The sequence below is a fragment of the Streptococcus hillyeri genome (assembly GCF_041081565.1).
Classification (GTDB): Bacteria; Bacillota; Bacilli; order Lactobacillales; family Streptococcaceae; genus Streptococcus; species Streptococcus hillyeri.
Window position 1 is genome coordinate 457,344 of sequence record NZ_CP163513.1, and the last position, 230,686, is coordinate 688,029.

At 38.9% G+C, this 230,686-nt stretch carries 216 protein-coding genes, 5 pseudogenes and 2 riboswitches (2 of these 223 only partly in view); of the genes and pseudogenes, 181 read left to right on the forward strand and 40 right to left on the reverse strand.

Going from position 1 to position 230,686, the window contains the following annotated elements:
- The 12 genes and pseudogenes from AB6M99_RS02310 to AB6M99_RS02365 form a co-directional block, all read left to right on the forward strand.
- On the forward strand, positions 1–905 hold the 3' portion of the coding sequence (locus tag AB6M99_RS02310; protein WP_121835950.1) for a serine hydrolase domain-containing protein. 22 nt of this gene lie to the left of the window's left edge; only the last 905 of its 927 coding nucleotides appear in the window; the start codon falls outside the window, past its left edge; it ends in the stop codon at positions 903–905.
- 162 nt (positions 906–1,067) lie between these two features.
- Entirely contained in the window at positions 1,068–1,352 is a 285-nt protein-coding gene (groES, locus tag AB6M99_RS02315; RefSeq protein WP_121835949.1) for a co-chaperone GroES, read from the forward strand.
- Positions 1,353–1,516: 164 nt separating this feature from the next.
- Positions 1,517–3,139, forward strand: coding sequence for a chaperonin GroEL (groL, locus tag AB6M99_RS02320; protein ID WP_121835948.1), 1,623 nt, complete (start codon positions 1,517–1,519; stop codon positions 3,137–3,139).
- Between the two features lie 329 nt (positions 3,140–3,468).
- Positions 3,469–4,110 carry a YitT family protein gene (locus AB6M99_RS02325; protein WP_121835947.1) on the forward strand — a complete coding sequence of 214 codons (642 nt, stop codon included), beginning with the start codon at positions 3,469–3,471 and terminating at the stop codon, positions 4,108–4,110.
- Positions 4,111–4,407: 297 nt separating this feature from the next.
- Positions 4,408–5,838 (forward strand): PTS sugar transporter subunit IIC, encoded by a 1,431-nt coding sequence (locus tag AB6M99_RS02330; protein WP_121835946.1) that lies wholly within the window; start codon positions 4,408–4,410, stop codon positions 5,836–5,838.
- Between the two features lie 56 nt (positions 5,839–5,894).
- Positions 5,895–6,173, forward strand: a complete 279-nt coding sequence (locus tag AB6M99_RS02335) for a PTS sugar transporter subunit IIB (RefSeq protein WP_121835945.1) — start codon at positions 5,895–5,897, stop codon at positions 6,171–6,173.
- A 76-nt stretch (positions 6,174–6,249) separates the two neighbouring features.
- Entirely contained in the window at positions 6,250–6,735 is a 486-nt protein-coding gene (locus AB6M99_RS02340; RefSeq protein ID WP_121835944.1) for a PTS sugar transporter subunit IIA, read from the forward strand.
- 30 nt (positions 6,736–6,765) lie between these two features.
- Positions 6,766–7,431: a 3-keto-L-gulonate-6-phosphate decarboxylase UlaD gene (locus tag AB6M99_RS02345; protein WP_121835943.1), complete on the forward strand. Its 666-nt coding sequence runs from the start codon at positions 6,766–6,768 to the stop codon at positions 7,429–7,431.
- Between the two features lie 3 nt (positions 7,432–7,434).
- Positions 7,435–8,298 (forward strand): L-ribulose-5-phosphate 3-epimerase, encoded by an 864-nt coding sequence (locus tag AB6M99_RS02350; protein ID WP_121835942.1) that lies wholly within the window; start codon positions 7,435–7,437, stop codon positions 8,296–8,298.
- Positions 8,298–9,014 (forward strand): L-ribulose-5-phosphate 4-epimerase, encoded by a 717-nt coding sequence (locus tag AB6M99_RS02355; protein ID WP_121835941.1) that lies wholly within the window; start codon positions 8,298–8,300, stop codon positions 9,012–9,014. The genes AB6M99_RS02350 and AB6M99_RS02355 overlap by 1 nt, the downstream gene beginning before the upstream one ends.
- Positions 9,015–9,700: 686 nt before the next feature.
- A pseudogene (locus AB6M99_RS02360) lies at positions 9,701–11,361 on the forward strand (transcription antiterminator).
- A 1,242-nt stretch (positions 11,362–12,603) separates the two neighbouring features.
- Positions 12,604–14,508: a transglutaminase domain-containing protein gene (locus AB6M99_RS02365; protein WP_369351057.1), complete on the forward strand. Its 1,905-nt coding sequence runs from the start codon at positions 12,604–12,606 to the stop codon at positions 14,506–14,508.
- Between the two features lie 291 nt (positions 14,509–14,799).
- Here the strand turns inward: AB6M99_RS02365 and AB6M99_RS02370 are convergent, their stop codons facing one another.
- On the reverse strand, positions 14,800–15,660 hold the full coding sequence (locus tag AB6M99_RS02370) for a 5'-nucleotidase, lipoprotein e(P4) family (protein WP_121835939.1): 861 nt from the start codon (positions 15,658–15,660) through the stop codon (positions 14,800–14,802).
- A 248-nt stretch (positions 15,661–15,908) separates the two neighbouring features.
- On the opposite strand from AB6M99_RS02370, the gene ulaG reads away from it, so the two are divergent.
- Positions 15,909–17,000 carry an L-ascorbate 6-phosphate lactonase gene (gene ulaG, locus AB6M99_RS02375; protein WP_121835938.1) on the forward strand — a complete coding sequence of 364 codons (1,092 nt, stop codon included), beginning with the start codon at positions 15,909–15,911 and terminating at the stop codon, positions 16,998–17,000.
- A gap of 234 nt (positions 17,001–17,234) precedes the next feature.
- Here the strand turns inward: ulaG and AB6M99_RS02380 are convergent, their stop codons facing one another.
- The 6 genes from AB6M99_RS02380 to AB6M99_RS02405 all read right to left on the reverse strand — a co-directional run bounded on the left by AB6M99_RS02380 (position 17,235) and on the right by AB6M99_RS02405 (position 24,738).
- The gene (locus tag AB6M99_RS02380; RefSeq protein ID WP_369351249.1) at positions 17,235–19,592 is read right to left on the reverse strand and encodes a serum opacification factor; all 2,358 of its coding nucleotides are present in this window, start codon (positions 19,590–19,592) and stop codon (positions 17,235–17,237) included.
- Entirely contained in the window at positions 19,537–19,875 is a 339-nt protein-coding gene (locus tag AB6M99_RS02385; RefSeq protein ID WP_369351059.1) for a YSIRK-type signal peptide-containing protein, read from the reverse strand. The genes AB6M99_RS02380 and AB6M99_RS02385 overlap by 56 nt, the downstream gene beginning before the upstream one ends.
- 251 nt (positions 19,876–20,126) lie before the next feature.
- On the reverse strand, positions 20,127–21,002 hold the full coding sequence (locus tag AB6M99_RS02390) for an RluA family pseudouridine synthase (protein ID WP_369351060.1): 876 nt from the start codon (positions 21,000–21,002) through the stop codon (positions 20,127–20,129).
- Between the two features lie 15 nt (positions 21,003–21,017).
- Positions 21,018–22,271, reverse strand: coding sequence for a D-alanyl-D-alanine carboxypeptidase PBP3 (gene pbp3 / locus AB6M99_RS02395; protein WP_369351061.1), 1,254 nt, complete (start codon positions 22,269–22,271; stop codon positions 21,018–21,020).
- Between the two features lie 67 nt (positions 22,272–22,338).
- A complete protein-coding gene (locus AB6M99_RS02400) occupies positions 22,339–23,301 on the reverse strand; it encodes a LacI family DNA-binding transcriptional regulator (RefSeq protein WP_121835934.1) in 963 nt (320 codons plus the stop codon).
- A gap of 3 nt (positions 23,302–23,304) precedes the next feature.
- On the reverse strand, positions 23,305–24,738 hold the full coding sequence (locus AB6M99_RS02405) for a sucrose-6-phosphate hydrolase (RefSeq protein WP_121835933.1): 1,434 nt from the start codon (positions 24,736–24,738) through the stop codon (positions 23,305–23,307).
- Positions 24,739–25,057: 319 nt separating this feature from the next.
- Between AB6M99_RS02405 and AB6M99_RS02410 the strand changes: the two genes are divergently transcribed.
- The 15 genes from AB6M99_RS02410 to AB6M99_RS02480 all read left to right on the forward strand — a co-directional run bounded on the left by AB6M99_RS02410 (position 25,058) and on the right by AB6M99_RS02480 (position 39,027).
- Complete coding sequence (locus tag AB6M99_RS02410) at positions 25,058–26,992, forward strand: sucrose-specific PTS transporter subunit IIBC (protein ID WP_121835932.1); 1,935 nt, start codon at positions 25,058–25,060, stop codon at positions 26,990–26,992.
- 104 nt (positions 26,993–27,096) lie between these two features.
- Entirely contained in the window at positions 27,097–27,978 is an 882-nt protein-coding gene (scrK, locus tag AB6M99_RS02415) for a fructokinase ScrK (RefSeq protein WP_121835952.1), read from the forward strand.
- A 130-nt stretch (positions 27,979–28,108) separates the two neighbouring features.
- Positions 28,109–28,594, forward strand: a complete 486-nt coding sequence (rimP, locus tag AB6M99_RS02420; protein WP_121835931.1) for a ribosome maturation factor RimP — start codon at positions 28,109–28,111, stop codon at positions 28,592–28,594.
- Between the two features lie 460 nt (positions 28,595–29,054).
- Positions 29,055–30,248, forward strand: a complete 1,194-nt coding sequence (gene nusA, locus AB6M99_RS02425; RefSeq protein ID WP_121835930.1) for a transcription termination factor NusA — start codon at positions 29,055–29,057, stop codon at positions 30,246–30,248.
- 73 nt (positions 30,249–30,321) lie between these two features.
- The gene (gene rnpM, locus AB6M99_RS02430) at positions 30,322–30,618 is read left to right on the forward strand and encodes an RNase P modulator RnpM (protein ID WP_121835929.1); all 297 of its coding nucleotides are present in this window, start codon (positions 30,322–30,324) and stop codon (positions 30,616–30,618) included.
- 23 nt (positions 30,619–30,641) lie between these two features.
- Positions 30,642–30,944, forward strand: coding sequence for a YlxQ-related RNA-binding protein (locus AB6M99_RS02435; RefSeq protein ID WP_121835928.1), 303 nt, complete (start codon positions 30,642–30,644; stop codon positions 30,942–30,944).
- 18 nt (positions 30,945–30,962) lie between these two features.
- Positions 30,963–33,767 (forward strand): translation initiation factor IF-2, encoded by a 2,805-nt coding sequence (gene infB, locus AB6M99_RS02440; protein WP_369351062.1) that lies wholly within the window; start codon positions 30,963–30,965, stop codon positions 33,765–33,767.
- A 248-nt stretch (positions 33,768–34,015) separates the two neighbouring features.
- Positions 34,016–34,366 (forward strand): 30S ribosome-binding factor RbfA, encoded by a 351-nt coding sequence (gene rbfA, locus AB6M99_RS02445; RefSeq protein WP_161978674.1) that lies wholly within the window; start codon positions 34,016–34,018, stop codon positions 34,364–34,366.
- Between the two features lie 58 nt (positions 34,367–34,424).
- Positions 34,425–35,378 carry a competence protein CoiA gene (locus AB6M99_RS02450; protein WP_121835925.1) on the forward strand — a complete coding sequence of 318 codons (954 nt, stop codon included), beginning with the start codon at positions 34,425–34,427 and terminating at the stop codon, positions 35,376–35,378.
- Between the two features lie 27 nt (positions 35,379–35,405).
- The gene (locus AB6M99_RS02455; protein ID WP_121835924.1) at positions 35,406–35,594 is read left to right on the forward strand and encodes a hypothetical protein; all 189 of its coding nucleotides are present in this window, start codon (positions 35,406–35,408) and stop codon (positions 35,592–35,594) included.
- 69 nt (positions 35,595–35,663) lie between these two features.
- Positions 35,664–36,602, forward strand: coding sequence for a TIGR01212 family radical SAM protein (locus AB6M99_RS02460; protein WP_369351250.1), 939 nt, complete (start codon positions 35,664–35,666; stop codon positions 36,600–36,602).
- Positions 36,603–36,657: 55 nt separating this feature from the next.
- Complete coding sequence (locus AB6M99_RS02465; RefSeq protein ID WP_121835922.1) at positions 36,658–37,443, forward strand: aminoglycoside 3'-phosphotransferase; 786 nt, start codon at positions 36,658–36,660, stop codon at positions 37,441–37,443.
- Between the two features lie 9 nt (positions 37,444–37,452).
- Positions 37,453–38,154, forward strand: coding sequence for a hydroxyacylglutathione hydrolase (gloB, locus tag AB6M99_RS02470; RefSeq protein ID WP_121835921.1), 702 nt, complete (start codon positions 37,453–37,455; stop codon positions 38,152–38,154).
- Between the two features lie 25 nt (positions 38,155–38,179).
- On the forward strand, positions 38,180–38,734 hold the full coding sequence (locus AB6M99_RS02475; protein WP_121835920.1) for a class I SAM-dependent methyltransferase: 555 nt from the start codon (positions 38,180–38,182) through the stop codon (positions 38,732–38,734).
- 5 nt (positions 38,735–38,739) lie between these two features.
- Positions 38,740–39,027: a bacteriocin immunity protein gene (locus AB6M99_RS02480; RefSeq protein WP_121835919.1), complete on the forward strand. Its 288-nt coding sequence runs from the start codon at positions 38,740–38,742 to the stop codon at positions 39,025–39,027.
- Positions 39,028–39,038: 11 nt separating this feature from the next.
- On the opposite strand, the gene AB6M99_RS02485 is transcribed toward AB6M99_RS02480, so the two are convergent.
- Positions 39,039–39,824, reverse strand: coding sequence for an ABC transporter ATP-binding protein (locus AB6M99_RS02485; RefSeq protein ID WP_121835918.1), 786 nt, complete (start codon positions 39,822–39,824; stop codon positions 39,039–39,041).
- Between the two features lie 183 nt (positions 39,825–40,007).
- Here AB6M99_RS02485 and eno point away from each other — a divergent pair, with 183 nt between their 5' ends.
- Positions 40,008–41,315, forward strand: coding sequence for a surface-displayed alpha-enolase (gene eno, locus AB6M99_RS02490; protein WP_121835917.1), 1,308 nt, complete (start codon positions 40,008–40,010; stop codon positions 41,313–41,315).
- A gap of 437 nt (positions 41,316–41,752) precedes the next feature.
- On the opposite strand, the gene AB6M99_RS02495 is transcribed toward eno, so the two are convergent.
- Positions 41,753–42,919, reverse strand: a complete 1,167-nt coding sequence (locus AB6M99_RS02495) for an IS30 family transposase (protein ID WP_369350352.1) — start codon at positions 42,917–42,919, stop codon at positions 41,753–41,755.
- Between the two features lie 216 nt (positions 42,920–43,135).
- Here AB6M99_RS02495 and AB6M99_RS02500 point away from each other — a divergent pair, with 216 nt between their 5' ends.
- The 3 genes from AB6M99_RS02500 (at position 43,136) to AB6M99_RS02510 (ending at position 46,124) form a co-directional block, all read left to right on the forward strand.
- Positions 43,136–43,225 (forward strand): type I toxin-antitoxin system Fst family toxin, encoded by a 90-nt coding sequence (locus tag AB6M99_RS02500; protein WP_121835916.1) that lies wholly within the window; start codon positions 43,136–43,138, stop codon positions 43,223–43,225.
- Between the two features lie 685 nt (positions 43,226–43,910).
- Positions 43,911–44,117, forward strand: coding sequence for a cold-shock protein (locus AB6M99_RS02505; RefSeq protein ID WP_121835915.1), 207 nt, complete (start codon positions 43,911–43,913; stop codon positions 44,115–44,117).
- A 666-nt stretch (positions 44,118–44,783) separates the two neighbouring features.
- The gene (locus tag AB6M99_RS02510) at positions 44,784–46,124 is read left to right on the forward strand and encodes a hemolysin family protein (RefSeq protein WP_121835914.1); all 1,341 of its coding nucleotides are present in this window, start codon (positions 44,784–44,786) and stop codon (positions 46,122–46,124) included.
- Positions 46,125–46,216: 92 nt separating this feature from the next.
- On the opposite strand, the gene AB6M99_RS02515 is transcribed toward AB6M99_RS02510, so the two are convergent.
- From AB6M99_RS02515 to AB6M99_RS02525, 3 genes are read right to left on the reverse strand one after another with little or no spacing between them, the layout of a single operon-like run.
- Positions 46,217–47,005 (reverse strand): hypothetical protein, encoded by a 789-nt coding sequence (locus tag AB6M99_RS02515; protein ID WP_121835913.1) that lies wholly within the window; start codon positions 47,003–47,005, stop codon positions 46,217–46,219.
- Between the two features lie 9 nt (positions 47,006–47,014).
- Complete coding sequence (locus AB6M99_RS02520) at positions 47,015–47,713, reverse strand: ABC transporter ATP-binding protein (RefSeq protein WP_121835912.1); 699 nt, start codon at positions 47,711–47,713, stop codon at positions 47,015–47,017.
- Positions 47,706–48,080: a GntR family transcriptional regulator gene (locus tag AB6M99_RS02525; RefSeq protein ID WP_121835911.1), complete on the reverse strand. Its 375-nt coding sequence runs from the start codon at positions 48,078–48,080 to the stop codon at positions 47,706–47,708. Before AB6M99_RS02525 ends, AB6M99_RS02520 begins: the two co-directional genes overlap by 8 nt.
- A gap of 343 nt (positions 48,081–48,423) precedes the next feature.
- Here AB6M99_RS02525 and AB6M99_RS02530 point away from each other — a divergent pair, with 343 nt between their 5' ends.
- On the forward strand, positions 48,424–51,528 hold the full coding sequence (locus tag AB6M99_RS02530; protein WP_369351063.1) for a DNA polymerase III subunit alpha: 3,105 nt from the start codon (positions 48,424–48,426) through the stop codon (positions 51,526–51,528).
- 249 nt (positions 51,529–51,777) lie between these two features.
- On the opposite strand, the gene AB6M99_RS02535 is transcribed toward AB6M99_RS02530, so the two are convergent.
- Positions 51,778–52,944, reverse strand: coding sequence for an IS30 family transposase (locus tag AB6M99_RS02535; RefSeq protein ID WP_369350352.1), 1,167 nt, complete (start codon positions 52,942–52,944; stop codon positions 51,778–51,780).
- 212 nt (positions 52,945–53,156) lie between these two features.
- On the opposite strand from AB6M99_RS02535, the gene pfkA reads away from it, so the two are divergent.
- The 3 genes from pfkA (at position 53,157) to lepB (ending at position 56,517) form a co-directional block, all read left to right on the forward strand.
- Positions 53,157–54,170, forward strand: coding sequence for a 6-phosphofructokinase (gene pfkA, locus AB6M99_RS02540; RefSeq protein ID WP_121834871.1), 1,014 nt, complete (start codon positions 53,157–53,159; stop codon positions 54,168–54,170).
- Between the two features lie 62 nt (positions 54,171–54,232).
- Positions 54,233–55,738 (forward strand): pyruvate kinase, encoded by a 1,506-nt coding sequence (pyk, locus tag AB6M99_RS02545; protein WP_121834872.1) that lies wholly within the window; start codon positions 54,233–54,235, stop codon positions 55,736–55,738.
- A gap of 221 nt (positions 55,739–55,959) precedes the next feature.
- On the forward strand, positions 55,960–56,517 hold the full coding sequence (gene lepB / locus AB6M99_RS02550) for a signal peptidase I (protein WP_121834873.1): 558 nt from the start codon (positions 55,960–55,962) through the stop codon (positions 56,515–56,517).
- 110 nt (positions 56,518–56,627) lie between these two features.
- Here the strand turns inward: lepB and AB6M99_RS02555 are convergent, their stop codons facing one another.
- On the reverse strand, positions 56,628–56,999 hold the full coding sequence (locus AB6M99_RS02555) for a PAS domain-containing protein (protein WP_121834874.1): 372 nt from the start codon (positions 56,997–56,999) through the stop codon (positions 56,628–56,630).
- Between the two features lie 175 nt (positions 57,000–57,174).
- On the opposite strand from AB6M99_RS02555, the gene AB6M99_RS02560 reads away from it, so the two are divergent.
- Genes AB6M99_RS02560 through AB6M99_RS02570 form a run of 3 tightly spaced genes read left to right on the forward strand, consistent with a single transcriptional unit; the run spans position 57,175 to position 59,886 of the window.
- Positions 57,175–58,446 (forward strand): MFS transporter, encoded by a 1,272-nt coding sequence (locus AB6M99_RS02560; protein ID WP_121834875.1) that lies wholly within the window; start codon positions 57,175–57,177, stop codon positions 58,444–58,446.
- 13 nt (positions 58,447–58,459) lie between these two features.
- The gene (locus AB6M99_RS02565) at positions 58,460–59,497 is read left to right on the forward strand and encodes a helix-turn-helix transcriptional regulator (protein ID WP_121834876.1); all 1,038 of its coding nucleotides are present in this window, start codon (positions 58,460–58,462) and stop codon (positions 59,495–59,497) included.
- Between the two features lie 20 nt (positions 59,498–59,517).
- Positions 59,518–59,886 carry a hypothetical protein gene (locus AB6M99_RS02570; protein WP_121834877.1) on the forward strand — a complete coding sequence of 123 codons (369 nt, stop codon included), beginning with the start codon at positions 59,518–59,520 and terminating at the stop codon, positions 59,884–59,886.
- A gap of 134 nt (positions 59,887–60,020) precedes the next feature.
- Here the strand turns inward: AB6M99_RS02570 and AB6M99_RS02575 are convergent, their stop codons facing one another.
- Positions 60,021–60,311, reverse strand: a complete 291-nt coding sequence (locus AB6M99_RS02575; RefSeq protein ID WP_369351064.1) for a hypothetical protein — start codon at positions 60,309–60,311, stop codon at positions 60,021–60,023.
- Between the two features lie 449 nt (positions 60,312–60,760).
- Between AB6M99_RS02575 and guaC the strand changes: the two genes are divergently transcribed.
- Both guaC and AB6M99_RS02585 read left to right on the forward strand, forming a co-directional pair.
- On the forward strand, positions 60,761–61,744 hold the full coding sequence (gene guaC, locus AB6M99_RS02580; RefSeq protein ID WP_121834879.1) for a GMP reductase: 984 nt from the start codon (positions 60,761–60,763) through the stop codon (positions 61,742–61,744).
- Between the two features lie 29 nt (positions 61,745–61,773).
- A riboswitch (purine riboswitch) is annotated at positions 61,774–61,869 on the forward strand.
- A 119-nt stretch (positions 61,870–61,988) separates the two neighbouring features.
- On the forward strand, positions 61,989–62,570 hold the full coding sequence (locus tag AB6M99_RS02585; protein ID WP_121834880.1) for a xanthine phosphoribosyltransferase: 582 nt from the start codon (positions 61,989–61,991) through the stop codon (positions 62,568–62,570).
- A 104-nt stretch (positions 62,571–62,674) separates the two neighbouring features.
- Here the strand turns inward: AB6M99_RS02585 and AB6M99_RS02590 are convergent, their stop codons facing one another.
- The 5 genes from AB6M99_RS02590 to AB6M99_RS02610 all read right to left on the reverse strand — a co-directional run bounded on the left by AB6M99_RS02590 (position 62,675) and on the right by AB6M99_RS02610 (position 68,027).
- Entirely contained in the window at positions 62,675–63,682 is a 1,008-nt protein-coding gene (locus AB6M99_RS02590; RefSeq protein ID WP_121834881.1) for an iron ABC transporter permease, read from the reverse strand.
- The gene (locus AB6M99_RS02595; protein ID WP_121834882.1) at positions 63,679–64,695 is read right to left on the reverse strand and encodes an iron ABC transporter permease; all 1,017 of its coding nucleotides are present in this window, start codon (positions 64,693–64,695) and stop codon (positions 63,679–63,681) included. Before AB6M99_RS02595 ends, AB6M99_RS02590 begins: the two co-directional genes overlap by 4 nt.
- Positions 64,696–64,737: 42 nt before the next feature.
- Positions 64,738–65,679: an iron-hydroxamate ABC transporter substrate-binding protein gene (locus AB6M99_RS02600; RefSeq protein ID WP_121834883.1), complete on the reverse strand. Its 942-nt coding sequence runs from the start codon at positions 65,677–65,679 to the stop codon at positions 64,738–64,740.
- A complete protein-coding gene (locus AB6M99_RS02605) occupies positions 65,676–66,473 on the reverse strand; it encodes an ABC transporter ATP-binding protein (protein ID WP_121834884.1) in 798 nt (265 codons plus the stop codon). The genes AB6M99_RS02600 and AB6M99_RS02605 overlap by 4 nt, the downstream gene beginning before the upstream one ends.
- 102 nt (positions 66,474–66,575) lie before the next feature.
- Complete coding sequence (locus tag AB6M99_RS02610; RefSeq protein ID WP_369351251.1) at positions 66,576–68,027, reverse strand: UDP-N-acetylmuramoyl-L-alanyl-D-glutamate--L-lysine ligase; 1,452 nt, start codon at positions 68,025–68,027, stop codon at positions 66,576–66,578.
- 90 nt (positions 68,028–68,117) lie between these two features.
- Between AB6M99_RS02610 and AB6M99_RS02615 the strand changes: the two genes are divergently transcribed.
- The 3 genes from AB6M99_RS02615 to AB6M99_RS02625 all read left to right on the forward strand — a co-directional run bounded on the left by AB6M99_RS02615 (position 68,118) and on the right by AB6M99_RS02625 (position 72,138).
- Positions 68,118–69,770, forward strand: coding sequence for an oligosaccharide flippase family protein (locus AB6M99_RS02615; protein ID WP_369351252.1), 1,653 nt, complete (start codon positions 68,118–68,120; stop codon positions 69,768–69,770).
- Positions 69,771–69,894: 124 nt separating this feature from the next.
- Positions 69,895–70,989: a cystathionine gamma-synthase gene (locus AB6M99_RS02620; protein ID WP_121834887.1), complete on the forward strand. Its 1,095-nt coding sequence runs from the start codon at positions 69,895–69,897 to the stop codon at positions 70,987–70,989.
- 9 nt (positions 70,990–70,998) lie between these two features.
- Positions 70,999–72,138: a MalY/PatB family protein gene (locus tag AB6M99_RS02625; protein WP_369351065.1), complete on the forward strand. Its 1,140-nt coding sequence runs from the start codon at positions 70,999–71,001 to the stop codon at positions 72,136–72,138.
- A 338-nt stretch (positions 72,139–72,476) separates the two neighbouring features.
- Here AB6M99_RS02625 and AB6M99_RS02630 read toward each other — a convergent pair whose 3' ends face one another.
- Positions 72,477–73,334: an Rgg/GadR/MutR family transcriptional regulator gene (locus tag AB6M99_RS02630; RefSeq protein ID WP_121834889.1), complete on the reverse strand. Its 858-nt coding sequence runs from the start codon at positions 73,332–73,334 to the stop codon at positions 72,477–72,479.
- A 371-nt stretch (positions 73,335–73,705) separates the two neighbouring features.
- Between AB6M99_RS02630 and AB6M99_RS02635 the strand changes: the two are divergent.
- The 11 genes and pseudogenes from AB6M99_RS02635 to AB6M99_RS02685 all read left to right on the forward strand — a co-directional run bounded on the left by AB6M99_RS02635 (position 73,706) and on the right by AB6M99_RS02685 (position 85,627).
- Positions 73,706–74,052, forward strand: a pseudogene (locus AB6M99_RS02635) (hypothetical protein).
- 23 nt (positions 74,053–74,075) lie between these two features.
- Positions 74,076–74,867: a hypothetical protein gene (locus AB6M99_RS02640; protein WP_121834890.1), complete on the forward strand. Its 792-nt coding sequence runs from the start codon at positions 74,076–74,078 to the stop codon at positions 74,865–74,867.
- 645 nt (positions 74,868–75,512) lie between these two features.
- Positions 75,513–76,154, forward strand: a complete 642-nt coding sequence (locus AB6M99_RS02645; protein WP_121834892.1) for an ATP-binding cassette domain-containing protein — start codon at positions 75,513–75,515, stop codon at positions 76,152–76,154.
- A gap of 133 nt (positions 76,155–76,287) precedes the next feature.
- Complete coding sequence (locus AB6M99_RS02650; protein ID WP_121834893.1) at positions 76,288–76,800, forward strand: GNAT family N-acetyltransferase; 513 nt, start codon at positions 76,288–76,290, stop codon at positions 76,798–76,800.
- Positions 76,800–77,306, forward strand: a complete 507-nt coding sequence (locus AB6M99_RS02655; protein WP_183121648.1) for a GNAT family N-acetyltransferase — start codon at positions 76,800–76,802, stop codon at positions 77,304–77,306. Before AB6M99_RS02650 ends, AB6M99_RS02655 begins: the two co-directional genes overlap by 1 nt.
- Position 77,307: 1 nt before the next feature.
- Entirely contained in the window at positions 77,308–77,925 is a 618-nt protein-coding gene (locus AB6M99_RS02660) for an HAD-IA family hydrolase (RefSeq protein WP_121834895.1), read from the forward strand.
- Between the two features lie 97 nt (positions 77,926–78,022).
- Entirely contained in the window at positions 78,023–79,240 is a 1,218-nt protein-coding gene (locus tag AB6M99_RS02665) for an OFA family MFS transporter (protein ID WP_121834896.1), read from the forward strand.
- 48 nt (positions 79,241–79,288) lie between these two features.
- The gene (locus AB6M99_RS02670; RefSeq protein ID WP_121834897.1) at positions 79,289–79,993 is read left to right on the forward strand and encodes an O-methyltransferase; all 705 of its coding nucleotides are present in this window, start codon (positions 79,289–79,291) and stop codon (positions 79,991–79,993) included.
- A 141-nt stretch (positions 79,994–80,134) separates the two neighbouring features.
- Positions 80,135–81,106, forward strand: a complete 972-nt coding sequence (locus tag AB6M99_RS02675; RefSeq protein ID WP_369351192.1) for a peptidyl-prolyl cis-trans isomerase — start codon at positions 80,135–80,137, stop codon at positions 81,104–81,106.
- 553 nt (positions 81,107–81,659) lie between these two features.
- Positions 81,660–84,278, forward strand: a complete 2,619-nt coding sequence (gene alaS, locus AB6M99_RS02680) for an alanine--tRNA ligase (protein WP_121834899.1) — start codon at positions 81,660–81,662, stop codon at positions 84,276–84,278.
- 110 nt (positions 84,279–84,388) lie between these two features.
- Complete coding sequence (locus AB6M99_RS02685) at positions 84,389–85,627, forward strand: MerR family transcriptional regulator (RefSeq protein ID WP_369351066.1); 1,239 nt, start codon at positions 84,389–84,391, stop codon at positions 85,625–85,627.
- 95 nt (positions 85,628–85,722) lie between these two features.
- Here the strand turns inward: AB6M99_RS02685 and AB6M99_RS02690 are convergent.
- Positions 85,723–86,151, reverse strand: a pseudogene (locus tag AB6M99_RS02690) (aldo/keto reductase); the annotation flags it as partial.
- 183 nt (positions 86,152–86,334) lie between these two features.
- Between AB6M99_RS02690 and AB6M99_RS02695 the strand changes: the two are divergent.
- The 10 genes from AB6M99_RS02695 (at position 86,335) to AB6M99_RS02740 (ending at position 97,384) form a co-directional block, all read left to right on the forward strand.
- Complete coding sequence (locus AB6M99_RS02695) at positions 86,335–86,859, forward strand: hypothetical protein (protein ID WP_369351067.1); 525 nt, start codon at positions 86,335–86,337, stop codon at positions 86,857–86,859.
- A 58-nt stretch (positions 86,860–86,917) separates the two neighbouring features.
- On the forward strand, positions 86,918–87,292 hold the full coding sequence (locus AB6M99_RS02700) for a DUF1149 family protein (RefSeq protein ID WP_121834903.1): 375 nt from the start codon (positions 86,918–86,920) through the stop codon (positions 87,290–87,292).
- 1 nt (position 87,293) lies between these two features.
- The gene (locus AB6M99_RS02705; protein ID WP_121834904.1) at positions 87,294–88,142 is read left to right on the forward strand and encodes a DegV family protein; all 849 of its coding nucleotides are present in this window, start codon (positions 87,294–87,296) and stop codon (positions 88,140–88,142) included.
- Positions 88,143–88,251: 109 nt separating this feature from the next.
- Positions 88,252–89,022: a 4-hydroxy-tetrahydrodipicolinate reductase gene (gene dapB, locus AB6M99_RS02710; RefSeq protein WP_121834905.1), complete on the forward strand. Its 771-nt coding sequence runs from the start codon at positions 88,252–88,254 to the stop codon at positions 89,020–89,022.
- Complete coding sequence (locus tag AB6M99_RS02715) at positions 89,019–90,218, forward strand: CCA tRNA nucleotidyltransferase (protein WP_121834906.1); 1,200 nt, start codon at positions 89,019–89,021, stop codon at positions 90,216–90,218. The genes dapB and AB6M99_RS02715 overlap by 4 nt, the downstream gene beginning before the upstream one ends.
- A 168-nt stretch (positions 90,219–90,386) precedes the next feature.
- On the forward strand, positions 90,387–92,255 hold the full coding sequence (locus tag AB6M99_RS02720; protein WP_121834907.1) for an ABC-F family ATP-binding cassette domain-containing protein: 1,869 nt from the start codon (positions 90,387–90,389) through the stop codon (positions 92,253–92,255).
- Positions 92,256–92,259: 4 nt separating this feature from the next.
- A complete protein-coding gene (locus AB6M99_RS02725; RefSeq protein WP_121834973.1) occupies positions 92,260–92,733 on the forward strand; it encodes a GNAT family N-acetyltransferase in 474 nt (157 codons plus the stop codon).
- Positions 92,734–92,741: 8 nt separating this feature from the next.
- A complete protein-coding gene (locus AB6M99_RS02730; protein ID WP_121834908.1) occupies positions 92,742–93,209 on the forward strand; it encodes an NUDIX hydrolase in 468 nt (155 codons plus the stop codon).
- 652 nt (positions 93,210–93,861) lie between these two features.
- Positions 93,862–95,601, forward strand: coding sequence for an ABC transporter ATP-binding protein (locus AB6M99_RS02735; protein ID WP_121834909.1), 1,740 nt, complete (start codon positions 93,862–93,864; stop codon positions 95,599–95,601).
- Position 95,602: 1 nt separating this feature from the next.
- A complete protein-coding gene (locus AB6M99_RS02740) occupies positions 95,603–97,384 on the forward strand; it encodes an ABC transporter ATP-binding protein (RefSeq protein WP_121834910.1) in 1,782 nt (593 codons plus the stop codon).
- 181 nt (positions 97,385–97,565) lie between these two features.
- On the opposite strand, the gene AB6M99_RS02745 is transcribed toward AB6M99_RS02740, so the two are convergent.
- From AB6M99_RS02745 to AB6M99_RS02755, 3 genes are all read right to left on the reverse strand, one after another.
- The gene (locus tag AB6M99_RS02745) at positions 97,566–98,783 is read right to left on the reverse strand and encodes an aminoacyltransferase (protein WP_369351068.1); all 1,218 of its coding nucleotides are present in this window, start codon (positions 98,781–98,783) and stop codon (positions 97,566–97,568) included.
- Entirely contained in the window at positions 98,777–99,592 is an 816-nt protein-coding gene (gene yidA / locus AB6M99_RS02750; RefSeq protein WP_121834912.1) for a sugar-phosphatase, read from the reverse strand. Before yidA ends, AB6M99_RS02745 begins: the two co-directional genes overlap by 7 nt.
- 186 nt (positions 99,593–99,778) lie before the next feature.
- Positions 99,779–101,086: an HD domain-containing protein gene (locus AB6M99_RS02755; protein ID WP_369351253.1), complete on the reverse strand. Its 1,308-nt coding sequence runs from the start codon at positions 101,084–101,086 to the stop codon at positions 99,779–99,781.
- A gap of 152 nt (positions 101,087–101,238) precedes the next feature.
- Here AB6M99_RS02755 and AB6M99_RS02760 point away from each other — a divergent pair, with 152 nt between their 5' ends.
- The 9 genes from AB6M99_RS02760 (at position 101,239) to AB6M99_RS02800 (ending at position 110,533) form a co-directional block, all read left to right on the forward strand.
- Positions 101,239–101,622: a DUF1934 domain-containing protein gene (locus AB6M99_RS02760; RefSeq protein WP_121834913.1), complete on the forward strand. Its 384-nt coding sequence runs from the start codon at positions 101,239–101,241 to the stop codon at positions 101,620–101,622.
- 105 nt (positions 101,623–101,727) lie between these two features.
- Entirely contained in the window at positions 101,728–102,615 is an 888-nt protein-coding gene (rapZ, locus tag AB6M99_RS02765) for an RNase adapter RapZ (RefSeq protein ID WP_121834914.1), read from the forward strand.
- Positions 102,612–103,589, forward strand: coding sequence for a YvcK family protein (locus AB6M99_RS02770; protein WP_121834915.1), 978 nt, complete (start codon positions 102,612–102,614; stop codon positions 103,587–103,589). The genes rapZ and AB6M99_RS02770 overlap by 4 nt, the downstream gene beginning before the upstream one ends.
- Positions 103,586–104,497 carry a DNA-binding protein WhiA gene (whiA, locus tag AB6M99_RS02775; protein WP_369351070.1) on the forward strand — a complete coding sequence of 304 codons (912 nt, stop codon included), beginning with the start codon at positions 103,586–103,588 and terminating at the stop codon, positions 104,495–104,497. The genes AB6M99_RS02770 and whiA overlap by 4 nt, the downstream gene beginning before the upstream one ends.
- 1,313 nt (positions 104,498–105,810) lie before the next feature.
- Positions 105,811–107,343, forward strand: a complete 1,533-nt coding sequence (locus tag AB6M99_RS02780; RefSeq protein WP_245962691.1) for a zinc ABC transporter substrate-binding protein AdcA — start codon at positions 105,811–105,813, stop codon at positions 107,341–107,343.
- Positions 107,344–107,596: 253 nt separating this feature from the next.
- Complete coding sequence (locus AB6M99_RS02785; protein ID WP_121834919.1) at positions 107,597–107,926, forward strand: zinc ribbon domain-containing protein YjdM; 330 nt, start codon at positions 107,597–107,599, stop codon at positions 107,924–107,926.
- A 373-nt stretch (positions 107,927–108,299) separates the two neighbouring features.
- A complete protein-coding gene (locus AB6M99_RS02790; RefSeq protein ID WP_121834920.1) occupies positions 108,300–108,941 on the forward strand; it encodes an amino acid ABC transporter permease in 642 nt (213 codons plus the stop codon).
- A 10-nt stretch (positions 108,942–108,951) separates the two neighbouring features.
- Positions 108,952–109,581 (forward strand): amino acid ABC transporter ATP-binding protein, encoded by a 630-nt coding sequence (locus AB6M99_RS02795; protein WP_369351193.1) that lies wholly within the window; start codon positions 108,952–108,954, stop codon positions 109,579–109,581.
- Positions 109,582–109,684: 103 nt separating this feature from the next.
- A complete protein-coding gene (locus AB6M99_RS02800; RefSeq protein WP_121834922.1) occupies positions 109,685–110,533 on the forward strand; it encodes an amino acid ABC transporter substrate-binding protein in 849 nt (282 codons plus the stop codon).
- A 64-nt stretch (positions 110,534–110,597) separates the two neighbouring features.
- Here the strand turns inward: AB6M99_RS02800 and AB6M99_RS02805 are convergent, their stop codons facing one another.
- From AB6M99_RS02805 to thiT, 6 genes are all read right to left on the reverse strand, one after another.
- Positions 110,598–113,075, reverse strand: a complete 2,478-nt coding sequence (locus AB6M99_RS02805; protein ID WP_369351071.1) for a pneumococcal-type histidine triad protein — start codon at positions 113,073–113,075, stop codon at positions 110,598–110,600.
- 11 nt (positions 113,076–113,086) lie between these two features.
- Complete coding sequence (locus AB6M99_RS02810) at positions 113,087–114,007, reverse strand: metal ABC transporter solute-binding protein, Zn/Mn family (protein ID WP_369351072.1); 921 nt, start codon at positions 114,005–114,007, stop codon at positions 113,087–113,089.
- A gap of 1,022 nt (positions 114,008–115,029) precedes the next feature.
- Positions 115,030–115,668 (reverse strand): histidine phosphatase family protein, encoded by a 639-nt coding sequence (locus AB6M99_RS02815; protein WP_369351073.1) that lies wholly within the window; start codon positions 115,666–115,668, stop codon positions 115,030–115,032.
- Between the two features lie 20 nt (positions 115,669–115,688).
- Positions 115,689–116,054, reverse strand: coding sequence for a YccF domain-containing protein (locus AB6M99_RS02820; protein ID WP_121834926.1), 366 nt, complete (start codon positions 116,052–116,054; stop codon positions 115,689–115,691).
- On the reverse strand, positions 116,051–116,530 hold the full coding sequence (locus tag AB6M99_RS02825; RefSeq protein ID WP_121834927.1) for an aminoacyl-tRNA deacylase: 480 nt from the start codon (positions 116,528–116,530) through the stop codon (positions 116,051–116,053). The genes AB6M99_RS02820 and AB6M99_RS02825 overlap by 4 nt, the downstream gene beginning before the upstream one ends.
- Positions 116,531–116,608: 78 nt before the next feature.
- Positions 116,609–117,166 carry an energy-coupled thiamine transporter ThiT gene (thiT, locus tag AB6M99_RS02830; RefSeq protein ID WP_121834928.1) on the reverse strand — a complete coding sequence of 186 codons (558 nt, stop codon included), beginning with the start codon at positions 117,164–117,166 and terminating at the stop codon, positions 116,609–116,611.
- 38 nt (positions 117,167–117,204) lie between these two features.
- Positions 117,205–117,302, reverse strand: a riboswitch (TPP riboswitch).
- 310 nt (positions 117,303–117,612) lie between these two features.
- Here thiT and glmS point away from each other — a divergent pair.
- Positions 117,613–119,427 carry a glutamine--fructose-6-phosphate transaminase (isomerizing) gene (gene glmS, locus AB6M99_RS02835; protein WP_121834929.1) on the forward strand — a complete coding sequence of 605 codons (1,815 nt, stop codon included), beginning with the start codon at positions 117,613–117,615 and terminating at the stop codon, positions 119,425–119,427.
- A 220-nt stretch (positions 119,428–119,647) separates the two neighbouring features.
- Here glmS and AB6M99_RS02840 read toward each other — a convergent pair whose 3' ends face one another.
- Positions 119,648–120,541 (reverse strand): glycoside hydrolase family 25 protein, encoded by an 894-nt coding sequence (locus AB6M99_RS02840; RefSeq protein ID WP_121834976.1) that lies wholly within the window; start codon positions 120,539–120,541, stop codon positions 119,648–119,650.
- Positions 120,542–120,618: 77 nt separating this feature from the next.
- On the opposite strand from AB6M99_RS02840, the gene AB6M99_RS02845 reads away from it, so the two are divergent.
- From AB6M99_RS02845 to cls, 29 genes are all read left to right on the forward strand, one after another.
- Positions 120,619–121,359: an RNA methyltransferase gene (locus AB6M99_RS02845; protein WP_121834930.1), complete on the forward strand. Its 741-nt coding sequence runs from the start codon at positions 120,619–120,621 to the stop codon at positions 121,357–121,359.
- Positions 121,360–121,396: 37 nt separating this feature from the next.
- Positions 121,397–121,900, forward strand: a complete 504-nt coding sequence (locus tag AB6M99_RS02850; RefSeq protein WP_121834931.1) for an HD domain-containing protein — start codon at positions 121,397–121,399, stop codon at positions 121,898–121,900.
- 107 nt (positions 121,901–122,007) lie between these two features.
- The gene (locus AB6M99_RS02855; protein WP_121834932.1) at positions 122,008–122,703 is read left to right on the forward strand and encodes a Bax inhibitor-1/YccA family protein; all 696 of its coding nucleotides are present in this window, start codon (positions 122,008–122,010) and stop codon (positions 122,701–122,703) included.
- A gap of 102 nt (positions 122,704–122,805) precedes the next feature.
- On the forward strand, positions 122,806–125,271 hold the full coding sequence (locus AB6M99_RS02860) for a bifunctional DnaQ family exonuclease/ATP-dependent helicase (RefSeq protein ID WP_121834933.1): 2,466 nt from the start codon (positions 122,806–122,808) through the stop codon (positions 125,269–125,271).
- A 108-nt stretch (positions 125,272–125,379) separates the two neighbouring features.
- Positions 125,380–126,561 carry a pyridoxal phosphate-dependent aminotransferase gene (locus AB6M99_RS02865; protein WP_121834934.1) on the forward strand — a complete coding sequence of 394 codons (1,182 nt, stop codon included), beginning with the start codon at positions 125,380–125,382 and terminating at the stop codon, positions 126,559–126,561.
- Positions 126,562–126,613: 52 nt separating this feature from the next.
- Entirely contained in the window at positions 126,614–127,960 is a 1,347-nt protein-coding gene (gene asnS, locus AB6M99_RS02870; RefSeq protein ID WP_121834935.1) for an asparagine--tRNA ligase, read from the forward strand.
- Positions 127,961–128,467: 507 nt separating this feature from the next.
- Positions 128,468–129,145: a cytochrome c biogenesis CcdA family protein gene (locus AB6M99_RS02875; protein WP_121834936.1), complete on the forward strand. Its 678-nt coding sequence runs from the start codon at positions 128,468–128,470 to the stop codon at positions 129,143–129,145.
- A gap of 10 nt (positions 129,146–129,155) precedes the next feature.
- Positions 129,156–129,728 (forward strand): TlpA disulfide reductase family protein, encoded by a 573-nt coding sequence (locus AB6M99_RS02880; protein WP_121834937.1) that lies wholly within the window; start codon positions 129,156–129,158, stop codon positions 129,726–129,728.
- Positions 129,729–129,841: 113 nt separating this feature from the next.
- Positions 129,842–130,495 carry a DUF1803 domain-containing protein gene (locus AB6M99_RS02885; RefSeq protein ID WP_121834977.1) on the forward strand — a complete coding sequence of 218 codons (654 nt, stop codon included), beginning with the start codon at positions 129,842–129,844 and terminating at the stop codon, positions 130,493–130,495.
- A gap of 11 nt (positions 130,496–130,506) precedes the next feature.
- Entirely contained in the window at positions 130,507–131,070 is a 564-nt protein-coding gene (locus AB6M99_RS02890; RefSeq protein WP_369351075.1) for a DUF6287 domain-containing protein, read from the forward strand.
- Positions 131,071–131,247: 177 nt separating this feature from the next.
- Positions 131,248–132,624 carry an amino acid permease gene (locus tag AB6M99_RS02895; RefSeq protein ID WP_121834939.1) on the forward strand — a complete coding sequence of 459 codons (1,377 nt, stop codon included), beginning with the start codon at positions 131,248–131,250 and terminating at the stop codon, positions 132,622–132,624.
- A gap of 18 nt (positions 132,625–132,642) precedes the next feature.
- Entirely contained in the window at positions 132,643–133,590 is a 948-nt protein-coding gene (mmuM, locus tag AB6M99_RS02900) for a homocysteine S-methyltransferase (protein WP_121834940.1), read from the forward strand.
- A 220-nt stretch (positions 133,591–133,810) separates the two neighbouring features.
- Positions 133,811–134,071: a hypothetical protein gene (locus AB6M99_RS02905; protein WP_121834941.1), complete on the forward strand. Its 261-nt coding sequence runs from the start codon at positions 133,811–133,813 to the stop codon at positions 134,069–134,071.
- Between the two features lies 1 nt (position 134,072).
- Entirely contained in the window at positions 134,073–134,273 is a 201-nt protein-coding gene (locus AB6M99_RS02910; protein ID WP_121834942.1) for a hypothetical protein, read from the forward strand.
- A 22-nt stretch (positions 134,274–134,295) separates the two neighbouring features.
- Positions 134,296–134,478: a hypothetical protein gene (locus tag AB6M99_RS02915; protein WP_121834943.1), complete on the forward strand. Its 183-nt coding sequence runs from the start codon at positions 134,296–134,298 to the stop codon at positions 134,476–134,478.
- Position 134,479: 1 nt separating this feature from the next.
- Positions 134,480–134,680, forward strand: coding sequence for a hypothetical protein (locus AB6M99_RS02920; protein WP_121834944.1), 201 nt, complete (start codon positions 134,480–134,482; stop codon positions 134,678–134,680).
- A gap of 21 nt (positions 134,681–134,701) precedes the next feature.
- Entirely contained in the window at positions 134,702–134,941 is a 240-nt protein-coding gene (locus tag AB6M99_RS02925; protein ID WP_121834945.1) for a hypothetical protein, read from the forward strand.
- Positions 134,942–134,943: 2 nt separating this feature from the next.
- Complete coding sequence (locus tag AB6M99_RS02930) at positions 134,944–135,255, forward strand: hypothetical protein (RefSeq protein ID WP_121834946.1); 312 nt, start codon at positions 134,944–134,946, stop codon at positions 135,253–135,255.
- 5 nt (positions 135,256–135,260) lie between these two features.
- Positions 135,261–135,470 (forward strand): helix-turn-helix transcriptional regulator, encoded by a 210-nt coding sequence (locus AB6M99_RS02935; protein WP_121834947.1) that lies wholly within the window; start codon positions 135,261–135,263, stop codon positions 135,468–135,470.
- Positions 135,471–135,482: 12 nt separating this feature from the next.
- Positions 135,483–135,842: a hypothetical protein gene (locus AB6M99_RS02940; RefSeq protein WP_121834948.1), complete on the forward strand. Its 360-nt coding sequence runs from the start codon at positions 135,483–135,485 to the stop codon at positions 135,840–135,842.
- On the forward strand, positions 135,829–136,596 hold the full coding sequence (locus tag AB6M99_RS02945; RefSeq protein ID WP_369351077.1) for a DUF3169 family protein: 768 nt from the start codon (positions 135,829–135,831) through the stop codon (positions 136,594–136,596). Before AB6M99_RS02940 ends, AB6M99_RS02945 begins: the two co-directional genes overlap by 14 nt.
- Before the next feature lie 12 nt (positions 136,597–136,608).
- Positions 136,609–137,277 carry a CPBP family intramembrane glutamic endopeptidase gene (locus AB6M99_RS02950; RefSeq protein WP_121834950.1) on the forward strand — a complete coding sequence of 223 codons (669 nt, stop codon included), beginning with the start codon at positions 136,609–136,611 and terminating at the stop codon, positions 137,275–137,277.
- A 64-nt stretch (positions 137,278–137,341) separates the two neighbouring features.
- Positions 137,342–137,881, forward strand: a complete 540-nt coding sequence (gene rsmD, locus AB6M99_RS02955; protein ID WP_121834951.1) for a 16S rRNA (guanine(966)-N(2))-methyltransferase RsmD — start codon at positions 137,342–137,344, stop codon at positions 137,879–137,881.
- Positions 137,882–138,152: 271 nt separating this feature from the next.
- Complete coding sequence (coaD, locus tag AB6M99_RS02960; RefSeq protein WP_121834953.1) at positions 138,153–138,641, forward strand: pantetheine-phosphate adenylyltransferase; 489 nt, start codon at positions 138,153–138,155, stop codon at positions 138,639–138,641.
- The gene (locus AB6M99_RS02965) at positions 138,628–139,668 is read left to right on the forward strand and encodes a SepM family pheromone-processing serine protease (protein WP_121834954.1); all 1,041 of its coding nucleotides are present in this window, start codon (positions 138,628–138,630) and stop codon (positions 139,666–139,668) included. The genes coaD and AB6M99_RS02965 overlap by 14 nt, the downstream gene beginning before the upstream one ends.
- Positions 139,665–140,120: a GNAT family N-acetyltransferase gene (locus AB6M99_RS02970; RefSeq protein WP_369351079.1), complete on the forward strand. Its 456-nt coding sequence runs from the start codon at positions 139,665–139,667 to the stop codon at positions 140,118–140,120. The genes AB6M99_RS02965 and AB6M99_RS02970 overlap by 4 nt, the downstream gene beginning before the upstream one ends.
- Positions 140,121–140,260: 140 nt before the next feature.
- The gene (ybeY, locus tag AB6M99_RS02975; protein WP_121834956.1) at positions 140,261–140,758 is read left to right on the forward strand and encodes an rRNA maturation RNase YbeY; all 498 of its coding nucleotides are present in this window, start codon (positions 140,261–140,263) and stop codon (positions 140,756–140,758) included.
- On the forward strand, positions 140,739–141,140 hold the full coding sequence (locus AB6M99_RS02980) for a diacylglycerol kinase family protein (protein WP_121834957.1): 402 nt from the start codon (positions 140,739–140,741) through the stop codon (positions 141,138–141,140). The genes ybeY and AB6M99_RS02980 overlap by 20 nt, the downstream gene beginning before the upstream one ends.
- 104 nt (positions 141,141–141,244) lie before the next feature.
- Positions 141,245–142,819: a cardiolipin synthase gene (gene cls, locus AB6M99_RS02985; RefSeq protein ID WP_121834958.1), complete on the forward strand. Its 1,575-nt coding sequence runs from the start codon at positions 141,245–141,247 to the stop codon at positions 142,817–142,819.
- Positions 142,820–143,566: 747 nt separating this feature from the next.
- Here cls and AB6M99_RS02990 read toward each other — a convergent pair.
- Entirely contained in the window at positions 143,567–144,118 is a 552-nt protein-coding gene (locus AB6M99_RS02990; protein ID WP_121834959.1) for a hypothetical protein, read from the reverse strand.
- Positions 144,119–144,364: 246 nt separating this feature from the next.
- Between AB6M99_RS02990 and AB6M99_RS02995 the strand changes: the two genes are divergently transcribed.
- The 15 genes and pseudogenes from AB6M99_RS02995 to AB6M99_RS03065 all read left to right on the forward strand — a co-directional run.
- Complete coding sequence (locus AB6M99_RS02995) at positions 144,365–144,739, forward strand: OsmC family protein (RefSeq protein ID WP_121834960.1); 375 nt, start codon at positions 144,365–144,367, stop codon at positions 144,737–144,739.
- Positions 144,739–145,659, forward strand: a complete 921-nt coding sequence (locus AB6M99_RS03000; RefSeq protein WP_121834961.1) for an AEC family transporter — start codon at positions 144,739–144,741, stop codon at positions 145,657–145,659. The genes AB6M99_RS02995 and AB6M99_RS03000 overlap by 1 nt, the downstream gene beginning before the upstream one ends.
- 398 nt (positions 145,660–146,057) lie before the next feature.
- Entirely contained in the window at positions 146,058–146,318 is a 261-nt protein-coding gene (locus tag AB6M99_RS03005) for a DUF2129 domain-containing protein (RefSeq protein WP_121834962.1), read from the forward strand.
- Positions 146,319–146,415: 97 nt separating this feature from the next.
- Entirely contained in the window at positions 146,416–147,576 is a 1,161-nt protein-coding gene (locus tag AB6M99_RS03010; protein ID WP_121834963.1) for an ABC transporter substrate-binding protein, read from the forward strand.
- Between the two features lie 127 nt (positions 147,577–147,703).
- Complete coding sequence (locus AB6M99_RS03015) at positions 147,704–148,573, forward strand: branched-chain amino acid ABC transporter permease (RefSeq protein ID WP_121834964.1); 870 nt, start codon at positions 147,704–147,706, stop codon at positions 148,571–148,573.
- A gap of 2 nt (positions 148,574–148,575) precedes the next feature.
- Positions 148,576–149,526, forward strand: a complete 951-nt coding sequence (locus AB6M99_RS03020; RefSeq protein WP_121834965.1) for a branched-chain amino acid ABC transporter permease — start codon at positions 148,576–148,578, stop codon at positions 149,524–149,526.
- A gap of 2 nt (positions 149,527–149,528) precedes the next feature.
- The gene (locus tag AB6M99_RS03025) at positions 149,529–150,293 is read left to right on the forward strand and encodes an ABC transporter ATP-binding protein (protein ID WP_121834966.1); all 765 of its coding nucleotides are present in this window, start codon (positions 149,529–149,531) and stop codon (positions 150,291–150,293) included.
- Entirely contained in the window at positions 150,293–151,003 is a 711-nt protein-coding gene (locus AB6M99_RS03030; protein ID WP_121834967.1) for an ABC transporter ATP-binding protein, read from the forward strand. Before AB6M99_RS03025 ends, AB6M99_RS03030 begins: the two co-directional genes overlap by 1 nt.
- 554 nt (positions 151,004–151,557) lie before the next feature.
- Positions 151,558–152,717, forward strand: a pseudogene (locus AB6M99_RS03035) (ISAs1 family transposase).
- A 240-nt stretch (positions 152,718–152,957) separates the two neighbouring features.
- The gene (gene ylqF, locus AB6M99_RS03040) at positions 152,958–153,809 is read left to right on the forward strand and encodes a ribosome biogenesis GTPase YlqF (protein ID WP_121834968.1); all 852 of its coding nucleotides are present in this window, start codon (positions 152,958–152,960) and stop codon (positions 153,807–153,809) included.
- The gene (locus AB6M99_RS03045; RefSeq protein WP_121834969.1) at positions 153,796–154,563 is read left to right on the forward strand and encodes a ribonuclease HII; all 768 of its coding nucleotides are present in this window, start codon (positions 153,796–153,798) and stop codon (positions 154,561–154,563) included. Before ylqF ends, AB6M99_RS03045 begins: the two co-directional genes overlap by 14 nt.
- A 1-nt stretch (position 154,564) precedes the next feature.
- On the forward strand, positions 154,565–155,116 hold the full coding sequence (locus AB6M99_RS03050) for a sugar O-acetyltransferase (RefSeq protein ID WP_121834970.1): 552 nt from the start codon (positions 154,565–154,567) through the stop codon (positions 155,114–155,116).
- A gap of 52 nt (positions 155,117–155,168) precedes the next feature.
- Positions 155,169–156,008 carry a DNA-processing protein DprA gene (gene dprA / locus AB6M99_RS03055; protein WP_121834971.1) on the forward strand — a complete coding sequence of 280 codons (840 nt, stop codon included), beginning with the start codon at positions 155,169–155,171 and terminating at the stop codon, positions 156,006–156,008.
- Between the two features lie 97 nt (positions 156,009–156,105).
- Entirely contained in the window at positions 156,106–158,229 is a 2,124-nt protein-coding gene (gene topA / locus AB6M99_RS03060; RefSeq protein WP_369351080.1) for a type I DNA topoisomerase, read from the forward strand.
- Positions 158,230–158,430: 201 nt separating this feature from the next.
- A pseudogene (locus tag AB6M99_RS03065) lies at positions 158,431–159,010 on the forward strand (recombinase family protein); the annotation flags it as partial.
- A 553-nt stretch (positions 159,011–159,563) separates the two neighbouring features.
- On the opposite strand, the gene AB6M99_RS03070 reads toward AB6M99_RS03065, so the two are convergent.
- On the reverse strand, positions 159,564–160,730 hold the full coding sequence (locus AB6M99_RS03070) for an IS30 family transposase (RefSeq protein ID WP_369350352.1): 1,167 nt from the start codon (positions 160,728–160,730) through the stop codon (positions 159,564–159,566).
- Between the two features lie 257 nt (positions 160,731–160,987).
- Here AB6M99_RS03070 and AB6M99_RS03075 point away from each other — a divergent pair, with 257 nt between their 5' ends.
- The 34 genes from AB6M99_RS03075 (at position 160,988) to AB6M99_RS03240 (ending at position 198,885) form a co-directional block, all read left to right on the forward strand.
- Positions 160,988–162,259 (forward strand): glycosyltransferase, encoded by a 1,272-nt coding sequence (locus AB6M99_RS03075; RefSeq protein ID WP_121835997.1) that lies wholly within the window; start codon positions 160,988–160,990, stop codon positions 162,257–162,259.
- A complete protein-coding gene (locus AB6M99_RS03080; RefSeq protein ID WP_121835996.1) occupies positions 162,252–163,352 on the forward strand; it encodes a nucleotide sugar dehydrogenase in 1,101 nt (366 codons plus the stop codon). The genes AB6M99_RS03075 and AB6M99_RS03080 overlap by 8 nt, the downstream gene beginning before the upstream one ends.
- Before the next feature lie 693 nt (positions 163,353–164,045).
- Positions 164,046–164,849 carry a Cof-type HAD-IIB family hydrolase gene (locus AB6M99_RS03085; protein ID WP_369351254.1) on the forward strand — a complete coding sequence of 268 codons (804 nt, stop codon included), beginning with the start codon at positions 164,046–164,048 and terminating at the stop codon, positions 164,847–164,849.
- Positions 164,850–165,473, forward strand: a complete 624-nt coding sequence (locus AB6M99_RS03090) for an SGNH/GDSL hydrolase family protein (protein ID WP_121835994.1) — start codon at positions 164,850–164,852, stop codon at positions 165,471–165,473.
- Positions 165,474–165,492: 19 nt separating this feature from the next.
- Complete coding sequence (locus AB6M99_RS03095) at positions 165,493–166,599, forward strand: AI-2E family transporter (protein WP_121835993.1); 1,107 nt, start codon at positions 165,493–165,495, stop codon at positions 166,597–166,599.
- 487 nt (positions 166,600–167,086) lie between these two features.
- On the forward strand, positions 167,087–168,196 hold the full coding sequence (gene glf / locus AB6M99_RS03100; RefSeq protein ID WP_121835999.1) for a UDP-galactopyranose mutase: 1,110 nt from the start codon (positions 167,087–167,089) through the stop codon (positions 168,194–168,196).
- Complete coding sequence (locus tag AB6M99_RS03105; protein WP_121835992.1) at positions 168,193–169,998, forward strand: nucleoside-diphosphate sugar epimerase/dehydratase; 1,806 nt, start codon at positions 168,193–168,195, stop codon at positions 169,996–169,998. The genes glf and AB6M99_RS03105 overlap by 4 nt, the downstream gene beginning before the upstream one ends.
- Positions 169,999–170,073: 75 nt before the next feature.
- Positions 170,074–170,676: a sugar transferase gene (locus AB6M99_RS03110; protein WP_121835991.1), complete on the forward strand. Its 603-nt coding sequence runs from the start codon at positions 170,074–170,076 to the stop codon at positions 170,674–170,676.
- On the forward strand, positions 170,677–171,525 hold the full coding sequence (locus tag AB6M99_RS03115; RefSeq protein WP_121835990.1) for an NAD-dependent epimerase/dehydratase family protein: 849 nt from the start codon (positions 170,677–170,679) through the stop codon (positions 171,523–171,525). It abuts the gene before it with no gap.
- Between the two features lie 10 nt (positions 171,526–171,535).
- Positions 171,536–172,684, forward strand: a complete 1,149-nt coding sequence (locus AB6M99_RS03120) for a glycosyltransferase (protein WP_369351081.1) — start codon at positions 171,536–171,538, stop codon at positions 172,682–172,684.
- A gap of 9 nt (positions 172,685–172,693) precedes the next feature.
- Positions 172,694–173,800: an EpsG family protein gene (locus AB6M99_RS03125; protein ID WP_369351082.1), complete on the forward strand. Its 1,107-nt coding sequence runs from the start codon at positions 172,694–172,696 to the stop codon at positions 173,798–173,800.
- A gap of 12 nt (positions 173,801–173,812) precedes the next feature.
- Positions 173,813–174,859, forward strand: coding sequence for a glycosyltransferase family 2 protein (locus AB6M99_RS03130; protein ID WP_121835987.1), 1,047 nt, complete (start codon positions 173,813–173,815; stop codon positions 174,857–174,859).
- Positions 174,849–175,811 (forward strand): DUF6625 family protein, encoded by a 963-nt coding sequence (locus tag AB6M99_RS03135; protein WP_369351083.1) that lies wholly within the window; start codon positions 174,849–174,851, stop codon positions 175,809–175,811. The genes AB6M99_RS03130 and AB6M99_RS03135 overlap by 11 nt, the downstream gene beginning before the upstream one ends.
- Positions 175,805–176,758 (forward strand): glycosyltransferase family 2 protein, encoded by a 954-nt coding sequence (locus AB6M99_RS03140; protein WP_121835985.1) that lies wholly within the window; start codon positions 175,805–175,807, stop codon positions 176,756–176,758. Before AB6M99_RS03135 ends, AB6M99_RS03140 begins: the two co-directional genes overlap by 7 nt.
- Before the next feature lie 9 nt (positions 176,759–176,767).
- Positions 176,768–177,769, forward strand: a complete 1,002-nt coding sequence (locus AB6M99_RS03145; protein ID WP_369351084.1) for a DUF6625 family protein — start codon at positions 176,768–176,770, stop codon at positions 177,767–177,769.
- A gap of 4 nt (positions 177,770–177,773) precedes the next feature.
- Complete coding sequence (locus AB6M99_RS03150) at positions 177,774–178,682, forward strand: glycosyltransferase family 52 (protein ID WP_121835983.1); 909 nt, start codon at positions 177,774–177,776, stop codon at positions 178,680–178,682.
- The gene (locus tag AB6M99_RS03155; protein WP_369351085.1) at positions 178,679–180,082 is read left to right on the forward strand and encodes an oligosaccharide flippase family protein; all 1,404 of its coding nucleotides are present in this window, start codon (positions 178,679–178,681) and stop codon (positions 180,080–180,082) included. The genes AB6M99_RS03150 and AB6M99_RS03155 overlap by 4 nt, the downstream gene beginning before the upstream one ends.
- Before the next feature lie 6 nt (positions 180,083–180,088).
- Positions 180,089–181,111 carry an N-acetylneuraminate synthase gene (gene neuB, locus AB6M99_RS03160; RefSeq protein ID WP_121835981.1) on the forward strand — a complete coding sequence of 341 codons (1,023 nt, stop codon included), beginning with the start codon at positions 180,089–180,091 and terminating at the stop codon, positions 181,109–181,111.
- Positions 181,112–181,233: 122 nt separating this feature from the next.
- Positions 181,234–182,106 (forward strand): acyltransferase family protein, encoded by an 873-nt coding sequence (locus tag AB6M99_RS03165; RefSeq protein ID WP_369351194.1) that lies wholly within the window; start codon positions 181,234–181,236, stop codon positions 182,104–182,106.
- Positions 182,099–183,250, forward strand: a complete 1,152-nt coding sequence (gene neuC / locus AB6M99_RS03170) for a UDP-N-acetylglucosamine 2-epimerase (protein ID WP_121835979.1) — start codon at positions 182,099–182,101, stop codon at positions 183,248–183,250. The genes AB6M99_RS03165 and neuC overlap by 8 nt, the downstream gene beginning before the upstream one ends.
- Positions 183,247–183,876, forward strand: coding sequence for an acetyltransferase (locus AB6M99_RS03175; protein WP_121835978.1), 630 nt, complete (start codon positions 183,247–183,249; stop codon positions 183,874–183,876). The genes neuC and AB6M99_RS03175 overlap by 4 nt, the downstream gene beginning before the upstream one ends.
- A 16-nt stretch (positions 183,877–183,892) precedes the next feature.
- Positions 183,893–185,128 (forward strand): GDSL-type esterase/lipase family protein, encoded by a 1,236-nt coding sequence (locus tag AB6M99_RS03180; protein ID WP_369351087.1) that lies wholly within the window; start codon positions 183,893–183,895, stop codon positions 185,126–185,128.
- Positions 185,129–185,264: 136 nt separating this feature from the next.
- Positions 185,265–185,498, forward strand: coding sequence for a phage holin (locus AB6M99_RS03185; RefSeq protein ID WP_121835976.1), 234 nt, complete (start codon positions 185,265–185,267; stop codon positions 185,496–185,498).
- 480 nt (positions 185,499–185,978) lie between these two features.
- Complete coding sequence (tnpB, locus tag AB6M99_RS03190; protein ID WP_245962712.1) at positions 185,979–186,215, forward strand: IS66 family insertion sequence element accessory protein TnpB; 237 nt, start codon at positions 185,979–185,981, stop codon at positions 186,213–186,215.
- 145 nt (positions 186,216–186,360) lie between these two features.
- Positions 186,361–187,572, forward strand: coding sequence for a Fic family protein (locus AB6M99_RS03195; protein ID WP_369351088.1), 1,212 nt, complete (start codon positions 186,361–186,363; stop codon positions 187,570–187,572).
- A gap of 608 nt (positions 187,573–188,180) precedes the next feature.
- Positions 188,181–188,504, forward strand: coding sequence for a hypothetical protein (locus AB6M99_RS03200; RefSeq protein WP_121835973.1), 324 nt, complete (start codon positions 188,181–188,183; stop codon positions 188,502–188,504).
- Positions 188,505–189,030: 526 nt separating this feature from the next.
- Positions 189,031–190,074, forward strand: a complete 1,044-nt coding sequence (gene pheS / locus AB6M99_RS03205; protein ID WP_121835972.1) for a phenylalanine--tRNA ligase subunit alpha — start codon at positions 189,031–189,033, stop codon at positions 190,072–190,074.
- Between the two features lie 54 nt (positions 190,075–190,128).
- A complete protein-coding gene (locus tag AB6M99_RS03210; RefSeq protein WP_183121677.1) occupies positions 190,129–190,650 on the forward strand; it encodes a GNAT family N-acetyltransferase in 522 nt (173 codons plus the stop codon).
- A 243-nt stretch (positions 190,651–190,893) separates the two neighbouring features.
- Positions 190,894–193,335: a phenylalanine--tRNA ligase subunit beta gene (pheT, locus tag AB6M99_RS03215; RefSeq protein WP_369351089.1), complete on the forward strand. Its 2,442-nt coding sequence runs from the start codon at positions 190,894–190,896 to the stop codon at positions 193,333–193,335.
- Between the two features lie 70 nt (positions 193,336–193,405).
- Complete coding sequence (locus AB6M99_RS03220; protein WP_121835969.1) at positions 193,406–195,118, forward strand: McrB family protein; 1,713 nt, start codon at positions 193,406–193,408, stop codon at positions 195,116–195,118.
- Entirely contained in the window at positions 195,108–196,451 is a 1,344-nt protein-coding gene (locus tag AB6M99_RS03225; RefSeq protein ID WP_121835968.1) for a 3-isopropylmalate dehydrogenase, read from the forward strand. Before AB6M99_RS03220 ends, AB6M99_RS03225 begins: the two co-directional genes overlap by 11 nt.
- A 76-nt stretch (positions 196,452–196,527) precedes the next feature.
- Positions 196,528–197,193, forward strand: a complete 666-nt coding sequence (locus tag AB6M99_RS03230) for a lysostaphin resistance A-like protein (protein WP_369351090.1) — start codon at positions 196,528–196,530, stop codon at positions 197,191–197,193.
- Between the two features lie 119 nt (positions 197,194–197,312).
- Positions 197,313–198,362, forward strand: coding sequence for a PhoH family protein (locus tag AB6M99_RS03235; protein WP_183121675.1), 1,050 nt, complete (start codon positions 197,313–197,315; stop codon positions 198,360–198,362).
- A 22-nt stretch (positions 198,363–198,384) separates the two neighbouring features.
- A complete protein-coding gene (locus AB6M99_RS03240; RefSeq protein WP_121835966.1) occupies positions 198,385–198,885 on the forward strand; it encodes an N-acetyltransferase in 501 nt (166 codons plus the stop codon).
- A gap of 654 nt (positions 198,886–199,539) precedes the next feature.
- Here the strand turns inward: AB6M99_RS03240 and AB6M99_RS03245 are convergent.
- Both AB6M99_RS03245 and AB6M99_RS03250 read right to left on the reverse strand, forming a co-directional pair.
- Positions 199,540–200,217, reverse strand: a complete 678-nt coding sequence (locus AB6M99_RS03245) for an NAD(P)H-dependent oxidoreductase (RefSeq protein ID WP_121835965.1) — start codon at positions 200,215–200,217, stop codon at positions 199,540–199,542.
- Positions 200,214–200,630: a hypothetical protein gene (locus AB6M99_RS03250; protein WP_121835964.1), complete on the reverse strand. Its 417-nt coding sequence runs from the start codon at positions 200,628–200,630 to the stop codon at positions 200,214–200,216. The genes AB6M99_RS03245 and AB6M99_RS03250 overlap by 4 nt, the downstream gene beginning before the upstream one ends.
- A gap of 106 nt (positions 200,631–200,736) precedes the next feature.
- Between AB6M99_RS03250 and queG the strand changes: the two genes are divergently transcribed.
- From queG to ftsX, 4 genes are all read left to right on the forward strand, one after another.
- Positions 200,737–201,858 (forward strand): tRNA epoxyqueuosine(34) reductase QueG, encoded by a 1,122-nt coding sequence (queG, locus tag AB6M99_RS03255; RefSeq protein WP_121835963.1) that lies wholly within the window; start codon positions 200,737–200,739, stop codon positions 201,856–201,858.
- A gap of 48 nt (positions 201,859–201,906) precedes the next feature.
- Positions 201,907–203,002 (forward strand): peptide chain release factor 2 gene (gene prfB / locus AB6M99_RS03260; protein WP_121835962.1). Its coding sequence is split into 2 segments (ribosomal slippage): positions 201,907–201,978 and positions 201,980–203,002, totalling 1,095 coding nucleotides; the frame shifts between segments, so codons are not numbered across the junction.
- A 215-nt stretch (positions 203,003–203,217) separates the two neighbouring features.
- On the forward strand, positions 203,218–203,910 hold the full coding sequence (gene ftsE / locus AB6M99_RS03265; RefSeq protein ID WP_121835961.1) for a cell division ATP-binding protein FtsE: 693 nt from the start codon (positions 203,218–203,220) through the stop codon (positions 203,908–203,910).
- Positions 203,903–204,832: a permease-like cell division protein FtsX gene (gene ftsX / locus AB6M99_RS03270; RefSeq protein WP_121835960.1), complete on the forward strand. Its 930-nt coding sequence runs from the start codon at positions 203,903–203,905 to the stop codon at positions 204,830–204,832. The genes ftsE and ftsX overlap by 8 nt, the downstream gene beginning before the upstream one ends.
- Before the next feature lie 39 nt (positions 204,833–204,871).
- Here ftsX and AB6M99_RS03275 read toward each other — a convergent pair whose 3' ends face one another.
- Positions 204,872–205,591: an alpha/beta hydrolase gene (locus tag AB6M99_RS03275; protein ID WP_121835959.1), complete on the reverse strand. Its 720-nt coding sequence runs from the start codon at positions 205,589–205,591 to the stop codon at positions 204,872–204,874.
- Positions 205,591–206,220, reverse strand: a complete 630-nt coding sequence (locus AB6M99_RS03280; protein ID WP_121835958.1) for an MBL fold metallo-hydrolase — start codon at positions 206,218–206,220, stop codon at positions 205,591–205,593. Before AB6M99_RS03280 ends, AB6M99_RS03275 begins: the two co-directional genes overlap by 1 nt.
- 273 nt (positions 206,221–206,493) lie before the next feature.
- On the opposite strand from AB6M99_RS03280, the gene AB6M99_RS03285 reads away from it, so the two are divergent.
- From AB6M99_RS03285 to AB6M99_RS03300, 4 genes are all read left to right on the forward strand, one after another.
- On the forward strand, positions 206,494–208,038 hold the full coding sequence (locus tag AB6M99_RS03285) for a peptide chain release factor 3 (RefSeq protein WP_121835957.1): 1,545 nt from the start codon (positions 206,494–206,496) through the stop codon (positions 208,036–208,038).
- A gap of 108 nt (positions 208,039–208,146) precedes the next feature.
- The gene (locus tag AB6M99_RS03290) at positions 208,147–208,464 is read left to right on the forward strand and encodes a hypothetical protein (protein ID WP_121835956.1); all 318 of its coding nucleotides are present in this window, start codon (positions 208,147–208,149) and stop codon (positions 208,462–208,464) included.
- A gap of 124 nt (positions 208,465–208,588) precedes the next feature.
- The gene (locus tag AB6M99_RS03295; RefSeq protein ID WP_121835955.1) at positions 208,589–208,969 is read left to right on the forward strand and encodes a PH domain-containing protein; all 381 of its coding nucleotides are present in this window, start codon (positions 208,589–208,591) and stop codon (positions 208,967–208,969) included.
- Between the two features lie 152 nt (positions 208,970–209,121).
- Positions 209,122–210,639, forward strand: coding sequence for a flavocytochrome c (locus AB6M99_RS03300; protein WP_369351092.1), 1,518 nt, complete (start codon positions 209,122–209,124; stop codon positions 210,637–210,639).
- A gap of 735 nt (positions 210,640–211,374) precedes the next feature.
- Here the strand turns inward: AB6M99_RS03300 and AB6M99_RS03305 are convergent.
- Positions 211,375–212,328 carry an IS30 family transposase gene (locus AB6M99_RS03305; RefSeq protein ID WP_369351093.1) on the reverse strand — a complete coding sequence of 318 codons (954 nt, stop codon included), beginning with the start codon at positions 212,326–212,328 and terminating at the stop codon, positions 211,375–211,377.
- A 220-nt stretch (positions 212,329–212,548) separates the two neighbouring features.
- Here AB6M99_RS03305 and AB6M99_RS03310 point away from each other — a divergent pair, with 220 nt between their 5' ends.
- From AB6M99_RS03310 to yidD, 15 genes are all read left to right on the forward strand, one after another.
- Complete coding sequence (locus AB6M99_RS03310) at positions 212,549–214,054, forward strand: flavocytochrome c (protein WP_369351094.1); 1,506 nt, start codon at positions 212,549–212,551, stop codon at positions 214,052–214,054.
- 299 nt (positions 214,055–214,353) lie between these two features.
- Positions 214,354–215,961 (forward strand): DEAD/DEAH box helicase, encoded by a 1,608-nt coding sequence (locus tag AB6M99_RS03315; protein WP_121836201.1) that lies wholly within the window; start codon positions 214,354–214,356, stop codon positions 215,959–215,961.
- A 365-nt stretch (positions 215,962–216,326) separates the two neighbouring features.
- Positions 216,327–217,571: a diaminopimelate decarboxylase gene (locus AB6M99_RS03320; protein WP_369351095.1), complete on the forward strand. Its 1,245-nt coding sequence runs from the start codon at positions 216,327–216,329 to the stop codon at positions 217,569–217,571.
- A 151-nt stretch (positions 217,572–217,722) separates the two neighbouring features.
- Positions 217,723–219,069 carry an MATE family efflux transporter gene (locus tag AB6M99_RS03325; RefSeq protein WP_369351096.1) on the forward strand — a complete coding sequence of 449 codons (1,347 nt, stop codon included), beginning with the start codon at positions 217,723–217,725 and terminating at the stop codon, positions 219,067–219,069.
- 145 nt (positions 219,070–219,214) lie between these two features.
- A complete protein-coding gene (locus tag AB6M99_RS03330) occupies positions 219,215–219,457 on the forward strand; it encodes a YneF family protein (protein WP_121836204.1) in 243 nt (80 codons plus the stop codon).
- A gap of 200 nt (positions 219,458–219,657) precedes the next feature.
- Positions 219,658–220,452, forward strand: coding sequence for a glutamate racemase (gene racE, locus AB6M99_RS03335; protein WP_121836205.1), 795 nt, complete (start codon positions 219,658–219,660; stop codon positions 220,450–220,452).
- On the forward strand, positions 220,449–221,441 hold the full coding sequence (locus AB6M99_RS03340) for a nucleoside-triphosphate diphosphatase (protein ID WP_121836206.1): 993 nt from the start codon (positions 220,449–220,451) through the stop codon (positions 221,439–221,441). The genes racE and AB6M99_RS03340 overlap by 4 nt, the downstream gene beginning before the upstream one ends.
- Positions 221,423–221,944, forward strand: a complete 522-nt coding sequence (locus AB6M99_RS03345) for a YfcE family phosphodiesterase (RefSeq protein ID WP_121836207.1) — start codon at positions 221,423–221,425, stop codon at positions 221,942–221,944. The genes AB6M99_RS03340 and AB6M99_RS03345 overlap by 19 nt, the downstream gene beginning before the upstream one ends.
- Entirely contained in the window at positions 221,941–222,405 is a 465-nt protein-coding gene (gene cbpB, locus AB6M99_RS03350; protein ID WP_121836208.1) for a cyclic-di-AMP-binding protein CbpB, read from the forward strand. The genes AB6M99_RS03345 and cbpB overlap by 4 nt, the downstream gene beginning before the upstream one ends.
- Positions 222,398–223,150 carry a site-specific tyrosine recombinase XerD gene (gene xerD / locus AB6M99_RS03355; protein ID WP_121836209.1) on the forward strand — a complete coding sequence of 251 codons (753 nt, stop codon included), beginning with the start codon at positions 222,398–222,400 and terminating at the stop codon, positions 223,148–223,150. Before cbpB ends, xerD begins: the two co-directional genes overlap by 8 nt.
- Positions 223,140–223,853 (forward strand): segregation/condensation protein A, encoded by a 714-nt coding sequence (locus AB6M99_RS03360; protein ID WP_121836210.1) that lies wholly within the window; start codon positions 223,140–223,142, stop codon positions 223,851–223,853. Before xerD ends, AB6M99_RS03360 begins: the two co-directional genes overlap by 11 nt.
- Positions 223,846–224,079, forward strand: coding sequence for a phosphoribosylaminoimidazole carboxylase (locus AB6M99_RS03365; RefSeq protein ID WP_121836211.1), 234 nt, complete (start codon positions 223,846–223,848; stop codon positions 224,077–224,079). The genes AB6M99_RS03360 and AB6M99_RS03365 overlap by 8 nt, the downstream gene beginning before the upstream one ends.
- Entirely contained in the window at positions 224,076–224,636 is a 561-nt protein-coding gene (scpB, locus tag AB6M99_RS03370; protein ID WP_121836212.1) for an SMC-Scp complex subunit ScpB, read from the forward strand. The genes AB6M99_RS03365 and scpB overlap by 4 nt, the downstream gene beginning before the upstream one ends.
- A 199-nt stretch (positions 224,637–224,835) precedes the next feature.
- Positions 224,836–225,561 carry a pseudouridine synthase gene (locus tag AB6M99_RS03375; RefSeq protein ID WP_121836213.1) on the forward strand — a complete coding sequence of 242 codons (726 nt, stop codon included), beginning with the start codon at positions 224,836–224,838 and terminating at the stop codon, positions 225,559–225,561.
- Entirely contained in the window at positions 225,558–225,806 is a 249-nt protein-coding gene (yidD, locus tag AB6M99_RS03380) for a membrane protein insertion efficiency factor YidD (RefSeq protein WP_121836214.1), read from the forward strand. The genes AB6M99_RS03375 and yidD overlap by 4 nt, the downstream gene beginning before the upstream one ends.
- 99 nt (positions 225,807–225,905) lie before the next feature.
- On the opposite strand, the gene AB6M99_RS03385 is transcribed toward yidD, so the two are convergent.
- Positions 225,906–226,988 carry a DEAD/DEAH box helicase gene (locus AB6M99_RS03385; protein WP_121836215.1) on the reverse strand — a complete coding sequence of 361 codons (1,083 nt, stop codon included), beginning with the start codon at positions 226,986–226,988 and terminating at the stop codon, positions 225,906–225,908.
- Between the two features lie 142 nt (positions 226,989–227,130).
- Between AB6M99_RS03385 and udk the strand changes: the two genes are divergently transcribed.
- From udk to AB6M99_RS03410, 5 genes are all read left to right on the forward strand, one after another.
- Entirely contained in the window at positions 227,131–227,754 is a 624-nt protein-coding gene (udk, locus tag AB6M99_RS03390) for a uridine kinase (RefSeq protein WP_121836216.1), read from the forward strand.
- A 56-nt stretch (positions 227,755–227,810) separates the two neighbouring features.
- Positions 227,811–228,527, forward strand: a complete 717-nt coding sequence (locus tag AB6M99_RS03395) for a hypothetical protein (RefSeq protein WP_121836217.1) — start codon at positions 227,811–227,813, stop codon at positions 228,525–228,527.
- Between the two features lie 339 nt (positions 228,528–228,866).
- Positions 228,867–229,310 (forward strand): peptide-methionine (R)-S-oxide reductase MsrB, encoded by a 444-nt coding sequence (msrB, locus tag AB6M99_RS03400; protein WP_121836218.1) that lies wholly within the window; start codon positions 228,867–228,869, stop codon positions 229,308–229,310.
- Between the two features lie 15 nt (positions 229,311–229,325).
- Positions 229,326–229,682 (forward strand): DUF1304 domain-containing protein, encoded by a 357-nt coding sequence (locus AB6M99_RS03405; protein ID WP_121836219.1) that lies wholly within the window; start codon positions 229,326–229,328, stop codon positions 229,680–229,682.
- A 123-nt stretch (positions 229,683–229,805) separates the two neighbouring features.
- A protein-coding gene (locus tag AB6M99_RS03410) for an oxaloacetate decarboxylase subunit alpha (protein WP_121836220.1) crosses the window boundary here: on the forward strand, positions 229,806–230,686 show its 5' portion. 499 nt of this gene lie beyond the right edge of the window; only the first 881 of its 1,380 coding nucleotides appear in the window; it begins with the start codon at positions 229,806–229,808; its stop codon lies off the right edge, out of view.

The following is a 230,686-nucleotide window of genomic DNA, read 5'->3' on the forward strand; positions in this document are numbered from 1 at the left end:
TCCATCAGCAGATAGCTGATAACCTCTACCACGGCGCTAGTTTGGCGATTTATCAAAACGGCATGTGGAGTGAGCATTTTTTAGGAACACAAGACGGGCAAGCGCCCGTTTTTTCAGGTTTAACCTATGATTTGGCGAGTGTCTCCAAGGTTGTAGGGGTTTCTACGATTTGCACTTTCTTGTTAAATAGCGGAGCGATTCAGCTAGATGATCCTCTAGTCAAGCATTATCCTGACTTTCATGATGCCTCAGTAACCCTGCGCCAGCTTTTGACCCATACGACAGGAATTGACCCTTTTATCCCAAATCGTGATCAACTGTCAGAGGTTGAGTTGAAAGAAGCAATCAACCACATTACTGTGACGGATAATAAAGACTTTCTGTATACGGATATTAATTTTCTCTTGCTGGGTTTTATGTTGGAAGAGATTTATGGCTCCAGTCTGAAAACGATTTTTAGTCAGGAAATTTTTGAGCCTTGGCAGATGGTAGAAACTGGTTTTGGTCCTGTTAAGGAAGCTGTGCCTACGGTTAAGGGAATTCATGATGGTGTGGTCCACGATCCTAAAGCGAAAGTTTTTGGGTATCATGCAGGGTCAGCAGGGCTTTTTTCAACCGTCAAAGATTTGGAAATCTTTTGTCGCCATTATCTAGAAGATGACTTTGCTGAAAATCTGTGGACCAATATCAGTCTTGGCAATAAGCCACGTTCTATGGGCTGGAATTTAGATGGTGATTGGATTGACCACACGGGTTACACAGGACCTTTTGTGATGGTTAATCGTAAAACGCAGACTGCCGTCATCTTTTTGACCAACCGCACCTTTGAATACGATGACCGTCCTCTTTGGATTGCGAAGAGACGGAAACTGAGAGATGTGATTAAGACTTCTTTAACAGATTGAAAAAGCTCCTAAAGATAGGAGTTTTTTTCTTGACTAATCCTGACTAAGTGATAGAATAGACTTTATAAGAATTAGCAATCGGTGTGATAGAGTGCTAAAAATGAAATTGTAGCTCGAAAGCAGCTCTGCTATTTTATAAAAGACTAATAATGGAGGATAAAGATGTTAAAACCATTAGGTGACCGTGTGGTCGTGAAATTTGAAGAAGTAGAAGAAAAAACAGTGGGTGGCTTTGTCCTAGCGGGTGCCTCACATGATGCGACCAAAGTCGCTACGGTTGTTTCAGTAGGAGACGGTATCCGTACGCTTAACGGTGATTTGGTAGCACCAAGTGTAGCAGCAGGAGATAAGGTTCTTATTGAAAGCGGTGCGGGTATTGAAGTCAAAGATGGTGATGAGAAAGTAACCATCGTCCGTGAAGCAGATATTGTAGCGATTGTGGAATAATAAGAATATAAGAAAGGATAGAAAGGAGAGAGGGTAGCCTGTATGAGTTTAACTGAATACGGGCTACGGACGGCTGCAAAAAGATGAACTTCAACTAGACGCTAGCGTCGTCATTGAGTTCCCTATTTTGCTATTGTCCGTTTAACGCCCTCTATATCTTAATTATGGCAAAAGAGATTAAATTTTCAGCGGATGCGCGTGAGGCAATGGTCCGTGGTGTTGATATTTTAGCAGATACGGTAAAAGTTACCTTGGGTCCTAAGGGACGTAATGTGGTGCTTGAAAAAGCCTTTGGGTCACCACTGATTACTAATGATGGGGTAACCATTGCTAAAGAAATTGAATTAGAAGATCATTTTGAAAACATGGGAGCGAAACTCGTTTCAGAAGTGGCTTCAAAAACCAATGATATTGCGGGTGACGGGACGACAACAGCAACTGTGCTCACACAAGCTATCGTTCGTGAAGGTCTTAAAAACGTGACAGCTGGTGCCAACCCAATTGGTATCCGTCGTGGGATTGAAACAGCTGTTGCGACTGCTGTTGAAGAATTGAAAACTATCGCACAACCTGTTTCAAACCGTGAAGCTATTGCACAAGTTGCTGCGGTATCATCACGTTCTGAAAAAGTAGGTGAGTACATCTCAGAAGCGATGGAACGTGTGGGTAAAGATGGTGTCATCACTATCGAAGAATCACGTGGGATGGAAACTGAACTTGAAGTGGTTGAAGGGATGCAGTTTGACCGTGGTTACCTGTCACAATACATGGTAACGGATAACGAAAAAATGGTGGCAGACCTCGAGAACCCATTTATCTTAATTACAGATAAGAAAATTTCAAACATTCAAGAAATCTTGCCGTTGCTTGAAGAAATTCTTAAAACAAACCGTCCGCTCTTGATTATTGCTGATGATGTGGATGGTGAAGCTCTTCCAACCCTTGTTTTGAACAAAATTCGTGGAACCTTCAACGTAGTGGCAGTTAAAGCACCAGGATTCGGTGACCGCCGTAAAGCCATGCTTGAAGACATTGCTGTTTTGACAGGGGCAACAGTGATTACAGAAGACCTTGGTCTTGAATTGAAAGATGCGACAATGGCTGCGCTTGGTCAAGCGGCTAAAGTTGCTGTGGACAAAGATAGCACTGTTATCGTTGAAGGTGCAGGTTCGGCTGAAAATATTGCCAACCGTGTCAATCTCATTAAGTCACAATTGGAAACGACAACGTCAGAATTTGACCGTGAAAAACTTCAAGATCGCTTGGCGAAATTAGCAGGTGGTGTTGCAGTGATTAAAGTCGGTGCCGCAACAGAAACAGCTCTTAAAGAAATGAAATTGCGTATTGAAGATGCCCTCAATGCAACTCGTGCAGCGGTTGAAGAAGGAATCGTTGCTGGTGGAGGTACAGCGCTTGTTCAAGTGATTGAAAAAGTTGCAGCGCTTGAGCTTGAGGGTGACGATGCGACAGGTCGAAACATCGTTCTTCGTGCCCTTGAAGAGCCAGTTCGTCAGATTGCTTACAACGCTGGTTACGAAGGTTCTGTTATCATTGACAAATTGAAAAACAGTGACTCAGGTATTGGCTTTAATGCTGCGACAGGTGAGTGGGTCAACATGGTAGAAACAGGAATCATTGACCCTGTTAAAGTGACTCGTTCAGCCCTTCAAAATGCCTCTTCGGTGGCAAGTCTTATCTTGACCACAGAAGCAGTTGTTGCCAATAAACCAGAAGCAGCGGCTCCAGTAGCGCCAGCTATGGACTCAGGCATGATGGGTGGGTTCTAAAAGGACATTGTTGTAACAAAGGATAACTAATGAAAAGTTGGGTAAATCGTATCCAACTTTTTTGTCGCAGTCTTTAATGGTCTAATACTCATTAAATATCAACAGCTGATAATTTGTATTGGACCGTTAGCCTTATGTGGTAGAGACGTAAGTGACCACTTGACAGACTTCTGTTGCTTGATTTCAAATCTAGGACCTTGAAAAATCCCTTTTTGGGGACAGCTAGACAGAGGAACTTTTAGATAAGACACCAGAAAGACAAGGGAAAAGGTTGTGAACTTAGACAAAGGATGTTAAACTGGAAGTAGAGATAATGAAAGAGGAATAGCATGTATCGGTCGAAGATTAACGGAAAGACCTTGTTGGTTTATTTGTTAGGGAATGTGGTTTTAGCCTTTGGGGTCTGTCTCAATACGAAGACTGCTCTGGGAGTATCGCCAGTGACTTCGGTGGCTTTTAATATTAGCCAAATTACGGCAGTTCCGTTTGGGGTTATTAACTTTTTCTACCTCTGTGTCTTGATTGGCATTCAGTATCTTCTCTTGAAAGGGGCTTTTCAGAGATTTCAACTGACTCAGATTTTAGCGAGTTTTCTCTCTAGCTTTTTCTTACAATTATTTGATGACTTGATTGTGCTACCACAGGCTTTGCCTATTCGTCTTTTGGCATTAGTTATAGGTGTTGCTTTGACTGGTTTTGGTGCCTCACTAACGGTTGGTATGAGACTTATTCCTAATCCTGCGGATGCTTTAGCAGAGACAGTTGGACGGGTTTTGCATCGCCCGTTTGGCTTTGGGAAAAATGTCCTAGACAGTATTGCAATTACTGTTTCAATTGTTTTGGGACTGTTTTTCAAAGGAAGTTTTTTAGGCATTGGAATAGGAACAGTAGTCGCTATGGCGCTGACTGGACGGGTAATTGCCCTCTGTCATCCTTGGACGGAACGCCTGTATCAACGGTTGATTGATTAATTTTGAGGAGATAAATCAGTGCTGAGATATCATAGAATTTGCCTCAATCAATTGCTTAGATACCTCTAATCAATGCTTATGGGATAATTAAACAAGTTAGTTAAGATAGCTGAGCTTATCACGATTTTGTGATAGGCTCTTTTGATTGTGTTCACTTGGGATGAGAGATGTGTTTTGATATGGGCACATTTTTGAACACAAGCTTGTGTGTTTCTTGGTCTTTTTTAAGCGCTTACATTTTTCTATAATGAACTTGTAAATAAACATTATTACTAAATCAAAAGCGAGGTATATCTTATGGATATCTTACAAGCTGTCTTACAATGGTTCTCAACTAACATTTTGCAGAACCCTGCTTTCTTCGTTGGTCTCTTAGTTTTGGTGGGCTATATGCTCCTCAAAAAGCCAGCTCATGAAGTTTTTGCTGGTTTTGTGAAAGCTACAGTTGGTTACCTTATCTTGAATGTTGGTGCAGGTGGTTTGGTAACCACTTTCCGTCCAATCCTTGTTGCCCTAGCTAAGAAGTTTAATCTTGAAGCGGCGGTTATTGACCCTTATTTTGGTCTAGCTGCGGCTAATGCAAAATTAACAGAGATGGGCTTTATTGATGTCGCCACAACAGCTCTCTTGATTGGCTTTGGGGTAAATATTCTTCTCGTTGCTCTTCGTAAAGTGACTAAGGTTAGAACACTATTTATTACAGGTCACATCATGGTGCAACAGGCAGCGACAATTTCAGTCTTTGTCCTTCTCCTTATTCCTCAGTTGCAAAATGCGGCTGGCGCTTGGGCAGTTGGTATTATCTGTGGACTTTACTGGGCAGTCAGCTCAAATATGACAGTTGAGCCTACCCAACGTTTAACAGGTGGCGGTGGCTTTGCGATTGGTCACCAACAACAGTTTGCGATTTGGTTTGTTGACAAGGTAGCGCCATTCTTCGGTAAAAAAGAAGAAAATTTGGATAACTTGAAATTGCCTTCTTTCCTTAATATTTTCCATGATACGGTCGTTGCCTCAGCAACCTTGATGCTTGTCTTCTTTGGTGGTATCTTGGCGGTTCTTGGCCCTGAAATCATGTCTAATGCAGAATTGATTGGTGCTGGTGCTTATAACCCTGCCAAATCATTCTTCATGTATGTGATTCAGACAGCTCTTACCTTCTCAGTTTACCTCTTTATCTTGATGCAAGGTGTGCGTATGTTCGTTGCTGAATTAACGAATGCCTTCCAAGGTATCTCTAGCAAATTACTTCCAGGATCATTCCCAGCGGTTGACGTTGCAGCATCTTATGGTTTTGGTTCATCAAATGCCGTTCTTTCAGGATTTGCCTTTGGTTTGATTGGACAATTGATTACTATCGCTTTACTTGTTGTTTTCAAAAATCCAATTTTGATTATTACCGGATTTGTTCCAGTATTCTTTGATAATGCTGCGATCGCGGTTTACGCGGATAAACGTGGCGGTTGGAAAGCTGCGGTAGCCCTCTCATTCTTCTCAGGTGTTCTTCAAGTAGCGCTTGGTGCGGTGGCAGTTAGTCTCTTAGGATTGACTGGTGGTTACCACGGTAACATTGACTTGGTACTTCCTTGGTTGCCATTTGGTTATGCCTTTAAATACCTTGGTATTGCTGGTTATGTTCTAGTCTGCCTCTTCTTGCTTGTGATTCCACAATTGCAATTTGCAAAAGCAAAAGACAAAGAAGCTTACTATCGTGGCGATGCTCAATAACATCACTAAGAGTGTCTGCTCTGCTATGTTTTAAACAATAAATGGAGGAAATAAAAATGGTTAAAGTGCTTACAGCGTGTGGAAATGGAATGGGATCATCAATGGTGATCAAAATGAAAGTGGAAAAAGCCCTTCGTGAACTTGGGGTAACAGATGTCCAATCAGCGTCATGCTCTGTTGGGGAAGCTAAAGGCTTAGCTGCAGGTTATGATATTGTGGTGGCGTCAAATCACTTGATTAAAGAATTAGAAGGACGCACAAAAGGTCATCTCGTAGGACTTGATAACTTGATGGATGACAATGAAATTAAGGCAAAACTTGGGGAAGTTTTGTAGGAAAAACAAATGCTAAGGGAGGCTGAAACGAGATGTTCAACCTCCCTCGGTTTTATGACATCAGAGAGGTTTAATCATGAATTTAAAGCAATCATTTGTTGAGAACAATTCCATTCGTTTGGGGCTTACGGCTGAGACTTGGCAAGAAGCGGTACATCTGGCTTGTGATCCTTTGATTGAGAGCGGTGCGATTACCGAGGAATACTACGATGCGATTATTGCATCAACAGAAGAATATGGTCCTTATTATATTTTGATGCCTGGTATGGCGATGCCACATGCTCAAGCTGGAGTGGGTGTGTCACGCGATTCGTTCTCGTTAATCACCTTGACTAAGCCAGTCACGTTCTCAGATGGTAAAGAGGTGTCTGTCTTGCTAACCTTGGCAGCACAGTCAGCAGCCATTCATACGACAGTAGCCATTCCACAAATTATTGCCCTTTTTGAATTGGAAAATTCAATTCAGCGCTTGGTTGACTGTAAGACACCAGAAGAAGTACTGGCAATGGTAGAAGAATCAAAAAATAGTCCTTATCTTGAAGGATTGGATTTAGAGAGTTAAGAAGTATAACAGTTAGAAGAGGTAACGATTATGACAACACATATTCCAAATTTACAGGTAGCACTTGACCATTCTGATTTAAAAGGTGCCATTAAGGCAGCCGTTTCCGTTGGTCATGAAGTTGATATTATTGAAGCAGGGACAGTTTGTCTTCTTCAAGTGGGTTCTGAATTGGTTGAGGTTCTTCGCAACCTGTTTCCAGAAAAAATCATCGTTGCAGATACCAAGTGTGCGGATGCTGGTGGCACAGTCGCTAAAAACAATGCGGTACGTGGTGCTGACTGGATGACTTGTATTTGTTCAGCGACCATCCCAACCATGGAAGCAGCTCGCAAAGCTATCGAAGAAATCCGTGGTGATCGTGGTGAAATTCAGATTGAATTGTACGGAGACTGGACTTATGAGCAGGCTCAGCTTTGGTTGGATGCAGGCATTTCTCAAGCCATTTATCACCAATCGCGTGACGCTCTTCTTGCTGGCGAAACTTGGGGTGAAAAAGACCTTAATAAGGTGAAAAAACTGATTGACATGGGCTTCCGTGTGTCAGTGACCGGTGGTCTTGATGTGGATACCCTGAAACTCTTTGAAGGTGTTGATGTCTTTACCTTCATTGCAGGTCGTGGCATTACTGAAGCAGAAGATCCAGCTGGGGCAGCGCGTGCTTTCAAGGATGAAATTCGTCGTATCTGGGGGTAGATTATGGCTCGTCCGATTGGTATTTATGAAAAGGCGACCCCAAAGCACTTTAGCTGGTTGGAACGTCTTGAATTTGCAAAAGAACTAGGATTTGATTTTGTGGAAATGTCTGTGGACGAATCCGATGACCGTTTGGCACGCTTAGACTGGACAAAGGCAGAGCGTTTAGAAGTGGTTAAGGCCATTTATGAGACAGGGGTGCGAATTCCAACCATTTGCTTCTCAGGTCATCGTCGCTACCCGCTAGGATCTAATGATCCTGAAATTGAAGCAAAGTCACTTGAATTAATGAAAAAATGCATTGAACTCGCTCAGGATTTAGGCGTTAGGACGATCCAATTAGCAGGTTACGATGTCTATTACGAGGAAAAATCTCCTGAAACGCGTGAGCGCTTCATCAAAAATCTTCGAAAATCATGCGACTGGGCAGAAGAAGCTCAAGTCATCTTAGCCATTGAAATTATGGATGACCCTTTTATGTCCTCAATTGAAAAATACAGGGCGGTGGAAAAAGAAATCGATTCTCCCTACCTCTTTGTCTATCCTGATACGGGAAATGTGTCAGCTTGGCACAATGACATTTGGAGTGAATTTTACCTTGGGCACCAGTCCATTGCTGCCTTGCATTTGAAAGACACTTATCCAGTGACAGAAACCTCTAAAGGTCAATTTCGTGATGTGCCCTTTGGAAAAGGCTGTGTCGATTGGGAAAACATGTTTGCAGTGATTAAGAAAACCAACTATAACGGTCCATTTTTGATTGAAATGTGGTCAGAAAATTGTGAAACGGTGGAAGAAACGCGTGCCGCTATCCAAGAAGCGCAGGCCTTCCTTTACCCACTGATGAAGAAAGCAGAGGTTATCTAATGGCAAAAGATTTACAAGAAATGCGACAACGTGTCTATGAGGCGAATGTTGCTCTTCCTGCGCACGGATTGGTTAAATTCACATGGGGAAATGTCTCTGAAGTTTGCCGTGAATTGGGACGCATCGTCATCAAACCATCAGGTGTTGACTATGACAAATTAAGCCCTGAAAACATGGTGGTTACAGACCTTGATGGAAATGTGGTCGAAGGTGACTTGAACCCATCATCTGATTTGGCAACTCATGTTGCTCTCTATAAGGCTTGGCCAGAGGTGCAAGCAGTTGTTCACACCCACTCAACTGAAGCGGTTGGTTGGGCACAGGCTGGTCGTGACATTCCATTTTATGGGACGACCCATGCAGATTATTTCTATGGTCCAATCCCATGTGCTCGTTCATTGACTAAAGAAGAAGTTGACACAGCCTATGAAAAAGAAACGGGTTCGGTCATTATTGAAGAATTTACACGCCGTGGCTTAAACCCAGTAGCCGTACCGGGTATTGTTGTCCGTAATCATGGACCATTTACTTGGGGGAAAACACCTGCGCAAGCTGTTTACCATTCAGTAGTTCTTGAAGAAGTGGCAAAAATGAACCGCTTTACAGAGCAAATCAACCCACGTGTTGAACCTGCACCGCAGTATATTTTGGATAAACATTATCTCCGTAAGCACGGACCAAATGCTTACTACGGACAAAAAGGTGACCAGCACTAACAGTCGTGAGAGTAGGGATGAAGGCTAGTGGCTTGAATACTAGACTTTCTTCCCGCTCTTTTAAAATACTAGAGAGCTATAAAGATGTGCTAGGAAATGTTAATAGTCAAGAGCAAGGGACAGTTTCGTAAATTTTGTTTTTTTAACTGCATACGTTTGCACAAAAATGTTATAATGAGTATAGATGTTTTTAACGTATAATACTCATCCAAAATCAAAATTAGCATTTTAGAACCACTGATATCATTGATAGACCACCGAACGAAGTGAGGTTAACATGTTTCTTTCGTTATAGTGGTATTCATATCAGTGACACTGTCCAGTGGACAGTGTCAGCCTGAGCTTAGAAATCAAAAAGCGAGGGGAATTGGCTTGATAAGAACGGATTTTTGGGAGAACTACAGAAATTGAAAGTCAATTCCGTAGTAGTTCCCCCGCAAGGATGATTAGGGTGGACGCTGTCGAGTAGTCGACAAGCACAGCCAATCATCTACTGCGATAGAGATAAGCTCAAATCTAGCAATGAAACTCCGTAGGAGTTTTGATGTTGACTTTGTCAACTCTATTTCCCACCTCCAAAGATCTCCCAGACCTTTGGAGCGTCCGCACTTTTAAGAAAGAAACAAAAAGTAATTTTTGATTTTTGTTAAGTATAAATCGGATAGTGATTAGAAGAGGAGGAAAGAATGCTCTTATTGGACAAGAAAAGCTATGGATTGGTGAATTATCTGTTAGCATTGGAAGAACCTGAAACAGTCATGACCATTGCGAAAGCTCTGAATCAATCTCGTCGCAAAATTTATTATCATCTTGATAAGATTAACGAAGCCTTGCCTAAAGAAGTTGATCAAATTATTGCCTATCCTCGAGTTGGTATTGTTTTGACTGCTACACAAAAAGATGCTTGTCGCATGTTATTAGAAGGAATGGATGACTATAGCTATGTGATGAGCATTGAAGAACGTCAAATGCTGATGATGAGCTACATCGCTGCCTCACTAGATCGGGTAACCATTGAAAAATTAATGACGCTGACAGGGGTTTCACGAAATACCGTTTTAAATGATTTGAATGAGATAAGAAGACAACTCTCTTTAGAACAATATCAAATCAAACTATTATCAACGAAGTCGTGTGGCTATTATTTTGACACTCATCCCTTGTCAAAATTTCAATTTTTTTACAAGTTGTTAGATGACCTTGAACGTTTAACTAGCCAGCATTTTATGACGATTTTTCAAGATAAAATGGAAAATTATTTAGAACTGTCACTTCATGTTCCGCAACATGTGATGAGTTATATTGATGATTTTCTAAAAAAATCCCGAAAGCAATTAGGGAAAACTCTAAATTATCAAGATAGTCAATTGTTCCTAAAACGCTTCCCTTACTTATTGCTATGCTATCGTAATACTTATCTTACGGCTACAGAAAAAGGGCAATTAGAGCAAGACTTTCAGCGGATTGCCCATCGTAAGGAATATAGCCTAGCCATCGATTTGGCGACGGGCTTGAAAAATGACTGTGATTTTCCATTGGATGAAGGGGAAATTGGATTGATTGCGATGCTATTGCTGGCCTATCGTAAAGATCGAGATGCCCATCTAGAAAGCCGAGATTACGACGAATGCGCTCCGATATTGAAGGTTTTATTTCGCAGTTAAAAGTCCGATTTCATTTAGAATTTACCCATGAAAAAGAATTGATTAACCAATTGCTCAGACACTGCAAAGCATTGGTTTACCGAAAGACTTATGGCATTTTTTCTACAAATCCGCTAACAGAGCACATTCAAGATAAGTATGCAGAGCTTTTTGCGATGACGCAGGTCTGTGCTGAGATGCTTGAAAAAGCTTGGGGGATTACGCTAACACCAGATGACATTGCCTACCTAACGGTTCATCTAGGTGGAGAACTGAGACGTCATCATAATGAAAGAAAGAATTGTCGCATCATTTTAGTCTGTGATGAGGGGATAGCCATTCAGAAATTATTGCTAAAGCAATGTCAGACCTATTTACCCCTACACCATATTGAAGCTGTATTTACCTCAGAACAATTCCATAGTGTAAGAGATTTGATTACATCGGATGTTGTGGTAACAACAACAAATGCCATAGAGTCTCCTGTACCAAGTTTAGTAATTAATCCGATTTTATCCGAAAGTGATTTGATCCGATTGATTCGTTTTGTGAAACATAAAGGACGAGATGTGGAACAAGATATTCGTACGAGCATAGATCAAAGCATTCGCCACTATGTGAAAGACGATTCAGAAGCCTATCTCTTGAGAAGTCAAATCGAAAAAGTTCTCAATCAAGAATTTCTTTTGGATATCATTGTTTAACGCTTTTAAATAGCAAGAAAATGATTGTATCCCATCCAGAGTATGGATGATATGCTGAGAACGTTTTTTAATGGCTAAAAGGGATTAAAAAGCTAAGCAAAATGCTCAGCTCATGATAGTTTTATCAGTTTATATGAACCCAGATATCGTAAGATACTGGGCTGTTTTTAGTTATAGGGCCTATTTTGAGATGAGTATCAAGATTTGAGCTTATACTTAACAAAAATCAAAAATTACTTTTTGTTTCTTTCTTAAAAGTGCGGACGCTCCAAAGGTCTGGGAGACCTTTGGAGGTGGGAAATAAGACGAACAGAGTTCGTCACAGTCGATAAGGTTTGGGGAACCTTTTGAGGTGGGAAATAGAGTTGACAAAGTCAACATCAAAACCTCCTACGGAGTTTCATTGCTAGATTTGAGCTTATCTCTATCGCAGTAGATGATTGGATGTACTTGTCGACTACTCGACAGCGTCCACCCTAATCATCCTTGCGGGGGAACTACTATGAAATTGACTTTCAATTTCTGTAGTTCTCCCAAAAATCCGTTCATATCGAGAGTGAACTCTCAATGCTTTTTTGTGGCTGAGAACTATTTTTGTCTCAGCCTCATGAATACCACTATAGCGAAAGAAACATGTTAGCCTCACTTCGTTCGGTAGTCCATCAAAAGTATTAGAGGTTCTAAAATGCTAATTTTGATTTTGGATGAGTATTATTATTTTTGCAGTAGATGAATGCTTATTGACTAATCAACAGCGTCTAACCTATTGCAAAATCATCAATCTGTAATTTTCCCAAAAATTAATCAATGACGAACTAGGTGGACAATAGATTGGCATGGCTATGTCTTTTTTTTTTGCGTGAACAAGATAGCGTATATGTATTCGTACGGGTGCTCTTTTGTCACACGAAGAAAAGGATTTCAAGATATTTCAGAAGGTTATGCCTTTATTCTGAAAATTAAAAATTGAAACGATAATATAAAAATTCACAGAATATTATAAACCAAAAGATGAATATTTTGACAGAAACTCTAGTAAGATACGTTGAAACATGGCATAAAATAAATATTTTGTTATTTTCATAATTTTTTCAATAATTAATTTTCTTTCTGAATTTTTAATTTAATCATTTACTTGAGTTATCAGAAATGTTATAATTTTCTAGACACTTCGATAGAAAGTGTTCAGTTAAATTTTTAAGAGAAGTTTAAATCTCTTACGGCATTAAGAAGGGGGCATTTATGGCCAAAACATTTCGTACACTGGCAAGTGTTATTCTTACAACAGCTGGGCTAACAACTGTAAGCGCAGTCGATGTAAAAGCTGACACTAGCTATACAGGCAGCTATGCTACAAATCTTTTAACATCCGTTGTTGAAGATAGTTATCCTGCTGAAGCAACAGCTGGTTTAGAAGAGACTTACTCAGAACCAGTCGGTCATCGAATGGTAGAAATCGCAACAGAGGAATATCCATTTTATGATGTGAGAACGACATATGACACAAGGTCAGAACGGGTGTTATCAGAATTGGAAGATCCATATCGTGATGACCGTAATGAATATGATCAGCTAGAATCCGAGCGGAAACAATTAGTAGATAACTACTCACGCTGGAAAGCTGTTAGTGATGATAGAGAGTTATCGCAAGAATCGCAACAGACTTTAAACGAATTAAAAGCAGAAGTTGATCGTTTGCAAGAGCGTGCCTCATCAGCTATTCAGGAGTATCGTACTAAACACGTTGAAAATAATCCCCATATCGAACATTTTGACGTACAGGTACAACAGTATCGTGACTCATTAAATCAGATAGATGATAAGGGAAGTTTTGTCGAGCAGCACTATGCTCAGTTAAGCGAATTGGACCAGTTAGATGCGTCACGTCAGAAGATGATTCAAAATTGGTATCCTAGTGATGAGAATTACCGTTTGATTAATGACAATTTATACACTACAAATGCCAAAATCCGTGTATTGACGGAAGACTTGGTAACCTTTATCAATCAACGTTCATACACATCAAATGAAAATATTGCTATTTTGGCACAATCGGCAGAGCAGATTAGACATAATATTAATGTGATTGACGAGATGAATCGTGCTGCGACACGTCGTTATAATAATAGAGCAGATTACCGTCGTCGCCCAGCCAGATCTACTCGTCCGGATATTGATCCTAACCTCCCAACATTAGAACACTTCAAAAATGAAGGCTATAACCTCAAAGATTATCGAAATACTAATGTTACGGCCTATAACCAAGAGTTAGCAGATCTTAGTGGCATCAGTGATTTAAACACCTTGAAAGAGCGTGCGGATGAAGCACATCGCCTACGCACTAAAACGATTAAATTTACCGTGAAGCAATCGGAAATGGGCGAAAATCTTTCAGAAGGTATCGGTCGTTTTGTCAAAGAGACCCTTTCAGATACTCCAAATGCACGAGGCATTTCAAAAAGCTTCAGCTGGCGAGTTGATGGATTTCAAGGTGTTGATGAAGTCACTGTAACCTTGAAGCCTGAATATTACATGACAGATGTTCAACATCAAGAGTACATGGACCATATTCGTCAATGGACACGCGACAATATCAATGAGACGGATTCTGAAGTTACCAAAATTGATAAAATTCAAGATTATATCATGACAAATTATCGCTATGCCAATAGTGGTGTCGGTAGCCTAACGCCAACAGGTATTTCAGTGCAGACACCATATGCCTTTTTGAAAGATAAAGAAGCGGTATGCCAAGCTTACGCGCAGCTTTTTAAAGATATGGGACAGTTAGCAGGCTTAGATGTCTACTATATTCAAGGATTTGGAGATCCTCGTATGGGAATGAATAGCCTGCACGCTTGGAATATTGTTAAAGTAGACGGGGCTTTCTATCACTTAGACCTCACCTGGAATGACACGATTGATGGGACTAATAAAAACCACACCTACACACTCCGCGGAAATAACTTTATGAAGAATACGCACCGTTGGAATGCTGTGTACAATATTTCAAATGAAGACTATCATGGCTATGATCGTAGCTTAAAAATGCCAGAAGTCTCACGCCGTCGTGATAGTGACCGTATCCTTGAACATTACCGTAATCAAGGTTATAGTTACGGACCACGTACGTATTACCGATTCTAGTATAATTTAAAAGAAATCCTCATTTTTCTCTGACGTAACCAGAAATTGGTATCAGAGGAAATGGGGATTTTGTTGTATAAGACTGAAGAAGGCAGTGGCTTATAAAGCAGCTACATATCAAAACGATAATGTTTGATTTTGGTTAAGTATAATAGAAGCATAGAAAAAGTCCTAGAATGAGTAAGGCTAGGACTTTCTGATAGTGACATTTTAGAGTATTAAGGGTGTAATAGAGTTTTTTCTTAAATAATAAGTAAACGCATCATTTCTACTAAAGGCAATAAGGTTTGCTTACTCAAAAGATTCTAAGGCTTTCAAGCGTGCTTCTCTCTGTCCTTTGGCATCAAGTTTTTGACCACCATAGATGGTACTTTCCCAAGAGCCGTACATTGGATTTGGAAAGATGATAAATTTGCTACCAAATTCAAGATGCAATTGGTCTAATAGTTGTTCTCTGTCCTCTTTAGAAGACTTAGAAAATTCGGCAAAATCCACTAAATTATCACCAAATAGCATCACTAGATTTGTTGTTTCTTGAACTTTTTGACGACGGCTTTCCTTAGATTTCATACCATCTGCTAAAAAGAGGAAGTGGTCACGTCCTTGAACAGGAAGCCCCTCTTTTTCGAGGTTTTCCATTGTCGCATCAATTTGGCTTTCTTGACGATCGGAAATGTAGTAGATTTGAACACCATTTTGATCTGCAAATTGAAGAAAATCTTTCGCACCTGCAACTGGTTTTGCAGCTTTTTTTTGTACCCAAATGTCCCAACTTTCAGGTGTAAAGGCTGTTCCTTCTAAGACATTTTTGGCTTGATAAGGGCTATTGTCTAAGACGGTTTCATCAATATCTAAGACAATAGAATAAGGTTTTTCGGTTGGTTGTCCTAAAAGCCCTTTTAAACGCTCAGTCGCCACTTGATACCCCTGTAAATACAAGGCTTTGGCTTCTGCAGATTGTTGGTACCAAGCAACCGACAGAGTGTTTTCTGCCGAGCGTAATTGTTCGTCTGTGTATTGAACCGTTTCGATTTTCTCAGGCTCATTTTTCGTTGGTTGACTTGATTGGCTGGAAGTTTTATTACAGCCAACAAGCAGGAATGCTGCTAGACTTAAGCAAAGCAGATTGATAGTCTTTTTATTAGATCTCATGTTGAGAACCTCCTTGGTTATTAGTTTTCGATGTTATTGTAACTTAAAAGAAATCAAAAATCAACACTTTATGTTATTTTGTTCATGAACATTAAGTTTTTACTAGAAATAATCTTATTGGTAATCAATGGGTATCAGCCCAATTATGAACACAGGACTGTGTATTTCTTGGTCTTTTTTGATAGCGTTTACAGAGTTATACTAATCTTGTAAATAAACATTTAGACGTAAGCTAGGAGGAAAATATTATGGTTAAGGTACAAGACATTACACGTGAATCTTGGATTTTGTCAACGTTTCCAGAATGGGGAACTTGGCTAAACGAAGAAATTGAAGAAGAAGTCGTGCCAGAAGGCAATTTTGCCATGTGGTGGTTAGGAAACTGTGGCGTTTGGATTAAAACACCAGGGGGTGCCAATGTGGTGATGGACCTTTGGGCAAACCGTGGAAAATCAACGAAAAAAGTCAAAGACATGATTTGGGGTCACCAAATGGCAAACATGTCAGGAGTTCGTAAATTACAACCAAATCTTCGTGTTCAACCAATGGTTATCGACCCATTTGCCATCAATGAATTGGATTACTATTTGGTATCTCATGTTCACTCTGACCATATGGACATTTCAACATCGGCAGCCATCCTTAATAATCCTAAATTATCTCATGTCAAATTTGTTGGGCCTAGCGGATGCGCTGAGATTTGGAAAAAATGGGGAGTTCCTGAAGATCGTATCCAAGTGGTCAAACCAGGTGATAGCTTTGCTTTTAAAGACATTAAAGTGACAGCAGTAGAGTCATTTGACCGTACTTGCCTTGTAACCTTACCAATCGAAGGATATGAGGAAAATGGCAATAGCTTGCGCGGTCTCCCAGTTACGGATGACTTGATGGCATCAAAAGCTGTTAACTATGTCTTTGAAACACCAGGTGGAACAATTTACCACGGTGCTGATTCTCACTTCTCAAATTATTTTGCGAAACACGGCCGTGACTTTAACATTGACGTTGCCATCAATAACTATGGAGACAATCCAATCGGTATCCAAGATAAAATGACTTCTATTGACCTGTTACGCATGGCTGAAAATCTTGGTGCTAAAGTTATCATTCCAGTTCATTACGATATTTGGTCAAACTTTATGGCATCGACAGATGAAATCCTTCAACTTTGGAAGATGCGTAAAGAACGTCTACAATACCAATTCCATCCATTTATCTGGGAAGTTGGAGGTAAGTATACTTACCCACTAGATAAAGACCGTATCGAATATCACCACCCACGTGGATTTGATGATTACTTCTTAGAAGATTCAGATATCCAATTCAAAGCCTTGCTATAATTGAATACATCAGAAAAAACCAGCAATCGCTGGTTTTTTGGTGTTTTAAGAAAAATAGTTGTGATGTCCTATTGATGTGGATAGGCATTAGGCTCCCCCAAAGTTTATCCGAATAAGCAATGACCTTGCCTCTGTGATGAGGAACAAGGTCATTGCTTAATCTTTAGTGGTATCACAAATCATGTGACAGGGAGTTATTAACTCTTCTATGATCACCTTGTGAGAGAATTAAGATTAGTCTTCTTTACGACGTGCGCAAAGTCCAGCTGTAAACATCAATTCGATACCGAGGAGTGTAGCAAGAACTAACTCTTTATCACCTGTTGATGGAAGCTTTTGGTTAGCACTTGACTGATTTGCACGTGAAGCTGATGATTGTTTTGTAGCAGCTGCTTTTGTCTCAGGCTTGCTTTCAACTTTAGGTTGTTTATCAGCCTCAGGTTGTTTTTCAGGCATAGTATCTTTACCAGAGTTGCTGTCTTTACCTTGGTCATCTTTCTCAGGAGTATCCAACTCAGGTTTGTCTTCAACCTCAGGCTCTTTAGCTTCAGGTTTTTCAGCTTCAGGTAGTTTTTCAGGCATAGCCTCTTTACCAGAGTTATTGTCATTACCTTGGTCATCTTTCTCAGGAGTGCCCAACTCAGGTTTTTCTTCAACCTCAGGTTCTTTAGTTTCAGGTTTTTCAGGCATAGTTTCTTTACCAGAGTTATTACCATTACCTTTGTTATCATTCTCAGGAGTATCCAACTCAGGTTTCGCATCACCTTGAGGGTTAGTTGAATCGTTCTCAGGAGTTGTTTCGCCATCTGTTTGAGGTTTTTCATCCTTAGGTTCCACACCACTTTCAGGTTTTTTAGGTGTAGTAGTGTCGTCAATGATTTCCACTTGATCATCAATAGAACCAGCGTTGCTACCTGAAATAGGTGCAAGTTTGCTATCAAGTTCGACAATGCCCTCAGAGTGAGTTTCAACGATTTTGTCAACTTTTGATTCCACTTGTTTGAATTTAATATCTTGAAGGATATAAGATGCTTTCTCTGTCTTATCGTTAATTGTATATTTTAACTCAGGAGAAATTGCTGTCTCTGGTCTTTTTGAATTATGAGGTGTTTTAACTTTAATCTTGTAAGTAACGGTTAAAGGTTTACCTTGCTCAAACGCTTCCTTGATAGCATCTTTGTCAAGAGACCATGTCAATATTGATTTTTGAATGGTACCAAACCAACTTGATTCTTTTTTATCTTCATATTTTAAAGAATCGGGTTTAACCAATGTGGAAATATCTAATATATCTTTTAATGTATCTGTAATTGTAATGTTTTTGAGAGTATCTCTAAATTTAGTTGCTAGTTCAGTGTTGTTTTTTGAAATTTCTAGCATATTTTCATTGTCAGACATGCTCTTCAAATAGTTATCAAACTTTTCAAAATTTGTATCTGTTGTAACATCGACAGAATAAACTTTAATATCAGCATTTTGAGCTAATTTAGCTTCTGCCTTAGCTGCTAGATTGTGGTTATGGAAGATATAACTTCTTGGATGGAAAAGACGGTCTAAAACAGCGTCAATTGTCGCGTCTGTAGCCGTTTTTACAAATGGGAAATAATATTGTAATGTTTCAAGGGCTTTGGTATCTTTTGAAACAGCATTTTTGACTTTTTCCTTTATAAATTCCAAAGCACCATCGGGTCTATTGGTATCAATATCAGAAAAGCTTCTATAATTGTATCCTTCACCAATCTTGTTAGAGTAATCAAATTGGCTTGCATCTTTACCATCGTATTTAAACTCTTTGAGAGTACGGTAATCTAAGGGGTTATCAGCACCTAAGAAAGCACCAAATAAACCGAGAGTTTTATTTCCAATGTTTGCTAATGGGATAGCTTTTTTAGCATCTGTAACAATATTTCCTTTAGATACTGTTGTATCAAAATAAAATGGCCACATTGGATAACTGTAAGTGACATCTTCATTGATATCTTGTTTTGTGGCTTTTGTTTTATCAGTTAAATCATAACTAAAAGTTGCTTCTCCTTGTGAGAAGAGAACGATATGCTGGCGTTTGTTGTATTTGATAGTTTTATTTTTTTCTGCTTTTTCACGCTCGCTGTCAAAAGTTGTACGTGCTTTATGGATAGCTTCTTGTAGGGCAACGCCGTACTGATTTCGATATTTAGTATCAGTATCTATATTATTTAGAGTTTTGTCAATATTATCGGCAGTTAAGTTATGAAGTTCAGAAGCGTGTTTGTCAAATGTAATAATACGAACAGAATTACGTTGTCCGTGAGTAGCTCCTTCACCCACCAAGGTAGTGACCAACTCTTTAATTTTCTCTTTTGCTTTTTTGAAAGCTTCTCCGCTATCTGCCTGAACCATTTTACGTGATGTGTCCAGCAAGACGATAACTTCTGCACCATGATCGATTTCTTTTGGATTGATGGTAGTTGTTACTGTAAGAGTACCAGTTTCATCAATGCTAGATTCACGTGTCACATCGAAGAGGTCGGTTTTTTCTTTCTTAGAGATGATGTTGCTATCTTGAACTTTTTTCTCTTCCTTGATGTCTGAAACGCCCTCTTTTTTTTTCATTGACCAATTTATACTCAGTCTTGATCTCTGTTTTTGGTTCTGTCTCAGAGCTATCAGCTTCTGTTGTCGTTGATGTGGTTGTAGCTGTTCCTGCTGTAGCTTCATCCGCATGAACAGTTGTAGTGAGTGTCGTTCCCATCAATGCCACTCCAGCACCTAGAGAGACAATTCCTACTGATAATTTACGTAATGTAAATTTAGGCACATTTCCTTTATACATGTAATAATCTTCTCCTTTAATGTAAAGATAAAATTTAGGGAGCATCAGTGATTGTTTAAGCATCGTGTCCATATCGTCAAGAGGTCTTGACGATATGGACACGATGCTATTTCTTCCCATAAAAATTTTACCGCAAAATTATTTAGATAAAATAAAGTGAACCTTAAGATAACATAAAGAATCTATAAAAAGACGGAGAAGACACCTGTAAATAAAGTGAAACCTAATAAAAAACGAATGTTCTATCGGCTTCTCATTTTTATGAGAGCTAAAAACAGTCGTTTTTGGGTATATAGACAATAATGGTGCTTGTGTCATTGTTGTGAGGAGATGCCTTTTTCAAAGCTTTGAGAATTGGCTTTAACGGTAATTTGTTCTCTTGTGAAGGGATGGGTAAAGCTGAGTTGGTGGGCGTGAAGCATGAGCCGTGGTGCAACTTTTGAGTTGTAAAGGGGGTCTCCGATTAAAGCATGACCGTGATGGGAGTGGTGGACTCGGATTTGGTGGGTACGTCCAGTGTCTAGTCTGCAATTGACGAGAGTGGCGTTGTTAAAGGTTTTTAAGCGAGTGATATGGGTGATGGCAGTCTGCCCATTTTTGGAATCCACTATCCGTTTTCTTCGGTCGTGGCGGTCACGTCCAATTTTATCGCGATAAGTTACCTGTTTTTGTTGGAAAAGACCGTCTGCTAATGCCCAATAGTGTCGGTTAATTTGCTTGGTTTCAAGTAATCGGTTGACGATGGGAAGGACAAAGGGATTTTTAGCGAAGAGGACGGCGCCACTGGTTTCCATATCCAAGCGGTGCACCACATAGCAGGTCGAACCAACATAGGCGGAGACATGATTGAGGAGAGCGATTTCTGTAGGTTCATTGCCGTGCGTTTTCATGCCTTCGGGCTTATTGACGATAATGAGGTGTTCATCCTCATAGAGACAGTCAACCAACTGCTTATCTCCAAAGGGAATCTGCTTTTCAGGATAATCGTCAGGGTCAAACATGAGTGTAATCCTATCCCCTGCTTTGACAGTAGTTTGCCAAGTCACATGGGCATCATTGACCAACAGGTGTCTTTTGGTGCGTAAGAAGTGCCTGATTTTACGTGGGACGAGCCACTGTTCTTCTAATAACTCCTTGACAGTTAAGGGAGCAATGGTACTAGGGAGATTAATTTGATAGATAGTTAGCATAGTTATGTGAATTTGTTAGAGTTTTTCGTTGATGTAGTTCACAAGATTTTCCCACCAAATTTCTAAGATAAACTTGGTTTCGATAGTATCTTGTGCTAGGAGAGGTAGAGATGGTGGAGCATCAAGATAGCCTTGGTCGATGAGGTTTATATCTTGATAAGTAAGGTCTCCGATGTGTTGATTAGCTCTTACAGGAGCTTTTAAGTTGGCGGTAAAGTTGAGTTTTGCAGGGGCTGGATTGGTCAACGTTTTTGTGGTGATGACAGTGAAGTCATTTTTGAGAATAGCGTTAGCTGTTTCTTTTTCACCATCTTTGACTGGTGCTTTTCCTACTTTTTCTCCAGCAGAAAAAAGAGTTAGAGGCTCAAAGGTTGCTTCAATATGGTTGAGTAAGGCATTTGTCGCCTCAAATCGTGCATTTGGGTTGTCCTTGGGATTATCAGCATTTAAAATGACAGTAATCACCCGCATGTTATTAACAGTCGCAGTAGAAACAAAGCAGTGACCTGCACGTTCCGTTGAGCCCGTTTTAAGACCGTCGACACCTTTGCGATATCTAGGCATTCCTGTCAGCATGGCGTTGGTATTTTGAATTGGCTTTCCATCAAAATTACTGCCTGCTTGGTTTGTAATGGTCAAAACATCAGGGTAGTCCGTAATCAGATGGTAAGCTATTTTAGCGAGACTTTTAGCACTCATCATGTTCTCGTCATCTTTTTGGGAATTGGGGTAAATGTGATCGCCTAAATACTTGTTATTAAGTCCAGTGGCATTGACCAGTTTGGTATCTGTAATTCCCCAAGTTTCTAATTGGCGCTTAATGAGGTCAACAAAGGCTGGCTCGCTACCGGCTAGGTGTTCGGCAAGGGCAATGGCTGCGCTGTTTGAACTGGCTAGTAAGCTGGCATCGACAAGTTCCTTGACCGTGTAGGAGCGTTTTGTCATGGGAACATTACTGATTTCCCAATTTGAGGTTAATTCATAAGCGTAATCAGAGATGGCTACTGGCGTATCCCAATGAATCCGTCCTTGTTCAATGGCTTGATAAACCAAATAAATGGTTAATAATTTGGTTGTCGAGGCGATGGCTACTGGGGTATTAGAATCCTTAGCGTATAAGATTTTTCCTGTCGAGCTTTCAAGAGCAAAGGCATGTTTAGCAGCAACATCAAAGTCGTCTGAAAAGACTGGCGAGGTTTTTAGAAAGCCTAGTCCAAGAATGCTCAAAAAGAGTATCACGTTTAAAAAGATGTTTTTTGATAAGGTCATAACGTCGTTAATTATAGCATAAAAATACCTGATAGTCTGTTGAAATGGTTACTATCAGGCAGTTTGGTTATAGGATATGTCCACTGAGGACTTGCACAGGCAGAATGTAATCTTTTTGAGTAGGTTCCCCAGAAATTTTTTTCAACAACACATCAACAATTAAGCTAGCGATTTCTTGCAAGGGTTGTTTGATGGTTGTGAGTTGAGGGAAGTAATTTTCAATGAATTGTGTGCCATCATAGCCAACGACTTTTAGGTCTGTAGAGAGAGAGAGGTCTAGTTGCTCTGCCATTTTCATCACCAAAATAGCGGTTAAGTCGTCCGAAGCGAACACGCCGTCTGGTTTTTGGGTGGCTAGAATAGAACGAATTTCCATTTCTCTGCGGAGCGTCGATAGATTACTTGGAACGTTGATGACGGGGCGATTTTTGCGAGGATAGTTAAACCCTAGCGCACGCAGTCCGGTTGGAGAGTTTGAATTGTCGTTTCCGGTAATCATGATAATGTTTTGGCAGCCGTTTTTCTCCAAGAGTTGCGCAGCCATTTTTCCGCCAGAAAAGTTATCCGAGGAGACGATAGGGACATTTGGGGCTAGATTACGGTCAAAGGCAACGATAGGTGCTTCAACCTTTTCATAATCATCAATTCCCAAATTATGGCTAGATGATATGATACCGTCAACCTGATGTGCACCAAGCATTTCAAGGTACTCACGCTCCTTAACAGGGTCACTTTCGCTGTTGCAGATGATAGCTTTGTAACCCTTTTGAAAGAGCTCGTGCTCTAGATGTTCAATGAGTTCAGCGTAGAAGATGTTGCTAGTGCTTGGGAAAATTAATCCAATGAGCTTGGCTGATTTTCCTTGAAGGCTTCTGGCGAGTGTATTTGGCTGATAATTGAGCTCTTTCATTGCTGCGCGAACTTTTTCGATGGTTTTCTGAGAGAGATAGCCTTTATTATTGATAACACGTGAAACGGTGGTAGGACTTACGCCTGCCAAAGCTGCAACGTCAGTAAGTTTTGCGACCATAGCCTACCCCAGTTCGTAGTACGTGCCTGTGATGCCTTTAGGAACGACCAAACCAGTTTGATTTTCTGTTGGGAAGACACGGCTGGTAAAGACTTTTTCACCACCGTTGACAAAGATTTCCACGACTGATTTATCGGCAAAAAGGCGGATGCTGGTTTCAGCAGTTTCGATGTCACAGTCACGACTTGTTCCAAAGTCTGTTGCGTATTGTTTCCCACAAGCAGAGCGATCTAAAATGACTTTTCCATTCTCAGTATCAACGGTCAAGCGCAAGCCATTTCCAGCCTCATCAGCAAACAACATAAGGTCAGCAGTTGTGTTTGCGGGAACGGTGAATTCTAGTTCGTAGATGTTGTTAGTAGCAGACTTGCTCGTCAAGGTTTCTGTTGTTTGACGGAGAGTTTCCATAGCCGCCACAGGTGTTTGGTAGAGTTTGCCATCTTTGATAGAAAGCTCTTTGACCAAACTCATAGCTCCCTGGTAATCGTAGCGGTCAGTTGGGTAATCAACATCTGGCAACCCAATCCAGCTAACGATAAGAGCGCGTCCATCTGGAGCGTTAAAGCCTTGAGTGGCATAGGCCTCAAAGCCATAGTCTAGGTTTTCTAATGTTCCATTTCCTGTCAAAGCTGGTGCTTCTGTGTCAAAATGGTCAAAAACTTTATAAGTATTTGGGTAAATGTTATCGTAAGCGAGCTCAGACTTATCAAGGCCTTGTGGGCTGTAAAGAAGTACCGGTTTGCCATCTACAAAAACGAGGTTTGGACACTCAATCATGTATTCTGAGCCTGTTCCGCCAAAATCAAGGTCACCGACAAGTTCCCAGTTTTGAACATTGTTATCAACTGCTTTATAGAGTTTGATAAAACCAGATTTTTCTAAACTTTGAGCACCAACAATCGCGTAAAACTGTCCCTTGTAATCAAAAATTTGAGGGTCACGGAAGTGTTCGGTTACATCAGATGGTTGTTGGATAAGGACATTTTCAAATTTTTCAATCTGCCCTTCTTTATCCATCCAGGCACCGATTTGAAGTGGGTCACGAACCCAATTTTCATCACGGACATTTCCAGTGTAAAATAAGAACAGTTTGTCATCAATTTCATAGGCAGAACCAGAGTAGGCACCGTGACTATCGTGCGCGTGGTCAGGAAGAAGGACGACTCCTGTTTCATTAAAATGAACGAGGTCTTCTGATTCCGTGTGTACCCACTGTTTTAATCCGTGAGCGGCACCGAAAGGCCAGTTTTGATAGAAAAGTTGAAATTTTCCATTAAAGAATGAGAAACCATTTGGGTCATTCAGAAGACCTGTCTTAGGTTCCAAGTGGTAAGTCGTGTGCCAAGGAGAGCTAGCGACATTTTTAGCGATAGTTGCTCTCTCCTCAGCGGTCCAGTCTGCATAGGGGCGATAACGTACTTCAGTAGGTAGATTCATAGTAAGATATCAAGGGACCTTTCGCTTGCGAAACTTCTTTAGAAACACGGAAAACTAACGAAGGTATCTTGTACCTAGCAAGTTTTAGCTTGTTTCAGAGAATTAGTCCCATATTCAGCTAGATATGATCCAACTGAATAGTTCCTTTCTGTCAAAATATGTCACTTGATATGATAAACGTTTTCACACGAAAAATCAACGAAAAACATAAAAAAAATAAATTTTCTGCAAAACGATTGACATATTATCGTAAGCATGATAAACTATTTCCTGTAAAAGAAAGTTAATCGCTTTCAGAAAAATAAATAAGGAGATTACTATGGATTATAGTAAAGTGGCTTCCGAGGTCATTGAAGCCGTTGGTAAAGATAATTTAGTTGCAGCAGCTCACTGCGCGACTCGTTTACGTTTAGTATTGAAGGATGATTCTAAAGTAAATCAAGTTGCGCTTGATGAGAATCCAGATGTAAAAGGTACATTTAGTACTAATGGACAGTATCAAATTATCATTGGTCCTGGTGACGTTAACTTCGTTTATGCAGAATTAATTAAAGCTACTGGCTTAAAAGAAGTTTCAACAGATGACCTTAAAGAAATAGCAAATAAAGATAAGAAATTCAATCCTTTGATGGATTTGATTAAACTTCTTTCAGATATCTTTGTTCCAATTATTCCAGCACTTGTTGCTGGTGGTCTTTTGATGGCTTTGCGTAACTTCTTGACATCACCAGATTTATTTGGACCACAGTCTCTAGAAGAAATGTACCCTGCTATCAAAGGTCTTTCAGAAATGATTCAATTCATGTCTGCGGCGCCGTTCATGTTCTTGCCAATTCTTGTAGCTATTTCTGCGGCAAAACGATTTGGTGCTAATATGTACCTTGGTGCGGCTCTTGGAATGATCATGACAGCAGCGAATCCAGCTGAATTAGCAACTTGGAATGTGTTTGGTTGGGAAATTGCCCAAGCAAACTATTACTACCAAGTTATTCCAGTTCTTGTATCAGTTTGGTTGCTATCAGTTCTTGAGAAATTCTTCCACAAAAAATTGCCATCAGCAGTTGACTTTACCTTTACCCCACTTCTTTCAGTGTTAATTACAGGTTTCTTGACATTTGCGGCAATTGGCCCAGTTATGATGACAGTTTCTGATGCCATTACAAATGTTATTGTTTGGTTGTATGATACAACTGGTGCGTTAGGAATGGGTGTCTTTGGTGGAACATATTCTCTTATTGTAATGACTGGTTTGCACCAATCATTCCCAGCAATCGAAACACAACTGTTATCAGCATACAATAACAATGGTACAGGTTTCGGTGACTACATCTTTGTTGTAGCCTCAATGGCAAACGTGGCACAAGGTGCGGCAACTTTAGCGATTTACTTCTTGACTAAAAATGCTAAAACTAAAGGTCTTTCAGGTTCAGCAGCGGTATCTGCTTTCTTGGGAATTACAGAACCAGCCTTGTTTGGAGTTAACTTGAAATACAAATTCCCATTCTTCTGCGCTCTTATTGGTTCAGCAGCGGGTGCGGTATTTGCTGGTTTAACACACGTTATTGCAGTTTCACTTGGTGCAGCAGGATTTATCGGATTCCTTTCAATCAAAGCTTCAACAATTCCAATGTACATTGTTGCTGAGTTAATTGCATTTGCTGTGGCATTTGGGTTAACATTCGCCTATGGTAAATCTAAGGCAGCAGCAGTTTTTGCAGACGAAGCAGCAACAGCTCAAGCAACTGAAGTGGTTGCTCCGGTGGCAACTCAAGTAGCGGAATCAGTTGCTCCAGCTGCCTTGGCGGAAGAAACAATCGTTTCACCACTTGAGGGTGAAGTTGTAGCCCTTGAAAATGTTAATGACCCAGTCTTCTCATCAGGTGCTATGGGTAAAGGTATCGCCGTTAAACCAAGCGGAGAGACACTTTACTCACCAGTTGATGGTGTTGTTCAAATCGCTTTTGAAACAGGCCATGCTTACGGTGTTAAATCCGACAACGGTACAGAAGTTCTTCTGCACATCGGTATCGATACTGTCTCTATGGACGGTAAAGGCTTTAAACAAACTGTTAAAGCTGAGCAACGTGTTAAAGCGGGCGATGTTCTTGGAACATTTGACCGTGCTGCAATCGCTGAAGCTGGTCTTGATGACACAACGATGATTATCGTGACAAATACAGCTGACTTTGCAGAAGTGACTCCTGTAGCTACAGGAACAGTTGCTGTTGGCGCAGCTCTTGTTAACGTCAAATAATCCATTTGAATAATTGAAGGTGCTGAGTAAAATCTCAGCCCTTTCTTTGTGATTTGGTAGGAATTTGTTATAATAGAAGAAATTAAATATTAAGAGGAAAAATGATGACTAAATTATATGGTAGCCTTGAAGCGGGCGGAACAAAATTTGTCTGTGCAGTTGGTGATGAGAATTTTCAAGTTGTTGAAAAAACACAATTTCCAACGACAACACCTTATGAAACGATTGAAAAAACAGTTGAATTTTTCAAACGCTACGAAGACCGTTTAGCTGGTATTGCAATTGGTTCATTTGGACCGATTGATATTGACCAAAATTCACAAACTTACGGCTATGTGACAACGACACCTAAAGAACACTGGGCAAATGTGGACTTGCTTGGTTTAATCCAAAAAGAATTTAATATCCCATTTTATTTCACAACAGATGTTAACTCATCTGCCTATGGTGAGGCCCTTGTGCGTAAGAACGTGAAATCATTAGTCTATTACACTATTGGAACGGGTATTGGTGCAGGTGCTATTCAAAATGGTGAGTTTATCGGTGGTCTTGGTCACACAGAAGCAGGACATACCTATGTTGCCCGTCACCCACGCGATGTTTCCAATGAATTTAATGGTGTCTGTCCTTTCCATAATGGCTGTTTAGAAGGTTTAGCTGCTGGTCCGTCACTTGAAGCGCGCACAGGTATCCGTGGAGAATTGATTGAGCAAAATTCAGACGTTTGGGATGTACAAGCTTATTATATTGCTCAAGCTGCGGTGCAAGCAACCTTGTTGTACCGTCCTCAGGTAATTGTCTTTGGTGGTGGTGTAATGGCGCAAGAACACATGCTTCGCCGAGTTCGTGATAAATTCACAGCGCTATTAAATGGCTATCTACCAGTGCCAGATGTGACAGAATATATCGTGACACCAGCTGTTCCTGAAAATGGTTCAGCAACGCTTGGAAACTTTGCTTTGGCTAAACAAGTATCAGAACGCTAATCGCATATTGAAGGCTAAATGTGATTTTTAGAGCTTTTTGCTTGCAATACAATAAATAGTCTGATATACTATTATAAAATATACAAGAAAGGGGCGAGTGATAACTACGCCCTTTGTCTATGTTTAAAAATTGGAGGTGATTCTCATCGCAAATATCGTTGAATTGGTAACAGAAGTGGTAGCGCCAGCTATTCTTCCTCCATTTGAATTAGTTGATATTGAATACGAAAAAATGGGAAGCGACTATGTCTTATCGGTTTTAGTTGATAAGCCAGAGGGGATTACAGTTGAAGATACAGCAGTGCTGACAGAGATTATCAGTCCGCTGTTAGACAACATTCAACCGGATCCCTTTCCTGCACAATATATGTTGGAAGTCTCAAGCCCAGGTTTGGAGCGACCACTGAAAACTAAGGAAGCCTTGAGTGCTGCTATTGGGAAATATGTCAATGTGTCTCTTTATCAGGCTATTGATAAAATCAAGATTTTCCAAGGTGATTTAGTAAATTTTGATGGCGAGACATTAACTATTGACTATTTGGATAAGACACGTCGGAAAATAGTCGAAATTCCATATAGTAGCGTAGCGAAAGCTAGGCTTGCTGTGAAGTTGTAGTCTATTGTCAACGACAGTTGGTAACACCAAACAGTTACCACAGTAAAGATAAAGAGTTGGAATATTTCCAGCCTCTATTGCCCTAACATGTTTTGAAAAGAATTGAACATACCCTACAAGCGGTGTGAAATAGTTTGTAGAGTATGTTATTACTTTTTCAGATTAAGTCGTTATTATTGAAAGGAATTGCACACGCCCAAGTGGCTGTGTCTTCCTAGTTTAAGAAAGGAATTGAATATGGGCTACGGACGTTGTCAAAAAGATAAACGTTACCTAGACGCAAGCGTCGTCGATTGGTTTTCTGTTTTTCCGTATTCACCTTTATCTATTACTATACTTGAAAGGAATTGAACACGGGCTAAAATCCTAGTGAAAAAGATAAACGTGACCTAGATGCGAGCATTTTCGGTCAGTTTCCTATTTTCATACGGATTTCTTAACGCCCATTGTATCTTAATTTATGAGCAAAGAAATGCTAGCAGCCTTCCAGATTTTGGAAGAAGAAAAACACATTAAAAAAGAAGATATCATTGACGCTGTTACTGAGTCGCTAAAATCAGCATACAAACGCCGCTACGGTCAGTCTGAAAGCTGTGTGGTTGACTTTAATGAAAAAACAGGTGATTTCCAAGTCTTCACTGTTCGTGAAGTTGTGGATGAAGTTTTTGATTCACGCCTTGAAATCAGTTTGAAAGATGCTCTTCTTATCAGCTCTGCTTACGAGCTTGGAGACAAGATTCGTTTTGAAGAATCAGTCAAAGAGTTTGGTCGTGTTGCAGCTCAGTCTGCTAAACAAACCATCATGGAAAAAATGCGTAAACAGACTCGTGAAATTATGTATAACGAATACATGCAACATCAAGGTGAAATCATGACTGGTACGGTTGAGCGTTTTGACCAACGTTTCATTTATGTGAACCTTGGTAGCTTAGAAGCTCAGCTTTCTCACCAAGACCAAATTCCTGGTGAAACATGGAAATCTCATGACATGATTGATGTTTACGTCTATAAAGTTGAAAATAACCCTAAAGGTGTTAATGTTTTCGTTAGTCGTAGTCATCCAGAGTTTATCAAACGTATTATGGAACGTGAAATTCCCGAGGTGTTTGATGGCACTGTTGAAATCATGAGTGTGTCTCGTGAAGCTGGTGACCGTACGAAGGTTGCTGTGCGTAGCCACAATCCAAACGTTGATGCTATTGGTACCATCGTTGGTCGTGGCGGTGCGAATATCAAAAAAGTTATCAGCCATTTCCACCCAATGCGTGTCGATGCTAAAACAGGTCTATCTGTACCGGTTGAAGAAAATATTGATGTGATTGAGTGGCAAGAAGACCCAGCAGACTTTATCTATAATGCGATTGCCCCTGCTGAGGTTGATTACGTTATCTTTGATCCAGAGGATGCCAAGCGTGCAACTGTGGTCGTGCCAGATAGTAAACTTTCTCTTGCAATTGGACGCCGTGGTCAAAACGTGCGCCTTGCTGCACATCTAACAGGTTTCCGCATTGACATCAAGTCTGCTTCTGAGTATGAAGAAATTATGGCTAAGTGGGAAGAGGAAGCTGGTGCTACTGAGGCAGTAGAAACTGTTGAAGAAAACGTAGCAGATACAATTGTTTCAGAAGAAGTTGACACAACAGAAGAGGCATAATTCAGTCAGAAAGGAAGAAATCCGTCAAAAGTGAGCAATCGGTTAGAATCACAGACGGACTTGGTATCTTAAGATGGCTAAAACACGTAAAATCCCATTGCGCAAGTCAGTTGTTTCAGGTGAAATTATTGATAAGCGTGATCTTCTCCGCATTGTCAAGACCAAAGAGGGTGATGTTTTTATCGACCCGACAGGTAAGGCAAATGGTCGTGGAGCCTACATTAAACTGGACAATGAAGAAGCAGCGCAAGCTAAGAAAAAAATGGTTTTCAATCGCTCTTTTTCAATGGATGTTCCAGAAAGTTTCTACGATGAACTCATCGCTTACGTTGACCACAAGGTTAAACGTCGTGAGTTAGGATTAGAATAGCAGAGCAAGTAATCGGGAAACGTATGACTAACAAAGAAAAATTGTCAAATTTGCTGGGACTTGCCCAACGTGCAGGGAAGATTATTTCAGGTGAGGAATTAGTGATAAAAGCTATTCAGCACCAAGAAGCCAAATTAGTCTTTCTTGCCAATGATGCGGCAGCCAATTTGACCAAAAAAATCACAGATAAAAGTACATTTTACAAAATAGAAGTCTCCACAGCGTTTGACGCGCTGGAATTAAGTATGGCCCTAGGCAAACCTCGCAAGGTTGTCTGTGTGGTTGACGCTGGATTTACAAAGAAAATGAGGACTCTTATGGACTAAAGAATAGGAGGACAAGATTTGTCTAAGAAACGTTTAAATGAAATCGCCAAAGAAATTGGTAAAACGAGTAAGGAAGTGGTCGCAAAGGCTCTTGAACTTGGGTTAGATGTCAAAACCCATGCCTCAAGTGTTGATGAAGCAGGAGCTAAGCGTATTACAGAGGCTTTTGGAAATAGCGGAGCTGCTAAACCTCAACCTCAAAAAGTTGAGAAAATAGCGGAAGTAAAACCTGAAAAAGCAGAACCAGCAAAAGCTGAGGATGTGAAGTCTACTCCTAAAGCAACCCCTGTTCGTCCCCAGATTAGGAATTTCAAGGCTGAGCGTGAAGCAAAAGCCAAAGAACAGGCAGAGCGCCGTCAAAATGGTGGTAATCGCGATAAACATCAGAATGATCGTCGTGACAACCGAAATGACAACCGCAAGCCAAACCATAATCAAGGCGGAACAAACCAAAACGGCAATCGCCAAAATGATCGCCGCAATGACAACCAAAACCGTCATCGCAATGAAAATCAGCCTAACACGCGTAATGATCGTCGCGATAACCGCAATGGTAATCGTCAGCAAAATCGCCCTGCTCAAACTGCACCACGTATTGATTTTAAAGCACGTGCAGCAGCCTTGAAAGCTGAACAAAACGCAGAGTATTCACGTGAAAGTGAAGCGCGTTTCCGTGAGCAGGAAGAAGCAAAACGTAAGGCAGAAGCTGCTCAAGCACAAGCTCGTCAAGAAAAATTGAAGGCGCAAGCAGAGGCAGAAGCAAAAGCCAAGGAAGCTGCTAAGAAAGCAAAAGAAGTGGTGCCATCTGCTCCTAAAGTAGCGCCAGCAGTTTCTACGGAAAAAACAACTGTCGATACTCGTCGTAAAAAAGCCCGTCTAGAGAAATCAAGAGACTTCTCTAATGAAAATGAAGACGGACCAAAACAAGCAAAAAATAAGAAAAACTGGAACCAAAACCAAGTGAGAAATCAGCGTAATAGCAACTGGAATAACAATAAGAAAAACAAACGTAGAGGCAATCAAGCACCAGCTCCTGTAACAGAGCGTAAATTCCATGAATTGCCAAAAGAATTTGAATATACTGAAGGCATGACTGTCGCAGAAATTGCAAAACGTATCAAACGTGAGCCTGCAGAAATCGTTAAGAAACTCTTTATGATGGGTGTTATGGCGACTCAAAACCAATCCCTTGATGGAGATACTATCGAACTCCTTATGGTGGATTATGGTATCGAAGCTAAGGCTAAGGTTGAAGTGGACAATGCCGACATCGAACGTTTCTTCGCAGAAGATGGTTACCTAAACCCAGAAGAAATGATTGAGCGTGCACCAGTCGTAACGATTATGGGTCACGTTGACCACGGTAAAACAACCCTCCTTGATACCCTTCGTAACTCACGTGTCGCAACAGGTGAAGCAGGTGGTATCACTCAGCATATTGGTGCCTACCAAATCGAAGCCAACGGTAAGAAAATCACCTTCCTTGATACACCAGGTCACGCGGCCTTTACATCAATGCGTGCGCGTGGTGCCTCAGTAACGGATATTACCATCCTTATTGTAGCGGCAGACGATGGTGTTATGCCTCAGACTATCGAAGCGATTAACCACTCTAAAGCTGCTGGTGTTCCAATCATCGTTGCCATCAACAAGATTGATAAACCAGGTGCAAACCCTGAGCGTGTTATTGGTGAATTGGCAGAGCACGGTATCATGTCTACAGCATGGGGCGGGGATTCAGAATTTGTTGAAATCTCAGCGAAATTCGGTCAAAACATTGATGAATTGCTAGAAACAGTTCTTCTTGTGGCAGAACTTCAGGAGCTCAAAGCGGACCCAACAGTTCGTGCCATTGGTACTGTTATCGAGGCTCGTCTTGATAAAGGAAAAGGTGCAGTAGCAACTCTCCTTGTTCAACAAGGTACCTTGAATGTTCAAGACCCAATCGTTGTGGGTAATACTTTCGGACGTGTCCGTGCCATGACCAATGACCTTGGTCGTCGTGTGAAAACAGCTGAGCCATCAATGCCAGTCTCAATTACTGGTTTGAACGAAGCGCCTATGGCTGGTGATCACTTTGCGGTTTACGAAGATGAAAAAGCTGCGCGTGCAGCTGGAGAAGAACGTGCGAAACGTGCCCTTCTCAAACAACGTCAAGCCACACAACGTGTTAGCCTTGAAAACCTCTTTGATACCCTTAAAGCTGGTGAAGTTAAGACTGTTAATGTCATTATCAAAGCGGACGTACAAGGTTCTGTAGAGGCGCTTGCCGCATCACTTCTTAAGATTGATGTTGAAGGTGTTAAAGTTAACGTGGTTCACTCAGCGGTAGGTGCTATCAGTGAGTCAGATGTGACCCTTGCAGAAGCTTCAAATGCCGTTGTTATCGGATTTAACGTTCGCCCTACACCACAAGCGCGTGCTCAAGCTGACGCCGATGATGTTGAAATTCGTCTACACAGTATCATCTATAAAGTTATCGAAGAAATCGAAGACGCGATGAAAGGAATGCTTGACCCAGAATTTGAAGAAAAAATTATTGGTGAAGCTCTTATCCGTGAAACCTTCAAAGTGTCTAAAGTTGGCACTATCGGTGGATTCATGGTTATCTCAGGTAAAATTACGCGCGACTCAAATGTCCGTGTTATCCGTGACCGTGTGGTTATCTATGACGGTAAACTTGCTAGCTTGAAACACTATAAAGATGATGTCAAAGAAGTTGGTAACGGCCGTGAAGGTGGTCTTATGATTGAAAACTATAATGACCTTCAAGTGGATGATACTATCGAAGCTTACATCATGGAAGAGATTAAGCGTAAATAGAGAGGAGCATAGATAGTTTAGTTGGAAAGCTAGGCTTTAGACCTACCTTTCCACAATATCTCATCTAAGCTAATTCACTAAAGACAAAAGCTAGGTTTATAGCCTAGTTTTTTCAAAATAATATAGTCATTTGAATTAACTTTAATACATCATTACTTTCGACTTGCCGTACTCAAGTACTGTCTGCTTCTCAGTTCCTTGTCTTAAAGCTAATTCATTCGACTATACTTATCAGAAAGGAAAATCAAATGGCAAATCACCGTATTGACCGTGTTGGTATGGAAATCAAGCGTGAAGTCAATGAAATCTTGCGTCTCAAGGTTCGTGACCCTCGTGTTCAAGATGTTACCATCACAGATGTCCAAATGCTTGGTGACTTATCAGCAGCAAAGGTGTACTACACCATTCATTCAACACTTGCTTCTGATAATCAAAAAGCGCAGACTGGTCTTGAAAAAGCCACAGGCACAATCAAGCGTGAACTTGGTAAAAACTTGACCATGTATAAAATTCCTGACCTCATTTTTGAAAAAGATAATTCAATTGAGTATGGAAATAAGATTGACCAGATGCTTCGTGCACTAGAAAATCGTGATTAATGTGAACAACCGCCTAGAAAGGTGGTTGTTTTTTCGAATAATCAGATAGGAGGTGCTTATGCTAATTGCACAAAATGGTCAAGGAGATTTGGTGAATTTATTAGAGGATGTTCCACAACGACAAGAATTTTTCTGCCCAGCTTGTCACCAATCTGTTCGGTTGAAAAATGGTAAAGTGATGCGACCGCACTTTGCCCATATTAACCTAAAGTCCTGTGCATTTTTTCAAGAAAACGAATCAGATGAACATTTGACCTTGAAGGCTGAGCTTTTTGCCAATTTATCAAAACATGCAGTTGTTCAAGTTGAAAAAATTTTACCTGATTTAGGGCAGATTGCGGATCTTTTTGTCGGAGAAAAGCTGGCGCTTGAAGTGCAGTGTTCTCGTTTATCAGAAGCACGATTACGTGAACGCACAAACAATTACCATCAAGCGGGCTATCAGGTCTTATGGCTATTGGGAGAAAAATTGTGGTTAGGCAAGAAAATGTCTCGCTTGCAAAAACAGTTTCTGTATTTCAGTCAAAATATGGGCTTTCATTATTGGGAATTGGACCTAAAAAAACGTTGCATCAGATTGAAGTATTTGATATATGAGGACTTAGAAGGTCATTTATCTTATTTAGAGAAATCCTGTTCCTTTGAACAAGATATTTTAGATTTTTTACGTTTGCCCTATAAGCGACAATGTTTATCTTACTATGAAAAACGGCAAAATCAACAAATTTTATCAGTGATTCAACGAGGGTTGATGGCACGAAATCCCAGATGGCTATCCCGTCAAGCGGAGATTTATGCTTGTGGTGGCAATTTGCTTGCGCAGTCAATTGATGATTTTTTTCCTCAAATTAGGCCGATTGAATCTAAAGAAGGATTTTGCCAGATAAGGAGCGATTTATCTCAATTTAGCTCCGCCTTTTTCCAGTATTATCAAAAACAGAAGGATAGGGAATGTCAAATCTTATATCCGCCTGTGTTTTATGATAACGCTTGCAAAAACAAGATAAAGTGATACAATAAAAGAAAAAGGAGACAAGCTATGAAATCATTTGAAGCATTTAAAGAAACCTTGTCTGTCGAAAGTCTCAAGGCTATTTATGAGGAAAGTAAACTTGAAGTGGCGCCTGAGGAATTTGAGGGTACAGAAGCCTTTTCAGTTGCTTTGGCTACACAAATGGCTGTCAACTTGCTGGAACATTACCACGATTGGCTTAAGGTTGAAAAATAGCAGAGCAAAATCTAAGAGGTGTCGAGTAGTCGGCACTTTTTTGTTGTGATTTGTGGTAAAATAGGAAACATGAAAAAACGTTATAGAACTGTCAATGACTATTATAGAGAATTATTTGGTGAAAAAATCTTTAAACTCCCCATTGATGCAGGATTTGACTGTCCTAATCGTGATGGGACGGTATCTCATGGTGGCTGTACCTTTTGTACGGTTTCAGGATCTGGTGATGCCATTGTGGCACCCAATGCGCCAATCCGTGAGCAATTTTACCATGAGATTGATTTTATGCACCGCAAGTGGCCAGATGTGAAAAAGTATTTGGTTTATTTCCAAAATTATACCAATACGCACGACAAGGTAGAGGTGATTCGTGAACGCTACGAGCAGGCGATCAATGAGCCAGGTGTCGTTGGGGTCAATATCGGTACTCGACCAGACTGTTTACCAGACGAAACGATTGCCTATCTAGCAGAATTGTCTGAACGTATGCATGTGACGGTGGAGTTGGGTTTACAGACGACCTATGAAGCTACATCAGAGTTGATTAACCGAGCGCATAGCTACGAGCTTTATGTGGAGACGGTCAAACGCATTCGCCAGCAAGCGCCAAAAATTGAAATCGTCTCTCACTTGATTAACGGACTTCCAGGGGAAACCCATGAGATGATGGTGGAAAATGTGCGCCGCTGTGTAACAGATAACGATATTCATGGTATCAAACTCCATCTTTTGCACCTCATGACCAATACCCGCATGCAACGGGATTACCATGAAGGGCGCCTGCAGCTTCTCAGTCAGGAAGAGTACGTCAATATCATCTGTGATCAACTAGAAATCATTCCGAAAGACATGGTTATTCATCGTATCACAGGCGATGCCCCACGCGACATGCTCATCGGCCCCATGTGGAGCCTCAATAAATGGGAAGTCCTCAATGCCATTGATAAAGAAATGGAAAGACGAGGAAGCTGGCAGGGTTCAAAATGTCCAGTGGACATTTTGAGGTAGGAAATAAAAAACTACGGTAGCAGTTTCACCTTGTAATGATATTAATCAGAAATATATGAAGAAAAGAATCATAACGTTAGAAGAATTACGATTTCCAAAAGCTTTTGATTATTTGATGGAAAATAGTGTTATCTACGATAGTAGCAGTTCATCAGCTGCTCGTGTTTATTTTATTGACAAGGACCAAGGTTATTTCCTGAAAAGGGCAGTTAAGGGAAGTTTAGAGAAAGAAGTGGCTCTAACACGCTACTTCGCTTCGCAGGGGCTTGCTCAAAATGTTTTAGATTATGTGTCTGATGACCAAGATTGGCTGCTGACTGCTAAGGTTGTTGGAGACGATGCGAGTTCTAAAAAATTTTTGGAAAACCCAAAGAGGCTTTGTCAAATACTGGCAGAAACCATGAAACAATTGCATGCATTGGAAGTTGATGAGAACTTGGTTGGAAATCGGACACAAGAGTATTTGAAAGCTGTAGAAGTTGGTTATCAAGTAGGGAATTTTGATCCTCATTATTTGTTTTCACATCAAAAGCAAATTGATAGGAGCGGTGCATATAAAAAGGTTTTGGAGTACTCTCCCTATTTAGAAACGGATACGCTGATTCACGGAGACTTTTGCTTGCCTAATATCATCTTAAACAATTGGCAGTTCCAGGCTATGATTGATTGGGACAGTGCTGGTTTGGGTGACAAGCATATTGATTTATTTTGGGCAGTGTGGTCATTAGCTTTTAATTTACAAACCAATCGCTATCGGGACTATTTTTTAGATTCTTACGGTCGGGAAAATATCAATTTAGAACTACTAGAGGCGATTGCCTATTTTGAAGTGTTTGGGTAAGGAGAATTTATGAACATCACAGCAATTCCAGCTTTAGCTGATAATTACATTTGGGTATGGTCACAAGGTGACGAAGCCATTATCGTTGATCCAGGAGAGGCTCAGCCTGTTCTAGATTATTTGGAGGAAAATCAGCTGACAGCGGGTGCTATTTTAATCACGCATGTGCATTCGGACCATGTGGATGGTATTGGTGAGATTGTGGCCAAATACCCTGATGTTAAAACCTACGGACCCAAAGAAGTTAGCCATTTGGTGGACACTGTCCTGAAAGATGGTGACGGTATTGCGCTCTATGGGTCGCAAATTGATGTCTTTTTAACGGCTGGTCATTCGGAGGAACACATTTCTTACCTTGTTGATAAGGAACATCTTTTGTGTGGCGATGCGCTTTTCTCAGCAGGGTGTGGAAGAGTTTTTACAGGGGATTATAATGCTCAGTATCAATCCATGACCTTCTTCAGAAATTTGGCAGATGAGGTGAAAGTCTATGCTGGTCATGAGTACACTTTGACGAATTTGCGATTTAGCCTATCACAAAATTCAGACGAGTTTACTGAAGATTACTATGAGCAAATGAAGCTCAAAGTGGGCAAAGGTATCCCAAGTTTGCCATCCACTATAGGGGTCGAAAAACAAGTCAATCGCCTTCTTATGGCAGCAGACGTCGCTGAGTTCACAAGACTGAGACATTTAAGGGACAATTTTTAATATAGAATAGTTAAGGAAACCAATGATGATAAAACGCCCCATTCACCTCTCGCATGATTTTTTAGCAGAGGTGCTAGATAAAGATAGCATTGCAGTAGATGCCACCATGGGAAATGGCAATGACACAGCATTTCTTGCTGGTTTAGCTAAGAAAGTCTATGCTTTTGATATTCAGGAACAAGCGGTGCAGAAAACGACTGAGCGCTTGGCGCAGCTTGGACTAGATAATGCAGAATTGATTTTAGATGGACACCAGCATATAGACACCTATGTATCCGAACCTATCCGCGCTGCCATTTTCAATCTCGGTTATCTACCAAGTGCAGACAAATCAGTCATTACCAAACCTGATACGACCTTGTTAGCCATCGAAAAAATCCTAGCACAACTTGAAGTCGGTGGGCGCGTGGCGATTATGATTTATTATGGTCATGAAGGTGGCGATATGGAAAAAGATGCGGTGCTAGATTATGTGCAGACACTAGACCAGACAGCATTTACTGCTATGCTGTATCAGCCACTAAATCAAATCAATACCCCACCGTTTTTGGTGATGATTGAGAAGTTGAAAGGAGAATAACGGTTATGATTAAAGCAACTAAAGATGATTTTTATAAACACCTTAGTGCGGTTTACAATTTACCTAAAGGACAAATTTCAGAGGAACTTAAGCAGATGATTTTAGAGTTTGCCAAAGGGTTAGAAAAGGAAGAGAATCTCTATCTTTTAGCCAGTCGTGTGAATCGCTATACCGTTCCTGAGTTGCTTTCCTTTGGTTCACGAGCTCCTAAGGAATTGGTTAATCTGTCAACTTATCTACTGGAATTAGAAAAAACCTATCGTCTGTTTGCGATAGGTCTAGAAGATTTATAAATGTGCTAATCCTAACCTTTTTGAGGATGGATATATACTCGGCTATCATCAATAGGAATAACACGGACAGGATTTTGATAAAAATCGGATAAGATATCTTCGGTGAGGATATCTTTTTTTGAACCTTTGGCAATAATCTGTCCTTGACGTAAAAGAAGGACATGGCTGATATCATGAGTAATTTCCTCCGCGTGATGAGTCACGTAGATAATCGTTGGGGCATGAGGCAGGTGACGAATATTGCCAATCTGCGCTAGTAACTGTTCACGAGCAAAGAGATCTAAACCGCTTGTCGCTTCATCTAGGATGATAATGTCAGGGTTTTCCATTAGACTGCGTGCAATGAGTAACAATTGTTTCTCACCTTGAGACAGACTGGCGTAGATACGGCCCAATAAGTGCTCACCGCCGAGCGAAATCAACATATCTCTCGCCTCTGCAAGGTCGCTATCCTCATAGGCTTTGTAAAGGATAGAAGATTTGTACTTACCTGTCAAGACAATTTTTTCGGCCATCATGTGTTTCGGAAGGCGCTCAGAAATGAAAGAACCAACAATGCCAATTTTAGTCCGAATAGCAGTCATATCTTCTTTACCAAATTGTTTTCCAAGAACACTGATTTGCCCCTGACTAGCCCAGTGCTCAGCCATAAGTAGTTTGAGTAAAGTTGTTTTACCAGAACCATTTAATCCTAAAATAGCCCATGTTTGTCCGCTTTCAACTTGCCAGTCTATATTTTTTAAAATAGTTTTTCCTTGTTGTCTAAAGCTGACATTGTCAAATGAAATAATTGCCATAAAACACCCCTATTAAATCTCAGATAGATTGATTCTCATTGTATCATAATCCAGAAAAAAGGTTGGGAAATAAGGCAAATATAAAATACAGGAATTTTATCGCTAGTTTTTTTAATTTGCTAAAAGTCTCACATTATGATAAAATAGGCAAGTAAAATAAAAACCTATAAGGAGAGTAATAACATGTCAATTATTACTGATGTTTACGCTCGCGAAGTCCTAGACTCACGCGGTAACCCTACACTTGAAGTTGAAGTTTACACTGAATCAGGTGCTTTCGGACGCGGTATGGTTCCTTCAGGAGCTTCTACTGGTGAGCACGAAGCAGTTGAACTTCGCGATGGTGACAAATCACGTTACCTTGGTCTTGGTACACAAAAAGCAGTTGACAACGTAAACAACGTTATCGCTGAAGCAATCATCGGTTTCGATGTTCGCGACCAACAAGGTATTGACCGTGCAATGATCGCTCTTGATGGTACTCCAAACAAAGGTAAACTTGGTGCCAACGCTATCCTTGGTGTGTCTATCGCTGTAGCTCGTGCTGCTGCTGACTACCTTGAAGTGCCACTTTACACTTACCTTGGTGGATTCAACACTAAAGTTCTTCCAACTCCTATGATGAACATCATCAACGGTGGATCTCACTCAGATGCTCCAATCGCATTCCAAGAGTTCATGATCATGCCAGTTGGTGCACCTACTTTCAAAGAAGGTCTTCGTTGGGGTGCTGAAGTCTTCCACGCTCTTAAGAAAATCCTTAAAGAACGCGGACTTGTTACAGCTGTTGGTGACGAAGGTGGTTTCGCTCCTAAATTTGAAGGAACTGAGGACGGTGTAGAAACTATCCTTAAAGCTATCGAAGCTGCTGGTTACGAAGCTGGCGAAAACGGAATCATGATCGGATTTGACTGTGCGTCATCAGAATTCTACGACAAAGAGCGTGGTGTTTATGACTACACTAAATTCGAAGGTGAAGGCGCTGCTGTTCGTACATCTGCAGAACAAATCGACTACCTTGAAGAATTGGTTAACAAATACCCAATCATCACTATCGAAGACGGTATGGATGAAAACGACTGGGATGGTTGGAAAGCTCTTACTGAGCGCCTTGGCGGACGTGTTCAATTGGTTGGTGACGACTTCTTCGTTACAAACACTGAATACCTTGCAAAAGGTATCAAAGAAAATGCTGCTAACTCAATCCTTATCAAAGTTAACCAAATCGGTACTTTGACAGAAACTTTTGAAGCTATCGAAATGGCTAAAGAAGCTGGATACACTGCAGTAGTATCACACCGTTCAGGTGAAACTGAAGATTCAACAATCGCTGACATCGCAGTTGCAACTAACGCAGGACAAATCAAAACTGGTTCATTGTCACGTACAGACCGTATTGCTAAATATAACCAATTGCTTCGTATCGAAGATCAACTTGGTGAAGTTGCTCAATACAAAGGAATCAAATCATTCTACAACCTTAAAAAATAAAATAGTCTGTTAGACTATTTTATCCCGAGCTTGAAAATAAGCGAGTGAGGAATAGTAAAAAAGGGCTAGAAAACTTGATAAATCAACACTCTAGGGCGTCATCCTAGGGTGTTTTTTATAATTTACTACCCTTTTTACTACCCCTAACGAAAATTGGGTATAGTAAGAGGGTAACTTTTAGACGCTAAATTCCCAAACTAACTTCCACCGTCTGTTAAAGTGGAAGTTAATCTGATAAAACCTCTAACAACCAGTGGAAATCCGTGTCAGGGTAAGTTCCACTGGTTTTTATAATGGTTGATTTTATTGCATTTTTAGGCGAATTTAGGTGAAAAAAGGGTACACAAAATCCCCTCATCTGAAAGCGTTTCAGATTAAGTTCCGTTATGGTGGAAGTTAGTGTGAGACGTTTGAGTGGCTTATATTTAGATTAGTTTTTAGAATTTATGTTGGAGTAATTTTGGGGACTGACAGACGTCTTCTGCGGGAATTAAGGAAATGCCAAGAAGTTTAGCCAGTTCTTCGTCATAGGTAAAGGTAAAGAGCTCATAAGCTGATTTCCCATTCAAAGCAGCGCGTTTCACGCTATTGACATGAGAACAGACTAGGTTGATATCGTCCTGAGTTAAGTTATCAAAAGAAGTTCCCTTTGGTAGAATATCGCGAATAAGGGAGTGATTTTTCTCAATTTTTCCTTTCTGGTCAGAGCGATTAGGGTCACAAAAGAATAGTTTAATCTCACCTCTGATATCCATCTCGATGTCATCAACTCTGGCAAATTCTCCGCCATTATCTGTAAGAATGATAGGGAAAACATCGAAGAAATTTCTATCAGCCTCATAAAGTGTGTTCTTGATGACATAGAAGTGTTTAGCGACCTCAAGAGCGGTTTTATTGTCCAGAAGTCTAGCGAAGATAAAGTTACAGAAAGACAAATTGAAGGTGAGTAATACTTTTCCGCCAACCCGTCCAATAACGGTGTCCATTTCAAGCCAAGAGGTCAGTTGTCTATGTGTCAGGTAGTTTTGGAAGTCCTCATAAGAACGCCCTTTTTTAGCTTCTTTAGGGATAGAAGGCAGGATAGATTTGCGCCTTTCTTTGAATTTTACAGCTCTAGCCAGATCAATAGGAGCGATAGAAAGGTATCCTTTACGGATGTGTCGATAGACGGTTGAGGAACTGACATCAAGGTTATGCGTTTTAAGGATGTGATAGATGTGTTGTCCCTTTTTCACACCATCAGAAATGACTTTATCCATATCCCAGAACGTTTGAGAGTTGAGAGGTGTTCCTTCTCGAGCCTCAACGAGGGTTTGTTCGTATTGTTTTTGAGCCTGTTTAGCGAGGTAGAAGATTTTCTTGTAGCCACAATTTTGTCTTCTCTTAGGACATCCGTTACAGACAAATGGGGATTTATCAATGAGAGGGCAAGGAAGCCCATCACTGGTAGAGGTTCTGACCTGTCTGTTACGTTTGACCTCTTTGGAAACGGTAGTAGGATCTTTTAGGATAGTTTGTCCAATGGCTTTGAAGGTTTCTCCACGTTCTAAGCCAAGTTGGATGTCATTGCGGTCTGAGAGGGTAAGGTGTTTATATTTTGTCATAGTAAGGACTCATTTCTAACACAAACGTCTCAGACTTAATTCCACCATAAAAATCCGTTTTAGACTAATTTCCACTTCGAAAGCTAAAGTGGAAATTACTTTGGGAAATTACCGTAACTTTTAGACTAAGCCCCCCTTGATATGATATTGTTTAATGGTTAGTGTTTTGTTATAATAAGCCTTGCCCCCTCAAACTAGAAGGGAGGTGAGTTATATATGGATGCCTTCACATCCTTTCTTGTCACCGTATCAAGCGGTATTGTTATTGTACTGTTTGAATACTGGTTAAATAACCGTGACAAGTAACCCTTAGGGGCAAAAATAAAACCCTCAACGCTGCAACGTTGGGGTTTTTTGAGTTATATAAGAACGTCCTTCACAACTTTCTTATCTGTATTATACCCCACAAGGCTTTTATTTGTCAAATAATTAAAGATTATTGATTGCTGTTTCATAATTTGAGAAATTGCTATTTAATGGAGTATGAGATGATAAAGATAAAATCTACTTATTGTGCTAGTTTAATTGATTTTAACAAACTTGCGATACAAATAATAGAGGTATCTGAAGCTGCCGAACACTATTATTTTACATAGATATCACTTAAACAGCATAGCTATATGCAGAAGTAGTAATCAAGGACGACAAAATCGCCACACTCATCACTTTCAGCCTAAGCTTAGAAACAAGAGAGCGAAGGAGACTTAGGCTTGCTAAAAAGGAATGGAACTCCGTAGGAGGTTTTGATGTTGACTTTGCCAGCTTCATTTCCCACCTTCAAAGGTCTTCCAGATCTTTGAAGAGCCCCGTATCACACAAAGATAATTGCTAAAAAAGAAAATAATTAGCACAACAGGTAAAATCTTTGACTTTTAAATAATATACCGTTATACTAGAGGATGTAAATAATTTTTTTGAGTTTAAGTATTAGTTATCTTTTGTTTTTCCTCTTAAATATTTTTGCAAATAATTTTTAAAGAGGTAACTCAAAATGGTAAATGGTACAGTAAAATGGTTCGATAAAGAAAAAGGTTTTGGTTTTATCCAACAAGAAGAGGGAGCAGATGTTTTTGCACACTTCTCACAAATTCAAACTGATGGCTTTAAATTCCTAGAAGATGGTGAAAAAGTGACGTTTGAAGTTGAGCAAGGGCAACGTGGATTGCAAGCTGTTAATATCACTAAAATTGCTAAATAATCAATAGAGAGCTTAGAAAATTCTGAGCTCTTTTATGATGAGTTTGAAGCGGGAAAAATAATATTCAGTCTTTTAGATATTTGACAATTTGATGTAGCAGTATTCTTCCTTAGAGTAAGACTGCTAGAGGCAATAGGTAGAGCCCGTAGTTGAGAACTTGTGTTTGGCTTGTACACTAGAATAAAAACAAGTACCTTCTAACGGGGATTAAAGTCAATTAGTTTTTATTTAGTATTTTTGTTAGCACTTCTCCTAATGTGGTGTGGGGCGGAAGCGACCTCCTACAGAGTTCCATTCCTTCTTGGCAAGCCTAGGTCTTGCCAACCCCTTCACACTAAAACTTATTAGTTTTAGTGTTATCACCACTGCGGAAAGTGCTAGTTGTGGCGACTTCGTCGCTCGTAATGATTGCAGAAAATATCAGCAATAAAATATTATAAAGCAACCATATATTGAAGAAGAATTCATTGTGACTGAGACATTTTATCTTAAACGAGTTTACTATTTTAAAGCTAAAACACTATATCACACTTAATGGTGGTTTACATGTTTCATTTATGTTCTAAGGAAAAGTTGTTTTTGCTGATTATTGCTATGAAAAATTATCAAAAATAGTAGAAATATGCTATAATGACAATACTATATTATTTTTTAGGAGTAGTTTTCATGGAAGACCCTAGTAGTCAGTCCTTAGTTATTCAATTTATTTTATTGATTTTTTTAACATTTCTTAATGCCTTTTTCTCAGCTTCTGAGATGGCGCTAGTCTCTCTTAATCGCTCTCGTGTTGAACAGAAAGCTGAAGAGGGGGAGGCGAAGTATATCCGTCTTGTCAAGGTTTTGGAAAATCCGAATAACTTTTTATCGACCATTCAAGTCGGGATTACCTTCATTTCGCTTTTACAAGGGGCTAGTTTGTCAGCCTCTCTTGGTCAAGTTATTGCAGGATGGTTGGGGAATTTTCAATATGCTGCACCGCTTGGTTCTGCGATATCGCTTATCTTTTTAACCTATATTTCAATCGTTCTTGGTGAACTTTATCCTAAGCGTATCGCCATGAATTTAAAGGAAAATCTGGCGGTGATTTCCGCACCGATTATCCTTTTTATCGGTAAAATTGTGAGTCCCTTTGTTTGGCTCTTGTCGGCATCGACCAATCTTTTAAGTCGTATTACTCCGATGGATTTTGATGATGCGGATGAGCAGATGACCCGTGATGAGATTGAGTACATATTGACTAAAAGTGAGGCAAGTTTGGATGCTGATGAAATTGAAATGCTTCAAGGGGTCTTCTCGTTAGATGAAATGTTGGCAAGAGAGGTGATGGTACCTCGTACGGATGCCTTCATGGTTGATATTAATGCGGACACTCAAGAAAGCATTCAAGAAATTCTCAAGCAAAACTTTTCACGCGTCCCTGTCTACGATGGTGATAAGGACAAGGTAATTGGTCTAATTCACACTAAAAATCTTCTCAATGCTGCGTTTAATCAAGGATTTGAAAACTTGAATTTTCGTCGCATCATGCAGGAGCCTCTCTTTGTCCCTGAAACGATTTTCATTGATGATCTTTTGACGGCTTTTAGAAATAGCCAGAGGCAGTTAGCTATTTTATTAGATGAATATGGTGGAGTGGCTGGCTTGGTGACTTTAGAAGATCTGTTAGAAGAAATTGTGGGTGAGATTGATGATGAGAGTGATAAATCTGAAGTTTTCGTCCGTGAAATTGCTGAAAATACCTACATTGTTCAAGGAAACATGACACTCAATGAGTTTAATGAATATTTTGAAACAGAACTTGAGAGTGATAGTGTGGATACTATTGCTGGCTTCTACCTAACTGGTGTTGGAACTATTCCAAGTCAAGAGAGCAAAGAAATCTACGAATTAGATAACGGCAATAGGCATTTAATATTGGTTAACGATAAGGTTAAAGACGGCCGTGTTACCAAGTTGAAACTGATTTTAACCGAAATTGAAGTTTTGGAAGAAGACAGTCAGAAATAAGTTTAACAACAATTTATATTATAAAAAGACCTATGGTCACTGTTTCTTTGAACATTGACCACAGGCCTTTTATTATTAGCTTGTTAAGTTTATTACTCAAGATTGAGTTTGTATTTGACAATAGCGTGTGTCACAAAGTATGTACTAATCATTAGTGCAATCGTGAAAACCAGTTGAGCTAAAATCAAGCTGGTACCAGCGAACGTAAATGAGAGAAGAAGAGAAATGAGTGTATGAATTAGCATAATAACACCATAACTAACAAATCCCATTAAAGTACGATGGCTATTAAAGAGTTGCCCGATAGAGATAGCAAGATAGATTAATAAAACAGCCGCAATGGTAGATAGGAAAGCATCCAGATTCCAAAGAGCAACCCAGAGAGGGGAGTAATATGGAAGAATTTGAGACATGATTTCCTTGAATCCTTCTATAATATTATTCCATCCAATATTTGGGATGACGAATGCTAAAATAATAATAGCAAAGATGAGATAAGAGAAGACAAATAAGAGTGTTGCGACTAGTAATTTGCTTAAAATAATGGCATGGGTAGAGACAGGAAGTGTCATGGTGAGATAACCCTGTCTGCTAAAAATGCTGGCGTGGAAGCGACGAATGATAATCACATAAGACGCTATCGTGATTGCAATCACTAAACCAAATAAAGTAGCTAATAAGAGAAGAAACATGACCTCATCTCTTAAATAGCTTCCAAATTGATAACCAACGCTATAGTTAGTAGAAGCATTGGTGATAGTGGTAATAAAATTTTTCAAGTAATTGCCTGCAGCAATAGCAACTAAAGAGGTGATGAATAGTAACCCGAGGTACCATTTGCTGATTGATCTGATTTCATATTTTAATAGTTTTCCAAACATAGTGACCCCCTAAGCTCTAAAGTGTTCTCTAAAGAGAGCATCGATGGACTGACCGTGTTCAAAGCGGAGATCGTCCGTATTTCCTTGTAAGGTGATTTGACCATTATGTAGAAAGACCACTTCATCAAGGATTTGTTCCACATCTGCGATAAGGTGTGTTGAGATAATCACAGAAGCTTCTTCAGAGTAGTTATTGATAATGGTACGCAAGATGTAATCTCTAGCAGCAGGGTCAACACCTGCGATTGGCTCATCAAGGACATAAAGTTTTGCTCGACGGCTCATGACAAGGATGAGTTGAACCTTTTCTTTGTTTCCTTTAGAGAGTGTCTTAATGCGTTTATTAGGATCAATCCCTAAATCGCTCAACAGTTTTTCAGCACGCTCGCGGTCAAAATCAGCATAAAAATCTTGGAAGAGATTAAGTGTTGCTTTGGTAGTCATATTTTCATCAAGATAAGTCGTATCAGGAAGATAGGAGATGATCTTTTTAGTTTCAATTGAAGGATGGTATCCGTCAATCACGACTTCACCGCTATCCGGTTGCAGTAGGCCATTAATGAGTTTGATGAGAGTGGTTTTCCCACTACCGTTTGGCCCGAGAAGTCCAATGATTTTTCCTGCTGGTAGGCTAAAGGTCACATCGTCTAAAGCAACCTGATAACCATATGTTTTTGTAACATGGTGTAGTTTTAATAAATCACTCATATGCATTCTCCTTCAAAAAACGCGTTAATTCAGGGACAATATCTTCTGTTGAAAAACCGATTTTTTGCATGTTATTGACAAAGTTTTTCAATTCTAATTGAGCAACTTCTAACCGTTTTTCAGCAATGAGATCGGTATCTTCGGTGACGAAGCGTCCAGAAGTGCGTTGCGAATAGACCATACCTTCACGTTCTAATTCTGTAAAAGCGCGTTGCATAGTATTAGGATTAACCCCAGCTTCTTCAGCATATTCGCGGACAGTTGGGAGTTGGTCACCACTTTTAACCTGATTGCTGATGATTTGCATTTTGACATGCTGAGCAATTTGGGCATAGATAGGAGACTTTTCGTCGAATTTCCAAGCCATAAAGCAAGTCACAAAGAGATGGTTAAATTGTCTAGGGATTGTGTGATAAGAAGTGTATACTTCAAAATCTCAAGTCTTAAGACAATGATAGTCTCTTTCCTTTCTATTAGATTTTTATAAAATAATTGGGTTAGTGAAACTATTTTTGTACTATATCTATAATACGTATTAGGAGTGCATTTGTCAAATATAATATCGCTATTGTACTAGTTATTTGAACGGCTATTATCAGTTGTGGGGAAATGACTGCTATTGTGGCGTCTTGCTCCAAAACGGGTGAGCTATTACTTTATGAGGGGCTTGCTTTGTAGTATAATGAAGTAAAAACAAAGAGGAGGTTGGCATGTTTGTCCCTTTAGATACGAAAACCGTTTATAGTTTTTTAGATAGTTTGGTTGACTTGCCAACTTACATTCGTAAAGCCAAGGAACTGGGCTATACGCACATCGGCGTCATGGATAAAGATAGCCTTTATGGTGCCTATTCTTTTATACAGGAGGCAACAAGAGCGGGCCTCACTCCCGTTTTAGGATTAGACTTGTCCGTGGTCATAGCAGAGCAGAAAATTTCTCTCAAGCTCATTGCTAAAAATACTGCGGGCTATCATAGTCTTTTGAAAATATCCAGTCAGCGGATGATGGGGGAAACGGACTGGACTGTTTTTTCAGAGCTATTGCAGGGAGTTACGGTTATCCTACCAGTGGCATTTTTGGATGTTGGTGCCTCTTTAAATTGTGACTATATGATTGGTGTGGACGCGGATAGTCCTCAAGTGACTTATGAAAAACCACTTATCCCTCTTCATACCGTTCGCTATTTTTCAAATGAAGACCGTGAAACCTTACAAGTTTTACACGCGATTAGGGAAAATGTTGCCCTAAAAGATGTGGAACCGCCAGCTGCCAATCAATGCTTATACGCTCCAGAGACCATGGAACAGATTTTTGCGGAACGCTTTCCAACGGCATTGGAGAATTTATCAGAATTAGTCAAGGATATTTCCTATGAGTTTGATAGAAATCTCAAATTGCCACGGTTTAATCGTGAACGAGCAGCAGTAGAAGAACTACGTGAGCGTGCGGAAGCTGGTCTAGTGGCGAAAGGTTTGATCAGTTCGATTTACCAAGAACGTCTAGACCAAGAGCTTTCCATTATTCATAAAATGGGCTTTGACGACTATTTTTTGATTGTCTGGGATCTTCTGTGGTTTGGGCGTAGTCAAGGTTATTATATGGGGATGGGGCGTGGGTCTGCAGCTGGTAGTCTTGTTGCCTTTGCTTTAGACATCACAGGGATTGATCCGGTTAAAAATAACCTTCTTTTTGAACGTTTCCTCAATGAAGAACGCTATTCTATGCCTGATATTGATATTGATTTGCCAGATATTTATCGCTCTGAATTTTTACATTACGTTCGTGACCGTTACGGTAGTCAACATTCTGCCCAGATTGTGACCTTTTCAACCTTTGGTGCTAAGCAGGCCATTCGCGATGTCTTAAAACGATTCGGTGTGCCAGAATACGAATTGTCCAATGTGACTAAAAAAATTGGTTTCAGAGATACCTTGACAAGTGTCTATGAAAAAAATATGTCTTTCAGACAATTGATCAATAGTAAGGCAGAATATGTTAAAAGCTTTGCCATTGCCAAAAAAATCGAAGGACAGCCTAGACAGACCTCTATCCATGCGGCGGGTATCGTGATGAGTGACGATGATTTGACCAATCACATTCCGCTGAAATCTGGCGAGGATATGATGATTACGCAGTATGATGCGCCATCTATTGAGGCCAATGGACTGCTTAAAATGGACTTCTTGGGGCTGAGAAATCTGACCTTTGTCCAAAAAATGCAGGAAAAAGTCTTGTCAGATTATGGTCAGGACATTGATATCAAAGCCATAGACCTTGAAGATAAAGCAACGCTAGAATTGTTTGCAGCTGGTAAGACCAAGGGGATTTTCCAATTTGAACAACCAGGAGCTATTTCGCTCTTGAAGAGGGTTAAGCCTGAAAAATTTGAGGAAGTGGTTGCCACGACCAGTTTGAACCGTCCAGGAGCTAGTGACTATATTGATAATTTTATCAAGCGAAAGTTTGGTCGTGAACAGGTAGACTTGATTGACCCGATTGTGGCTCCTATTTTAGAACCAACCTATGGTATCATGCTGTATCAAGAACAGGTCATGCAGATTGCACAGGTTTATGCAGGATTTACGCTAGGAAAAGCAGACTTGTTGCGCCGTGCTATGTCTAAAAAGGATAAAAATGAAATGCAGCTAATGGAAGCTGATTTCTTAGCAGGTGCGAGAGAACTGGGTAGACCTGAACAGGTGGCGCGTGAGTTATTTGAACGAATGGCAAAATTTGCTGGCTATGGTTTTAACCGCAGTCACGCTTATGCCTACTCAGCTCTTGCTTTTCAACTGGCTTATTTCAAGGTGCATTACCCAGATATTTTCTATGATGTGATGCTGAATTATTCAAGCAGTGATTATATCACGGATGCTCTCCAAGCCGATTTTAAACTTGGAAAATTATCGCTTAACTCAGCGCCTTATCACGATAAAATTTCGGATGGGCAAATTATTTTGGGACTAAAAACAGTCAAGGGAATTCCAAGAGATTTAGCCCTTTGGATTGTTGATAATCGTCCTTATCAGAGTATTGAAAACTTTTTAGAAAAATTACCGAGCAAATATCAGAAGGTAGAAGTATTGTTGCCTTTAGTTCATATTGGTCTGTTTGATGAGTTTGAACCTAACCGTCGTAAAGTTGAAGTGAATTTGGAACACCTCTTTACCTTTGTCAACGAATTGGGTAGTCTCTTTGCGGATTCTTCCTATTCTTGGTTGATAGCTGAGGATTATTCTGTCACTGAAAAATACCGTATGGAGCAAGAGCTTTTAGGAGTCGGGATTAGCCCTCATCCGCTTGATGCTTTGCGCAGAGAGTTACAGGGAAGTTTTACACCTATTGAGCAATTAGTCGCAGACACTGAAGGGACAGTCCTCGCTCAGATTGAGACCATTCGCATTATTCGGACCAAGACAAAAGGTGAGCAGATGGCCTTTCTCACAGTCAGCGATGCCCGCCATAAGCTCGATATTACTCTCTTTCCTGAGACTTATGGAAAATGGCAGAGCGCCTTACAAGAAGGAGCAATCTTCCTTTTCAAAGGACGCATGCAAGTCCGTGACGACAGGGTACAAATGATTTTGCAGAGCCTTAATCCACCTAGTCTTGAAAAATGTTGGCTCCAGATTGCCAATCATGAACAGGATAAGCACATTTCAGAAATTTTGAGCAAATATGAAGGTGAAATACCAGTCGTTCTTCATTACGTTGACAGTAAAAAAACCTTGCAAAGTAATGCTTACCGTGTCCGAAAATCTCAAAAATTAATCGAAGAGCTCAAACTATTTGTTATGAAAACGATTTTTCGCTAAATTCCCAAACTAACTTCCACCGTCTGTTAAAGTGGAAGTTAATCTGATAAAACCTCTAACAACCAGTGGAAATCCGTGTCAGGGTAAGTTCCACTGGTTTTTATAATGGTTGATTTTATTGCATTTTTAGGCGAATTTAGGTGAAAAAAGGGTACACAAAATCCCCTCATCTGAAAGCGTTTCAGATTAAGTTCCGTTATGGTGGAAGTTAGTGTGAGACGTTTGAGTGGCTTATATTTAGATTAGTTTTTAGAATTTATGTTGGAGTAATTTTGGGGACTGACAGACGTCTTCTGCGGGAATTAAGGAAATGCCAAGAAGTTTAGCCAGTTCTTCGTCATAGGTAAAGGTAAAGAGCTCATAAGCTGATTTCCCATTCAAAGCAGCGCGTTTCACGCTATTGACATGAGAACAGACTAGGTTGATATCGTCCTGAGTTAAGTTATCAAAAGAAGTTCCCTTTGGTAGAATATCGCGAATAAGGGAGTGATTTTTCTCAATTTTTCCTTTCTGGTCAGAGCGATTAGGGTCACAAAAGAATAGTTTAATCTCACCTCTGATATCCATCTCGATGTCATCAACTCTGGCAAATTCTCCGCCATTATCTGTAAGAATGATAGGGAAAACATCGAAGAAATTTCTATCAGCCTCATAAAGTGTGTTCTTGATGACATAGAAGTGTTTAGCGACCTCAAGAGCGGTTTTATTGTCCAGAAGTCTAGCGAAGATAAAGTTACAGAAAGACAAATTGAAGGTGAGTAATACTTTTCCGCCAACCCGTCCAATAACGGTGTCCATTTCAAGCCAAGAGGTCAGTTGTCTATGTGTCAGGTAGTTTTGGAAGTCCTCATAAGAACGCCCTTTTTTAGCTTCTTTAGGGATAGAAGGCAGGATAGATTTGCGCCTTTCTTTGAATTTTACAGCTCTAGCCAGATCAATAGGAGCGATAGAAAGGTATCCTTTACGGATGTGTCGATAGACGGTTGAGGAACTGACATCAAGGTTATGCGTTTTAAGGATGTGATAGATGTGTTGTCCCTTTTTCACACCATCAGAAATGACTTTATCCATATCCCAGAACGTTTGAGAGTTGAGAGGTGTTCCTTCTCGAGCCTCAACGAGGGTTTGTTCGTATTGTTTTTGAGCCTGTTTAGCGAGGTAGAAGATTTTCTTGTAGCCACAATTTTGTCTTCTCTTAGGACATCCGTTACAGACAAATGGGGATTTATCAATGAGAGGGCAAGGAAGCCCATCACTGGTAGAGGTTCTGACCTGTCTGTTACGTTTGACCTCTTTGGAAACGGTAGTAGGATCTTTTAGGATAGTTTGTCCAATGGCTTTGAAGGTTTCTCCACGTTCTAAGCCAAGTTGGATGTCATTGCGGTCTGAGAGGGTAAGGTGTTTATATTTTGTCATAGTAAGGACTCATTTCTAACACAAACGTCTCAGACTTAATTCCACCATAAAAATCCGTTTTAGACTAATTTCCACTTCGAAAGCTAAAGTGGAAATTACTTTGGGAAATTACCAAAACGATTTTTCGATAAAATCTTAGTAGAAAAAAGAGCAATTTAAAAACAACTATGATATAATAGTGAAGTTAGAAATTAAAAAGGAGAAAGCCAAAAATGAAGCGTATTGCTGTTTTGACCAGTGGTGGTGATGCCCCTGGTATGAATGCTGCTGTTCGTGCAGTTGTTCGTAAAGCAATCACAGAAGGCATGGAAGTTTTCGGAATCAACCGAGGCTATGCTGGTATGGTTGAGGGAGATATTTTCCCAATGGATGCTCACTCAGTATCTAATACTCTATCACATGGAGGAACGTTCCTCCAGTCAGCTCGTTACCCAGAATTTGCAACATTGGAAGGACAACTAGCTGGTATTGAACAATTGAAAAAACATGGTATTGAAGGTGTTGTTGTTATCGGTGGAGACGGTTCTTACCATGGAGCTATGCGTCTAACTGAGCATGGATTCCCAGCTGTTGGTATCCCAGGAACTATTGATAACGATATTGCTGGTACTGACTACACAATCGGATTTGACACAGCTGTAAACACTGCGACAGATGCTTTGGATAAAATCCGCGATACTTCATTCTCACACGGACGTACCTTTGTCGTTGAAGTGATGGGACGTAATGCTGGTGACATCGCTCTTTGGTCTGGTATTGCTGCAGGAGCTGATCAAATCATTATTCCTGAAGAAGAGTACACCATCGAAGAAGTTGTTGCTAAAGTTCGTCAAGGTTACGAAGAAAAAGGTAAATTCCGTCACTTGATCGTTTTAGCAGAAGGTGTTATGCACGCCGAGAAGTTTGTAGAACTGATGAAAGAAGCGGGAGATACAAGTGATCTTCGTGCAACTAACCTAGGTCACATCTTGCGTGGTGGTGCCCCATCTCCTCGTGACCGTGTCTTAGCATCTTGGATGGGTTCTCATGCGGTAACTCTTCTTAAAGAAGGTCGTGGTGGCCTTGCAGTTGGTATTCACAATGAGCAATTGGTTGAAAGCCCAATTCTTGGAACTGCAGAAGAAGGTGCCCTCTTTAGCTTGGGAGAAAACGGTAAGATTATTGTGAATCATCCACACAAAGCACGCCTTGACTTTGCTGCTTTGAACCGTGACTTAGCTCACTAAGCAATATTAATTTAGTTAATTCTGCCGGTAATCGGCAATTTAAAAAATAGGAGTTTCATATAATGAATAAACGTGTCAAAATCGTTGCAACACTTGGTCCTGCGGTAGAATTCCGTGGTGGTAAAAAGTTCGGAGAGCCAGGATACTGGGGTGAAGAACTTGATGTTGAAGCATCAGCTCAAAAAATTGCACAATTGATTAAAGAAGGTGCAAATGTTTTCCGCTTTAACTTCTCACACGGTGACCACGCAGAGCAAGGAGCTCGTATGGCAACTGTACGTCGCGCTGAAGAAATTGCTGGTCAAAAAGTTGGTTTCCTTTTGGATACAAAAGGACCTGAAATTCGTACAGAAGTGTTCGAAGATGGAGCTGATTTCCACACTTACAAAACTGGAGATAAACTTCGTGTAGCTACAAAACAAGGTATTAAATCAACTCCAGAAGTGATTGCCTTGAACGTTGCTGGTGCTCTTGATGTCTTTGACGATGTTGAAGTTGGTAAACAAGTTCTTGTTGACGATGGTAAACTTGGTCTTAAAGTCGTTGAAAAAGATGCTGAAAAACGTGAATTCATCGTTGAAGTTGAAAATGATGGTGTCATCGGTAAACAAAAAGGTGTAAACATTCCTTACACTAAAATTCCTTTCCCTGCTCTTGCAGAACGTGATGATGCAGATATTCGTTTTGGTCTTGAACAAGGTCTTAACTTTATCGCAATCTCATTCGTGCGTACAGCACAAGACGTTGAATCAGTACGTAACATCTTGCGTGAAACTGGCAATGAACACGTTCAATTGTTCTCAAAAATCGAAAACCAACAAGGTATCGATAACATTGACGAAATCATCGAAGCATCTGATGGTATCATGATTGCTCGTGGTGACATGGGTATCGAAGTTCCATTTGAAATGGTTCCAGTTTACCAAAAAATGATTATCACTAAAGTGAACGCAGCTGGTAAAGCAGTTATCACAGCAACTAACATGCTTGAAACAATGACTGATAAACCACGTGCAACTCGTTCAGAAATCTCTGACGTGTTCAACGCTGTTATCGATGGTACTGATGCAACAATGCTTTCAGGTGAGTCAGCTAACGGTAAATACCCAGTTGAATCAGTTCGTACAATGGCAACTACAAGTAAAAACGCTCAAACTCTTCTTAATGAATATGGTCGTTTGAACTCTGATAACTTCCCACGTACATCAAAAACTGAAGTTGTTGCTTCTGCTGTTAAAGACGCTACAAAATCAATGGACATTAAATTGGTTGTAACAGTAACTGAAACAGGTTTCTCAGCACGCCAAATCTCTAAATACCGTCCAGATGCAGATATCTTGGCTGTAACATTTACAGAAAAAGTTCAAAAATCATTGATGATCAACTGGGGTGTTATTCCAGTCGTAACTGAAAAACCAAAATCAACTGATGATATGTTTGAATTGGCTGAAAAAGTTGCGCTTGAGCAAGGTCTTGTTGAATCAGGTGATAACATTGTTATCGTTGCTGGTGTACCAGTTGGTGTATCAGGTTCAACTAACACAATGCGTATCCGCACTGTGAAATAATCAGTCCATTCTATTCCAAAAATACTAGTTCTGACTGATTAGTTATTACACGAAAAACTCAATTACTCGTTAGAAGTAATTGAGTTTTTTTGTGTTAGCACACTACCTTGTGAGAAGACTATGGGAATCAAAGATAGAAATGTGTCATTTTCAGAGATTCTCATGATAATTTAACAGAAAACATGGTATAATGATAGTATCATAAACAAGAGGAGGCACTGATGGTAAAACGTGATTTGATAACGATGATTTTTCTGACAATGATAGCCTTCTTATTGGCTGTTGGTCTGAGGATTTTTGTTTTTGAACCGTATACAGTTACGAAAGAACAGGCCAATAGTTATTTAAAATCAGATGATTATGTGGTGGCTAGTCAATTATCTACTCCTGAGTACAAAGATTTTGTCCTTTATGAAGTGGATGGAAAAGAGTATATGGGACGTGTTGTGGCTAAAGAAGGTGATGTTCCAGTCTATATGGATGATATTTTTTACCTTAATAATCAAGTTGAAAGTCAGTCCTACTTAGATGACTTAAGGAAGTCTCATTTTGATTTACATCCTGTGGACACGCCTTTTACGGCGGATTTTACTTTGGAAAGTTTAACTAATGGTGCTGAGGAGAAGGTTCCTAAAAACCAATATTTAATTTTGAATGATGACCGTCAAAATACACAGGATAGTCGAACGTTTGGACTCATTAAAAAATCTCAACTTAGAGGAGTTGTGTCATTTAAACTCTTACCTTTAGAGGATTTTGGCTTTGTCGAAGTCGAGTAATTTAAGCGAAAATGATGAGTTATTGAAATGGGTCAAGTTATTTTTGATAGTGATAACAATTTAGAGAGCAACAGCAATTCATTTAAACATGGATTTTTGTCGCTCTCTTTTTAATTATCGTTTGAAATGGAAGCACCAGATGTAACGTCTGACCAGCCGACTAGGGCTTGCCCAGAATTTTCCAAGTAGGAGGAGAGAAGTGGCTTTAAATCTTGAACCATTTCCATGACTCCTTGGAAATCACCCGAATCATCATACAACATGGTGTAGGACTGCATATAAATTTTCCCAAAAGCCTCATTTGGAATTTCCAGATGTAGGCTTTTTTCTGTGGAATGGCGGAGCTCCTGCCAGATCCAGTCGGGCAGTCTATCGTAAGATTCTGGGAAAAACGTACCATCAGGCTTATGGTTACTGTAGGTGAGTTTTAAATCCTTATCATAAAAGGCAGTCTTATATGGAAAATAATCAAGATAATTCATGATTTAAATGATAACTTTTTTCATCGGAAATAGCAAAAAAAGCGTTTTTTTAAGTAATTGTTTAAAAAAACTTCAAAAAATATTTATTTAAGTATTGACTTAACAAAAATAAAGTATTATACTACGTGTATAAAGTTAAATAAATACTTAAAAAAATATAAACGGAGATACTAATATGAAAAAGGCACTTAAAAATAAACTTTTCCTGGCAACCTTTGTTTCTGACATGATTTCAAATTTTGGTGACAGTCTTTACTATTTGGCTTTGATGAATTATGTTTTACTCTTACCAAATGCTAAGTTTGCGATTAGTTTGGTAACCTTATCTGAAAGTCTTCCAATTCTAACACGGTTTGTGATGGGGATTTGGGCAGATAAGACGAAAAACAAATTGGATACCATCATGGCAACTCAGATTTTTCGTGTCCTACTCTATATCATTGTAGGGGTAGCTATGGGTTTTGCACCTGCTCTCTGGGTAGTTTTAGTTGCTGTTATCGTCAATCTTTTCTCAGATATTTCTGGTCAATATGAATCTTACCTTTTTTCTCCCATTAGTTTGCGGGTTGTTTCAAATGATGATCGTGAAGGAGCGATGGCCTTTCGTCAAGCAGCAAGCTCCATTTTACAGATTGGTTTCCAAGCGAGTGGAGTAATACTTACCGCTTTTATGACCTACCAAAATCTCGCTTTCTTTAATGCAGGCACTTTTCTTGTAAGTATGTTAATAATGCTAGCTTTACGCCCTGCTTTATCTAAACTCCTAAAAGAAAATCCGATTAAAATGGAAGAAGTGGAAACGCCACAGAGCTTAGTTACAGAACTAAAAACTTCTTTTAAGGGAGCAATGGAAGTTATCAATGGTATTCCGGTTTTGAAAGCTAGCTTAATTACCATTATGGGAATTAATGCTATTGGGTCAACTTTGGATCCTATCATAATGGCTACTATAAAAGATTTTAAAGATTTTATCATTGTCAATCCAGCGACAACGATTGCGACAGTATCAATTATTTTCTTTGTTGGGAATATTGTTGGTTCAGTACTTTGCACAACACTTTTCAAAAAAGTCGATTTGTTAGCAATGATTAAATTGACCTTGGTACTATTAGCAGGATTCTTTGGAGCAATGGTTGTTCATCAAATTTATATGGCTTTGGTAGTCATTTTTGGAGCAGCAGTGGTTTCAGGTGGTGTTAATCCGAAATTTAGTGCCATGATGTACCGTGAAATTCCAGAGGAAAAGTTGGCGACAATTGGTTCTGGGATTGACACCTTGATGACCCTGGGAATGATTGTTAGTCGTTTCGCCTTATCAGGAATGGTTTTGGTTTTACCAGCTCAAGTTATTTCAAGCATTTACCTCTTGATTGCGCTTGCCCTTATGGTTTATACTATTAAAAAAACCTTTAAACAAAGTGAAGCAAGTGTTGAACTTGTTTCTTAGAAAGAAGAAAGCAATGGCTTATACCTATAATCAACAACGTTCTGAAATTTTTGAAATGACTATGCTGCCAGTCTTGTCCTACAGTAGGGATGAGAGTGAGTGGGATTTTACGCAAAAGGAGCTCAGCATTTTAGCAAAAGACCTTGATACCTTAGAAGAAATCTATCAGCTCTTTTTACCCTATCAAGAAAAACTGCGTAGCTATTATCTCATGGGTGCTGGTTGGTCATTCCTAACAACCTGCTATTTCTACCTACTCAATGAGGGGAGGGAGCCTTCTTCTATTGAAGAATTGCATAACTTGGTTCTAGAGCTTTCAGAAGAAGAGTTACATTATTGCTTGCGACTTTTTTTAACAGATGACACCACTAGCAAGACTGAAAATAAGGACTACTGGGAAATCTTGGAGGAAAAATCTTTTAAACCAGAACAAAAATGGCACATTCTAACCTTTAGTCAGCATTTAAAAGAGAATGCCACCAAAATGGTAGAACTGTCACGTGAATTGGTCAGTCTATATGTCCCTTATTTTGAAAAAGCTAGGTTAGAGCGAGAAACTTACGCTAAAAACTTGAATCTTGAAGCTGTTTTTAAAGATACGCAAGCTTTAAAAATGATTCAGGGAACCTTGCAGAAGGAATCGTTTGAACTCTATATTGTGAGCCCTTGGATTATTCGACTATCTGTGATTACCTTGGAGCCTTTATTTGAGAAATACAATAGTTTTCTTATTCTATCTTGTAAGATTGATGAGGTTCTCAATAGCCACAATGAATTAGATGAAGATAATTTCTCATCAGCCTTGAAAACACTAAGTGATTTAACACGTTACAAGGTTTTAGTTGCCCTAACGCAGCCACATGCTAAGAGTAAGGATATTGCTGAAGATTTGGGAATTACGAGCGCAGCTGTCTCCTTCCATAGGCAGAAACTGCAAAATGCCCAGCTCTTACTGTTTAATAGCAGCGAGAAACACACTAAATACGACCCAAACACTGAGTTAATTCAGGCGGTTGTTGATAAATTAAAAGACGATTTTAACTTAAAATAACTACTAATAAGGAGATTTTTATGAATATTAAGAATAATGGCTGGTATGATGAAACTGGTCGCAAGTTGAGTGAAGACGAAAAAGAAGCGTTGAAAAATCAAGTCAAGGATGAGCTTGATAAGGAATTAAAAGACACAGGTCTTGAAGGCTGGCTCAAAAAATTCATCAGTAAACAGTTTGATAAAACGTCAGGTGTGGTTCATGTTGAACAGGCTGAGGCTAAAAATACAGATGATGACAATAGAGAGCTTGGTGGAGAACAATTAGCTGATGAGGCCATTGCTTTAGCCATCAATAGTTTAGATATAGCCATAACTGAACTGTCAGAAAAGCTCGAACACTTAAAAGAAGAACGTGAAAAATTGATTCATAAGCGTAACAGTAGATAAGAAAACGAAATCGAGGTAGGACTAGATGTCCCACCTCGATTTCATGTTTGTGAATAGCTAAAGTTTTAAATAGGTTAGTAGAACAAATAATAGCAAAATGAGAATTCTAATTTTTTGAACGTTGAACCTCTAAATTAATTACAGAATAAACCAGGATGCACACTGAAAATCATAGACATGTAAATCCAGAATGCTAAAAGATAGAGAAGTCCTGTCATGAAGAGCCCCACTTTTCGTGTCATAAAAGAGAAGATAATGATTATAATTCCAATAATGGGAAAGACTTGTTGTGTTAGAATTAACGGAAGTGGGGTTGTCTGAATACTGATGTCCCAAGGAATAAAGAAAGCGAGAATATAGGCAGTCAATAGTAACAGTAGATAGCTGCGGTAGTGGTCGTTGATTATTTGTCTGAGCGTTAACATAGAGTCACCTTCTTTCTAGCATTTTGAAATCATTTTTCATCTTTAGGATATCAGTTCTCGTTAGAAAAAGCAAACAATAAAATGTAAACGTTGTCACATTTGTGTGTTCATTAACAATTTTAGTATTTTAAGATTCGCGGATGTCTTTTGGTTCTTTCGCTAATTATGGTTGTTATCCATAAGAAACTTTGGCTAAAAAATGAGTTCCAAAAACAAGGTTTGTAAATAACGAACGAAACAAAATATTTTTAATCAAAATTTGACAAAACAAAAACGAAAGTATAGAATATCTATGGAAGGGTGGGAAATCCACTTAGCGATGCTCTGTTTATTACTGTTAAAAACAGAGTTATAGGAAGGTCATCATAGTAAAGGCTGCTCGGCTGGAGATGACTTTTGTGATACACAAAAAATCCTTTTTCAGTCCCAGTGGCAGAAAGAGGATTTTTATGTTTAATGATATGCCCGTTTTTGACTACGAAGATATTCAGTTGATTCCTAACAAATGTATCATCAATAGCCGCTCTGAGGCAGATACATCAGTTACTTTAGGAAAGCATACGTTTAAACTTCCTGTTGTCCCTGCTAACATGCAAACCATCATTGATGAGGACGTGGCAGAAATGCTGGCTAAGGATGGTTATTTCTACATTATGCACCGTTTTGATGAAGCGTCGCGCAAGCCATTTATCAAACGCATGCATGAGCAAGGGCTTATCGCCTCAATCTCAGTAGGTGTGAAAGACTATGAGTACGATTTTGTGACGAGTTTGAAAGATGATGTGCCAGAGTTTATCACGATTGATATTGCACATGGCCACGCTGAGAGTGTTATTAAGATGATTAAACACATCAAGGCTGAGCTTCCTGACACTTTTGTGATTGCTGGTAACGTGGGAACGCCTGAAGCTGTCCGTGAGTTGGAAAATGCTGGTGCGGATGCGACGAAAGTAGGGATTGGTCCTGGTAAAGTATGTATCACTAAGGTTAAGACTGGTTTTGGTACAGGTGGTTGGCAATTAGCCGCACTTCGTTGGTGTGCCAAAGCTGCGCGTAAACCAATTATTGCAGACGGTGGTATCCGTACGCACGGAGACATTGCTAAGTCAATCCGTTTTGGTGCTAGCATGGTTATGATTGGTTCTCTCTTTGCGGGTCATATCGAAAGCCCAGGGAAATTGGTTGAAGTCGATGGCGAAACCTTCAAAGAATATTTTGGTTCTGCTTCAGAGTACCAAAAAGGTGAGCACAAAAACGTTGAAGGTAAGAAAATCCTCTTGCCAACAAAAGGCCATTTGAAAGATACTTTAATTGAGATGGAGCAAGACCTTCAAAGTTCGATTTCATATGCTGGTGGTCGTGATGTGGAAAGCTTGACACGCGTCAACTATGTTATCGTGAAGAACTCTATTTGGAATGGGGATTCTATTTAAATCTCTTGAAATTACCTAGTAAAGTGGTATAATAAGGAACAATAAAAACTTATTTATGTTGTGAATTGGCACAACGTTTCTACAAGACACCGTAATGTCTAACAATAAGTCTACTTTGTTCAGTTTCCAAAGGGATAGATTTACTGTTTTATTCAGATTACGGAGGTGTTTACCATGTGTAAGCATCTCTTTGTCTTTTACGGCTAATGTTAGAATTGACTAATTGATATTAAAAGGAGTTATGATGCAATTATTAGAAGACCGTATTTTAAAAGATGGAAATGTCCTTGGTGAAAATATTTTAAAAGTGGACTCTTTTTTAACCCATCAAGTTGATTATAAATTGATGAAGGAAATGGGTAAGGTATTTGCAGATGCTTACAAGGATTCTGGCATTACTAAGGTTGTAACTATTGAGGCCTCTGGTATTGCACCAGCAGTGTACGTGGCAGAAGCTCTTGATGTACCGATGATTTTTGCGAAAAAGCATAAAAACATCACCATGACAGAAGGTATTCTGACAGCAGAAGTTTATTCCTTTACTAAGCAGGTTACAAGCACAGTTTCAATTGCAGGTAAGTTTCTCTCAGCTGATGATAAGGTGCTTATCGTCGATGACTTTTTGGCAAATGGCCAAGCTGCTAAGGGGCTTATTGACATTATTCAGCAAGCAGGTGCAGAAGTTGTTGGTGTTGGGATTGTCATTGAGAAATCATTTCAAGATGGTCGTAGCCTTTTGGAAGAACAAGGTGTACGTGTGACTTCATTAGCTCGTATTGCTAAATTTGAAAATGGTCAGGTTGTTTTTGACCAAGCAGATGCTTAAAGAATAAAAAGTGTTAAAAACAGAAAATGGCTTAGAGTGACGTTATCGAGAAACGTTGATTCTAAGCCATTTTATAGTGTTAAAATTTTTAGAAAAGCCCATCCTTATTCTTTTGAGGTTTTCATAAGATAAAGAAAATAGGGAGCGCCGATGAGGGAGACAACGAGTCCAGTTGGAATACCTGTTCCGACAAGGAAGACACGACCGATAGTATCTGCAATCAAGAGGATAAGCATACCCATTAAGAAGGTTATGGGGAAAAGGATAAGATGATTTCCTCCAACAAATCGTCTACTGATGTGACCTGAAATCAATCCAATAAAGGTGATATTGCCAACAATAATCACGCTAAGGGAGGCAAGTGCTGTTGAGAGAAGGAGTGTTATCAACCGTTCTTTTTGAAGATTGAGACCAAGTGCGGTAGCGGTTTGTTCGTTAAGGGTCATGATATTGAGGGAACGGCTACGGCTATAAGAGAGCCCCAAAAGTAAGATTAGGAAAGGACTAAGAAGTGCTAAGGTTTTCCAGTTGTCGCCAGAAATCTGCCCACTAAGCCAATTGATGATGTAATCAACTTTGAAACGGTCGATATTTCCAATAATGGACACCATAAGTCCAGACAACATGATGGATAGACCTACACCAGTGATAATGAGACGGATAGGATCAATATCATGATTTGGTTTTCGGCTAATGAAATAGACAATCATAACAGTTGTCAATGCTCCTAGCATAGCCATTAATGGCAGGAGGGTAATAAACTGGGGAGCTGTTGTCTTAAAAATAGAAATGGCAAGGGCAATGATGAGCCCAGCGCCAGCATTTATGCCTAAAATCCCAGAATCGGCAAGAGGATTTCTAGTCAGTGTCTGCAATAATAGACCGGAGATAGCCAATGAAGCCCCGGCTATTAGAGCAGCGAGTATGCGAGGAAGACGAATAGTTAAGATGATTAGTCTTGTTTTGTCGTCTGTTTGTCCTAGCAAGGTTTTGATAACTGTTACTAAAGATAGGTGACTACTCCCTAGAGATAAGGAGAGGAGGGCTAAAAAGAGTGTTACTAGGATTAAGAGAATGAAAATGCGCTTAAAGTGAGTGGTTGTCTGATTCATAGTGACCTCCGTTTCATCAGCCATAAAAAGCAGGGCAGACCAATCAGTGAAACCATGGCACTTAACGGAGTTTCATAGGGTGGGTTGATGGTGCGACAGAGAAGGTCAATCCAAAGCATAAAGGTTGCCCCTAAAAAAGCAGTCATTGGCAGAATTTGCCGGTAATTGCGAGGACAAAAGAATTTGATAATATGAGGAATAATCAGTCCAACAAAGGCAATAGTTCCAGCTAAAGCTACCGCAGAAGCAGATAATAAGAGAACGAGCCCTAACCAGAAAAGGGTCATGATAAAAGTTTTTTGTCCAAGACTTTTTGCGACAGTCTCATTGAGACTAAGAATGGTTAGTTGGTGGGAAAATAGCTGCGCTAAGATAAGGCTTACCAAGATGATAGGAGCGAGAATACTAAGCATTTTCCAATTGACAGCAACAAGTCCTCCAGATTGCCAGCCGATAATGGTGGTAGCAAGGTTGAAGGTGATGGTAAAAATTTGACCAAGTGCTGTAAAGAGGGCAGAAATCATTGTCCCTGCTAAAATCAACCGTAATTGATTGTAGCCTCTTTTGGGATCGTAAGAAAGTGCGAAAACCATAAGGGTAGCAAGTGTAGAGCCTAGCAAACAAATCAGGACAATCCATGTATAATGAAGTTGTCCGAAAACGGCATAGGCTATCACTAAAGCCAATCCAGCGCCAGCATTGATTCCCAAAAGACCAGGATCGGCGATTGGGTTTCTGGTAACGCCTTGTATGATAGCACCAGCTTGAGCAGTAGCAGCTCCGATCAAAAGACTGGCGATAATTCGAGGTAGTCGGATATCAATCATGACATCTTGAAGGTCAGAATTGGTAAAGGGGTGCCGAAAGGTCGTCAGAAGATCTTGGTGTGAGAAATGAATCGCACCAAAGCGTAAACTAGCGTAGCAGCCTAATAGCAGTAAGAGGCTAGTGATGAAAAAAACAAGCCAAAAGAGATGTTTTGGCTTATTGAGTGTTTTGTATAGAGAAATCATTTTTCTTTTCTATTGTTGTTAGGAATACTTAAAACTAAGTCATTATTGTTGTGTTTTAGAGATTGCTTCGGTTAACACTTCTAGCTCATGTTCAAGGCTAACAGGATCTGTAAAGTAGAAGACATTCGCATCTACCTTGATGACATGATTTTTTTGTACCGCAGGGATATTTTTCCAAAGGTCACTTTCGTAGAGGCTTGCACCTGTCTCTTCATTTTCAGCGGCTACAAGCACATAATCGCCAATGTAGTTTGGAAGAACTTCACGTGAGACTTCGAGGTAACCTGTCGGAAAGACTTCTTTTTCCACAGCTTCAGGCGCCTGGTAGCCAAAGGCTTGATAGATAATCTCACCACCACGTCCCCAGTTGTTGCCAAAGAGGTAAAATTGTTTTTCAAAAAGTCCCATAACGGTAAAGGTAGCATCTTTTCCAGTGGCATCGTGAACAATTTCTTTGGCTTCGCTAACTTTTTTCTCCCAAGAGGCTAACCATTTTTTAGCGTCATCTTCTTTTCCAAAAATGTGACCGAAGTCAGTCATCATTTGGAGGTAGTCATGTTTACCATATTCAACAACGACAAGTGGGGCAATTTTTTCAAGTTGATCTAGGTTTTGTTCGGTTGAACCTACCACAATCACATCGGGTTCGGTAGCTGCTAGGGCCTCAAGGTCCGTCGGTAACATGATTTCAGCAGATTTAATAGCATCAGAGAAGACAGGATTTTTCTGATCATAGGTTGTTGCTGCTACGATATTGAAGCCAAGTTTGAGCAAATAGCCAGTGTAAGATGATGCCATGCTTGCGACACGTTTTGGACTTTCAGGAACCTCACCACGGTAACTGATACCTTCGATTTTAGGCATTTTGGAAATAGCAGAGCTACTTGATTGTGACTGCTCAGCCTTTTCTTTGGATGATGTTGAACAAGCCACAAGAACAAAGATAGCCATGAGGCTAAGTAAGAGTGATAGTGTTTTTTTCATAGGATTTCCTTTTCTAATAAATGATAGGTGAGTAAAATAGGACGCTGACTGTCTGGGTCAGAAACGATATGAGACTTAATATTAAAAATCTCTTCTAAAATAGTTGTTGTCATCACCTTTTCAGGTGGTCCCTGGTGCTTAATTGTCCCATCTTTCATGGCAATCAAATGATCAGAGAAACGAGAGGCTAAATTAAGGTCATGTAGGACCATGATAATCGTTTTCTGGTTATCGTGATTCAGTTTTTTGAGCAATTCTAGGACTTCCAACTGATGATTCATGTCTAGGTAAGTCGTTGGCTCATCTAGAAAAATCGTATCGGTATCTTGAGCAAGTGCCATAGCAATCCACACACGCTGGCGTTGCCCACCAGACAAACTATCTACCTTTACATTGGCATAGCTGACCACTCCAGTAACTTCCATCGCCCAGTAGATTTTTTCACGGTCTTCTGGCGTGAGGGTTCCTAGATATTTTTGATGAGGGAAGCGGCCGTAGGAGACCAGTTCATAGACGGTAATGCCTTGCGTTGCTTCTAAAACTTGGGGAAGGAGGGCTATCTTTTTAGCGACTTCTTTAGTTGGTAGTTTTGCGATTGACTGACCATCTAAAAAAATGTGTCCTGTATTTGTAGGAATAATACGGGTCAGTGCTTTAAGGAGTGTCGATTTTCCAGACCCATTGCTACCAATGATCGTTGTAATCGCTTGGCTAGGCAATGCTAAGTTCAGCTGATCAATGATAGGGCGCTGGCCATAGGAAACAGAAATCTGTTTTGCCTCAATATGTGACATAATACTCCTTTCTGGTGGTTTTGAAAACCAAGATAGAGCTATTATACCATAATAAAAAGCCTCAGAAAGGCTTTTGAGTAGATTGGAATGGTTTCAAATAAGCTACCCTAAATCGCGTTTCGCGATCTCAAAATCACCTAGGTAAGCTGTTTTTTCACCGTTTACGATTTGGTAAGCATCGGCTCCTTTTCCAGCGATAATCACAGCATTGGTGCCGTTTTGTGTTAATTGCAGAGCTTCTTTGATAGCAGTTTCACGGTCAATAATAATCGTGACAGGGCGGTTGATATGCTCAGCAATTTCTTGAGAAATAGCCATAGGGTCTTCAAAATTTGGGTCGTCAGCTGTCAAAATCACTTGTAAATGAGGATGTTTATTAATCACATAACCAAAATCAGCTCGACGACTTTCTCCTTTATTGCCAGGCGCTCCGAGAATCAAATGAATGGTTCCTTTTTGGTGTTCTTCAACGACAGAAAGAAGTTTTTCAAGACTATCGCCATTATGTGCGTAATCAACAAATACCTTAGCCCCGTTTGACTGGGTTAAAACTTCCATACGCCCAGGAACAGTTGTAGTGGCAATTCCTCTTCGGATATCTTCTAAGCTAGCTCCCAAACGTAAGCTTGCTAGTCCAGCAGCAACTGCATTTTCTTGATTAAAATGACCAATCAGTTGAATGTCGTAGTGTCCAGATAATTGACCATTAAGGTTAAAGCTAAAGGCTTGACTGTCTAGAATAGTATTTTCAGAGTGAGAACCATAGAAATCATGAGGCGTATTTTTTACTTGCTCTTTGACAATCTCAAAATGATCCATATCGCTGTTGACGACCACAGCTCTGCTATTTTCCATCAAAAGGCGCTTGTGATAAAAATAATCGGCAAAGTTAGGGTGTTCAATCGGACCAACATGGTCGGGACTGATGTTGAGAAAGACACCAACATCGAATGTCAGTCCATAAACACGATCAACTAGGTAGGCTTGGCTAGAAACTTCCATAACAAGATGAGTCATGCCGTTATCAACCGCTTGTCGCATCATACGAAACAAGTCAAGGTTTTCAGGTGTTGAGAATTGAGATTTGAAGAAGGTTTTGCCATTGTCTAAGGTAGTATTCATGGTAGAAAGCAGAGCGGTTTGGTGGTTTTGCCTTAGAATATTAAAGGCAAAATAGGCTGCTGTTGTCTTTCCTTTTGTTCCTGTAAAAGCAAGGAGCTTTAGCTGATTTTGAGGATAATCATAGAATGCCATACCGATAAGGCTCATGGCCTTTTTGACATCAGAGACAATGATAGCAGGAATACCAACTTCATAGTCAATTTCAGAAACATAGCACTTTAACCCTTGTAGCACAGCTTGTTCCAAAAATTCGCGTTTAAAGGCAGCGCCTTTGGCGAAGAAAAGGGTTGAAGCATCAACGTCGCGACTATCATAGCTAATCTTTGAAAAGGTTAAATCTGTTAAGTGGTAATGAAAGGTTCCGTCAATCAGAACTTCTCGAAAATTATGGTCTTCTTTAAGGATAGTAAGAATTTGTTCAATTGTAATCATACCTCTATTTTAGACCTAATGTTCATAATTTACAAGTGGCAGGCAAAAGTTTATAATAGGAAGCAAAACAAGTACAGAAATGAGAAGGTTATGTCAGAAACACAGCAATCAAAAATGGACAATCAGCAGTCGAAAATGGTTCGAGGGATGGCATGGTTGACAGCTGGTAATTTTATTAGTCGGTTGATTGGTATCATTTATGTCATTCCTTGGTTGGCGTGGCTAGGACCTCATGCGGATGCTGCCAATGGTTTATGGGGAATGGGATACAATATCTATTCTATTTTTTTGTCTGTTTCCACAGTTGGGATTCCAGTTGCGATTGCTAAACAAATTGCCAAATACAATGCGATTGGAAAAATCGAAACGAGCTACTACCTCGTTCGTGAGTTCCTTAAGCTCATGCTTTTAATGGGAGCATTCTTTGCTGGAGTGATGTATTTTGCTGCTCCGCTTTTAGCTAAGTTATCGGGCTCTGAGGTTGATTTAATTCCTGTTATGAGGAGTTTATCTTGGGCGGTGCTATTTTTCCCAGTGATGAGTGTTCTAAGAGGAGTATTTCAAGGAACTAATAATTTGCGTCCTTATGCAACAAGCCAAGTGGTGGAGCAGATTCTTCGTGTGATTTGGATTTTGTTAACGACCTTCTACATCATGACATTTGGATCGGGTGATTATAAAGTAGCGGTTGTTCAATCTACCTTTGCGGCATTTATCGGAATGTTAGGAAGCCTTGCTGTATTGATTTTCAGCCTTCATCGTGAAGGAGTTTTGATGAAGATTCTAACAGCGAAAAAAGGTGAGGAAAAAACAGACACCTTATCGTTAGTGATTGAAACCACAAAGGAGGCTATTCCATTTATTGTTGTTGGTACAGCCTTTCAGACTTATCAATTACTGGATCAGATGACCTTTATCAACACCATGTCTCTTTTTACCTCTGCGACAAAAGAAACCCTTTTAACCTTATATGCTTACATGTATTCTAATCCTAATAAAATTATTATGATTATTATTGGGGTGACGGTTTCGATGGGGTCTGTGTCTATTCCGCTGATTACGGAAAATTTTGTTAAGAAAGACCAGAAAGCGACAGCGAGCCTTATTCTGAATAATTTACAGATGCTCACTATTTTCTTAGTGCCAGCCGTGTTTGGCTCAATTATTCTAGCTCGTCCACTCTATACGGTCTTTTATCCAGCTCCTAAGGGGTTGGCCATTCAGCTGTTTATTGTTAACCTTTTACAGATTTTTGCCATGGGATTCTATGCTCTGTTTGGACCAGTTATTCAGGCCTTGTTTGAAACGCGTAAAGCTATGCTGTATTTCCTTTATGGTTTTCTTGTGAAGCTTGTTCTTCAAGTGCCTTTTATCTGGCTGTTCGGTGCCTACGGTCCCCTGTTTACAACAATTATTGGCCTGTGCGTGTCAACCTATCTAATGTCTAAGAAGGTTCATGACATGATTCACTTTAATTGGAAACGATTTGTCAAAAATGCGATCTTAATTCTTCTGATGACAGCGGTTATGGCTCTCATCGTTGGTGGCGTTGAATTAGCTTTGGTGCGAGTGTTACCTGTCACTGGTAAGGTGAGTAGTCTGATTCATCTTATTGTTGGTGGAGGAATAGGTGTGCTTGTCTATGGTTATCTGGCGCTTTTAACCAATCAAGCAGATAAATTAATCGGCAATAGCCGTGCGGAGAGCTTCCATCGTAAATTGAAAATTGCCTCTAGAGGTTAGGGATGCCCTAACTTCTTTTTGCTATAGTTTGAAACTATATCTATATCTGTTTACAAACTAACGCTAGAGACTTGTTTTCATGGTAAAATAGAGGATAGGAGATGAAATGAGGAGATATAATATTATGGTGAAAAAACTGAAAATTGATACGATTTTAGCCCATGCGGGGATTAAATCAGATAAAGCTACGGGAGCCTTGGTTAGTCCCATTCATTTTTCGACGACTTACCAACATCCCGAATTTGGAAAATCCACAGGTTTTGATTATACCCGTACTAAAAATCCAACGCGTAGCACTTTGGAAGAAACACTTGCTGCTATTGAAAAAGCCGATTATGCGATTGCGACAAGTTCTGGTATGAGTGCGGTTGTTCTTGCTATGGAAATTTTTCCAGTTGGTAGTAAGGTGGTAGCTGCGCGTGATTTATATGGTGGTTCTTTTCGCTGGTTTAACCAACAAGAAGCGCAAGGGCGTTTTAGATTTACTTATGCCAACGATGAAGAGGAAATGATTGCGGCTATTTCTGATGAGACAGATATTGTTTACATTGAAACACCAACTAATCCTCTCATGGTAGAATTTGATATTGCCAAAATTGCCAAGGTGGCTCATGAGCATGGAGCTAAGGTTTTGGTTGACAATACCTTTTATAGCCCAATTTACCAAAATCCAATTCCGCTAGGAGCTGACCTTGTCATTCACTCAGCAACCAAATATTTAGCTGGACATAACGATGTTTTAGCTGGGGCTTTGATGACAAACGATAAAGCGATTTATGAGAAGCTCTATTATAACCTCAATACAGGTGGTCCAGTCTTGTCACCGTTTGACAGTTACATGGTGATGCGTGGTTTGAAAACCTTGAAACTACGTATGGAAAAATCGACGGAAAATGCTCAAAAACTAGCGTCAGCCTTGTCCCAAAATCCTGCGGTCAAAGAAGTCCTTTACACAGGAAAAGGGGGCATGATTTCGATTAAGGTGGCTGATGAAGCGAAAATTCCAACCATTTTGAATAACCTAGAGGTTTTCACATTTGCAGAAAGTTTGGGTGGTGTGGAGAGCTTGATTACTTATCCGACGACACAGACCCACGCGGATATCCCTGCAGAAGTCCGTACCAGCTATGGTTTGACAGATGACCTCTTGCGACTTTCTATTGGGATTGAGGATGTCGAAGATCTTTTAGCTGACCTCGAGCAGGCGCTTGAAAGATAGGAGGCACTTATGACTTACCATTTTACAGAATTTCCAGATCGTACCTTGTCCAATGCCTATAAATGGCAAAAAGCTGCCGCTGATAAGGACTTGATTCCCTTGTGGATTGCGGATATGGACTTTATCACCTTTCCAGAAATGACAGCTGCGCTGGAGGCATTTGCAAAGCAAGGAGTCTATGGCTACGATGGACCAAAGGATAGTCTCTATCAAGCCATTTTAGACTGGGAAGAAACGCAGCATGGTTACAAGGTTGCAAAAGAAGATGTGGTTCTCATCGAAGGGGTCGTTCCTGCTATCTCAGTAGCTATTCAGGCTTTCACAAAAGAAGATGAGGCAGTTCTTATCAATACGCCAGTCTATCCTCCATTTGCACGCACGGTGACCCTTAATAATCGTCGGTTGATCAACAATTCCTTAGTAGAGAAAGATGGGCACTTTGAGCTGGATTTCGTTCAGCTTGAAAAAGACATTATTGACAATGAGGTCAAGCTATATGTTTTTTGCAGTCCTCATAATCCAGGAGGACGTGTTTGGACAGCAGAAGAACTACTGCAGGTTGGGCAAATTTGCCAAAAACATGGGGTTATCTTAGTGTCTGATGAAATTCATCAAGATTTAACACTTTTTGGACATCAGCACCATTCTTTCAATACGGTTTCACCTGACTTTAAAGAGTTTACGATTATCCTAAGCTCTGCGACCAAGACCTTCAATATTGCAGGAACAAAAAATTCGTTTGCACTTATTGAAAATGAGGTGTTGCGCAAGCTTTTCCAAAAGCGTCAGTTAGCTAATAACCAGCACGAGGTGTCAAGTCTTGGATTATTGGCAACCGAAGTGGCTCTGCGAGAAGGATTGCCTTGGTTGAAGGAGTTAAAAACAGTCTTGGAGACTAATGTTAACGTGGTTTGTGACGCCTTAGCCCAAACGAAAATTAAAGTTATGAAACCAGAAGGGACCTACTTGATGTGGCTAGATTTCTCCGAAATAGGACTTTCTCATGAGGAAGTGGCAGAAGTCTTAGCTGACAAGGCAAAACTCCAACTCAATGACGGATTGACCTTTGGTAGAGAAGGAAAAAATCATTTCCGTTTGAATGTAGCAGCACCAACAACATTGATACAGAAGCCTGCGAACGTTTGGTGAATACTTTTGGGTGAGAATAAATCAAAGAGTCTGGGATTATTATCCCAGACTCTTTCGAAATCCAACAAAAGAACTGTTCAATTGGAAGTTCTTTTGTTTTTTATACTCATTCAAAATCAAAATTAGAATTTTAGAACCTCTAATATCATTGAAATAATGATAAGCGTAGCAAGAAAAAATGTTTCTTTCACTACAGTGGTATTCTTAGTAGTGAAACTCAAAAGGAGGTTTTGATGTTGACTTTGTCAACTCTATTTCCCACCTCGAAAGGTTCCCTGAACCTTTTGAGCGTCCGTACTTTTAAGAAAAAAACAAGAAAGTAATTTTTAAATTTGGTGTTAAGTATTAAAATGATTATACTCTTCTATCTCTTCTTCAAGAGTAGTAACTAATTGATTTTCACCAGTCAATTTCAAAAGGGTCATACCTTTTGAAATAAGCTCATCATCATTTTGGCAAATGCCGAGGCGAACTTGGGAGAAACCAAGTGCATCAAAACGTTTTAATTCTTGAGCAATTTCAAGAGATTTGAGAGTAATTGATTCACATTGTTTAAAATGATGATTTTTAAAATAGATAGTCGATAGATTACCTAGTAAAGAAAGTTGAAAAGATTTTATATCGTGAAAGTTTTTGTATCGCTCCAAGTTTTCAAGAATTCTTTTTGTGATGTGAGGTAATGTTTCCATATCAAAATAAAAAAGAATTATTGCCAGTAACCGTAAATCATTTCCATACCAAGAGTCCATAGGTTCTAAATGTTTCCAAATTGATGTAGCTAGCCCATGTAAATAATCATTACTCTTTAATCCCTTAATACGAATTTCTGTAATTACCTGCAATGAACGATAAAGATTTTGAATAGGAACATCGTGATGTGTTTTGAGAAAATTTTCGCAGTCCTTGAGTAAAGGTAATAAATCTTGTACCTCTATGGTGGAGTTTTGGCTTTGAATTGTAGTGATAATTCTTTCTCGTTGATCAGGTTTGAACTCATTACAAATATATTTAAATTCAGATAGACTCATATCAATCTGTTCAAGAAGAAAGACCATATTATCAAAGTTAGGAATAACTTTCCCACTCTCTATTTTTGCTAGCGTAGAACGACTAATAATTTCTCCACAAACATCGTTTTGGGTTAATCCTTTTGATTTTCGAATCATTTTATAAACTTGACCATAATCCCAACGCATAAATTCTCCCTATAAAATGTGAATATGTTACACATTCTGAAAATTTAGATATTTGATGTGCTATCATTATACCAGAAATTGGAGGAGAAAGGTATGAAAAATAAAATACGGTCGTGGATTATAATTTGTATTTTACTATTAGCTATTGTTTTAGTGAAAGATTTAGATCCCTGGGGAGACATTCCATCGTGGTGGTAAGTGTAGTAAGGAATAAAATAGAATAGTAGGTAAGTCCCATGAGCTAAGATTCTAAATGTTAATTAAAATTTTCATAAAAGTACTATTACCGTTATCACTAAGAGTATCTTAAGAAAGGTGTGTTAAATATGAAAAATGTGAAAACTTATATTTGTGCAGGTGCATTGTTGTTAATGGTAGGGACAAATGTAGCAAGTGCCTATGAAATTGGAGAATTTTCTAATTTCAGAATTACAACTGCCTATGTTAGGACTGGTTATATCAATAAAGAAAATGCAGGGGCTGAGTACATAATGAATTTAAATCTTAGTCTTAATCTTTTCTTTATCCAATGACTGTAAAGCATTGTTTAGTAAATTCGAATGGAGAAGATCGTAGCGGTACATCATTGACAACCTGTGGAACTCGATCAACACATGGGAATTGGGCAACAGCGGGATATGTTTATGCTGCAGATATGGCAAGACAGAACTGGTGGGATGGCGCAGCAGCTATAACAGGAAGTTGGTCGCCAAACTAATAATTGAGAGGTTCGGTACTTTTATGAAAATTAATTTTTTGAACCTAGTAAGACATAAGTTTTTATATTTCTTACTAGGTTTAGTTTTTATCTTATTAGTCTATCGTGATTATATTACTACTTATTTATTTTTTGACGCCAATGCACCTGATTTAGCTAATTTTGACGGAATAGCTATAAAAAATGAATTATTACGTTCTAATCTAGATATAAATGTTTTACTATTCAATGTAGGATTTTATCAGTCCTTTCTTCTGCCAATTATTATTTCTTTACTGGGATTTAATTATGTTACTCTGAAAACTAAATTTATAAAATTATCAATTGGCAAGAACGATTGTTATTTTAAATTTCGGAAGCACCTTTCTTGGCAATTAGCAAGTCTTCCAGTTCTACTGTATCTAATAATTGTTGGTATTGTTGTAATCATTACCATGCTGGCAGGAACTTTTCAATTATCTGGTAAAGAGCACTTACTGTCAGAAACAAGTGTTTTACGCTATTTCTTGAATAGTGATTTAATTCTGTTTATATTTTCAATCATTTTGGTTTGTGTGGCTATTTTTGTGAATAGTTTATTTCTGTTTAAAATAATAGATGTTTTACAAAATCCAATAAAATCTGCGATTGATTACCTCATGTTTATTTGGCTTGGATCCATAATTCTATATCATTTCATGCCTTTTTATTTAGTTCCTATGACGACTTTTATGATAACTAGTTATGGGAATCTAGATATCCAAACTCTGCTTTTACCCTATTGCTTTTATATGTGTGGCTATGCTATTTTAAAAAAATATGAAGATGAGATTTAAATTTACTAAGAGTTGCTTCCGAAAAATAATTGTCTTAATGGTAAGAGCGGCTCTTCTTTCCATATTAACGTGGCTGTTGTTAAAAAGAGTCTCTGAGAATTTTAGTCATATTATTGATTTTCGGACTTTTTTTGAAAATGAATTACTTTCTCTGCTTACCTATGACGAGTTTGGAAGAAGTCAGTTAGATATTTCGAAAATGTTGACCACAAGCTCTATATTTTTAGTTGGTTGTCTGTCATCTTTAATGTTTGTCTGGGAATTGTTAAACTCTTATCGAGCACTTATCCTTTACAAATCACAATCTTACATATGTTTTACCCAAAAACGGATATTGTTGGTGGCTTTATTTTATCTACAAGATTTAATGGTTTGGTTGGTGGGCTTGCTTCCTCTATATTTCTATTTTAAAAATACTGAATTTTTCATTCTCCTAGGAAGGTTAATGCTAATTTATTTGATTTTTATAACTTTGATTGCTCTAATCAGTAACAATTCAACGATAGCTTTTTTACTATTTTTTGTTTTACTAATTTTTCAAAAGTTGATAATCTCTAGTGCTCTGATAAGTTGTTTAGGAGGTGCTGTTCTTATAGTGATACTGGGGAGTGGTATCTTAGAAAAATATCTAGAAAAGGATGGTATGTGATGTTAGAAATAAAAAAAGGGTATAAGTGCTATTATAAACAGAATATTTTAAATAACGTAAACTTACGTTTTGAACCTCAAAATATTTATGGATTAAAAGGTGATAATGGTTCTGGAAAGACTGTTTTACTCAAGCTCTTAGCAGGAACTATCCGTCTTGATAGAGGGGATGTATTTCAAAATGGGATTAGTTATGGTAAAAATTTAAGATATATTCAAAATGCTGGAATTGTTATTGAAAAGGTGGAATTTTTATCCTACCTTACATTAAAAGAGAATCTGGAGTTGTTAAAATTTCTTTCACCTAATATTACGAATGATGATATTGATTACTGGATTGATTATTATAATCTGTATGACTTTGAAAATATAAAATATAATCATCTTTCATTGGGGACACAGCAGAAAATGGGGCTAATTCAGGCATTTATACACAAACCAGATGTTCTTCTTCTAGACGAACCGATGAATGCTTTGGATGAGAAGAGTGTTTTGTTAACTAAGAAAGTGATTTTGTCTTATAGAGATAAAAAGAATGGTTTAGTTATCTTGACTTCGCATATTTCAGAAAATATCACAGACTTGTGTAATGAGATATTTTTATTAGAAGAGGGAGAGGTTAAAGTGGTTAAAGAATAGTTGCTCACTCCCCGAATCTTTCATAGAAGTGTCACAAAACATTCAATCAGAGTCAAGTTAAAATGTTCCTTTATTGAAAATCGCCTATTTGGCGATTTTTTGCTATAATGTGGGAAAAGCAGGAGGTACTCCCGTGGAAGTAAGGAAGATTAGCCTAGAGGATAAAAATGCATTTCAGAGGTTTGAAGAAGCCATGTTGAGGGATAAGCAAATCAACCCTTTTGTGGAATGGTGGGAGACTGCTAATTTTGAAAACTATGTTGCAGATAGCGATGTTTCTGAGGTGAAGAAAGAAGGGCAATCGTGGTCAACCTTTACTCGATATTTTGCTTTTGAGGATGAACAAATTTTAGGAATGTTGATTTGTTTTTGGGAAATCCAGCATCCTGATTGTCAAAAATTAGGGCATTTAGGTTATATGGTAGCTCCAGCTTTTAGGAAGCAAGGTGTGGCTTTTGAGTTAGTTCAGTATGGACTTGAACGCTATCGTGAAAAAGGAATTTCTAATATCTATATTGCCATGGATGAGAAAAATGTAGCTAGTCGTAAAACAGCTGAAAAAGCAGGTGGAATACTATTAGGAACTTTTGATATTAATCATCAAGGACAAAAAATCCAGTCAGTTAACTATGAGGTACATTTATGATCGAGATAAGACGATTAGAAGTTAGTGATGAAGCCGCTTTTCGCAGGTTTCAGGAGATTTTGTTGGAAGAAAAGGAACGTAATCCTTTTGTAGAAACCAAAAAAGTGGACGATTTCGCAGCCTATCTTGCTAAATGCCGTCAAAATGAAGTGGATACTGGTAATCCTGACTGGGCGACGTCAACGAATTTTTATTACTTTTTGAATGGCGAGATTGTGGCAAGAATTGGTTGTCGTTGGGAATTAAAAGGTGACTTAGCTCGCGTTGGTGGGCATATTGGTTATGTGACGAGGACTGACTATCGTGGGCGTGGTATCATGGCAGAACTAGTAACCTTTGCCCTAAAAGAATATGCCAAACGTGGTATCACAGAGGTGCTCATTACGGCGCGTGAGGACAATATCCCTAGTAGAAAAACGATTGAACATTTTGAAGCGAGATTGGATGGTTTTGCTGAGGATAATGGCCATCGCTACGCACGGTATTGGGTAAAGACAGGAGAATAAGATGGGAAAGACGACCTTTATTTGGGATTTTGATGGGACTTTGGTAGAATCGTATGAGGCTATTGAAGATGTTTTAACCCTGTTGTATCAGGTTTACGATTTTCCGTTTAATCGTGATTTTGTGATGTCCTATGTCATTGAAACGTCAATCGGTCAGCTTTTAAGAGATCTTTCTCAAGAGCATAACATTTCCTTTGACGAGTTGCTTAGCTTTTTTAATAAAGAGCAAGAAGCTCGTGACCATATGATTTCCCTTATGCCTGGGGCTAAAGCGGTGCTTGAACAAACTTCTGAGGTAGGAATTCAACATTTTATCTATACCCATAAAGGTGCCTCCACAGGAGCAGTGCTCAACAATTTGGGAATAGATGGCTATTTTACAGAAGTTATCACCTCAGCTAATGGCTTTAAGCGTAAACCACATCCAGAAGCTGTAACCTATTTGATGGAAAAATATCAGCTAGATAAAGCCAACACCTACTACATTGGGGATCGTTGTTTAGATGCTGAAGTCGCTATAAATGCTGGTATCAAGTCTATCAATTTACGTGTAGAAGATTCAGATTTCAATACAAAGATTGATGAGTTAATAGATATTGTTCGTATATTTCCTCTTTAGATGTATCGTGTGAGCAAAATGTTAGGCAAATTGACTAAATATTGATAGAGTTAGGCTATATTGTTCTTAACTCTTTTTTTAGTTGATGGAGGTTTTTGTGAAAAAAACAAATCGATATGTTGTGGCTGTATGTGGGGTCTTGCTTCACTTGATGTTAGGTTCTACCTATGCTTGGAGCGTGTACCGCAATCCAATTGTCAGTGAAACAGGATGGAGCTTATCGTCAATAGCGTTTGCCTTTTCTCTAGCAATTTTCTGCTTAGGCTTATCAGCTGCCTTTATGGGACGGCTGGTTGAAAAATTTGGACCTCGCGTAACAGGTTCGATTTCAGCAGTCCTTTATTCCCTTGGAAATGTTTTGACTGGCTATGCTATTGCTCAAGAAGAATTATGGTTACTTTATCTCGGTTATGGCATTTTAGGTGGTCTTGGTTTAGGTGCGGGCTATATTACACCAGTGTCGACAATTATTAAATGGTTTCCTGATAAGAGAGGTTTGGCTACTGGACTTGCTATTATGGGATTTGGCTTTGCTTCTTTGTTAACAAGCCCTGTTGCTCAGTATCTCATTGAGACGCAAGGTCTGGTCAATACTTTCTATTTGTTAGGTGGCTTATATTTTGTGGTGATGATAACAGTTTCTCAATTGATTAAAAGACCAACTCAAGAAGAATCTAAACGACTCGCTGCTAATGCTAAAGACGCTAAAAAAGCAGATTTAACAGTAGGCATGACTGCCAATGACGCTCTGAAAACAAGAGAATTTTACATTCTTTGGATGATCTTATTTATCAACATTGCTTGCGGTCTAGGAATCATTTCAGTGATTGCTCCGATGGCTCAGGATTTAACGGGAATGTCTCCAGAAGCAGCAGCAGTTGTTGTGGGACTTATGGGAATTTTTAATGGCTTTGGGCGTCTGATCTGGGCATGGATTTCTGATTATATTGGGCGTCCCTTGACTTTTATCATTTTGCTTGTGGTTAATATTTTAATGGCTTTTAGTCTCATCTTATTTAGGACACCGCTAATGTTCACGATGGCAATGGCGGCATTAATGACTTGCTATGGGGCAGGTTTTAGCCTTATTCCACCTTATCTCAGTGATATTTTTGGGGCAAAAGAATTAGCTGCGCTTCACGGATACAGTTTGACAGCTTGGGCGATGGCAGCTTTAGTAGGTCCCATGTTATTGTCAGTGACATTTGAAGCGACGGACAGTTACACAGTTACCTTGTTAGTCTTCATGGTTTGTTACGCCTTAGCCTTGGTTGTTGCTATTTGGTTGAAACATATTCTTAATAAACAAAAATAAAGTAAAAATCTCTAGCACTGACTAGAGATTTTTTATATAATAGAGCCTATGGTAAAATCATATTCAAAAAATGCAAATCACAATATGCGACGTCCAGTTGTAAAAGAGGATGTTGTCCATTACATGCGGACAAAGCAAAAACAAAACGAAGGCCATCTAGCTGAGCTAGAAGCTTTTGCTCGTCAAGAAAATATCCCGATTATTCAGCATGAAGTTGTCGCTTATTTTCGTTTGCTTATGCAGACCTTGCAACCGAAAAATATCCTTGAAATCGGGACAGCAATCGGTTTCTCTGCTCTTTTGATGGCAGAATATGCTCCAAATGCTAAAATCACAACGATTGATCGCAATGAAGAGATGATAGCTTTTGCAAAGGAAAATTTTGCAAAATATGACACGCGTCAGCAAATTACCTTAGTTGAAGGGGATGCGGTAGACATGTTGGGCACTTTAGAGGAAACCTATGACTTTGTATTCATGGATTCAGCAAAGTCCAAATATGTTGTCTTTTTGCCTGAAGTTCTCAAGCGCCTGAAAGTTGGTGGTGTCATCATTTTTGATGATATTTTCCAAGGGGGCGATATTGCAAAGCCGATTCAAGAAGTTCGTCGTGGGCAAAGAACCATTTACCGTGGTTTACATCGTCTATTTGAACAGACATTGAACCACCCAGATTTAACAGCTAGCCTCATTCCACTTAGTGATGGCCTGTTGATGTTACGCAAAAATGCAGAGCATATTAAACTTGATTAAGTTATTTTTTAGAAAATATGATATAATAAAAAAGTTAATGAAATTATAGAGAAGGAATGAGTGTTTTGGGAAAAGGCAGAGCAAGGTTCTGTTTTTCCGATGTCAAATAGCATTTGAACGGTTTGGCACTCATGGTATTTTATAAACATGAAGAAAAAATTCGCTACAGGTCTTGTGACCTTAATGTCAGTAGCAACATTGGTTGCATGTACGAGCAAGACAAGTACAGACAGCAAATTAGTGACGATGAAAGGTGACTACATTACCGTAACTGATTTTTACGACCAAGTTAAATCAACACAAGGTGCACAAAGTGCCATGTTGACACTTATCTTGGATAGAGTCTTAGAAGAGCAATACGGTGATAACGTTAGTCAAAAAGAGACTGACGAAGCCTACGATAAAGAAGTTAAAAACTATGGGACTTCTTTCCAACAAGTCTTAGCCATGAATGGCATGACCGAAAAAACCTATAAGCAACAAGTTCGTGTGCAAATGTTACTAGACTATGCCATTAAAGCAGCGGCTGAAAAAGAGCTGACAGATGATAGCTACAAGGAACTTTACAAGGCTTACACACCAGAAATGACAGCTGAGTTTATCCGCTTGGATAACCAAGACACTGCTAATAGTGTTTTAGCAGAGGTAAAAGCTGAAGGTGCTGATTTTACGAAGATTGCTACTGATAAATCCCTAGATGAAAAAGTGGAGTACAAGTTTGACTCAGCTGCCAAAGATGTTCCTACAGAAGTAGTGACAGCTGCAGCAAGTCTTGAAAAAGGTGCAGTATCAGAAGTTATTCCTGTTGTCAACACTACTAACTACACGACAAGCTACTATATTGTTAAAGTGACTGCTAAAACTGAAAAATCTGCAGATTGGAAAACTTATAAAGACCGTCTGAAAGAGACTTACCTAGCAGAGAAAAAGGCAGATGTCACTTTCCAAAATAAAATTATCGCTGCGGCTCTTGAAAAATCAAACGTCAAAATCAAAGATGATAGCTTTGCCTCAATCTTGTCACAGTATGCAGCGACAGGTGAAACGACAACAGTTAGTGAAACAACGACAGCTAGCGAAACAGAAAGCTCAGAAGCTACTACTCAAAAATAAGATTTAGAATGGATAAGGTAATATTTTTTCAGAAAGGTGGCGGTTGCTGTGAGCCACTAAAATGACCTTATCTTGCTACTAAGTCTCATAATGGAATACAAATGAGGATGACAAGGTCATTGAATGGAGGTGGTACCGCGGTAAAATCGCCCTCCGTTTACTGGCTTTGTTGTTTTCTTTTGTTAAATAATTGTAGCCTATATCTGTGAAATGAAACAGATGGACACATTATGAAAGGAAAGGTTCGGTCAAGCTAAACCTGCCCTAAACCTACTAAATTAAATGAAAGGTAGGGTGTTAAATCCGAGTTCAGCAAAATAGAACTCGGGCTACGGACTGTGTCAAAAAGACGAATACTTCCTAGACGCCAGTGTCTTCATCAGGTTTTCTATTCTTCAAAATAAAAAATATATGAAAGGAAAGTTCAGTTAGGGAAATTAACTGAACCCGAGCTAAAAGCATCGGAAAAAAGATAGACCGCCTTGTGTGCAAGCACACGGCGTTGGTCTCCTATTTTTCTCTCGCTTTCTTAACGCTCTTGGTATCTTATTTTATGAAACAATTATCTTCTGCTCAGATTCGTCAAATGTGGTTGGATTTCTGGAAGTCAAAGGGTCACTCTGTTGAGCCTTCGGCTAATCTTGTGCCAGTCAACGACCCAACCCTTCTTTGGATTAACTCTGGGGTTGCGACACTTAAAAAGTATTTTGATGGGTCTGTGATTCCTGAAAATCCACGCATTACCAATGCACAAAAATCAATCCGTACCAATGATATTGAAAATGTTGGTAAGACAGCACGTCACCACACCATGTTTGAGATGCTTGGAAACTTCTCTATCGGAGACTATTTCCGTGACGAAGCCATTGAGTGGGGCTTTGAGTTGTTGACAAGTGAGGACTGGTTTGCTTTTCCAAAAGACAAGCTCTACATGACTTACTATCCAGATGATACGGATTCCTACAACCGCTGGATTGCTTTGGGAGTTGAGCCAAGTCACTTGATTCCGCTGGAAGATAACTTCTGGGAAATCGGTGCTGGTCCTTCAGGTCCAGATACGGAAATCTTCTTTGACCGTGGTGAAGCTTTTGACCCAGAAAACATTGGTATTCGCTTGTTGGAAGAAGATATTGAAAATGATCGTTACATCGAGATCTGGAACATCGTGTTGTCACAATTTAATGCTGATCCAGCTGTTCCACGTTCAGAATACAAAGAATTACCTAACAAAAACATTGATACGGGCGCAGGTTTAGAGCGTTTAGCAGCGATTTTCCAAGGGGCTAAAACCAACTTTGAGACAGACCTCTTTATGCCAATCATTCGTGAAGTGGAGAAATTGTCTGGTAAAACTTATGACCAAGATGGCGATAACATGAGCTTTAAGGTCATTGCTGACCACATTCGTGCGCTTAGCTTTGCCATTGGTGATGGTGCCCTTCCAGGAAATGAAGGCCGTGGTTATGTCCTTCGTCGTCTCCTTCGTCGTGCTGTTATGCACGGTCGCCGCTTGGGGATCACAGAGACTTTCCTTTACAAATTGGTTCAAATCGTTGGTCAAATCATGGAAAGCTATTACCCAGAAGTGCTTGAAAAACGTGACTTTATTGAGAAAATCGTTAAACGTGAAGAAGAGACTTTTGCCCGCACGATTGATGCTGGTTCAGGTCACCTTGAAGAGTTATTGGCTGATTTGAAAGCAGCTGGCAAAGATACGCTTGAAGGAAAAGATATCTTTAAACTTTACGATACTTACGGATTCCCAGTTGAATTGACAGAAGAGTTGGCAGAAGATGCTGGCTACAAAATTGACCATGATGGGTTCAAAGCAGCCATGAAAGAGCAACAAGACCGTGCGCGTGCTGCTGTTGTCAAAGGTGGTTCGATGGGTATGCAAAATGAAACCCTCGCAGGTATCACTGAGCCTTCAACATTTGTCTATGAAGCAACAGAACTTGAGGCAAGCTTGTCTGTTATCATTGCAGATAACGAGCGTACTGAAGCTGTATCTGAAGGTCAAGCTCTCCTCGTCTTTGACCAAACACCATTCTATGCTGAAATGGGTGGGCAGGTTGCTGACCACGGTGTGGTGAAAAATGATAAGGGTGATACTGTTGCGCGTGTCGTAGATGTGCAAAAAGCGCCAAATGGTCAGCCATTACACACGGTAGAAGTTTTGGCAAGCCTTTCTGTTGGCACAAGCTACACACTTTCTATTGACATTGCTCGTCGTAACAGTGTTGAGAAAAATCACACAGCGACACACTTGCTTCATGCTGCGCTTCACCGTATCATCGGTGAACACGCGACTCAGGCTGGTTCATTGAATGAAGAAGGCTTCCTTCGTTTTGACTTCACGCACTTTGAAGCAGTGACAGCTGAAGAACTCCGTGCCATCGAGACACAAGTCAATGAAAAAATCTGGGAAGCTCTACCAGTTGTGACGACTGAGACAGATGTTGAGACAGCCAAAGAAATGGGAGCGATGGCGCTCTTTGGTGAGAAATACGGTAAAGTGGTTCGTGTGGTTCAAATCGGGGATTACTCTATCGAGCTTTGTGGTGGTACACACTTGTCAAACACTGCTGAAATCGGTCTCTTCAAGATTGTCAAAGAAGAAGGTATTGGTTCAGGGACTCGTCGTATCCTTGCGGTAACAGGTCAACAAGCCTTTGAAGCCTTCCGTGACCGTGAAGATGCGCTTAAAGCTGTGGCACAAACCCTTAAAGTGCCACAAATGGATCAAGTACCAACTAAGGTAACGGCTCTTGCTGAGGAGCTCCGCCATTTGCAAAAAGAAAACGCTGAGTTGAAAGAAAAAGCAGCCGCAGCACAGGCTGGTGATGTCTTCAAAGATGTTAAAGAAGCTAACGGTGTCCGCTACATTGCGACACAAGTTGAGGTGGCTGACGCAGGTGCCCTTCGTACCTTCGCGGACAACTGGAAGCAAAAAGATTACTCAGATGTCCTTGTTCTTGTGGCAAGTATCGGTGAGAAAGTCAATGTCCTTGTGGCAAGCAAGTCTAAAGAGGTCCATGCTGGTAATGTGATTAAGGAAATTGCGCCGCTTGTATCAGGTCGCGGTGGTGGTAAACCAGATATGGCCATGGCAGGTGGTAGCGATGCGTCTGGTATCCAAAATCTCCTAAATGCAGTAGCAGAACAATTGTAAAAATATCAGGTAACCAAGTTCATATGAGCTTGGTTTTTTCAAAAATATCAAAAAAATCCTTGACTCTCCCCTAGGTGGATGGTGTATAACAAAGATAGAAAGGAGTTCTTATGCAGATTAAAGATGTAGAAAAGTTGACGGGATTGTCAAGTAAGACCATCCGTTTCTATGAAGAAAAAGGCCTGCTTGAAGTTGCGAGAAATGCGAATAACACTTATCGTGATTACTCTGAAGCTAATGTTCAAACCTTGAAAAAAATCAAAATTTTTCGCTATTTTGGTTTTTCACTTAGTGACATAGCAGAGCTGCTGACACAAGAGAATTCACGGGTTCAGGCAGCTTTGGAAGACCGTGTTCAGAGCCTCTATGCTGAAGAAGAAAAGGTTTTCGAGCGTCGTCAACTCTGTCAGAAGTTTTCAAAGGTCTATGGAAATCCTGCTAAAATTGATGAGTTCAATGACATCATTGATTTCAAAGAAGCAGATGAATTTGAAGAGTTGAGGGAAGTTTTGGTTGACAGCAGTGTCAACTCATTATGGAGTACGCTTTTATTGACCATGCTAGGGGTAGGTCCAGTTTTAACCTTATTCGATAGGATTGCTAGGAAAAATCTTGACCATCTTGGTTGGATAGCAGTATTTTCTTTATTGACCTCTGTTTGGATTGCTTGGATATGGTCTCGTTATTTTAAAAATCGTCAAGCGAAAAAATCTCTGGTAACCAAGAAAGATAGGAGAGAGTGGAAATTATTGCCTGTTCTGTTATTAGGGATTATCTTAGCCTTGTTGTTTTTTTCAGGTATCTCTATTGTGACGACTTATCTTCTTCCAGAAAATTGGTTCTTTTATGACTCCAATCGTTTTTGGGGGCTTGTGATGATTGGCGTGACAGTATCTAGTATTGGCTATTGGCTCTTTCATTTCTTTAAAGTCTACGACTTATTTGATAACTGGTACTTGCGTTTTGGATCACCTATCTTGATACTTTTATCGACCTTTTTGTATCTGACCAATACGACAGTTGTGACTGAGCAAGACATTATCCTTTATTCGTCCCTAAATTTATCTGGAAAGCACTATCGCTATGAAGAAGTTGAAAAAATTGAAGCTTGGTATGGTGCTTCACATTGGCGATTATCCACGAATAATCGTCAGGGGCATTTTTACTATGCTATTTGGCTGGATGGAAAGAAGGTGGTTTTGTCTCAGCCTAATGTTAATGATAAAATCGAGCGTTTTACTGATTCTTATCAGGAGCTAGAAGAATTTGATGAGCGCCTAGTGAATATCGGTATCCCAAAAACAGCTTCAGCTAAACATGCGGATAAAATTGATTATGATGAGCAATAAAAGAAGCGGTTTGAAAGGATTATTAATAACAAATAAGACGCGAACTGTATAAACAATCGTGAGTCGTTTCATCAAAAAAAGAGGCTGGGCAAGAATTTTCCAGAAGTATAAAGTTGATCAAAGGCTTCTGCTACCTGCTCTGGCTCAAAAATCAAGTCAGGACGGTGTAGAAGCAGGGCATCAAGATAATCCGTCTGTAAGCGTTCCAAAATACGGTCAACGTTTGACAAGATATTTTCTTTTGTCCAATCAAATTCATTACGCTCGAATTGGAGGCCAACTTTTGATTGCAGGATGATGTCTTCGCGCTTGATACCAGTTAATTTAAAGGCATCACCAAAACGACGCTCAGCTTCCCCGTCATCACCATAACAGGTAGCGTGATCGAAAAAGTTAATACCATTTTCAACAGCGGTTGTAATCATTTTAGCAGCTGCTTCAACATCGAGAGCAGGCATACGCATGCAACCTAGGATAATATTAGAAACGTTTTGAGGTCCGTGTTTAACATTGAGAGTTTTCATGAGATTTTCTCCTTTCTTGAATCCGCTACCATTTTAACACTTTAGAGGTGGTCTAAGTCAAGAGAAAAATTGGTTTGTGACAAGCTTTTCATAGATTTTTACTAACTGCACTTAAAAGAAAGAACACTGAATACTGATTCTTTAAAGAGGAAATTCTAGAAACTTTTTGCTATAATTTTCCCTATGGAAAAATTAGTTAAAGACATTTACAAAGATCATGCTGAGATGCCTTATATTGCGCCTCAATATGAGGAAGAATTAATGAAAAAGCCGATTACTAAACGTCAGATGGAACGCACTGTAGAAGGATTTTTACCAGGTCATATCATTCTCTTGTGGCGGATCTCTTTTGGAACTTTTTTGACGACTTCATTTCGTCATAAGTATTTTTACACGACTTACGGCATCGATGCGGATAAGGAATTGGATATGCTTATTGAGACGGGCTACGTTCGGATTGAGACAGCCTTTGAGTCCCTACGTCACTTGCCTGCCGGTGACCTTAAAGAATTTTTAAAAGCCAAAGGAGTGGCAGGACTATCTAAGTTTAAGCGTAGCGATTTGGATGACAAAATGGCAGAGCAGTACACAGAAAAGGAATTATCTGCCCTATTTGAGTTGAGAAGCTATGCTTTGACCGAAAAAGGCAAAGCCCTTCTAGAAGTACATCCAGAGATTGTTGCTAAGCACCCACAGAAAAAATTCTGAGCTTTAATTTTCAAAGTATTCGTGGTATAATGGGAACAATAACGTCAAGGAGAAAACAATGGAAATTATTCGCGATAAAGAATTTGTCAATCAATTTCACTACGATGCCCGCAATTTGGAGTGGGAGAAAGAACACGGCACTCCAAAGTCTAAGGCAGAGGTAACGTTTCAGTTGATTAAACGCGATACAGAGGCTAATGAAACAGTCTTAGTTGCTCGCTTACAGTACATGATTGTCAAGGAAGAATTTGTGATTTCAGGAGTCATTTCACAAGGAAATCGCATCTTGAACCGTATCTTACAAGAACCAAGTGAACTTTCTCAAGAGGAAGTTCAAGATTTGGCAGCTCCTCTTTTGGATATGTTAAAACGCTTGACTTATGAAGTCACTGAAATCGCCTTGGATCGACCAGGTATTAATTTGGAGTTTTAAGATGAAATTAGCTGTAATTACGGATTCGTCAGTCTTTTTCCCAGAACAATTTAAAAAAGCTGATAATCTCTTTATTTTGGACATTCCTGTAACGATTGATGGAGACACTTATGTCGAAGGTGTTAACCTAACTGCTACAGAGTTTTATGAAAAAATGGCGGCTGCGCAAAATCTACCAATGACGAGCCAACCTTCTGTTGCGCAGTTAGATGAATTATTGTTTAAACTTGCCAATGAAAACTATACGCATGTTGTCGGGTTATTCTTGTCTAGTGGTATTTCAGGTTTTTGGGCTAATATCCAATACCTTATTGAAGAACATGAAGGTTTAACGATTGCTTTTCCGGATACAAAGATTACATCTGCTCCACTAGGAATGATGGTGATGAACGCACTTAATTGGGCAGAAGCTGGATTGAGCTTTGAAACCATTATGGACCGCTTACACCAGCAAATTGAGAAGACGTCTGCTTATATCATGGTGGATGACCTCAATCATTTGGTCAAAGGTGGGCGCTTGTCAAATAGCTCTGCTATTCTCGGTAACCTTTTGTCAATTAAACCGATTCTCTATTTTGATGAAACAGGGAAAATCGTTGTTTATGAGAAAGTTAGAACAGAGAAAAAGGCTGTTAAACGCTTGATTGATGTGATGGTGAAACTGTCTGAAGATGGTTCTTACGATGTGATGATTATTCACGGAAATGCGGTTGAAAAGGCGAATTCACTTTACGAACAATTAACAACAGATGGTGTAACAAATCTTTCAATTGCAACCTTTGGTTCTGTGATTGGAACGCATTTGGGTGAGGGCGCTATTGCTCTGGGTGTGACACCACACTTTGACTAATAAAGCCATTTTACCTAGGTAAATCTACTATTTCTATCAAAAAGAGAAGATTGAGATATTTTTTGCCCAGTCTCTTAGGTTGCTTTCGATTGTAAAAGAAGGAGAGTTTATGAAAATCAAGGTCATTATTGCTGGTTTTAAAGGAAAGATGGGATCAACTGCGGTTGATATGGTCACACAAGATCAGGAACTTGAATTAGTAGGCCTCCTTGATCCTTTTGCGACCGAACAAGATGTCAATGGCGTTCCAGTGTTTACTACCAAGGAAGACTTGATTGGCTTGCAAGCAGACGTATGGGTGGATTTTACCATGCCAAAAGTTGCTTATGACAATACTCGCTTTGCCTTGGAACAGGGATTTGCTCCAGTCGTTGGGACCACGGGTTTTACGGAGGAACAGATTGCAGAGCTTATCGCCTTATCCGCAGAGAAAAAGCTGGGTGGTCTCATTGCTCCTAACTTTGCCATTGGTGCAATTCTTCTGATGGAATTTGCAGCTAAAGCCAGCAAATATTTTCCTGACCTTGAAATCATTGAACTGCATCATGATAAGAAAAAAGATGCGCCTTCTGGAACAGCCATAAAAACTGCAGAATTGATTCGTGAGGCACGTTCTTATAAAACACAGGGTGTTGCTGACGAAGAAGAACTCATTGAAGGAGCGCGAGGAGCAGAATTTGACGGTTTTCGCATCCATAGTGTGCGCCTCCCAGGTCTTGTGGCCCACCAAGAAGTTATTTTTGGTGCCCAAGGTGAAGGGTTGACGCTTCGTCATGATTCTTATGACCGCAGTTCCTTTATGAGTGGGGTCAATTTGGGCATCAAAGAAGTGGTCAAGCGCAAAGAACTTGTTTACGGATTGGAAAAGTTATTATCATGAAATTAGAAACAATGCCTTCTGACTTTCAGAAGGCTTTACCCTTATTAAATAAGATTAAAGAAGCAGGGTTTGAAGCCTATTTTGTGGGTGGGAGTGTGCGTGATGTCTTGTTAGGTCGTGACATTCATGATGTGGATATCGCCACATCGTCTTATCCTGAAGAAACGAAGCGGATTTTTGAACGTACCGTTGATATTGGGATTGAACACGGAACGGTTTTGGTACTTGAAAATGGTGGTGAGTATGAGATAACAACTTTTCGTACCGAAGATGTTTATGTTGATTACCGTCGCCCACAATCTGTGTCCTTTGTGAGATCGCTAGAAGAGGACCTCAAGCGCCGTGATTTTACAGTCAATGCGTTTGCTTTGGATGAAAATGGCAAAGTCATTGACCTTTTTAATGGTTTAACTGACCTTGATAACAAGCTGCTAAGGGCTGTTGGTCAGCCAGAGGAGCGTTTTAATGAGGATGCCCTAAGGATTATGCGAGGATTACGCTTTGCGGCGACCCTCAATTTTGACATTGAGAGGGCAACCTTTCAGGCGATGACGACCCATGCACCCTTGCTTGAAAAGATTTCCATTGAGCGTTCCTTCATTGAATTTGACAAGTTGTTGATGGCTCCGCATTGGCGCAAAGGCATTGAAGCACTCCAAGCGACAAAAGCCTACCAGTACCTTCCTGATTTGGCTGATACGTTTGAAAAATGGCAGAGCTTACTGGATAAGATGTCTGAGGACTTTGTCTTTACCAGTTCAGAGCAAGCATGGGCAACTCTGATATTGGCGCTAGCCATTAGAGAACCAAAGCATTTCCTCAAAAAATGGAAAACGTCAGTTAATTTCCAAAAAGATGTCGAGCGCATTGTCCAAGTGTTTAACTACCGCCTAAACAATGAGCTAACGAAAGAACAAGTTTATGCTTATGGTAAAAAGGTCATTGTATTGGCAGAAGAACTGCGTCAAGCCCAAGGTCTGCCTGTTGATTTTGCGAAAATTGAGAGTCTCGATCAAGAGCTTGTGATTCATGATAAGCACGAAATTGTGGTTAACGGTGGAATGCTGATCAAAGAATTGGGACTGAAACCTGGACCAGATATGGGACGATTGTTGACTGCCGTTGAAAAAGCAATCGTCATCGGTGACTTAGCAAATGAGAAAAAGGCTATTTTTGACTTTATTGAGCAACTGTAAGAGGGGAGTAGAAATCACATTTTCATGGTTTTGACTTATCCAGCTCTCTCATTATCCAGCTCAGTCTAGCGTTATCCACTGGACAAGTTTGCTCCCAAAAACCTTTAGCACCAGATAAGTGCTGATTGATAAACGACTAAATGACATAAAAGAAAATAGGAAGATAGCATGTCTGATTTTATTGTTGAAAAATTAACCAAATCTGTTGGAGATAAAACCGTCTTTAAAGAAATTTCCTTTATTCTCCACGATTTAGACCGTGTGGGAATTATTGGGGTAAATGGGACTGGTAAGACAACCTTATTGGATGTGATTTCAGACCGTATTGGCTACGATGGGGATATTTCTCCCTTTATCAAGAGTAATGATTACAGCATTGCTTATTTGACTCAGGAACCTGAGTTTGACGATAGCAAGAGTGTTTTGGATACGGTACTGTCATCAGACCTGCGTGAAATGGCTCTGATTCGTGAATACGAGCAGCTGATGCTGGCTTATTCTGAGGAAAACCAAGCCCGTTTGGAAAAGGTTATGGCAGAAATGGATAGTCTTGATGCTTGGACCATTGAGAGCGAAGTTAAGACGGTTCTTTCAAAACTTGGCATTATGGATTTAACCACAAAGGTTGGAGACCTTTCGGGTGGCTTGAGACGCCGTGTTCAACTGGCACAGGTTCTCCTTGGTGATGCTGATTTGTTATTATTGGATGAGCCGACCAACCATCTGGATATTGACACCATTGCTTGGTTGACCAATTTCTTGAAGAATAGTAAAAAAACGGTACTCTTTATCACCCACGACCGCTATTTCTTGGACAATGTGGCGACCCGTATTTTTGAATTGGCTGATAGTCAATTGACAGAGTACCAAGGAAATTATCAGGACTATGTCCGATTGCGTGCTGAACAGGACGAGCGTGACAGTGCAACTCTTCATAAGAAAAAGCAACTCTACAAACAAGAATTAGAGTGGATGCGACGTCAACCTCAAGCCCGTGCGACCAAGCAACAAGCTCGTATCAATCGTTTCCATGATTTGAAAAAAGAGGTACATCAAGGCACAAGTGCTGAGGATTTGGAAATTACCTTTGAAACCAGTCGTATCGGTAAAAAGGTGGTTAACTTTGAAGATGTGAGCTTTTCATATCCAAACAAACCGATTTTAACTGATTTTAACCTGATTATTCAAAACCGTGACCGCATCGGTATTATTGGAGATAATGGTGTTGGGAAATCGACTCTTCTTAATTTGATTAACGGTGACTTGCTGCCAACATCTGGGAAATTAGATATTGGTGAGACCATCCGTGTCGGCTATTTTTCACAAAATCTTAAGGATATGGATGAAAGCAAGCGTGTCATTTCTTATTTGCAAGAGGTTGCTGATGAAGTTAAGACAACGGTTGGGACAACTAGTATTTCTGAATTGCTAGAGCAGTTTCTTTTCCCACGTTCGACACATGGCACGCAGATTGCTAAGCTGTCAGGCGGTGAGAAAAAACGTCTCTATCTCCTTAAAATCTTGATTGAGAAACCAAATGTCTTACTTCTAGACGAGCCGACCAACGATTTAGACATTGCAACCTTGACTGTCTTAGAAGGTTTCCTAGCTGGATTTGCTGGTCCCGTTATCACCGTTAGCCACGACCGTTATTTCTTGGATAAGGTGGCCAATAAGATTTTGGCATTTGAAAATGGTTCTATTAGAGAATTTTTTGGGAACTATACAGATTATCTCGATGAGAAGGCTTTTGAGCAAGAAAGCTCTGCCATTTCCCAAAAGAAAGAAGTCATCAAAGAAGAGAAGCCAAAGGCTGAGAAAAAGCGGATGTCCTACTTTGAGAAGCAGGAGTGGGCTGGGATTGAGGCTGAGATTGAGGCTTTGGAAAATCGGATTGCGGAGATTTCAGAGGAGATGCAGACTTGTGGCAGTGATTTTACAAGGCTTAGCGATTTGCAAAAGGAACTGGATGCCAAGAATGACCAGTTGCTTGAAAAATATGAGAGGTATGAGTATTTAAGCGACTTGGAGGGATAAAATGCTGGTATTAAGAGCGATTGAGGTGCAAGATAACCCTGCGGTGGCTCAGCTTATCCGTACCTCCCTTGAAGAGTTTGGTCTTGATAAACCTGGAACGGCTTATTGTGATCCACAGCTGGATAATCTTAGCGCCTACTATGCTCATCTTGACCGTGCGGCTTATTTTGTGATAGAAGAATCTGGAGAAATCGTTGGTTCGGGAGGTTTTGCTCCTATTTCTAGGGACATCGCAGAGCTTCAGAAATTATATGTTGCTTCAAACCAAAGAGGCAAAGGGATTTCTAGCCGTATTCTCAAAAAAATTTTTGCAGAAGCGAAAAAAGAAGGTTATCAGAAACTATACCTAGAAACCGCCAATGAATTATCGGCAGCCGTTGCCGTCTATGAACATTTTGGATTTAAACGCTTAGAAAAGCCTCTCCCAAATGAGGCAGGGCACACGGCAATGGATATTTGGATGCTAAAAAGTTTGTAGGAGAAGAAATGGTACATTTAAAACATTTTGGTGTTTATGGCATTTGTATTCGTGAGGGAAAGTTACTCTGTGTGCGTAAAAATCGAGGTCCCTATACGGGGCGATATGACTTGCCAGGAGGAAGCCAAGATAGTGGAGAAAGTTTACTTGATACTCTAAAACGTGAGATGCTAGAAGAGACTGGTTTTCAGGTGTTATCTGCTGTTAATAACCGTATCTTTGATACCTTTGTACAGCCTGAGGGAGAAGAAAATGTGACCCACCATATTTTTGCGGTTTATGATGTTGAACTTGATGACAGCTCTGCTATTACTATTGCTGAAACCATTGATGATGGAGATAAAAATGACTCCGCAGGGATTGTTTGGGTAAAGCTTTCAGAACTGACAGAGAGTAATGCTTCGCCTTTGATACTCAAGATTCTCGCTCCGGATCTTGAGGCTAGTCATTACCCAAACTGGCATGTTTTAAGCTAGAAATAGCCCCAATTTTCTGGTATAATAATGAGCATTAAAGCACAATCTGTGCTTTTTCTTGTCTACGATTTAGGAGATTATAGTTATTTATCTGTTGTGCTAGTTAAATTTATTTCAATAGATTTACTTTACAAATAATAGAATTATTTGAAGATAACATGTTAGTAATATCTGAGCTATTTAGGTTTATCATATAAGTGTCTCTTGAACAGTATAGCTATATGAAATAATAATTAGTAGGACGACGAAGTCGCCCATCTAGTACTTTCCGCAGTGGTGAAAACACAAAAACTTTTAAGTGTTGGTGTGAAGGGGGTGAAAATGTCCAGTGGACAATTTCAGCCTAAGCTTAGAAATTAGGAAGCGAAGGAGACCTAGACTTGCCCAAAAGGAATGGAACTCCGGAGGAGGTTTTGATGCTGACTTGGCCAGCTTCATTTCCCACCTTCAAAGGTCTCCCAGACCTTTGAAGCGCCCCCACCACATTAGGATAAGTGCTAACAAAAAGTTATATTTAAACAACTATAATTTAAGGAAAGGAAAAAACACGAACTTTGGAAGTGCCAGTGACTAACTGTGATGGGCTATCTAATGGTTTAAATCAGTTTGTGATATTGCACTTATCGGTTCAAGTTTGATAGGTAATATAAGAATGCAGTTAATTTGGTCTTATCTCAAATCAAAATACAAGTGGTTGGCTCTGGATTTGCTAGGAGGCTTCCTTTTTGTTGTTGTTAACTTGGGAATGCCAACTATTCTCGCTCGCATGATTGATGATGGGATTACGAAAAACAATCCTGATCAGCTCACCTACTGGGCGATTGTCATGTTTGTGATTATTGTTCTTGGGATTATTGGTCGTGTGATTCTTGCCTATGCGGCTGGAAAACTCACCACGACGATGATTAAAGAATTGCGTACAGACATGTATGCAAAATTGCAGAGCTATTCCCACAATGAATATGAAAGGATTGGGGTGTCATCACTTGTGACGCGTATGACCAGTGATGCTTATGTTTTGATGCAGTTTGCAGAGATGTCCTTGCGAATGGGTGTCGTGACACCTATGATGATGATTTTCTCGGTTGTCATGATTTTGATGACAAGTCCTAGTCTGGCTTGGACGGTAGCGGTCTTTCTGCCATTTTTAGTCGCAGTTGTGACTTATGTGGCTGTTAAAACTCGCCCGCTTTCTAAACAGCAGCAACAGACACTAGATAAAATCAATCAGTATGTTCGTGAAAATTTAATGGGTTTGCGCGTGATTCGTGCCTTCTCACGTGAGGAATTTCAAGAGGAGCGTTTTGCTGGTCAAAATGACGAATATGCGACCATTTCTAAAAAGCTATTCACCCTGACTGGTTTGACAGAGCCTCTCTTTGTGCAGATTATTATTGCCATGATTGTAGCGATTGTTTGGTTTGCTTTGGCTCCTTTGGCAAAGGCAGAGCTACAAATTGGAGATTTAGTTGCCTTTATCGAGTACGCCTTCCATGCCCTCTTTTCATTCTTGATGTTTGCTAACCTCTTTACCATGTACCCTCGTATGGCGGTGTCAGCGAGTCGTATTCAAGAAGTGATGGACATGCCAATCTCAATCTCAGAAAATCCTAATGGGGTTACTCAGACTGAGACCAAAGGTTATTTGGAATTTGATAATGTGACCTTTGCCTATCCAGGTGAAACTGAAAGTCCTGTGCTACACAATATCTCCTTCAAGACAAAACCAGGTGAAACCATTGCCTTTATCGGGTCAACGGGTTCTGGAAAATCAAGTTTGGTGAACCTCATTCCACGTTTTTATGATGTAACACTAGGGAAAATTTTAGTAGATGGAGTGAATGTTAAGGATTACAATCTAAAGGCTCTTCGTCAGAAAGTAGGTTTTATCCCTCAAAAAGCTCTGCTATTTACCGGAACCATCGAAGAAAACTTAAAATACGGTAAGCAAGATGCCACGGTTTCTGAACTTGATGAAGCGACCAGCGTCTCTCAGGCAAAGGAATTTATTGAGAGTCGTGAAGAAGGTTACGAAACCCATCTTGCAGAGGGGGGAAGTAACTTATCTGGAGGGCAAAAGCAGCGCTTATCAATCGCACGTGCCGTGGTTAAAAAGCCAGATATCTATATCTTTGATGACTCCTTCTCAGCCCTTGACTATAAGACGGATGCCGAACTTCGTCGCCGCCTCAAAGAGGTGACCGAAGATGCGACAGTGCTTATCGTGGCACAGCGTGTCGGAACCATTATGGATGCCGATCAAATTATTGTCCTTGATAAAGGTGAGATTGTGGGACGTGGTACCCATGATGAGCTCATGCAGACCAATGACATCTACCGTGAAATTGCCAATTCACAGCTGAATAATCAATCATTGACGGAGGAGGGATAAGATGAAAACACCTAAAAATCAATCCGTATTTTTACGTTTGTGGAGCTACTTAAAGGTTTATAAAACCTCACTCTTCCTAGCTGTCTTCCTTAAAATCATGGCTGCGGTGATGAATGTTTTGGAACCTTTTGTATTGGGACTGGTTATTACAGAATTAACACAAAATCTTTTAGATATGAGTGCTGGTGTGGAAGGGGCAGCTATTAACACGACCTACATTTTCTGGGTTCTGGTTATCTATGCTATTCGTGCCTTTTTCTATGAGATTGGTGCCTACGGTTCTAACTATTACATCACTCGAACGGTACAAAATAGTATCAAAGATCTTCGCAATGATTTGAGTGAAAAAATCAATCGTATTCCTGTTTCTTATTTTGACAAGCACCAATTTGGAGACATGCTAGGACGCTTTACATCAGATGTTGAGACAGTGTCAAATGCCTTGCAACAATCTTTCTTACAGATTGTCAATGCGATGATTTCCATCACACTTGTTGTGGCGATGGTGCTTTACCTCAATGCTCAATTAGCGATTGTGGTTATCCTTAGCATTCCTTTGACTTATGTGACTGCGCAAGCCATTCTCAAAAAATCTCAGCCTTATTTCAAGCGACAGGCCAAGGTTTTGGGGGATATGAACGGATTTGTTCAGGAAAATTTGACAGGTTTTAATGTCTTAAAACTTTACGGGCGTGAAGAAGCATCTGCAGCAGAATTTGCAAGAATCACCGATGAATTACAGGATGTTGGCTTCAAAGCTAGTTTCATGTCTGGAATCATGATGCCTGTCCTTCATGCTATCTCAGATATGGCATATCTGATTGTAGCAGTCCTTGGTGGGCTTCAGGTAATGGCTGGTAAAATGGCAATTGGTAATATTCAAGCCTTTGTTCAATATACCTTCCAACTCGGACAACCGATTCAAACCTTAACCCAGCTAGCAGGTATTCTCCAATCAGCCAAATCTTCTTTAGAACGTATTTTTGAAGTCTTGGATGAAGCTGATGAAGCAAGTACCGTTTCCGAGCACTTGACTAAGGACTTGACAGGTCAAGTGAGCTTTAAAAACGTTAACTTCCAATATGTTGAAAACAAACCTCTCATCCGTGACTTTAACCTAGAAGTTAAGCCTGGTGAAATGGTCGCTATTGTCGGACCTACTGGAGCAGGTAAGACTACTTTGATCAATCTTCTCATGCGTTTCTATGATGTGACAGATGGTGCGATTACCGTTGATGGACATGATATTCGTAACCTGTCACGACAAGAATATCGCCAGCAATTTGGGATGGTTCTTCAAGACGCTTGGCTTTATGAAGGAAGTATCAAAGAAAACCTTCGCTTTGGTAATCTTGAAGCAACTGACGAGGAAATCATTGAAGCAGCCAAAGCAGCTAACGTGGATCATTTCATCCGTACCCTACCAGGCGGTTACAATATGGAAATGAACCAAGAGTCATCAAATATTTCACTTGGACAAAAACAACTCTTGACCATTGCGCGTGCGCTTTTAGCTGATCCGAAAATTTTGATTTTGGATGAAGCCACATCATCAGTAGACACACGCTTGGAATTATTGATTCAAAAAGCCATGAAACGCTTGATGCAAGGTCGCACCAGCTTTGTCATTGCCCACCGCTTATCTACCATTCAAGAGGCAGATAAAATTCTGGTCCTTAAAGATGGACAAATTATTGAGCAAGGAAACCATGACAGCTTGCTTGCTGATAAAGGTTTCTACCATGACCTTTATATGAGTCAGTTCTCAGAAAAGGAAGCTTGAGTAAAAAAGAATCGCTTGACCAAACGGTCAGGCTCTTCTTTTTAGTGCCCCAAAACTGATATGTGACCGTAGTTTTATCTAACGTGTCGTAGACTAGCTAGAACTGACTTTATATGATATAGCAAAATAAGCCCTCACTAAGCATAAGTGAAGGCCTATTTTGGTGCATTTGGGTTCTTTTTTAACCTCCGCGACGTAATTGCTTACGTAGTTTGTAGGCAAGATTTGAGAGGTGATATAAGAGAGTGTTAACAGGAAGGTTGAACTCTCCGATAAATTCCTCAATAGTAGGATTGAATTTTGATTTAAAGTGATAGAGACCACCTTCAAGTTGGTTTTCAATTCCCCCCATATTTTGGCTAGATATTCCCAATTCAAAGGCATGGTTCATGGTTTCATACCAAGTGAGAACAGGAGCGTTGAATTGTTTAAAGGTGTCGTCCATACCAGCGTATAAATTTTCAGATGTGCTCCCGAAATTGAGTGAAAGGGTTGCTGCTAATGGAAGAGTTGTTTGTCCCTTTTCATAGAAGCTTTGGAAGAAATCAAGTTCCTTTTCGAGACGTTTTTGGTTCTCTTGATTTTCCTTTAGTTTTCCTGGGGATGTTTTTTCGCTAAATCTAGAAAAATCTACTTGAGCTTTAGTGAGCTGAGTGTGAAGAAGTTCTATTTTTTTAGAAACATCAATTTGTACTAGGGTAATAAATGAATCTTCTGGATAGGTATCAATCAATTTCTCATAATAAGTAAGATTACGTAAATTAATCTGCTTACGGCTCTCTATTTTTTTCATTAGTTCTGCAAATGTAGGGAGCAATTCAGCACCACCAAATATGACTTCTAGTCCCTTATTTCGTGCAGTTCTAATTTCTTGCTTAGTTCGTTTAGGAAGACTATCTAGAGAGAAGTTTTTAGCGTAAACATTAGCCTGAAAGCGTGGCTGGATATTCTCAGCAATATCTTGAGTTCTGCCACCCCAATCAGCACCAAGGTTTTGCAGAAGTTGTACAATGGCTAAACTGTCAATATTGTCATGGCGGCTATTGTCATCTTGAAAGGCTTGAAGATGGATGTTAGGGTCAAACTTGATAAAGAGCGCACGCTTTTTCTTACCAAATGCCTTTAGAGATGACATAACAAAGCTAACGAGTTCTTTGTCTGAGTAATCCATAACAGGACCACGAGGAATATAAAGCATGGTAAAGCCTAGTGGAAGTGGCTTGATGAGGATACTGGCTGACGCAACCAATTCTCCATTTCGATAAAAACCAATACGCTCGTTATCCCAGTTATCTTTTATTTTTGCCCAGTTTGAACTCTGCAATAAATTCGCTTGATGACTTGATTTGACAAAATCGTCATGTTCTTGGGCAGAAATGCCAATTTTATAGGTTAACATGATTTCAACACCCACTCACGAATAGCGTAGGCTACTCCACTTTCATTATTTGATTTGGTGATGTGTTTAGCGAGAGCTTTTACACTGTCAACTCCATTTTCCATGACAACAGGTATGCCAACAACTTCAAGCATGGCACGATCGTTTTCTTCGTCGCCGATGGCCATTGTTTCTTCCATTGAAATGCCCAATTTTTCAGCGAGGTGAATAATAGCAGAGCCCTTGCTGGCAGTTTTATTGATAATTTCAAGATAAAACGGTTTAGATTTGACAATGGTGTATTTGTCGTAAAAGGTTTGAGGGATTTTAGCAATAGCAGCATCTAGAATTTCAGGTTCGTCAATCATCATGATTTTGACAATCTCTTTATCAGTCATCTCCTCAGGCGTGCGGTAAAAGACTGGCATTCCAACAAGTGTCGCTTCATGAATGGTGTATTTACCAATATTTCGGTTAGCTGTGTAAATACCTTCCTTAGTAATGGCGTGCATGTGGACCCCTAGTTGACGACTGAGGTATTCAATTTCTAAATAGTCCTCATAAATCAGAGCATCTTTCACGATGTCTTGTCCTGTTGCTGTATCTTGAACGAGGGCACCGTTAAAAGTAATGACATAGTCTCCCTCATCTTTGAGATTGAGTTCGGTTAGCAAGTCTTGAACACCGGCAATTGGGCGTCCCGTTGTGATAACGACTTTTACGCCTTGTTTTTTAGCTTCTTGCACAGCTTCAAAAACTTCTGGAGTGATTTTACGGTCATCAGTAATTAATGTTCCGTCAATGTCGACAGCGACCAATTGAATTGTCATAATATTTCCTCTTCTTATAAACATAGCATATTTTCAACTTACTATTTTACTAAAAATGAGAATATTTGTCATTGAATAATGTTGCCGAATCGCCAGTGATAATAAATAGAAAACTCCTAAAACCATATCAATGAAAGAATGGTTTTAGGAGTTTTTATAGCCGATTAAGATTTAACTGAAAGATATTTAATCTGAAATTTTTAAACTTGAAAAATGTCCGTCTGAAATACAGGAGAGAAAAACTTCTTTGTCAGCAATAAAAAGGTCGTCTTTTATCATCATATCTTTTGGGAAATAGAAACGTTGGTCGCCAAATGTTGACCCAGAAAGTGCAGAAACAAGTGGTGATAGGCTAGAGAGTTCGGCAAGTTTCCCATTTTTTTGGAGAATTTCAATTTGTGTTCGAGGTTTTTTACTTTCTGGTCGATAAATGTCGTAAGGAAGGTCAAAATTGTGGTGCTCTGCTGTGTAGTAGTCTGAATCAAAACCAACAGCTGTTACTAACTCCCTCAATAAATCAAGCTGCTCTGCGCTAGCTTTGTCAAAAGTAACTGAAGCAAATAATTGACGTCTAATAAATCGGCTGGCAAGATCTGCTAAAATCTTATCTTCACTGGTCATCCATGCCTGAAAATAGGTGTTAAGAACACCGTCATCAAGAAGCAAGTAGTCTGAGAGTGTTGCTGTTTCTTCAAAAAAAGGTAAAAGTAGTGGCGATGTTTTTGCGAAGAAACTAGGCTCCTGAGTATAGAGACGGCGAGCTCTCTTGAGAAGATTTTGTAAAAGGACTTCAATGGCACGGCTGGCAGGATGGAAATAAACTTGCATATACATTTGATAACGACTGACAAGATAGTCTTCAACGGCGTGCATACCCGTGATATCAAATACAATACCATCTGGGTTAGGTCGCATGCTGGTTAAAATTCTCGTTAAATCAAATTGCCCATAATTAGTTCCTGTATAATAAGAATCTCTAAGCAAATAGTCCATGCGGTCACAGTCAATTTGGCTGGAAATGAGCTGCACGACTTGTTTATTAGGATAAGTATGATTGATGACACTAGCGACCTTGTCTGGAAAGTCAGGAGACACGCGACGTAATACGGCATTGATTTCCGTTTGTGGACTGGTGATAATCTCCTGTCCCATGGCTTCATGGTCCGTCTCGAAAAGAAGTTCGAAGGTATGGGAATAAGCCCCGTGACCAATATCATGCAACAGCGCAGCAGCCATTGTCAAGAGGGATTCTTCTGAATTCCAAAGGTTTGAATAATGGGTTTCAAAATGCTCAGTGATACGTCTTGCAATATCGTAAACACCGAGGCAGTGTGAAAAACGATTGTGCTCAGCACCATGAAAGGTAAAACTGGTAGTAGGTACCTGTTTGATGCGATGCAAGCGCTGAAATTCAGCAGTATTGGTTAAATCATAGATGATGTGATGATTAATGTGAATGTCATTATGAACGGGGTCTCTAAAAATCTTGTCCATGACCGTGCTCCCTTGAGTTGATACAAATTTATTGTAGCAAAAATTGTGCATTTTGTCAGAAATTGGTAAAATGGCTATAGTAATCGAAAGAAGGGATGTTAAAGCCATAAACAGGCATAAGAACACTCTTATGACCGTTTGTGAAGAGGTATATGAAAATTACGATAAAAAATAAGATTCAAATGGGAAGTGAGACAGAACTAATTCATGAAGAGCATCAGGGTGAATTAACCATAAAAGGGGATTACCATTACTTGGTTTATCAGAATGAAGAAGCTGAAAAGGTTGTTCTGAAGTTTAAATTGGATGAACTCTTGATGACACGTTTTTCAAAACCGCAGTCGTTGATGCGTTTTGTGGCAAATGAGCTAGCTCTTTGTTCCATTCCAACTCCAATGGGAACGCAAAAAATGGTGACAAAGACCCATCACTTTGAATTAAGTCAGGATGTGTTAACCTTGTCTTATGAGTTGTTACCACATGCGGAATCTGAAGATGCTTTAGCGACTTATCAGATAAGCATTTCGTGGCTCTAGGAAGAATAGAGTGTTTAGTCATTATCAAAATAGAAAGTGAAGAGCGTTGGGTATGAGAATGATGCGATACATTTCTTGTGACGTTAACGCTTAGGAGAATTTAGAATGACAAAAAAAATTAACCTTGTAATTGTGACTGGTATGAGCGGTGCAGGAAAAACAGTCGCTATCCAGTCTTTTGAAGATTTAGGATATTTTACCATTGATAATATGCCACCGGCACTTCTTCCAAAATTTTTGGAATTAGTCATGCACACTGAGGATAATGATAAGGTTGCGCTAGTGATTGATATGCGTAGCCGTTCCTTCTTTTTAGAAATCAGTGGTATTTTGGATAATTTGGAAAATGCGGAAGATCTTGACTTCAAGATTTTATTTTTGGATGCCACTGATGGTGAGCTGGTGTCACGCTACAAGGAAACACGCCGTAGCCATCCTTTAGCAGCAGATGGGCGCGTGTTGGACGGTATCAAGTTAGAACGTGAACTCTTGTCTCCTCTTAAGAGCATGAGTCAAAATGTGGTTGATACCAGTGAATTAACGCCTCGTCAACTGCGTCAAACTATATCAGAACAGTTCTCTTCGCAGGACAGTCAAGTTGGTTTTCGTATTGAAGTCGTCTCTTTTGGATTTAAATACGGATTGCCACTGGATGCAGACTTGGTTTTTGATGTGCGTTTTTTACCAAACCCTCACTATGTTCCAGAACTTCGTGAAAAGACTGGGCTAGACAAAGCAGTTTATGACTACGTGATGAGCTTTGATGAGAGTAATGGCTTCTACGAGAAATGGCTTCATTTGATGACTTCTATTTTGCCAGGCTATCAAAAAGAAGGAAAATCAGTTCTCACGATTGCAGTAGGCTGTACAGGTGGTCAGCATAGAAGCACTGCTTTTGCCCACCGTCTAGCGCAAGACTTACAGAAAGATTGGGTTGTCAATGAAAGTCACCGTGACAAAGACCGCCGTAAGGAAACGGTGAACCGCTCATGAGAAAACCCATTATAACTGTTATTGGCGGTGGGACAGGAATTCCTGTTATCTTAAATAGTCTCCGCCGTGAAGAGGTGGATCTGAGAGCGATTGTGACGGTTGCAGATGATGGTGGTTCTTCAGGAGAGTTGCGCACAGCCATGCAGTTGACTCCTCCAGGTGATTTGAGAAATGTTTTGGTTGCTATGTCTGATATGCCAAAGTTCTATGAGCAGATTTTCCAATATCGATTTAAAGACTCTGATGGTCCCTTATCAGGGCACCCGTTGGGAAATCTAATCATCGCTGGTATTTCAGAAATGCAAGGTTCTACCTACAATGCCATGCAGATTTTAACCAAATTTTTCCATACCACAGGGAAAATTTACCCCTCTAGCGAGCAAGCTTTGACTCTCCACGCTGTTTTTCAAGATGGTCACGAAGTTGTTGGTGAAAGCCATATAGCAGATTATCAAGGCATGATTGACCATGTTTTTGTCACCAATACCTATAACGATGAGGAGCCGACAGCTAGCCGCAAGGTGGTTGAGACGATTATGGAGAGCAATATGATTGTCCTTGGACCAGGGTCGCTCTTTACCTCTATTTTGCCAAATTTGGTGATTCCAGAAATTCGTGAAGCACTTCTTGCGACCAAGGCTCAGGTGGTCTATGTCTGCAACATCATGACCCAGTACGGTGAAACAGAGCATTTTACGGATGCGGATCATGTGGCAGTACTAAATCGTCACCTAGGGACAGATGTTATTGATACGGTTCTCGTCAATATTGAGCCTGTCCCCCAAAGTTACATGAATCGCAACCATTTTGACGAGTATTTGGTTCAGGTTGAGCACGATTTTAAAGGACTTTCAGAACTCTCGAAACGCGTGATTTCTTCAAACTTTTTACGTTTGGAAAATGGCGGAGCTTTCCACGATGGCGACTTAGTGGTTGAGGAACTCCTTACCTTATTAAGAGGGGTGAAAGAATGAGTTTTACCACAAAAACAAAAGAAGAGCTGCTTAGCCAAGCCCTTCTAGACAAAAATGAACTATCTGCCCTCATTAAAATGTCTGGGAGTTTGGGATTAACAGGTCAAGGCTTAACGTTCTCAATTATCACAGAAAATGCCAAAATGGCGCGACATATTTACAACCTTTTGGAAAATCTTTATTCTGTTACGCCAGAGATTCGACATCATCAAAAAGCTAATTTGCGTAAAAATCGTGTTTACACCGTTGTGGTTACAGAAAATGTCAATGACATGCTCTCTGATTTACAACTAGCCGATTCTGTTTTTGGTTTTGAAACTGGGATTGAAAGTTCTGTTTTGGAAGATGATGAAGCGGGGCGCAGCTATTTGCGAGGAGCTTTTTTAGCGACAGGTTCCATCCGAAATCCCGAATCAGGAAAATACCAATTAGAAATCGCCTCTGTTTACCTTGATCACGCAGAGGATTTAGCCGCTCTCATGCAAAAATTCATGCTAGATGCCAAGGTGATTGAGCGGAAAAGCGGTGCAGTGACCTATTTGCAAAAGGCAGAGGACATTATGGATTTCTTGATAGTCATCGGTGCCATGACAGCCAAGCAGGTCTTTGAAGAAGTCAAGGTGATGCGAGAAGCACGTAACGACATCAATCGTGCGAATAACGCCGAAACAGCCAATATTGCTAGAACAGTCAATGCCAGTGTCAAAACCATCAATAACATTGTTAAAATTATGGGGACGATAGGACTAGAGAGTTTACCAGTTGAACTTCAGGAAATCGCAACACTCCGCGTGAATAATCCCGATTTTACTATCCAACAATTAGCCGATAGCTTAGAGCCCCCACTCACAAAAAGTGGTGTTAACCACCGCCTAAGAAAAATCAACAAAATAGCAGAAGAAATCTAACTGAGATAGAGAGACTATTAAGAAATAGATTTCATATTGAAGGTAAATCTATTTATCCATAATGAATAGGCGCAGAGGTTTAGCGGATTTTAAATCAGCTTCCTATTTTTACGAGCGATAGCGAGCAAATAAAAGATACTTCCGCCGTGATGAAAGTTTCAGAAATGGATAAAATTCAATATTTCTGACACTCGGAATATTTGAGACTAATTGAACACGCCTACAATGCTATTAATTTAGACTCACTTTTCTAAATGCTTATCGTATCGTCGTCAAGCTCCCTAAAATTCTTTGCATTGCTTAACGGCTTTGTATCTTGAATTAGGCTCAAACATTAGTCAACCTCAAATAGTCCAGTGGACTATTTGAGGTTGGAAATAAAGCAGGCTACAGCCTGTGTCAAATACCCGTAGGAAGTCTGTTTGTGTCTGTTATCGTGTTTTAGCTTTAAAATAGTAAATTCGTTTAAGATAGACTGTCTCAGTCACAATGAATTCCCCGTCAACATATGGTTTTTTAATAATATCTTATTGTTGGTATTTTCTGCAATCATTACGAGCGACGAAGTCGCCACAACTAGCACTTTCCGCAGTGGTGATAGAGAGTGGGACAAAAATCGTTAAATCGTCAAAAAATGACGATTTCGATTTTGTCGTCCCACCTCCGCACAGTTGATTAGGATGGTCGCTAACGATTGCGTAGCAAGGGTTTAGGACTTCCAATCAACCACTGCGTCAATCTGTTAATACCATTAAGAATAGAAGGTTGAGATATTTATGTCCCAGCCTCGTAGGGGTGAAATTGTCCAGTGGACAGTTTCAGCCTGAGCTTAGAAACCTGGGAGCGAAGGAAACCTAGCTTTGCCAAGAAGGAATGGAACTCTGTAGGAGGGGAGGTTCTGACACTAACTTCGTCAGCTTCATTTCCCACCTCAAAAGGTCTCCCAGACCTTAACGATTGAGACGAACTTCGTTCGCCTTATTCCCCACCTCAAAAGGCCTTTTGAGCGCCCCACACCACATTAGGAGAAGTGCTAACAAAAATACTAAATAAAAACTAATTGACTTTAAAACTGTCCAGTGGACAGTTTTAAGTTTGAGCTTAGAAATTAGAAAGCGATAAAAGATACAAAGGAAAGTATCAAAAAAGACTTTTTCTTCAAACTGAAAAGAGGTCATCTAACCTCTTTTTTACTTTTCCTTTTTTACTTTTCGAAATAATAAATAAAAAAATAAGCTAAAACTCTTGCAAAAAAAATATATTCTGATATACTTAACCAGTAAACATTAAACTGGTTAAGAAAAGGAGATAACATGAATACCAAAAAAATGGGACTTTTAGTTGGTCTGGTAGCGCTTATCGTTGCTGCGACAGCTTTTTTTACCTTACAAAATAAATCTGAAAAATCTTCAGATAAAATCCAGGCAGTAGCGACTTTCTATCCTGTCTATGAGTTCACCAAAGCCGTTTTAGGTGATGAGGGAGAGGTAGACTTGCTCATCAAAGCAGGAACAGAAGTTCATGGTTTTGAACCGTCAACTAAAAATTTAACAACCATCCAAGAGTCAGATGTGTTTGTCTACGCAGATGACAACATGGAGACTTGGGCACCAAATTTAGCTAAGGCTATTGATACCGATAAGGTAAAAGTGATTAAAATGACAGGAGACATGCTTCTTCTAGCTGGTAGTGATGACCACGATCATGACCATGGTCACGGCGAGGAAGGGCATCACCATGCGTTTGACCCTCATGTTTGGGTGTCTCCTTACCGTGCCCTTCGTTTAGTTGAAAACATTAGCAAAGAGTTGAGCGCAGCTTATCCTGACAAAGCTAAGATTTTTGAAAAAAATGCTGACGCTTATATTGAAAAATTAAAAGCACTTGATGCTAAATATAGTGATGTTTTATCAACAGCTAAACAAAAATCATTTGTAACACAACACGCAGCTTTCAACTACTTGGCTCTAGATTATGGATTGAATCAAATTTCGATTACAGGTGTCTCTGCTGAAAGTGAACCAACAGCGCAACGATTGGCTGAATTAACATCTTATGTCAAAGCTCAAGGTATTAATTACATTTACTTTGAAGAAAATGCGTCTGCGGTCGTTTCTGAAACACTAGCAAAAGAAGCGGGTGTTAAAACAGCTGTTTTAAATCCATTGGAAAGTTTAACTAAGAAGCAAATGGAAGCTGGTGAAGATTACTTCTCAGTTATGGAAGCTAACTTAGAAGCTTTGCAATTGACCACAGAAAAAGAAGGAGCTACCATCCAACCAGAAGTAGCGCCAGAAAAAACAGTTTACGCAGGTTATTTTGAAGATTCTGCTATCAAAGATCGTCTCTTAACAGACTGGTCAGGTGAATGGCAATCTGTTTACCCTTACTTAGTTGATGGTACTTTTGATGAAATTTGGGATTATAAGGCTAAAAAATCTCAAGGTCAAATGAGCGCTAAGGAGTATAAGGATTACTATACAATCGGTTATAAGACAGATGTTGAAGCGATTACCATTGACGGTGATAAAAAGACAATGACGTTCACTCAAAACGGCAAGAGCCAAACTTTCACTTACAAATACGTTGGTTACAAAGTGTTGAACTACAAAAAAGGAAATCGAGGCGTTCGCTTCCTCTTTGAAACTGATGATGCCAATGCAGGAAACTTCAAATATGTTCAATTCAGTGACCATAGTATTGCACCAACTGAAGCAGGCCACTTCCATATTTACTTTGGTGGAAGCAGTCAAGAAGACTTGTTGAACGAGCTTGAAAACTGGCCAACATACTATCCAGCAGGTATGACTGGTCACGATGTGGCACAAGAAATCGTAGCTCACTAAAAAACAGTTTCATTCCCTCAAAACTTAGATTTTTTAAAAGCACATGACTAGAAATGGTGATGTGCTTTTTCCTTGACTTGTCAGCTTTGCTATTTTAAGGTACAATGAAATAGCAATTGTCTTTTAGTTTATAAGGATTATCGCTAAAGCGTTTATTTCAAAATGATGAGCGATGACGTAGTGACGTGTAACCACATCAGGTGGGGATGTTACTAAACATAAATTAAAATGCTATAAAAGAAAGGGAATAATGATGAATTTACCAAATTGTCCAAAATGTAACTCTGAATATGTCTATGAAGATGGAGTACTTCTAGTATGTCCAGAATGTGCCTATGAGTGGGATCCAAATGAAGTCGAAGAAGATGGCTTGGTTGTCTTGGATAGCAATGGCACACGATTAGCTGATGGTGACACTGTAACAGTAATCAAAGACCTAAAAGTAAAAGGAGCTCCTAAAGATATCAAACAAGGTACTCGTGTTAAAGGGATTCGACTTGTTGAGGGAGATCACAATATTGATTGTAAGATTGATGGTTTCGGTGCGATGAAATTAAAATCTGAATTTGTTAAAAAACTTTAATCAGATTAGAACTTGGAGGAATCCAAGTTTTTTTGTTAAATTTGTTTCAATAATTTATAAAATTTGTTATAATCATACACATACTATTTTTATGAGTGGTTAATAGAAATAGTGAAGAAAATAGAATAAAAGCATTGTATTTATACTAAAATAAAAGTATAAAACAGTCATTTTACAAATGATCAGTAAATCAACATTTTTTTAATATTTATTAATAGTATATGGAAATGTTACTGATTTTTATTTTCTTGGTCCATTTTTAATTGATAGGAGAAGTTCCTTAATGCGTTTAACAGGTTAATGGTGGACGTATGATGGTATTTTGACCTTGATTATTGAGATTGGAAATCATAATACATAGAAGGAGGAAACCATGTCCGATTTTTTGACGCTCTTACCAAGACTTTGGGAAGGTGCACAAGTTACCTTACAAATTTTTGCTGTCGTCTTAGTGTTGTCGATTCCTTTAGGAATCATTGTCGCATTTTTAATGCAAGTTAAGTTTAAACCTTTGGAGTGGTTCCTCCATCTATACATCTGGATAATGCGTGGAACCCCGCTCTTGTTACAGTTGATTTTCTTCTTTTTTGTCCTTCCTAATATCGGGATTAAACTAGATAGAATTCCTTCTGCAATTTTGGCGTTTACGGTTAACTATGCTGCCTATTTTGCGGAAATATTCCGTGGTGGTATAGCTTCTATTCCAAAAGGTCAGTATGAGGCAGCTAAGGTCTTGAAATTAAAACCTTTCCAGACCATTCGTTATATCATACTGCCTCAAGTGACTAAGATTGTTTTACCGAGTGTTTTCAATGAAGTGATTACCTTGGTCAAGGATACTTCTTTAGTCCATGTTGTCGGCATTACAGAGCTTTTTCGTGTCAGTCAAACAGCAACTAACCGTGAAGCAAGTCTCATGCCTATGTTTTACGCGGGGGCTATTTACCTGATTATGGTTGGGCTTGCGACCCTCTTGTCTAAACAGGCTGAAAAATATTTTGGCTATTACAAATAGGAGGTTAATGATGCTTGAACTAAAAAATATTTCAAAAAGTTTTGGAAGTAAAAAAATATTTTATCAGTTTAACCTTACCATAGAAGATGGTAAAGTTCTCTCACTCGTGGGTCCATCAGGCGGTGGGAAAACAACGCTTCTTCGCATGCTAGCTGGTCTTGAGAGCATTGATTCAGGAGAGATTATTTACAACGGGCAATCTGTTGCTATTGATCACCTTGAGACCTTGAATTTATTGGGCTTTGTCTTTCAAGATTTTCAGCTTTTCCCACATCTTAGTGTTTTAGAAAATTTGACGCTGTCTCCTATTAAGACAATGGGTGTTTCTAGGGAAAAAGCAGAGCAAAAAGCTTATGATTTATTGGGACGCTTAGAGCTAAAAGACCATGCCAAAGCCTACCCACATTCTTTATCTGGTGGTCAAAAACAGCGTGTGGCGCTGGCTCGTGCCATGATGATCGATCCGCAGATTATTGGCTATGATGAACCGACATCAGCTCTTGACCCAGAGCTTCGACAAGAAGTGGAAAAATTAATCTTACAAAATCGTGAAGCTGGTATGACACAAATTGTTGTGACGCATGACCTAGCTTTTGCAGAGACGATTTCGGATCACATTTTAAGAGTTAATCCAAAGTAGTGCGATAATAGTCGCTTTACAAGGAATGTTAGAAGATACTAGAGTTAGAAAGGACAAGATTTAAGACTTCTGTATAGAAACTTAGATTTTGGGGTATCATATTATGAAATTGAATAAACTAATGACAAGTTTTGTAGCAGCAGCATCAGCAGCTTTGCTATTGGCTGCATGTAGCTCAAATAGCACAAAAACAGCTTCTGAAGGTGACAAGTGGGACACTTATGTTGCTGATAAATCAATTACCATTGGGTTTGACAATACCTTTGTGCCAATGGGCTTTGAAGATGATAAAGGTGAAAACACAGGTTTCGACATTGATCTTGCCAATGCTGTTTTTGAAAAATACGACATTAAAGTTAACTGGCAGCCAATCAGCTGGGAAATGAAGGAAAATGAACTCAATAGTGGCAATATTGACCTCATTTGGAATGGATATACGATGTCTGAAGAGCGTGCAAAGAAAGTTCTCTTTACAAATCCTTACATGCTAAGTGAGCAAGTTTTAGTAACCAAAAACGATTCTGGGATTACAAAAACACCTGATATGAAGGAGAAAGTTCTTGGTGTTCAGGCTGGATCATCTGGTTATGACGAATTTGTTAATAAACCAGAAGTATTGCAGGATATCGTTAAAGATAATGATGCCGTGCTTTATGACACCTTTACCCAAGCTTTTCTCGATTTAGAAAATGGTCGTATTGATGCCTTATTGGTTGATAATGTATATGCTAACTATTATTTAAAACAAGCTAATGAGTTGGATAACTATAAAGTCTTCTCATCAGGCTTAGAAGTCGGTGACTTTGGTGTAGGTGCTCGCAAGGAAGATAAAACTTTGGTTGAAAAAATCAATGTAGCCTTTACAGAGCTCTACAAAGAAGGAAAATACCAAGACATTTCAGAAAAATGGTTTGGTGAAGATACAGCTACTGAATCTGTTAAAGGTAAATAGTAGCCAAATAGTAGTAAAAAAACCTCCGAAAGTTCAAAAAATACTTTTGCGGAGGTTTTTTATTTTAGTTTATTTTTTCTAATGTTTTGATATCATATAAGACTAATTTCCCATTATCATCATAGAATTGAACGCCTTCTGGAAGGAAAATAAGGAATTTTCGATCCCGATTAGCTATTTGAGCAATTTTATTAATATGTTCTTCTAGTGTTTCTTGGTCCAAACCATAATCAGGTAACCCTTCGAAGAAAGGATCGCTTGGAGTGGGTTCCTCTGAGGTTTCTGAGGGTGTAGTCACTTGTGGTGCTTCTTCGGTTGAAGAAACTGGTTCAGTTGTTTTAGGAGCTACAAGAGCAGAAACAGTTTCTGTAGTAGTTTCTTTTGGCTTAGTTGAACTTTCGGTTTGAGAAGTTGATTTTTCTTGTTTCTGCTTCAAAAGTTCTTGTGACTCTTGCCATTCAGCATCAGAAAGATCTTCTTTACGAATAGTGCGTAGGGATTTTCCGTTAGCTCTTGGGATACTAAATGAATTATTACGCCAGACAAAGGTTCCTTTAGCTAAAATATCTGATGGGTGGAAAATATAGCCATCCGGTTCAGTGTAACGACCGGCTTGTTTGGCAGCTTGCAGTTCTTCTGTTGAATACGTAATTTGCCAATTTTGTAGGCTATCGCGTTGCTCTTTAGGCGTTACATTGGCAATAACTGTTGGACTCTCTTCATGTCCAGGATTTGACCATATATCTGGGCGAACTTCAGGGTGAAGCATGACGTATTTTATGGTAGCGATTTGGTCAGGTGTTAACCAAGAATAGGGAACAACGTGGATATGATCAATGTGAGGGATGACAAAGGAATTGCCAGTGTCATAAGTTGCGTTGCCAGCGTGCATTGGGAGGCTAGAAACGGCTACAGCGAGTTTAGGAGCAATATCTGACTGTGCGATGTCATATTGATAATGGCTACTATCTTGTAACATGAGTTCTTGTTCAGCAAAGGCAATTTGTGTAAGATCAAGTTCATCGCGACTGTAGAAGTAATCTTTACCGTCGCGAGTGATGATATAGCCCACTTTCCCATTGCTTATATGCTTCTTACTAACTTTTTTAGCCTCAAATACTGGAGTATCACCAGCTTGAGTATTATCAAAAATCGCTTTTAGCTGATTAAGTTGGTTTTGGGATGAAAGCCATTCAGTCACTTGGTCAAGTTCAGATTGTTCCAATTCCCCAAAACCAATGTAGTGGTAATGCTCTTCGTGTTTGGCTGTAACACCTGATTTATCAACGGATACAATGGATTCTTTACTGAAAATATAATGATCGCTAGTATCATAAGGTTTGCCATCCAAGCCTTTTCCATAGGCAACAATAGTATGACCAAGAAATTGATGACTTTTATCAGTTGAAGGTGATTTATTAGGAATAATTTTTTCAGGAATAAGAGCTGTACCCTGGCGTTGACCAGATAAGAATCTATCTGCTAGAATAACTTCAAGTTCGGATAATTGGTTTCGTGGGATAATATGAAAATGATCGCCATGTGGAATAATATAACCAAAATGATTAACACCTGTGACTTGAGTCGGTTCAAAAATTAGGCCGTCTTCCTCGACATGACGATACTTTTTATCTAACTGGTGTAATTGAGATAAAAGCTCATCAAACGATTTATTGTTAAAGTCCTTATTGTAGCTTAATAACGGTTTGATTATAGAAGATGGTGGTATAGGGCCTGTTTGCCCTGTACCTGATGGCGTATAGTAGCTAGGTGCCAGTACAGAAGTATTTTTTGAAACATTACTTTTTCCATTCTTTTGGTTCCAATACTGCTGTGCTTCTGCCAATTCACGAGGAGATAAATCTTTTTTAGGAATATAGTGGAAATGATTGCCATGAGGTACTAAATAGGCATCACCGAAATCATCAATGATATCGGTTGGGTTAAAAACGTAACCATCATCAGTCGTATAACGCCCTTCTTGTTTGGCTTTGCTGATAGCCATTTTTTCCGGTTGTGTGAGATGATGAGATTTTCCTCTTTCTTTGGCCTCTTTTGTGCCCAAAGCCACTTGTTCAGCAATCTCTTCTTTGCTTCGGATATTTTTTTTCTTGCTATTAGGTTTTAAGTAAACGTAATAATTTCCGTTGACTTTAATAATATAACCATCTTGAATCTCGTTGACCACATCTGCTTCATTAAAGTGGTAATTAGGGTCGGTCATTAGCAGTTCTTCACTGATAATCGCATCGTACGGGACTTTTCCATTGTAGAAGTGGAAGTGATCGCCATGTGATGTGACATAGCCCTGGTCAGTGATTTTGATGACAATTTGTTCAGCTGAAATCCCTTCTTCAGCATTGATTTGTTCCATGGTTTTGTTTTTTGACACGGGTGAGGTTGATTGCCGTTGATCAATATAGGCTACTTCATTCTCTCGGTTTGTTTGCTGAGCTTGATGTGTTCCAACATAATAAATTGCGATATGACTTGCCAGTAAAAGGGCAGCAGCAGAGCTAAAATAAATGGTTTTCTTTTTCATGAGAGTTCTCCTTATTGTAAATATTGGTAAAGAATTTCTAAGTTAAGACGAAGATTTTCTAAATAAGTTTTATTGTTATTGGGAACAGATTCTAGTGGACTTAGTTTTTTGACCTTTGCTCCTGTTGCGTCAGCAATCACTTGAGCGATTTTAGGATTAACATTGTCTTCTGTGAAAATTGTTTTAATACCATAAGTTTGAATGAAATCCTGAATTTCTGTTAACTGTCTTGGAGACGGTTCTTGTTCAGGAGAAATACCTGAGATTCCAAGTTGATTTAAGCCAAAACGTTTGGCTAAATAATGAAAAGCAGTATGTTGTGTAACAAAGGTCTTAGAAGTAACTTTCTTAAATTTTTCTTGATATTCATTTCCCAATTGCTCGGCTTCTTTTTGAAAATGTTTAGCATTGTTTGTATAGTAAGAAGCATTTTTAGGATCTATCCGTCCAAGTTCCTTGGCAATCATAAGCGCCTCTTCGCTAGCTAAATAAGGATCGGTCCAAGTATGAGGGTCATATAAGGTTGCAGGGTCTATTCCTTCTGAGACGGGAATATCTTCCAAACCTTGTACTCTGTCTAGTGTTAGAGTTTGTGAGGCTTCAAAAACAGCAACATCAGAGTTTTGTAAATTGGGGTCTAAATCTCCTGCCCAAGATTCAAGTGTGTGTGAATGATAAATGAATAAATCAGCATCATATATAGCAGCTACATCGTTAACAGATGGTTCAAAAGAGTGAATGCCGGCACTAGACTGAATCATTCTGACATCGTTAAGGTCTCCTGAAACAGCTTTAGTAATGGCGTAGATGGGGTAAAAACTTGTCACAATAGACAGACCTTCCTTTGGTTTAGCTGTTTTGGAATGATTATGGCAGGCGTAGAGAGTGGGAAGTAATAGTAGTAAAGCAATAATGTGACAATATTTTTTCATAAAATCTCCTTTGCAATATAATTAACCAGTTAACAACTGGTTAATTATATCTCTAAAAAAATAGTTTGTCAATATTTTTTTTTGAAACCGCTAATTTAGAAGGCAGATTCAAGCTTCTACTACAGTTTCTAGTGCTGAAACGATTCAGAGACTCAGGACTCACTGATACGGAGGTGACTGTGGTGGAATAAGTAGTATATCTTTTCCATGTCCATTGTTTTTGGAGATTACTAAAAATCCTAATACTCAACCAAAATCAAAATTAGCATATTGAGCAAACTCAAGGACCAATAAAGGTATCAATTTCCAAGCGCTTCTTTCGCCATGGTGGTATTATAATCAAGAGTAAACTCTTGATTATAACGGACTTTTTGAGACCTAGGCTCAAAAAGTAGCAATGAAACTCCAAAGGAGGTTTGAGAGTGGGACAGAAGTCATGATTTCGAAGAAATTGACTTCGTCGTCCCACCTCCGCACAGTTGATTAGGATGGCCGCTAACGATTGCGTGGTAGTAAAATAGTCCAGTGGACTATTTTAGGTGGACACTTGAAAATGAAGAAGTGTCCAGTTGCAGACCTCCAATCAACCACTGCGTCAATCTGTTATTACCATTAAAAATAGAAGGTTGAGATATTTATGTCCCAACCTCTTTTCCGCCTCAAAAGGTTCCCCAAACCACGACAAACGAATGAAAGATTTTTAGCAAGAAAACAAAGCTTTTTGTATTTCAATTTTCGGCTTTTTCAAAAATACGTTTTATTATTGAGCTGTTTTGCTATAGGAAAAGTATTGAGAGTATCTACTTTAAACTGTACTATAATTCGGAAATAACTGTTTCATACGTTTGTCCTGTTCCCCAAACCTTTTGAGCGTCCGCACCTTTTAAGAAAGAAGTAAAAAAGTAATTTTTGATTTTTGACAAGTATAAAATTACTAACTTTAAAGCAGGTATCAGATAAAAAAAGAAGCTGGGATCATTTCCCAACTTCCTTAAATAGAGAGGTATATATTATTTTTATGCTTAAATAGCTTTTTTCTTTTCTAGGTATTCTTTATCGTTCCAAGTGACAAGATCGAATTGTTTGAAATCTTGGGTTTCTAAAATGGTTAGGCTAGCGTTTGATAGTCCACCAGCACGACGAAGTTGAGCGGATGGATAGCCGAGAAGATGGCGGATAGAAGCTGTTAGACTAGCACCGTGTCCAATGATAAGAACATTTTCAACATTGCTATCTTGTAAACTTTTTACAAAATCAGCGATGCGGTGAGTAACTTGAAAGACTGATTCAGCTCTAAATTGTGTAGCATTGAATTGCGCTAAATTGTGGCGGAATGCATACATTTGTTTTGGATAGATGGCTTCCATGTTGCTGATTTTTTTATTTTCGAGAATGCCTAAATTCCACTCACGTAGGCTTTCAGTTGTCTCAAGAGTGAGGTCGTTATTGTCATGTTTGTCAATCAGTAGCTGTGCAGTATCAACAGCACGTTTTTGATCACTTGAAAAAACCTTATCAAAGTTGATATCTGATAAATGTTCACCGAGCTCTGCAATGTCCTCTAAAGCCTCAGGCAAGAGAGGAGAATCGGCGTTTGCACCTTGGAAACGTCCTTCCAAGTTCCATTCTGTTTTTCCATGACGAACAAAATAAAGTTTCATTGTAATAGTTAGCTCCAATTCTAATGTTTTTCAATACTAATACCAAAGGGAAAGAGCCCCAGCATGGCAAGTTTAAGGGATTGAATGGCAAATGGGATACCGATAATGGTACAACAAAGGAAAACAGCGGTACCAATATGAAGAAGAAAGAGTTCCCAGCCACAGAGTATGATCCAAATTAAGTTAAAAAGCAAACTTGTCGTACGAGTTGAGGGAATAACTTCTTTTCCAAATGGAAAAAGTCCAAAACGGGCAATTTTAAAACATTGCATTCCAAAAGGTATACCTATGACAGATAGGCATAGGACCAAACCAATGACAGTCCAGGCTATCCAAGACCAAAGTCCAGCAGCAAGGAACCAAATGACGTTTCCTAGAGTTCTCATCTGTCCTCCTTAATATCATCAAACTGTGCACTAACAAAATCAGCTAGAACTTGGCTTTCAATACGAATAGACCGCCCAATTTCACCAGCAGACACAATCATTTGCCCCATCTCTAGAGCGATTTGGTCAATATAGATAGGAAATTGGTGCTTTTGGCGAATACCGACAGGATTATTTGCCCCGTGAACATAACCAGTGGTCTTTTGTAAGTCCTTTTGAGGGATCATAGAGACTTTCTTGTTACCAGAAACCTTAGCCAATTTTTTCTCAGATAAGTGTTCTGTGATTGGTAAAATTCCAATGAGAGGACCAGTTTTATCACCTATTAATGCCAGAGTTTTGAAAATGGTAGAACGGTCAATGTCATCAGGTGTTTGTCCCTCTAGACCATTGAAGCTAAGGCTATCGTGAGCAATGCCTGCCTTGTCCAAGATTTGGTCAACCAATGTTTTTTTAATCTTGCTTTTCTTAGCCATGTTTTCATGTCTCCTTGCTAAATAAAAAAACAGTATAATAAATCTATTATACCATTTTATGTATGTTTTGTCAGAAACTTATCGGCTTGGTTGGAAAAATTTTGGCTGTGTTTTTAGTAAAATGATAATGACAATGGCAACGACACCAAGTGTCAAAGTGCCAGCTGTGCCATTTACCGTAAAGGAATACCACTCGGCAGAAACCCCTTCAGGAGCATAGGAACCCCAAAAAATAACGCCAGCGATGTAGTGGCAGATATAGCGTACAAGAGTTGCCAAGGTAGCACCTAATAAGGCAAAAGTAAGGGTTGCAGTCTTTTTAATTGTCTTAAGAGACTTTTGCAATGGACTTGTCATGAAACCAGCTAACCCCATACAAGCAAAGGCAAGAATGTATTCGATGCCTACTTGAGAAAGATTGAGGTAATAAACTTTACCTAGAGGAAAATGTAGTAATCCCCATATCAATCCAGCAAGAATACCGTACTTGGTTCCTCTGCGCAGGGAGAACAGAACGAGGGGTATAGCGCCGAAAGATGGTGTAAACCACTCCGCAAAATCTGGAATAAGGGACAGAACCATGGCAAGAGCAGCAAAAATCGCAGCTTCAACGAGAGGGGTAACTTTTTGGGACATAAAAAACTCCTTTGTCTGTACACAAAGAAGCATTCTTTTTAGATGTCTGTCACAATCCCTACGCTCGTCCTAACGAGATCAGGTAATGAGGATTTCGCAGATGCGATCTCAGCCAAAGGCACTCCCTTGTGTGTAAAACTATTTTTGATATTCGTATTGTAACTGAAAACCATTTCAAAAGCAAGTAAAGTGATTGTGTGATTATATCAACTATTTTAAAAGTATCTTATCATGTCAGAGTAGTCTCAAAAGTAAGTTTTGCTATATTTTTCATCTTGGTCTTCACTAAGATTTGGTTATCCCGTGGGATTTCCTTTGTAGATTTAAGGTGAAATGACTATACCAATTTTATATTTGACAAAAGATATCTATTAACTTATACTGTAATAGTCGTATTTTAAAGAAATAAATTAGACTATACCAATTTTAAAAAAGAGGAAATCATTATGTGTGGAATTGTTGGTGTTGTAGGAAATAAAAATGCTACAGACATCTTGATGCAAGGTCTTGAAAAATTAGAATATCGTGGTTATGATTCGGCAGGTATCTATGTTGCCAATGGTCAAAAGACTAGCTTGGTCAAATCTGTTGGTCGTATTGCAGACTTACGAGCAAAATTAGGCATTGATATTGCAGGGACTGCTGGGATTGGGCATACCCGTTGGGCAACTCACGGAAAACCAAGTGAAATCAATGCGCACCCTCATCAATCAGAGACTTCTCGTTTTACCCTTGTTCACAATGGGGTTATTGAAAACTTTGCTGAGATTAAAGCGGATTATCTAGCTGGTCACAATCTTAAAGGGCAAACAGATACTGAAATTGCGGTTCACCTTATTGGTAAATTTGCCGAAGAAGATGGCCTATCTGTTCTTGATGCTTTCCGTAAAGCTTTATCAATTATTGAAGGGTCTTATGCTTTTGCGCTCATGGACGCTGAAGATGCTGATACCATCTATGTCGCTAAAAATAAATCACCACTCCTTATTGGTCTAGGTGACGGCTATAATATGGTCTGCTCAGACGCTATGGCCATGATTCGTGAAACATCAGAATACATGGAAATTCATGATAAAGAATTGGTTATTGTAAAAGCTGATAGTGTTCAAGTACAAGATTATGCTGGAAATGCGATTGAACGTGGTAGCTACACAGCTGAATTAGACCTTTCTGATATTGGTAAAGGGACTTACCCTTATTACATGTTGAAAGAAATTGATGAGCAACCAACAGTGATGCGTAAATTGATTTCAGCCTATACAGATGATGCGGGTCAAATCACTGTTGATGCTGATATTATTAAGGCGGTTCAAGAAGCTGATCGTATCTATATCATCGCAGCAGGAACCTCTTACCATGCCGGTTTTGCCTCAAAAGATTTCCTTGAGCAATTGACAGATACACCTGTTGAACTTGGTATTGCCTCAGAGTGGGGTTACAATCAACCATTACTAAGTCAAAAACCTCTCTTCATCTTTATCAGCCAATCTGGTGAGACTGCTGACAGCCGTCAGGTACTTGTCCGTGCTAATGCGATGGGCATTCCAAGTTTGACAGTAACAAATGTTCCAGGATCAACCCTGTCTCGTGAAGCCAACTACACCATGTTGCTTCATGCTGGTCCCGAAATTGCGGTAGCTTCAACAAAAGCCTACACAGCTCAGATTGCGACTCTTGCCGTTCTAGCAAAAGCTGTCGGTGACGCTAATGGCAATAGCAAAGCAGCTAACTTTGATTTGGTTCATGAACTGTCAATCGTTGCTCAGTCTATTGAAGCGAGCCTTTCTGAAAAAGACGTTATTGAAGCGAAAGTGGCAGATCTTTTGGCAACATCACGCAATGCTTTCTATATTGGACGTGGAACTGATTACTATGTTGCCATGGAAGCATCATTGAAATTGAAGGAAATTTCTTATATCCAATGTGAGGGATTTGCTGCTGGTGAATTGAAACACGGTACTATTTCCTTGATTGAAGATGGCGTGCCAGTCATTGCGCTTATCTCAAATAATGAAACTCTTGCTGCCCATACTCGTGGTAATATCCAAGAAGTAGCAGCACGTGGTGCTAGTGTCTTAACAATTGTTGATGAAGCGATGGCTCGTGATGAAGATGATATCAAAGTCTTAACCGTTCACCCATTCTTGTCAGCAATTGCTATGGTTGTGCCAACTCAATTAGTTGCTTACTATGCAACCCTTCAACGTGGGCTTGATGTGGATAAACCACGCAACCTTGCCAAATCTGTAACGGTTGAATAATAAATTTAGAGGTTCGGGATTCCTGGACCTCTTTTTACGTTTGGCTTGTGTGCTGACGTAATAGTGCAAGCTTCTAGGAGCTACTATTCGCCTATAATAGTTCTTCCAGTAGAAATTGGTATAAAAAGGTCTCCAAACTGACTAGCTTGGAGACCTTTTATGAAAGAGGCTAATAAATATTATTTAGGACTGATAGGGAAGTTCTAAAACTTATTTGTGATTACTCGGTTTTTGCTTTTTCTTCGTCTTCTTTTATCGGACCGAAGAGTTTTTCATAGACAGCTCTTTGATTGGTAGCAACTGGTGAAATCTGATTGAGGTCTAGTAACGCTGCTGCTCCGCTGACCCAACCATTTGATGTGTATTGGTGAAGGTCGTAAACTAAGTCTGTTTGTGGAGCTGCATTGTAGTAACCGGAATTATCGCCGTAAGTTGGAATCCAAATGGCATCAAATTTATCAACGGAAATACTTTGTTCTGCCATGAAGAATGTGCCAATGTAGATACCAACGTTTTCGGCACCTAGTCGCTTAAGTTCCTTACGAAAGGCTTCAACACCCGCATTCATATTTTTCATGGTTGCTTCTTCGACATCAATCCAGTAAAACGTAGGGTCGTAAGGAGAGGCATTTTCATAGAAAATACGAGCTTCTTCCTTCATTTCAGCGACGCTGCGTCCAAGAGCATAGCTGTAAACAGCAACGGGCACATCACGTTTTTGAAATTCTGTAATGTGTGTCTTGAAAGACTTATCAATTCCAGTAGTGTGAGCAGCATTATTGTCGGCTGTAATTTGTGAGCCTCCGAAGACACGAACAATGGCACCAGAAATATTAGCAGAAAGGGTATCGTAGTCGATATCACTTGGTAACTGCCAGCCTGAAACATCAATAATCGGATTAAGGATCAATGGTTCTTCATCTTTTTTCTGCTCTTTCTCTACTTTTTTAGCTGCAGCTTCTTGGGCTGCCTTTGCTTCCGCTTGCGCTCGTTTTTTATTAGCCGCTGCTAATTGTTTTTGATTATAGTCATGTCGCGCTTTGACAGAAACCAATGTAAAAAGAAAGAGACCGATAAACATCAAGACCAGTATAGGTTTAATTCGTTTTCTCATTACTTGCATTATACTTGAATTTATGAGAAAAATCAAAGTTTCCTAACTGATTTTTTAAAATTTGCTATAATAGTCTTATGCAAAAAATAACATCACGAACAAATCCGACCATTAAGGCGGCAAAAAAACTTTTACAAAAGAAATATCGTAAATCTTCATATCTGATTGAGGGCTGGCATTTGGTAGAGGAAGCACTTCAGTCAGGTGCAGAAATCTTACAGATTTTTGTGTTAGAGGATATGGCAGAGCGACTAGCTGATTTTTCAAATGTCATTGTGGTCACGCCAGAAATTTTGAAAGACCTGTCTGACTCTCCTAGCCCTCAAGGAATTGTAGCAGAAGTTGCTTTTAGTGAAAAAAGCTTGCCTGATACGCTATCAGGGCGTTATCTCTTTTTAGAAGATGTTCAGGATCCTGGCAATGTAGGTACGATAATCAGAACGGCTGATGCAGCTGGTTTTGATGGGGTCTTTTTGTCTGACAAGACAGCAGATATTTATAATCAAAAAACCTTGCGTTCGATGCAGGGCTCACATTTTCACTTGCCAATTTGGCGTAATCGTACAAGTGATACGATTGCTTTATTAAAAGCGTCGGCTGTGCCTATTTTAGCAACAACTTTGTCAAAGGATTCTATTGATTACCGTCAGCTTCCGACTTTTGACAGCTTTGCCTTGGTCATGGGAAATGAGGGAAATGGGATTTCAGAAAATATGCTGGAGGAGGCTGATAAGCTGGTTCATATAACCATGCCTGGTCAAGCGGAAAGTTTAAATGTTGCAGTGGCAGCAGGTATACTTATTTTTAGTTTGATTTAAGTAAAGATGGTATAATAGCTTTAGGAGGTGGTTCGTTATGAAGCACTACACAAAAGACCCTGAGTTTATGGCACATGTGGGGCATTTGATCAATCATCCACGATTTAAAAAGTTAGATAATATTGTGCAGCATCATCATTCGACACGCTATGAGCATTCGATAAATGTTGCTTATACTAGTTTTAAGATTGCAAGAAAGCTAGGCTGGGATGCAAAATCAACAGCGCGTGGTGGGTTATTACATGATATGTTTTATTACGATTGGCGCGATACCAAATTTAAAAAAGGTCATGCTTGGACGCATCCACGTATCGCTGTGCGTAATGCAAGAAAGTTAATTGACTTAAATCGTAAGGAAGAGGACATTATCCTTAAGCACATGTGGGGCGCAACGATTGCTCCGCCTCGCTATAAAGAAGGTTACATTGTAACAATGGTTGATAAATACTGGGCTATTAAGGAGGCGGCAACTCCTCTGAGACACGCTTGGAAAAGGCGGTCATTCTTTAAAAGGAAAGAACTTGGCAGTCACAATCATTAGGAAATTGATTTAGTAATAGAGGATTGCCCAGTTGAGAAATTGATGGGGCAATCTAGGGCGCACCGCCTATATTGGTGTGTTCAATGATAGAATGAAGAGGTTATATAATGGAATTTGATAATAATGTGATTTACACACAAACTGATGCAGGTTTGAATCGCTTTTTTGCTAAGATTTATGGTCTTGTGGGTATGGGAATTGGGCTTTCTGCTTTTGTTTCGTTTGTTATGCTCTACCTATTTCCAAATAATCTGATTGGCATTTTGGCTAATGCACCGATGATTTACTATTTGGCGATTTTTGCAGAATTAGGTTTGGTCTTTGTTGCTTCTGGTGCGGCACGTAAAAATAGTCCCATGGCTTTGCCACTCTTTTTGACTTATTCTGCCCTTAATGGTTTTACGCTTAGCTTTGTCCTACTGATGTATGCCCAAACGACTGTTTTTCAAGCCTTTGTATCGGCTGCTCTTGTTTTTGGTGTTATGGCTATCATCGGGGCAACAGTTAAGAAAGACTTATCGGGAATGGCAAAAGCTTTAATTGCTGCTTTGATTGGTGTACTGATTGCAAGTTTAGTCAATGTGTTTATCGGCTCAGGTACGATGAGTTATATCATTAGTATCTTGTCAGTATTGATTTTTTCTGGTTTGATTGCCTACGATAATCAGATGATTAAGCACGTTTATCAGCAAACTGGTGGTCGTGTGGGAGATGGCTGGGCAATTTCGATGGCGCTTAGTCTCTACCTTGACTTTATCAATCTTTTTCTTAGCTTGCTCCGCATTTTCTCACGAAATGATTAATCTGAGAAGGATAATAACCTTGGGACCTACTAAAAAAGTAGGTTCTTTTTTACTGTTTAAAAGTATTAGAAATTTTTGGTTTAAAGCGCTATAATAGGTGCTATGAAACAAATGGATAAAACACGATATGCTATCGTGGATTTAGAAGCGACCTCGGCTTCTAGTCTTGCTAAAATTATTCAAGTGGGAATTGTGATTCTTGAAGATGGTAAGGTTGTAGAGACGTTTGAAAGTGATATTAATCCTCATGAGGCCTTGAGTGAACATATTATTTCTTTAACAGGTTTAACGGATGAACGCTTAGCAAAGGCACCTGATTTTTCTCAGGTTGCTAAAACCATTTTTGAATTGATTGATGGGGCTATTTTTGTTGCCCACAATGTTAAGTTTGATGCCAATCTCTTGGCAGAAGAGCTTTTTATGGAAGGCTATGAACTTCGTTCTCCTTTGGTCGATACGGTAGAATTATCACAGATTTTCTTTCCGACTTTTGAGCGCTATACCTTAGAAAACCTTTCACAGGTTTTAGATCTTCAATTAACAGATGCTCATACAGCAATTGCGGATGCGCGTGCAACGGCAGAGTTGTTGCTCCGTTTGAAGGAGAAAATCAGAAGTTTGCCCTTGATGACGTTAGAAAAAATTCTGGAGTTTAGTGATGATTTGCTCTTTGAGACAAGGCTCATTATTGATGAGATTTATAGGGAAAAGAGTGGTGAATCACTGGGAGAAAACTGGATTGAAGTTGGAGGTCTAGTGCTAAAACAGCCAGCGAATTTACCTGCGCAGCGCCATTTCTCCAAAGACTTTGAGATGAATCTAGGTTTGTTAGGTCTTGATCAGCGTCCTCAGCAGCAGCTTTTTTCAGAAAAAATAGCAGAGCGGTTAACTGAATCAAAACCAGCCTTTATTGAAGCAGGCACAGGGATTGGAAAAAACTACGGTTACTTATTGCCACTATTAGCTAACCCTGAAATTAGACAAATTGTGGTGACTGTGCCAACCAAGGCATTGCAAGATCAAATGATGTCAGGGGACATTAAGCGTTTGGAGGAAGTCTTTAATGTTTCTACTCAGAGCTTGAAAAGTCCTAAAAATTATATCAGTCTTGATAAATTTTGGGATAGCTTGGCGACAGAGGATGATAATCGTCTTATCAATCGTTATAAGATGCAACTTTTGGTCTGGCTCTGTGAGACAGAAACGGGTGATATGGATGAAATTGGACAAAAGCAGCGATTTGAAGCTTATTTCAAACAAATTCAACATGATGGGGAATTGAGTCGAAAAAGTTTTTTCACAGATGTTGATTTTTGGGAGAGGCATTATCGAGCCTCTAAAACAAGTCGTCTTTTGGTTACCAATCATGCTTATTTTTTGACAAGGGTACAGGATGATAAGGACTTTGTCGCTGGTAAGACGTTAATTATTGATGAGGCGCAAAAGTTCTTTTTGAATCTAGAGGCCTTTTCACATAGAAAGTGTGAGATTAAGCAGATTCTTACCGAGATTGAACAGGTTTTAGGTACAGTGCAAAATACGCTTCATAAGCGCCTTTTAGAAGGGATTCAATTTGAATTATCTCATTTGACACAGCAATTTTCAGATCTGGGGCAACTAGATGAGGAAAGTCTAGAGCAGTTGAAAATTTATTTGAAAGAATTGGATTTGCCTATTCTTCTGGAACTAAGGCAGGTATTGAGCCGAGATGTTCAACAGGTTTGGATTGAGGAAGACGTTTTTGCTGACTACCGGCGTCTGTTTCTAAAAAGTGCCAGTCTAGTCTTTATGTCCTTACCAGATTTTCTTCCTGAAACGCAAAAAACATATTTTATTTCAGCGACTTTACAAATCGGTCATCAGGTGACTCTGGCAAATTTGTTAGGCTATGAGGACTATACCCTAGATAGACTGCCCAAGCCTTTTGAAACTGGTCAGCATATCTTTGTTGATGACAGCATGCCGACTGTTACTGAGGTGTCCACAAGACGTTACCTTTTTGAAATGGCAGAGCGTATTAGAGAATTACTTCATTTAGAACGTCCAATTTTAGTCTTGTTTACTTCCAATAAAACCATGCTGGCATTATCTCAGATCCTAGATGAGTGGGAGATTTCTTATCTTTGTCAGCACAAAAATGGTTTAGCTAGTAATCTGAAAAAACGTTTTGATAGAGGAGAAAATCAGCTTTTGCTGGGGTCGGGGGCTTTCTGGGAAGGAATTGATTTTGCTCAGTCGGATCAAATGATTACTGTTATTAGTCGTCTTCCCTTTGATAATCCTCAATCTCTCTTTAGTCGAAAAATTGAGACTTATCTTAGACAAGAAGGTAAGGAACCTTTTGATGACTATCATCTACCGGTTACTATCTTGCGCCTCAAGCAAGCTCTAGGGAGAACGATTCGCAGGGAACAACAGCAATCCGCAGTGCTTATTTTAGATAAACGTTTAGTCACAAAATCTTATGGGCGAGATATTCAAGAATCGCTTTCCGAACAATCGGAACTTCAAATTCAAAACTTTCCAAAAATTCTTACAGAAATAGGTTATTTTTTTAATAAAGTTTGATATAATGGAAAGATGAATATCATGTATCGGAAATAGTAGCTTTTAGTCAATTAGGATGACCAGCTTTGCTATTTCCCCAAGTGCTCGAAAAGAGACCAAGGAGGATCTATGACAGTTTTATCAAATCGCGTTTTAGCTATGGAGGAAAGTGTAACCTTAGCTGCAGCAGCTAGAGCTAAGGCCTTGAAAGCAGAAGGACGAGATGTTATTAGCCTAACGGTTGGTGAGCCTGATTTTGTAACACCTAAGCACATTTGTGATGCAGGTATCGCTTCCATTGAGAATGGCTCAGCTTCATTTTATACGGTAGCTAGTGGGCTTCCAGAGCTGAAAGCAGCAGTAGCGACTTACATGGAGAATTTCTATGGTTATGCTGTTAGCCCTAATCAAGTTGTCGCAGGGACAGGGGCAAAATTTATCCTTTACGCCTTCTTCATGGCGGTGCTAAATGCAGGAGATGAGGTCATTATTCCGACACCTTACTGGGTTTCTTATTCAGAGCAGGTGATTATTGCTGAAGGTAAGCCAGTCTTTGTGCAGACGACAGAAGCGACAGACTTTAAAGTGACGGTAGAGCAACTAGAAGCTGTTCGTACGGACAAGACAAAGGTGCTTTTGCTTAACTCTCCATCAAATCCAACGGGTTCTGTTTATAGTCGTGAGGAGCTTGAAGCGATTGGTCATTGGGCTGTTGCCAATAATATTTTGATTTTGGCTGACGATATCTATGGGCGTTTGGTCTACAATGGAGCAGAATTTACGCCAATTTCTAGTATTTCTGAGGCCATTCGCAAGCAAACCATTGTTGTCAATGGTGTTGCTAAAGCCTATGCAATGACAGGTTGGCGCGTAGGCTTTGCGATTGGCAATCCAGAGATTATTGCTGCGATGGGGAAAATCATTAGCCAGACAACGTCAAATTTAACCACTGCTGCTCAATATGCTGCTATTGCAGCTTTGACAGGTGATCAAACTCCTACAGAGGAAATGCGTCAGGCTTTTGAAGAACGTCTGAATACCATTTATCCTTTACTGTGCGAAGTGCCGGGCTTTGAAGTTAATAAGCCACAAGGTGCCTTCTACCTTTTCCCTAATGTCAAAAAAGCGATGGACATGAAAGGCTACACTAACGTGACAGATTTTACCAACGCTATTTTGGAAGAAGCAGGAGTCGCTTTGGTGACTGGTGAAGGATTTGGAGCTCCAGAAAATGTTCGCATGAGCTATGCGACCGATTTGGACACCTTAAAAGAAGCTGTCAGACGTATCAAAGCGTTTATGGAAGCTTAAACCATTTGAGAATTTAGTATTAGAATAAAATTTTAAGAAGAAAAGAGAAAACATGTCTAGAAAATTAGTTACAATCAATCAAGTGAGCCAACATGTTGGTGAAGAAGTGACGATTGGTGCTTGGGTAGCCAACAAGTCAGGAAAAGGAAAAATTGCGTTCTTGCAATTACGTGACGGAACAGCCTTCTTCCAAGCTGTCGCTTTCAAGCCTAACTTTATTGAAACATTTGGTGAAGAAGAAGGAACAGCTAAGTTTGACACCATCAAACGCCTTAGCCAAGAAACATCTGTGTATGTTACAGGAATTGTTAAAGAAGATGAGCGTTCAAAATTTGGTTACGAGTTGGATGTGACAAATCTTGAAGTGATTGGTGAATCAACGGATTACCCAATTACACCAAAAGAGCACGGAACAGATTTCTTGATGGATAACCGTCACTTGTGGTTGCGTTCACGCAAACAAATGGCTATCCAACAAGTCCGTAATGCGATTATCTATGCTACTTACGAGTTCTTTGAGAAAAATGGTTTCATCAAATTTGATAGTCCAATTCTTTCAGGAAATGCAGCCGAAGACTCAACAGAGTTGTTTGAAACAGATTACTTCGGTCAACCAGCTTTCTTAAGTCAATCTGGTCAGCTCTACCTTGAGGCAGGTGCCATGGCACTTGGTCGTGTCTTTGACTTTGGCCCAGTTTTCCGTGCTGAAAAATCAAAAACACGTCGCCACTTGACAGAATTTTGGATGATGGATGCTGAGTACTCATTCCTAACTCATGAAGAGTCACTTGATCTTCAAGAGGCTTACGTTAAAGCCCTTATTCAAGGTGTTATTGACCGTGCACCACAAGCACTTGAAACGCTTGAGCGTGATGTAGAACTTCTTAAGAGCTATATCGACCAGCCATTCAAACGTGTGCCTTACGATGAAGCGATTGACCTTCTTCAAGCACACGAAAACGATGAAGATACGGATTACGAGCACCTTGAGCATGGTGATGACTTTGGTTCACCACATGAAACATGGATTTCAAACTACTTTGGTGTCCCAACCTTTGTTGTGAACTATCCAGCCAGCTTTAAAGCTTTCTACATGAAGCCAGTACCTGGTAACCCAGAACGTGTGCTTTGTGCAGACCTTCTTGCACCAGAAGGATACGGCGAAATTATCGGTGGTTCAATGCGTGAAGATAATTACGATGCCCTTGTTGCGAAAATGGACGAACTTGGTATGGACAAGACGGAGTATGAATTCTATCTTGACCTCCGTAAATATGGTTCAGTGCCACATGGAGGATTCGGTATCGGTATCGAACGTATGGTAACCTTCGTAGCAGGTACAAAACACATCCGTGAAGCTATTCCATTCCCACGTATGTTGCACCGTATTAAACCTTAATAAATGATTTACTCTCAGTATCAAATCTGGGAGTATTTTTATTTCTTGACAAGAGAAAATAGTATTGTTATCATTAAATCATACAAGTGATACTCATCCAAAATCAAAATTAGCATATTATACTCTCTAATATCATCTAGGGACCAACTAATATAGTGAGGATAAAATGTTTCTTTCGCTATAGTGGAATTCTTAGCAAGCATTTATTCTTGCTAAGAACGGGCTTTTGGGAGAACTACAGAAATTGAAAGTCAATTTCGTAGTAGTTCCCCCGCAAGGATGATTAGGTTGGACGCTGTCGAGTAGTCGACAAGTATAGTCAATCATCTACTGAGATATAGAGGGGCTCAAAAAGTAGTAATGAAACTCCGTAGGAGGTTGTGACACTGACTTCGTCAGCTTTATTTCCCACCTCCAAAGGTCTCCTAGACCTTTGGAGCGTCCGCACTTTTTAAGAAAGAAACAAAAAAGTAATTTTTGATTTTTGTTAAGTATAAAAGTTAGGAAATGATTATGAATGTTGTTCAAATAGTAACCTTGTTTCTAGAAGGTGTATTGTCTTTTTTCTCGCCCTGTGTCTTGCCGATTTTACCGATTTATGTTGGGATATTAGCGGGTAATGAGGACACTCAGGCGGAGAAGTCTCAGAAAAAAGTGATTATTAACACGCTATTTTTTGCTGTCGGAATCTCGCTAACCTTCTTTTTATTGACCTTCGCATCGAGTTTCCTAAGCCGTTATTTTCTTCAGCACAGCTTTTTCCTTCAAGGATTGAGCGCGGTGATGATTTTAGTTTTCGGACTTTTCCAGTTGGGGCTGATTAAGATTCCTGCTTTTTTCAAAGAAATTTCGGCTAAGCATAAGGTCTATAGAAGCGGACAAAAGATGACGCCTCTCCTTGCCTTAGTCATGGGCTTTGCCTTTAGTTTCTCTTGGACACCCTGCATTGGTCCGATCCTTGCCAGCGTCTTTCTATATGCGTCCAGTCAGGCTGGGTGGCTTAGCTCGGTTTTGGTGATTGTCTATTGTTTAGGATTTATCCTGCCTTTCGTGTTGCTAGCTTTCTTTTCACAAAAAATGCTGGCGCTGTTTAAAGCAGGTCAGAAGTGGTTACACTATACCAAACTTCTCTCAGGAATCCTCTTGATAGGAATTGCCTGCTCACTGATTTGGAATTTATTTTAGGAGGTTTTTCATGAAAAATAGAACAGTGTTGTCGATTGTTTTTGCAATGATTTGTGCCTTGGTCTTGACTGGCTGTGATGGGCTACGGAAAGAAAATAAGAAAACAGACTCAGTAGCAGTAGCTAGCTTAGTCAAAGGTGATCAGGCGCCTGATTTTGAGCTCGTTGCTGATGATGGTAGTAAATTGACCCTAGCAGATTTGAAAGGGAAGAAGGTCTACATCAATGTGTGGGGAACTTGGTGCCCACCTTGTCGTATGGAAATGCCAGAACTAGAAGAAGTCTACCAAGAGGTTAAAGACCAAGAAGATTGGGTTTTCCTATCAGTTGCTTCACCAAATGATGAAGGCATGGGGAACACTAAAACACGAGATGTCAGCAAAAAAGAGATTTTAGAAGAAGCGACCGAGCTTGGCGTGACTTATCCTGTTTATTTTGAAGAAAACCACAGTTTTTTAACAGATTACCAAGTACGAGCTTTTCCAACTCACGTTTTTATCAATTCTGACGGTACGATTGCTAATTATGGCATGGGTGCCCTCAATAAAGAAGTTGTCTCAAATACAATGAAACAAGTAAAATAAGTGTGATAGTTATCAGGTGCTTTAAAATCTTTTAAATTTTTGAGTTCAATAAATAATGCTTAGAGATGAGGTTGAGACTTTTTAGTCTTGACCTCTTTTGTTATAATAAGCCTATGATAACAATTTTTAATCCAACAAAACTCACGGGACAGCCTTTTTTTAAAGACTTGATCAATTATCTTAATAGTCATGATGAGGTCATTTTACGTCACATCAAACGAGATTTTCCTGAGGTTAAAAACTTAGATAAGCAACTTGAGGATTATATTCAAGCGGGTTATATTTTGCGTGAAAATAAGCGTTACAGGCTGAATTTGCCCTTGCTTGAGACGGTTGAGGAAGTGACTTTAGACAGTCATATCATGGTTGATACAGAGTCACCCGTTTACGGGGAGCTATTGGCATTGTCATTTGAGACAGTTCTTGCCAATCAAACCAATGATGCTCTGATTGTCGAGGCATCCAGTCTCACGCGTGAAGAACTGACTCTTGCCAATTACTTTCATAAACTGAGAACTGCGCAGCCTTTTTCAGAAAAACAAGAGAAACTGTATGAGATTTTAGGTGATGTGAATCCAGAGTATGCCCTCAAGTATATGACGACGTTTTTACTCAAGTTTGCTAGAAAGAACGAGGTGAAGCAGAAGCGTAGGGATATTTTTGTGGATGCTTTGGAGCTTTTGGGTTATGTGGAAAAAATAGCAGAGCAGACGTATGGTTTAGGGATGGCTTTTGATGCTGATACCCTTACCTTTACGAGAAAATAGAGGTGTTTGAAATGAAAAAGGTTTATAAAGGAATCGTCTTGTGTAGTCTACCAGTGTTACTTGTCGCATGTGCTGGTAAAAAAGAGTCAGAAACTAAGAAACAGACTGAAACAAAGGTAACACGTACAACGACAAGCCAAACCAGCTCCACGACAACAACTATGACTAGTCAAACTGAAACCACGGTAACTACTGAAGTCACGACTGCTGAAACGACCTCGGTGCCAGTTCAAAATACAATGAATGTAGAACAAGTCCTAGCAGGAGATTTTTCAAGTGTTGCGGGTACTTGGCAAAATGAATATGGCATGACAATGTTTTTTGATCAGCAAGGTGTTGTTGGTGCTCTTCGTACGCAAGTTGATATTGAAAATTCTAGAGAAGGCATGTTAGTTATTCAGGTGAAGGAACAATCTGGTTTAGGTTTTGCTATTTCTTTTATTCCAGGAGGTGTGATAGCCCCTGATGATAACTATGGTGGAGTAGATAGTTCAGATAAGAGTAGGGATCGTATGGTTGCAGGGCACCAATACCATGTTTCTGATCCGAGAGGATTCTTTTATAAAATTGACTAAAGATTGACCTATGTCAGTCTTTTCTTTTCTTTTCTTTTTTCCAGGCTATGGAGTGAGATGATGTTTTCTGAAAGTTTCAGGTATAGTTTCAAACTATAACCATCTATGAAAAAAGACACATGTATTTTTGCCTGAATTTATGTTAGTATAGCTCTAATACATATTTTAGGAGGAGTTATGGAAAATCATAATTTTGAAAACGAGGGACAATTTAATCGACAGATGACTAGCCGTCATCTTCGGATGTTGTCTATCGGTGGTGTTATTGGGACGGGATTGTTCTTGAGTTCGGGTTATACGATTGCTCAAGCGGGGCCTTTTGGAGCGATTGCTGCCTATCTTTTTGGGGCTGTCATGGTTTACTTGGTGATGTTTTCATTGGGAGAGCTGTCAGTCGCTATGCCAGTCACAGGTTCATTTCATACCTATGCGACCAAGTTTATCAGTCCTGGAACCGGCTTTATGGTGGCTTGGATGTATTGGTTGTGCTGGGTGGTTGCCCTAGCTTCTCAATTTGTCGGTGCAGCTCAGCTCATGCAGCGTTGGTTTCCTGATGTTCCTATTTGGATTTTTGCAACTATCTTTGCAGCAATAGTATTTGGGCTAAACACGCTATCGGTCGGTTGGTTTGCGACTGCGGAAGACTACCTATCGTCTATCAAAGTTTATGCCATCATGGCCTTTATTATTCTTGGAACTCTCGCTATTTTTGGCATTTTGCCTTTTGAGGGAACAAGCGGTGCTCCGCTATTTAACAACATTACAGCCAATGGGCTTCTTCCTAGTGGGGCTATCGGTGTTATTTCAGTAATGCTCTCTGTTAACTATGCTTTTTCTGGTGTTGAGATGATTGGTATCGCAGCTGGTGAGACGGATAATCCTAAAAAGGCTGTGCCAGAGGCTATCAAATCAACGATTGGTTTATTGGTTGCTTTCTTTGTACTAACTATTTTTGTCCTAGCAGCGCTTTTACCAATGTCAGAAGCAGGAGTGACAGAAGCACCATTTGTTCTTGTGCTTGATAAAATCGGTATTCCTTATGCCGCTGATATTATGAACTTCATTATCTTGACGGCAATTTTGTCAGCCTCAACATCGGGTCTTTATGCCTCAAGCCGTATGCTCTGGTCTTTAGCAAATGAAGGCATGATTAGCAAAAATTTGGTTAAGATTAACAAGCACGGTGTACCGATGCGCGGGATGCTGTTGTCAATGGTGGGTGTGATTATTGCCCTTGTTGCTTCAATCTACGCAGCAGATACGATTTTCCTTGCCCTTGTATCCATCGCTGGTTTTGCGGTTGTCATTGCTTGGTTGGCCATTCCGTTGGCACAAATCGGTTTTCGTAAGGCATTTTTAAAAACGCACAGTGAAGATGAATTGGAATATAAGACGCCATTTTCTCCAGTGCTTCCTTGGATTACAGTCATTTTACTCGTGATTTCCATTATTGGAATTGGCTGGGATCCATCGCAACGCGCAGGTCTTTACTTTGGTGTACCATTTATGGTGGTTTGCTACATTTACCACTACATTCGCTTTAAAAAATGGTAAGTGCTAGAAAGGATTGTTATGGGACGTTTTAAAGAACTGTTAGAGACGCAAGAATATGTGATTTTACACGGCGCTTTGGGAACGGAGTTAGAATTTCGAGGTCACGATGTGTCTGGAAAACTCTGGTCTGCTAAGTACCTCTTGGAAAATCCAGATTTGATTAGGGAAATTCATGAGGACTACCTTAAAGCAGGTGCTGATTTGGTAACAACGTCAACCTATCAAGCGACTTTTCCCGGTTTGTTTGAGGCTGGATTGTCTCAAGAAGAAGCAGAGCAATTAATTCGCTTGACGGTTGATTTAGCCAAAGAAGCTAGAGATAATGTTTGGGCAGCATTAACAGATGAGGAAAAAGCTAATCGTGCCTATCCTCTCATTTCAGGAGATGTGGGACCCTATGCAGCCTATTTAGCTGATGGCTCAGAATATACTGGTGATTATGGTCAAATTACTCTTGAAGAATTAAAGGCTTTTCACCGTCGTCGTATTGAAATTCTTCTGGAGCAAGGTAGTGAGTTATTAGCTTTAGAGACCATTCCAAATGCTCTTGAGGCAAGGGCTCTGATTGAGCTATTAGCAGAAGAATTTCCAACTGTAGAAGCTTACATGAGTTTTACCTCGCAAGATGGTCAGTCGATTTCTGATGGTACTTCTATTAAGGAAATAGCAGAGCTGATTAACGCAAGCAAACAAGTCTTAGCAGTAGGGCTTAACTGTACAGCGCCAGCTGTTTATCAAGACTTTCTAAGTCAATTAAGAACCTTGACAGACAAGCCATTTGTGACCTATCCAAATTCTGGCGAAGTTTACGATGGAGCAAGCCAAACTTGGACCTCAAACGCTGACCATAGTCATAGCTTGTTAGAAAACACCATCAACTGGCATCAGTTGGGTGCTAAGGTTGTGGGAGGTTGTTGCCGAACACGCCCAAGCGATATTGAAAACTTGAGCCAACATTTGAAATAGTAATGAATTGAGATTGACTGAGGTCAGTCTCTTTTTTTGATAATTATATGATATAAAATACCAAGTAGATACCATCTTGACTAAGATTTTGTTCGTTTTGACTATGTTCATGATATTTTTGACAAAAATCTTTGTTTTTTTGACTAAGATACTTGTCAAAACTAAAATGATGTGTTACACTTAATACATAAAGAAAACGGATACAAAAAAGGAGGTTCTTATGAAAACGCAACAAGAAACTAAAGCAATCACTCTAACGGCTAGCCATATTCTTTATATTTGCTTAGGTGCACAATTATTTTTTGCTCTATTTAGTTTTGTTTCTCATTACTTCCTTTTAGGTGAATGGGATTTAGGTATCATTTGGGATTATATTGAAATGACTTGGTTTATGAACGTGATGCTAGTGATTATCCTTCTTGAAGAAGATAAAAAGGACAAGAAGACACAAATGACTGAGCAAGCGATGAAAGAGGACTAGGATGACAAAACAGATTTTATTTAAATACTTATTGTTGTTTATATCCCTATTTTTAATCAACATGCTAGTGATGCTAGTGCTTCACAGTCTTGGATTTACGGGAGAGTTGGGAGCGATAAGCTATCTCTTCCCACCATTAGTGACAGCAGTTGTCTTAGTTATGGTTGATAAAAAGTTAAAGAAAAGTAAAAAGCAGTCATAAGATTAAGGTAAGGGAGACTTGAATGAAACAAGAATTAGCGATTAACATCATATCCTTTGCAGCTTTACAGGGATTACTGGCTGGAGCGATGATTGGCTTAAGTTCATTAGGAAGCATGCCTAACATCGCCTATTATTTGAGCATCAATGGTATTTTAACCATCTTATTTATGATTAGTTTATTTTGGAAAGAAGAGGAGAATTAAGATGAAATTAGTTGAATTTGTTAAAGGTTTCTTTATCGGATTTTGTGTTGTTGGTGTTACGATATTGCTGTTAAAAGACTTATGGTCGTGGATAGTATCTGGGGAGCTATCGTTGGATAAGAATATTTATCTTATGCTACTAGGCATTATAAGCTACAAGATTGCTACACATTTTGAAAAAAAATATATCGAGAAAAGATAGAGAACGTAAGGAGAAACTATCATGACTAAAGAAGCATTTGTAAAAGGAACTGTTACGACTAAAAAAGGTAAGGAAATTGTGGTTGCCGGGACACATGTGTTCAATGTGGTTGCTTGTGTGGCAGCTATTACGCTTGTAATTGTTATGCTACAGTGGTGGCGGACAGGTGAACAACCACAACTTGAGATTGTGCTTTGCCTGTTACCAGCCGTTATGGGCGGAAGCTATAACGTGGTGAAGTGGCTACAAACAAGGAGATAGGTATGGAATATTTTGGTGTAGTCGCTTTTATTTTCTGGCTATTTTATGCAGATAAACACAAAAAATTACAACGTAAACTCAATAGATTAGAAAAAAGAAACAAGGGAGAAAATCAGATGTCACAATTAATTAAAAATATGGTTAATAAATCTGGGAAAATTTACTTTGATAGTGAGTTACAAACGGTTTACGCTTGGACGATTCTTGAAGTTGATGAGGATTGGGTAAAATTGCAACGTACAGATAAAAAAGGTAAAGTCTTCACAAAAATTGTTCGTCTAGATGATATCAAATCCATTGACGTAGAGGAGTGAGGAGTATGCAAGTCTTAAAAAATCGTCTCAAGGAGTTAAGAGCTCGTGACGGTGTCAATCAGACTGAAATGGCAAAATTGGCAGACGTTTCTCGCCAAACCATCAGTCTGATTGAACGTAATGAATACACCCCCTCAGTCGTGATTGCCATGAAGATTGCTCAGGTCTTTAAAGAACCTGTTGAAAATGTGTTTAGTTTAGTTGAAGAAGATTAAGGAGAAGCAGCTATGAAACAACTTAGTAGCTTTTATAAAGGAGTAGGAATTGTCTGTATTGTAGCGGGAATGTTTCTACTCGCTTTAGATTTAGTTCATGGCTCTAGCAATCTTCCTGTGACATGGGTAGTTTATGTACTATTAGGAACGTATCTTTTGGTGAGAGATTGCTTAGTGAGTTCTCGTAAATGGCAGTTGATGGTATTAGGCATTATTATCCTGATATTTGGGTTCGTGATTTTGAGTGACCTGTCTGTATTGCCAAAAAGTGATCTGAGTATTATGGAATTCCTTATACCATTTATTCTATTGACAATGGACCTTGACGACATTGAGAAGAAAGCAAAGGAGAGAAAAAATGTTAAAGATTAAAGAAAAAGATAGCAACGGTGTAAGGCTACTGAAGAAGCTTGTTCAAGGCCTCTTAATAGGTGCCCTAATTGGTGGTCCACTTGGTTTTGCGATTGGATATTTTGGTTTTGAAGACGGCTTAAAATTTCCAGTGGCAACGATTGTTGAAATACTTCAGTATGTGAATTACGGTCTTATCGTGTTACTATTTTTAGTGACTATTATCTATATTTTCCGTATTCGTAAAGGTATTGTCAGTTATGAAACGAGTGAAGATGACGAGGAGCAGGAAAAACTGTATAGTTTACTCGGTCGTCAGACCAGTTACGCTCAAGTATTTTTAGGTATTGCATTAGTTTTATCCTTTGTCAGTGTGTTGCTAGGGTACAGATTGCTATTTTCAAATGATTCAGCTGAGATTCAGTTTCCCGTTTATGCTTTTGCCGGTTTGATGATCTCAGCTGGTTTACAGATGTACTTGCTTTCCCTTTCTAACCGTGTTCGTGGTCGCAGAACCACTTTGGCACCAACGTTGAAAGAGTTGAAAAATAACGTTCTTCAACTGGATGAAGCAGAGCTTCAAGCTAATTACAAAATGTCTTTTGAGATTGTGATGACCCTTAGTGGCCTCATTTTACCAGCCATTTATGTTCTTCTCTTTTTCATGTCTGTTATCTTCCAAAAGGTGGAATTGACAGGAATCTTTATCACGGCTGGTATTCATATCTACATAATGATCATGAATTTTAAAATGGCGAAGGAACATTATAAATAAGGAGATAATGACGTGTTGAAGAAGTTTTTACGAGCAGTTCTTGTCATGTTACAGGCAATTGGACTCATGATTGTATTCTCGATTCCGGAAGTTTATTTGGGGGCAATAGCAGCGATTAAAGGTAACAGCCCTATTTCGCTAGAAAACGGATTGATTTATTTTTTCTCAATTATTCTCTTTATCGGTATGAGTCTTATAGTAGCTCATAAGAGAAAGTGGTTTACCTTATCCTTTAAGGGACTGACTTGGAAAAATGTTTTGATTTATATTGTAGGTGGTTTCGCCTTATTCCATATTATCGGTGAGGTAGGATATTATCTGCTCAGCTTATCTGGAGAGGTCACAACGGCTAATGAGATAGCTCTTCAAGAGCGAAATATGAGATTGCCCCTCTATTTGACCTTCACCATAACTGCTTTTAAAGCTCCAATTGTTGAAGAAGTTGTTTTCAGAGGATTCATGAGACATGCTTTGAAAGATTTATCATCCATCTGGTATTTTGTTTTCTCCACGTTTTCATTTGCTTTATTGCATAGTCCAACCAATTTAGCTTCATGGTTTATTTATGGTTCGATGGGACTGGTTCTTGCCATCGTTTATGATAAGACAAAGCGTTTAGAATATGGTATTGGTTTACATCTGATTAATAATATCATATCGCAGTTGAGTAATATTATTTAAGGTTAATATAAGACCGTCAGCTTATCCTCTTGGGTAGGTTGATTTTTATGGTATAATAAAAACCATGAGAATTGTATCTGGTGAATTTGGTGGGCGTCCTTTGAAGACGCTGGATGGAAAAAATACGCGTCCGACCTCAGACAAGGTGCGTGGCGCCATGTTTAATATGATAGGCCCCTACTTTGATGGTGGTCGTGTCCTTGATTTATTTGCAGGGTCGGGTGGCTTGGCTATTGAGGCTGTCTCGCGTGGGATGGATACGGCTGTTTTGGTGGAAAAACATAGCGGAGCGCAAGCCATTGTCCAAGAAAACATCAAGATGACTAAGGTGCCTGAGAAATTTACCCTTTTGAAGATGGAGGCAGAGCGTGCGCTTAGCCAATTGACAGGGACTTTTGACGTGATTTTTCTCGACCCACCTTATGCCAAAGAGCAAATTGTTGCCAATATTGAAGCGATGGATAGGCTAGGGTTGCTAGGCGAGGACGTCATGATTGTCTGTGAGACAGACAAGGCTGTTCAGCTACCAGAAGAGATTGGATCAGTTGGTATTTGGAAGGAAAAGATTTACGGTATCAGTAAAGTAACGGTTTATGTGAGGTAGGTATGTCGGGATTTGGTATTTTAGTGGTTTTGATTTTGCTGATTGGTTCCATAGGAATGAATGTTGTTCTCATCACCCTTCTAATGAGAGATAGAGGAAAGGAAAGACAGTCAAAAAGAAAGAGGGATGGTTTTTACCTTTACCTTGCCGTAGTCTGCCTAGTTCCTGCGGTCTTGGGAATTTTACCAAGTTACTCAAAATGGTCAAATATTCTAGTATTTTTACCAACTTTTGCCTTCTTTCTATACCTTTATTTTGATGGAGAAAATAAATGACTAAAATTGGTTTATTTACAGGGTCTTTTGATCCGATTACAGTAGGGCATCTGGATATTATTGAACGCGCCAGTCGATTATTTGATAAGCTTTATATCGGTGTGTTTTACAATAAGGAAAAAGCAGGGCTGTTTGATGTTGAAACCCGTGCCCAGATGATTCGTGAGGCGGTTGCGCATTTGGAAGGGGTAGAAGTGATGACCTCTGCAGGGCAATTAGCGGTAGAAGTGGCAAGAAAGTACCAAGTGACGCATTTAGTCAGAGGGCTTCGGAATGCGGTTGACCTCGATTATGAAGCCAATTTGGAATTCTTTAATCGCTATCTCGCAGAAGAGTTAGAAACCGTTTATTTGATGGCTAGCCATCGTTATCAGCCAATCTCATCCAGTCGTGTGAGAGAATTGATTTATTTCAAGTCGCCTATCACGGATTTTGTACCAGAAAGTGTTGTAAAACAAGTGGAGAAAATGAATGACAATAATTAAAAAGTTTAAATGGTGGTTAGTCGGTCTTGTAGGCTTGATGACTGTATTAGGGATATTTTTCCTTCCACTTCCCTACTATATTGAAATGCCAGGCGGAGCTTTTGACATTCGCTCGGTGCTTAGTGTTGATGGAACGGCAGACGAAGAAGATGGAGCTTATAGTTTTGTGGCTGTCAACGTGTCCAAAGCAACGCCTATTAAGATTTTAGCAGCTTGGTTAACCCCACACATGGAAATTTCATCAGCTGAGGAGACGACAGGTGGTGTTTCAGATGACGATTATTGGCGAATTAGTCAATTTTACATGAAGACATCACAAAATGCAGCCATTAGTGAGGCGCTTACCTTGGCTGGCGAAGAAGTTGAATTAGACTATCTGGGCGTTTATGTGCTCAGCTTGGATGACAAATCAACTTTTAAAGAGATTCTTCACCTTGCCGACACAGTAACAGGTGTCAATGGCGAAAAGTTTTCAAGCTCTAAAGAATTGATTGATTACGTTGGTGCTCTCAAACTTGGGGATGATGTGACGGTTCAGTATATTTCAGATGGCAATCAGCTTTCTGCTTCTGGAAAAATTATCAAGCTTGATAATGGGCGAAATGGTATCGGAATTAGCCTTGTCGATCACACGGAAATTGTGACCGATCACTCCATTGAGTTTTTCACAGATGGTGTCGGGGGTCCAAGTGCTGGTATGATGTTCACGCTTAGTATCTATGACCAGCTTATTGAGGAAGATTTGCGAAAAGGGCGTCTTATCGCTGGTACAGGTACGATTGAAAAAGGCGGAGCAGTAGGCGATATTGGTGGCGCTGGACTGAAAGTCGTAGCTGCTGATAAAGCTGGTTCGGAGATCTTCTTTGTCCCAGATAATCCAATTGAAAAAGGAATGGAAAAATATTATCCAAAAGGGAATAACTATGAAGAAGCCAAGGCTGTCGCTAAGGAATTGGGGACAGATATGAAGATTGTGCCCGTCAAAAATGTTAAGGATGCTATTGATTATTTAAGGAAAAATCCATGATTTGTTATGAAAAACTGGTTTTGAGTGATGAAAATCTGCCTGAACTGACTCAACTCACGTCTTTATCAGAACAATGGGCAGAAGAAAAGACCATTCCTTCATACACTCCAAATAAGGCAGAAGAATTTTTAAATCGAGAGCTCTATGTAGCGCGTGAAGATGATACCATTATTGCCTATGCCCTTGGAGATATTAAAATCCTCACCGAAAAGACGTCCTACAATGCTGTCGGTGAGAGTGCTTTTGAACTTGACGAACTTTATGTCAAACCAGCCTATCGTAGCCAAGGTATCGGGCAAAAACTATATCGTTTTATGGAAAACGATTTACTTCATAAGGTATCAGTGATTGGCGTAATTGCAGCTTCTTATCACTACTTAGAACTCCTAAAATTCTATAGTGATGATTTGGGCATGTCATTTAACCATGCCTTATTGACAAAGCGATTATGAGTTGAAATTGAAAGAAGACTGATTTGGTCTTCTTTTTTAGTGAGAAGCGTCTGCTTTTTTTTCATCTTTAAATATGTTATAATGTAAGAAATATTACAGGATAAGAGAGGCTAGCACAGTAATGTGTGCTAGGTGAATACATGTACGTAGAATTTGTGGATGAGACAGGTCAAGTCTCAGAGGATATCAAAAAACAAACCTTGGAACTATTGGATTTTGCTGCTGAAAAATTGGGGAAGCAAAATAAGGAAATGGCAGTTACCTTTGTCACGAACGAACGTAGTCATGAGCTTAATTTAGAATTTCGTGATACAGATCGTCCAACAGATGTGATTAGTTTGGAATATAAGCCAGAAGTTCCTATTATGTTTGATGAAGAAGATTTGGCAGATAATCCTGAACTGGCTGAGATGATGGATGAATTTGATGCTTACATCGGAGAGCTTTTTATTTCGATTGACAAGGCAAGAGAACAAGCTGAGGAGTACGGTCACTCATACGAGCGTGAGATGGGCTTTTTAGCAGTACACGGCTTCTTGCACATCAATGGCTATGATCACTACACGCCTGAGGAAGAGGCGGAAATGTTTGGCTTACAAGAGGAGATTCTGACGGCCTATGGACTTACGAGACACTAATCCACAAAAAAAGTGGAAAAACATGACTTTGGTTGCCAGTCTTGAATTTGCACTGACGGGCATCATAACGGCTTTTAAAGAGGAACGAAATCTTCGAAAGCATGCTGTTTCAGCCATTTTGGTAACCATAGCTGGCTTTCTTTTTCAAATTTCAGCGATCGAATGGCTATTTTTATTACTAGCAATCTTTTTAGTGATTACATTTGAAATTGTCAATTCGGCGATTGAAAACGTTGTTGATTTAGCAAGTAATTACCATTTTTCAATGCTGGCTAAGAATGCTAAGGATATGGCAGCAGGAGCGGTTTTAGTCATTTCTGCCTACGCTGTTTTAACTGGATTGATTATCTTTTTGCCCAAATTATGGGGAATAATTTTTTAGGTCATAAACTGTCCGGTAGTTTCAGTGAATGATTGATAGAACTTGAGGTGTCAACTTACTGATGCCTTATTTTTGTGGTATAATGAGAAAAAAGCTTGGAGATTATGATGAAGGAAGAAAAACGCCGTATTCGGCTTTTAAGAAAAGGTCAAAAAGGGTTTTGGCGTCTCGTTTTTAGTCGTGTTTGGATTATGGGATTTTTCATTATCTTGCAATTTTTATTGCTCCTGACCACGTTTCAATGGTTGGAAGATTATGAGACATTATTTCAATTGATTTCTTTTGTATTAGTCTTTGGTGCAGTGCTCTATCTTTTTAATAGCCAGATGGAAGCGACGGCCAAGATGACTTGGTTGCTTCTAATCATGCCTTTTCCAATTTTTGGTTCCGCTCTGCTTTTTTACAGTAAAGCAGATATCGGCTATCGTGGTCTAAAGCGGCGCATAAATGCCTTGGAGAAGGAAGGGCTTAGGTATTTAAAGCAAAAATCTGAAGTTGAAATGGAGTTGCGCGAAACGCACTCGACAACCTATAATCTGGTAAAATATTTTAGAAGAAGTGATGGATACTATCCTGTTTACAAAAATACTCAGATGACTTATTTTGCAACGGGTGAAGAGAAGTTTGAGGAGATGAAGCAGCAGCTTCTTAAGGCGAAAAAATTCATCTTTTTAGAATATTTCATTATCGCGGAAGGCAAGATGTGGGGGGAGATTCTGGCTATTTTGAGGCAGAAAGTCCAAGAGGGTGTGGAAGTTCGCGTCCTCTATGATGGGATGAACGAATTCTCGACCTTATCCTTTGATTATGCTGAGAGATTACGGAAACTTGGGATAAAGGCTAAGTCCTTTGCTCCGCTTTCCCCTTTTTTATCAACCTACTATAATTACCGTGATCATCGTAAAATTTTAGTGATTGATAATGAAGTGGCCTTTACAGGTGGCGTCAATTTAGCAGATGAGTACATCAATCATATTAATCGTTTTGGTCATTGGAAAGACACAGCAATTATGCTTCAAGGTGAGGCTGTTCAAACCTTTACTGTCCTCTTTATACAAATGTGGTCAACTTTGGAGCGAGAAGTGGATTACACCTCCTATCTTATTGAACCTACAGAGTCTTATGCTAGTGACGGGTTTATCATTCCTTTTGGGGATTCGCCTATGGATCAGGATAAAGTCGCTGAAAATGTTTACATTGATATTCTTAATCATGCGCGTGATTACGTCTATATTATGACACCGTATCTGATTTTAGATAGTGCGCTTGAACACGCTATTTGCTTTGCGGCAGAGCGTGGAGTAGATGTCCGTATCATTATGCCGGGTATTCCAGATAAGCCTATTCCTTACGCCCTTGCCAAGACCTACTATCAGCGATTGATGCTGTCAGGGGTTAAGATTTATGAGTATACGCCAGGGTTTATTCACGCAAAGGTTTTTCTTTCGGACAATAGCAAAGCTGTTGTGGGGACGATTAACTTAGATTACCGTAGTCTCTATCACCATTTCGAATGTGGTGTTTATATCTATCAATCTTCTGTTTTAGAAGAGATAATTGACGACTTTACAAATACGTTTAATCAAAGCCAACTGGTTACTTTAACAGAAGTTGAAAATCGTTCGCTTATGACAAAAATGACAGGAAGTTTGGCTCGAATGGTGGCACCTCTCTTGTAAAATACTTTTTGGTCTGTTATAATAATGACATGCGATGAGCCGAATTTGCTTTTAAAGCAATTTTGCGCAGGGGAAATCATAAACGCAGGAGCGGATTTTGATTAGATGATGTGAACCTTCTAATCACATTCTTTTAGGAGAATGCCCCCAAACGACCGTAAGGTCGTTTTTTTGTATTCAAAAGAGGTTGGGACATAAATATCTCAACCTTCTATTTTTAATGGTAATAACAGATTGACGCAGTGGTTGATTGGAGGTCTGCAACTGGACACTTCTTCATTTTCAAGTGTCCACCTAAAATAGTCCACTGGACTATTTTACTACCACGCAATCGTTAGCGGCCATCCTAATCAACTGTGCGGAGGTGGGACGACGAAGTCAATTTCTTCGAAATCATGACTTCTGTCCCACTCTCTCAGTTTATACTCATCCAAAATCAAAATTAGCAGTTTAGAATCTCTAATACTTTTGATGGACTACCGAACGAAGTGAGGCTAAAATGTTTCTTTCGCTATAGTGGATGATTAGGTTGGACGCTGTCGAGGCGTCGACAAGTACAGCCTAATCATCTACTGCGAAAAACAGGCTCAAATCTAGCAATGAAACTCCGTAGCAGGTTTTGGTGTTGACGTTGTCAACTCTATTTCCCACCTCAAAAGGTTTTCCAGACCTTTTGAGCGCCCCACACCACATTAGGAGAAGTGCTAACAAAAATACTAAATAAAAACTAATTGACTTTAGTTCTTATTATTGTGCTAAATCGATAACGTTGTTAGTGACTGTGAAGGATGATGTTTCGGTAATTGGTGCATCACCAAATGAAAGAAGAGAGTTTCCTTGTTTATCAAGAAGATGCCATTCGCCATTTTGGTGTGCAAAGATGGCAGTTAACTGGCTGTTGTCACTCGTTTCAGTAATGGGTAAAACGTAGGCAATATCAGTGTTTTCCAGTAAACTTTCTTTTTCAGATGAAAGATCAACGAGATAATATTGACCGTTTAAGCGACCGAGACCATAGCTATCATCTTCGGCAGTCTTAAAAGTTTCATATTTTTTCTCAAATTTTTCGGCATTGGCTAGCTTGAACATCTTGCCAAATAGTTCTTGTTTTTCTTCCTCTCGTTGGCTATTTTCTTCACTCATGGCTTCGCTGACGACCTTGGATTGAGAGACGAGTTCTTGTTGAGCCTCTTGTTTTTGCTGGTAATGGTTATAGCGAATAAGACCGCGTCCTAATAGTGCTATACCAGTGATAAGTCCGATACTTGTGTATCCCAAGCGACGTTTCTTTTTATCCATATTTTCTCCTTTATGCTATTATATAGTATATAATAATAGTGGTAGCTAGTTAACCTTTATTCATTGCGAAGTCCGTGAGTAATATCTGTCGTAGGAAACTCCTATGAGTATATTTATTCGAACGATTGGTGCGATAAAATCGCATATATGGAAAAATTCCAATAGGATAATGAAAAACAACTAGTACCCTAAGTATAATAACAATGCCAAATCAAGTCAAGAAAAAATCTGTAGAGGAGAGTTGCCATGTATCAAACAAAAATTACAGGAGACCGTCTTTACCATGCCTTATCATCTGGTTATGGTGAGCCAGTTGAAACCTTTGGGGTGATTGACGAGGGGGAAACGCCGATGAGTTTGTTGGTTATTGCCTTATCCTCCTGTGTGACCATGTGCGTGCAAGGTTACTATAAGAGGATGCATGGTTTAGAGCGTTTTAAGATGGAAACACTAGCTTCTTATGACGATGGCAAATTTGAGTTGAACATTCAGCTCCCAGCCCAGCTTTTATCCGAAACAGACCAAGAAGCTTTGAGAGACTATGCTAATCGTCACTGCCGTGTTAAGCAACTTTTAAGAGAAAACGTGACCGTTTCCATGACGTTTGAGGGAGTGGCGTAGTGGCAATTTCGTTTTTGGTTTTTGAAAAATTATTAGTTCTATTTCTTTTGACGGGAATGGGGTTGCTGTTTGCGCAACAAGGGATTTTTACCAAAGAGGTGACACTTCAACTGTCAAAACTGTTAACCAAGTTTGTGGCACCTAGCTTATTTGTCTCCTCTTTTATCGCAGCAGAATTTTCTTGGGAAAAGCTGAGCAATCTTGGACTTAGTGTTTTGGCAGCCTTTTTGATTTTGGGAACACGGCTTGTCCTTGTGCACTTTCTTTATCCAGCTGAGCGAAATATGGATAAGTACGCGATCAATTTTGCCAATGTTGGCTTTATGGGAACACCGTTGGCTCTAGCGGTAGGCGGTAAGGAGGCTGTTTTTTACATCTCAGCTTTTGTCATTGCAAACCAGTTGACCCAGTGGACGTATGGCATTTATTTGATTTCTGGGGATAAATCGGTCATCAATCTTCGTTCGCTTTTCATTAACCCTGCGACGATTGGAACTGTGATTGGGATTTTCTTTTTTATGTTACCCATGGCTTTACCTCAGGTTGTCACCAATGCAGTCGATTCATTTGCGACACTCAACACCCCTCTTTCAACCTTAGTTTTAGGGTCTTATTTTTATAAGGCAAGCCCTCGAAAAATTTTCCTTTACCCACCAGCTTATCAAACTGCCTTTTGGCGTTTGCTCGGGACGTCAGCACTTAGTATCTTACTGATTTGGCTTTTGCCAATAGCAGAGCAGGACGTGAGGTTGGCGCTCAGTATTGCTTCAACAGCCCCAGCAGCTATGAATACAGCCCTTCTAAGTCAAGTCTACGGTGGTGATTACGAGTATGGCTCACGCCTAGTACTTCTGACAACAACGCTCTCAATCGTGACCATTCCCCTAACAATGGGCTTGGCGGGTGTTTTGTATCTGTGATGAAAAAGGTCTACATAATCATTTTAAGTAAATGAACGTGTAGGTTTTCTTATTTTATTACGCAGGTAATTGGCTATGGATATATGACTTAGATTTTATCTAGTAAAATTTTTATTGGTGCTTATCCGACGTCTAGAGTAGGGGGGCAAAAGAACTGGGGAATCTTTTTAGGTAAGAAATAGTGCTGACAAAGTCAACGCCACACTCAGTTGTCTTACTTTTTTTGCTGTTTAAGAACATGAAATTATGGTAAAATAAATAGGCTATAATTGTTAATGCACATTAGAGACTAAAAATAATTTTGGCATGTCTTAAGAAACGGTAGTTGTAAAATTGTTGTTTTGATGCTAGAGTCAGCCATGCCAGTGTCTCATCTGATAAAATTGAAAGGAATAATCATGTTTGAAAAACAGGAACGCGTGAGTTTAGCGGTGTATCTTTATTACAATCGTGACGCTCGTAAATTAAATAAGTTTGGTGAAACATTTTACCATTCTAAAAAAATGCGTTATGTCTTACTTTATATCAATGCAGAAGACGTTAATGAGCTTACTCCAGTAATTGAAAAACAAAAATTTGTGAAGCGTGTCTTGCCATCTCATTTACACGAAATTGACCATAATTTTGTTGGAAACCTTTTCAGAACAGAAAAAGATTAAAAAGTGAAAAAAATTGGCTTTAAAACGTTGCAAATTTTCAGATAATTCAGTATACTTGTAAAGTATTAAATTTAAGAAAAGATTAAGGGGTCTACTCATGAAGAAAAAATTTACAGTCGGTATGCTTGCCTTTGCTAGTGCAGCCGTTCTTGCAGCCTGTGGTGCTGCGCCATCTGCATCTGGTTCTGCTGGGGCAGGTACTGAGGTTGGTGACACTTTGAAAATTGGATTTAACTTCGAATTGTCAGGTAATACCGCAGCTTACGGCTCAGCAGAAAAAAATGCGGCTGACCTTGCTGTTGAGGAATTAAAAGCAGCTGGTAAGAAATTAGAAGTTGTCTCACAAGATAACAAATCTGATAATGCTGAAGCAGCTACAGTAGCGACAAAATTAGCAACTGAAGAAAAAGTTAATGTGATGATTGGTCCTGCAACATCAGGTGCGACTGCAGCGGCAGTTCCAAACGCAACTTCTGCAGGTGTTCCATTGATTACACCATCAGGTACTCAAGATTCACTAACTGAAGGTGCAGGTGGCAAAGTCAATGAGTTTGTTTTCCGTACAACCTTTATTGATAGCTATCAAGGTGCTGTTTTGTCTAATTATGTGACAAACACGTTAAAAGCTAAGAAAGTTGTTCTTTACTATGACAATTCTTCGGACTATTCTAAAGGTATCGCAGATGTCTTTAAAGAAAATTACAAAGGCAACATTGTTATCGAAGAAATGTTTGCAGCTAAAGACACTGACTTCCAAGCAGCCCTTTCAAAGATTAAAGCAGCAGATTATGAAGTTATCGTTATGCCTGGATACTACGAAGAAGCTGGTTCAATCATCAAGCAAGCGCGTGAAATGGGCATTGATAAGACAATCGTAAGTTCAGATGGTTTTGCTGATAGCCGTATGATTGAATTGGCTGGTGCTGACAACGTTGACAACGTGTTCTACATCTCAGGTTTCTCTGCTAAATCTTCTGATAAAGCGGCAGCTTTTGCCAAAGCATACGAAGCAAAATATGGTGAAGCACCATCAATGTTTGCAGCCCTTGCTTATGATGCAGTTTACTTAGCCGTAGAAGCAGCTGAAGATGCTAAAACATCTAAGGATATCGCTGCAAATCTTGCAAAAGTTAAAGACTTCGAAGGTGTTACTGGTAAGATGACGATTGACGAAAAACATAACCCAGTGAAATCAGCAGTTATGATTGGTTTAACTGACGGTAAAGAAACATCTTCAACAGTTGTCGAAGCAAAATAAGAGACTATCATTCAAGGAGTGCCAAGTCTTGGTCTCCTAGCGAATGACAGTAATGTACTTAATATAAATCTGGGGAGCAGTTTGCCTTCCCAGATATTGTTATTTTTATAGAAAGATTGGTAAACATATGATCCAACAATTGGTCAATGGTTTAATTCTAGGAAGTGTCTATGCGCTTCTAGCCTTGGGTTACACCATGGTTTATGGGATTTTAAAGTTGATTAACTTTGCTCACGGTGACATTTATATGCTGGGTGCCTTTATCGGCTATTACCTCATTAATGTTTTTCACCTCAATTTCTTTGTCGCTCTGGTTGTGACAATGATGATGACAGCCTGCATTGGGATGCTGATTGAATTCTTAGCTTATCGTCCTTTACGTCATTCCACGAAAATTGCTGCGCTGATTACAGCGATTGGTGTGTCTTTCCTATTGGAATATGGGATGCAATACTTTGTTGGTAGTCAAAAACGTGCCTTTCCGCAGGTTATCGAAAAAGTTCGTTATGATCTGGGGCTCTTTACGATTGATAGTCATCAAATCATCATTTTAGTGACCTCACTAGCCTTGATGGTAGGTCTACAATTTATCGTTAAAAAGACCAAAATGGGTAAAGCGATGCGTGCCGTATCTGTTGATAGCGATGCAGCTCAGCTCATGGGAATTAATGTGAACACAACAATTAGTTTTACCTTTGCCATTGGTTCAGCACTTGCGGGTGCAGCTGGTGTCTTGATTGGACTTTATTATAATTCAATCGAACCTCTTATGGGGATGGCGCCTGGGATTAAGTCTTTCGTAGCAGCGGTACTTGGTGGTATTGGTATTATTCCTGGTGCGGCTCTAGGAGGCCTTGTTATCGGTATTTTAGAAACATTTACATATGTTTTTGACATTTCAACTTATAAGGATGCTGTTGTTTATATCATCTTGATACTAATTCTTTTGGTTCGTCCAGCAGGTATTCTTGGTAAAAATGTGAAAGAGAAGGTGTAAGCATGAAGAAAAATATAAAACCTATTCTAGCTTGGCTTGCTCTTGTTGTAGCCATTTATGGGATTTTATCTGTACTTGTTAGCAGTGGTTTGATCGGTCTTTACTACGTTCAGATTTTGATGGGGATTGGCATTTCCATGATTATGGCACTCGGAACGAACTTGGTTCTTGGGTTTTCTGGTCAATTTTCACTTGGTCAAGCAGGTTTCATGGCAATCGGTGCCTATGCGACAGCTATTTTAACAAAGACCATGCCAACTTATGCAGGATTTTACATTTCGATGTTGGTTGGTGCCCTTGTGGCAGCGGTCATTGCCTTGGTCGTTGGTCTGCCAACTCTTCGTTTGAAGGGGGACTATTTAGCCATTGCGACACTTGGTGTTGCCGAGATTATCCGTATTGCGATTGTTAACGGTGGTACTTGGACAAATGGCGCAGCAGGGATGTCAGGAATTCTTCGCTATACGACATGGCCGGTTGTTTTCATCTTCGTAGTATTATTGACTGTGTTGGTATTAAACTTTTTAAGAAGTCCAATTGGACGCAGTGTGATTTCTGTGCGTGAAGATGAGATTGCTGCGGAGTCAATGGGGGTTAACACCACTAAAATTAAAGTGATGGTCTTCATGATTGCAGCGATGATGTCAGCCATTGCAGGATCACTTTATGTCGGTTATATCGGAACAATCGTTCCAAAAGATTTTGCCTTGATGAAATCTATTGAATATCTGATTATTGCTGTTTTAGGTGGTATTGGTTCGATCACAGGTACTATTTTAGCTGCGGTTGTCCTAGGTATTCTCAATATGTACTTGGCATCTTTTGCGGATATTCGCATGATTATCTACTCACTAGCCTTGATTTTAGTGATGGTTTTCCGACCAGGTGGTTTACTTGGTACAAAGGAATTAATGCTATCAAAATTCTTTACAAAATCTAAGGAGGGCAAATAAGTATGGCACTTCTTGACGTTAAAAATTTAACCAAAAACTTTGGTGGTTTGACAGCTGTTGGTGATGTGACAATGGAACTTCACGAGGGAGAATTAGTTGGACTTATCGGTCCAAACGGTGCTGGTAAAACAACCCTTTTCAACCTTTTAACAGGTGTTTATGAGCCGTCTGAAGGAACGGTGACGCTTGACGGCACTCTTCTTAATGGTAAAACACCTTACAAAATTGCGTCGCTCGGCTTGTCTCGTACCTTCCAAAACATTCGTCTCTTTAAGAATATGACGGTTTTAGAAAATGTGTTGATCGGTTTTAATAACCACCACAGACCACACATCTTGGCGTCATTTCTACGCTTACCAAAATATTATGCACATGAGGAAGAGTTGAAAGAAAAGGCCTTAGCCCTTTTGAAAATCTTTAATTTGGAGCAGGATGCAGATACGCTTGCTAAAAATCTTCCTTACGGTCAACAACGTCGTTTGGAAATTGTGCGTGCGCTTGCAACTGAACCTAAAATCCTCTTCCTTGATGAACCAGCTGCTGGGATGAATCCACAAGAAACAGCTGAATTGACAGCTCTTATTCGTCAAATCAAAGAAGATTTTGGAATTACGATTATTCTGATTGAGCATGACATGAGCTTGGTTATGGAAGTCACAGAGCGCATTTATGTGTTAGAATACGGTCGCTTGATTGCTCACGGAACACCGGAAGAAATCAAAAATAATAAACGTGTTATTGAAGCGTATCTTGGAGGTGAGATTTAATGGCAATGTTAGAAGTAAAAAACCTCTCAGTTAGCTATGGTGCTATTGAAGCAGTCAAAAATGTCTCTTTTGAGGTTAATGAAGGAGAAGTTGTTACCTTAATCGGAGCAAACGGAGCTGGGAAAACCTCTATTCTTCGCACCATTTCAGGACTTGTCAAACCTAGTTCTGGAGAAATTCTTTATCTAGGGAATGATATCACAAAAGTTCCAGCACGAAAAATCGTCGCAGATGGTTTGGCACAAGTACCAGAAGGAAGACATGTTTTCGCAGGTTTGACAGTTATGGAAAACCTTGAAATGGGTGCCTTTTTGAAAAACAATAAGGATGAAAATGCCACCAACTTGAAAAAAGTTTTTGCAAGATTCCCTCGGTTAGAAGAGCGTAAAAATCAAGATGCAGCGACTCTTTCAGGTGGTGAGCAGCAGATGTTGGCAATGGGACGTGCGCTTATGAGCCAACCTAAATTACTCCTTTTGGACGAACCATCAATGGGGTTGGCGCCAATTTTCATCCAAGAAATTTTTGATATCATCCAAGATATTCAAAAACAAGGAACAACAGTTCTTCTGATTGAACAAAATGCCAATAAGGCTCTCTCAATTGCAGATCGTGGCTACGTACTCGAAACTGGAAAAGTTGTTCTTTCAGGAACAGGTAAAGAGCTCCTCGAATCAGACGAAGTCCGTAAGGCTTACTTGGGTGGGTAATGTGAAGCCCTCTTGGTTTAAATAGTCTTTGAAACACTCTCATCATTGGGAGTGTTTTTGTCATAGACATTTTATTTTTTATAGTAGATTTATACTCATCCAAAATCAAAATTAGCATTTTAGAACTTCTAATATTATTGATAGACTACCGAACGAAGTGAGGTTAAAACGTTTCTTTCGCTATAGTGGTATTCTTTTACTCTTGATAAGAACGGGCTTTTTGAGACCTAGGCTCAAAAAGTAGCAATGAAACTCCATAGAAGGTTTTGATGTTGACTTTGTCAACTCTATTTCCCACCTCAAAAGGTTCCCCGAACCTTTTGAGCGTCCGCACTTTTAAGAAAGAAACAAAAAAGTAATTTTTGGTGTTTGTTAAGTATTAAAATGGAATACGACAAAGTATAGAGTAGTTTACAAGACTATCGTTTATCAAAATGATTCATCGGTGTTCTAATTTTAATTCAAAACAAGGGTAGTTATCAATTTTTGAAGTTAGGAGATGGACCACGACAAACGCATGAAGAAAATATGGCTTACAGAAAAGACTTTCATGGATGAATTCAAAATCCTTCGCTATAATAAAAGTGGAGGATTTTGTTATGGAAGACCTTTTAAATTTCTTGGTTACTGTGAGAGATGATCGTGAGCCATGGAAAGTCAAACACTTATTGTCAGATATCGTTCTTCTCATCTTCTTTGCTCGCTTATCAGGCGCAGAACACTGGGATGAGATAGAGGAGTTTGGTATTGCCTATGAGAAATCCTTACGCACCGTTCTCAAATTAGAAAATGGCATTCCCTCTCATGACACTCTACAACGTGTTTTTGCGACCTTAGATTCACAAGTTCTTGTAGAACTCACACAGATATGGACTTCTCTTCTTGAAGCATGTGACTCATCAGCTAAAACCTTACCACAACTTTCAAAACGTTTAGTAGCCATTGACGGGAAGACTATCCGTGGTAATGCCAGTCAAACTCAAAAAGCCCTACATATTGTCTCAGCCTATGCGACAGATTTAGGGATTTCGTATGGTCAGGTAGCGACTGATGAAAAAAGCAATGAGATTACAGCGATTCCACGATTATTAGACATGATTTCAGTAAAAGGGTGCATATTAGTATTGACGCTATGGGCACACAAAAGGCTATTGCGGATAAGATTATCATGAAGAAAGCAGATTATTGTCTAGCAGTCAAAGAGAATCAAAAGAGCCTTCTAGAAGATATTCGTCCCTATTTTGAACTCTCTCAGAATTTTGACGATAGCTATGAAACGCTTGAGAAAGCGCACGGTCAGATTGAATTGAGACAGTATGAAGTCATTACTGATACAGAGTGGATACGTCAAGAGCATCCTGATTGGGGACATATCCAAAGCATTGGACGGGCGCGTATTCAGATAACAAAGAATGGTCAAGAGAGCGAAGAAACCCGCTACTTTATTTTAAGTTGTCAGGTTAGCGCTAAAGAGTTGTGTGATTATGTAAGGGGGCATTGGCAGATAGAGAGCATGCACTGGCTACTAGATGTTGTTTTTCGTGAAGATGCCAATAAGACTTTGAATAAACAACTCGCATTTAATTTAAATGTCATGGATAAATTCTGTTTAGCGGTATTAAAACAGTTAGATTTTGGAAAGAAGATGAGTCTGCGTCGTAAGAAATATGCCCTAAGTCTGTCCTTTGACAAGTATTTAAAACAATTGTTTTAGGGCAAAAAACTTTCAACACTTGCAAAATGGAAATAGAAGGTTTCATGCGTTTGTCGTGCGTTTTCATATGATGTGTTGTCAATTGTTAACCTCAAATGGTATAATAAGGGATGTTTGTTAGTAAAGATTAATAAAGGTAAAGAGAGAATTCAGGTTATCTCATATGATTGTTATCACAGGATAATCTGAGGAAGACGGAATTTGGAAGGTCTAATTCCCTGAGATGAAAGGATGATAACGATGGCTACTATTCAATGGTTTCCAGGGCACATGTCAAAAGCTCGGAGACAGGTTCAAGAAAACTTAAAGCACGTGGATTTCGTGACGATTTTGGTGGATGCAAGGCTTCCGCTATCCAGTCAAAATCCCATGTTGACAAAGATTGTAGGAGACAAACCTCGTCTGCTCATTTTGAACAAGGCTGATTTAGCTGACATGGCTTTGATTAAAGAATGGCAGAGCTACTATGAAAAACAAGGGATTAAGACCTTATTAATCAATTCTAAGGAGCAATCAACGGTCAAAAAAGTGACCAAGGCTGCTCAAGATTTGATGGCAGATAAGATTGCTAAGTTGCGTGAACGGGGCATTCAAAAAGAAACCCTACGCACCATGATTATCGGTATTCCAAATGCTGGAAAATCAACGCTAATGAACCGCTTAGCAGGGAAAAAAATTGCTGTTGTTGGCAATAAACCAGGGGTTACGAAGGGACAACAGTGGTTGAAATCGAATAAAGATTTGGAAATCTTAGACACACCTGGTATTTTGTGGCCAAAATTCGAAGACCAGTTAGTTGGGCTTAAATTAGCTTTAACAGGAGCTATCAAGGACCAATTATTGCCTATGGATGAAGTGACCATTTTTGGACTTAACTATTTCAAGGAAAATTACCCAGAGCGGTTGCAAGAGCGCTTTAAGGGAATTGACCTTGACGATGAAGCGCCTGAAATCATTATGTCAATGACACAAAAACTAGGTTTCCGAGACGATTATGACCGCTTCTACCAATTATTTGTCAAAGAAGTTCGTGATGGCAAGCTCGGTCTTTACACGCTAGATAAGGTCAGTGATTTAGATGGCAACGATTAAGGAAATTAAGGAAGCCCTCAAAGAGATAACACATCTTGAGGACAGTCGCTGGGAAGACTTTGCCAAGGATACCCGTTCAGGAGTGCAGACAGCGATTAAACAACGGCGCAAAGCTATTCAAGCACAGATTGATGAGGACTTGCGTTTGGAACATATGCTGCGCTACGAAAAGGACTGGTACGCCGAAGGTATTGAGCTCATCGCAGGTATTGATGAGGTGGGCAGAGGCCCCTTAGCTGGTCCGGTTGTCGCAGCAGCGGTTATTTTGCCGAAAGGTTGTAAAATCCAAGGATTAAATGACAGTAAGAAAATTCCAAAGAGTAAACATCGTGCCATTTATGATGCCGTCATGGCAGAGGCTTTAGCAGTCGGTATTGGAATAAAGGATAGTCAGGTCATTGATGAGGTCAATATCTATGAGGCGACCAAGTTAGCCATGATAGAGGCCCTTGAAAACCTATCAATCAAACCACAGGGACTGTTGATTGATGCCATGACTTTGGATGTTCATTTGCCGCAGCAGTCTATTATTAAAGGGGACGCCAATTCGTTATCAATCGCCGCAGCTTCTATTGTTGCAAAGGTGACGCGTGATGATATGATGGCAGATTATGATGAGAAGTTTCCTGGCTATGCCTTTGCTAAAAATGCTGGTTATGGCACAGCAGATCACTTAAAAGGACTGAAAACATTAGGGATTACCCCGATTCACCGTAAGACCTTTGAGCCGATTAAGAGTATGATTGGAGACTAGGATGACGGAACGTGACAAGATGCTAGCTGGGCAACTCTATGATGCAGGGGATGCAGAACTAGTTGCCATGCGCTTAAAAGCTAGAGAGAACATGCGCTTGTTTAATGGCGAAGACGACAGGGAGAAGCGCAAAGCGCTGGTCAAATCATGGTTTGGAGGAACAGGTGAAAACTTGCTGATTGAACCGCGATTTGTCTGTGACTATGGCAATAACATCTACCTTGGTGAGAATTTCTACGCTAACTTCAATCAGACCTTTTTGGACGTCTGTGAGATTAGGATTGGTGACAATGCCATGTTTGGTCCCAACTGTCAGCTCTTGACGCCCCTCCATCCCTTGGATGCCAAGGAACGTGTCTCAGGTCTAGAATATGGCGCACCGATTACCATTGGCGATAATGCCTGGTTAGGTGGTGGCGTGACCATCTTGCCTGGAGTGACTCTTGGTGATAACGTTGTTGTTGGTGCAGGAGCCGTTGTGACCAAGTCTTTTGGTGATAATGTGGTCATTGCTGGTAATCCCGCTAAAATTATTAAATACTTAGAAAGTTGAGTTGGTGCTCAACTTTTTTTGATTTTTGCGAATAATCAAGTGGAGGTAAGGCATGAACAATTTTGACCTATATAAACTACGAAAAGCTGGGTTAACCAATCTTAATATTTTAAATATCCTAGACTATCAAAAGCGTGTTGGAAAATCTCTATCTTTACGTGATATGGCAGTGGTTTCTCAATGTAAAAATCCTGTTCTATTTATCGAAACCTTTAAAAATCTTAACAGCAAGGAACTACGTGAAGAGTTCAACCGTTTTCCTAGTCTTTCTATATTGGATAAGGAGTACCCTCTGGAGCTGAGAAACATCTACAATCCCCCTGCTCTGCTATTTTACCAAGGAAACTTAGACCTTTTGAATAAGGAAAAATTAGGTGTCGTTGGTTCCAGGAAGTGCTCAGAAGTTGGTACTCAGTCCGTAGATAAGCTGATCAAGGAAATGGGGAACCGTTTTGTGATTGTCTCTGGTCTGGCGCGTGGGATTGACACTAGTGCTCATGTAGCTGCTTTGAAAAATGGCGGAGCGACGATTGCAGTTATCGGCTGTGGTTTGGATATCTACTATCCTAAGGAAAATAGTAAATTACAGGATTACATGGCTAGAAATCAGCTGGTGCTAACAGAATATGAGGTCGGTCAAGCACCAAAGAAATTCCATTTTCCAGAACGCAATCGGATTATAGCTGGCTTATCACGTGGGATTATCGTGGTGGAAGCAAAAATGCGTTCGGGAAGTTTGATTACTTGCGAACGAGCTATGGAAGAAGGACGTGATATTTTTGCGGTTCCAGGTAACATTTTGGATGGAAAATCAGATGACTGTCATCATTTAATTCAAGAAGGCGCAAAGTGCGTCACAACAGGTTTTGACATCATTTCTGAGTGTGTTTAGAAATTGACTTTTTCCTATAGGAGAAGTTTTCTATTGACAGGATTAAAAAACTAGGTTATCATGCTATAGATTTAGTAGAGAAAACAAAGGAAAATCTATGGCAACTGCAACAGTTAGTAAAACAAAGAAAGCAACAAAAAAGAAAGCTAGCAAGGCGACAAAAAACCTCGTTATCGTTGAGTCTCCAGCTAAAGCTAAAACGATTGAAAAGTATCTGGGGCGCAACTATAAGGTAGTCGCTTCTGTGGGGCATATTCGTGATTTGAAAAAATCATCTATGTCTATTGATTTTGACAATAATTATGAACCTGAGTATATCAATATCCGTGGTAAAGGAGACTTGATCAAGTCCTTGAAGAAGGAAGCCAAAGGCGCCAAGCAAGTTTACCTCGCGAGTGACCCGGACCGTGAGGGAGAAGCGATTTCTTGGCACTTAGCCCACATTTTGGACTTGGATTTGACAGATAAAAACCGCGTGGTTTTCAATGAAATCACAAAGGATGCGGTTAAAAATGCCTTTGTTGAACCTCGTCAAATTGATATGGATTTGGTCAATTCGCAACAAGGGCGTCGCGTTCTTGACCGTATCGTTGGTTACTCTATTTCACCTCTTCTGTGGAAAAAGGTTAAAAAAGGTTTGTCAGCAGGGCGCGTGCAGTCTGTTGCCCTAAAGCTCATCATTGACCGTGAAAATGAAATCAAGGTCTTCAAACCAGAAGAATACTGGACCATTGACGGTGCCTTTAAAAAGGGAACTAAGAAATTTGAAGCGTCCTTCTATGGAGTGAACGGTAAAAAGCTAAAATTAGCCAATAATGACGATGTTAAAGCGGTGCTATCACGCTTAAAAGGTGATGATTTCCTTGTTGATAAGGTGGAGAAGAAAGAGCGTCGCAGAAATGCTCCGCTTCCTTACACCACATCATCAATGCAACAAGACGCAACTAATAAAATTAATTTCCGTACCCGTAAAACCATGATGGTTGCGCAGCAATTGTACGAGGGAATTAATCTTGGTTCTGGTCAGCAGGGGCTTATTACCTACATGCGTACAGATTCAACTCGTATTAGCCCTATTGCTCAAGGTCAAGCGGCAGCGTACATCAGAGAACGTTTCGGTGATAAGTATTCGAAGCATGGCAACCGTGTGAAAAATAGTACGGGAGCTCAAGATGCCCATGAGGCTATTCGTCCGTCAAATGTCCATCAGACACCTGAAAGCATTGCCAAGTATTTGGACAAGGACCAACTCAAACTTTATACCTTGATTTGGAACCGTTTTGTGGCAAGTCAGATGACAGCTGCGGTCTTTGATACCATGAAAGTGGAACTGTCACAAAATGGTGTCGGTGTCATGTTTGTAGCTAATGGTAGTCAGGTCAAATTTGATGGTTACATGGCTGTTTATAATGATTCTGACAGAAATAAAATGCTTCCAGAAATGGCGGCAGGTGATACGGTTAAAAAAGTCTTAACAACACCAGAACAACATTTTACCCAACCACCAGCGCGTTACTCAGAGGCGACCCTTATCAAGACCCTGGAGGAAAATGGTGTGGGACGTCCATCAACTTATGCTCCAACACTTGATGTGATTCAGCGCCGTTACTATGTCAAATTAGCAGCTAAGCGCTTTGAACCAACGGAGCTTGGTGAAATTGTCAATTCTCTCATTATCAAGTTTTTCCCAGATATTGTGGATGTCAAGTTCACGGCAGAAATGGAAGGTAAACTTGATGAAGTTGAAATTGGTAAAGAAGAGTGGCAAAAAGTGATTGATGCCTTCTACCAACCTTTTGTTAAGGAATTGGAAAAAGCAGAGACCGAAATTGAAAAAATTCAGATTAAGGATGAACCTGCTGGCTTTGACTGTGACCTCTGTGGTCATCCAATGGTTATCAAGTTAGGGCGTTTTGGTAAGTTTTACGCTTGTAGCAACTTCCCAGACTGTCACAATACGAAGGCCATTACAAAAGAAATTGGTGTGACCTGTCCAACTTGTGATCAAGGTCAAATCATCGAACGTAAAACGAAGCGGAATCGTATTTTCTACGGCTGTGATCGTTATCCAGAGTGTGAATTTACTTCTTGGGATATGCCAGTTGGTCGCGCCTGTCCAAAATCGGGTCACTATTTAGTCGAAAAGAAAGTTCGTGGCGGTGGCAAACAAGTCACATGTAGCCATGAAGAATGCGACTACAAAGAAGAAAAAGTGAAATAAGCGATAGGAACTACTTCAATATGAGGTAGTTTTTTGTTTCAGTCACCATTTTTGATATAATACTCAAAAGGAGTTTTTTATGGCAATCAAAATGGTGGTGACTGAAATTGGAATAAGGAAATTGATACAATAAAACACAAATTAAGCCTTGGAATAAGCAGTTTCCAAGGCTTGATTTGTATACTTAAATGTGAAGAAGCAACTCAAGTAATAAGTTGAAAGAACTTGCTGTGGAGATATACCTTGAAAAAGAGAATATATGGGCACTTGACTCAAAGGGAGAATTATTGATTACAATCATGAGTTCGCTGGCCCAAGAAGAATCACGTTCCATTTCAGAGAACATCACATGGAGTAAGCGGAAAATGGCTACAGACGGACAGGTTCTTAGTTATTCGCATGTCTTAGACTTTAAAGAAGCAGAACAAGGTGGATTTGAAATTGATAAGGAAGAAACACGGATTGTCAGATACATCTTCGGATTGTTTTTAAAAGGAGAAAATCCGAACAGTATTGCAAAGCTATTAACAGATAGAGGTGTGCCAACACCAGCAGGTAAAAAGGTCTGGATCTACCAAACTAAAAAAGCATCTTAAGTAATGAGAAGTATAAAGGTGATGCCTTACTACAAAAGTCATATACAGTAGACTTCCTAACGAAAACAAGAAAAATAAACCAAGGTGAATTGCCACAATACTATATTGAAAACAACCATGAAGAGATTATTACTAAAGCCACATTTGATATGGTACAAGTAGAACTTAAAAGCGAAAGAAGTAGAACGGTTAGTCAGTCAGAATGCGAAAGTCGCACAAAACCAAAGTGCTTATCAGAAAAAAGTATGATGAACTGGTTGAAAACTACCACGAACTACAACAAGTATATAGTGATAAACAACTAGCCTTACACGAAAGGAAAGTCAAACTAAAAGAGTTGAACAGTTTTATAGACATCTTAAAACAACAAGAAAAGCTAGCCGTTAAATGCGATGAAAAAATATTTTTGAGTAAAAACTCACAAAACACCTAAAAATTTGGATTTTTGATATTTTCAAAACTTTTTCAATAAATGATTTTCAAAGCTAAATTCCCAAACTAACTTCCACCGTCTGTTAAAGTGGAAGTTAATCTGATAAAACCTCTAACAACCAGTGGAAATCCGTGTCAGGGTAAGTTCCACTGGTTTTTATAATGGTTGATTTTATTGCATTTTTAGGCGAATTTAGGTGAAAAAAGGGTACACAAAATCCCCTCATCTGAAAGCGTTTCAGATTAAGTTCCGTTATGGTGGAAGTTAGTGTGAGACGTTTGAGTGGCTTATATTTAGATTAGTTTTTAGAATTTATGTTGGAGTAATTTTGGGGACTGACAGACGTCTTCTGCGGGAATTAAGGAAATGCCAAGAAGTTTAGCCAGTTCTTCGTCATAGGTAAAGGTAAAGAGCTCATAAGCTGATTTCCCATTCAAAGCAGCGCGTTTCACGCTATTGACATGAGAACAGACTAGGTTGATATCGTCCTGAGTTAAGTTATCAAAAGAAGTTCCCTTTGGTAGAATATCGCGAATAAGGGAGTGATTTTTCTCAATTTTTCCTTTCTGGTCAGAGCGATTAGGGTCACAAAAGAATAGTTTAATCTCACCTCTGATATCCATCTCGATGTCATCAACTCTGGCAAATTCTCCGCCATTATCTGTAAGAATGATAGGGAAAACATCGAAGAAATTTCTATCAGCCTCATAAAGTGTGTTCTTGATGACATAGAAGTGTTTAGCGACCTCAAGAGCGGTTTTATTGTCCAGAAGTCTAGCGAAGATAAAGTTACAGAAAGACAAATTGAAGGTGAGTAATACTTTTCCGCCAACCCGTCCAATAACGGTGTCCATTTCAAGCCAAGAGGTCAGTTGTCTATGTGTCAGGTAGTTTTGGAAGTCCTCATAAGAACGCCCTTTTTTAGCTTCTTTAGGGATAGAAGGCAGGATAGATTTGCGCCTTTCTTTGAATTTTACAGCTCTAGCCAGATCAATAGGAGCGATAGAAAGGTATCCTTTACGGATGTGTCGATAGACGGTTGAGGAACTGACATCAAGGTTATGCGTTTTAAGGATGTGATAGATGTGTTGTCCCTTTTTCACACCATCAGAAATGACTTTATCCATATCCCAGAACGTTTGAGAGTTGAGAGGTGTTCCTTCTCGAGCCTCAACGAGGGTTTGTTCGTATTGTTTTTGAGCCTGTTTAGCGAGGTAGAAGATTTTCTTGTAGCCACAATTTTGTCTTCTCTTAGGACATCCGTTACAGACAAATGGGGATTTATCAATGAGAGGGCAAGGAAGCCCATCACTGGTAGAGGTTCTGACCTGTCTGTTACGTTTGACCTCTTTGGAAACGGTAGTAGGATCTTTTAGGATAGTTTGTCCAATGGCTTTGAAGGTTTCTCCACGTTCTAAGCCAAGTTGGATGTCATTGCGGTCTGAGAGGGTAAGGTGTTTATATTTTGTCATAGTAAGGACTCATTTCTAACACAAACGTCTCAGACTTAATTCCACCATAAAAATCCGTTTTAGACTAATTTCCACTTCGAAAGCTAAAGTGGAAATTACTTTGGGAAATTACCAATGATTTTCTTCATGCGTTTGTCCTGCATATTACTTGACAAATATTATATATATATATATAATTAATTGTTGTATTTATTTGCTAGCTATGTAAATCTATCTATTATGAATCAGATAATTATATATCAAAGGAGTAGGTTAGTATGGACAATAAGATTATACTTTTCATTAATTTTATTCTATTTTCAATTTTATTTTTCTTTTTATGGCAATTAGATGATAATGTTTTAAATGCTTATGGCATATTTTTGATGATCTATCTATTTAGTAAAATGTTGTTTTCTTTTACCTATAAAGAATATAAAGGCACTGTAAAAAAGGATTATAAAGTAGCGTGTGTCATTCCGAGTTATAATGAAGCAGGTAATGGACTAATCAACACCTTGGAAAGTATTGCAAATCAAACCTATCCAGTAGAAGAAATTTACTTTATTGACGACGGAAGTCCAGATAAAAGTGGTATGCTGGAATTGATGGCATACGTAAATAACAATAAAGAAAAATATAAAAATGTAATCATTCATTTAGCAGAACAAAATAAAGGAAAACGACACGCACAGGCATATGCCTTTGAACGTTCTAATGCTGATGTATTTTTCACAGTAGATTCTGATACGTATGTTTATCCAAATGCATTAGAAGAATTGTTGAAGGCATTTAATGATGAAAAAGTATTTGCAGTTACTGGTCATGTTAACGCAAGAAATCGAGATGAAAATTTATTAACACGCCTAATAGACATAAGATATGATAATGCGTTTAGAGTAGAAAGAGCAGCGCAGTCATATACCGGAAATATTTTGACGTGCTCTGGTCCTCTATCTTGCTACCGAAGAGAAGTAGTCATACCTAATTTAGAGCATTATACGAATCAAAAATTTTTAGGTGTACCGGTAAATATAGGTGATGATAGATGTTTGACAAATTTTGCTAATAGACTAGGGAAAACTAAATATCAAACAACAGCAAGAGCAACAACAGATGTGCCTAATAATATAAATCAATTTTTAAGACAACAAATTCGCTGGAATAAATCATTTTTTAGAGAAAGCATTATTGCAGTCAAAATGATAAATAAAAGACCAATAGTTGCATTTTGGTCATTGTTAGAGATAGTTTTATTTTTTATGTTGACATTTTCAATGTTCGTTTTCATATTTTCATTTGAGAGAGGTCTACATAGTGTATTTGTTTTGATAGCAGGTGTGATACTTTCAGCTTTTGCTCGTAATATACATTATGCAATAAAGCATCCATTTTTATTCTTAATATCTCCTTTGTATGCAATGTTACACTTATTTTTGCTACAGCCGATTAGAATGTATGCTTTGCTTACAATACGAGATGCAAAATGGGGAACAAGGGAGAAACTAACGGAAGTGCATATCGAAGAGAAGGAGGAAGATAATGAGTAATATTTTAATACTAGGAGCAGGATATGTAGGCTTATCTCACGCCTGTGTCTTTTCAAGTAAGCATAAAGTGACGTTAGTGGATAATAATCTTGAAAAACTCGAGTTATTAAAAAATAAAATTTCTCCTATAAAAGAAATAGAAATAGAGGATATATTACAAACAACTACAAATATTCATTATACAAATAAAATTGAGTTAGATAATATAGACTATATTTTTATTTGTGTGCCTACTAACTACACTGAAAAGGGACTAGATACGAGTATTGTAGAAAATGTGGTAGAAGAATTACAGACTGATATTCCGATTATTATTAAATCTACTATTCCAATTGGATTTACATCTACATTAAATAGAGAGAATATTGTATTTAGTCCTGAATTTTTAAGAGAAGGACAAGCGGTTAATGATTTATTGAATCCAAGTAGATTGATTGTTGGCACAAACAACAAAGAGATAGGAGAAAAAGTAGTTCACTTATATCAAACTGTTATTGAAAATGATGTACCTATTTTAATGATGGGTACAAAAGAGTCTGAAACTGTTAAGTTATTTTCTAATACGTATTTAGCTATGAGAGTTGCTTTTTTCAATATTATAGATAACTATGCTATAAAAGAAAACCTAAATTCAAAAGATGTTATTGAGGGAATTTCCTATGATAATCGTATAGGGAATTATTATAATAATCCTTCGTTTGGTTTTGGCGGTTACTGTTTACCTAAAGATACTCACCAAACTTGGCTAGAGACTAATAGTGATTTAATATCAAATATTTTACATGAAAATCAAGTCATTAGACCTAGTTTGTTAAAAGAGAAAATTGATAAAATATTAAAACAGGACAAATCTAAGATAATAGGTGTGTATAATTACGCAATGAAAAAGGATTCTGATAATGATAGAGAATCTAGTACTTACAACTTAGTTAGGTTATTAGAAAAAGATTATCAAATACGTAATAAAAGTAGCAAAGATAGTTTAGAAGATTTTGTTGATGCCGTTGATTTGGTGATTGCGAACCGAATGACGCCTGAATTAATCCCTCATAAAGAAAAAGTTTTTACAAGGGACATATTTAATAATGATTGAGTTACTATTTATTGTTGCATTTTCTATTCTAGGATATTTTGCTTTCATCACCATTAAAGTAATTGATAATGAGAAATGTAAGAAATGAAATTTTATATGGTAAAACAGATTGCGACAAAGAAATAGGGGAAAATAAGTCTGAAGAGGCTTAACATGTCGTGTGTAGCATATTTACATGACAATTAAAAGTATATATAAACTAAAAGGGTGAACAATTCCGATGATTTAAAAATCATTTGCGGAGTTAATCGTCCTTTTAGTTGTTTTAAAAGATGCGACATGGAACAACTAAAAACGACAGATTTATACTCTATAAAAATCAAAATTAGATGGAGACAAAAATATTTTCTTTTCTCTAAAGTCTTCTCATGCGGCTGGCACTCCAACAAAACTGTGGATTTATAGCTTTAGCTACTAGGAGAGTTGAGAATTATCGCTTTCTACTTATACAGCTACAGTGTCCAAGATGACAAAGTAGATATTATGGGAACTGTCCACTGTGGTGAAAGAAACGGTTTACCCCCTTACTTTCACTAACCCATCAAAATAGAGGTTATAAAAATCTAATTTTGAATTTGAATGAGTATTAGTTGTGTAGTTAGTAAGGGAACTAGCTTGACCACGAGATTGCTTGCAATCCGACCAAGTTGTTCCGTTGCTCCCTTACCCCTAGAGTAAAAAAAGTAGTCTTGTATGATAAAACTAATTGCGACAGACATGGATGGTACCTTTCTAAGTGGTCACAATTCTTATAATGAACAGCGCTTTGAGGCAGTGTTCGAAGAACTGAAAAAGCGTGAGATTCCTCTTGTCATCGCTACAGGTAATAACATGAAGCGACTGAGAGACCTCTTTCCAAAACACGCTAATCAATTGACCTTTATTGCGGAAAATGGAGCACAGTTGGTTCATAAAGGAAGAGAGGTCTTTTCGCTTTTTATGGACAAGGAAGAGCAAGAACCCTTGTTAAGATTTCTAGAGGAGAGATTTCCAAATGCGCAGCATTTTCTGTCTGCTGGAGAGGTAACCTATGTCTTAGAGACCTTGCCAACAGAACAAAAAGCATTCCTGTCACAATTTTTCACGTCTATTGAAGAGCTATCTCATCTGCATCAGGCTTCACAGGTTCCACTTTACCGTATTAGCATACAATTTGAAGATAACTTTGAACAAAATTTCGCTGAAATTGAAAATTACCTAATAGGAACCTCTTTTCGTGTGGTTGAAACGGGCTTTAATTGGCTGGATATTTTACCCAAAACGGTTCATAAGGCAGTTGGACTTGATTATCTCATGACAGAATGGCAGTTATCACCTGCGGAAGTCATGGTTTTTGGAGACAGTCCTAATGACCTTGAGATGCTAGAGAGGTTTGAATATTCTTATGCCATGGCAAATGCCACAGACGCTGTCAAAGCAGTAGCGAATTTTTTGGCACCTTCTCATACAGAAGATGGTGTTCTACAAGTCTTAGAAAATGTCTTAAAGGAGATGTAAATGTCTGAAATTGATGTCATTACCCCAGGCTTATCAGCCTATCACCAAAAGCGTTTGGACCAGTTTCGCTTGGAAAATCAAACGGCAACTGCTGGCAGTATTGTTTTTGTCGGAGATTCGATAACAGAGTTTTTTCCTTTGAAAAAATATCTCGGAAGAGAATGGTCCATCTTAAATCGTGGGATTGCAGGAACGGATACGAACTGGTTGTTAGACCATCTTGAGGAGCAAGTTTTAGCGCTTTCTCCAAGCAAAATTTTTCTCACGATTGGTGTCAATGATTTGGGAATGGGGTATTCGGTGGCTGATACGGTTGGAAAAATAGCAGAGCTGCTCAGCCAGCTTCGCCTGTTAAGTCCGAAATCAGAGACTTATCTCTTATCCGTTCTTCCAGTGAATGAAGCGCCAGCTTTTTCCAAAACTGTTAAAATCCGCAAAAATAAAGACATTCAGTCGCTTAATGCTAGTCTGGAAACTTTGCCAGGAGTGGATGTTATTGACCTTTACACTTTGCTTTTGGATGGTGATGGTCAGCTGGCAAATGAGTACACGACGGATGGTCTCCACCTCAGTCAGACAGCCTATGAGCGTCTAGCAGAGGCCTTGCGCCCTTATTTGAACTAAAGTATGGTATAATCAGTCTATGAATTTTGAAAAAAAACACGTTTATTATATTGTTGTAGCCTTTATTCTCTGCTACATGGTGCAGGCTTACTGGAGTACAGGGGCTCGTTTGGTCGGGACGGTTTGGACAGCTGGTCAACCCTTTTTGATTGGGGCTGCCATTGCTTATATTGTCAATATCGTGATGTCGGCTTATGAGCGTCTGTTTGGTCTGTTTTTATCAGGTAAACGGGCAGAAGGTGCTAAGAGAGGTTTATCACTCGTCTTGGCTTACCTGACCTTTGTTGTGATTATTGTCTGGATTTTCTCGATTGTCTTGCCAGATTTGATTTCAAGTATCAAATCGTTGTTAACGATTGATACCTCTGGTATTAACCAATGGATTAATGACTTAAATGACAATAAGTACGTTGCTAAACTTCTTAACTATTTGGGAGAGGATACGGATTTAGCGACGACGATTAGTTCTTATAGTCAACAAATTTTGAAACAGGTCTTGACTGTTTTGACAGGGATTTTATCGTCTGTTTCTTCTATTGCCTCGACACTTCTAAATGTCTTTGTTAGCCTTATTTTCTCCCTCTATGTTTTAGGAAATAAGGAAACCTTGATCAGACAAGTAGGACTTTTAACGGATACCTATCTTGGTAAATACGCGAGTAAGGTGCGCTACGTTGTTAAGATTTTAGATAATCGTTTCCACGGATTTTTGGTGAGCCAGACCCTTGAAGCTATGATTTTAGGAAGTCTAACAGCTTTGGGAATGAAAATCTTTGGATTTCCCTATGCTGCAACGGTGGGAGTGCTTGTAGCCTTTACAGCAATTATCCCAGTTGTGGGGGCTTATATCGGCTTGGTAATTGGATTTATTTTGCTAGCGACCCAGTCCATTTCTCAAGCCCTATGGTTTGTTGTTTTTCTAGTGGTCTTACAACAATTTGAAGGTAATCTCATCTATCCACGTGTGGTCGGAGGCTCAATCGGACTTCCGGGTATGTGGGTCTTAGTCGCTATTACATTGGGTGGTGCTTTGGCAGGTATACCAGGAATGCTAGTAGCAGTACCTTTAGCAGCAAGTCTCTATCAAATTATCAAGGATCATGTCGTTAAAAAGAATAGTCAATAGGAAGGTTGGGGTAAAATTATCCGGACCTCTCTTATTGAGCATCCACACTTTTAAGAAAGAAACAAAAAGTAATTTTTGAATTTGGTTAAGTATAAGAAGTTAATGGAATGTGTTGACAGAGTTGGTTTAATTGTGGATAATATAATAATCTTGTGTCTAAAAAATATTTTCTGCCATTAAGATGTATTAGAAAAAATATGAATATTTAATCAATAAAAGAGTGATTGTCATTAATAAAAAAAATATTTTATTAATGACAAATTAGGATAACAGATTAAAATATTCAACAAATCTTATCAAAATGTCTATAATATACAATAGAATTGATGTTAACAAATGTTAATTTTGATTTAGGGGATATTTGTGCTATAATTGATATGCTTATTGTGGAGAAGTGCATGCCAAAAAATGGCTAGCACTGAAATAGAAAGGTATTTGGATGTTAATGGAAAAAGAAGAGGTGGCCATAGAAAGTTCTTCTTTTGGCATGTATGATTATTTGGTTGTTGGTGCAGGTCTTTTTGGAGCAGTATTTGCACATGAAGCTGCTTTAAAAGGAAAAAAAGTTAAGGTCATTGAAAAGCGTGATCATATTGCAGGAAATATTTACACCAAAGAAGTAGAAGGAATCCAAGTCCATGAATATGGGGCACATATCTTCCACACCTCTGACAAAGATGTTTGGGACTATGTGAATCAATTTGCAGAATTTAATCGCTACACCAATAGCCCAGTGGCTAACTATAAGGGTGAAATCTATAACCTTCCATTTAACATGAACACCTTCAACAAGTTATGGGGCGTTGTGACACCTGCAGAAGCACAAGCTAAGATTGAGGAACAACGTGCGGTTCTGAATGGTAAAACTCCTGAGAATCTTGAAGAACAGGCTATCTCATTGGTAGGTACAGATATCTATGAGAAGTTGATCAAAGACTACACTGAAAAACAATGGGGCAGACCAACAACAGAGCTTCCTACTTTCATCATTCGTCGTTTGCCGGTTCGTTTAACCTATGATAATAACTATTTCAACGATACCTATCAAGGGATTCCAATTGGTGGTTACACTCAAATTGTGGAAAAAATGCTTGCGCAGGATAATATTGATGTTGAAAAAGGTGTGGATTTCTTTGCTAAAAAGGAAGAGTATCTTGCTAATTTCCCTAAAGTTGTCTTTACAGGGATGATTGACCAGTTCTTTGATTATGAGCTCGGAGAGTTAGAATACCGTAGTCTTCGCTTTGAAACTGAAACCTTTGATATGGAAAACTACCAAGGAAATGCTGTGGTTAACTATACTGATGCAGAGACACCTTATACTCGTATCATCGAGCACAAACACTTTGAGTTTGGCACGCAAGATAAAACCATTATTACCAAAGAGTATTCTAAAACTTGGGAAAAGGGGGATGAACCTTATTATCCAGTAAATAATGAGGAAAATAATCATCTCTACAAAGCGTATAAAAAGTTAGCTGAACAGCAAAAAAATGTCATTTTTGGGGGCAGACTTGGTCAGTACCGTTACTATGATATGCATCAAGTCATCGCAGCAGCTTTGCAATGTGTTGAAAAGGAATTTGGAGAAAGATGATGCTAACACGAAACCATAAAAAAATAATCTTAATGGTGCTTGATACGGTTTTGATTATCTTCTCATTGTATTTGAGCCAAAGTTTTTTAGATGTAATCACGCATATTACGAGGGATTATTTCAGGATTGCAATTGTATTATTGCCGTTATTTTATCTGATTATTGCCTATATTTTAAAGGTTTTCTCGGTTATCAACCGTTTTACAGACTACAAAAGTTTAGGTAGTGTAGGGATTTCTGTAGTCTCTAGTTATATCTTGTTTACAGGACTTGCTTTTTTTGTTTTTAATGTTTTTAGCCTACGTTTCATTTTTTTAGGCGCCCTACTATCTTATGCGTTGTTGATTACACCAAGAATATTATGGCGATTTATCTACGAGTGGGGTTATAAAGACAAGTCACATAAAACAACTAATAAGAAAAAAACATTAGTACTCGGAGCCGGTTCGGGAGGAAGTATTTTTATTCGGACGGTTCAAAATAGTGATACCGATATTGAAATTGTTGGTATATTAGATAAAGATTTAAATAAAAAAGGAAGTTACTTGCACGGTGTTAAAGTGTTAGGTAATCGTTTTGATATTCCTAGACTGGTTCAAGAGTTAGGTGTAGATCAATTAACGATTGCAATTCCCTCAATAACTGCTAGTGAGCAAGAAACGATTCTAGATATCTGCCAGGAAATAAATCTTCCGGTTAATGTGATGCCTCTAGTAGAGGAGCTAGTTTTAGGACACGTGAACACGAATCAATTGAAAGAAATTGATATTGCAGACCTTTTGGGGCGAAAAGAAGTCGTGCTTGATCAAAGCCAATTAAGTGAATTTTTCTCAGATAAGACAGTTCTTGTGACAGGTGCTGGCGGATCAATTGGTTCTGAAATTTGTCGTCAAATATCGCAGTTTACTCCTAAGCGACTATTATTGTTAGGGCATGGAGAAAACTCGATTTACCTCATTCATCGAGAACTTACAAACAAGTACAAAGATACCTTTGAAATTATACCGATTATTGCCGATATTCAAGATAGAGACCTGATTTTTAGTTTAATGACTGATTATCGACCAGATGTAGTCTATCATGCTGCTGCTCATAAGCATGTGCCGTTAATGGAATACAATCCTCGTGAGGCAGTTAAAAATAATATTTTTGGAACAAAAAATGTTGCTGAAGCAGCTAAGGCTGCTGGTGTTGCTAAGTTTGTCATGGTGTCTACAGATAAAGCTGTTAACCCACCAAATGTTATGGGTGCTACCAAACGTGTTGCAGAGATGATTGTTACTGGCTTAAATGAAGCAGGTCAAACTCAGTTTGTTGCTGTTCGCTTTGGTAATGTTCTAGGAAGCCGTGGCAGTGTCGTTCCGGTCTTTAAAGATCAGATTGCCCAAGGAGGTCCCTTAACTGTAACAGACTTCCGAATGACACGGTACTTTATGACTATACCCGAGGCAAGTCGCTTGGTGATTCAAGCAGGTTACCTTGCTAAAGGTGGTGAAGTATTTGTTCTTGACATGGGGGAGCCAGTTAAGATCCTTGACTTGGCTAAAAAAGTCATCAAACTTAGTGGACACACTGAAAAAGAAATTGGCATAGTAGAGACTGGCATTCGTCCTGGAGAAAAACTCTATGAAGAGTTGTTGTCTTCAGATGAGCGTGTGAGCGAACAAATTCATGAAAAGATTTTTGTTGGTAAAGTTACACCAAAACCAATTGAAGAAGTAGAAAGTTTTATTGATAATCTATTGCAACTAGACAATGTGACGTTAAAAGAACGTTTGATTGAATTTGCAAAACAGGAGTAGAAAGTAAATTATTTTTACTTTCTTAGAGGTCAGGGGAGTCTGACTTCTAAAAAGGTAAAAAATGAGGAGATGAATATGTACTTAAAGATAAAAAGGATGTTAGATGTCATTATTTCAGGTTTGGCTATTCTAGTGTTGAGTCCAATATTATTGATTATTGTTATTGCGATTAAATTAGATTCAAAAGGTCCAATATTATTTAAACAAAAACGAGTTGGTAAAGGAAAAACTTATTTCCAAATTTATAAATTTAGGAGTATGTATGTAAATGCACCTTCAGATATGCCAACTCATCTTTTGAAAGATCCGTCAGCTATGATTACAAAAGTCGGAGGCTTTTTACGTAAAACAAGTCTTGATGAATTACCTCAATTGTTTAATATTTTTAAAGGTGAGATGTCTATCATTGGACCAAGACCTGCTCTTTGGAATCAATATGATCTGATTGAGGAACGTGATAAATATGGAGCCAATGATGTTCGGCCTGGATTAACCGGTTGGGCGCAAATCAATGGAAGAGATGAACTTGAGATTGATGTCAAAGCAAAACTTGACGGTGAGTATATTAAAAATATGAGTTTTGTGTTTGATATGAAATGTTTCTTTGGTACTTTTATTAGCGTGCTTAAAAGTGATGGTGTTGTTGAAGGTGGAACTGGGCAAAAGAAGGAAAAATAAATGAAAAAAGTGTTAATTACAGGAGCAAACTCTTATATAGGTACTTCGGTTGAAAAATGGCTATCGCAATTTGAAAATCAATATCTAGTTGATACACTGGATATGTTAGATTCAAATTGGATGAATTATGATTTTTCATATTATGACGCAGTTTTTCATGTTGCTGGAATTGTTCATAAGAATGAAAAAAATATAGATCCAGATATATATTATAAAGTTAATAGAGATTTAACGCATAAGCTTGCTAAACTTGCTAAAAAATCAGGTGTAAGACAATTTATTTTTTTAAGCACGATGAGTGTGTATGATAGTGATGAGAAAATAATTACAAAAGAAACGGAAGAAAAACCTCAAAATCATTATGGGAAATCCAAACTCGAAGCAGAGTATCTATTAAAGGAATTGTGCAGCAAACAGTTTCAAGTTGCAATTGTTAGGCCTCCAATGGTTTATGGGAAGGATTCTAAAGGAAATTATTCAAAGCTATCAAAGTTATCAAAATGGACCCTAGTTTTTCCTAATATAGATAATCAAAGGAGTATGATTTTTATTGATAATTTATCCGAGTTTATAAAGCAGCTTGTAGATATGGAACTTTCAGGCGTGTATTTTCCACAGAATAGTGAATATATTTCTACTAGAGAAATGGTTGTTAGTATTAGAAGATACCATAAAAAACATACGTTTTTAACTTCTATAATAAATGTGATGATTTATAAATTACGATTTATTTCTCAAGTAAATAAATTGTTTGGAAATCTTATATACGAAAAAAGCATGTCTGAATACTGTTTTGAATATCAAATTCGAAATTTTGAAGAATCCATCATATTAACAGAAAGAGAATAGGAGGTATATTATGGGGAAAAAGTACGCATTGATTGTAGCTACTGTTGCTTCAATGATAGAACAGTTTAATATGCATAACATTCGTTTACTACAGGAACAAGGGTATACTGTTCATGTTGCTGCAAATTTTGAAAACGGAAATACAATTTCTAATAATCGGATGGAGCAACTAAAGAGAGAATTAGTTGCTAAAAATGTAGTCTTCTTCCATATTGACTTTAGTAGGAACCCTTTTGGCTTTACAAAACATATAGCATTGTTTATTGAATTAAAAAAAATAAGTAAACAATATAATTATTCTATTATGCATTGTCATACTCCAATAGGAGGGGTTATTGCAAGATTAGTTTTTGCACAAACTAAAGCGACTATAGTTTACACTGCTCATGGTTTTCATTTTTTTAAAGGAGGACGTGCGCTAGACTGGCTATTATATTACCCAATGGAATATTTGTGCTCTTATTTTACGGATATTTTAATTACAATTAATCAGGAAGATTATTATTTAGGAGAACGTTTCTTGAAAGCGAGAAGAGTGTATAAAATCAATGGAGTGGGGATAGAATATGAGAAGATTAGGAAGTGCGATAAAGATGAGAAGTTATTACAAATTAGGGAAGTTTATAATATACCTAAAGATGAAATAGTATTGGTTTCTGTAGGTGAGGTAAATATCAATAAAAATCACATAACTATTGTAAAAGCGTTAGAAGCCAGTAAGCTAGCGAACGTCAGCTATTTAATAGTTGGTCAAGGAAATCAATTATCAACTGTTGAAGGATATATAAAAAGTAGAGGCCTTGACAATAAAGTTCGCCTACTTGGTTACCAAAAAGATATACCTCAAATTTTAAATGAGTGTGATATTTTCTGCTTCCCTTCAAAGAGAGAAGGGCTAGGACTAGCAGCATTGGAGGCTATGGCGGCAGGTCTTCCCTTGTTAACATCTAATAGCCATGGAATTAATGATTATTCTTACCACGGGAAAACAGGTTATAAATTTAATGCGAATGACATATCAGGATTTGCAAAAGGAATATTATTATTACTTGATAAAGGTAAAAGAGAAAAAATAGGAAGGTACAATATAGAATTGGCTAAAAAATATGATATTGTTCGTGTCAATAAGCAAATGAGAGAAATTTATAGTCATTTATGAGGAGAAAAAATGGTTATTTTTTATTTGATTTTTATCTCATTACTGTTGTTAAGTTTTTTATTTCCTAAAGAGAAAATAGTATTTGTGATGAACTCCTTATTGCTATGGATTTTATTTGCTTTTAATCGTGGAGGTGCAGATTATATTGGATATGTGGCGATGTTTAATGCCTTTGGGAGAGAAAATGTCAAATTAGATTTTTACGGAGATGGAATATGGAAAATATTGAACCATGTGTTTTATCGCTTATCTTTTACAGTGGAAGAATTTCTGATGGTTTTATTAACATGTGGTGTGATTTCTTACGTGATTTTTATAAAAAAGTATTCAAAAAATCCGAATATTGTAATAGCTTTAGGGAATATCTATCCTTTAGTTGATAATATTATACAAAAACGTTTTTTTTTAGCAATGGTAATAGCTATATGGATTGTACCAGTAGCTTTGAGATATCAAGTTAGTTATAAAAGGTGGCTATATTCTGCTGGACTCATTTATGTATCTTATACGCTACATTCAAGTTTTGCTCTGATGTTTTTACTTTTAATCCCAATTTATTTGATGAATAAGGAATTTAATTTTAGGTTTATTGTTTACTTTTCTCTGTTGTCTTTTTCTCTCTTTGCTCTAGTATTTAGAATAGCCCCTTTTCTTATAGAAAGTAGCAAACTAAATTTATATTTAGTAGATGAAAGTCTAAAAACTAGTATTTGGAAATTAGGAATCCATGTTGTAATTACTTATCTGTATGTAGGAATTGCATATAAAATATATAAATTTCAACTCAAAGAAAATTCAATAAATCCTGATCTTAGACGTCTATTGATGTGGTTTTCGGGAGGGATGAGTCTATTTATTCCGTTTATATTTTATAATTCAACTTTCTTTAGATTTCCAAGATTACTGTTCTTATTTGTTTTTATTATGATGGCGAATTTATTTGATGTGAATGATTATAAAATAAAAAGAAATACGTTTAATATATTATTAATTCTAGTTTGTTTACAGATTTCAATGTTTACGATGATGTATGTGTTAACTGGAATTGCTGGGTTTAATAGTTTAGTTCGTCCTTTAATTGAGTCGAATGCGATATTAGAATATTTAGTAAATTGATAGGGAGAAAAAATGTCTAAAGTTTCTGTAATTGTACCTATTTACAATGTTGGAAAATATTTAAGAAAATGCTTGGAAAGTATTCAATCACAAACTTATAGAAATTTTGAAGTAATTTTAGTAGACGATGGTAGTGATGATTGTTCTATAGAAATTGCTAAGGATTTTTCGCAAATTGATGATAGATTTTACTATTTAAGAAAAGAAAATGGAGGACTGTCATCGGCTAGGAATTCGGGGCTTGAAAAAGTTTCGGGAGAATTTGTTTTATTTGTAGATGGTGATGATTTTATTGAAACAAACTGCATAGAGGAGTTGATATTGTTACAAAAATCATCTGGTGCAGATGTTGTTTTATTTCCATTTACTAAATTTTATGGAAATAAAACAGAAGAATGTAGCATTATTCCAACTTTTGTAACTGATGAGGAGATGTATAGATATGTTCACCAAAGAATATTTGGGTTGACAAATATACAACTAAAAGAGCCATTAACAAGTGAAAGATTAAATACAGTCTGGGGGAAATTATACTCATTTGATAAGATTAGGCATATTAAATTTACGGATACAAAATTAATTGGTAGTGAGGATGTGTACTACAATGCTCAAGTATTTAATCAAGCTTTAAATGTTGCATACTGCGGTGCGACTAGATATCATTACCGTAAAGATAATGAAAATAGTTTAACAACTGTCTATAATAAGGAATTGAGTGAGCGTCATCATCGCTTGTATGAAAGTATGTTTGCTATTATTGATGAATATCATCTTGGATGTGAATTTAGAGAATCGTTGAATAATAGAGTGATTTTAAATCTATTTCCTTTAATGGCTAACATCATTAACTCTAGAGAAAACTATAGATTTAAGGTACAAATGCTGGAGAAATTGTTGTCTAATAGTATATATAGAGAAAAATTTAAGACTTTTGAGTTTTCTAATTTACCAACGATTTGGAAATTATTTTATCAAATGTGCAAAATGAAGAATGTAACTGGACTAATATTTTTAGTTCAGTTGATGTATCAAGTTAGGAAAATACGAAATGGTGGTTAAAAAGAAGAGAATTTTTATCATTGCCCACTTTGGTAAATTTAATAATTATTTTCAATTGTTTTTAAATTCATGTAATAAGAACCAGAGTACAAATTTTTTGATTTTAACAGATGATAAGACCAAATATATTTATCCCAGAAATGTAAAAGTTATTTATTCTACACTAGGGGAGATAAATCAGAGAGCGGAAAAAGTTTTAAAACAACCTATTCAGATTCAGAGGCCTTATAAGCTTTGTGATTTAAAATCTATATATGGTTTGTTATTTTCAGATCTAATTACTGAATATGACTATTGGGGATACTGTGATACAGATCTTATTTTTGGAAATTTTGATAAGTTGATAGAACCAGTTTTAGGGGAAGAATATGATAAAATTTTCTTTTTAGGTCATTGTTCTCTGGTGAAAAATACTCAAGAAATCAATCGATTATTGCTATCTGAAGAATCATTTGTGAATAAATTGTCTGATTCTGAGAATAACTATTCGTTAGACGAGGAGTTTTCAGAAAGTATCAATACAATTTTATTAAAATATGGGAAAAAGATATACCTAGAAGAACTAGAGGCAAATACCTACACTAAGACTTCTAATTTCTATCTAACTCATTGGAATCATGAATTGAAGAAGTATGAGATTATCAAAAATAAAAATCATTTATTCGTTTATGAAAACGGTAGTATTTATGAATACTTTTTACAAGATAATCAGCTATATCAAAAAGAGTATCTTTATATGCATTTTCAGTCTAGACCGATGGAAATAAAAATTAATTTGGATACTCAATATTATAAGATTATCCCAAATGCTTTTGAAGAATTGGAATATTCAGAAGTTACATTGGAAAATTTTGGAGATATTAAAAAGAAGAATTTCAACTTGCATTATTTTAAATTGCGTTCAAAAAATCTAATGATTAAATTAAAAAGGAAGATTAGAGGAAGATGGTAGTAGATATTAGTGTGATTATTCCTGCTTACAATGCAGAGGCCACCATTGCAAAGTGTATTGAAAGTGTCTTAGCTCAGACAGGCTGCAGTTATGAAATGGTGATTGTGAATGATGGTTCAACAGATCAAACTCCTAACATTATCCAGTCGTACCAAGAGAAATATTCCAATATTGTTTATATTAGTCAAGAAAATAAGGGCTTAAGTAGGACAAAAAATGTTGCTCTAAATTATATTTCTGGCAATCATTTTATGATTTTAGATAGTGATGATTATTTGCCCAAAGGGATTTTTAAAGTAATGTCACAGTATTTGGATAAAGATTTGTCATTGTATAGTTTTACACATTATAAGAACGATAAATTAATCACAAATAGTCTTTGGTTAAATAAAGGGATTTATTCATTGAATTTATTATTTTCCAATTATGAGAATTTAGAACGACTGAATTCAACAATGGTCAGGTTATTCAAAACAAGTATTCAACGTGAACATAATTTATATTATAATGCAAACTCGCGTTATTCTGAAGATTTACAATTTAATTATACTTATTATAAGTACTGTAAAGAAGCTGTTGTTGATCCAACGGTAGCCTATTGTGTCGAATTAACAGATAATTCCTTATCTCGACAATTTTATGGAGGTAAAATTGATGAGATGAAAGATTGCTATAGGATTGCTAGTGAATTTTTAACTTCTGATGTTGCACTGAGTAACACATTTATGAAATTGTATAAAAATTTCGCACTGGATGAAATAGGGGTAAATATTTCGAAAGAAAACTTTCTTGCGCAGACCAAAGATTTTCACCATATGATAGATTTTAATCTAAAGGTAAAAGGAGGAGAGCATAATCAATTATTGGCATTTCTGTTTAACAAAAAAATGTATCGTTCAATCTATTGGTTAATGCTTTTAAACTTTGCTGCTATTTATAAGAGATGAGGAAAGTATATGAAAAAAGCTATTTTTATTATTCCCCATTTTGGAAAATTTCCAAATTATTTCCAGTTATTTTTAAATTCATGTGCAGGTAAAAAATATGTGGATTTTTTAATTTTTACAGATGATAGGACAGAGTATTGCTATCCATCAAATGTAAAGGTACATTATACTACCCTAAACGATATAGAGAAGTTAATCAATTCACAATTAGGATTAGAATCCAGGTTAGAACAAGCATACAAACTATGTGATTTTCGTCCTGCATACGGTCTAATTTTTAAAGAACATTTAAAGGAGTATGATTATTGGGGATATTGTGATACAGATTTGATATTTGGCGATTTGGATCGTTATCTTGAACCGGTGCTTGAAAAAGATTATGATAAATTGTTTTTTCTAGGTCATTGCACCTTATTTAAAAATAATGATGAAAATACTAAAATGTTTTTTGAAGAAATCAAAGGCAAGAAGCGATGGCATGAAGTATTTCATAGTTGGGAAAGTCAACATTTTGATGAAGCTTTTGAACATGGGATTAACTATATTTATGAACAGAGTTCAAAAAAAGTATATAACGAAAATTTTAGTGCTGATATTTATACTCATGGTACAAAATTTTATGTTGTCAGGATGCCTGCTAAGGGTGGTATTATAAATATCAAAAAAGAAGGTTATGTAGATAGGGATGGAGATACACTTTTTGTTTATGATAATGGAAAAATTTTCCAATATTTCATGAAAGACAATCAATTAAAAAAACGTGAGTACATGTACATCCATCTTCAAAAACGAGAAATGAAAGTTACTATTGCTCCAAATAGCTCTTTGTATAAAATTATTCCAAATGTTTTTGAAAATCTAGAGTATAAAAATATTACCCCAGAAAATTTTCACTTAATTAGGAAGTATTATTTTAATTTTCACAAAATAAAATTGATTTATTCATTAAAAAAGAAGCATTTTAAGATACGTAAGAGAAGATTATTTGATAAATTAAAAGGAAGCAATTAATGATATGAAAAAATTATATGTGTGCTCTACTGTTTATCATTTGATAGTGGCGTTACTAAAGATTAATTTGGAAGAATACAATAAAATTGTACTTCTAGATGGCATTGTTGATGCAGAGAAGTTTTGTTTGAGGTTAAATGAAATAGATGGCATAGAAGCAGTTGTATTCACAGATAATCTAGTATATAGTCGTTATCCTATATATAAACAGGAACAACTGGATATGATGGATAAGCTATTGGAAAAAGTTAAAGAAATATATATGTTTATTGATGCTAATCATATTGGGTGGTATTTACATAGAAAAAAAATTAATTATCATTTATTGGAAGATGGTTATAATTGCTTTTTATATCCATCTCAGCATAAATATAGCTGGTGGCGATTTTTTTTAAAGGGTATCCCTAAAGTACATGGATATAGTAAATATTGTATAGATATTGAAGCGAATTCAATAGCTGGAATACCTCGTGATAGTCGCTATAATAAGTTTATTGAAGTTCCAAGAAAGCAGCTTTTTGAGGAGATGGAAGTTTCGAAAAAAGAGATAATTTTTAATCTTTTTGATTATGAACCGATTAAAATACAACAGCCATCTGTACTGATATTGACTCAACCGTTACATTCAGATGTTCAATGGGGAATGAGTTATGAAGAACATATTCAATTTTATTCAAAAATAGTAGAAAAATATTCTGATTATCATATCTATTTAAAAGTTCATCCTAGAGATTATACGGATTATAGTAAATTTAATGCTACAATTCTTTCAAATTCTTATCCAATTGAGATTTTAGACATATTTGGTGAGCATAAATTCAATATAGGTATTACACATTCCTCGACTGCTTTAGATTTTTTAAACTGCGTAGAAGAAAAAATAGTCTTATTTGATTTGAAGGATATGACATGAATACAAAAAAATTAATGACGTCTGGTGTGCTTTATACATTAGGGAATGTATTTGTTCAAGCAATTGGTTTCATTACTCTTCCAATATATACGCGGGTGCTTTCTCAAGAAGTATTTGGGAAATTTAGTTTATTTTCTTCCTATATGAGTATTTTAGGTCTGGTGATTGGTTTACAGGTAGCAGGTTCTTTGGGGCCAGCTAAAGTAAAATATGGAGGAGAATACGATAGATATGCTGTTAGCGCCTTTCATTTTTCCAATTTGTTTGCGATTGCTTTGATTATGATTATAATTTTATTACGAAATGTAATCGGAGATCTTTTGGGATTTTCAGGTCTGGTGATAACTCTTATGGCAATTCAGACATTTAACGGCTATTGTTCAGGTTTTTTGGGTTCCTACTTCATTCAAAAGCAAGAAAGCATTGCAAATTTTTTGCTTTCTCTAGGTAGTGCAATTATGACCACAACCATTTCTTTAGGGTTTATAACAGTGATGGAGGATGATTTCTTAGCGCGTGTTTACGGAGGAATGATTCCAAGTACCATTCTTATGTTAATTGCTGTATTGTATTTCGAGCAGAAAAAACAAGCATTTTTTGATAAGCGATATCTTTCATTTATTTTAATGATTTCTCTCCCATTGATTTTTCATCAACTTGGACATCTAATTTTGAATCAGCTTGATAGAATTATGCTTGGGAGAATGTTATCAATTAGGGAGGTTGCTATCTATAGCTTTGGTTATACGATGGGAATGATTATCCAAACTGTTTTGAATAGTATTAATTTAGCATGGATTCCATGGTTTTTTGAAGCTAAGAAAAAGGAAGACAAAGGGCTTAAACATTATACTTTACGTTATTTAGCGCTAGGGCTATTTTTGACATTAGGTTATTTAACGATTTTTCCTGATTTAGCTTTGATTATGGGTGGTGAAAAATATAATCAAAGTATTGATTTTATAGCAATGATTATTATTAGTTATTTCTTTGTTTTTCTTTATACTTTTCCAGTAAATATTCAATTTTACCATGCAAATACAAAGATGATTCCAATTGGTACGATTGCGGCAGGAGTGATTAATGTTGTTTTTAATTACTTTTTTATTCCTAAGATGGGAATTTATGGAGCAGCTTTTGCTACAGTATTATCTTATTTGAGTCTATTAATTTTTCATCATATAATTTCTAAAAAACGCTATCAGTATAATGAAGTAGGTGTCAAGTTGTACAGCTTACTATCTATGATTGCTATTGGGTATGCTCTACTGATGAATTATTTTTTAAATAGTTTACTGATACGCTGGAGTTTTGGAATTGGAGTTTTAATTGCATATGGAATTTATTTTAAAAAAGATTTGAAAGTAATTTATCAAACGATTGTCAATAAGAAAGGATAAAAATAAATGGTTTATATTATTGCAGAAATTGGTTGTAATCACAATGGTGATTTTCAACTAGCGAAGAAAATGGTGGATGTCGCAGTAGACTGTGGTGTCGATGCAGTCAAATTTCAAACTTTTAAAGCAGATAAGCTCATTTCTAAATATGCCCCGAAGGCAGATTATCAAAAAGTAACAACTGGAACAGAAGATAGTCAACTTGAAATGACGCGTCGTTTAGAATTGTCATTTGAAGAATATTTAGAGCTACGTGATTATTGTTTATCAAAAGGTGTAGATGTCTTTTCAACACCTTTTGATATGGAATCGCTTGATTTTTTGATATCGACAGATATGCCTGTTTATAAGATTCCATCTGGAGAAATTACGAATTTACCTTACTTGGAAAAAATTGGGCAACAGAAGAAAAAAGTGATTTTATCAACTGGGATGGCGGTTATGTCTGAAGTTCATCAGGCGGTTGAGATTTTACAGGCTAATGGGACGCAAGATATTTCTATCCTCCATTGTACAACAGAATATCCAACTCCTTATGAAGCCTTGAATTTGAATGTTATCCATACTTTGAAAGAGGCGTTTCCTGAGTTGACGATTGGCTATTCAGATCATAGCATTGGTTCAGAAGTACCTATTGCAGCGGTTGCCATGGGGGCAGAAGTCATTGAAAAACATTTTACGCTAGATAACGATATGGAAGGTCCGGATCATAAAGCTAGTGCGACTCCTGACATTTTGGCTGCCCTTGTCAAAGGCATAAGAATTGTTGAAAAATCTCTTGGACGTTTTGAAAAATATCCTGATCCAGTTGAAGAAAAAAACATGATTGTTGCTCGTAAATCAATTGTTGCGGCGCGTCCTATCCAAAAAGGAGAGGTTTTTACGGTTGACAACATTACTGTCAAACGACCAGGAAATGGTATTTCACCTATGGCTTGGTATGACATTCTAGGAAAAACGGCTCAAGAGGATTTTGAAGAAGACCAAAATATTCGAGATGATCGTTTTGTAAATCAAATTGAGGATTAATCCATCATGGTAGAGATGAAAAAAAGAGATTGGGGAATTGATGTTATTAAAAGTTTTGCAATAATATCAGTAATACTGCTTCATTGTTTAACGATAGCACAGCGTAGTAATTTAGTAGCCCCCTGTTTATGATGGTTTCAGGTTATAGTTTTGCCCGTCGATATAGTAGTAGCCAGTCACTATTAGCTGATACATTAGGTTCTAAGCAGTATGTATTTAAGAGAATAAATCGTATTATATGGGCATATATAGTGGTTTTTGTGCTGGAAATGCTAGTATTGACGATTAGAGATGGACGGCTTCCTCAAGCTAGTCTTTACCTCTTGCTATCAGGAGGGATTGGTCCAGGATCCTACTACATTCCTTTGCTCTTTGAAATGATTATACTTCTTCCAATGGTTTTACTTTTAATGAGAAAACAGCCAGTTGGGGGAATTATCATCATTACAGTAATGAGCTTTTTAATAGAGTGGTTCAGAGATGTTACTCAGATGCCTAATGAAGATTATCGATTTAGCTTGATTCGCTTTGTCTTGCCAATTGAATTAGGAATGCTTTATGGAATAAGGCAAATACGACTAACAAAAGGTTGGGTTTTATTAGGAATATTAAGTGCTTGCTATATATTAGGTGTAGAGTATTTAGGATTAGAGAGTCTTGCTCAGCCTGATTGGAGAAGCCAAAATACCTTATCTTTCTTTTATCCATTTGTGTGGTTTATTTTCATCATGAGTAGTAATATCAAGGTTAATGCTGGTTGGTTGCAGCGGTTGTTAGTATTGGTATCATCTGCGACCTATCATATTTACCTGGTTCAAATGGTTTATTTTGCATTTGGATTCAATAAACTAAATCAGTTATTGGGAAATCTAGTATTAACAATGACCTTATTTAGTGTTCTTAGTTGTGTAAGTTTTGGTATACTATTTTATTTATTAGAGGAAAAGATACGTTTTGACGTTAGAAACTTATTAGGAAAGTGTAAACATGTATAATATTTGTTTGATAACAGGATCGCGGGCGGAATATGGTATTATGAAACCGTTAATTGAAAAGTTGTGGAATGATCCTGAATGCCAATTAGATATTGTGGCAACAGCAATGCATATGGAAGAAAAATACGGCATGACTTATCGTGTCATTGAGAATGATGGCTATGTGATTGCGAAAAAAATATTTCTAGATTTAAAAGATACCTCTAAGCAGACCGTGACAACGGCAATATCAACTCTGCAAGTGGCTTTATCCTCATATTTTTCTGAAAATTCCTATGATTTGATTGTGATTTTGGGAGATCGCTATGAAATGTTAGCTGTTGCTAATGTTGCTTTAATCTATAATATTCCAGTATGTCATTTACATGGAGGTGAAAAAACATTAGGAAATTTTGATGAGTATATTCGGCATGCCATTACAAAGATGAGCCATCTACACCTAGCTTCGACGGAAGACTATCGTCAGAGAATTATTCAATTAGGTGAGTCACCTGACAAAGTGATTAATACAGGATCTCTAGGAGTAGAAAACGCTTTAAAACTTCCGAAACTTCATAAAGGGGAGTTAGAAGAGCAGTTGGGGCAAGCATTACCTAACGACTATTATGTTGTCTTATTTCATCCAGTGACATTAGATGATGAACAGGATGCGGAAGCTCAAATTATTGCGTTACTCTCTGCACTTGAAATATTTAAAGAGTCCTATATCTTTATCGGTTCTAATTCAGACACTGGATCAGATTTAATTATGGCACAGATTAACCGCTTTTTAAAGAAACATAAAGGAAGTAGTCTTTATCGTTCATTAACGACACAGCAGTATCATTCGCTTATTCGTCATTCAAAAGGGTTGATTGGCAATTCCTCATCAGGACTAATCGAAGTCCCCTCGTTAGAGAAGCCAACGTTGAATATTGGAGATAGGCAAAAAGGGCGTCTACACGGTCCATCTGTTATAGATGTTCCAGTAGAACAGGATGCTATTCTAAAAGGATTACAACAGTTAAATACTATCAAGATATTTTGGAATCCTTATGAAAAGGAGAACTCTAGTCAGTTGGCTTATAAGGCAATAAAAAAAGCCCTAATTGATGGTATTACAACTGCTAAAGATTTCTATGATGTAAAGGGGGAATGTGAATGAAAACAAGAGTTGCATTTTTAGGAGCAGGAAGTTTTTCAGACGGAGTATTACCTTATTTAAATCAAGAAAAGTATCAGTTTATCGGCTATTTTGATGATAAACCGATAGAAAACTATCGAGGATTTCCGGTTTATGGGACTTTAGCAGATAGTGTGACCTTTTTAGAGGAGGGAAAGGTTGATTTAGTTTTTGTAACGATTGGGGATAATAAAAAAAGGAAAGAAATTTTTGAATTGATTTCAGAACAACATTATGATGCCTTGTTTAATATTATTAGCCCACAATCAGCTATTATGCCCACAGCACAACTGAGTGGAAAAGGTATATTTGTTGGCTTTTCAGCCTTTATTGGTTCAGATAGTGTGATTGGGGATAATTGTATTATCAATACATCAGCGATTGTAGAACATCACACCATTATTAAGGCACATTGTAATATTACTCCTAGGGCGACAATTAATGGTCTATGTAACATTGGACAAGGCTGTTATATTGGAAGTGGAAGTGTTCTTATTCAATTAGTTGAGTTGGCTGATGAAATAGTTCTTGGTGCAGGTGCTGTTGTGGTTAAAAGCCTTACGGAATCAGGGACATATGTTGGAACGCCAGCACGGAAAATAAAATAGAGTTGAGGATGTGAAGATGAGGCCAATTTGTTTGATACCTGCACGATCAGGTTCAAAAGGGTTACCTAATAAGAATATGTTGTTTTTAGATGGTAAACCGATGCTATTTCATACCATAAATGCAGCAATTAATTCAGGTTGCTTCGCAAAGGAAGATATCTATGTCAGCACAGATTCAGAACTTTATAAAGAGATTTGCGAGACTAGAGGGGTTTCAGTTATTCTGAGAGATAAGCATTTAGCGACTGATACAGCTACAACTTATGATATGTTGGAGGACTTTTTATTACCTTATGAAGATGAACAAGTATTTGTATTGTTACAAGTGACCTCTCCCCTAAGAAAGGATTGGCATATTAGAGAAGCTATTAGTTACTACACTTCTCATGATGTGGATAATGTAGTTAGCTTTTCTGAGATTGACAAACACCCTAGACTGTTTTCAACGTTATCAGAGGAAGGTTTTGCTCAGGATATAATCGGAGTTGATAGGGGATATCGTAGACAAAATCTAGAGACATTGTATTATCCAAATGGGGCTATTTATATTTCAGATAAACAAACTTACTTGTCGTCAAAAAGTTTTTTTACTCCAAAAACATACGCTTATAAAATGGATAAAGAATTTTCTCTAGATGTTGACACAAGAGATGATTTTACTCATGTTATTGGGCAAATTTTCTTTGATTATAAAAGAAGAGAGAAAGAAAACAAAGCATTTTATCGTAACGGTTTTAAAAAATTAGTAGATTCTAGTGCTCAAAGGGTTATTTTAGGAGACTCTAGAACATTAGATTTAAAAGTAGATGGATTTGTTAATTACTCTCAGGGAGGCTTGACTTTAGCGACTTTGCTAGAGAACATAGAATTAGTTTTGTCTGATAATGTTAAAGAAATTTTTTTATCAATTGGTGTTAATGATTTGATTACAAAGTACTCTATTAACACTATTTTTAAAAATTTTGAAAGGCTGTTTGATATTTTAGACTCAAAGGAAATAAAATTAAGCGTGACAACTATTGGTTATACTCTTTTTAGGGAAAATGTAAACAATAGTGATATTAATCAATTAAATAGATGGCTAGAGAGTTTTTGTACAGAACATCAAATTGCTTTATTAGATATTAATCAATATATTTCTAAAGATGGTCATTTAGATTATCATCAAACGACAGATGGTTTACATTTTAAGCAACTTACAGAGTATCAATTACAAGAAAAATATCAAGAATTTTTATCTAGTATTGAATAAGTGTTCATTTATACATAAATTGGGAATACGTGTTCGTTATATACGAATATTTTTTCTTAAAATATAGAAAATAGTTCTCAGTATTTCATTTTTTTAGTATGATAATGCTATAAAATTTGAAAAGGAGAAAATGTTTATGGATAATCTTAAAAAGCGGATGCATCGTCATATGTTTTGGATTGGTTTCGTTTCATTGGTATTGATGTTGGTGGATAATATTACTTCAGTTTATTTTCATATGAATCTGAGTGAACAATTAAATCAGATTGAGCAGACAATTTGTATTGTTTTAAGTATTTTACTCTTTTTAGGGATTTTAACGAATAAATCGGATAAAAAGAGTGTTGAAAAAACTATTTCGAAGAACTAATTTTTCTTTGACAACCTTATTTTCTAGTTACAATGACGGAAATTATTGTAGCCTCAGGAGGATGATGAAGCTATTTGGAAAAGTGGTTGTGTACGCGTAGGGATTTACTTATTTTTAGGGTATATGTAATTACTCAATAACTGGGTATCTATTATATTTTCCACGCCTCTAGTATACTGTTATCAGCAAACACAGTATACTAGAGGATATTTTGATGTCACAACCGTAACCGCCTAATAACGAAGTATCTATAAAAAACTTTCTCTCTCCGTTATACTGTCATTAGAAAACAGAAACGGAGGATTTTTATTATGTTACCCCCTATCGTCCCCTTGGGTTCGCCCCGTCAATCTTGTCAGAATGAAAAGAAAAGCAAAACTAATCTTCTCCTCAAATTAAGATTAGGTAAACTAGAAATCAGTTGTTTTTATCCCCTTGGTCAAGATCAACTAGAGCTTATTTTAGAAAAGGTACTTACATATGGCCATAAGACTCAATGATTTAGGGCTAGTCTTTCTCTTTTGCGGTGGACGTAAAGACCGCTTTAAGGCACTTTATTGGGACGGTCAAGGCTTCTGGCTACTTTATAAACGTTTCGAAAATGGAAAACTCACCTGGCCGAACACAGAATTTGACTGTTCAAAACTGAGGTCAATCTGTTTCTTAAAATTGACAAAAGCATTGCGTTTGATGTTTTTGATAAGTTTTTTGCCCTAAGGTCAAGAAGATATATTGAATGATTGAAATTTTAAATTAAATGACCATAAATAAACTTTAAAAAACTCTATTTTTGTTTGATTTGGTTTCGAATATGTGTTAAACTTTTTTAAAAATATCTATTTTTAAAAAAGTTGGAGAGATTATGGCTTATAAAGAATTAAAAATCATCAAATTTCAACATTCAGATGACATCGAAAGAATATATCAAGAGAGGTTAAATAATATAGGCACAGTCAAGACAGAGATGTATCCTGTTTTGATGAAGCGTGGTGAAACAAAAGGGCATCGTTTTCCATTATTTGTAGTGCCTTTATTAGAAATTCAAATATTATCACAACAAATTCAGGAAAAATCAAATCAGATATTGTCTCTTAGTGCACAATTACCTCCAATTGCTCAGAATCATCTTTATAGGGAGCAATTATATCGAGCTGTCATTGATACGAATGAGATTGAAGGTGTCAAAACAACGAGACGAGAGGTTTCAGATGCCTATCAAGCGATTTCTGATGGAAAAGGGAGTGGTATTAGATTATTTTCCACAGTCAGACTTTATCAAGATATCTTGGAGCAGGAACCGTTTAGAATAGATACGATTGAATCTATCAGAGATATTTATGATAAATTAACAGATGGTGAAATAAGGCAAGATGATAAGCCTGATGGAAGATTGTTTCGAAATGGTCCTGTCAGTATTTTGGATGATAAAAATGGTAAAATTGATCACATCCCACCTATTATGGAAGAAACGATTATTCTTATGCTATCAAGCTGGATTCAATTTATTAATGATCGGACTATTCCTTTTTTAACAAAAGCCTTTTTAGCTCACTATTTTTTTGAAAATATTCATCCTTTTTATGATGGCAATGGTAGAATAGGTCGTTACATCCTATCGAGGTATCTTTCTCGAAAATTAGACATTTTTTCTGGATTGATGATTTCACAAAAAATCAATGCATCTAGATCGATTTATTATAAAGCCTTTCAAAAAACTGGCGATTTTGATAATCGTGCGGAAGGGACTTTCTTTGTCTGGGACATGATGTCTTTATTGGCTTCTGGACAAGATGATATGATTAGCATGTTGGAAGAAAAGATTGCCTTGTTAAATGATTTTTGGCAAGAGTTAGAAGAAGGTTCTTTTACAGATTTACAAAGAGAGATTATGTTTATTTTATTTCAGTCAACAACATTTACTGATGATAAAAAAGATGGTATTGAAGACAGGCAACTTATTGAATTTTTATCAGATAGATTTGCTAGAAAAAAAATCAAAGATACGATTAAATCACTTCGTGATTTGGACCATATTAAGCAAGTTACAAAAGCACCAAGTAGACATATTGTTTAGTGTTTTTTGGAAAATCTGAAATTTGGCATAGAGTGAGATGAGCTATTTTTACTATGCTATAGTATTTTAGCTTTAAAATAGTAAACTCGATTAAGATAAATTGTCTTAGTCACAATGAATTCCCCTTCAACATATGGTTGTTTCATAATATCTTATTGCTGGTATTTTTTGCAATCATTACGAGCGACGAAGTCGCCACAACTAGCACTTTCCGAAGTGGTGATAACGAGGCTGGGCAAAAACTCAAATTTCCGCCTTGTTGTTGAAAATTAAACAAAATAAAATGGCTTAGAATTAACGTTTTTGACGACGTTACTCTAAGCCATTTGCTATTTTTTAGACTTTTTGCCCAGCCTCGTGTGGGGGTGAAATTGTCCACTGGACAATTTCAGCCTGAGCTTAGAAAACAGAGAGCGAAGGAGACCTAGGCTTGCCAAGAAAGAATGGAACTCTGTAGGAGGGGAGGTTCTGACACTGACTTCGTCAGCTTCATTTCCCACCTCAAATGGTCTCCCAGACCTTTTGAGCGCCCCACACCACATTAGGAGAAGTGCTAACAAAAATACTAAATAAAAACTAATTGACTTTATCACAATCGTTTCGAGTTGATGAATCAAGAACAGTTATTTGGTCGATTATTAGAGGAAATTTTATCTGGATACTCTAATCGTTTAGAGTTAATTAGCAGATACGAAGAAGGTTTGAAGTCCAATGATCCCTACCGAGTGAGAGATGTGATTTCAGATGAAATTCAGCGTGGTATGGAAAGTGTTTCAAGTAGGGATAATTACCACCATCTGATTAGTTATTTAAAAGTGTTAGAAGTTTATCCAGATGGTAAAGTGATTAGTCAAAAAGTTGCAGCAAGGTGGAAAAATGATTACCCACGTCGTAAAGCGATGTTAGAAGAATTGAAGTTTGCGGGTTTTTAAGTTTGTGTATGTGACCAATTTGGGGAAGTGGGATTGCCTATCTCTTAAACCAAGTTCCGGTATTTTTCGATGTGTTTTTTTACTGTTAATGACGATGTTCTATTTGCCAGCTCTGCAATTTTTTGGTAAAATATTTTTAATTGAATAGAGCCTTTGAGACTAGTAACTAGGTGGCAGATGACAGGGAGTGGGAATCGTGGACTGGAAGTTCCCTCATGGAAAGCTTAGTGAATTCACTCAAGTCAAGGTTAGCAAATTAAGGTCTTTTAGACGAAAACGGATGGTACCGCGTGTCAACGCTCCGCTTATGGAGTTTTGGCATGCGGTTATTTGTTTATCATTTGGATTCTTGATGCTATTCAACATATGAGTTTTTAAATTAAAGAAAGGAAGGTTTGGTTTAGCGAGATAGTTGAACTGAACACGCCCTAATAGCTTGGTCAAAAAGATGAGCACACCTAGATGCAAGTATCTGCGTTATGCTCCCTGTTTTGATGGTGCTGTTTACGGGCTTTGTATTATAGATATGGATTTACAGGCACAGTTAGAGGAGTTGAAGGTTTCAACTCAGGCTAAATTAAAAGAAATGCATGGAGATCACAGTAAGGAATTGCAAGACTTACGTGTCGCTGTGTTGGGGAAAAAAGGGTCTTTGACAGAGCTGTTAAAAGGGCTTAAAGACTTATCAAATGACATGAAACCAATCATTGGTAAACAAGTCAATGAAGTCCGTGACGTTTTGAATGCGGCATTTGAAGAAACAGCAAAGATTGTTGAAGCCGCTAAAATTCAGCGCCAATTGGAAAGTGAAAGTCTTGATGTGACATTACCAGGGCGCCAGATTAAAGTAGGGAACCGTCATGTATTGACGCAAACATCAGAAGAAATTGAAGACATTTTCCTTGGTATGGGCTTCCAAGTGGTGGATGGCTTTGAAGTGGAGAAGGATTACTACAACTTTGAGCGCATGAACTTGCCAAAAGATCACCCAGCGCGTGATATGCAAGACACTTTCTATATCACAGAGGAAATCCTGCTTCGTACACACACCAGTCCTGTGCAGGCTCGTACCCTCGATGAACACGATTTTTCAAAAGGACCGTTGAAGATGATCTCTCCAGGGCGCGTGTTCCGTCGTGATACGGATGATGCGACTCACAGTCACCAATTCCACCAAATTGAGGGACTTGTGGTTGGGAAAAATATCTCAATGGGAGACCTCAAAGGGACGCTTGAGATGATTGTTCAAAAAATGTTTGGTGCAGAGCGCAAGATTCGTTTTCGTCCATCGTACTTCCCATTTACCGAGCCATCTGTTGAAGTGGATGTGTCATGCTTCAAATGTGGTGGCGATGGCTGTAATGTCTGCAAGAAAACAGGATGGATTGAAATTCTTGGTGCCGGCATGGTTCACCCACAAGTTCTTGAAATGTCAGGTGTCGATTCTGAAGAATATTCAGGTTTTGCCTTTGGTCTTGGTCAAGAACGTATTGCCATGCTCCGATATGGTATTAACGATATTCGTGGCTTCTATCAAGGCGATGTGAGATTTAGTGAGCAGTTTAAGTAGTAATTGCGTTTTGAAAAAGAAATGTATTAAGGATTAGAGGTAGAACGAATGGTTATGACAGTAGGGATTAAACCTGTAGTGAAAGAAGAAGTGCCAATTTTGCAAGAACTGGCTATGAAAACATTCAGAGAAACTTTTGAGGAGAACTATACTGAGGAACAGTTGCAAACTTTTTTTGCGAATCAGTATGATAGGGCGGTATTGTCAGAAGAACTGGACCATTCAGAAACGGAAGTTGATTTTCTTATGGTTAATAATGAGCCAGTCGGGTATCTGAAACTAAATTGGGGAAATGCCCAAACAGAAAGAAAGTTAGATGATGCTTTTGAAATCCAGAGAATCTATATTTTGAAAGCCTATCAGGGTCAGGGATTGGGGAAGATGCTTTTTGATTATGCACTTGAGACTGCCCAGGATATGGACAAATCTTGGATTTGGCTAGGTGTCTGGGAACATAATACCAAGGCACAAGCTTTTTACGCCAAATATGGCTTTGAAAAATTCTCCGAACATGCCTTCCCTGTTTCAGAAGACAAGATTGATATAGACTGGCTACTCAGAAAACGTTTGAAATAACGCTCAGATGAGAGATAGGCTTCTTACAGTAATGCATTGAAGACTGGATAGCGATCCCAGCTCTGGCGCTACTTTTGCTATGGTAAAACTAACCAAACGAACAAGGTTAGTTTGGTTAGTCGGAAACATTGAGACCTTAGGCTCAATTTTTAGGTATGGAACCGTAGGTTCGCTACCGTCCGCACCACTTAAGAAAAGTACCAAAAATAACAAAAGAAAAAATAAACAAAGAAAGAAAAAATCATGCTTGTATCATATAAATGGTTAAAAGAGTTGGTGGACATTGATGTTCCGTCAGCAGAATTAGCAGAAAAAATGTCAACGACAGGGATTGAGGTTGAGGGCGTTGAAAGCCCATCAGCAGGTCTGTCAAAATTAGTGGTTGGTCACGTGCTCTCTTGCGAGGATGTGCCAGATACACATTTGCACCTGTGTCAAGTGGACACTGGTGATGAAGAGCCTCGCCAAATCGTCTGCGGTGCACCGAACGTGACTGCTGGCATCAAGGTTATCGTGGCGGTTCCAGGCGCTCGTATTGCAGACAACTACAAAATCAAAAAAGGGAAAATCCGTGGCATGGAGTCACTTGGGATGATTTGTTCTCTTCAAGAGCTTGGACTTCCAGACAGCATTATTCCAAAAGAATTTTCTGATGGTATCCAAATCTTGCCTGAGGAAGCAGTGCCTGGCGACAGCATTTTCCCATACCTTGATTTAGATGACGAAATCATTGAATTGTCGATCACGCCGAACCGTGCGGATGCCCTTTCTATGCGTGGTGTTGCTTACGAAGTGGCTGCCATTTACGGCAAATCTGTGCATTTCCCTGAGAAGGCTTTAGTGGAAAATGGCAAAGCTGCTGCTGATGTGATTTCTGTCGCTATTGAAAGCGATAAGGTAGCAACTTACGCCAGCCGTGTGGTGGAAAATGTGACTGTGGCACCAAGTCCACAATGGTTGCAAAAACTCTTGATGAATGCAGGTATCCGCCCAATCAATAACGTTGTCGATATCACAAACTATGTCCTTCTTTACTTTGGACAACCAATGCACGCTTTTGACTTTGATAAGTTTGAAGGTAATGCTATCGTGGCTCGTGATGCGCGTGACGGTGAGAAATTGGTTACTCTTGACGGTGAAGAACGCGAATTGACAACTGATGACATCGTCATTACAGTAGCAGATAAGCCAGTTGCCCTTGCGGGTGTCATGGGCGGTCAATCAACTGAGATTGATACTAACTCTAAAAATGTGGTTCTTGAAGCAGCTGTTTTCAACGGTAAATCAATCCGTAAAACCTCTGGTCGCTTAAACCTTCGTTCAGAAAGCTCATCACGTTTTGAAAAAGGGATTAACCTTGAAACCGTTACGGAAGCCCTTGATTTTGCGGCAGCGATGCTGACAGAATTAGCAGGTGGTGAGGTCCTTTCTGGTCGTGTTCAAGCTGGAGCAGTTGAGACAAGTCCAGTGGAGGTCTCAACGAGCCTTGACTATGTCAATGTGCGTTTGGGAACAGCCTTGACGTATGCTGACATTGAAGCTGTCTTTGCAAAACTTGGTTTTGGTTTGTCTGGCAATGCAGAGCGATTCACTGTGGCAGTACCTCGTCGCCGTTGGGACATCAGTATTCAAGCAGACTTGGTGGAAGAAATCGCTCGTATCTACGGTTATGATAACTTACCAACCACTTTGCCAGAAGCTGGAGGAACCGCAGGTGAATTGACCGTCACTCAAAAACTCCGTCGTCAGGTTCGTTCAATTGCAGAAGGTACTGGTTTGTCAGAAATTATTTCTTATGCTTTGACGACACCAGAAAAGGCCGTTGAGTTTACAGCAGAGCCAACTCAGGTTACAGAACTCATGTGGCCAATGACGGTTGACCGTTCTGCCCTCCGTCAAAATGTGATTTCAGGAATGCTTGATACGGTAGCTTATAACGTGAACCGTAAAAATAGCAATGTGGCTATTTATGAAATCGGAAAAATCTTCCACCAAACAGGCGATGTGAAAACAGAACTGCCACAGGAAGTGAATACCTTTGCCTTTGCTATTTCTGGTTTGGTGTCTGAAAAAGATTTCCAAACACCAGCCGTACCAGTTGATTTCTTCTATGCGAAAGGGATTCTTGAAACCCTCTTTGACAAACTTGGTTTGACCAACAATAATAGTTTTGGTTTTAATGAGATCGATACTATAAAGTATGATAAATTGAGTAATTTGTCTTCTATGCATCCTGGTAGAACAGCTCAAATAACTTTTTTAGGCGTTCCGATTGGATTTGTCGGTCAAGTTCACCCACAAACAGCCAAAGATTACGGTATTCCAGAAACATATGTGGCTGAAATCAATCTTGATGCTGTTGAAGCTGCTATAACGACTGAGCAAGTCTTCCAAGACATCACAAAATTCCCAGCCGTATCTCGTGACATTGCTCTGCTATTGGATAAACACATCACGCATCAAGCGATTGTAGGAGCTATCGAGAAGGCGGGCGTGAAACGCTTGACAGCCATCAAACTCTTTGACGTGTATGCCGGTGCTAACCTTGGTGAAGACAAAAAATCAATGGCTTACAGCCTAACCTTCCAAAATCCAACCGATAACCTCACCGACGAAGAAGTCGCAGGTTACATGGAAAAAATCACTAAAGCTCTCATCGAAAACGTCGGAGCAGAAGTGCGATAGGAACAATGAAATCTACTCGAAAGGGTAGGTTTTTTTGGTATAATGAAGGGGATAAGAGAAAGGGGAGTGTATGGAAAACTTAGAGTTTAGTTTGATAATAACAAAAGAATCTATTGAATCAAATGATGTTAATTTCACGATTGATAACATCTCTGATGGTGATAATTATAAGTTTTTAGATGTTTATTTTGAAAATAATTTAGGAGAGAAACGTCGGCGTAATTTTAATAAACACGAGAGAAAAGGAAATCAAACTTTACCACGACTGGCATTTCAATTATATGAATATGAGATTAGCAAACTTACTAAAGAAGAGAAACTTAACTTTCCTACGTGTAGATATACTACAAAGAGTGAGGCAATAAGAGGAATTTTTGAATCAAGTGTAGAATTTAAGCAGTACAGAAATACCATTGAGTTCCTAGAATATAAGGGTAAAGAAAATAATTTTGTGATTTACTGCTGGAATATCTTTTCAACCCTATTGTTTATCCAAGAGTGCCTGTTAAGGTTTGGTGATGATGGTGATAAATTTATCTTGAAATATAGGAGAAAACCGAATAATAAATCAGGGACTCTCTTAGAAGAAAATTCGGACTTACCAACATTGAAAAATACCTATGATAAAGAAATCGACATGTTGAAAAAATCTCGTAACCTCATCTTCCGTGGTGCTCCTGGGACTGGTAAGACCTACTTGGCTCGTCAAATGGCAGCGGAGATGATTGGTTGTTCCGTTGATGAGTTAGGAGAGCATCCGCAGTTTGGCTTTGTACAATTCCATCCAAATTATGATTACTCAGATTTTGTTGAAGGCTTGCGCCCAACAACGGTAGGTGACAGTATTGGTTTTGAATTGCAAGATGGTATTTTTAAGGCATTTTGCAAGGAAGCAATAGCTGCAACTGAGCAAGGTGGGCAAGATAATTTTGATGAAGCATGGCTAAGTTTTTGGGAAACTGTATCTGGGGAAACAGATAGTTACAAAATGAAGACGCTAACGGGTAAGCCAATGAACTTAATTGCTTTTGATAGAAATGGAAATACAGGAGTAACAGAGAAAAGTTCCAGCAGTCTATTTTTCAATTATAACCAATGCTATAAGGTTTATCGTGGCTTTCCAGGAGTTCCAAAAGGTGGCTTGGATAATTATCGTAAAGCTATCATTCAAGAGATGAAAGACAAATTTGGGCTAAAAGAGTATAAAGCTCCAGTTGCTCAAACAGCAGAAGGTAAACCGTTCATCTTTCTCATTGACGAAATCAATCGTGGAGATATGGCGAAGATTTTTGGGGAGTTGTTTTTCTCTCTTGATCCGAATTATCGTGGTAAGACTGGTGCTATCTCGACACAATATGCCAATCTCCATGAGTCAGAAGAAAAGTTTTACATTCCAGAAAATGTCTATATCATTGGTACTATGAATGATATAGACCGTTCTGTTGATAGTTTTGATTTTGCCATGCGTCGTCGTTTCCGATTTGTGGAAATTACGGCAGAAGATAGACTTGATATGTTGGACGAATTAGGAGAGCAGTCTGCTGAAGCTAAAATTCGACTAACAAATCTCAATACTGCTATTTCCAACATTGAAGGTTTGGATAGTCATTATCATATTGGCCCAGCTTATTTCCTAAAATTAAAAGAAGTTGATTATGAATTACTTTGGTCTGATTTTATTGCGCCTCTTTTGGAAGAATACCTACGTGGCAATTACAATGCAGCAGAGGAGCTAGCTAACTTAAAAGAAGCCTTTGAGGATACAACTGATTATGGAAATTAAGGATAATCATTCTTATCACATAGAAGTCTTTTCGACTGCTTATCCCAAACTATATCAAAAGCTAACTAATAAAACGTTGCAAGAATTGGCGACAAACGAGCATCTCCTGATTTTTCCACAACAATTTGCAGATAGTGATGACTTGGAAGACAAAAATATGGTCTTGGAGCAAATTAATCATCAGTTGAAAACTGGGAATATCGTAGGCTTCATAGGGTGCGGTGAGGAGAAACTGACCATTCGTTCACGATTTTCAATGGGTGAGGATGACTATTTTTTACACTACCTGTTGCAAAAAGTCCTAAAGCTAAATCTTGTTGATTTATCGCTTGATTTTTCATTTGAAGACAGCTTGTACAACTTATTGCTCTATCTTTTTCCGAAGTATTTATCAGATGCCTTGGCAGTAGGGATTTATAAGGAGTATCGACAGTTTCAGTTTAATGATAATCGGGTGAAAGGAACCATCAATATCGCCCGCCATATCAAAGAGAATACACCGTTTCAAGGGACGATTGCCTATGATACGCGCCAAATGACCTATGATAATTCAGTGCTTCACTTGATTCGTCATACCATTGAAGTGTTAGGAAAAACAGAGCAAGGCAGAAGGCTATTAGCTTCTGATGATATGGTCAAAAAACAGGTTGAGGTTATTCGTGACCATACGCCTACCTATCAAGCCAGTCAAGGGCAGACTATCATCAAAAACAATAAGCGGCGCTCCGTTAGACACGCTTACTATAAACCGTACCGTCAGCTGCAACAGCTTTGCTTGCTGATTTTGGCAAGACAAAAGCATGATTTTAAAAAGTCTCCTAACCAAATTTATGGGATTCTCTTTGATGTTTCCTGGTTATGGGAAGATTATTTAAATGGCTTGTTGCCTAGTGAGTTCATCCATTCAGATAATCGTAAGAAACGAAATGGTTTGTCACTGTTCTTAGATCACAAGCGGACAGTTTATCCTGATTTTTATATAAAAAATGGTCAACTGGTTTTGGATGCTAAATATAAAAAGTTAGAAAGTAGTGAAAAAGGGATTAGTCGTGACGACCTTTATCAATTAATAACCTACGCTCATATTTTTCAGGCTAAAGAAGCGGGGTTAATTTACCCTAGCATAGACAAAACGGGACAAAAATCTCTGATTGGAAAACTCAATGGCTACGGTGGTCAGTTGTTTAAAGTATCTTTACAAATCCCACAAGGCAGTCAGACATTTGAGCTTTTTCAGTTTCAAATGGCAGCATCAGAAAAACAATTTATCACGATTGTTTATGGCCTCGTTACTGATGGAATAGATCAAAACGTCGGAGCAGAAGTGCGATAGGAACAATGAAATCTACTCGAAAGGGTAGGTTTTTTTGGTATAATGAAACTAGTTTATGAAATTGGAGACGAATGAAATGACCAAAATGATTTTTGATAAAATGAGAGTTCTTGGTTTAGCTTTTGTTTTAATATTAACGGTAGTCTATTCTCCAGAATATACCCTTCCAATGAAGTGGTGGTCTGGTTCCGTGAAAGAGAAGTTATTAGCCTATTTTATCAGTATAGTATTCTACCTCATCTTAGCCCTTATTATTTTTAAAATTGTAAAATCTTATCAGCTCAGTCATGATATAAGAGAGAAATTTCAATGGAAATACCTCATTTTTATCCTGTTAGCTTATTTCTCATTGGAAATCATTGATGTGCTAATAGATATTTGGCTGAACGCTATTGGAAAGACAGAGACAGCCAATCAAGAGGATTTGAATCAAATGGCGGGTCAATTTCCTTTTGTTGTTACTCTGATTAATAGTGCTATTGTAGCTCCTATTGTAGAGGAAGTTATGGTTCGTGGGCTATTAAATAAGGTATTTTTTAAAAACTGGCGTTTGGTAGGGATTGTGTTTAGCTCGCTTGTTTTTGGACTCTTTCATGGTCCAACTGATCTGCCTTCGTGGTTCTTTTATGCGGATGGTGGTCTTGTCTTTGCTTTTTTGTATGAAACAACAGATGATTTGACCTATCCTATCCTCCTTCACATTTTTAACAATTTTTTAGCAACTGTGATTAACTGGCTTTGACTGATAATCTGGAGTTTTTCGTTAAACAACGCATCTTTCGGGGTGCGGATTTTTTATTTTTTGATATACTAGAGTTAGTCAATCGTCAACTTTTTGGCGAAGGTATTAAGGAGAACAATTTGCAAGAGTATTCAATTGAACTAACCTTATCTCATCCAGATGATGTGCTGGCTTTGTTTGGAAGCAACGAACGTCATTTGCGCTTAATTGAGGAAAATCTCGGTGTTATTATTCATGCACGGACCGAGCGCGTGCAGATTCTTGGAGATGATGAAGAAGCTGTTGAAACAGCTCGCCTTGCCATAGAAGCTCTGCTTGTTTTAGTTGGTCGTGGGATGATGGTCAATACCTCGGATGTTGTGACTGCCCTGTCAATGGCTCAGGCTGGGGATATTTCAAAATTTGTTGCCCTCTATGAGGAAGAAATCATCAAGGATAACTATGGCAAGCCTATTCGTGTGAAAACGTTGGGGCAGAAGCTGTATGTTGATAGTGTAAAATCTCATGATGTGGTCTTTGGGATTGGTCCGGCGGGGACTGGTAAAACCTTTTTAGCAGTCACTTTGGCAGTGACAGCCCTCAAACGCGGGCAGGTCAAACGCATTGTCTTGACACGTCCAGCTGTTGAAGCGGGTGAAAGTCTCGGTTTCCTTCCGGGTGATTTGAAAGAGAAGGTTGATCCTTATCTTCGTCCTGTTTATGATGCATTGTATCAGATTCTTGGTAAGGAGCAGACAACCCGTCTCATGGAGCGTGAAACCATTGAGATTGCCCCTCTTGCCTATATGCGTGGTCGTACTTTGGACGATGCCTTTGTTATCTTGGATGAAGCGCAAAATACAACCATCATGCAGATGAAGATGTTTTTGACCCGTCTTGGCTTTAATTCTAAGATGATTATCAACGGTGATATCAGTCAGATTGACCTACCTCGCAAGGTCAAATCAGGTTTGATTGATGCGACGGAAAAATTGCAGAGCATCAAAGCTATTGACTTTGTCCATTTTTCAGCTAAAGATGTTGTCCGTCATCCTGTTGTTGCTGAAATTATCAAAGCCTATGAGGACGATCGCTCTGCTATGTTCCAAAACGACAAAGAAGAAGTGACTGAGGAAAAATCAGGATTAACGACCTATGAGGTAATTGGCGAGTTGCCAAAGGAAGAATAAGTTATTTATAGTAGGTGAGTTAATGGAAATGTTATCATCATATTTCAAAGTTCGTCCGATTGTTGAAGAGGATTTAATACAAGTTTTAGAACTTTATCAGGGAAATCCATTTTTCTTTAGACATTGTCCACCTGAACCGAGTTTAGCGAGTATACAAGAGGATATCCGTCGTTTGCCAGAGGGGAAATCTCAAAGTGATAAGTATTACCTTGGCTTTTGGGAGAAGGAGAAGTTAGTAGCAGTCATGGATTTTGTCTATGATTATCCAAACGAGGAGACTGTATTTATTGGCTTTTTTATGGTCAATTCATCTTGTCAAGGTATGGGAATAGGGAGTCGAATCATTCAAGAAACCTTTGTCTATTTTTCCAGAAGTTTTAGAAAAGTGAGACTAGCTTATGTAAAAACCAATCCTCAAGCAAAACATTTTTGGGAAAAGCAGGGTTTTCTACCAACAGGTATTGAAGTAGATGAAGCCCCATATACTGTTGTCATAATGGAAAAAGAACTCTGTGGACAATAATTGAAATGTTCCTACCGTAATCGTATTTTTGATAATTTTCAATCTTATTATGGCTCAATCTATTTTATAAAAATATTAAAATAACATGATCTTTTCAACGTGTTGTTGAATGACCATGCTATTTGTTTTGTATATAGGCAATTAGTTTTAAAACGGATATTATACTTAACAAAAATCAAAAATTACTTTTTTGCTTCTTTCTAAAAGGTGCTGATGCTCAAAAGGTTTGGGGAACCTTTTGAGGTAGGAAATAAAGCTGACGAAGTCAGTGTCCCAACCTCCTACTGAGTTTCATTGCTAGATTTGAGCCTATCTCTATCGCAGTAGATGATTGACTGTACTTGTCGACTACTCGACAGCGTCCAACCTAATGGAACTACTACGAAATTGACTTTCAATTTCTGTAGATCTCCCAAAAATCCGTTCTTATCAAGCCAATTCCCCTCGCTCTTTTATTTCTGAGCTTGGGCAAAAACTGTCCACTAGACAGTTTCACTAATAAGAATAATACCACCATGGCGAAAGAAGCGCTGGGAAATTGATGCCTTTATTGGTCCTTGAGTTTGTTCAATATGCTAATTTTGATTTTGAATGAGTATAATTTAATCAGGGGAGGTGCTAATTAAAAAACTAAATCATCATGTAATGACTGCTTTACTCCACCCAAGTGATAACTTCTTCACGTGGTTTGCGAGTGCGTGGGTGTTTTGGTTCTTTGAGGCGGTAACCGAAAGAGACCATGCTGGCGATGCCTTCGGTTTCTGGATTGATAAGACCTGCATTGTCTAAGATGGTATTGACCTTATCGTAATCAAATCCTTCAATTGGACAAGAATCAATGCCAAGACGAATGGCAGTGGTCATCATATTTCCCATAGCGATATAAGTCTGCTTAGCGGTCCAATCCCAAAGGGCACGCGCATCATCAGCAATCTTCATGTCACGCTCTTGAAAGGCTTGATAGAGTGGCAGACGGCTTTTCACACCTTCTTCGTCAAGGCCACGGCGGACGAGGCTTTGGTAAATAGCAGAGCTGTCATAGCGGGCATTTTTCTCAGCCAAGAGAAAAACGAAGTGACTAGCAGTATCTAGCTGAGGCTGGGCTCCCCAAGCAACTTCCTTGAGTGGTGGCTTGATACTTTCGAGCTTTCCGTTGCCATTGTTTTCTAAGACGATAAAGCGCCAGCCTTCTAAACCAACAGAGGATGGGCTGAGCCAAGCGGTGTCTAAAATCAGTTCCATATCTTCACGAGATACTTTCTGATCATTGTAAACACGGACTGCCATACGGCGGTCGAAATTGTCACGGATTTCTTGATGGATGGAAGTCATAGATTCTCCTTTTTGATAATGGTGATAGTAGGATGAGTGATGTAGACAATCATCAGAATGAGCATGTCTAAAATGACGAGAGATATTAGGAAATACTGATATTGTTCGATTATAGGAACTGAATATCTGAGAAAACTTATTAATGGGATGCCAAGAATTCCTAAGTAATAGAGAAGACGTAGAATAAGACCCAGTCTATTAGGTTTAATCACCAGATTGTCTCCGTTAACAACTTCAAGACTTGCTGCTTTTTGAAAGTCCTTTTTGATTTTGAGTTGGCAGTGAGATTGGGGCAATTGCAAGCTATGGATTTCGTTAGAAGCAATCGTACCGACCAGCTCTGAATCGAGATAAATTCTATAGGTCAACAAAGTATCAAACCAACCAGTTTTCCGTTCCAGTTGAATGGTCATATTCCTTACCTCCTTTACCATTATTATAACGCTTTCAGAAAGATTTGTCATGGTATAGCAACATATCTGACTTGTGTTCATTACAAACTTTGCGTAGAATAGCAGTATGAATATTAAGGCAGAAATTAAGCAGTTAGCTGCTGAGATTGGGATTTCAAAGATTGGGTTTACAACGGCAGATGATTTTGCCTACTTGGAAAAATCGCTGCGCCTCGGTGTCGAAGAAGGACGGACCACAGGTTTTGAACATAAAAATATCGACGAGCGTATTGATCCCAAATTATCCTTAGCGACAGCTAAGACCATTATCTCCATCGCTGTTGCCTATCCCAATAAATTGCCAGTTCAGCCCCCGAAAACAGACTACAAACGTGGCAAGATTACCCCAAACTCTTGGGGACTGGATTACCACTATGTGCTACAAGACAAGCTGAAACGTTTGGCAGAAGGCATTGAAAAACTCACCGAAAACTTTGAGTACAAGGGGATGGTGGATACAGGTGCGCTTGTGGATACAGCAGTAGCCAGACGGGCAGGAATCGGCTTTATTGGCAAAAATGGTTTGGTCATCTCCAAAGAATATGGCTCTTACATGTATCTGGGAGAGTTGATTACCAACCTTGAGATTGAGCCAGACAGTCCAGTCGATTACGACTGTGGAGACTGTACCCGTTGCTTGGAAGCCTGTCCTACTTCATGTTTGATTGGTGATGGCACCATGAATGCCAGACGTTGCCTGTCTTTTCAGACCCAAGACAAGGGCATGATGGATATGGAATTTCGCAAGAAAATTAAAACAGTCATCTACGGCTGTGACATTTGCCAGATTTGTTGTCCCTATAACAAGGGGATTGACAATCCTCTGGCTTCTGAAATTGACCCAGACTTGGCCCACCCAGAACTGGTGCCATTCCTTGAACTGTCGAATAAATCCTTTAAAGAGAAATTTGGCATGATTGCGGGCTCTTGGCGTGGGAAAAATATCTTGCAACGCAATGCCATTATCGCGCTAGCCAATGCCCACGATAGAAGTGCCGTGGTCAAGTTACTAGAAATCATCGATAAGAATAACAATCCCATTCATACCGCGACAGCCATCTGGGCTATCGGTGAGATTGTCAAAAAGCCTGATGAGGCGATACTTGACTTTATGAGCAGTCTTTCTCCGAAAGAGGAAGAGAGCCAGCAAGAATTAGCTTTGGTTTTGGAAAAATGGCAGAGCGCTTAATTTTGTGGTAAAATAGATAAGATTTAAGGAAAGAAATGGAGAACACCCATGGAAGTGGCTGAAATTCGCCAAAAAATAGTAGAAAATAAAGAGAAGTTGACTAGCTTCAGGAGGTCTCTTTGACCTGGATAGGTTAGAAGAAGAGATTGCCTTACTTGAAAATCGTATGACGGAGCCTGACTTTTGGAATGACAATATTGCGGCTCAAAAGACATCGCAAGAGTTAAACGAGCTTAAAAACACTTATGAGACTTTCCATAATATGGAAGAACTTTCTGATGAGACAGAACTCTATCTTGAGATGTTGGAAGAAGACGAGAGTGTTCATGATGATTTGGTTGAAACCCTTGAAAAGTTAGACGGCATCATGACCAGCTATGAAATGACCTTACTTTTGTCTGGACCATACGATCATAATAATGCGATTTTAGAAATTCACCCAGGTTCTGGAGGAACTGAGGCGCAAGACTGGGCAGATATGCTTCTGCGGATGTATACCCGTTATGGAAATGCCAAGGGCTTCAAAGTTGAAACGCTGGATTATCAAGCGGGAGATGAAGCTGGTATCAAGTCAGTTACCCTTTCATTTGAGGGGCCAAATGCGTATGGTCTTTTGAAATCAGAAATGGGTGTGCACCGTTTGGTACGTATTTCACCATTTGATTCAGCAAAACGTCGCCACACCTCATTTACCTCTGTTGAGGTCATGCCAGAGTTGGACGATACGATTGAAGTGGAAATCCGTGATGATGATATTAAAATGGATACCTTCCGTTCAGGTGGTGCCGGCGGTCAGAACGTCAATAAAGTTTCGACCGGTGTGCGTTTGACTCATATTCCGACAGGAATTGTTGTAGCGTCAACCGTTGACCGTACCCAATATGGTAACCGTGATCGTGCCATGAAAATGCTTCAAGCTAAGCTCTACCAAATGGAGCAAGAGAAAAAGGCAGAAGAAGTCAACGCCCTTAAAGGTGATAAACGTGAAATCACCTGGGGAAGTCAGATTCGTTCCTACGTTTTCACCCCATACACCATGGTCAAAGACCACCGCACAGGCTATGAAGTCGCTCAAGTTGATAAGGTCATGGATGGAGACATCGAAGGTTTTATGGACGCCTACCTTAAATGGTTGATTGACTAAAAGTTATAACAAAAATGACTTGAAGATATGGGATATTTCTCATAATGAAATGAGATTCGTTTCCTCAACATATGATTATTTAGTGAGTGTCTATTGTCATTGTCTTTTATAAAGATTATGGTAAAATAGTTGCCACCTCCATCCCATTCTCAAGTGAGTTTTAAAAATTAAAATGAGTGAAAGGAAAGAGTTGTCAAAACTCTTGAATAAATGAAATGCCATTGATTGAATTACGCGATGTTACCAAAAAGTATCATCGTTCAACGACTGCTCTTCGTGAGGTTACAGTCAATGTAGACCAAGGTGAGTTTGTTTACATCGTCGGTCCGTCAGGAGCCGGTAAATCATCTTTTATTAAACTGCTTTATCGTGAAGAAAAAGCGACATCTGGAAGTATCAAGGTTGGAGAATTTAATTTAACCAAACTTCGTCAGAAAGATGTGCCTCTTTTGCGACGTTCTATTGGTGTTGTGTTCCAAGACTACAAATTACTTCCTCGTAAAACAGTCTTTGAAAATGTTGCTTATGCGATGGAAGTTATCGGAGAAAAGCCTCGTAATATCAAAAAACGTGTGCCTGAAGTCCTTGACTTGGTGGGGTTGAAACACAAAATGCGTTCATTCCCAACTCAGCTTTCTGGTGGTGAGCAGCAGCGTGTTGCCATTGCTAGGGCCTTGGTTAATAATCCAAAACTTCTTATTGCCGATGAGCCAACTGGGAATCTTGACCCAGAAAATTCATGGGAAATCATGAACCTTTTAGAGCGTATCAATTTGCAAGGGACGACTGTTTTGATGGCCACTCACAATAGCCAAATCGTTAATACCCTTCGCCACCGTGTTATCGCTATCGAAGGTGGACGCGTGGTTCGTGACGAAGAGAAAGGAGACTACGGATACGATGATTAGACGATTTTTCCGCCATATGTGGGAGGCAATTAAAAACCTGAAACGTAATGGCCTTATGACGGTTGCTTCTGTCTTTTCGGTAACAGTAACCTTGACTCTAGTTGGGATTTTTGCTGCCGTGCTTTTTAATACGGAAAAGCTGGCGCGTGGTATTGAAGAAAATATCCAAATTAACGTCTTCCTTCAAGTTGATACTTATGATCAAGAACAAGAAGTGAAAAATGATGTTGGCGAGATGGTTCCAAATGAAAATTATCAAGCTGTTCAAAAAGCTATTGAGGCTATTGATGGTGTTGGTACCGTTACGTTCTCAAGCAAAGAGCAGGAGCTCAAGAAACTGCAGGAACGTATGGGAAATGCTTGGAAAATGCTTGATGGTGATGCTAACCCATTATTTGATGTTTATGTTGTCCAAACCACATCTCCAAAAGAAGTTGCTTCAGTAACTGAGAAAATTAGTGAAATCAAAGGTGTTGACCGTGCAGACTATGGTAAGGCTGATACGGAAAAAATCTTTAAAATGGCAGCCTTCATTCGAGTTTGGGGATTTGGCGCTATTGCCTTACTTGCTTTCGTAGCCCTCTTTATGATTTCCAATACCATTCGTATCACCATTATTTCACGTCGTCATGAGATTCAAATTATGCGCTTGGTAGGTGCCAAAAATTCATACATCCGTGGACCATTTTTTATGGAAGGTGCCTGGGTTGGATTTTTAGGGGCAATTATACCATCTGTTATCCTTTATTTGGGTTATCAATATGCTTATAATGCGTTTCAGAAAAACTTATCCATTGAACATTTATCAATGTACGCCCCTAATCCATACAGTTACTATGCTATCGCAGCCTTGTTTGTAGTGGGAATTCTAGTGGGATCGTTAGGATCAGTTCTTTCAATTCGCCGTTATCTTAAAGTGTAATGAGAATAAAGAAAAAAAGCCTTTCCGATTGGAAGGCTTTTAGTTATTTTGGATGAAAGCATCGATGGCATCACCGACTTTAGAAATTTGTTTAGAGGAGGAAATGGTAGCGTAACCGTCTCCTTTTTGTTTACCATAATCTCCAAATCCAGCATGGTTACCGCCAGAAATAGTCAGATAGGTAGTATCAGGGGGAAGTAACTCTTGTGCTTCTCGGTAGTTTTTTGAGTTTAAAACCTTATCATGCTCGGATGTGATGGATAGAACGGATAGGTCCAGACGAGATAGATCAGTATTTTCACTTGGATAGCTTGCTAGGAGGATGAGTCCCTCAATTTGTTTACTTTTCTTAGCATCAAGACTAGCTACGACACCTCCCATTGAATGTCCCGCAAGATAAATGGGACCTTGTTTGATATTTGGGAGTAGCGTGAGTGCTTTTTGATGAGAGAGAATTGGCAAGTTCAAAAAACTGTCTAAAAGATAGACGTCGTAGCCCTTCTGTGTGAGAAGGACAGCCATTTCAGCGTAGCTAGAAGCTTCTACAAAGGCCCCTTGATAGAAGATGATGGTAGCCTTAGTTTTATCAGGACTTTCAAAAAAGAGAAAGTCGGCTGTTTCTTTTTGAGCTTTCTTTGAAAAAGCTAGCGCTTGTTCAGTTGGTTGGTAGGTGTTTTGGCTAATATAAAGAAATACTAGACTCGAAATAGTGAGAAAACTCACTAAACTTATTAACAAAAAGTTAGCAATTTTTTTCATCATCTCAAAAATGGGTTAAAGGTCTTTTCGTGACCGATGGTTGTATTAAAACCATGACCTGGATGAACATCGTATCGACTTGGGAGGGTCAGTAATTGAGTCTTGATACTGTTAATCAAGGTATCAAAGTCACCTGTTGGTAAGTCAGTTCTTCCAATCGTTTCTTTAAAGAGAGCATCCCCTGAAAAAACGAGATTTTCCTCATCAAAGACAAGGGATACACTGCCATGAGAATGCCCAGGTGTTGGTAAGACTCGGAACTTAAATCCTGAAAGGTTATAAGCTCTGCCATTTTCAAAAAGAACATCAGCAGGAGATATGATAACATCTCCCAAATCAGGATGTCTAGCAGAACCATTGAGTGCAGGATTTCCTAACCAATCCGCTTCGAGTGGATGCACATAGACAGGAGGATGGTTAAACTTATCCCTTATGGCATCAACGCTGATGATATGGTCATAGTGTGTGTGGGTCAATAGAATAGCAGCAATAGGTTTATTGATGTGGTCAATCTCTTGAAGAAGTCCTTGAGTATCGCTTCCTGGATCAATGACAAGGAGGGCCTCATCATTTGATACCAAATATGTATTTTCCCCAGCAACAGGGTTTAAGTGCTTTTTAATTTTCATGGTTTTAGTTTACGCCAAATGAGAAAGGAAATCAAGTTATAGGTTACAAGGGAGGTATGCAGTATCAGCTAATGAGAAGTTTTTGTAACAGAGAAAATTTTCTTTCGGATTGAAATAAGCCCACTTTTTAGCTATAATATTAGGAGTTATCATGTTAATGACGCCTTTTTGTGCGCCTAAAAGAAAGAAAACCAATGTAGAATGTAGAAAAACTATCTGAACAAATAATAGTGTAGCTTTGCTATGTCATAATGAAATAGAAGTGAGAGAAAAATGACTTTACAAGACGAAATTAAGAAACGCCGTACCTTTGCCATCATTTCCCACCCAGACGCGGGTAAAACAACCATTACCGAGCAATTGCTCTACTTTGGTGGAGAGATTCGTGAGGCTGGTACCGTTAAGGGAAAGAAAACAGGAAACTTTGCAAAATCTGACTGGATGGATATTGAGAAACAACGTGGTATCTCTGTTACTTCATCTGTGATGCAGTTTGACTATGCTGGTAAACGTGTGAATATCTTGGACACCCCAGGGCACGAGGACTTCTCAGAGGATACTTACCGTACCTTGATGGCGGTGGATGCTGCTGTTATGGTTGTTGACTCAGCTAAAGGTATTGAGGCACAGACCAAAAAACTCTTTGAGGTTGTGAAACACCGTAACATTCCAGTTTTCACCTTCATTAACAAATTAGACCGTGATGGTCGTGAGCCACTTGATTTGCTTGAAGAATTAGAAGAAGTGCTTGGTATTGCTTCTTATCCGATGAACTGGCCGATCGGTATGGGGAAATCTTTTGAAGGCCTTTATGATTTGCATAATCAGCGTCTAGAACTCTACAAAGGTGATGAGCGTTTTGCAGACTTGTCAGACGGTGATCAACTCTTTGCGAACAACCCTTTCTATGAGCAAGTGAAAGAAGATATTGAATTGCTCGCTGAAGCTGGAAATAAATTTTCTGAGCAGGCTATTCTTGATGGTGATTTGACACCAGTTTTCTTTGGTTCAGCCCTTACGAATTTTGGAGTACAAACCTTCCTTGATACTTTCTTAGAATTTGCACCAGAACCTCACGGTCATAAAACTACAGAGGGAGAAGTGATTGACCCGCTCAACAAAGACTTCTCAGGCTTTGTCTTCAAAATCCAAGCCAATATGGACCCTCGTCACCGTGACCGTATTGCCTTTGTGCGCGTGGTATCTGGTGAATTTGAGCGTGGTATGGCCGTTAACCTACCTCGTACAGGAAAAGGGGCGAAGCTCTCAAACGTTACTCAGTTTATGGCAGAATCACGTGAAAATGTTGAAAATGCTGTCGCTGGAGACATTATTGGTGTCTATGATACGGGAACCTATCAAGTTGGTGATACCTTGACCGTTGGGAAAAATAAATTTGAATTTGAACCCCTACCAACCTTTACACCAGAAATTTTCATGAAAGTTGCAGCCAAGAACGTCATGAAACAAAAATCCTTCCACAAGGGAATTGAGCAATTGGTGCAAGAAGGAGCTATCCAGCTTTATAAAAACTACCAAACAGGTGAGTACATGCTTGGCGCGGTTGGTCAACTCCAATTTGAAGTTTTTAAACACCGCATGGAAGGTGAGTACAATGCCGAAGTCGTGATGACCCCAATGGGTAAAAAGACGGTACGTTGGATTAAGCCAGAGGACCTTGATGAGCGCATGAGTTCAAGTCGTAACATTTTGGCAAAAGACCGCTTTGATCAGCCTGTATTCCTCTTTGAAAACGATTTTGCCCTCCGTTGGTTTGCGGACAAGTACCCAGATGTGGAACTAGAAGAGAAGATGTAATGATGTAAAAAGCTGATGTGAGTCAGCTTTTTTCTTAGCTAAAAATGTAATCGTTTGCATTTTTTTCCAAATATGATATACTTGAGTCAAAAGTTGAGGAGGTATCCAATGTTTCCGATTTCTGAACCACTATCAAACCATTTCTTGTTGTCGCTGATTCCCCTAGTGCCAGGACTACTAGCCCTACGCTACCTCCCTTGGAACAGGATTTCAGATGTGACGATCACGATGAACAGTAACGCATTGACACTAAAGAGAGAGAATTTAGTAACGAGTGCTAAAATGATTTTAGCCATTTTTACTGTAGTGATGAGTTTTTCCCTATTTTCGCCAGGTCTTAGCCAAGGTCAGGGGTGGCTACGCTTTGTGTATTTAGGTGTAGCTCTATTAAGTGTAGGTCTTCATTTAAAAAAGGCTGTTGACTGATTTAGTGCCTACAATTTCAAAAGTATCTGATCATTTGAGAGGATGCTTTTATTTTTTCTGTTAAATTATGATATAATATAGAAAACGCTTTTAAAATATAGAAGTGGAAAGAGAGTGTGTTAAAATGGGAATTTTTTCTGGAATGATTGGCAATGCTTCGCAAAAAGATAACGATAAGGTTGAACGACAGCTGGAGGATATTTTGATTCCAGGGGAGCAGGTTACTTTGGCTTACTCCTTGGTTCGCGACTTGATTGTTTTTACTGAGAAACGCTTGATTTTGGTAGACAAGCAGGGCGTGACAGGGAAGAAAACGTCTTATAAGTCTATTCCCTACCGTTCGATTTCACGTTTTACAGTTGAAACATCAGGGCATTTTGATTTGGATGCGGAGCTAAAAATTTGGATTTCATCTGCTGTTGAACCTGCAGAGGTTTTACAATTTAAGAGTGACCGTAATGTTGTGGAAATTCAACAAGCCTTAGCAGAAGCTGTACTGAGATAAGTAAAATCTATTATTAGAGCAACTCTAAGTTGTTCTTTTTTTGTTTTTTTTAGAAAAGTTTGTGAAAAATGTCTAAAATAATCTTGTTAAAAGTTGTGAAAAATAATACAATGTAAGTGTATTCATCTATAAAAATAAGAAAGGAGATTTAGATGAAAAAGAAATATTGGCTAGGCTTTATCATGAGCCTGTTAGCTGCCTTGTTTTTAGTAGCTTGTGGAGGTAAGTCTGAAAAGGCTGCGGAGACAACAACAGAAGCTAAAAAAGAAGAAGTGGTTTCAGGTGCATCTGCTAAAGAATACACTAATCCTAAAGAATTAAAAGACAGCTATGATGTTGTGGTTATCGGTTCAGGTGGTGCTGGAATGTCTGCGGCCATCGCTGCCAAACAAGGTGGCGCAAGCGTTGCTATTTTTGAAAAAATGCCTGTTATCGGGGGAAATACCTCTAAATCTTCTGGAGGAATGAACGCTTCTGAAACCAAGTTCCAAAAAGAACAAAATATCGATGATACAAATGATCTTTTCTATGAAGAAAGTTTGAAAGGTGGTAAAGGTACCAACGATCCAGAATTGCTTCGTTACATGGTTGATAACTCAGCAGAAGCTATTGACTGGTTGGATAGCATTGGGATTACACTAAGCGATATCAGTTTCTCAGGAGGTTTCTCAAAAGCACGTATTCACCGTCCAGCAGATGGATCAGCAGTAGGTGGCTACCTTGTTAATGGTCTTTACAATAACTTGGTGGAAAATAAGATTCCAATCTTTGTAAATGCAGATGTTACAGAAATCATTGAAAAAGATGGTGCTGCGGCAGGTATCAAGGTCACTGTTGAAGGTAAAGACAAAACAATCTCAGCTAAAGCAGTTGTAGACGCCGCTGGTGGTTTTGGTGCTAACATGGACATGATTACAGGCTTGAAGTCTGAATTGAAGGGCTATGTGACAACTAACCACGAAGGAGCAACTGGTGATGGTATTGAACTTGCTAAAAAATTGGGCGCAGCAACTGTTCAATTAGAGCAAATTCAAATTCACCCAACCGTTTACCAAGAAGAAGGAAAAGAACCATTCCTCGTTTCCGAGGCTATTCGTGGTGAAGGTGCTATTCTTGTCAACGCTCAAGGGAAACGTTTCTACACTGAAATGGAAACACGTGATAACGTTTCTGCTGCAATCAACAAACTTCCAGAACAATATGCTTATGTTGTCTTTGACCAAGGACTTCGTGAACATTCAAAATCAATTGACACTTACGAAGAAAAAGGGATGACTGTCAAAGCTGAAACTGTTGAAGAATTAGCTAAAGCTATCGGTGTTGATGCCGCTAACTTGAAAACAACAGTTGAAAACTGGAACAAATACGTTGCAGACAAAAACGACCCAGAATTTGGTCGTAAAACAGGTATGGACCGTGATATGTCTAAAGCGCCATACTATGCAATCAAAGTCTCACCAGGTATTCACCACACAATGGGTGGTTTGAAAATCAATACAAACACTGAAGTATTGAAAGAAGATGGCAAAGCTATTCCAGGTCTTTATGCCGCAGGTGAAGTAACAGGTGGTGTGCATGGTAATAACCGTATGGGTGGTAATGCCGTGGCAGATATCGTTATCTTTGGTCGCCAGGCAGGTACAAAAGCAGCAGAATTTGCTAAAAAGTAATAATGTCTTCTCTTGACGAGATGTCATTATAAATACTATTAAATAAAGCCCTTGCTAGTTCCTAGTGAGGGTTTTACGATAGCCAAATAGAACGAAATTTTATACTTCATCCAAAATTAAAAATAGCAGTTTAAGTCAAATTAAGAACCAATAAATGGCTTGATTTACCAGAGCTTCTTTCGCCATGGAGGTATTCTTATTAGTGAAACTGTCCAGTGGACAGTTTTAGCCTGAGCTTAGAAATCAAAAAGCGAGGGGAATTTGTTTGATAAGAACGGATTTTTGGGAGAACTACAGAAATTGAAAATCAATTTCGTAGTAGTTCCCCCGAAAGGATGATTAGGTTGGACGCTGTCGAGTCATCAACAAGTACAGCCAATCATCTACCGCGATAGAGATAGGCTCAAATCTAGCAATGAAACTCCGTAGGAGGTTTTGACGCTGAATTCTTCAGCTTTATTTCCTACCTCAAAAGTTTCCCCAAACCTTATCGACTGTGACGAACTCTGTTCGTCTTATTTCCCACCTCCAAAGGTCTCCCAGACCTTTGGAGCGTCCGCACTTTTAAGAAAGAAACAAAAAAGTAATTTTTGATTTTTGCTAAGTATTAGCTATGAAATCTTATTTTCCACTACAAAAGTTTGTCTAAATATTATGATATTCGCCCTTGCTAAGAAGGTAGTGAGGAACACTTGATAGGCTAGTTTGAGATAAATGCCAAATTTCAAGTTCAAGTTAGGCAGTCTGTAAAAACTCTATAGGAGATTTATAATTGAATAGTTTCTTTGGATAGTTGTTAATCCAGTTTTCAATAAATGCGACTTGTTGTTGATTCGCATTTTTGCTTCCCTTAGGCAACCAACGCCGGATGAGTCTATTATGATTCTCATTAGTCCCACGCTCCCAAGAAGAATACGGGTGGGCATAGTAGATATGAGCAGGGTCAAAAACTTCTGCTAAACGACTGAACTCAGCCCCGTTATCAGCTGTGATAGAGTTCATTTGATAATCCTTGAGGATTGCTTTCAGAGCTTGATTGACTGAAGACGCGGACTTATCGGGAATGAGTCGAATGATTTGATAACGACTCTTTCTATCGGTTAGTGTCAACAGACACTCGTTTTTTGCCCGTGTTTGAATAACCGTATCAATTTCAAAATCACCGATATTCTCACGCTTATTAATGCTTTCTGGTCGTTCCTCAATAGACTTTCCAGCTGGCTTAAAATTGGGACTAGCATGCTTTTTCTTAGCTTTCTCTTGTCGAGGATAAAGCATATCAGCCTTGGTCAATCCTAAGTGTCCATGATGAATCCAGTAGTAAATGGTGGAGATGGGAACAGGTATCCCTTTTGACTTTACCATCATCTCGGGAGAATATTTCTGTTCGATGTAGTGAGTTATCTTTTCTTTGAGTCCCTTGGTTAGGGAGAGCTGTTTAACAGAACGTTTACGATTGTTTTGATAGGCTTTTTGAGCGAAATCAGCTGAGTAGATCACTTCAAATTTTCCTTTACGCACTTGTTGTCTAACCTGACCACGTTTGACTTCGTTGTGAATGGTTTGAGGAGCTTTAGCTAATCTCCTAGCGATTTCACGATTTGAGAGCCCTTCTTGAAGCCAACGTTCAATCATTCTACGTTCAGTTAGTGTCAAATGTTTACTTTTTGGTGTATAATAGTTTTGCATCTCAGAATCTTTCTAATTGTTGTTGTGGTGATTACAATTATATCTCTCTGAGATGTTTTTTGATACCCTTAGGTGGCTAACTTCATTTTAGAACTTTCCGTTTGAGATAAATGTGAAAAAATTAACAGAAAGTTACTGAAAAGGGTTTTAAAGACTGATATTTTAGAGTATAATAGATTTGTAAGTTTCATCACAAAGTTTTGAAAGGAGTCTATATTTGATGAAAAAGAAACTTGTTCTAGGCTTTTTCCTAAGCCTATTTGCTATGGTTTTAGTTGCTTGTGGCGGTTCAAAAACTGCTAAAGAAACAGAAACAACAACTGAAGCTAAAAAAGAGGAAGTCGTTTCTGGTGCTTCCGAAAAATCTTACACTGATCCAAAAGAATTGAAAGATAGCTATGATGTCGTGGTTATCGGTTCAGGTGGTGCTGGTATGGCGGCAGCAATTTCAGCTAAAGATGCTGGTGCAGATGTTGCTATCTTGGAAAAAATGCCAGTTATCGGTGGTAACACTTCAAAATCATCTGCTGGTATGAACGCTTCTGAGACAAAATTCCAAAAAGCACAAGGTATTGAAGATAAAAACGACCTTTTCTATGAAGAAACACTTAAAGGTGGTAAAGGGACAAATGATCCAGAGTTGCTTCGATACTTTGTTGATAACTCAGCCTCAGCCATTGACTGGCTTGATAGCATGGGAATTACCCTTGATAATATCACAACAACTGGTGGTATGAGTGTGACACGTACGCACCGTCCGACAGATGGTTCAGCTGTAGGTCGTTACCTTGTTGATGGTTTATATGCTAATGTCACTGAACGTAAAATCCCAACATTTGTCAATGCTGATGTGACAGAATTGACAGATAAAGACGGTTCAGTAACTGGTGTTAAAGTTAAAATTGCTGGTAAAGAAAAAACAGTATCTGCTAAATCAGTTGTTTTAGCAACAGGTGGTTTCGGTGCTAACATGGACATGGTTACAAAATTCAAACCAGAATTAAAAGGCTATGTGTCAACAAACCAAGAAGGGTCAACAGGTGATGGTATTGCGCTTGCAGAATCTGAAGGTGCAGCCACTGTTGATTTGGATCAAATTCAAATTCACCCATCAGTAGAACAAAAAACAGCATATCTTATCACTGAAGCTGTTCGTGGTGAAGGTGCTATTCTTGTAAACTCAAAAGGTGAGCGCTTTGTTAATGAATTAGAAACACGTGATAACGTTTCTGCAGCGATTAATGGACTCGATCCGAACTACGCTTATGTTGTCTTTGATAATGCCCTTCGTGGACGTGTAAAAGCGATCAACCAATATGTTGAAAAAGGTCTTGTTGTGGAAGCAAAAACAATCGAAGATTTAGCGAAAGCTATTGACATTGACGGAGCTACTCTAAAAACAACTCTTGACACTTGGAATAAAGCGGTCGCTGATAAATCAGATACAGCTTTTGGACGCAAGACTGGTATGGACAATGCGCTTTCAGAAGCACCATATTACGCAATCAAAGTATCACCAGGTATTCACCACACAATGGGTGGTTTGAAAATCAATACTAATACAGAAGTCTTAAATAAAGAAGGAAAAGCTATTCTAGGTCTCTATGCCGCTGGTGAAGTAACAGGTGGTATTCACGGACAAAACCGTATCGGTGGTAATGCCGTAGCTGATATCATCATCTTCGGTCGCCAAGCAGGTAACCAATCTGCAGCACATGCTAAATAGTTTGCATTAAGAGCTAGAAAGTCAAATTTTTAGCTCTTTTTAAATTGTAGAAAAAAGTGGGGAAACAGAGAAACGATACCAATTGAATCCTTTATATCAAGTGAAAGAAAGTCTAACGATTATTATTTTTGATGTGAAAACGTGTTTATGAAAAAAATATGGCACTTTCCTATCATTTTAGAAGTGATTGTGTTACACTAGATAAGTTGTTAATCAAAACGACAAACCGTGCAGAGTTGGTCTGCACAAAATAAGTGATATAAGACGGCTTCGCACCGTTTTTTAGAAAAGAGAAACAATTGAAATTTACTGAATTAAACTTATCTGCTGATATTCAATCAGCTGTTGTTACTGCTGGTTTTGAAACCCCATCTCCAATCCAAGAGTTGACCATTCCACTCGCTCTTGAAGGAAAAGATGTCATTGGTCAAGCCCAAACGGGAACTGGTAAGACAGCTGCTTTTGGTTTACCAACCTTAAATAAAATTCGCACAGCAGAAAACACTATTCAAGCGCTCGTTATTGCCCCAACACGTGAGTTGGCTGTTCAATCTCAAGAAGAACTCTTCCGATTTGGACGTGATAAAGGTGTCAAAGTGCGTTCTGTTTACGGCGGCTCAAGTATTGAGAAGCAAATTAAAGCCCTCAAATCAGGCGCTCACATCGTTGTAGGAACACCAGGGCGTTTACTTGACTTGATTAAGCGCAAAGCTTTAAAATTGCAAGATGTTGAGACGTTGATTCTTGATGAGGCTGATGAAATGTTGAACATGGGCTTCTTGGAAGATATTGAGGCGATTATTAGCCGTGTTCCAGAAGAACGTCAAACCCTGCTATTTTCAGCAACAATGCCAGAGCCAATCAAACAAATTGGGATTAAGTTCATGAAAAATCCTGAGCACGTTAAAATCAAGGCTAAAGAATTGACTAATGTTAATGTGGATCAGTATTATGTTCGTGTGAAAGAGCAAGAAAAATTTGATACCATGACACGTCTGATGGACGTTGATCAACCTGAGCTATCAATTGTGTTTGGTCGTACAAAACGCCGTGTTGATGAATTGACACGTGGTTTGAAATTACGTGGTTTCCGTGCAGAAGGTATTCACGGTGACCTTGATCAAAATAAACGTCTGCGTGTTATTCGTGACTTTAAAAACGATCAGATTGATATCTTAGTAGCAACAGACGTAGCAGCGCGTGGTTTGGACATTTCAGGTGTTACACACGTTTACAACTACGATATCCCACAAGATCCAGAAAGTTATGTTCACCGTATCGGACGTACAGGCCGTGCGGGTAAATCTGGTCAATCAATTACTTTTGTCTCACCAAATGAGATGGGTTACTTGGCTATCATTGAAAACTTAACGAAAAAGCGCATGACTGGTTTGAAACCAGCGACAGCAGAAGAGGCTTTCCAAGCTAAGAAAAAAGTAGCTCTTAAGAAAATCGAACGTGACTTCGCTGACGAGAATATCCGTGCAAACTTTGAAAAATTCAAAGGTGATGCGGTTAAGTTGGCACAAAAATTTACACCAGAGGAATTGGCGCTTTACATCCTTAGCTTAACGGTACAAGACCCAGATACCATGCCTGAAGTTGAGATTGCACGTGAAAAACCATTACCATTTAAATATGTTGGTGGTGGTCACGGCAATAAAAATTCTGGTAAAAATGGTCGTGGAAATCGTAATCGCAATGGTCGTGATAATGACCGTCGCGGAGGACACGATCGCCGTCGTGATGACCGTGATGACTACCGTGGTGGGAAACGCCGTGAACGTCGTGATACCCATGATGGCAACGGACGTAGCGATTTCAAAGGTAAATCACGCCGTAATAATGAGTACAAGAAATCATCTAAATCAAACAATGGCTTTACCATTAGACATAAAGGTGAATAATCTGGATAAGAGTGGTATAAATGCTCTGTTCTCCTAGAGAAACTCATTGATTGGAAAGATAAGACATTAAAAAAGGTAATAAAGACTTTGTGACAAACAAGGTGTTTATTACCTTTTAGTGTTACTCATATAAAAAAGCATCGGAGAATGAATTAAAATGAGGATACCAATTAAATGGAATGATACAAAATAATGCCATCAGTTAACCCTTTTCTTTCACTCTATTTCTAATCAAGTGACGATAGTAACCAACATAGCGTAGCGATTGCTCAAGTAAAAAATAAACTTCTTTTTAAGGTTCCACTAGCCATAAGAGATGTTTCGTGATACAATAGTCATAATATTTTGAAAATTCGAGGAAAAAAATGAAGATTCCCTTTATTTCAGCGACTGAATTAGATAAAATCACAGAAAACTTTCCAACTCCTTTTCATCTTTATGATGAAAAAGGCATTCGTGAAAAGGCGCGTGCCTTGAATAAGGCCTTTTCTTGGAACAAAGGATTTAAGGAATATTTTGCGGTCAAGGCGACTCCAACACCAGCTATTCTCAAGATTTTACAAGAGGAAAATTGTGGAGTGGATTGTGCAACAGGTGTTGAGCTCTTGATGAGCCATAAAATGGGCTTTACCGATATCATGTTCTCATCAAATAATACACCTGCAAGTGAGTATGCTTATGCCAAAGAAATTGGTGCAACCATTAACCTTGACGCCTACGAAATGATTGACTTTGTTAAGGAAACGGTCGGTCTGCCAGAAACTGTCTCTCTTCGTTACAATCCTGGTGGTGTGTTTACGCTTGGAACAGATATCATGGACAACCCAGAAGAGTCTAAGTTCGGGATGACCCACGCTCAGCTCATTCAAGGATTTAAAGACTTGAAAGCTGCTGGTGTTAAAACCTTTGGCATCCATTCTTTCTTGGCTTCAAACACAGTAACCAACGATTACTATCCAGTTTTGGCGAAGCAGTTGTTTGAGCTAGCGGTTGAGATTAAGCATGAGGTTGGCATTAATCTTGATTTTATCAATCTCTCAGGTGGTATTGGTGTCAACTATCGTCCAGAAGAAATGCCAAATGACATTGCTGTGATTGGTGACGGCGTTCGCCGTGTTTACGAAGAGGTCTTGGTTCCTGAGGACCTAGGTGAGGTCAAAATCTTCACAGAGCTAGGCCGTTTTATGCTTGCCCCTCATGGTCTTTTGGTGACAAAAGCGGTGCACCGTAAGAAAACCTACCGAGACTATGTGGGTGTTGACGCCTCAGCTGTGAATTTGCTGCGCCCTGCAATGTATGGCTCTTACCATCACATTACCAATATGACCAATCCTAATGGTAAACTTGAAACCGTTGATGTGGTCGGTTCTCTCTGTGAAAACAACGATAAATTTGCCAAACAACGTGAATTGCCAGAGGTTCGTGTGGGAGACACACTAGTGATTCACGACACGGGAGCCCACGGTTTCTCAATGGGGTATCAATACAATGCCAGATTACGCTCAGCAGAAATTCTCTATCAAGAAGATGGAACAGCGAGACTGATTCGCCGTGCGGAAACCCCAGAAGATTACTTTGCCACTCTTTATGGATTCGATTTCGAGAAATGACTTTAAAACCGCGTGTTAACGTGGTTTTTATACGTACAGGATAGCTTATACTTACTCTAAGGACGAAAGGAAAGTTCAATTTTAGTTATTACGAAGATTGAATAAGAGACAATCGTTAGAAGCGTAATGATTATCTCTTGGTGCATAAATTATGAAACATTCAGGTCTTGATTTGACCAAAGGTTCTGTGTTAAAAGTCATTTTAGCCTTCGCTTGGCCGATTATGATTTCTAATATTTTTCAACAACTCTACAACACCGCTGATACGATGATTGTGGGAAACTTTTTAGGTGAAAATGCCCTAGCGGCTGTAGGGTCAACCGCTTCAGTTTTTGAATTGATTGTGGGATTTACCATCGGAATTACAAATGGTATGGGAATCGTCATTGCTCGCTATTTCGGTGCTAAAGATGAAGAAATGCTCAAAAAATCAGTAGCAGTAGCTGTAACGATATCCCTAGGGGTGTCACTTGTTTTCACCCTTGTTGGTTGGTTTGGTTTACTACCCCTATTGAAATTGTTAGGAACACCTGAGAACATTCTTAATCAAGCTTTCAGCTATATTATCCTTATTTTATCTGGGTTAGTTATCACGGTTTCCTATAATCTTGGAGCGGCCCTCTTACGTGCGATTGGAGATAGTTTGACAGCTCTCTATATCTTGGTTTTTTCTGCCCTTCTTAACATTGGTTTAGACTTGCTTTTTGTTGGGCAATTTCAATTGGGAATCCGTGGGGCAGGGGTTGCAACCTTGATTGCGCAAGCTTTGTCAACAATTCTTTGTTGGGGCTACATTTATCAGAAACGCAGAGTGCTGATTCCTGAAAAGAGGCATTTTGAAGTGGATAAAACCCTCTATAGGGATATGTTGGGTCAAGGTTTGTCAATGGGCTTAATGTTTTCAATCGTATCCATTGGAACGGTCATCTTGCAAACGGCAATTAATGGTTTCGGGGTTTATATTATAGGAGCTCAGGTAACTGCGCGTCGTATTCAAGCTTTCTTTATCATGCCAATGACAGCAACGGCATCTGCTATGGCGACCTTTGCGTCACAAAATCTGGGTGCCAAGCAGTATGACAGAATTAGAAAAGGTGTTAAAAGAGCCTCAGTCCTTGTTGTTATCTGGGCAGTTTTTGCCTTTTTAGTTCTGTATGTTGCGGGTGAATCTTTAACCACCTTAATTTCTGGGTCAAGACAGGTGGAACTGCTATCAGCTTCTCAGCTTTATCTTCGATTGACTACGCCATTTTACCCAATACTTGGTCTGCTATTTATCTTGAGAAATAGTTTGCAGGGCCTAGGTTTAAAGAGGTTGCCCTTGATTTCTAGTTTCATTGAGCTATTTGGGAAAATTCTGTTTGTGGTGGTCATCATTCCTCGTTTAGGGTATTTAGGTGTTATTCTCTGTGAACCGCTCCTTTGGGTGCCAATGGCTGCGCAGCTTTATTTTGCCTATCGTAAGAAAAAAGAAGAACTGCAGCTGTTGCAAGCCTAGCTTAACCTTAAAGGGACAGTCATCTGATAGCTCTTGGGGAAAAATGGAATTGGTATCCGATGAGAACGACTTTTTCTCATTGTCATTTGACATGGAAAATGTTATAATAATCCAGTAAAAACATTTAGAGAGAATAGGAATTATCATGAGTACATTTCTTTGGATTTTATTAGTCATTGTTGCCTTTGTGGGCGGATTGTTTGCAGGTGCTTACATCCTACGTAAGCAAGTTGAAAAAGAATTTGCTGAAAATCCACGTTTAGATGTCAATGCTGTTCGTGAAATGATGAGCCAAATGGGACAAAAACCAAGTGAGGCTAAAGTTCAACAAGCCTACCGTAACATCATCAAACACTCAAAAGCAGCAGTAAGCAACAAGAAAAAATAAAGGATAGGGAGTGGGAAAGTATTCCCGTTCCCTTTCTTTGCTTATAAAAGAGTGTTTAGCTAAGTTATAAGGCCATTAGAAACTGTAGCACTCATAGCAACATAAAAGTAAATTCGTAAAGTGTGTTTTTGCAACCTTCCTGTTTGCATCATAAAATAGGAACTGTTCAGAGACACCATTACAACATTAGGAAAGTGTATATGGATAATCGACCAATTGGTTTTTTAGATTCGGGTGTAGGTGGCTTGACTGTAGTGCGTGAGCTCATGCGTCAGCTACCTCACGAAGAAATTGTTTATATTGGAGATTCAGCAAGGGCTCCGTATGGTCCTAGACCGGCAGAGCAAATTAGGGAATACACTTGGGAATTGGTGAATTTTCTATTAACTAAGAATGTTAAGATGATTGTTTTTGCCTGTAATACAGCGACAGCAGTTGCTTGGGAAGAGGTTAAGGAAGCTCTTGATATTCCTGTTATTGGTGTGATTTTACCAGGATCAAGCGCAGCGATTAAGTCAACAACCTCAGGTAAGATTGGTGTCATTGGAACACCGATGACCATTAAATCAGACATTTATCGGGAAAAGATTAATCAGCTCTCGCCTCAAATGACAGTAACAAGTCTTTCCTGTCCGAAATTTGCCCCTATTGTTGAATCAAATGAGGCAAATTCTAGTCTTGCTAAGAAGGTGGTCTATGAAACCTTAGCTCCCTTAGTGGGAAAAGTTGACACCTTAATTTTAGGGTGTACCCATTATCCTCTTTTACGCCCTATTATCCAAAATGTGATGGGGGATCAGGTTAAACTAATTGATAGCGGAGCAGAGTGCATTCGGGACATATCTGTTCTTCTTAATTATTTTCAACTCAATCATAGCCGCGAAGTCGCGTTGGAGAAGCACCGCTTTTTTACCACCGCAAGCGTCGCCTCTTTTCGAGAAATTGCTGAAAATTGGCTAGGGCAAACTATTCATGTGGAGCATGTAGATTTATGACAGAAAAAATTTATGAATATAAAGATGACAATAATTGGTTTATCGGAAAAGGTTCTTTTGCCAATATATTTTCCAGTTTTGGAGAGGGTGGGAGAGAGCAAGAGATTTCTCAGTTGGGGCATCAGTTAGATCAATTGATTGCACCAAGGTATGAAGATGAGTTTAATCAATGTGTTGCTATTGAAGTAATCAAATTGCAATCAGACGTTCGGCTGATTCAGTTTGCCCTAGAGATTTTAAATGACTTAAATAATCGTCAATTTAGAGCCGTTCATCATAAGGGGACTGTTCTCATTATTGAAGGGGAAAAACTGTACTCGGTTTATTTGCCAAAGACTGGTGTGAGTCTAACTGACTTTTTTGGTCAATCCGAAACAGGTTTTGGTGATACCCTGTTAATTGCTACAAAAAATGAAGGTAAGACTAAGGAGTTTCGTAAATTCTTTGAAAAAATGGGGATTACGGTGGAAAACCTTAATGATTACCCAGACTTACCAGATGTTGCAGAAACTGGTATGACCTTTGAAGAGAATGCCCGTTTGAAGGCTGAGACAATTGCTAAGCTGACAGGTAAGATGGTTTTAGCAGATGATTCAGGGCTTAAAGTGGATGTTTTAGGTGGTCTTCCTGGTGTTTGGTCAGCTCGTTTTTCTGGACCAGATGCGACAGATGAAAAAAATAATGCCAAGTTGTTACATGAATTACAAATGGTATTTGAGCTAAAAGACAGAAGCGCTCAATTTCATTGTTGCTTGGTGGTAGCAAGTCCAGATAAGGAATCTTTAGTAGTTGAAGCTGAGTGGCCAGGCTATATAGGCGTGCAGCCACAAGGGGAAAATGGTTTTGGCTATGATCCTCTCTTTCTAGTCGGTGAATCAGGACGAACAGCTGCGCAGCTTTCTTCTGACGAAAAAAATGAACAATCGCACCGCGGTTTAGCGGTCAAAAAACTCATGGAGGTCTTTCCATCATGGCTGAATACACGTTAATTGTTATGAGTGATTCTCACGGCGATAGGCAAGTTGTGGAGAATATCAAGTCCCACTATCTTGGAAAGGTAGATGCTATTTTTCATAATGGTGATTCTGAACTAGAATCTAAAGATAGCATCTGGGATGGCATTTCAGTCGTTCGTGGGAACTGTGATTACGATTCTGGTTACGAGGACAGTCGTGTGACACGTTTTCCAAATGTAACCATTGCTCAAACCCACGGTCACCTTTATCATATCAACTTTATGTGGGACCGCTTAGATTTATTTGCCCAAGAAGCTGAGGCAGATATCTGTTTGTACGGTCACTTGCACCGTGCAGCTGCTTGGCAAAATGGCAAGACAGTCTTTATCAATCCAGGTTCTGTTTTACAGCCTCGTGGGGAAGTGTCAGAGAAGCTTTATGCCAAAGTGATGGTCACAGATGATAAGATTGCCGTTGATTTCTACCGTCTTGACCACACACGATTTGAAGGGTTATCAGAGGAATTTTCACGATGATTGCAAAAGAATTTGAAATTTTTTTAAAAGGGCAGTTGAACACTTATTTGACACCTGCTGAAGAGGTTGCTATTTTTGTGGATACTCACAATGCCGACCACGTGCTCTTACTTCTTGCTAGTAATGGCTTTTCCCGCGTTCCTGTCATTACGAAGGAGAAAAAATACGTGGGAACCATTTCTCTTTCAGATATCATGAAGTATCAGGCTGAGAATGGTTTACAAGACTGGGAGATGGCACAGACCGATATTGCCCATATGGCAAATAGCAAGATTCCTACGGTGTCAATCAATGCAGATGTGACAGAAGTGCTTCATAAATTGGTTGATTTCCCCTTTTTGCCAGTGCTTGATGCTGAGCAAACCTTTGTGGGCATTATCACACGCAAGTCGATTTTAAAAGCGGTCAACAGTCTTCTCCATAATTTTACGAAGGATTATACGATTCATCCAAATGACTGATTTTATTCCTTATATTACTGATTTTTTATCTGAGAAAAAGCTGGCGCAAAATTCTAGAAAGTCTTATCAGTATGATCTTGAACAATTTCTTCAAGAAATCAAAGGCACCCCTGATGATTATAGCTTGCGCCTCTATCAAGAAAAATTGAGCGATTTGAAACCGTCAGCGCAAAAACGAAAACTTTCCAGTGTGAATCAATTTTTGTATTACCTCTACGAAAAAGGTCATCTTGATCGTTTTTACAAATTAAAAGTTGCCAAGAAGCCTCTGGCTCAGACTAGGGTGAGTACCTTACTAGAGTTAGATTGTCTCTATCACGAAACAGACGATTTAACAGGTCAGCTGATTGCGCTTTTGATATTAGAACTGGGTCTAACACCTAGTGAAATTGCAGAACTTCAGGTGTCGAAAATTGATAAGGAATTTCAGATCATAACGCTAAAAAAATCTGGTGCGGTACGAATTTTAGCCATTAGTGAAAAATTGCTGCCTTATCTTAATTGGGAAACCAATCAGAAGTACCTTTTTGAAAACTCTGGTAAACCCTACACCCGTCAATGGTTTTTTACAAAATTATCTCATTATCTGAAAAGCCTTGACTTGGTGGAATTGACTGCTCAAAAATTACGTGAGCAGTATATGTTAAGAGAACAAGCAGCAGGAGTTCCTATTTTAGAATTGGCTAAAAAATTAGGATTGAAAAACACGACCACCTTAGAAAAATACTATAAACATGGACATTAAACTAAAAGATTTTGAAGGACCATTGGACCTCTTGCTCCATCTGGTTTCTAAATACGAAATGGATATCTATGATGTCCCGATTGTGGAGGTTATCGAACAATATTTAGCTTACATTGAGACCTTGCAGGCGATGCGTTTGGAGGTGGCTGGTGAGTACATGTTGATGGCTAGCCAGCTGATGTTGATTAAAAGTCGCAAATTGCTCCCTAAAATTGTGGAAGCAGAGCCAGAAGCTGATGATCCTGAACTTGATTTGCTTAGCCAGATTGAAGAATATCGCAAATACAAGCTTCTCAGTCAAGAGTTGGCAGTGCAGCATGATGTTCGGGCGCAGCATTTTTCAAAACCAAAACAAGAACTCATCTATGACGATGTGACCCTCAATCATGACCGAACAGCCATTGACTTGTTTTTAGCCTTTTCTCAGATTATGGCTAAGAAGCAGGCGGAAATTCGTAATAGTCACACGACGATTGCGCGTGATGATTATCGTATCGAAGACTTAATGGTCTTTGTTGAAGAAAAGCTGGCGCAAAAAAGCCAATTGCACTTGTCAGAACTTTTTGACCAAGCGACTGATAAACAAGAAGTGATTACGATTTTTCTTGCCACTCTGGAGCTGATTAAGGTGCAGAAGGTTCTTGTGTCACAGGATGAAAATTTTGGGGAAATCATTTTGACCAAAGGAGGGGAAGATGCTTAAGATTATTGTACATGCTTTTGCAGAACCAACGGAGGCAGTAGTAGAAGTCCTCTATGCTTCAGAAGATGAAAATGTTATTTCAAACAAAATGGCAGAGTTCACCACGCAATATCCCAATGATTATCTAGCCGTCTATGACTTGCCACTCGATGTGGATTTGGGAAGTTTGCCTCATTATCCTTCGGTTGCAATTTCACCAGATGATTTTAATGGAGGAGAGGGATGAGCCATTTAGCGAGTATAGAAGCTTTGCTCTTTGTAGCAGGAGAAGATGGTCTCAGTTTGAGACAGTTGGCTGAGTTGACCCAACTTTCTGCGTCAGCTTTGTCCCAACAATTGGAAAAATTAGCAGAAAAATACACAGCTGATGATGATTCTGCCCTTTGTCTTGTCGAGACGGGAAAAACCTATAAATTATTGACGAAGGAGCGACATGCTGAGATTCTGCGTCTTTACTCTAGCACGCCCATCAATCAAAGTTTGTCTCGTGCCAGTCTTGAGGTACTGTCGATTATTGCCTACAAGCAACCTATTACGCGTGTTGAAGTTGATGAGATACGCGGTGTCAATTCAAGCGGCGCCATTACCAAGCTTCAAGCCTTTGATTTGATTCGTGAGGACGGTAAAAAAGAAGTTCTTGGCCGTCCTAACCTCTATGTCACGACAGATTATTTCTTAGACTATATGGGGATTAATCGCTTAGAAGAGCTTCCAGATGTCTCTAGCATCCAACTTCAAAATGAAGAAGTCACTCTCTTTGACACAGAAACAGATATGGCGTAAGATGGAGACAGGAAAAGTGGTATTGTAGAACGTCCTACAAGCATAGTGAAAGTGAGAAAGAGAGATTGATAGAAATGATAGTCTCTAATCCCTTTCTAAAAAAGCTGCCCTGTCCGACATCATTTATCGAAAAACTAAAATACATATTACAGACGTGAGTTAGTAGAAAAGGAGCGAGGGGAGACCCTCGAAAAAGAATATGCGCATTAATAAATACATTGCCCATGCGGGTGTTGCTAGCCGTCGTAAGGCGGAAGAATTGATCAAGGCTGGTCTTGTGACCATCAATGGAGAAGTTGTCCGTGAGTTGGCAACCACCGTTAAATCTGGCGATAAAGTTGAGGTAGAAGGAAGCCCTATCTACAATGAAGAAAAGGTCTACTACCTACTCAACAAACCAAAAGGTGTGATTTCAAGCGTGAGTGACGATAAAGGGAGAAAAACGGTTTTAGATTTTCTTCCACAAGTTAAGGAGCGCATTTATCCAGTAGGTCGTCTAGACTGGGACACGTCAGGTGTTCTGATTTTGACCAATGATGGTGATTTTACAGATAAAATGATCCACCCTCGAAATGAGATTGACAAGGTTTATTTAGCTCGTGTCAAAGGCTTAGCTACTAAAGAAAATCTTCGTCCATTGACTCGTGGTGTGGTGATTGATGGTAAGAAAACAAAGCCTGCGCGTTACAATATTATCAAGGTTGATCCTGAAAAAAATCGTTCAGTTGTTGAATTGACCATCCACGAAGGGCGCAACCACCAAGTCAAAAAAATGTTTGAAGCTTGTGGGTTACTTGTTGATAAATTGTCTCGTACCAAATTTGGGACACTTGATTTAACAGGTCTTCGTCCCGGTGAAGCACGCCGTCTTAATAAAAAAGAAATCAGCCAGCTTCATAATGCTGCGACCACAAAGACAAAATGAAAAAGCTCCTTATAGCTCCTGTTAGATTTTATCAGCGGTTCATTTCACCAGTATTTCCTGCTTCTTGTCGCTATCGTCCAACCTGTTCTCAATACATGATAGAAGCTATTGACAAGCACGGACTAAAAGGCGTTCTTATGGGTGTGGCAAGGATTTTGCGTTGCCACCCTTTTACAGAAGGTGGAGATGATCCTGTACCAGATCATTTTAGTCTGCACAGGAATAAGTCGGCTAAAAGTGATTAAGGATGTTTTATTGTGGGATACATCATATTTATTAAAGAGATAGAAAAAAGAGGAGATTAGGTTTCTGACCGGGTCTCCTCTTTTGTGTGTTTCATTCACTTATTTTTGATGTAGGGTTTGATTTTTTAAATAAACTTCTGAAACTTTGGCAAATTTCTTCAGTTTTTTGAGGTCTTCTGGGTGGGTGACAAGGGTGATGACATTTCCAGTTTTTCCCATACGTCCTGTACGACCAGCACGGTGCGTATAGGTTTCTTTGTCACGAGGGACTTCAAAATTGATAACTGTTTCAAGACGATCAATATCAATACCACGGGCAACTAAGTCTGTTCCAAGTAGTAGAGAAATCTCGTGATTTTTAAACTTCTCTAAAATCACTTTACGGAATTTGACATTAACGTCACTAGCTAATGAGACAGCAGAGCTTTCGACAAATTGTAGACGTTCCTCAGTAGCTCCCAAATCAGAGAGGCTATTAAAGAAAACAAGCCCACGAAAATCAGGAATATTTGAAAACTTACGCAGCAAGTCTAAACGGTCACGCTTTTCAACCTGAATATAGAAGTGGCTGATAGTGTCTAATTTTTGGTCCGATAAATCCAGAATTTCAGTATTCTCAACCAAAGCAGTGTTATCAACTTTATTGGTTGCGGACATGTAAATCATTTGATGGTCACGCGGCACATAAGATGTGATGCTTTTGACAAAATGATATTGGCTATCACTCAAGAGCTCGTCAAATTCATCTAGAATAATCGTGTTCACGTTCATCATTTTGATTTTCTTGAGTTTAATCAGCTCGAAAATACGCCCTGGTGTTCCAATCAGAATTTCGGGCCCTTTTTTGAGGCGTTCAATTTGACGTTTTTGGCTTGAGCCTGAGAGAAATAGCTGAGCAGTTAGTCCGATTGGCTCTGCCCATTCTTTTGTCACTTCAAAAATTTGACCAGCTAATTCAGTATTTGGAGCCAGAATAAGTAATTGCTGAGATTTTTTGGGCGTTAATGTTTGCAGAGCTGGTAATAGATAGGCCAAGGTTTTGCCAGTTCCTGTTGGACTGATACCTAGAATATTTTTACCAGAAAAAATAGGGTCAAAGGCTTGTTCTTGAATAGGTGTTAATTCTGAAAAACCAAGTGTTTGTAATTGTTCTTGCCAAATCGTTGGAAAATGTTGATGCATAATATATCCTTTTTTATTCTTCTTATTTTCCATTATAGCATGAAATATGGTAAAATAGTGAGAATGCAAATTTTAGAATTTAGAAAAGAAGAAAGGGCAGATAAGTTAGAAAACGTGTTTCTGATTTTCTCTGTGTAGTACAATGCGTAAAAAACCTATTATTATTGGCGTAACTGGTGGTTCTGGTGGTGGTAAAACAAGTGTGTCACATGCCATCTTAGCTAATTTTCCAGATGAAAAGATTGCCATGATTGAACACGATTCTTACTATAAAAATCAAGACCACTTGACCTTCGAAGAACGTGTGAAAACCAACTACGACCATCCTTTAGCTTTTGATACGGATTTTATGATTGAGCAATTAAAGGAATTGATTGCGGGGCGTCCAGTGGATATTCCCATTTATGACTATACGCAACACACTCGCAGTAAGGAAACGTATCGTCAGGAACCTCAAGATGTCTTTATCATTGAAGGCATTTTGGTCATGGAAGATAAGCGCCTTCGTGATTTAATGGACATTAAAATTTTTGTGGACACAGATGATGATATTCGTATTATTCGTCGTATCAAGCGTGATATGGTTGAACGTGGACGTAGCTTGGATAGCATTATTGAGCAATACACTAGCGTCGTGAAGCCGATGTATCACCAATTTATTGAGCCAACCAAGCGCTACGCTGATATTGTCATCCCAGAAGGTGTGACTAACCTTGTTGCGATTGACCTTATCAACACAAAAATAGCCAGCATTTTAGGAGAGTAATAACATTAATTGTCAGAAAACCATTGAAATGGTAGCCTGACAATTTGGAGGCAGTCATGGATAAGAATAAGAACAATCACATTTGGGCTATGATAGGGATTTTACTCTTAATCGTGGCAATTTTAGCTCTCTTTCGTTACCGCCATTCACAACTTGAAGCACAGCGGATTATCATCGAAGAAAGAGTTAGTCGAACTTCTAAAAATAAACAACTAACCGCTGCGGAAGAAGCAGTTAAAGCACTTGAACAAGATATGACTGATGAGAATGTCACAAAGGCACAACATGCTGTCGATTACCTAAAAGAGAGTGATATCAAGATAAAACTTCAGAAGCGTATCAATGTGGTAAAAGAGCGTCTAGCTAAAAAGATGGAAGATGACAAGCTCAAAAGCCAAGCAGAAGAAACTGTCAATCATCTTGAGCAAAATAAGTCATCTGAAAACCTTATCCTTGCCCAAGAAGCAGTTGATAAACTAACGGATACCGAACTTCAAGCAACCTTGCAAGTGCGTATCAATAAGGTAAAAGGTGAACTTGAAGCTCACCCGCAAGAGTCTACCAATAGCGATGCGGTGACGGAAATTCCTATCCCACAAGAGAATCAAAATAGCAGTGATAATTCTGCTGAGACACCACCAGTCGAAAATGTTGACAATCAAGGATTGGAAACTGGCGGTATTGACTCTCCTCAAATAGTTCCAGATTCAGGAGATACGGATTCTAGTATTGGTGAACCTGCATCACCGACTTCTGGTGATACAGGAAATTAGAATGAACAATCAAAAGGAGGTTGAGACAAATATCTCAACTTTCTCTTTTTGATAGTAATGACAGATTGGCGCAGTGGTTGATTGGAGGTTTCCAACTGGACACTTCTTCATTTTCAAGTGTCCACCTCAAACAGTCCACTGGACAGTTTCAGCCTGAGCTTAGAAACCAGAGAGCGAGGAAAATCGAAATCGTCATTTTTTGACGATTTAACGATTTTTGTCCCACTCTCGCTTATTTATTGTCAATATCTTTTAATCAAAATGTTTATACCTTGACACTGAACGTTAAAAGGTCTAGAATATAACAATATTTGCATAACAGATATTGAGGTGTAAAAAATGGCTGAAACTAGAGAAGAACTTCGTCAACGTATTGGAGACTTGGCTTTTGAAGTGACGCAAAATGCAGGTACTGAGCGTGCTTTTACAGGTCGGTACGATGATTTTTTTGAAAAAGGTATTTATGTTGATGTGGTCAGCGGAGAAGCGCTGTTTTCATCGTTGGATAAATACAATTCAGGCTGTGGTTGGCCAGCTTTTACTAAACCGATTGAAAATCGAATGGTTACAAATCATGATGACCGGTCACATCACATGAGACGTGTTGAGGTGAGAAGTCGTGGTGCCCAGTCCCATTTGGGTCATGTCTTTAACGACGGTCCTCAGGAAGCAGGAGGGCTACGTTACTGTATCAACTCAGCAGCTCTGCAATTTATTCCTTATCATCAGCTTGAAGAAAAGGGCTATGGGGAATATCTAACTTTATTTGATAAGCAACCTTGAAATAGGAGGAGAAAAATGTCAATTATAACAATTATTTTAGGCACCTTAGTTGCCTTAGAATTTTTCTATATTTTTTACCTTGAGACGCTTGCGACCACATCAGCTGCAACATCACGCGTTTTTAACATGGAAAAAGAAGAGTTGGAGCGTCCGTCGGTCAATACATTGTTTAAAAATCAAGGTGTTTACAATGGCTTAATTGCTGTCTTGATTATCGTTGCATTGTTTATTTTACCAAGTATACAGTGGTTGATTCTTTTGATGGTTTACGTCATCTTAGTTGCCATTTATGGTGGTCTTACCAGTGATAAAGCAATTATTTTAAAACAAGGTGGTTTAGCAATTCTAACCCTAATTTCAATGCTATTTTAAGAAATATAAAGAGGACTGAGTAATCAGTTCTTTTTATATCTGCAAAATTTTGTAATCGTTTTCTTTGAGATTGTGATATAATGAAAATAGCTTTAAATCGATGAAAAATAGAAGGGAGTTTCTATGAAGTCAGTTGCGATTACAGAAACCTTGTTGCGTGATGCCCATCAGAGCTTGATGGCGACGCGTTTGTCTATAGAGGATATGCTGCCAGTTTTACCGTTATTAGATAGGGTTGGCTATTATTCACTCGAATGTTGGGGAGGTGCCACATTTGATGCTTGTTTACGCTTTTTAAATGAAGATCCGTGGGAGAGGCTACGGACATTAAAGAAAAATCTTCCTAATACCAAGCTACAAATGTTACTTAGGGGACAAAATCTTTTAGGCTATCGCCATTACTCAGATGATGTGGTGGATAAGTTTGTGGAACTATCTGCTGAAAATGGGATTGATGTTTTTCGAATTTTTGATGCCCTAAACGATACACGAAATTTACAGCGAGCTTTGGATGCTGTTAAACGAACTGGTAAAGAGGCTCAGCTTTGCATTTCTTATACAACCAGTCCAGTCCATACTGTTGACTATTATATAGCGTTGACCAAACAGATGGTGGCTATGGGAGCAGATTCGATTTGTATCAAGGATATGGCAGGGGTATTGACACCTAAGGACGCCAAGGATTTGATCGGTGGCATGAAGTCGGTAACAACTCTTCCGATTATTTTACACACTCATGCAACCAGTGGGATTTCTGAGATGACTTACCATGCAGCGGTTGAAGCTGGTGTTGATCGTATTGATACGGCCCTATCACCATTTTCAGGAGGAACGTCTCAACCTGCGACAGAGTCACTTTATCTTGCCCTTAAAGATGAGGGATATGATGTTTCACTAGATGAAAAACTGATGGAAGAAATTGCTGTTTATATGAGGACTGTTCGTCAGAGGTACCTCGATAACGGCACGATGAGCCCGACACTTCTTTTTGCAGATCCTAGGAC

What these genes read in the sequence shown, in the direction of transcription:
- groES (WP_121835949.1), top strand. Translation starts at nt 1,068, where the DNA reads ATGTTAAAACCATTAGGTGACCGTGTGGTCGTGAAATTTGAAGAAGTA.
- groL (WP_121835948.1), top strand. Translation starts at nt 1,517, where the DNA reads ATGGCAAAAGAGATTAAATTTTCAGCGGATGCGCGTGAGGCAATGGTC.
- AB6M99_RS02325 (WP_121835947.1), top strand. Translation starts at nt 3,469, where the DNA reads ATGTATCGGTCGAAGATTAACGGAAAGACCTTGTTGGTTTATTTGTTA.
- AB6M99_RS02330 (WP_121835946.1), top strand. Translation starts at nt 4,408, where the DNA reads ATGGATATCTTACAAGCTGTCTTACAATGGTTCTCAACTAACATTTTG.
- AB6M99_RS02335 (WP_121835945.1), top strand. Translation starts at nt 5,895, where the DNA reads ATGGTTAAAGTGCTTACAGCGTGTGGAAATGGAATGGGATCATCAATG.
- AB6M99_RS02340 (WP_121835944.1), top strand. Translation starts at nt 6,250, where the DNA reads ATGAATTTAAAGCAATCATTTGTTGAGAACAATTCCATTCGTTTGGGG.
- AB6M99_RS02345 (WP_121835943.1), top strand. Translation starts at nt 6,766, where the DNA reads ATGACAACACATATTCCAAATTTACAGGTAGCACTTGACCATTCTGAT.
- AB6M99_RS02350 (WP_121835942.1), top strand. Translation starts at nt 7,435, where the DNA reads ATGGCTCGTCCGATTGGTATTTATGAAAAGGCGACCCCAAAGCACTTT.
- AB6M99_RS02355 (WP_121835941.1), top strand. Translation starts at nt 8,298, where the DNA reads ATGGCAAAAGATTTACAAGAAATGCGACAACGTGTCTATGAGGCGAAT.
- AB6M99_RS02365 (WP_369351057.1), top strand. Translation starts at nt 12,604, where the DNA reads ATGGCCAAAACATTTCGTACACTGGCAAGTGTTATTCTTACAACAGCT.
- AB6M99_RS02370 (WP_121835939.1), bottom strand. Translation starts at nt 15,660, where the DNA reads ATGAGATCTAATAAAAAGACTATCAATCTGCTTTGCTTAAGTCTAGCA.
- ulaG (WP_121835938.1), top strand. Translation starts at nt 15,909, where the DNA reads ATGGTTAAGGTACAAGACATTACACGTGAATCTTGGATTTTGTCAACG.
- AB6M99_RS02380 (WP_369351249.1), bottom strand. Translation starts at nt 19,592, where the DNA reads ATGAAAAAAAAAGAGGGCGTTTCAGACATCAAGGAAGAGAAAAAAGTT.
- AB6M99_RS02385 (WP_369351059.1), bottom strand. Translation starts at nt 19,875, where the DNA reads ATGCTTAAACAATCACTGATGCTCCCTAAATTTTATCTTTACATTAAA.
- AB6M99_RS02390 (WP_369351060.1), bottom strand. Translation starts at nt 21,002, where the DNA reads ATGCTAACTATCTATCAAATTAATCTCCCTAGTACCATTGCTCCCTTA.
- pbp3 (WP_369351061.1), bottom strand. Translation starts at nt 22,271, where the DNA reads ATGACCTTATCAAAAAACATCTTTTTAAACGTGATACTCTTTTTGAGC.
- AB6M99_RS02400 (WP_121835934.1), bottom strand. Translation starts at nt 23,301, where the DNA reads ATGGTCGCAAAACTTACTGACGTTGCAGCTTTGGCAGGCGTAAGTCCT.
- AB6M99_RS02405 (WP_121835933.1), bottom strand. Translation starts at nt 24,738, where the DNA reads ATGAATCTACCTACTGAAGTACGTTATCGCCCCTATGCAGACTGGACC.
- AB6M99_RS02410 (WP_121835932.1), top strand. Translation starts at nt 25,058, where the DNA reads ATGGATTATAGTAAAGTGGCTTCCGAGGTCATTGAAGCCGTTGGTAAA.
- scrK (WP_121835952.1), top strand. Translation starts at nt 27,097, where the DNA reads ATGACTAAATTATATGGTAGCCTTGAAGCGGGCGGAACAAAATTTGTC.
- nusA (WP_121835930.1), top strand. Translation starts at nt 29,055, where the DNA reads ATGAGCAAAGAAATGCTAGCAGCCTTCCAGATTTTGGAAGAAGAAAAA.
- rnpM (WP_121835929.1), top strand. Translation starts at nt 30,322, where the DNA reads ATGGCTAAAACACGTAAAATCCCATTGCGCAAGTCAGTTGTTTCAGGT.
- AB6M99_RS02435 (WP_121835928.1), top strand. Translation starts at nt 30,642, where the DNA reads ATGACTAACAAAGAAAAATTGTCAAATTTGCTGGGACTTGCCCAACGT.
- rbfA (WP_161978674.1), top strand. Translation starts at nt 34,016, where the DNA reads ATGGCAAATCACCGTATTGACCGTGTTGGTATGGAAATCAAGCGTGAA.
- AB6M99_RS02450 (WP_121835925.1), top strand. Translation starts at nt 34,425, where the DNA reads ATGCTAATTGCACAAAATGGTCAAGGAGATTTGGTGAATTTATTAGAG.
- AB6M99_RS02455 (WP_121835924.1), top strand. Translation starts at nt 35,406, where the DNA reads ATGAAATCATTTGAAGCATTTAAAGAAACCTTGTCTGTCGAAAGTCTC.
- AB6M99_RS02460 (WP_369351250.1), top strand. Translation starts at nt 35,664, where the DNA reads ATGAAAAAACGTTATAGAACTGTCAATGACTATTATAGAGAATTATTT.
- AB6M99_RS02465 (WP_121835922.1), top strand. Translation starts at nt 36,658, where the DNA reads ATGAAGAAAAGAATCATAACGTTAGAAGAATTACGATTTCCAAAAGCT.
- gloB (WP_121835921.1), top strand. Translation starts at nt 37,453, where the DNA reads ATGAACATCACAGCAATTCCAGCTTTAGCTGATAATTACATTTGGGTA.
- AB6M99_RS02475 (WP_121835920.1), top strand. Translation starts at nt 38,180, where the DNA reads ATGATAAAACGCCCCATTCACCTCTCGCATGATTTTTTAGCAGAGGTG.
- AB6M99_RS02480 (WP_121835919.1), top strand. Translation starts at nt 38,740, where the DNA reads ATGATTAAAGCAACTAAAGATGATTTTTATAAACACCTTAGTGCGGTT.
- AB6M99_RS02485 (WP_121835918.1), bottom strand. Translation starts at nt 39,824, where the DNA reads ATGGCAATTATTTCATTTGACAATGTCAGCTTTAGACAACAAGGAAAA.
- eno (WP_121835917.1), top strand. Translation starts at nt 40,008, where the DNA reads ATGTCAATTATTACTGATGTTTACGCTCGCGAAGTCCTAGACTCACGC.
- AB6M99_RS02495 (WP_369350352.1), bottom strand. Translation starts at nt 42,919, where the DNA reads ATGACAAAATATAAACACCTTACCCTCTCAGACCGCAATGACATCCAA.
- AB6M99_RS02500 (WP_121835916.1), top strand. Translation starts at nt 43,136, where the DNA reads ATGGATGCCTTCACATCCTTTCTTGTCACCGTATCAAGCGGTATTGTT.
- AB6M99_RS02505 (WP_121835915.1), top strand. Translation starts at nt 43,911, where the DNA reads ATGGTAAATGGTACAGTAAAATGGTTCGATAAAGAAAAAGGTTTTGGT.
- AB6M99_RS02510 (WP_121835914.1), top strand. Translation starts at nt 44,784, where the DNA reads ATGGAAGACCCTAGTAGTCAGTCCTTAGTTATTCAATTTATTTTATTG.
- AB6M99_RS02515 (WP_121835913.1), bottom strand. Translation starts at nt 47,005, where the DNA reads ATGTTTGGAAAACTATTAAAATATGAAATCAGATCAATCAGCAAATGG.
- AB6M99_RS02520 (WP_121835912.1), bottom strand. Translation starts at nt 47,713, where the DNA reads ATGAGTGATTTATTAAAACTACACCATGTTACAAAAACATATGGTTAT.
- AB6M99_RS02525 (WP_121835911.1), bottom strand. Translation starts at nt 48,080, where the DNA reads ATGGCTTGGAAATTCGACGAAAAGTCTCCTATCTATGCCCAAATTGCT.
- AB6M99_RS02530 (WP_369351063.1), top strand. Translation starts at nt 48,424, where the DNA reads ATGTTTGTCCCTTTAGATACGAAAACCGTTTATAGTTTTTTAGATAGT.
- AB6M99_RS02535 (WP_369350352.1), bottom strand. Translation starts at nt 52,944, where the DNA reads ATGACAAAATATAAACACCTTACCCTCTCAGACCGCAATGACATCCAA.
- pfkA (WP_121834871.1), top strand. Translation starts at nt 53,157, where the DNA reads ATGAAGCGTATTGCTGTTTTGACCAGTGGTGGTGATGCCCCTGGTATG.
- pyk (WP_121834872.1), top strand. Translation starts at nt 54,233, where the DNA reads ATGAATAAACGTGTCAAAATCGTTGCAACACTTGGTCCTGCGGTAGAA.
- lepB (WP_121834873.1), top strand. Translation starts at nt 55,960, where the DNA reads ATGGTAAAACGTGATTTGATAACGATGATTTTTCTGACAATGATAGCC.
- AB6M99_RS02555 (WP_121834874.1), bottom strand. Translation starts at nt 56,999, where the DNA reads ATGAATTATCTTGATTATTTTCCATATAAGACTGCCTTTTATGATAAG.
- AB6M99_RS02560 (WP_121834875.1), top strand. Translation starts at nt 57,175, where the DNA reads ATGAAAAAGGCACTTAAAAATAAACTTTTCCTGGCAACCTTTGTTTCT.
- AB6M99_RS02565 (WP_121834876.1), top strand. Translation starts at nt 58,460, where the DNA reads ATGGCTTATACCTATAATCAACAACGTTCTGAAATTTTTGAAATGACT.
- AB6M99_RS02570 (WP_121834877.1), top strand. Translation starts at nt 59,518, where the DNA reads ATGAATATTAAGAATAATGGCTGGTATGATGAAACTGGTCGCAAGTTG.
- AB6M99_RS02575 (WP_369351064.1), bottom strand. Translation starts at nt 60,311, where the DNA reads ATGTTAACGCTCAGACAAATAATCAACGACCACTACCGCAGCTATCTA.
- guaC (WP_121834879.1), top strand. Translation starts at nt 60,761, where the DNA reads ATGTTTAATGATATGCCCGTTTTTGACTACGAAGATATTCAGTTGATT.
- AB6M99_RS02585 (WP_121834880.1), top strand. Translation starts at nt 61,989, where the DNA reads ATGCAATTATTAGAAGACCGTATTTTAAAAGATGGAAATGTCCTTGGT.
- AB6M99_RS02590 (WP_121834881.1), bottom strand. Translation starts at nt 63,682, where the DNA reads ATGAATCAGACAACCACTCACTTTAAGCGCATTTTCATTCTCTTAATC.
- AB6M99_RS02595 (WP_121834882.1), bottom strand. Translation starts at nt 64,695, where the DNA reads ATGATTTCTCTATACAAAACACTCAATAAGCCAAAACATCTCTTTTGG.
- AB6M99_RS02600 (WP_121834883.1), bottom strand. Translation starts at nt 65,679, where the DNA reads ATGAAAAAAACACTATCACTCTTACTTAGCCTCATGGCTATCTTTGTT.
- AB6M99_RS02605 (WP_121834884.1), bottom strand. Translation starts at nt 66,473, where the DNA reads ATGTCACATATTGAGGCAAAACAGATTTCTGTTTCCTATGGCCAGCGC.
- AB6M99_RS02610 (WP_369351251.1), bottom strand. Translation starts at nt 68,027, where the DNA reads ATGATTACAATTGAACAAATTCTTACTATCCTTAAAGAAGACCATAAT.
- AB6M99_RS02615 (WP_369351252.1), top strand. Translation starts at nt 68,118, where the DNA reads ATGTCAGAAACACAGCAATCAAAAATGGACAATCAGCAGTCGAAAATG.
- AB6M99_RS02620 (WP_121834887.1), top strand. Translation starts at nt 69,895, where the DNA reads ATGGTGAAAAAACTGAAAATTGATACGATTTTAGCCCATGCGGGGATT.
- AB6M99_RS02625 (WP_369351065.1), top strand. Translation starts at nt 70,999, where the DNA reads ATGACTTACCATTTTACAGAATTTCCAGATCGTACCTTGTCCAATGCC.
- AB6M99_RS02630 (WP_121834889.1), bottom strand. Translation starts at nt 73,334, where the DNA reads ATGCGTTGGGATTATGGTCAAGTTTATAAAATGATTCGAAAATCAAAA.
- AB6M99_RS02640 (WP_121834890.1), top strand. Translation starts at nt 74,076, where the DNA reads ATGAAAATTAATTTTTTGAACCTAGTAAGACATAAGTTTTTATATTTC.
- AB6M99_RS02660 (WP_121834895.1), top strand. Translation starts at nt 77,308, where the DNA reads ATGGGAAAGACGACCTTTATTTGGGATTTTGATGGGACTTTGGTAGAA.
- AB6M99_RS02670 (WP_121834897.1), top strand. Translation starts at nt 79,289, where the DNA reads ATGGTAAAATCATATTCAAAAAATGCAAATCACAATATGCGACGTCCA.
- alaS (WP_121834899.1), top strand. Translation starts at nt 81,660, where the DNA reads ATGAAACAATTATCTTCTGCTCAGATTCGTCAAATGTGGTTGGATTTC.
- AB6M99_RS02685 (WP_369351066.1), top strand. Translation starts at nt 84,389, where the DNA reads ATGCAGATTAAAGATGTAGAAAAGTTGACGGGATTGTCAAGTAAGACC.
- AB6M99_RS02695 (WP_369351067.1), top strand. Translation starts at nt 86,335, where the DNA reads ATGGAAAAATTAGTTAAAGACATTTACAAAGATCATGCTGAGATGCCT.
- AB6M99_RS02700 (WP_121834903.1), top strand. Translation starts at nt 86,918, where the DNA reads ATGGAAATTATTCGCGATAAAGAATTTGTCAATCAATTTCACTACGAT.
- AB6M99_RS02705 (WP_121834904.1), top strand. Translation starts at nt 87,294, where the DNA reads ATGAAATTAGCTGTAATTACGGATTCGTCAGTCTTTTTCCCAGAACAA.
- dapB (WP_121834905.1), top strand. Translation starts at nt 88,252, where the DNA reads ATGAAAATCAAGGTCATTATTGCTGGTTTTAAAGGAAAGATGGGATCA.
- AB6M99_RS02715 (WP_121834906.1), top strand. Translation starts at nt 89,019, where the DNA reads ATGAAATTAGAAACAATGCCTTCTGACTTTCAGAAGGCTTTACCCTTA.
- AB6M99_RS02720 (WP_121834907.1), top strand. Translation starts at nt 90,387, where the DNA reads ATGTCTGATTTTATTGTTGAAAAATTAACCAAATCTGTTGGAGATAAA.
- AB6M99_RS02730 (WP_121834908.1), top strand. Translation starts at nt 92,742, where the DNA reads ATGGTACATTTAAAACATTTTGGTGTTTATGGCATTTGTATTCGTGAG.
- AB6M99_RS02735 (WP_121834909.1), top strand. Translation starts at nt 93,862, where the DNA reads ATGCAGTTAATTTGGTCTTATCTCAAATCAAAATACAAGTGGTTGGCT.
- AB6M99_RS02740 (WP_121834910.1), top strand. Translation starts at nt 95,603, where the DNA reads ATGAAAACACCTAAAAATCAATCCGTATTTTTACGTTTGTGGAGCTAC.
- AB6M99_RS02745 (WP_369351068.1), bottom strand. Translation starts at nt 98,783, where the DNA reads ATGTTAACCTATAAAATTGGCATTTCTGCCCAAGAACATGACGATTTT.
- yidA (WP_121834912.1), bottom strand. Translation starts at nt 99,592, where the DNA reads ATGACAATTCAATTGGTCGCTGTCGACATTGACGGAACATTAATTACT.
- AB6M99_RS02755 (WP_369351253.1), bottom strand. Translation starts at nt 101,086, where the DNA reads ATGGACAAGATTTTTAGAGACCCCGTTCATAATGACATTCACATTAAT.
- AB6M99_RS02760 (WP_121834913.1), top strand. Translation starts at nt 101,239, where the DNA reads ATGAAAATTACGATAAAAAATAAGATTCAAATGGGAAGTGAGACAGAA.
- rapZ (WP_121834914.1), top strand. Translation starts at nt 101,728, where the DNA reads ATGACAAAAAAAATTAACCTTGTAATTGTGACTGGTATGAGCGGTGCA.
- AB6M99_RS02770 (WP_121834915.1), top strand. Translation starts at nt 102,612, where the DNA reads ATGAGAAAACCCATTATAACTGTTATTGGCGGTGGGACAGGAATTCCT.
- whiA (WP_369351070.1), top strand. Translation starts at nt 103,586, where the DNA reads ATGAGTTTTACCACAAAAACAAAAGAAGAGCTGCTTAGCCAAGCCCTT.
- AB6M99_RS02780 (WP_245962691.1), top strand. Translation starts at nt 105,811, where the DNA reads ATGAATACCAAAAAAATGGGACTTTTAGTTGGTCTGGTAGCGCTTATC.
- AB6M99_RS02785 (WP_121834919.1), top strand. Translation starts at nt 107,597, where the DNA reads ATGAATTTACCAAATTGTCCAAAATGTAACTCTGAATATGTCTATGAA.
- AB6M99_RS02790 (WP_121834920.1), top strand. Translation starts at nt 108,300, where the DNA reads ATGTCCGATTTTTTGACGCTCTTACCAAGACTTTGGGAAGGTGCACAA.
- AB6M99_RS02795 (WP_369351193.1), top strand. Translation starts at nt 108,952, where the DNA reads ATGCTTGAACTAAAAAATATTTCAAAAAGTTTTGGAAGTAAAAAAATA.
- AB6M99_RS02800 (WP_121834922.1), top strand. Translation starts at nt 109,685, where the DNA reads ATGAAATTGAATAAACTAATGACAAGTTTTGTAGCAGCAGCATCAGCA.
- AB6M99_RS02805 (WP_369351071.1), bottom strand. Translation starts at nt 113,075, where the DNA reads ATGAAAAAGAAAACCATTTATTTTAGCTCTGCTGCTGCCCTTTTACTG.
- AB6M99_RS02810 (WP_369351072.1), bottom strand. Translation starts at nt 114,007, where the DNA reads ATGAAAAAATATTGTCACATTATTGCTTTACTACTATTACTTCCCACT.
- AB6M99_RS02815 (WP_369351073.1), bottom strand. Translation starts at nt 115,668, where the DNA reads ATGAAACTTTATTTTGTTCGTCATGGAAAAACAGAATGGAACTTGGAA.
- AB6M99_RS02820 (WP_121834926.1), bottom strand. Translation starts at nt 116,054, where the DNA reads ATGAGAACTCTAGGAAACGTCATTTGGTTCCTTGCTGCTGGACTTTGG.
- AB6M99_RS02825 (WP_121834927.1), bottom strand. Translation starts at nt 116,530, where the DNA reads ATGGCTAAGAAAAGCAAGATTAAAAAAACATTGGTTGACCAAATCTTG.
- thiT (WP_121834928.1), bottom strand. Translation starts at nt 117,166, where the DNA reads ATGTCCCAAAAAGTTACCCCTCTCGTTGAAGCTGCGATTTTTGCTGCT.
- glmS (WP_121834929.1), top strand. Translation starts at nt 117,613, where the DNA reads ATGTGTGGAATTGTTGGTGTTGTAGGAAATAAAAATGCTACAGACATC.
- AB6M99_RS02840 (WP_121834976.1), bottom strand. Translation starts at nt 120,541, where the DNA reads ATGAGAAAACGAATTAAACCTATACTGGTCTTGATGTTTATCGGTCTC.
- AB6M99_RS02845 (WP_121834930.1), top strand. Translation starts at nt 120,619, where the DNA reads ATGCAAAAAATAACATCACGAACAAATCCGACCATTAAGGCGGCAAAA.
- AB6M99_RS02850 (WP_121834931.1), top strand. Translation starts at nt 121,397, where the DNA reads ATGAAGCACTACACAAAAGACCCTGAGTTTATGGCACATGTGGGGCAT.
- AB6M99_RS02855 (WP_121834932.1), top strand. Translation starts at nt 122,008, where the DNA reads ATGGAATTTGATAATAATGTGATTTACACACAAACTGATGCAGGTTTG.
- AB6M99_RS02860 (WP_121834933.1), top strand. Translation starts at nt 122,806, where the DNA reads ATGAAACAAATGGATAAAACACGATATGCTATCGTGGATTTAGAAGCG.
- AB6M99_RS02865 (WP_121834934.1), top strand. Translation starts at nt 125,380, where the DNA reads ATGACAGTTTTATCAAATCGCGTTTTAGCTATGGAGGAAAGTGTAACC.
- asnS (WP_121834935.1), top strand. Translation starts at nt 126,614, where the DNA reads ATGTCTAGAAAATTAGTTACAATCAATCAAGTGAGCCAACATGTTGGT.
- AB6M99_RS02875 (WP_121834936.1), top strand. Translation starts at nt 128,468, where the DNA reads ATGATTATGAATGTTGTTCAAATAGTAACCTTGTTTCTAGAAGGTGTA.
- AB6M99_RS02880 (WP_121834937.1), top strand. Translation starts at nt 129,156, where the DNA reads ATGAAAAATAGAACAGTGTTGTCGATTGTTTTTGCAATGATTTGTGCC.
- AB6M99_RS02885 (WP_121834977.1), top strand. Translation starts at nt 129,842, where the DNA reads ATGATAACAATTTTTAATCCAACAAAACTCACGGGACAGCCTTTTTTT.
- AB6M99_RS02890 (WP_369351075.1), top strand. Translation starts at nt 130,507, where the DNA reads ATGAAAAAGGTTTATAAAGGAATCGTCTTGTGTAGTCTACCAGTGTTA.
- AB6M99_RS02895 (WP_121834939.1), top strand. Translation starts at nt 131,248, where the DNA reads ATGGAAAATCATAATTTTGAAAACGAGGGACAATTTAATCGACAGATG.
- mmuM (WP_121834940.1), top strand. Translation starts at nt 132,643, where the DNA reads ATGGGACGTTTTAAAGAACTGTTAGAGACGCAAGAATATGTGATTTTA.
- AB6M99_RS02905 (WP_121834941.1), top strand. Translation starts at nt 133,811, where the DNA reads ATGAAAACGCAACAAGAAACTAAAGCAATCACTCTAACGGCTAGCCAT.
- AB6M99_RS02910 (WP_121834942.1), top strand. Translation starts at nt 134,073, where the DNA reads ATGACAAAACAGATTTTATTTAAATACTTATTGTTGTTTATATCCCTA.
- AB6M99_RS02915 (WP_121834943.1), top strand. Translation starts at nt 134,296, where the DNA reads ATGAAACAAGAATTAGCGATTAACATCATATCCTTTGCAGCTTTACAG.
- AB6M99_RS02920 (WP_121834944.1), top strand. Translation starts at nt 134,480, where the DNA reads ATGAAATTAGTTGAATTTGTTAAAGGTTTCTTTATCGGATTTTGTGTT.
- AB6M99_RS02925 (WP_121834945.1), top strand. Translation starts at nt 134,702, where the DNA reads ATGACTAAAGAAGCATTTGTAAAAGGAACTGTTACGACTAAAAAAGGT.
- AB6M99_RS02930 (WP_121834946.1), top strand. Translation starts at nt 134,944, where the DNA reads ATGGAATATTTTGGTGTAGTCGCTTTTATTTTCTGGCTATTTTATGCA.
- AB6M99_RS02935 (WP_121834947.1), top strand. Translation starts at nt 135,261, where the DNA reads ATGCAAGTCTTAAAAAATCGTCTCAAGGAGTTAAGAGCTCGTGACGGT.
- AB6M99_RS02940 (WP_121834948.1), top strand. Translation starts at nt 135,483, where the DNA reads ATGAAACAACTTAGTAGCTTTTATAAAGGAGTAGGAATTGTCTGTATT.
- AB6M99_RS02945 (WP_369351077.1), top strand. Translation starts at nt 135,829, where the DNA reads ATGTTAAAGATTAAAGAAAAAGATAGCAACGGTGTAAGGCTACTGAAG.
- rsmD (WP_121834951.1), top strand. Translation starts at nt 137,342, where the DNA reads ATGAGAATTGTATCTGGTGAATTTGGTGGGCGTCCTTTGAAGACGCTG.
- coaD (WP_121834953.1), top strand. Translation starts at nt 138,153, where the DNA reads ATGACTAAAATTGGTTTATTTACAGGGTCTTTTGATCCGATTACAGTA.
- AB6M99_RS02965 (WP_121834954.1), top strand. Translation starts at nt 138,628, where the DNA reads ATGACAATAATTAAAAAGTTTAAATGGTGGTTAGTCGGTCTTGTAGGC.
- AB6M99_RS02970 (WP_369351079.1), top strand. Translation starts at nt 139,665, where the DNA reads ATGATTTGTTATGAAAAACTGGTTTTGAGTGATGAAAATCTGCCTGAA.
- ybeY (WP_121834956.1), top strand. Translation starts at nt 140,261, where the DNA reads ATGTACGTAGAATTTGTGGATGAGACAGGTCAAGTCTCAGAGGATATC.
- AB6M99_RS02980 (WP_121834957.1), top strand. Translation starts at nt 140,739, where the DNA reads ATGGACTTACGAGACACTAATCCACAAAAAAAGTGGAAAAACATGACT.
- cls (WP_121834958.1), top strand. Translation starts at nt 141,245, where the DNA reads ATGATGAAGGAAGAAAAACGCCGTATTCGGCTTTTAAGAAAAGGTCAA.
- AB6M99_RS02990 (WP_121834959.1), bottom strand. Translation starts at nt 144,118, where the DNA reads ATGGATAAAAAGAAACGTCGCTTGGGATACACAAGTATCGGACTTATC.
- AB6M99_RS02995 (WP_121834960.1), top strand. Translation starts at nt 144,365, where the DNA reads ATGTATCAAACAAAAATTACAGGAGACCGTCTTTACCATGCCTTATCA.
- AB6M99_RS03005 (WP_121834962.1), top strand. Translation starts at nt 146,058, where the DNA reads ATGTTTGAAAAACAGGAACGCGTGAGTTTAGCGGTGTATCTTTATTAC.
- AB6M99_RS03010 (WP_121834963.1), top strand. Translation starts at nt 146,416, where the DNA reads ATGAAGAAAAAATTTACAGTCGGTATGCTTGCCTTTGCTAGTGCAGCC.
- AB6M99_RS03015 (WP_121834964.1), top strand. Translation starts at nt 147,704, where the DNA reads ATGATCCAACAATTGGTCAATGGTTTAATTCTAGGAAGTGTCTATGCG.
- AB6M99_RS03020 (WP_121834965.1), top strand. Translation starts at nt 148,576, where the DNA reads ATGAAGAAAAATATAAAACCTATTCTAGCTTGGCTTGCTCTTGTTGTA.
- AB6M99_RS03025 (WP_121834966.1), top strand. Translation starts at nt 149,529, where the DNA reads ATGGCACTTCTTGACGTTAAAAATTTAACCAAAAACTTTGGTGGTTTG.
- AB6M99_RS03030 (WP_121834967.1), top strand. Translation starts at nt 150,293, where the DNA reads ATGGCAATGTTAGAAGTAAAAAACCTCTCAGTTAGCTATGGTGCTATT.
- ylqF (WP_121834968.1), top strand. Translation starts at nt 152,958, where the DNA reads ATGGCTACTATTCAATGGTTTCCAGGGCACATGTCAAAAGCTCGGAGA.
- AB6M99_RS03045 (WP_121834969.1), top strand. Translation starts at nt 153,796, where the DNA reads ATGGCAACGATTAAGGAAATTAAGGAAGCCCTCAAAGAGATAACACAT.
- AB6M99_RS03050 (WP_121834970.1), top strand. Translation starts at nt 154,565, where the DNA reads ATGACGGAACGTGACAAGATGCTAGCTGGGCAACTCTATGATGCAGGG.
- dprA (WP_121834971.1), top strand. Translation starts at nt 155,169, where the DNA reads ATGAACAATTTTGACCTATATAAACTACGAAAAGCTGGGTTAACCAAT.
- topA (WP_369351080.1), top strand. Translation starts at nt 156,106, where the DNA reads ATGGCAACTGCAACAGTTAGTAAAACAAAGAAAGCAACAAAAAAGAAA.
- AB6M99_RS03070 (WP_369350352.1), bottom strand. Translation starts at nt 160,730, where the DNA reads ATGACAAAATATAAACACCTTACCCTCTCAGACCGCAATGACATCCAA.
- AB6M99_RS03075 (WP_121835997.1), top strand. Translation starts at nt 160,988, where the DNA reads ATGGACAATAAGATTATACTTTTCATTAATTTTATTCTATTTTCAATT.
- AB6M99_RS03080 (WP_121835996.1), top strand. Translation starts at nt 162,252, where the DNA reads ATGAGTAATATTTTAATACTAGGAGCAGGATATGTAGGCTTATCTCAC.
- AB6M99_RS03085 (WP_369351254.1), top strand. Translation starts at nt 164,046, where the DNA reads ATGATAAAACTAATTGCGACAGACATGGATGGTACCTTTCTAAGTGGT.
- AB6M99_RS03090 (WP_121835994.1), top strand. Translation starts at nt 164,850, where the DNA reads ATGTCTGAAATTGATGTCATTACCCCAGGCTTATCAGCCTATCACCAA.
- AB6M99_RS03095 (WP_121835993.1), top strand. Translation starts at nt 165,493, where the DNA reads ATGAATTTTGAAAAAAAACACGTTTATTATATTGTTGTAGCCTTTATT.
- glf (WP_121835999.1), top strand. Translation starts at nt 167,087, where the DNA reads ATGTATGATTATTTGGTTGTTGGTGCAGGTCTTTTTGGAGCAGTATTT.
- AB6M99_RS03105 (WP_121835992.1), top strand. Translation starts at nt 168,193, where the DNA reads ATGATGCTAACACGAAACCATAAAAAAATAATCTTAATGGTGCTTGAT.
- AB6M99_RS03110 (WP_121835991.1), top strand. Translation starts at nt 170,074, where the DNA reads ATGTACTTAAAGATAAAAAGGATGTTAGATGTCATTATTTCAGGTTTG.
- AB6M99_RS03115 (WP_121835990.1), top strand. Translation starts at nt 170,677, where the DNA reads ATGAAAAAAGTGTTAATTACAGGAGCAAACTCTTATATAGGTACTTCG.
- AB6M99_RS03120 (WP_369351081.1), top strand. Translation starts at nt 171,536, where the DNA reads ATGGGGAAAAAGTACGCATTGATTGTAGCTACTGTTGCTTCAATGATA.
- AB6M99_RS03125 (WP_369351082.1), top strand. Translation starts at nt 172,694, where the DNA reads ATGGTTATTTTTTATTTGATTTTTATCTCATTACTGTTGTTAAGTTTT.
- AB6M99_RS03130 (WP_121835987.1), top strand. Translation starts at nt 173,813, where the DNA reads ATGTCTAAAGTTTCTGTAATTGTACCTATTTACAATGTTGGAAAATAT.
- AB6M99_RS03135 (WP_369351083.1), top strand. Translation starts at nt 174,849, where the DNA reads ATGGTGGTTAAAAAGAAGAGAATTTTTATCATTGCCCACTTTGGTAAA.
- AB6M99_RS03140 (WP_121835985.1), top strand. Translation starts at nt 175,805, where the DNA reads ATGGTAGTAGATATTAGTGTGATTATTCCTGCTTACAATGCAGAGGCC.
- AB6M99_RS03145 (WP_369351084.1), top strand. Translation starts at nt 176,768, where the DNA reads ATGAAAAAAGCTATTTTTATTATTCCCCATTTTGGAAAATTTCCAAAT.
- AB6M99_RS03150 (WP_121835983.1), top strand. Translation starts at nt 177,774, where the DNA reads ATGAAAAAATTATATGTGTGCTCTACTGTTTATCATTTGATAGTGGCG.
- AB6M99_RS03155 (WP_369351085.1), top strand. Translation starts at nt 178,679, where the DNA reads ATGAATACAAAAAAATTAATGACGTCTGGTGTGCTTTATACATTAGGG.
- neuB (WP_121835981.1), top strand. Translation starts at nt 180,089, where the DNA reads ATGGTTTATATTATTGCAGAAATTGGTTGTAATCACAATGGTGATTTT.
- neuC (WP_121835979.1), top strand. Translation starts at nt 182,099, where the DNA reads ATGTATAATATTTGTTTGATAACAGGATCGCGGGCGGAATATGGTATT.
- AB6M99_RS03175 (WP_121835978.1), top strand. Translation starts at nt 183,247, where the DNA reads ATGAAAACAAGAGTTGCATTTTTAGGAGCAGGAAGTTTTTCAGACGGA.
- AB6M99_RS03180 (WP_369351087.1), top strand. Translation starts at nt 183,893, where the DNA reads ATGAGGCCAATTTGTTTGATACCTGCACGATCAGGTTCAAAAGGGTTA.
- AB6M99_RS03185 (WP_121835976.1), top strand. Translation starts at nt 185,265, where the DNA reads ATGGATAATCTTAAAAAGCGGATGCATCGTCATATGTTTTGGATTGGT.
- tnpB (WP_245962712.1), top strand. Translation starts at nt 185,979, where the DNA reads ATGGCCATAAGACTCAATGATTTAGGGCTAGTCTTTCTCTTTTGCGGT.
- AB6M99_RS03195 (WP_369351088.1), top strand. Translation starts at nt 186,361, where the DNA reads ATGGCTTATAAAGAATTAAAAATCATCAAATTTCAACATTCAGATGAC.
- AB6M99_RS03200 (WP_121835973.1), top strand. Translation starts at nt 188,181, where the DNA reads ATGAATCAAGAACAGTTATTTGGTCGATTATTAGAGGAAATTTTATCT.
- pheS (WP_121835972.1), top strand. Translation starts at nt 189,031, where the DNA reads ATGGATTTACAGGCACAGTTAGAGGAGTTGAAGGTTTCAACTCAGGCT.
- AB6M99_RS03210 (WP_183121677.1), top strand. Translation starts at nt 190,129, where the DNA reads ATGACAGTAGGGATTAAACCTGTAGTGAAAGAAGAAGTGCCAATTTTG.
- pheT (WP_369351089.1), top strand. Translation starts at nt 190,894, where the DNA reads ATGCTTGTATCATATAAATGGTTAAAAGAGTTGGTGGACATTGATGTT.
- AB6M99_RS03220 (WP_121835969.1), top strand. Translation starts at nt 193,406, where the DNA reads ATGGAAAACTTAGAGTTTAGTTTGATAATAACAAAAGAATCTATTGAA.
- AB6M99_RS03225 (WP_121835968.1), top strand. Translation starts at nt 195,108, where the DNA reads ATGGAAATTAAGGATAATCATTCTTATCACATAGAAGTCTTTTCGACT.
- AB6M99_RS03230 (WP_369351090.1), top strand. Translation starts at nt 196,528, where the DNA reads ATGACCAAAATGATTTTTGATAAAATGAGAGTTCTTGGTTTAGCTTTT.
- AB6M99_RS03240 (WP_121835966.1), top strand. Translation starts at nt 198,385, where the DNA reads ATGGAAATGTTATCATCATATTTCAAAGTTCGTCCGATTGTTGAAGAG.
- AB6M99_RS03245 (WP_121835965.1), bottom strand. Translation starts at nt 200,217, where the DNA reads ATGACTTCCATCCATCAAGAAATCCGTGACAATTTCGACCGCCGTATG.
- AB6M99_RS03250 (WP_121835964.1), bottom strand. Translation starts at nt 200,630, where the DNA reads ATGACCATTCAACTGGAACGGAAAACTGGTTGGTTTGATACTTTGTTG.
- queG (WP_121835963.1), top strand. Translation starts at nt 200,737, where the DNA reads ATGAATATTAAGGCAGAAATTAAGCAGTTAGCTGCTGAGATTGGGATT.
- ftsE (WP_121835961.1), top strand. Translation starts at nt 203,218, where the DNA reads ATGCCATTGATTGAATTACGCGATGTTACCAAAAAGTATCATCGTTCA.
- ftsX (WP_121835960.1), top strand. Translation starts at nt 203,903, where the DNA reads ATGATTAGACGATTTTTCCGCCATATGTGGGAGGCAATTAAAAACCTG.
- AB6M99_RS03275 (WP_121835959.1), bottom strand. Translation starts at nt 205,591, where the DNA reads ATGAAAAAAATTGCTAACTTTTTGTTAATAAGTTTAGTGAGTTTTCTC.
- AB6M99_RS03280 (WP_121835958.1), bottom strand. Translation starts at nt 206,220, where the DNA reads ATGAAAATTAAAAAGCACTTAAACCCTGTTGCTGGGGAAAATACATAT.
- AB6M99_RS03285 (WP_121835957.1), top strand. Translation starts at nt 206,494, where the DNA reads ATGACTTTACAAGACGAAATTAAGAAACGCCGTACCTTTGCCATCATT.
- AB6M99_RS03290 (WP_121835956.1), top strand. Translation starts at nt 208,147, where the DNA reads ATGTTTCCGATTTCTGAACCACTATCAAACCATTTCTTGTTGTCGCTG.
- AB6M99_RS03295 (WP_121835955.1), top strand. Translation starts at nt 208,589, where the DNA reads ATGGGAATTTTTTCTGGAATGATTGGCAATGCTTCGCAAAAAGATAAC.
- AB6M99_RS03300 (WP_369351092.1), top strand. Translation starts at nt 209,122, where the DNA reads ATGAAAAAGAAATATTGGCTAGGCTTTATCATGAGCCTGTTAGCTGCC.
- AB6M99_RS03305 (WP_369351093.1), bottom strand. Translation starts at nt 212,328, where the DNA reads ATGCAAAACTATTATACACCAAAAAGTAAACATTTGACACTAACTGAA.
- AB6M99_RS03310 (WP_369351094.1), top strand. Translation starts at nt 212,549, where the DNA reads ATGAAAAAGAAACTTGTTCTAGGCTTTTTCCTAAGCCTATTTGCTATG.
- AB6M99_RS03320 (WP_369351095.1), top strand. Translation starts at nt 216,327, where the DNA reads ATGAAGATTCCCTTTATTTCAGCGACTGAATTAGATAAAATCACAGAA.
- AB6M99_RS03325 (WP_369351096.1), top strand. Translation starts at nt 217,723, where the DNA reads ATGAAACATTCAGGTCTTGATTTGACCAAAGGTTCTGTGTTAAAAGTC.
- AB6M99_RS03330 (WP_121836204.1), top strand. Translation starts at nt 219,215, where the DNA reads ATGAGTACATTTCTTTGGATTTTATTAGTCATTGTTGCCTTTGTGGGC.
- racE (WP_121836205.1), top strand. Translation starts at nt 219,658, where the DNA reads ATGGATAATCGACCAATTGGTTTTTTAGATTCGGGTGTAGGTGGCTTG.
- AB6M99_RS03340 (WP_121836206.1), top strand. Translation starts at nt 220,449, where the DNA reads ATGACAGAAAAAATTTATGAATATAAAGATGACAATAATTGGTTTATC.
- AB6M99_RS03345 (WP_121836207.1), top strand. Translation starts at nt 221,423, where the DNA reads ATGGCTGAATACACGTTAATTGTTATGAGTGATTCTCACGGCGATAGG.
- cbpB (WP_121836208.1), top strand. Translation starts at nt 221,941, where the DNA reads ATGATTGCAAAAGAATTTGAAATTTTTTTAAAAGGGCAGTTGAACACT.
- xerD (WP_121836209.1), top strand. Translation starts at nt 222,398, where the DNA reads ATGACTGATTTTATTCCTTATATTACTGATTTTTTATCTGAGAAAAAG.
- AB6M99_RS03360 (WP_121836210.1), top strand. Translation starts at nt 223,140, where the DNA reads ATGGACATTAAACTAAAAGATTTTGAAGGACCATTGGACCTCTTGCTC.
- AB6M99_RS03365 (WP_121836211.1), top strand. Translation starts at nt 223,846, where the DNA reads ATGCTTAAGATTATTGTACATGCTTTTGCAGAACCAACGGAGGCAGTA.
- scpB (WP_121836212.1), top strand. Translation starts at nt 224,076, where the DNA reads ATGAGCCATTTAGCGAGTATAGAAGCTTTGCTCTTTGTAGCAGGAGAA.
- AB6M99_RS03375 (WP_121836213.1), top strand. Translation starts at nt 224,836, where the DNA reads ATGCGCATTAATAAATACATTGCCCATGCGGGTGTTGCTAGCCGTCGT.
- yidD (WP_121836214.1), top strand. Translation starts at nt 225,558, where the DNA reads ATGAAAAAGCTCCTTATAGCTCCTGTTAGATTTTATCAGCGGTTCATT.
- AB6M99_RS03385 (WP_121836215.1), bottom strand. Translation starts at nt 226,988, where the DNA reads ATGCATCAACATTTTCCAACGATTTGGCAAGAACAATTACAAACACTT.
- udk (WP_121836216.1), top strand. Translation starts at nt 227,131, where the DNA reads ATGCGTAAAAAACCTATTATTATTGGCGTAACTGGTGGTTCTGGTGGT.
- AB6M99_RS03395 (WP_121836217.1), top strand. Translation starts at nt 227,811, where the DNA reads ATGGATAAGAATAAGAACAATCACATTTGGGCTATGATAGGGATTTTA.
- msrB (WP_121836218.1), top strand. Translation starts at nt 228,867, where the DNA reads ATGGCTGAAACTAGAGAAGAACTTCGTCAACGTATTGGAGACTTGGCT.
- AB6M99_RS03405 (WP_121836219.1), top strand. Translation starts at nt 229,326, where the DNA reads ATGTCAATTATAACAATTATTTTAGGCACCTTAGTTGCCTTAGAATTT.